This window comes from Enterobacter cloacae complex sp. IR5441 (assembly GCF_049238215.1).
GTDB lineage: Bacteria > Pseudomonadota > Gammaproteobacteria > Enterobacterales > Enterobacteriaceae > Enterobacter > Enterobacter hormaechei_C.
Genome location: NZ_JBMKIA010000006.1, coordinates 1 through 201,740 on the forward strand (window position 1 = coordinate 1; position 201,740 = coordinate 201,740).

General features: G+C 55.7%; 189 protein-coding genes, 1 tRNA gene, 1 other RNA gene, 3 pseudogenes and 1 other annotated feature. Of the genes and pseudogenes, 92 read left to right on the top strand and 102 right to left on the bottom strand.

The genetic code is table 11. The features are described from left to right. The first annotated feature begins 86 nt into the window (after positions 1–86). The 8 genes from ACOTX5_RS09055 (at position 87) to ACOTX5_RS09090 (ending at position 4,324) form a co-directional block, all read left to right on the top strand. Complete coding sequence (locus ACOTX5_RS09055; protein WP_063945220.1) at positions 87–239, top strand: DUF1317 family protein; 153 nt, start codon at positions 87–89, stop codon at positions 237–239. Further along, positions 236–895 carry an MT-A70 family methyltransferase gene (locus tag ACOTX5_RS09060; protein ID WP_063945219.1) on the top strand — a complete coding sequence of 220 codons (660 nt, stop codon included), beginning with the start codon at positions 236–238 and terminating at the stop codon, positions 893–895. Before ACOTX5_RS09055 ends, ACOTX5_RS09060 begins: the two co-directional genes overlap by 4 nt. Next, positions 892–1,965 carry a DNA cytosine methyltransferase gene (locus tag ACOTX5_RS09065; protein WP_063945218.1) on the top strand — a complete coding sequence of 358 codons (1,074 nt, stop codon included), beginning with the start codon at positions 892–894 and terminating at the stop codon, positions 1,963–1,965. The genes ACOTX5_RS09060 and ACOTX5_RS09065 overlap by 4 nt, the downstream gene beginning before the upstream one ends. After that, positions 1,943–2,182: a DUF4222 domain-containing protein gene (locus tag ACOTX5_RS09070; protein ID WP_063937780.1), complete on the top strand. Its 240-nt coding sequence runs from the start codon at positions 1,943–1,945 to the stop codon at positions 2,180–2,182. The genes ACOTX5_RS09065 and ACOTX5_RS09070 overlap by 23 nt, the downstream gene beginning before the upstream one ends. A gap of 9 nt (positions 2,183–2,191) precedes the next feature. After that, positions 2,192–2,548 (top strand): DUF551 domain-containing protein, encoded by a 357-nt coding sequence (locus tag ACOTX5_RS09075; protein ID WP_063848496.1) that lies wholly within the window; start codon positions 2,192–2,194, stop codon positions 2,546–2,548. A gap of 191 nt (positions 2,549–2,739) precedes the next feature. Then, entirely contained in the window at positions 2,740–2,940 is a 201-nt protein-coding gene (locus ACOTX5_RS09080; RefSeq protein ID WP_063945217.1) for a hypothetical protein, read from the top strand. Between the two features lie 8 nt (positions 2,941–2,948). After that, the gene (locus tag ACOTX5_RS09085; RefSeq protein ID WP_071888795.1) at positions 2,949–3,284 is read left to right on the top strand and encodes a helix-turn-helix domain-containing protein; all 336 of its coding nucleotides are present in this window, start codon (positions 2,949–2,951) and stop codon (positions 3,282–3,284) included. Next, entirely contained in the window at positions 3,167–4,324 is a 1,158-nt protein-coding gene (locus ACOTX5_RS09090; RefSeq protein ID WP_234101237.1) for a tyrosine-type recombinase/integrase, read from the top strand. The genes ACOTX5_RS09085 and ACOTX5_RS09090 overlap by 118 nt, the downstream gene beginning before the upstream one ends. Positions 4,325–4,339: 15 nt before the next feature. On the opposite strand, the gene ACOTX5_RS09095 is transcribed toward ACOTX5_RS09090, so the two are convergent. Continuing rightward, a tRNA-Arg gene (locus tag ACOTX5_RS09095) sits at positions 4,340–4,416 on the bottom strand. A gap of 303 nt (positions 4,417–4,719) precedes the next feature. Between ACOTX5_RS09095 and ACOTX5_RS09100 the strand changes: the two genes are divergently transcribed. The 3 genes from ACOTX5_RS09100 (at position 4,720) to fimZ (ending at position 7,565) form a co-directional block, all read left to right on the top strand. Continuing rightward, a complete protein-coding gene (locus ACOTX5_RS09100) occupies positions 4,720–5,382 on the top strand; it encodes an EAL domain-containing protein (RefSeq protein ID WP_017383241.1) in 663 nt (220 codons plus the stop codon). A 24-nt stretch (positions 5,383–5,406) separates the two neighbouring features. Continuing rightward, entirely contained in the window at positions 5,407–6,123 is a 717-nt protein-coding gene (locus ACOTX5_RS09105; RefSeq protein ID WP_017383240.1) for a helix-turn-helix transcriptional regulator, read from the top strand. An 809-nt stretch (positions 6,124–6,932) separates the two neighbouring features. Continuing rightward, positions 6,933–7,565: a fimbria biosynthesis transcriptional regulator FimZ gene (fimZ, locus tag ACOTX5_RS09110; RefSeq protein ID WP_003858901.1), complete on the top strand. Its 633-nt coding sequence runs from the start codon at positions 6,933–6,935 to the stop codon at positions 7,563–7,565. Between the two features lie 50 nt (positions 7,566–7,615). On the opposite strand, the gene sfmF is transcribed toward fimZ, so the two are convergent. The 6 genes from sfmF to fimA form a co-directional block, all read right to left on the bottom strand. Further along, positions 7,616–8,137, bottom strand: coding sequence for a fimbria assembly protein (sfmF, locus tag ACOTX5_RS09115; RefSeq protein WP_017383239.1), 522 nt, complete (start codon positions 8,135–8,137; stop codon positions 7,616–7,618). A gap of 9 nt (positions 8,138–8,146) precedes the next feature. Next, complete coding sequence (fimH, locus tag ACOTX5_RS09120) at positions 8,147–9,154, bottom strand: type 1 fimbria D-mannose specific adhesin FimH (RefSeq protein WP_023296054.1); 1,008 nt, start codon at positions 9,152–9,154, stop codon at positions 8,147–8,149. After that, positions 9,147–11,705 carry a fimbrial biogenesis usher protein gene (locus ACOTX5_RS09125; protein ID WP_015571221.1) on the bottom strand — a complete coding sequence of 853 codons (2,559 nt, stop codon included), beginning with the start codon at positions 11,703–11,705 and terminating at the stop codon, positions 9,147–9,149. The genes fimH and ACOTX5_RS09125 overlap by 8 nt, the downstream gene beginning before the upstream one ends. A 14-nt stretch (positions 11,706–11,719) precedes the next feature. Continuing rightward, positions 11,720–12,412, bottom strand: a complete 693-nt coding sequence (fimC, locus tag ACOTX5_RS09130) for a type 1 fimbria chaperone FimC (protein WP_017383236.1) — start codon at positions 12,410–12,412, stop codon at positions 11,720–11,722. 34 nt (positions 12,413–12,446) lie between these two features. After that, positions 12,447–12,989, bottom strand: a complete 543-nt coding sequence (gene fimI, locus ACOTX5_RS09135) for a type 1 fimbrial protein subunit FimI (protein ID WP_017383235.1) — start codon at positions 12,987–12,989, stop codon at positions 12,447–12,449. 69 nt (positions 12,990–13,058) lie between these two features. Continuing rightward, a complete protein-coding gene (gene fimA / locus ACOTX5_RS09140) occupies positions 13,059–13,622 on the bottom strand; it encodes a type 1 fimbrial major subunit FimA (protein ID WP_015571223.1) in 564 nt (187 codons plus the stop codon). Positions 13,623–13,932: 310 nt separating this feature from the next. On the opposite strand from fimA, the gene folD reads away from it, so the two are divergent. The 5 genes from folD to ACOTX5_RS09165 all read left to right on the top strand — a co-directional run bounded on the left by folD (position 13,933) and on the right by ACOTX5_RS09165 (position 18,491). Then, positions 13,933–14,799: a bifunctional methylenetetrahydrofolate dehydrogenase/methenyltetrahydrofolate cyclohydrolase FolD gene (gene folD, locus ACOTX5_RS09145; protein WP_006809817.1), complete on the top strand. Its 867-nt coding sequence runs from the start codon at positions 13,933–13,935 to the stop codon at positions 14,797–14,799. A gap of 2 nt (positions 14,800–14,801) precedes the next feature. Next, the gene (ybcJ, locus tag ACOTX5_RS09150; RefSeq protein WP_015571224.1) at positions 14,802–15,014 is read left to right on the top strand and encodes a ribosome-associated protein YbcJ; all 213 of its coding nucleotides are present in this window, start codon (positions 14,802–14,804) and stop codon (positions 15,012–15,014) included. Positions 15,015–15,296: 282 nt separating this feature from the next. Beyond that, on the top strand, positions 15,297–16,796 hold the full coding sequence (locus tag ACOTX5_RS09155) for a PTS transporter subunit EIIC (RefSeq protein WP_003858916.1): 1,500 nt from the start codon (positions 15,297–15,299) through the stop codon (positions 16,794–16,796). A gap of 83 nt (positions 16,797–16,879) precedes the next feature. After that, entirely contained in the window at positions 16,880–17,896 is a 1,017-nt protein-coding gene (gene malI / locus ACOTX5_RS09160; RefSeq protein ID WP_023303216.1) for a Mal regulon transcriptional regulator MalI, read from the top strand. Positions 17,897–17,969: 73 nt separating this feature from the next. After that, positions 17,970–18,491, top strand: a complete 522-nt coding sequence (locus tag ACOTX5_RS09165; RefSeq protein WP_045911097.1) for a metal-dependent hydrolase — start codon at positions 17,970–17,972, stop codon at positions 18,489–18,491. Between the two features lie 91 nt (positions 18,492–18,582). On the opposite strand, the gene cysS is transcribed toward ACOTX5_RS09165, so the two are convergent. Beyond that, positions 18,583–19,968, bottom strand: coding sequence for a cysteine--tRNA ligase (gene cysS, locus ACOTX5_RS09170; RefSeq protein ID WP_017383232.1), 1,386 nt, complete (start codon positions 19,966–19,968; stop codon positions 18,583–18,585). A gap of 175 nt (positions 19,969–20,143) precedes the next feature. Here cysS and ppiB point away from each other — a divergent pair, with 175 nt between their 5' ends. The 5 genes from ppiB to mnmH all read left to right on the top strand — a co-directional run bounded on the left by ppiB (position 20,144) and on the right by mnmH (position 24,212). Further along, positions 20,144–20,638: a peptidylprolyl isomerase B gene (ppiB, locus tag ACOTX5_RS09175; protein WP_000256009.1), complete on the top strand. Its 495-nt coding sequence runs from the start codon at positions 20,144–20,146 to the stop codon at positions 20,636–20,638. 3 nt (positions 20,639–20,641) lie between these two features. Further along, entirely contained in the window at positions 20,642–21,364 is a 723-nt protein-coding gene (lpxH, locus tag ACOTX5_RS09180) for a UDP-2,3-diacylglucosamine diphosphatase (RefSeq protein WP_017694382.1), read from the top strand. Between the two features lie 119 nt (positions 21,365–21,483). Beyond that, on the top strand, positions 21,484–21,993 hold the full coding sequence (gene purE / locus ACOTX5_RS09185; protein ID WP_006809824.1) for a 5-(carboxyamino)imidazole ribonucleotide mutase: 510 nt from the start codon (positions 21,484–21,486) through the stop codon (positions 21,991–21,993). Further along, positions 21,990–23,057, top strand: a complete 1,068-nt coding sequence (gene purK / locus ACOTX5_RS09190) for a 5-(carboxyamino)imidazole ribonucleotide synthase (RefSeq protein WP_003858922.1) — start codon at positions 21,990–21,992, stop codon at positions 23,055–23,057. The genes purE and purK overlap by 4 nt, the downstream gene beginning before the upstream one ends. An 84-nt stretch (positions 23,058–23,141) precedes the next feature. Continuing rightward, positions 23,142–24,212, top strand: a complete 1,071-nt coding sequence (gene mnmH, locus ACOTX5_RS09195; RefSeq protein WP_045911098.1) for a tRNA 2-selenouridine(34) synthase MnmH — start codon at positions 23,142–23,144, stop codon at positions 24,210–24,212. Between the two features lie 87 nt (positions 24,213–24,299). On the opposite strand, the pseudogene ACOTX5_RS09200 reads toward mnmH, so the two are convergent. The 4 genes and pseudogenes from ACOTX5_RS09200 to ybbA all read right to left on the bottom strand — a co-directional run. Continuing rightward, positions 24,300–24,377: pseudogene (locus ACOTX5_RS09200) on the bottom strand (hypothetical protein); the annotation flags it as partial. A 120-nt stretch (positions 24,378–24,497) separates the two neighbouring features. Continuing rightward, on the bottom strand, positions 24,498–25,643 hold the full coding sequence (locus ACOTX5_RS09205; protein ID WP_017383228.1) for a porin: 1,146 nt from the start codon (positions 25,641–25,643) through the stop codon (positions 24,498–24,500). 182 nt (positions 25,644–25,825) lie between these two features. Next, a complete protein-coding gene (gene ybbP, locus ACOTX5_RS09210; protein ID WP_017694385.1) occupies positions 25,826–28,240 on the bottom strand; it encodes a putative ABC transporter permease subunit YbbP in 2,415 nt (804 codons plus the stop codon). Next, positions 28,237–28,923, bottom strand: coding sequence for a putative ABC transporter ATP-binding protein YbbA (gene ybbA, locus ACOTX5_RS09215; RefSeq protein ID WP_017383226.1), 687 nt, complete (start codon positions 28,921–28,923; stop codon positions 28,237–28,239). Before ybbA ends, ybbP begins: the two co-directional genes overlap by 4 nt. Between ybbA and tesA the strand changes: the two genes are divergently transcribed. The 3 genes from tesA to ACOTX5_RS09230 are packed head-to-tail and all read left to right on the top strand — an operon-like array spanning position 28,894 to position 31,229. Next, the gene (gene tesA, locus ACOTX5_RS09220; RefSeq protein WP_003858933.1) at positions 28,894–29,526 is read left to right on the top strand and encodes a multifunctional acyl-CoA thioesterase I/protease I/lysophospholipase L1; all 633 of its coding nucleotides are present in this window, start codon (positions 28,894–28,896) and stop codon (positions 29,524–29,526) included. The two genes, ybbA and tesA, sit on opposite strands and share 30 nt — an antisense overlap. Next, a complete protein-coding gene (locus ACOTX5_RS09225) occupies positions 29,507–30,316 on the top strand; it encodes an SDR family oxidoreductase (RefSeq protein WP_006809829.1) in 810 nt (269 codons plus the stop codon). The genes tesA and ACOTX5_RS09225 overlap by 20 nt, the downstream gene beginning before the upstream one ends. A 58-nt stretch (positions 30,317–30,374) precedes the next feature. Further along, a complete protein-coding gene (locus ACOTX5_RS09230; RefSeq protein WP_003858935.1) occupies positions 30,375–31,229 on the top strand; it encodes a co-chaperone YbbN in 855 nt (284 codons plus the stop codon). Between the two features lie 51 nt (positions 31,230–31,280). Here ACOTX5_RS09230 and fetB read toward each other — a convergent pair whose 3' ends face one another. Beyond that, positions 31,281–32,063 (bottom strand): iron efflux ABC transporter permease subunit FetB, encoded by a 783-nt coding sequence (gene fetB, locus ACOTX5_RS09235; protein ID WP_017383223.1) that lies wholly within the window; start codon positions 32,061–32,063, stop codon positions 31,281–31,283. Next, positions 32,056–32,727, bottom strand: coding sequence for an iron efflux ABC transporter ATP-binding subunit FetA (fetA, locus tag ACOTX5_RS09240; protein WP_015571235.1), 672 nt, complete (start codon positions 32,725–32,727; stop codon positions 32,056–32,058). The genes fetB and fetA overlap by 8 nt, the downstream gene beginning before the upstream one ends. Positions 32,728–32,869: 142 nt before the next feature. On the opposite strand from fetA, the gene ACOTX5_RS09245 reads away from it, so the two are divergent. From ACOTX5_RS09245 to ACOTX5_RS09255, 3 genes are all read left to right on the top strand, one after another. Continuing rightward, entirely contained in the window at positions 32,870–33,724 is an 855-nt protein-coding gene (locus ACOTX5_RS09245; protein ID WP_015571236.1) for a hypothetical protein, read from the top strand. A gap of 154 nt (positions 33,725–33,878) precedes the next feature. Then, positions 33,879–34,793 carry an SPFH domain-containing protein gene (locus ACOTX5_RS09250; protein ID WP_003858941.1) on the top strand — a complete coding sequence of 305 codons (915 nt, stop codon included), beginning with the start codon at positions 33,879–33,881 and terminating at the stop codon, positions 34,791–34,793. Next, positions 34,790–35,242, top strand: a complete 453-nt coding sequence (locus ACOTX5_RS09255; RefSeq protein WP_015571238.1) for an NfeD family protein — start codon at positions 34,790–34,792, stop codon at positions 35,240–35,242. The genes ACOTX5_RS09250 and ACOTX5_RS09255 overlap by 4 nt, the downstream gene beginning before the upstream one ends. On the opposite strand, the gene cueR is transcribed toward ACOTX5_RS09255, so the two are convergent. After that, positions 35,239–35,649, bottom strand: a complete 411-nt coding sequence (gene cueR / locus ACOTX5_RS09260) for a Cu(I)-responsive transcriptional regulator (protein ID WP_017383222.1) — start codon at positions 35,647–35,649, stop codon at positions 35,239–35,241. The two genes, ACOTX5_RS09255 and cueR, sit on opposite strands and share 4 nt — an antisense overlap. A 108-nt stretch (positions 35,650–35,757) precedes the next feature. On the opposite strand from cueR, the gene copA reads away from it, so the two are divergent. From copA to ybaK, 3 genes are all read left to right on the top strand, one after another. Beyond that, positions 35,758–38,256, top strand: coding sequence for a copper-exporting P-type ATPase CopA (copA, locus tag ACOTX5_RS09265; protein ID WP_023303209.1), 2,499 nt, complete (start codon positions 35,758–35,760; stop codon positions 38,254–38,256). A gap of 50 nt (positions 38,257–38,306) precedes the next feature. After that, positions 38,307–39,101 (top strand): TraB/GumN family protein, encoded by a 795-nt coding sequence (locus ACOTX5_RS09270; RefSeq protein WP_017383220.1) that lies wholly within the window; start codon positions 38,307–38,309, stop codon positions 39,099–39,101. Between the two features lie 198 nt (positions 39,102–39,299). Further along, positions 39,300–39,779: a Cys-tRNA(Pro)/Cys-tRNA(Cys) deacylase YbaK gene (ybaK, locus tag ACOTX5_RS09275; protein WP_010428207.1), complete on the top strand. Its 480-nt coding sequence runs from the start codon at positions 39,300–39,302 to the stop codon at positions 39,777–39,779. A gap of 91 nt (positions 39,780–39,870) precedes the next feature. Here ybaK and ushA read toward each other — a convergent pair whose 3' ends face one another. Then, the gene (gene ushA / locus ACOTX5_RS09280) at positions 39,871–41,523 is read right to left on the bottom strand and encodes a bifunctional UDP-sugar hydrolase/5'-nucleotidase UshA (protein WP_017383219.1); all 1,653 of its coding nucleotides are present in this window, start codon (positions 41,521–41,523) and stop codon (positions 39,871–39,873) included. A gap of 164 nt (positions 41,524–41,687) precedes the next feature. Here ushA and ACOTX5_RS09285 point away from each other — a divergent pair, with 164 nt between their 5' ends. Then, positions 41,688–42,908 carry an MFS transporter gene (locus ACOTX5_RS09285; RefSeq protein WP_015571242.1) on the top strand — a complete coding sequence of 407 codons (1,221 nt, stop codon included), beginning with the start codon at positions 41,688–41,690 and terminating at the stop codon, positions 42,906–42,908. Positions 42,909–43,140: 232 nt separating this feature from the next. Beyond that, positions 43,141–44,817 carry a YbaL family putative K(+) efflux transporter gene (gene ybaL / locus ACOTX5_RS09290; protein ID WP_017383218.1) on the top strand — a complete coding sequence of 559 codons (1,677 nt, stop codon included), beginning with the start codon at positions 43,141–43,143 and terminating at the stop codon, positions 44,815–44,817. A gap of 93 nt (positions 44,818–44,910) precedes the next feature. Here ybaL and ACOTX5_RS09295 read toward each other — a convergent pair whose 3' ends face one another. From ACOTX5_RS09295 to ACOTX5_RS09335, 9 genes are all read right to left on the bottom strand, one after another. Next, positions 44,911–46,215, bottom strand: coding sequence for an inosine/guanosine kinase (locus ACOTX5_RS09295; protein ID WP_032104066.1), 1,305 nt, complete (start codon positions 46,213–46,215; stop codon positions 44,911–44,913). A gap of 62 nt (positions 46,216–46,277) precedes the next feature. Beyond that, positions 46,278–47,240, bottom strand: coding sequence for a ferrochelatase (gene hemH / locus ACOTX5_RS09300; protein WP_017383216.1), 963 nt, complete (start codon positions 47,238–47,240; stop codon positions 46,278–46,280). A 124-nt stretch (positions 47,241–47,364) separates the two neighbouring features. Next, positions 47,365–48,009: an adenylate kinase gene (gene adk / locus ACOTX5_RS09305; RefSeq protein WP_045911099.1), complete on the bottom strand. Its 645-nt coding sequence runs from the start codon at positions 48,007–48,009 to the stop codon at positions 47,365–47,367. Positions 48,010–48,227: 218 nt separating this feature from the next. Beyond that, a complete protein-coding gene (htpG, locus tag ACOTX5_RS09310; RefSeq protein WP_015571245.1) occupies positions 48,228–50,102 on the bottom strand; it encodes a molecular chaperone HtpG in 1,875 nt (624 codons plus the stop codon). 110 nt (positions 50,103–50,212) lie between these two features. Beyond that, positions 50,213–50,818 carry a recombination mediator RecR gene (recR, locus tag ACOTX5_RS09315; RefSeq protein WP_006809843.1) on the bottom strand — a complete coding sequence of 202 codons (606 nt, stop codon included), beginning with the start codon at positions 50,816–50,818 and terminating at the stop codon, positions 50,213–50,215. Further along, positions 50,818–51,150: a YbaB/EbfC family nucleoid-associated protein gene (locus ACOTX5_RS09320; protein WP_003858972.1), complete on the bottom strand. Its 333-nt coding sequence runs from the start codon at positions 51,148–51,150 to the stop codon at positions 50,818–50,820. The genes recR and ACOTX5_RS09320 overlap by 1 nt, the downstream gene beginning before the upstream one ends. A 53-nt stretch (positions 51,151–51,203) precedes the next feature. Then, positions 51,204–53,132 (bottom strand): DNA polymerase III subunit gamma/tau, encoded by a 1,929-nt coding sequence (gene dnaX / locus ACOTX5_RS09325; protein WP_045911100.1) that lies wholly within the window; start codon positions 53,130–53,132, stop codon positions 51,204–51,206. Further along, positions 51,810–51,874 (bottom strand) — a sequence feature (DnaX frameshifting element). Its footprint overlaps the gene before it by 65 nt. An 88-nt stretch (positions 53,133–53,220) precedes the next feature. Further along, complete coding sequence (gene apt / locus ACOTX5_RS09330; RefSeq protein WP_000127359.1) at positions 53,221–53,772, bottom strand: adenine phosphoribosyltransferase; 552 nt, start codon at positions 53,770–53,772, stop codon at positions 53,221–53,223. A gap of 151 nt (positions 53,773–53,923) precedes the next feature. Then, positions 53,924–54,301 carry a DUF454 family protein gene (locus ACOTX5_RS09335; protein ID WP_015571246.1) on the bottom strand — a complete coding sequence of 126 codons (378 nt, stop codon included), beginning with the start codon at positions 54,299–54,301 and terminating at the stop codon, positions 53,924–53,926. A gap of 50 nt (positions 54,302–54,351) precedes the next feature. On the opposite strand from ACOTX5_RS09335, the gene priC reads away from it, so the two are divergent. Then, the gene (gene priC, locus ACOTX5_RS09340) at positions 54,352–54,879 is read left to right on the top strand and encodes a primosomal replication protein N'' (RefSeq protein WP_017383213.1); all 528 of its coding nucleotides are present in this window, start codon (positions 54,352–54,354) and stop codon (positions 54,877–54,879) included. A gap of 12 nt (positions 54,880–54,891) precedes the next feature. Further along, positions 54,892–55,068 (top strand): pleiotropic regulatory protein RsmS, encoded by a 177-nt coding sequence (rsmS, locus tag ACOTX5_RS09345; RefSeq protein WP_017383212.1) that lies wholly within the window; start codon positions 54,892–54,894, stop codon positions 55,066–55,068. Position 55,069: 1 nt separating this feature from the next. On the opposite strand, the gene mscK is transcribed toward rsmS, so the two are convergent. Together mscK and acrR are read right to left on the bottom strand one after the other, a co-directional pair. Continuing rightward, positions 55,070–58,417 (bottom strand): mechanosensitive channel MscK, encoded by a 3,348-nt coding sequence (mscK, locus tag ACOTX5_RS09350; protein ID WP_032671362.1) that lies wholly within the window; start codon positions 58,415–58,417, stop codon positions 55,070–55,072. Between the two features lie 113 nt (positions 58,418–58,530). Continuing rightward, positions 58,531–59,184, bottom strand: a complete 654-nt coding sequence (gene acrR, locus ACOTX5_RS09355; RefSeq protein ID WP_015571247.1) for a multidrug efflux transporter transcriptional repressor AcrR — start codon at positions 59,182–59,184, stop codon at positions 58,531–58,533. Positions 59,185–59,325: 141 nt separating this feature from the next. On the opposite strand from acrR, the gene acrA reads away from it, so the two are divergent. The 6 genes from acrA to ACOTX5_RS09385 all read left to right on the top strand — a co-directional run bounded on the left by acrA (position 59,326) and on the right by ACOTX5_RS09385 (position 66,164). Beyond that, on the top strand, positions 59,326–60,519 hold the full coding sequence (gene acrA / locus ACOTX5_RS09360; protein WP_017694395.1) for a multidrug efflux RND transporter periplasmic adaptor subunit AcrA: 1,194 nt from the start codon (positions 59,326–59,328) through the stop codon (positions 60,517–60,519). 22 nt (positions 60,520–60,541) lie between these two features. Further along, on the top strand, positions 60,542–63,688 hold the full coding sequence (acrB, locus tag ACOTX5_RS09365; RefSeq protein ID WP_015571248.1) for a multidrug efflux RND transporter permease subunit AcrB: 3,147 nt from the start codon (positions 60,542–60,544) through the stop codon (positions 63,686–63,688). Positions 63,689–64,199: 511 nt separating this feature from the next. Further along, the gene (gene tomB / locus ACOTX5_RS09370) at positions 64,200–64,574 is read left to right on the top strand and encodes an Hha toxicity modulator TomB (RefSeq protein WP_006809850.1); all 375 of its coding nucleotides are present in this window, start codon (positions 64,200–64,202) and stop codon (positions 64,572–64,574) included. A 27-nt stretch (positions 64,575–64,601) separates the two neighbouring features. Beyond that, on the top strand, positions 64,602–64,820 hold the full coding sequence (locus ACOTX5_RS09375; protein ID WP_015571250.1) for an HHA domain-containing protein: 219 nt from the start codon (positions 64,602–64,604) through the stop codon (positions 64,818–64,820). A gap of 208 nt (positions 64,821–65,028) precedes the next feature. Beyond that, complete coding sequence (gene maa, locus ACOTX5_RS09380; RefSeq protein ID WP_015571251.1) at positions 65,029–65,580, top strand: maltose O-acetyltransferase; 552 nt, start codon at positions 65,029–65,031, stop codon at positions 65,578–65,580. A 116-nt stretch (positions 65,581–65,696) separates the two neighbouring features. Further along, a complete protein-coding gene (locus tag ACOTX5_RS09385; protein WP_023296041.1) occupies positions 65,697–66,164 on the top strand; it encodes a YlaC family protein in 468 nt (155 codons plus the stop codon). Here the strand turns inward: ACOTX5_RS09385 and ACOTX5_RS09390 are convergent. Next, the gene (locus ACOTX5_RS09390) at positions 66,136–67,596 is read right to left on the bottom strand and encodes a PLP-dependent aminotransferase family protein (protein ID WP_045911102.1); all 1,461 of its coding nucleotides are present in this window, start codon (positions 67,594–67,596) and stop codon (positions 66,136–66,138) included. The genes ACOTX5_RS09385 and ACOTX5_RS09390 overlap by 29 nt on opposite strands. Positions 67,597–67,697: 101 nt before the next feature. On the opposite strand from ACOTX5_RS09390, the gene ACOTX5_RS09395 reads away from it, so the two are divergent. Continuing rightward, on the top strand, positions 67,698–68,408 hold the full coding sequence (locus tag ACOTX5_RS09395; RefSeq protein ID WP_032670463.1) for a GNAT family N-acetyltransferase: 711 nt from the start codon (positions 67,698–67,700) through the stop codon (positions 68,406–68,408). Here ACOTX5_RS09395 and ykgO read toward each other — a convergent pair. Then, positions 68,405–68,545: a type B 50S ribosomal protein L36 gene (ykgO, locus tag ACOTX5_RS09400; RefSeq protein WP_003859006.1), complete on the bottom strand. Its 141-nt coding sequence runs from the start codon at positions 68,543–68,545 to the stop codon at positions 68,405–68,407. The two genes, ACOTX5_RS09395 and ykgO, sit on opposite strands and share 4 nt — an antisense overlap. Before the next feature lie 2 nt (positions 68,546–68,547). Further along, positions 68,548–68,808, bottom strand: a complete 261-nt coding sequence (locus tag ACOTX5_RS09405) for a type B 50S ribosomal protein L31 (RefSeq protein WP_015571255.1) — start codon at positions 68,806–68,808, stop codon at positions 68,548–68,550. Positions 68,809–69,025: 217 nt separating this feature from the next. Between ACOTX5_RS09405 and ACOTX5_RS09410 the strand changes: the two genes are divergently transcribed. After that, positions 69,026–70,594, top strand: coding sequence for an EAL domain-containing protein (locus tag ACOTX5_RS09410; RefSeq protein ID WP_045911103.1), 1,569 nt, complete (start codon positions 69,026–69,028; stop codon positions 70,592–70,594). Here ACOTX5_RS09410 and ACOTX5_RS09415 read toward each other — a convergent pair. Beyond that, positions 70,587–70,859 (bottom strand): metal-sensing transcriptional repressor, encoded by a 273-nt coding sequence (locus ACOTX5_RS09415; protein ID WP_015571258.1) that lies wholly within the window; start codon positions 70,857–70,859, stop codon positions 70,587–70,589. The two genes, ACOTX5_RS09410 and ACOTX5_RS09415, sit on opposite strands and share 8 nt — an antisense overlap. A 134-nt stretch (positions 70,860–70,993) precedes the next feature. Here ACOTX5_RS09415 and ACOTX5_RS09420 point away from each other — a divergent pair, with 134 nt between their 5' ends. Continuing rightward, positions 70,994–71,809, top strand: coding sequence for a nickel/cobalt efflux protein RcnA (locus ACOTX5_RS09420; protein WP_045911104.1), 816 nt, complete (start codon positions 70,994–70,996; stop codon positions 71,807–71,809). Positions 71,810–71,844: 35 nt separating this feature from the next. Here the strand turns inward: ACOTX5_RS09420 and ACOTX5_RS09425 are convergent, their stop codons facing one another. The 3 genes from ACOTX5_RS09425 to ACOTX5_RS09435 all read right to left on the bottom strand — a co-directional run bounded on the left by ACOTX5_RS09425 (position 71,845) and on the right by ACOTX5_RS09435 (position 76,796). Continuing rightward, positions 71,845–74,934: a beta-galactosidase gene (locus ACOTX5_RS09425; RefSeq protein ID WP_045911105.1), complete on the bottom strand. Its 3,090-nt coding sequence runs from the start codon at positions 74,932–74,934 to the stop codon at positions 71,845–71,847. A 103-nt stretch (positions 74,935–75,037) separates the two neighbouring features. Next, positions 75,038–76,108 (bottom strand): LacI family DNA-binding transcriptional regulator, encoded by a 1,071-nt coding sequence (locus tag ACOTX5_RS09430; protein WP_015571260.1) that lies wholly within the window; start codon positions 76,106–76,108, stop codon positions 75,038–75,040. A 76-nt stretch (positions 76,109–76,184) separates the two neighbouring features. Next, positions 76,185–76,796: a YczE/YyaS/YitT family protein gene (locus ACOTX5_RS09435; protein ID WP_017694403.1), complete on the bottom strand. Its 612-nt coding sequence runs from the start codon at positions 76,794–76,796 to the stop codon at positions 76,185–76,187. 84 nt (positions 76,797–76,880) lie between these two features. Between ACOTX5_RS09435 and ACOTX5_RS09440 the strand changes: the two genes are divergently transcribed. Next, positions 76,881–78,302, top strand: a complete 1,422-nt coding sequence (locus tag ACOTX5_RS09440) for a PLP-dependent aminotransferase family protein (RefSeq protein WP_045911106.1) — start codon at positions 76,881–76,883, stop codon at positions 78,300–78,302. 70 nt (positions 78,303–78,372) lie between these two features. On the opposite strand, the gene ACOTX5_RS09445 is transcribed toward ACOTX5_RS09440, so the two are convergent. From ACOTX5_RS09445 to ffs, 3 genes are all read right to left on the bottom strand, one after another. Then, positions 78,373–78,588 (bottom strand): hypothetical protein, encoded by a 216-nt coding sequence (locus ACOTX5_RS09445; protein ID WP_015571263.1) that lies wholly within the window; start codon positions 78,586–78,588, stop codon positions 78,373–78,375. After that, on the bottom strand, positions 78,585–78,836 hold the full coding sequence (locus tag ACOTX5_RS09450; RefSeq protein ID WP_006809862.1) for a hypothetical protein: 252 nt from the start codon (positions 78,834–78,836) through the stop codon (positions 78,585–78,587). The genes ACOTX5_RS09445 and ACOTX5_RS09450 overlap by 4 nt, the downstream gene beginning before the upstream one ends. 247 nt (positions 78,837–79,083) lie before the next feature. Next, positions 79,084–79,180: signal recognition particle sRNA small type (gene ffs / locus ACOTX5_RS09455), an RNA gene on the bottom strand. Positions 79,181–79,350: 170 nt separating this feature from the next. Between ffs and ACOTX5_RS09460 the strand changes: the two genes are divergently transcribed. Then, a complete protein-coding gene (locus tag ACOTX5_RS09460) occupies positions 79,351–79,662 on the top strand; it encodes an MGMT family protein (RefSeq protein ID WP_003859016.1) in 312 nt (103 codons plus the stop codon). Between the two features lie 37 nt (positions 79,663–79,699). On the opposite strand, the gene ACOTX5_RS09465 is transcribed toward ACOTX5_RS09460, so the two are convergent. Continuing rightward, the gene (locus ACOTX5_RS09465; protein ID WP_023296032.1) at positions 79,700–80,227 is read right to left on the bottom strand and encodes a YbaY family lipoprotein; all 528 of its coding nucleotides are present in this window, start codon (positions 80,225–80,227) and stop codon (positions 79,700–79,702) included. A 203-nt stretch (positions 80,228–80,430) separates the two neighbouring features. Here ACOTX5_RS09465 and tesB point away from each other — a divergent pair, with 203 nt between their 5' ends. Further along, positions 80,431–81,291, top strand: a complete 861-nt coding sequence (tesB, locus tag ACOTX5_RS09470; protein ID WP_015571264.1) for an acyl-CoA thioesterase II — start codon at positions 80,431–80,433, stop codon at positions 81,289–81,291. 95 nt (positions 81,292–81,386) lie between these two features. Here the strand turns inward: tesB and amtB are convergent, their stop codons facing one another. The 5 genes from amtB to ACOTX5_RS09495 form a co-directional block, all read right to left on the bottom strand. After that, positions 81,387–82,673 carry an ammonium transporter AmtB gene (amtB, locus tag ACOTX5_RS09475; protein ID WP_015571265.1) on the bottom strand — a complete coding sequence of 429 codons (1,287 nt, stop codon included), beginning with the start codon at positions 82,671–82,673 and terminating at the stop codon, positions 81,387–81,389. 35 nt (positions 82,674–82,708) lie between these two features. Continuing rightward, positions 82,709–83,047 carry a P-II family nitrogen regulator gene (gene glnK, locus ACOTX5_RS09480; protein ID WP_006809867.1) on the bottom strand — a complete coding sequence of 113 codons (339 nt, stop codon included), beginning with the start codon at positions 83,045–83,047 and terminating at the stop codon, positions 82,709–82,711. 210 nt (positions 83,048–83,257) lie between these two features. Next, the gene (locus ACOTX5_RS09485) at positions 83,258–85,039 is read right to left on the bottom strand and encodes a SmdB family multidrug efflux ABC transporter permease/ATP-binding protein (RefSeq protein WP_015571266.1); all 1,782 of its coding nucleotides are present in this window, start codon (positions 85,037–85,039) and stop codon (positions 83,258–83,260) included. Then, positions 85,032–86,786 (bottom strand): SmdA family multidrug ABC transporter permease/ATP-binding protein, encoded by a 1,755-nt coding sequence (locus ACOTX5_RS09490; protein ID WP_023303195.1) that lies wholly within the window; start codon positions 86,784–86,786, stop codon positions 85,032–85,034. The genes ACOTX5_RS09485 and ACOTX5_RS09490 overlap by 8 nt, the downstream gene beginning before the upstream one ends. A 30-nt stretch (positions 86,787–86,816) precedes the next feature. Next, complete coding sequence (locus tag ACOTX5_RS09495) at positions 86,817–87,275, bottom strand: Lrp/AsnC family transcriptional regulator (protein WP_015571267.1); 459 nt, start codon at positions 87,273–87,275, stop codon at positions 86,817–86,819. Positions 87,276–87,390: 115 nt separating this feature from the next. Here ACOTX5_RS09495 and ACOTX5_RS09500 point away from each other — a divergent pair, with 115 nt between their 5' ends. Further along, positions 87,391–88,437 carry a PLP-dependent cysteine synthase family protein gene (locus ACOTX5_RS09500; RefSeq protein WP_017383196.1) on the top strand — a complete coding sequence of 349 codons (1,047 nt, stop codon included), beginning with the start codon at positions 87,391–87,393 and terminating at the stop codon, positions 88,435–88,437. Between the two features lie 41 nt (positions 88,438–88,478). Here the strand turns inward: ACOTX5_RS09500 and cof are convergent, their stop codons facing one another. Continuing rightward, positions 88,479–89,297 carry an HMP-PP phosphatase gene (gene cof, locus ACOTX5_RS09505; RefSeq protein WP_017383195.1) on the bottom strand — a complete coding sequence of 273 codons (819 nt, stop codon included), beginning with the start codon at positions 89,295–89,297 and terminating at the stop codon, positions 88,479–88,481. A 101-nt stretch (positions 89,298–89,398) separates the two neighbouring features. Here cof and ACOTX5_RS09510 point away from each other — a divergent pair, with 101 nt between their 5' ends. Further along, positions 89,399–91,099 carry an SgrR family transcriptional regulator gene (locus ACOTX5_RS09510; RefSeq protein ID WP_023296028.1) on the top strand — a complete coding sequence of 567 codons (1,701 nt, stop codon included), beginning with the start codon at positions 89,399–89,401 and terminating at the stop codon, positions 91,097–91,099. Positions 91,100–91,165: 66 nt separating this feature from the next. Then, a complete protein-coding gene (gene queC / locus ACOTX5_RS09515; RefSeq protein WP_045327595.1) occupies positions 91,166–91,861 on the top strand; it encodes a 7-cyano-7-deazaguanine synthase QueC in 696 nt (231 codons plus the stop codon). Between the two features lie 62 nt (positions 91,862–91,923). Here the strand turns inward: queC and ACOTX5_RS09520 are convergent, their stop codons facing one another. The 9 genes from ACOTX5_RS09520 to bolA form a co-directional block, all read right to left on the bottom strand. Beyond that, complete coding sequence (locus ACOTX5_RS09520; RefSeq protein WP_017694410.1) at positions 91,924–92,322, bottom strand: YbgC/FadM family acyl-CoA thioesterase; 399 nt, start codon at positions 92,320–92,322, stop codon at positions 91,924–91,926. Positions 92,323–92,419: 97 nt separating this feature from the next. Next, positions 92,420–92,800, bottom strand: coding sequence for a helix-hairpin-helix domain-containing protein (locus ACOTX5_RS09525; protein ID WP_017383193.1), 381 nt, complete (start codon positions 92,798–92,800; stop codon positions 92,420–92,422). Positions 92,801–92,948: 148 nt separating this feature from the next. Next, positions 92,949–94,820 (bottom strand): peptidylprolyl isomerase, encoded by a 1,872-nt coding sequence (gene ppiD, locus ACOTX5_RS09530; RefSeq protein WP_017383192.1) that lies wholly within the window; start codon positions 94,818–94,820, stop codon positions 92,949–92,951. A 212-nt stretch (positions 94,821–95,032) separates the two neighbouring features. Further along, positions 95,033–95,305, bottom strand: a complete 273-nt coding sequence (hupB, locus tag ACOTX5_RS09535; protein WP_002444653.1) for a nucleoid-associated protein HU-beta — start codon at positions 95,303–95,305, stop codon at positions 95,033–95,035. Between the two features lie 210 nt (positions 95,306–95,515). Continuing rightward, on the bottom strand, positions 95,516–97,870 hold the full coding sequence (gene lon / locus ACOTX5_RS09540; protein WP_014882775.1) for an endopeptidase La: 2,355 nt from the start codon (positions 97,868–97,870) through the stop codon (positions 95,516–95,518). 184 nt (positions 97,871–98,054) lie between these two features. Beyond that, on the bottom strand, positions 98,055–99,329 hold the full coding sequence (gene clpX, locus ACOTX5_RS09545) for an ATP-dependent protease ATP-binding subunit ClpX (protein ID WP_015571275.1): 1,275 nt from the start codon (positions 99,327–99,329) through the stop codon (positions 98,055–98,057). A gap of 127 nt (positions 99,330–99,456) precedes the next feature. After that, the gene (clpP, locus tag ACOTX5_RS09550; protein ID WP_006809880.1) at positions 99,457–100,080 is read right to left on the bottom strand and encodes an ATP-dependent Clp endopeptidase proteolytic subunit ClpP; all 624 of its coding nucleotides are present in this window, start codon (positions 100,078–100,080) and stop codon (positions 99,457–99,459) included. A 260-nt stretch (positions 100,081–100,340) separates the two neighbouring features. Beyond that, complete coding sequence (gene tig / locus ACOTX5_RS09555; RefSeq protein WP_015571277.1) at positions 100,341–101,639, bottom strand: trigger factor; 1,299 nt, start codon at positions 101,637–101,639, stop codon at positions 100,341–100,343. A gap of 331 nt (positions 101,640–101,970) precedes the next feature. Further along, entirely contained in the window at positions 101,971–102,288 is a 318-nt protein-coding gene (gene bolA, locus ACOTX5_RS09560; RefSeq protein WP_003859051.1) for a transcriptional regulator BolA, read from the bottom strand. A 303-nt stretch (positions 102,289–102,591) separates the two neighbouring features. On the opposite strand from bolA, the gene ACOTX5_RS09565 reads away from it, so the two are divergent. The 7 genes from ACOTX5_RS09565 to cyoE all read left to right on the top strand — a co-directional run bounded on the left by ACOTX5_RS09565 (position 102,592) and on the right by cyoE (position 109,954). Beyond that, complete coding sequence (locus tag ACOTX5_RS09565; RefSeq protein WP_003859052.1) at positions 102,592–103,170, top strand: lipoprotein; 579 nt, start codon at positions 102,592–102,594, stop codon at positions 103,168–103,170. A gap of 45 nt (positions 103,171–103,215) precedes the next feature. Continuing rightward, positions 103,216–104,691 carry a muropeptide MFS transporter AmpG gene (gene ampG / locus ACOTX5_RS09570; protein WP_045911107.1) on the top strand — a complete coding sequence of 492 codons (1,476 nt, stop codon included), beginning with the start codon at positions 103,216–103,218 and terminating at the stop codon, positions 104,689–104,691. Positions 104,692–105,169: 478 nt separating this feature from the next. Beyond that, positions 105,170–106,117 (top strand): cytochrome o ubiquinol oxidase subunit II, encoded by a 948-nt coding sequence (cyoA, locus tag ACOTX5_RS09575; protein WP_006809886.1) that lies wholly within the window; start codon positions 105,170–105,172, stop codon positions 106,115–106,117. Between the two features lie 16 nt (positions 106,118–106,133). Further along, positions 106,134–108,125, top strand: coding sequence for a cytochrome o ubiquinol oxidase subunit I (gene cyoB / locus ACOTX5_RS09580; protein ID WP_017383189.1), 1,992 nt, complete (start codon positions 106,134–106,136; stop codon positions 108,123–108,125). Next, on the top strand, positions 108,115–108,729 hold the full coding sequence (locus ACOTX5_RS09585) for a cytochrome o ubiquinol oxidase subunit III (protein ID WP_003859057.1): 615 nt from the start codon (positions 108,115–108,117) through the stop codon (positions 108,727–108,729). Before cyoB ends, ACOTX5_RS09585 begins: the two co-directional genes overlap by 11 nt. Further along, on the top strand, positions 108,729–109,055 hold the full coding sequence (locus ACOTX5_RS09590; protein ID WP_006809888.1) for a cytochrome o ubiquinol oxidase subunit IV: 327 nt from the start codon (positions 108,729–108,731) through the stop codon (positions 109,053–109,055). The genes ACOTX5_RS09585 and ACOTX5_RS09590 overlap by 1 nt, the downstream gene beginning before the upstream one ends. An 11-nt stretch (positions 109,056–109,066) precedes the next feature. Beyond that, positions 109,067–109,954, top strand: coding sequence for a heme o synthase (gene cyoE / locus ACOTX5_RS09595; RefSeq protein ID WP_017383188.1), 888 nt, complete (start codon positions 109,067–109,069; stop codon positions 109,952–109,954). A 41-nt stretch (positions 109,955–109,995) separates the two neighbouring features. Here the strand turns inward: cyoE and fucU are convergent, their stop codons facing one another. From fucU to fucI, 3 genes are read right to left on the bottom strand one after another with little or no spacing between them, the layout of a single operon-like run. Continuing rightward, entirely contained in the window at positions 109,996–110,424 is a 429-nt protein-coding gene (fucU, locus tag ACOTX5_RS09600; RefSeq protein ID WP_022650472.1) for an L-fucose mutarotase, read from the bottom strand. Further along, positions 110,417–111,820, bottom strand: a complete 1,404-nt coding sequence (gene fucK, locus ACOTX5_RS09605; protein WP_045911140.1) for an L-fuculokinase — start codon at positions 111,818–111,820, stop codon at positions 110,417–110,419. The genes fucU and fucK overlap by 8 nt, the downstream gene beginning before the upstream one ends. Positions 111,821–111,869: 49 nt before the next feature. Then, positions 111,870–113,648, bottom strand: a complete 1,779-nt coding sequence (gene fucI, locus ACOTX5_RS09610; RefSeq protein ID WP_045327588.1) for an L-fucose isomerase — start codon at positions 113,646–113,648, stop codon at positions 111,870–111,872. A gap of 407 nt (positions 113,649–114,055) precedes the next feature. Between fucI and ACOTX5_RS09615 the strand changes: the two genes are divergently transcribed. The 7 genes and pseudogenes from ACOTX5_RS09615 (at position 114,056) to ACOTX5_RS09645 (ending at position 122,348) form a co-directional block, all read left to right on the top strand. Further along, positions 114,056–115,555 (top strand): sugar ABC transporter ATP-binding protein, encoded by a 1,500-nt coding sequence (locus ACOTX5_RS09615; RefSeq protein WP_017383184.1) that lies wholly within the window; start codon positions 114,056–114,058, stop codon positions 115,553–115,555. Between the two features lie 2 nt (positions 115,556–115,557). Next, positions 115,558–116,541 (top strand): ABC transporter permease, encoded by a 984-nt coding sequence (locus tag ACOTX5_RS09620; protein ID WP_017383183.1) that lies wholly within the window; start codon positions 115,558–115,560, stop codon positions 116,539–116,541. A gap of 45 nt (positions 116,542–116,586) precedes the next feature. Continuing rightward, positions 116,587–117,537: an ABC transporter substrate-binding protein gene (locus tag ACOTX5_RS09625; RefSeq protein WP_000858088.1), complete on the top strand. Its 951-nt coding sequence runs from the start codon at positions 116,587–116,589 to the stop codon at positions 117,535–117,537. 11 nt (positions 117,538–117,548) lie between these two features. Then, positions 117,549–119,138, top strand: a complete 1,590-nt coding sequence (locus ACOTX5_RS09630) for an FGGY-family carbohydrate kinase (protein ID WP_045911110.1) — start codon at positions 117,549–117,551, stop codon at positions 119,136–119,138. A gap of 61 nt (positions 119,139–119,199) precedes the next feature. Continuing rightward, on the top strand, positions 119,200–120,195 hold the full coding sequence (locus ACOTX5_RS09635; protein WP_015571284.1) for a LacI family DNA-binding transcriptional regulator: 996 nt from the start codon (positions 119,200–119,202) through the stop codon (positions 120,193–120,195). A gap of 28 nt (positions 120,196–120,223) precedes the next feature. Continuing rightward, positions 120,224–120,872 (top strand): annotated as a pseudogene (gene fucA, locus ACOTX5_RS09640) (L-fuculose-phosphate aldolase). 114 nt (positions 120,873–120,986) lie between these two features. Further along, positions 120,987–122,348, top strand: a complete 1,362-nt coding sequence (locus tag ACOTX5_RS09645) for an MFS transporter (protein WP_017694418.1) — start codon at positions 120,987–120,989, stop codon at positions 122,346–122,348. A gap of 32 nt (positions 122,349–122,380) precedes the next feature. On the opposite strand, the gene ACOTX5_RS09650 is transcribed toward ACOTX5_RS09645, so the two are convergent. After that, positions 122,381–122,872: a YajQ family cyclic di-GMP-binding protein gene (locus tag ACOTX5_RS09650; RefSeq protein ID WP_017383179.1), complete on the bottom strand. Its 492-nt coding sequence runs from the start codon at positions 122,870–122,872 to the stop codon at positions 122,381–122,383. Positions 122,873–122,997: 125 nt separating this feature from the next. Between ACOTX5_RS09650 and panE the strand changes: the two genes are divergently transcribed. The 5 genes from panE (at position 122,998) to ACOTX5_RS09675 (ending at position 128,091) form a co-directional block, all read left to right on the top strand. Next, a complete protein-coding gene (gene panE / locus ACOTX5_RS09655) occupies positions 122,998–123,909 on the top strand; it encodes a 2-dehydropantoate 2-reductase (protein ID WP_045911111.1) in 912 nt (303 codons plus the stop codon). Then, complete coding sequence (gene yajL / locus ACOTX5_RS09660; protein WP_015571288.1) at positions 123,872–124,465, top strand: protein deglycase YajL; 594 nt, start codon at positions 123,872–123,874, stop codon at positions 124,463–124,465. Before panE ends, yajL begins: the two co-directional genes overlap by 38 nt. Positions 124,466–124,765: 300 nt before the next feature. Continuing rightward, the gene (locus ACOTX5_RS09665) at positions 124,766–126,034 is read left to right on the top strand and encodes a PTS sugar transporter subunit IIC (RefSeq protein ID WP_032670497.1); all 1,269 of its coding nucleotides are present in this window, start codon (positions 124,766–124,768) and stop codon (positions 126,032–126,034) included. Positions 126,035–126,046: 12 nt separating this feature from the next. Then, positions 126,047–127,372 (top strand): 6-phospho-beta-glucosidase, encoded by a 1,326-nt coding sequence (locus ACOTX5_RS09670; RefSeq protein ID WP_045911112.1) that lies wholly within the window; start codon positions 126,047–126,049, stop codon positions 127,370–127,372. Then, positions 127,369–128,091 (top strand): glucosamine-6-phosphate deaminase, encoded by a 723-nt coding sequence (locus ACOTX5_RS09675; RefSeq protein WP_017383175.1) that lies wholly within the window; start codon positions 127,369–127,371, stop codon positions 128,089–128,091. Before ACOTX5_RS09670 ends, ACOTX5_RS09675 begins: the two co-directional genes overlap by 4 nt. A 26-nt stretch (positions 128,092–128,117) precedes the next feature. On the opposite strand, the gene ACOTX5_RS09680 is transcribed toward ACOTX5_RS09675, so the two are convergent. Both ACOTX5_RS09680 and thiI read right to left on the bottom strand, forming a co-directional pair. Continuing rightward, the gene (locus ACOTX5_RS09680) at positions 128,118–128,852 is read right to left on the bottom strand and encodes a GntR family transcriptional regulator (RefSeq protein ID WP_017383174.1); all 735 of its coding nucleotides are present in this window, start codon (positions 128,850–128,852) and stop codon (positions 128,118–128,120) included. 69 nt (positions 128,853–128,921) lie between these two features. Continuing rightward, positions 128,922–130,370 carry a tRNA uracil 4-sulfurtransferase ThiI gene (gene thiI, locus ACOTX5_RS09685; RefSeq protein ID WP_006809903.1) on the bottom strand — a complete coding sequence of 483 codons (1,449 nt, stop codon included), beginning with the start codon at positions 130,368–130,370 and terminating at the stop codon, positions 128,922–128,924. Between the two features lie 178 nt (positions 130,371–130,548). On the opposite strand from thiI, the gene xseB reads away from it, so the two are divergent. The 4 genes from xseB (at position 130,549) to ACOTX5_RS09705 (ending at position 134,615) form a co-directional block, all read left to right on the top strand. Continuing rightward, on the top strand, positions 130,549–130,791 hold the full coding sequence (xseB, locus tag ACOTX5_RS09690; RefSeq protein ID WP_015571292.1) for an exodeoxyribonuclease VII small subunit: 243 nt from the start codon (positions 130,549–130,551) through the stop codon (positions 130,789–130,791). Then, positions 130,792–131,691, top strand: a complete 900-nt coding sequence (gene ispA / locus ACOTX5_RS09695) for a (2E,6E)-farnesyl diphosphate synthase (protein WP_015571293.1) — start codon at positions 130,792–130,794, stop codon at positions 131,689–131,691. Between the two features lie 24 nt (positions 131,692–131,715). Continuing rightward, positions 131,716–133,578 (top strand): 1-deoxy-D-xylulose-5-phosphate synthase, encoded by a 1,863-nt coding sequence (gene dxs / locus ACOTX5_RS09700; protein ID WP_015571294.1) that lies wholly within the window; start codon positions 131,716–131,718, stop codon positions 133,576–133,578. Between the two features lie 62 nt (positions 133,579–133,640). Then, positions 133,641–134,615 carry an aldo/keto reductase gene (locus ACOTX5_RS09705; RefSeq protein WP_045911113.1) on the top strand — a complete coding sequence of 325 codons (975 nt, stop codon included), beginning with the start codon at positions 133,641–133,643 and terminating at the stop codon, positions 134,613–134,615. A gap of 92 nt (positions 134,616–134,707) precedes the next feature. On the opposite strand, the gene thiL is transcribed toward ACOTX5_RS09705, so the two are convergent. The 5 genes from thiL to nrdR form a co-directional block, all read right to left on the bottom strand. Continuing rightward, on the bottom strand, positions 134,708–135,679 hold the full coding sequence (gene thiL, locus ACOTX5_RS09710; RefSeq protein ID WP_023296013.1) for a thiamine-phosphate kinase: 972 nt from the start codon (positions 135,677–135,679) through the stop codon (positions 134,708–134,710). 78 nt (positions 135,680–135,757) lie between these two features. Next, positions 135,758–136,177 (bottom strand): transcription antitermination factor NusB, encoded by a 420-nt coding sequence (gene nusB, locus ACOTX5_RS09715; protein ID WP_006809908.1) that lies wholly within the window; start codon positions 136,175–136,177, stop codon positions 135,758–135,760. Between the two features lie 21 nt (positions 136,178–136,198). Next, positions 136,199–136,669: a 6,7-dimethyl-8-ribityllumazine synthase gene (gene ribE / locus ACOTX5_RS09720; protein WP_003859098.1), complete on the bottom strand. Its 471-nt coding sequence runs from the start codon at positions 136,667–136,669 to the stop codon at positions 136,199–136,201. Positions 136,670–136,756: 87 nt separating this feature from the next. Next, positions 136,757–137,860: a bifunctional diaminohydroxyphosphoribosylaminopyrimidine deaminase/5-amino-6-(5-phosphoribosylamino)uracil reductase RibD gene (gene ribD, locus ACOTX5_RS09725; RefSeq protein WP_045911114.1), complete on the bottom strand. Its 1,104-nt coding sequence runs from the start codon at positions 137,858–137,860 to the stop codon at positions 136,757–136,759. A gap of 4 nt (positions 137,861–137,864) precedes the next feature. Then, positions 137,865–138,314, bottom strand: a complete 450-nt coding sequence (nrdR, locus tag ACOTX5_RS09730; RefSeq protein WP_003859099.1) for a transcriptional regulator NrdR — start codon at positions 138,312–138,314, stop codon at positions 137,865–137,867. 152 nt (positions 138,315–138,466) lie between these two features. Between nrdR and ACOTX5_RS09735 the strand changes: the two genes are divergently transcribed. Both ACOTX5_RS09735 and ACOTX5_RS09740 read left to right on the top strand, forming a co-directional pair. After that, positions 138,467–139,006 carry a DUF3251 domain-containing protein gene (locus ACOTX5_RS09735; protein ID WP_045911141.1) on the top strand — a complete coding sequence of 180 codons (540 nt, stop codon included), beginning with the start codon at positions 138,467–138,469 and terminating at the stop codon, positions 139,004–139,006. 268 nt (positions 139,007–139,274) lie between these two features. Further along, positions 139,275–140,159: a nucleoside-specific channel-forming protein Tsx gene (locus ACOTX5_RS09740; protein ID WP_032670818.1), complete on the top strand. Its 885-nt coding sequence runs from the start codon at positions 139,275–139,277 to the stop codon at positions 140,157–140,159. Between the two features lie 88 nt (positions 140,160–140,247). Here ACOTX5_RS09740 and ACOTX5_RS09745 read toward each other — a convergent pair whose 3' ends face one another. The 7 genes from ACOTX5_RS09745 to queA form a co-directional block, all read right to left on the bottom strand. Beyond that, positions 140,248–140,928 (bottom strand): helix-turn-helix transcriptional regulator, encoded by a 681-nt coding sequence (locus ACOTX5_RS09745; RefSeq protein WP_017383166.1) that lies wholly within the window; start codon positions 140,926–140,928, stop codon positions 140,248–140,250. Between the two features lie 10 nt (positions 140,929–140,938). Continuing rightward, positions 140,939–141,304 (bottom strand): VOC family protein, encoded by a 366-nt coding sequence (locus tag ACOTX5_RS09750; protein ID WP_017383165.1) that lies wholly within the window; start codon positions 141,302–141,304, stop codon positions 140,939–140,941. 137 nt (positions 141,305–141,441) lie between these two features. Further along, on the bottom strand, positions 141,442–142,413 hold the full coding sequence (gene secF, locus ACOTX5_RS09755; protein WP_003859105.1) for a protein translocase subunit SecF: 972 nt from the start codon (positions 142,411–142,413) through the stop codon (positions 141,442–141,444). A 10-nt stretch (positions 142,414–142,423) separates the two neighbouring features. Then, positions 142,424–144,271, bottom strand: a complete 1,848-nt coding sequence (secD, locus tag ACOTX5_RS09760) for a protein translocase subunit SecD (RefSeq protein WP_017383164.1) — start codon at positions 144,269–144,271, stop codon at positions 142,424–142,426. Positions 144,272–144,298: 27 nt separating this feature from the next. Beyond that, entirely contained in the window at positions 144,299–144,631 is a 333-nt protein-coding gene (yajC, locus tag ACOTX5_RS09765) for a preprotein translocase subunit YajC (protein WP_003859109.1), read from the bottom strand. 22 nt (positions 144,632–144,653) lie between these two features. Continuing rightward, positions 144,654–145,781 carry a tRNA guanosine(34) transglycosylase Tgt gene (gene tgt, locus ACOTX5_RS09770; RefSeq protein ID WP_015571303.1) on the bottom strand — a complete coding sequence of 376 codons (1,128 nt, stop codon included), beginning with the start codon at positions 145,779–145,781 and terminating at the stop codon, positions 144,654–144,656. Positions 145,782–145,834: 53 nt separating this feature from the next. Next, complete coding sequence (gene queA / locus ACOTX5_RS09775) at positions 145,835–146,905, bottom strand: tRNA preQ1(34) S-adenosylmethionine ribosyltransferase-isomerase QueA (protein WP_015571304.1); 1,071 nt, start codon at positions 146,903–146,905, stop codon at positions 145,835–145,837. A 92-nt stretch (positions 146,906–146,997) separates the two neighbouring features. Between queA and acpH the strand changes: the two genes are divergently transcribed. After that, positions 146,998–147,579 carry an ACP phosphodiesterase gene (gene acpH, locus ACOTX5_RS09780; protein ID WP_015571305.1) on the top strand — a complete coding sequence of 194 codons (582 nt, stop codon included), beginning with the start codon at positions 146,998–147,000 and terminating at the stop codon, positions 147,577–147,579. A gap of 127 nt (positions 147,580–147,706) precedes the next feature. Then, entirely contained in the window at positions 147,707–148,309 is a 603-nt protein-coding gene (locus ACOTX5_RS09785) for a peroxiredoxin C (protein WP_003859113.1), read from the top strand. Between the two features lie 49 nt (positions 148,310–148,358). Here ACOTX5_RS09785 and ACOTX5_RS09790 read toward each other — a convergent pair whose 3' ends face one another. From ACOTX5_RS09790 to phoB, 7 genes are all read right to left on the bottom strand, one after another. Next, positions 148,359–149,738, bottom strand: a complete 1,380-nt coding sequence (locus tag ACOTX5_RS09790; protein WP_045911116.1) for a DUF3999 domain-containing protein — start codon at positions 149,736–149,738, stop codon at positions 148,359–148,361. Beyond that, positions 149,735–152,344 carry a DUF2339 domain-containing protein gene (locus ACOTX5_RS09795; protein ID WP_045911117.1) on the bottom strand — a complete coding sequence of 870 codons (2,610 nt, stop codon included), beginning with the start codon at positions 152,342–152,344 and terminating at the stop codon, positions 149,735–149,737. The genes ACOTX5_RS09790 and ACOTX5_RS09795 overlap by 4 nt, the downstream gene beginning before the upstream one ends. 91 nt (positions 152,345–152,435) lie before the next feature. Further along, positions 152,436–154,253: a maltodextrin glucosidase gene (gene malZ, locus ACOTX5_RS09800; protein ID WP_047727236.1), complete on the bottom strand. Its 1,818-nt coding sequence runs from the start codon at positions 154,251–154,253 to the stop codon at positions 152,436–152,438. A 163-nt stretch (positions 154,254–154,416) separates the two neighbouring features. Then, positions 154,417–155,790 (bottom strand): proline-specific permease ProY, encoded by a 1,374-nt coding sequence (gene proY, locus ACOTX5_RS09805; protein WP_017383160.1) that lies wholly within the window; start codon positions 155,788–155,790, stop codon positions 154,417–154,419. Between the two features lie 81 nt (positions 155,791–155,871). Beyond that, positions 155,872–157,191, bottom strand: a complete 1,320-nt coding sequence (gene brnQ, locus ACOTX5_RS09810; protein ID WP_017694430.1) for a branched-chain amino acid transporter carrier protein BrnQ — start codon at positions 157,189–157,191, stop codon at positions 155,872–155,874. Positions 157,192–157,600: 409 nt separating this feature from the next. After that, positions 157,601–158,896, bottom strand: coding sequence for a phosphate regulon sensor histidine kinase PhoR (gene phoR / locus ACOTX5_RS09815; RefSeq protein ID WP_017383159.1), 1,296 nt, complete (start codon positions 158,894–158,896; stop codon positions 157,601–157,603). 21 nt (positions 158,897–158,917) lie between these two features. Continuing rightward, on the bottom strand, positions 158,918–159,607 hold the full coding sequence (phoB, locus tag ACOTX5_RS09820) for a phosphate response regulator transcription factor PhoB (RefSeq protein ID WP_003859122.1): 690 nt from the start codon (positions 159,605–159,607) through the stop codon (positions 158,918–158,920). Positions 159,608–159,794: 187 nt separating this feature from the next. Between phoB and sbcD the strand changes: the two genes are divergently transcribed. Together sbcD and sbcC are read left to right on the top strand one after the other, a co-directional pair. Beyond that, on the top strand, positions 159,795–161,000 hold the full coding sequence (gene sbcD / locus ACOTX5_RS09825; protein ID WP_045911119.1) for an exonuclease subunit SbcD: 1,206 nt from the start codon (positions 159,795–159,797) through the stop codon (positions 160,998–161,000). Beyond that, a complete protein-coding gene (gene sbcC / locus ACOTX5_RS09830; RefSeq protein ID WP_045911120.1) occupies positions 160,997–164,128 on the top strand; it encodes an exonuclease subunit SbcC in 3,132 nt (1,043 codons plus the stop codon). The genes sbcD and sbcC overlap by 4 nt, the downstream gene beginning before the upstream one ends. 83 nt (positions 164,129–164,211) lie before the next feature. Here sbcC and mak read toward each other — a convergent pair whose 3' ends face one another. Further along, positions 164,212–165,117: a fructokinase gene (mak, locus tag ACOTX5_RS09835; protein WP_045911121.1), complete on the bottom strand. Its 906-nt coding sequence runs from the start codon at positions 165,115–165,117 to the stop codon at positions 164,212–164,214. A 123-nt stretch (positions 165,118–165,240) separates the two neighbouring features. Here mak and rdgC point away from each other — a divergent pair, with 123 nt between their 5' ends. Next, positions 165,241–166,155 (top strand): recombination-associated protein RdgC, encoded by a 915-nt coding sequence (gene rdgC, locus ACOTX5_RS09840; protein ID WP_006809928.1) that lies wholly within the window; start codon positions 165,241–165,243, stop codon positions 166,153–166,155. Positions 166,156–166,202: 47 nt separating this feature from the next. On the opposite strand, the gene ppnP is transcribed toward rdgC, so the two are convergent. The 5 genes from ppnP to ACOTX5_RS09865 all read right to left on the bottom strand — a co-directional run bounded on the left by ppnP (position 166,203) and on the right by ACOTX5_RS09865 (position 168,839). After that, positions 166,203–166,490: a pyrimidine/purine nucleoside phosphorylase gene (gene ppnP, locus ACOTX5_RS09845; RefSeq protein ID WP_003859131.1), complete on the bottom strand. Its 288-nt coding sequence runs from the start codon at positions 166,488–166,490 to the stop codon at positions 166,203–166,205. Positions 166,491–166,561: 71 nt separating this feature from the next. Continuing rightward, on the bottom strand, positions 166,562–167,239 hold the full coding sequence (locus tag ACOTX5_RS09850) for an AroM family protein (RefSeq protein WP_003859133.1): 678 nt from the start codon (positions 167,237–167,239) through the stop codon (positions 166,562–166,564). 236 nt (positions 167,240–167,475) lie between these two features. Then, positions 167,476–167,667 carry a protein YaiA gene (gene yaiA, locus ACOTX5_RS09855; protein ID WP_003859135.1) on the bottom strand — a complete coding sequence of 64 codons (192 nt, stop codon included), beginning with the start codon at positions 167,665–167,667 and terminating at the stop codon, positions 167,476–167,478. Positions 167,668–167,711: 44 nt separating this feature from the next. After that, positions 167,712–168,236 carry a shikimate kinase AroL gene (gene aroL, locus ACOTX5_RS09860; protein ID WP_017383154.1) on the bottom strand — a complete coding sequence of 175 codons (525 nt, stop codon included), beginning with the start codon at positions 168,234–168,236 and terminating at the stop codon, positions 167,712–167,714. Between the two features lie 144 nt (positions 168,237–168,380). Beyond that, a complete protein-coding gene (locus ACOTX5_RS09865) occupies positions 168,381–168,839 on the bottom strand; it encodes a YaiI/YqxD family protein (protein WP_003859141.1) in 459 nt (152 codons plus the stop codon). Between the two features lie 97 nt (positions 168,840–168,936). On the opposite strand from ACOTX5_RS09865, the gene proC reads away from it, so the two are divergent. Beyond that, entirely contained in the window at positions 168,937–169,746 is an 810-nt protein-coding gene (proC, locus tag ACOTX5_RS09870; protein ID WP_015571314.1) for a pyrroline-5-carboxylate reductase, read from the top strand. Positions 169,747–169,762: 16 nt separating this feature from the next. On the opposite strand, the gene adrA is transcribed toward proC, so the two are convergent. The 5 genes from adrA to ACOTX5_RS09895 form a co-directional block, all read right to left on the bottom strand. Beyond that, positions 169,763–170,866: a diguanylate cyclase AdrA gene (gene adrA / locus ACOTX5_RS09875; protein WP_047727237.1), complete on the bottom strand. Its 1,104-nt coding sequence runs from the start codon at positions 170,864–170,866 to the stop codon at positions 169,763–169,765. Positions 170,867–170,968: 102 nt separating this feature from the next. Then, positions 170,969–171,289: a phosphate starvation-inducible protein PsiF gene (gene psiF / locus ACOTX5_RS09880; protein ID WP_015571316.1), complete on the bottom strand. Its 321-nt coding sequence runs from the start codon at positions 171,287–171,289 to the stop codon at positions 170,969–170,971. A gap of 294 nt (positions 171,290–171,583) precedes the next feature. Next, positions 171,584–171,844, bottom strand: coding sequence for an anti-adapter protein IraP (iraP, locus tag ACOTX5_RS09885; RefSeq protein WP_003859148.1), 261 nt, complete (start codon positions 171,842–171,844; stop codon positions 171,584–171,586). Positions 171,845–172,052: 208 nt separating this feature from the next. Continuing rightward, on the bottom strand, positions 172,053–173,267 hold the full coding sequence (locus ACOTX5_RS09890) for a multidrug efflux MFS transporter (protein WP_015571317.1): 1,215 nt from the start codon (positions 173,265–173,267) through the stop codon (positions 172,053–172,055). A gap of 169 nt (positions 173,268–173,436) precedes the next feature. Beyond that, positions 173,437–174,120, bottom strand: coding sequence for an extensin family protein (locus ACOTX5_RS09895; RefSeq protein ID WP_045339415.1), 684 nt, complete (start codon positions 174,118–174,120; stop codon positions 173,437–173,439). Between the two features lie 103 nt (positions 174,121–174,223). On the opposite strand from ACOTX5_RS09895, the gene ddlA reads away from it, so the two are divergent. After that, entirely contained in the window at positions 174,224–175,321 is a 1,098-nt protein-coding gene (ddlA, locus tag ACOTX5_RS09900) for a D-alanine--D-alanine ligase (RefSeq protein WP_045142032.1), read from the top strand. Positions 175,322–175,324: 3 nt separating this feature from the next. Here the strand turns inward: ddlA and ACOTX5_RS09905 are convergent, their stop codons facing one another. Next, the gene (locus ACOTX5_RS09905) at positions 175,325–175,546 is read right to left on the bottom strand and encodes a DUF2754 domain-containing protein (RefSeq protein WP_015571318.1); all 222 of its coding nucleotides are present in this window, start codon (positions 175,544–175,546) and stop codon (positions 175,325–175,327) included. Positions 175,547–175,794: 248 nt separating this feature from the next. Here ACOTX5_RS09905 and ACOTX5_RS09910 point away from each other — a divergent pair, with 248 nt between their 5' ends. Further along, positions 175,795–176,097 carry a DUF2755 family protein gene (locus ACOTX5_RS09910; protein ID WP_003859159.1) on the top strand — a complete coding sequence of 101 codons (303 nt, stop codon included), beginning with the start codon at positions 175,795–175,797 and terminating at the stop codon, positions 176,095–176,097. On the opposite strand, the gene ACOTX5_RS09915 is transcribed toward ACOTX5_RS09910, so the two are convergent. Then, positions 176,098–177,195 carry a DUF1615 domain-containing protein gene (locus ACOTX5_RS09915; protein ID WP_017383149.1) on the bottom strand — a complete coding sequence of 366 codons (1,098 nt, stop codon included), beginning with the start codon at positions 177,193–177,195 and terminating at the stop codon, positions 176,098–176,100. It lies immediately after the preceding gene. A gap of 12 nt (positions 177,196–177,207) precedes the next feature. Next, entirely contained in the window at positions 177,208–178,428 is a 1,221-nt protein-coding gene (gene sbmA / locus ACOTX5_RS09920; RefSeq protein ID WP_003859162.1) for a peptide antibiotic transporter SbmA, read from the bottom strand. A gap of 351 nt (positions 178,429–178,779) precedes the next feature. Here sbmA and ampH point away from each other — a divergent pair, with 351 nt between their 5' ends. Further along, positions 178,780–179,940 (top strand): D-alanyl-D-alanine-carboxypeptidase/endopeptidase AmpH, encoded by a 1,161-nt coding sequence (gene ampH, locus ACOTX5_RS09925; protein WP_003859164.1) that lies wholly within the window; start codon positions 178,780–178,782, stop codon positions 179,938–179,940. Positions 179,941–179,942: 2 nt separating this feature from the next. On the opposite strand, the gene ACOTX5_RS09930 is transcribed toward ampH, so the two are convergent. Then, a complete protein-coding gene (locus ACOTX5_RS09930) occupies positions 179,943–180,569 on the bottom strand; it encodes a helix-turn-helix domain-containing protein (protein ID WP_017694440.1) in 627 nt (208 codons plus the stop codon). Between the two features lie 89 nt (positions 180,570–180,658). Next, a complete protein-coding gene (locus ACOTX5_RS09935) occupies positions 180,659–183,433 on the bottom strand; it encodes an autotransporter outer membrane beta-barrel domain-containing protein (protein WP_032652677.1) in 2,775 nt (924 codons plus the stop codon). Between the two features lie 452 nt (positions 183,434–183,885). On the opposite strand from ACOTX5_RS09935, the gene hemB reads away from it, so the two are divergent. Then, positions 183,886–184,860, top strand: a complete 975-nt coding sequence (hemB, locus tag ACOTX5_RS09940; protein WP_015571323.1) for a porphobilinogen synthase — start codon at positions 183,886–183,888, stop codon at positions 184,858–184,860. A gap of 128 nt (positions 184,861–184,988) precedes the next feature. Continuing rightward, positions 184,989–186,689, top strand: a complete 1,701-nt coding sequence (locus ACOTX5_RS09945) for a lysophospholipid acyltransferase family protein (RefSeq protein WP_045911123.1) — start codon at positions 184,989–184,991, stop codon at positions 186,687–186,689. A gap of 79 nt (positions 186,690–186,768) precedes the next feature. On the opposite strand, the gene tauD is transcribed toward ACOTX5_RS09945, so the two are convergent. The 6 genes from tauD to mmuP all read right to left on the bottom strand — a co-directional run bounded on the left by tauD (position 186,769) and on the right by mmuP (position 192,723). Continuing rightward, entirely contained in the window at positions 186,769–187,620 is an 852-nt protein-coding gene (gene tauD / locus ACOTX5_RS09950) for a taurine dioxygenase (RefSeq protein WP_017694443.1), read from the bottom strand. After that, complete coding sequence (gene tauC / locus ACOTX5_RS09955) at positions 187,617–188,444, bottom strand: taurine ABC transporter permease TauC (protein ID WP_045911124.1); 828 nt, start codon at positions 188,442–188,444, stop codon at positions 187,617–187,619. Before tauC ends, tauD begins: the two co-directional genes overlap by 4 nt. Continuing rightward, positions 188,441–189,208: a taurine ABC transporter ATP-binding subunit gene (gene tauB / locus ACOTX5_RS09960; RefSeq protein WP_015571326.1), complete on the bottom strand. Its 768-nt coding sequence runs from the start codon at positions 189,206–189,208 to the stop codon at positions 188,441–188,443. Before tauB ends, tauC begins: the two co-directional genes overlap by 4 nt. 10 nt (positions 189,209–189,218) lie before the next feature. Beyond that, entirely contained in the window at positions 189,219–190,181 is a 963-nt protein-coding gene (gene tauA / locus ACOTX5_RS09965; protein ID WP_045911125.1) for a taurine ABC transporter substrate-binding protein, read from the bottom strand. A gap of 222 nt (positions 190,182–190,403) precedes the next feature. Continuing rightward, the gene (gene mmuM, locus ACOTX5_RS09970; protein ID WP_063438772.1) at positions 190,404–191,336 is read right to left on the bottom strand and encodes a homocysteine S-methyltransferase; all 933 of its coding nucleotides are present in this window, start codon (positions 191,334–191,336) and stop codon (positions 190,404–190,406) included. After that, a complete protein-coding gene (gene mmuP / locus ACOTX5_RS09975) occupies positions 191,323–192,723 on the bottom strand; it encodes an S-methylmethionine permease (protein WP_045911126.1) in 1,401 nt (466 codons plus the stop codon). Before mmuP ends, mmuM begins: the two co-directional genes overlap by 14 nt. A gap of 157 nt (positions 192,724–192,880) precedes the next feature. On the opposite strand from mmuP, the gene ACOTX5_RS09980 reads away from it, so the two are divergent. From ACOTX5_RS09980 to ACOTX5_RS10010, 7 genes are all read left to right on the top strand, one after another. Beyond that, complete coding sequence (locus ACOTX5_RS09980) at positions 192,881–193,990, top strand: AI-2E family transporter (RefSeq protein WP_017383139.1); 1,110 nt, start codon at positions 192,881–192,883, stop codon at positions 193,988–193,990. Between the two features lie 114 nt (positions 193,991–194,104). Beyond that, the gene (locus ACOTX5_RS09985) at positions 194,105–195,889 is read left to right on the top strand and encodes a diguanylate cyclase (RefSeq protein ID WP_045911127.1); all 1,785 of its coding nucleotides are present in this window, start codon (positions 194,105–194,107) and stop codon (positions 195,887–195,889) included. 383 nt (positions 195,890–196,272) lie between these two features. Next, positions 196,273–196,767: a molybdopterin-dependent oxidoreductase gene (locus ACOTX5_RS09990; RefSeq protein WP_023303170.1), complete on the top strand. Its 495-nt coding sequence runs from the start codon at positions 196,273–196,275 to the stop codon at positions 196,765–196,767. A gap of 17 nt (positions 196,768–196,784) precedes the next feature. Continuing rightward, entirely contained in the window at positions 196,785–198,722 is a 1,938-nt protein-coding gene (locus ACOTX5_RS09995; RefSeq protein ID WP_047727239.1) for a putative bifunctional diguanylate cyclase/phosphodiesterase, read from the top strand. A 259-nt stretch (positions 198,723–198,981) separates the two neighbouring features. Then, positions 198,982–199,239 (top strand): YjhX family toxin, encoded by a 258-nt coding sequence (locus ACOTX5_RS10000; RefSeq protein ID WP_017694448.1) that lies wholly within the window; start codon positions 198,982–198,984, stop codon positions 199,237–199,239. 10 nt (positions 199,240–199,249) lie between these two features. After that, positions 199,250–199,996, top strand: coding sequence for an SAM-dependent methyltransferase (locus tag ACOTX5_RS10005; protein WP_045911129.1), 747 nt, complete (start codon positions 199,250–199,252; stop codon positions 199,994–199,996). Positions 199,997–200,765: 769 nt separating this feature from the next. Beyond that, on the top strand, positions 200,766–201,224 hold the full coding sequence (locus ACOTX5_RS10010; protein WP_063438771.1) for a hypothetical protein: 459 nt from the start codon (positions 200,766–200,768) through the stop codon (positions 201,222–201,224). Positions 201,225–201,283: 59 nt separating this feature from the next. Here the strand turns inward: ACOTX5_RS10010 and ACOTX5_RS10015 are convergent. Further along, positions 201,284–201,625: pseudogene (locus ACOTX5_RS10015) on the bottom strand (winged helix-turn-helix domain-containing protein); the annotation flags it as partial. A 12-nt stretch (positions 201,626–201,637) separates the two neighbouring features. Then, the coding region (locus ACOTX5_RS10020) for a hypothetical protein (RefSeq protein WP_223230349.1) at positions 201,638–201,740 on the bottom strand (103 nt) is incomplete at its 5' end.

The window sequence follows — 201,740 nt, forward strand, 5'->3', positions numbered from 1 at the left end:
CCGGCAAAACCATCGACTTACAGGCCATGTGATCCATATCTGAATGACAACCGCAAAGGTCTTGGCGGTGCTTCAAGGAGTGACTAATGACTCACGCTCACGACGACATCAGGGTTGGCCCTATGTGCCTTCCCTTCATTGGTAAAGGCTGGCTAATGCCCTGGGGTGAAGTGGTCAGCAATCCATTAAAGGCGCAGCGGCTCGCTGAGGAATATCGAGAAAGGCAGGAGGCGGCATGACAGCGAAATACTCACTTCTGTATGTCGATCCGCCATGGTCTTACGGCAACACCATCAGTAACGGAGCAGCCGCAGACCACTACACCACAATGAAGTTAATCGACATCAAGCGTCTGCCAGTGTGGGAGCTTGCCGCCGAAAATGCGGTGCTGGCGATGTGGTACACCGGCACGCATAACCAGGAGGCTATCGAACTGACAGAGGCCTGGGGCTTTACCGTTCGCACGATGAAAGGGTTTACCTGGGTGAAGCTGAATCAGAATGCCGAACTGCGCATCAACAAGGCTCTGTCCGAGGGTGAAGTCACCGACTTTTACGACTTCCTCGATCTGCTTAACGCCGAGACGCGCATGAACGGCGGAAACCACACCCGGGCCAACACCGAAGACCTGTTGATTGCCACCCGCGGCGCCGGGCTGGCGCGAAAGCACGCCGGAATTAAGCAGGTGGTATATAGCCCGCTCGGTGCGCACAGCGAAAAGCCGTGGGAAGTTCGCCACCGCCTGGAACTGCTCTACGGAGATGTGCCGCGGATTGAGCTTTTTAGCCGCAGCGCGGCGCCGGGCTGGCACCACTGGGGAAACCAGTGCGCCACCGCAGCGGTGGAACTGCTGCCCGGCTGCGCCATCGATGTTGTTAAGACGGAGGCCGCATGACGCCAGCAGCTTATTACAACGAAATCGACCCGTTCGCTGCCCAGTGGCTTCGGAACTTAATCGCAGGCGGCCATATCGCACCAGGCGAAGTTGATGAAAGGAGTATTGAAGATGTCACACCTGACGACCTGCGAGGCTTCACGCAATGCCACTTCTTCGCCGGAATTGGCGTCTGGTCTCATTCCCTGCGCCTCTCCGGATGGCCTGACGATAAACCAGTCTGGACCGGCTCCTGTCCGTGCCAGCCTTTCAGCGCGGCAGGCAAAGGAGATGGGTTTGCTGACGAGCGGCACCTTTGGCCTCACTTCTTCCACCTCATCAGCGAGCGCAGACCTCAGCATGTCTTTGGCGAACAGGTTGCAAGCGGTAACGCAAGCGCATGGTTCGACCTTGTACAAGCTGACCTGGAAGGAATGGGATACGCCTTCGGGCTTGTGCCGTTTACGTCAGCGGGCATCGGTGCTCCGCACATCAGAGAGCGAGCTTATTGGGTGGCCCACGCCTGTAGCGAACACGAATCCGCAGCCGGAGACGAAGCGTGGTCTGCAACACGTCTCCGGAGCGGCTCGATTGACGGGATGGCAAACGCCAGTGGCGAACGATTCAACCGGATCGACTCATTGCTACAGCGGAAAGAATCAGGACGGGACGCCGAAGGTCTGCCTGAAGCTGCCGGGATCGGTATTGCTAGCGGGTTGGGTAACGCCAACGTCACGCGACTGGAAGGACTCGGCGGGAATGACTGCGCAGCGGGACGGGAAGGACAGACTGGATCAGTTACCGAGGCAGGCTTATACATGCGGCCCCTTGAGGTTAACGGTTTTTGGCGAGATGCGGACTGGCTTCTTTGTCGAGATGGAAAATGGCGTCCAGTTGAACCCGGCACATTCCCGTTGGTTGATGGGGCTGCCGCACGCCTGGGACGTGTCGAGTCCGGGGTGGCAAGAGTGGCAAGCAGCAACCGCGTCGGCAGACTCAAAGGTTACGGTAACGCCATAAACGCACAGGCAGCGGCGGCATTCATCAGCGCCTATATGGAGTCAGCCAATGTTCAGGATAATACAGCCTAATACCTGGTATGCCGATCCCCACGGCGCGCCCTGCAAAATCCTCCGCGCTACCCACGAAGTCATCCACTACATCCGCAACGGCCGCACCTGCATTGCTAGCATGGGCCGCTTTAATCAGGATTTCGAGCCGCTGACCAAAGCAGAGGCCGAGCGGATCGCTGAAGAAATCGAAACAGCAGAACACCTGAAGAAGCTGCGCGCCCAGCGTGCGGCATGAGGAGTAATTATGGCAACAATGAAACAACTCGTTGAGTCAGAAATAAGTGACTTCTTTGCTATTTTTGGCAGCCCCGGCGAGCCGGTGACTATTGAGGAGGCGCAGAAAACGCTTCTCTCACGAATTTCCCCTTTACTCAGCACAGATATGGCATGGATCAAATGCGCCGAACGTCTTCCAGAAACACATGAACAGGTTTTGGTTAACGATCTCAATGGTGAGGGCGTGCTTATTGCCTGGCGGGCTGAATGGCAGAGCGTTTCCGGCCCCACAGGAAAGTGGCAGTGGGTTTTCCAGATCGAAGGCATTGAGCATGATGACGTTCGAATCGAAGAGTGGCTTCCATACCCATCCCCTTCAGCCTGACACAACTGATAGCCAGTTATGAGCTGGCTATTGGGTGCGAAAGCACTGCCTCGTAATCCCTTTTGCCCTCCACTGTGAGGGCATTCTTTTTGGGAGTTCACCATGCAATCAAACCCCATGACCTGGCTCATCGCCGCACTTATGGCGCTGGGTGCTCTCATCTCATTGCTTCACGAACCGGAAGGTGTGCAATGGCTGCTTTTAATGTGGGCGCATTAGTCCAGAAGAAGACCGGCGGTATACATGGCGTGGTGGATAGCCAACTGGAGCCGGAAGGCGATCATCCAAAAGCCTGGGTGCGTTGGGATGACGGGAATTATTCAGTGCACTCGGAAAACGAATTACGCTCGGCCACGCCAGACGGCCCGCGGTTTTATAAAAAGATGTCATAGGAGGGGAGATGGTTACAGCAGAGCCACTCACTGCGCAAAAGGCGGCAAAGCTCCTGAAGGTCTCACCAAGGACTGTCTATCGGCTCATCGACTCAGGCCAGCTCGCCGGGAAGAAGATCGGAAACAAATACCGCACGACCGACGTCGCCTGTATTGCGTATTTACATGACCCGCGCGATCCTGTTTCCGCGAGCGCGGGTGAACATAAAGGAGAAATTTTATGTCAATCACCCTCAGAGGCGGCATCTGGCACTGTCATTTCGTTACGCCGTCAGGGAAAAGAATTAGACGATCTCTTGGTACGGGGGACAAGAAACAAGCGCAGGAGTTGCACGACAAGCTGAAGGCAGAAGCGTGGCGGGTTGATAAAATTGGAGAGTTGCCGACGAGGACGTTTGAGGAATGTTGCATCAGGTGGATCCGCGAGAAGGAGCATAAGCGGTCCCTCGATGACGATAAAACCAAAATAGAATATTTCTTGCGGCATTTCTCCGGCCGGGATATTTCAACCATCACAGCTGATCAGGTTCATGAGGCTGTTTCGAAGATGGTCAACCGTAAGCATATTCAGGTCTGGGAGTCGCGCAGGGACGCGGCTATACGCCGGGGGAAGGAACCGCCTCCGTATGTTGAGAAGCCGGTAAGCCAGGCCACAAAGAGCCAGCACCTTTCGTTCATGCGATCTCTGTTCAAGGCTGCGGCAAATGACTGGGGCTGGATTAAAACGGCCCCGGTTATAAAAACCAAAAAGCCGATCAGCAAACGCATCCGATGGCTGACCAGGGACGAGGCAGAAAGGTTAATTGCCTGCATGCCGGAGTCGATAAAGCCGGTGGTGATATTTGCACTGGCAACCGGCCTGCGCCGCTCCAACATTATTGATCTGGAGTGGCAGCAAGTTGATATGCAGAGAAAGGTTGCATGGGTAAATCCGGAGAACGCGAAGGCGGGCAAGGCTATCGGCGTGGCTCTGAATGATACCGCATGCAGGGTATTAAGGGATCAGATTGGTAAAAGTTCAAGGTGGGTATTCGTTCACACGAAGCCATCAACGCGCCCGGATAAAACTGTCACTCCGGCGGTCAGGAAAATGCGTGTGGATGATAACAGCGCCTGGCGAATTGGCCTGGCAAAAGCGGGGATTGAGGATTTCCGTTTTCACGACCTCCGCCATACCTGGGCGAGCTGGTTAATCCAGTCCGGCGTTCCGCTGTCAGTTCTTCAGGAAATGGGAGGCTGGGAGTCAATCGAAATGGTCCGTCGATACGCTCACCTGGCACCAAACCATTTAAGCGAACATGCACGGAAAATTGATGCCATTTTTGGCAATCATGACACAATTACGACACAAGGAGAAAATCAGGCTGGTTTGAAACTGGCGTAAGTGCCTGATATTTAATGGCACGCCCTGTAGGATTCGAACCTACGACCTACGGCTTAGAAGGCCGTTGCTCTATCCAACTGAGCTAAGGGCGCACGGAGAAGAGTGTACTTCGCGGTGGTGAAACGCCTGGAATTATACGGTCAATGTGTAGTGAGTCAATGCCTTTTCCGCCTTCTCTGGCGATAATGACTAGCTGATTGTAAATACGGCTGTTTTTTCAACATTTATCCCTCTTTTACGGGCTGCGAAAAGGCTTAGCCGCTTTTAAGTAACGCCTGCTGTTTTCCTGTTTACTTCACCTTCACACTGTCCTGCGGTAACCCGGCCGCCTGGAGGCTGGAAGTGAACAGGACGACGGAGTGACAGCGCCAGACCAGACAGGTTTTCCCTCGTGCGTGCAGCACATCTCACACGATATTACAGGCATTAAGCTTGAACCCATTGTCGCCCTCTCATCTTCGCGCACGGTGGGGGCCGAAGTGCTCAGTGTGCTGTCGCCGCATCAGCAAAACGAAAGCTTTTTCCAGGACTGGTCCGCCGCCCGGGCGCTTATGCTGCTGGAAGCACAGATCGCCGCGTTAAAAAACCCCTTCCCCTGTGACAACCTTTTCATAAATTTGCCGATAACCGTTCTGACCATACCGGAAATGTTTCAGCGTTTACTGCAACTTAACAGCCCACCGCTGAACATTGAACTCGTGGAGCCTGCCTCGTTCTTTACACTCTCAGACCCGGCGCGTCTGAGGGTGAGTTGTGCGCTTCAGCAGTTGACCGCGCGAGGACACCGGATCTGGCTGGATGATATTGATGAAGCGTCAGGACAAGCATTTTTATCCTGCCGCCTGCCATTAAGCGGAATAAAAATCGATAAGATCGCTTTCTGGCGTTTACGTGAAACGCAGGCGCTGACACAGCTGGTCACCCTTTGTTCAAAAATCGCTGCGAATGTGCTTATTGAAGGCATTGAAACAGAACGGGACCGTACTTGCGCGCTTCATGCTGGCGCGCGCTTCGGTCAGGGATATTATTGGCCATCCTGGAGATGGCAGGAGGACTGAACGGTCATCGCCAAGAGGGAAGCTATGCGAATGACAGTGCGCCGTTACCGGCGTCGTCGGACAGGAAGTGATTCACTGGGTTCTACGCACTCGCCTTTTGCTCTCCCATTTTTTGATCGTCTCGAATATTTGAGCCAGTCAATCAACCAGACCCGCAAAACCGATGCTCCCTTTATCATTCTGGTCACACAGGATAATTTTTTCCGTTCCGGTTTACTGAGCGGGCAGTCGCCCCTGAGCAATTGCTGCGACTATTCCACGCTGGAAGCCGCCCTCAGTGATTTAAATCACTGGCCTTCATCGCGTCTGGTAATAGACATTGAGAGCCGCGCCTCGCCGCTCATCGACCTGCTGGACCGATTACGCCGCCACAGCCTGTTCGCCCCCTACCTGACACCCTACCTGCTCGTCCGCGCCGATGATTATGATGCTCGCCTGTTTTGTAAAGCGGCTGGCCCTTTTCATGTGCTTGAACGCCAGCTAACGGCGCTGGCTATGCAACAAACCTTGCTGGAAGCACCGTCACCGGCCGGCAACCGCAAAGAGTGGTTTTCACGGGATGAATGGCCGATCTTACAGGCGCTGTCGCAGGGGAGCTCCTTGCGGCAGATCGCGCAGTTACAGAACCGCCCCTACAGCCGCATTATTTACCGTCTCAGCTGCATCCTGGCGAAACTTGGGCTGAATCATCGTCATGAGTTGCTACATCTTCTCAACAACCTCTCAGATTTCACGTATTAACGTATTCAGTAACTTCTTAATTCCTAAAGACCTTTAGGAAATTACTTAGGATGTATGTTAAATTTTTGTGTTTTTTAACAAAACTTTCGATTTTATAACTATTCCTAATTCCAGGTCTTAAACCATGCGAAATGCTGCCGGTACGCTCAACGAGAGTGATTTTATCCATGCGTTAAGGTTCTGGCGCTTCAGTTAACAGGATGATAATGGTGTAAAAACAAGCGATTCACCTGTAAAAGAATGCGATGAGAGGTGAAGAAAACAGCAGATAGTACTGTTCTGTTGTTGGGAACGGCAATTTGCCAGGAGGCGTTTGAAACGGAGAGATGACGCACGAAATGGCGGATTTCAGGGATGGCAGGCAGGCGGGATGCTGGTTGTCACAGCCTGCTCGCTGTTAACATTCATTTAACATACAGTAAAATCGTTTATTTTTTGTTATTACATAAAGATGAAAGTGTGTGGTAAATGCAATATCAGGACATTTTTGCTAATTTTAAAAAGTTAGTGATTCAGATCCAGAACATAATAATCAGCAATATATGGATATTAATTTACAGGCTTTTCGGACAATACTTAAACGGTATAATAAGACGTGTTTGACACGCGAATAAGAAAAATCATTTTGCCATAACCAGCCTTATGAGATAACTGCGCTGAGGCATTGATATCACCACTACGTAAACAAGGATGCTTTCGCTCTTCCCAGGGACATTTACCGTACAAGGATCTGCGCAATTATCCTTCCGGCTTTTCGAGAGTTTTAACAAAACTCAGCATAACGCTTTTAACAATCTGAGGCATAAAAAATGAAACCGGCATCCGTTATCATTATGGACGAACACCCTATCGTCAGAATGTCGATAGAAGTCCTGCTACAGAAAAATAAAAACATCCAGGTCAAACTGAAGTCAGGCGACAGCCACGAGGTGCTTGACTGTATACGCAACCACCCCATTGACCTGGTCATTCTCGATATTGAAATGACGGGCACGGATGGGTTCGTATTACTGAAAAGAATCAGGAACTTAAATAAAGACATTAAGGTTCTTTTCCTCTCTTCGAAATCTGAAGCCTTCTACGCAGGACGCGCCATCCGCGCCGGGGCAAATGGTTTTGTCAGTAAGCGAAAAGATCTGGGGGAAATTTATAACGCGGTGGAAATGATCCTGACGGGCTATTCCTTCTTCCCCTCAGAAACATTGAGTTTTATAAACCACCTGGGCTCGCGGACGGGCGCCGCCGTGGATATGCCGTTATCGAATCGTGAAGTGACGGTTCTGCGATATCTGGCGAACGGATTATCTAATAAGGAGATTGCGGATCAATTATTACTTAGCAACAAAACAATTAGCGCCCATAAGTCTAATATCTTTTCCAAGCTGGGCGTGCAAAGTATCGTTGAATTAATTGATTACGCGAAGGCGCACGAATTACTATAATCCTACCCTCTCCCTGCAACATATAACCGTTACAGGGAGAGTGGATACGATTAATTATAATTAATCATGAAAGTTGCATCGGCGTCAGCCCGTCCCGGCTGCGGGTTATCCGCCGTGGCGATATAATTGGCATAAAACGACAGTTCGGCATTTCCCTGCGCATCTACCGCCACCGTCTGGCTGGTCTGCTGCAACGCGAGGCGCGTTTTATCCCGGTCGAGGATCTCTACGGCCACGTTGCTGGCCGCGCTGGCATCATTCAGCGCCAGCAGGCTATTATCATGCCCGTCCATCTTCCCCGTAAATGTGACCGAAGCCGCCCCCGGCGGACATCCGGTCAGCTTCAGGGTGAACGGTACAGGCTGCGTCCGGCTCCCCGTTGTGCGAAGCTGTTTCGTGGGCCAGGTGCCGAGCGTGACGGTTTTATTGCTGTCGTCCCCCTCCGCCACGCAGGTAAAATCCACGATATTGCCGTAGAGCTGAATGTTAATTTCCCCAAGCGCCGTCTCTGCGTGTGCAGGGGAGCAAAGCGCAAAGAGAGCGACGGCTAAATACCGCATTCCGTTTCGCATACCTGTTCCTTAGTCGTAGTCGACGCGTAAATAGCCGCGAGAGGTAAAACGCCCCTCGGCAGGTTTTTTACCGGTTACGCTGACGGGCCACGCGCGGATCCCCACCTGCGCCTGAGCGCTGTCGTCCAGACGGAACGGGATTTTGCTGGTCAGGTTGTTGGGCGTCAGCGGCACGCCATTACTGTTGGCAATCACAAAACCCACATCCGCGTTATCGGAAACCAGCGTACTGCCTGAAACCTTCTCCGCTTCAACACGCATCGTGAGCATGGCGTTCGCCTCGACGTTGGTGCATTTGATGCCGATGGTTTTGCTTTGCGCTGAGATCCCCTCCGGCTTATTCCCGATGCCTGCTTTACTGAACAGGGAGGCGCCGATGTCTCCGAAATCGAACTCCACCACATTCCCGGCATTAATTTCACAGCTCTGAGGTACCTGAATAGTCCCGCTGTAGCTGATGGTATAAACCGGCGTGGTGAGCGGATCCGAGGAGGTCGTGGTGACGTAAACCCGGAACATGGTCGCCCGGGGGATCACCACCATATTGATAAAGCGTCGGGTCACTTTAAGCCGGAAGACGAGGCTGGAATCCTGTACGCCAAACGGTTTGTTTTTAGACACATTCGGGTGGCTCCCCATCTGAATGTAGCTTTTGGGCGGATAAAACGTGCCAGCGTAGCTGTCGGTAATTTTCATCGCCCCGTCCAGATAGTCGTTTAGCTTCAGATACTGGTAGCCATCGCTGGTGCCCGTAACAGGGAAATCGGTAACATAGCTGCGCTTGGTGGTGTTCCCGGACGTTCCCTTAGGGCAGACGGCGTTGACGCCCACCCACTGGGACTTCTCGCTGAGCGTGACAATCTGCCCCACCTGGTTATTGGAGCTGTTAAATTTATCCGTCAGGTCGTAATACACCTCCGTCGGCACGCCATTTTCATTGACGCAGACCGTGGCGAAGGCCTCAGATAGCGGAAAAAACGCCAGCAGGGATAGCCCCAGATAATGGATTTTATTCACAGCGGATCCCCTTAAGTGTGATCGCCTGTTGCAGGCTTTGTTCTGGCAGGCTGTAGGGCGCACGACACTGGGACTGTTTCCCGTCTCCCCACTGAATCAGCAGTTCTCCGCTCAGCGGCAGCCCGCTCAGGTAAATCTGACCGTCATCTCCCACCATGCTGGTTACGCCGCTCTGCGTCTCACGCACCACCGCCCCAAACGGTACAGGCTGGTTATCACGCTTCACGGTGAGCAGCGCACGCACGCCGATGCGGGTGTCAAAACTGGCGCGCACCAGCGCACCGTTCGTCGGCACGACGCTGGAAACGTTATTTTCAATGTCGGTGTTGTTGCTCATGGTGTTGGTGTCGAGCGCCACGCGGTTGTAACGGTACACCGTGGCGTACGGCATCACCGCATAGCCACGCCAGTCTGTTTTGACGCCGGTCTGGTTTTCGACGCTCACGCCTGACGCGCCCGGCGCTTTGATCAAGACGTTGGTATCGCCCAGCGGCTGACTGAATGTGATGCCGTCTGAATGCCCTACCACGCCGCCGGAGAGCTGCCAGTTGAGGTCGTGCTGATCCCGGGCGTAGTTGTAGCCCACGCCCAGCGTGCCGTACGTTGCCTGCCAGTTAGCGCTGGCGCTGCCGCTGGCACCGTTATTGCTGGTGTGACCCTGCGTGACGCTGTAGTTCAGGTTACGATCCTGGAGCAGCGTTCCGCTGATCCCGGTCTGCCAGCTGGTATCACCGTCGCTGTTACGGCTGGCAGAGGCTGTGGCATAGGCCCGGTCGATCGCGTTATCGCGACGGTAGCCGTGACGGGTGAACAGGCTGAACGGGACGGAGACGTTGAACGAGGCGATCCGGTCGGTTCCGTCAATGCCGACGGCCTTGTTCCACGACCAGGATAAGGCGTAGCTGACCCCTTTCACCCCGCCCGCGTAGCCAAGCTGATACCAGACGTTGGATTCGCTGGTGCCCCAGTAACTCTGCTGGCTGCCCGACACGTACACCGAGCCGTAATCGCCGAGAGACTGGGAGATATTGAGCTGGAAACGCCCTTTTTTATTCAGCGTCAGGTTGTGATAGCTCTGCACGTCCGGCACGCCGTCATCGTCCTGATCGTCGCCATACTGGTAGCCTTCCATTGTGCGCCAGGCCACATCGTCGAGGGTGTAGAAGCCTTTGGTCGAGTAGCGATAGCCCAGCAGCTGGAAGTTGGTGCCGAATCCGTTAAGGGATTTTGCGTACAGGAACCGCAGGGACTGCCCTTCATGGCGGCTGTCATCGGCAAGCTGGCTGCGGGCATGGGTGAGATCAAGTGAAACCGCCCCCCAGTCACCGAGGTTTTTACCCGCGCCAATGGCGATGGCGGTATAGCGCGAGGCCAGCTGCGTTCCGCCGTACAGCGTGTAGCCGTCGGCAAGACCCGCAATCATCGTACCCTGAGTAAAGAACGGCGTGTCCTGCTCGCTGTTGCCGCTGCGATAGTCCCCTGCCACCAGATCGTATTTCCAGCGTCCTTCACGCTGGAGCAGCGGAACGGTGGAATACGGGACGGTGTAGCGCTGCTGGCTGCCGTCCTTCTCTTCCACCGTCACCTCCAGGTCACCGCTTGAGGAGGTCGGGTTAAGATCAGTTATCGCAAAAGCCCCCGGCTGCACATAGCTCTGGTAAATCACGTATCCGTTCTGGCGGATCACCACTTTGGCAGGGGTGCGGGCGATTCCGCGCACGGTAGGCGCGTAACCTTGCAGGCTGTCCGGGTACATACTGTCGGACGAATAGAGGCGACCACCGCGAAAACCAACGCTGTCGAAGACATCGTTACCGGTGTTGCTGTCGCCAAGCACCAGCTCGCTTTTCAGCGGGATGATCGTACGCTGCGCCCAGGTACCAATATTTTGCCAGCTGCTGTGCCGCTGGCCGTTGCTTTCGGTATAACGCCACGCGCCGTTATTGCGTAATCGCCAGGCGCCATAGTTCAACCCGCTTTGCAGGTTCAGATAGTAGCTGTCGTCGTCGCTGCCCCGGTTGCCGGTAAAGCTGTAGTTCAGCAGCGCGGCGGGGATGCCTTCATCCCACTGTTCAGGCGGAATATACCCGCGGGCGCTGTTTTGCATCGCCACCTGAGGCAGGCTGACGTTCAGGCGCAACGAGGCGAAGTTGAACGCCGTTTCGCTGCCCGGAATAGCCGTGGTGAGCGGAACGCAGGTATCGCCCTGCACGTTGCTCAGTTCCGGGAAGGCGGCGATATTGACGCCAAAGCGATCGAGCATCGCGCGCGTAATGCACGGCGACAAACCACCCGCGACCGGCGGCGTGTTGTCAGCTTGCTCAAACCGCACGTCCTGCGTGCCGATAAACTCATCGTTACGCCAGATATCGACGCGATAGACGCCCGGTGCCTGCTGGTGGCCTTTTTCAAAACGCGACAAATCCGCCACGTTCGCCGTGTCATCGGAGAGAAACGCCGGGTTAAAGTAGCTTTCGCCCCAGCCAGCGAGTGGCCAGAGCGTTGCCATCAGTGCCAGCGCAACCGGGCAGTAACGCCATTGAGTGTTCATCGCCCTGTCTCTGCTCACAGGCTGACGCTACGCGCCGGCGTAATGGCGCCATAGTCATTCACACTCTGCCAGGAGAGCGTGCCGCTCGCAGCGGCAGGCAGCACCTGCTGCGCCGAGCTTTTAGGAGCAACCATCAGGTTATCCAGCGTCTGTCCGCCGAGCTTCAGATTGACCAGCGTGACGTAATACGGCGAGGCATTGCTCACCTTAAGATGGTTGCCGACGCGCTCAAAACGCAGCTGTGAGAGCGCCTCTTCCGGCGGCATCGCCAGGTTAGCCGGGCGAACAAACAGCTTGATGCGTGACAGAATAGCCAGTTGCAGGACGTTGTTGCCGTCCTGATGTTTTTTGCTGACGGAGGGAATCGCTTTGACGTTCATGTAAAAGAGCGATTCGCGATCGGCAGGCAGCGCCGGGCCTGCGTAGATAATGCGCAGGGTGTTTTCGCTGGCCGGCTCGCTGACAAACAGCGGCGGCGTGACGGCAAAGGTTTTTTCCTTTTGCCCGTTGGCATTTTCTATCCACGCGTTAATTAAATAGCGCTCTTGTTTATTGCTGTTGGTGATCGCCAGCGACGTTTGTTTGGCATCGGCCGGATAAATAACGCGCGTCGCGCCCAGCGCAATTCCGCCGGACGCATTCGCGCTGGCAGAAACCATCATCAAAATAAAAGATAAAAACAGTCCAGGTTTAATCAGGGTGTTCATCACAACCGTACCTTTAATAATTAGTTCGCAGGCGTCAGGGATAAATCAACGTAAACCAGACATTCGACTGAATAGTGCCTGGTACAAGGTGTTCGGAAATTGCCCGGTAGCGGGCGCTGAAATGAAATACCAGCTCGCGGGTGTCAATGGGTAACCAGCTCACCGCCGTCGCGTTCGGGATGATCTGACGTTGCTGTTCGTCAAAAAGCGCCAGCCCGACACCACTGCTGACCGCATTTTCCCCCGGCCGCGATGTCGCCAGGAAAACCTGCGGGTCTTCTGCCGGTGTCACTCCCTGGAACTGGATCCCCACGGTGCGGGAGACGTCCACGCTACAATCCAGCAGACGTACGGTGAAAGGCACATTAACCGTGGAAAAGCTGCCGACGCCGGAAAAGGCGTTTGTGCGGTATTGCCCCATATCCACGCGCATATTCTGGCTGTCCGGGGCCACGGCGCAGCCGCCGTTAACCAGCTCTCCCCTGAGGTGTACTTTGCCGCCGTCTATGACCACGGTATGTGCGTTTACCGCTGAGGCAATCGCAAGGGCACACAGCAGTATCCCAGTCCTTGTCATCCTTCGCTCCCGGTATAGGCGATCAAAAGACCTCTTCCCTGAGGCCAGCCACATCCCTGTACTCAGGCATTACTCGTATTTCATTACGAATGTTGCGTCCGCGTTTGCCTGGCCTGGCTCGGTGGTCGCCGCCGTGGCTTTATAGCGCGCGGTGAAGTTCAGGGTGTTAGTCCCTTCAATCAGGTTCTGCGCCGCAGAGAAGGTGGCGCCGTCCGGGGTCAGCGTGGAGGATTTGCTGTCGAGGATCTCAATACCCACGCCCTTCGCGGAGTTGTCGTTATTACCGGAGCTTACCGCCAGCAGCGTTTTGTCGGTGGCGTCGATCTGGCCGGTAAACGCGACAGCAGCGGTTTTCGCTACCGCAGGATCGCAGTCGTTCAGTTCGATGGTGAACGGAATATTGGAGGTGGTGTCACCTACTTTAGTGAATTTCGCGGTACGGTACTGGCCAAGATTAACCGTCTGCTCTGAAGAGTCAGTATTCACTGAACACGCGGCATTCACTAATTCACCTTTAAAATGCACCGTACCACCGTTTACAGATACAGGCGTGGTAGTATCTTCTGCGTGAGCGGCACCCGCGACCAGGGCCAGAGTTGCAATAACAGTAGAAGCAATGTTGCTGAGTTTCATGTCTATTCCTTTAAAATGTAAATAACCCTTCCCGCGCATATTCGGGAATAAGAAATACGATCAATTAAAAAATTGAAGGCTTATTTCGGAGAGGACAAAGTAGCTCAGGAATTTATTTTGTAATATGTCAAAACGCTGCCATTTTGCCAGGTCACATCCTAATCACCTCTAAGAAATTGACCATGCCGTGAGAAGGGATTTTGCGGGACATCGATGAAATCTCGTAAAGGGTGACTGACAGCGGCGCTCGCTTCTGACAAAATACAGGCAATCCCTCCTTTCTAACGTTACAGACGGAATCTTCTCTCTGATGGCAGCAAAGATTATTGACGGTAAAACGATTGCGCAGCAGGTGCGCTCTGAGGTTGCGGAAAAAGTGAAGGCGCGTAAAGCCGCCGGATTTCGCGCCCCCGGGCTGGCCGTTGTGCTGGTTGGCAGCAACCCGGCTTCGCAAATTTATGTCGGCAGCAAACGCAAAGCGTGTGAAGAGGTGGGGTTCGTCTCCCGCTCTTACGATCTGCCGGAAACCACCAGCGAAGCGGAACTGCTGGAACTGATCGACACTCTGAATGCCGATAAAGAGATCGACGGCATCCTGGTTCAGCTGCCGCTGCCTGCGGGCATTGACAACGTGAAGGTGCTGGAGCGCATCGCGCCGGACAAAGACGTTGACGGTTTCCATCCGTATAACGTAGGCCGACTGTGCCAGCGCGCGCCGCGCCTGCGTCCGTGCACCCCGCGCGGCATCGTGACGCTGCTGGAGCGTTATAACATCGATACCTATGGCCTCAACGCCGTGGTGATTGGCGCCTCCAACATCGTGGGCCGCCCGATGAGCATGGAGCTGCTGCTGGCGGGCTGTACCACCACCGTTACCCACCGCTTCACTAAAAACCTGCGTCACCACGTCGAAAACGCCGATCTGCTGATCGTTGCGGTCGGCAAGCCGGGCTTTATTCCGGGCGAGTGGATCAAAGAGGGCGCAATCGTCGTGGACGTGGGTATTAACCGTCTGGAAAACGGCAAAGTGGTCGGCGACGTGGTGTATGAAGATGCCGCAGCGCGCGCATCCTATATCACTCCGGTCCCGGGCGGCGTAGGCCCGATGACGGTAGCAACACTGATTCAGAATACCTTGCAGGCGTGCGAGGAGTATCACGACGTAGAGGACGCGTAATCATGGCAACTTTTTCTTTAGGTAAACACCCGCACGTTGAACTGTGCGATCTGCTGAAGCTGGAAGGCTGGAGCGAAAGCGGCGCGCAGGCGAAGATCGTCATCGCCGACGGGCAGGTAAAAGTAGACGGCTCGGTGGAAACCCGCAAGCGCTGCAAAATTGTCGCGGGTCAGACCGTGAGCTTCGCAGGACAGAGCGTGACCGTGACGGCCTGAGCTGTCTGATGCCCGGTGGCGCTGCGCTTACCGGGCCTACGTACTGTCTCCGTTTGTAGGCCGGGTAAGGCGAAGCCGCCACCCGGCAATTTCTCTCACAATCCCCTCACACCCATCACGGTTAATTATCGATCAACTTCAAATAATCACTATTCCCTCTGGCGAAATGTGAAAATTAAGTTGCGCGATTTTCAGACTTTCCCCACGATAAGTAGAACGTTCTACTAAAACGTTCTACTTACAATAACAGCGCGAAAAAAGCGCTAATCGGGGGAAATCAGCATGAGCCTGATATCAGGGTTTGTTAAATCGCTGTCTAAGTTATCGATGATTGGTCGCGCCTTAATGCTGCCAATTTCACTGCTTCCCGCTGCGGGCCTGCTGCTGGCCTTCGGCGATAAGTTCCATCTGCCGCTGATGATGAACGCCGGCGGGGTTATCTTTGATAACCTGCCGATGCTGTTCGCCATCGGCTCTGCCGTCGGACTGGCTTCGGAATCCGGCATTGCCGCACTCTCTGCGGCGGTCTCCGTGTTTGTCACCAACATCACCATCAGCACCGTGCTGAGCATCACGCCGGAAATGGCCTCTCAGGGCGGCAAATACGCCATGGTCGTTGGCATTCCGACGTTGCAGATGGGCGTCTTTGGCGGCCTGATCTGCGGTATTCTTGCGGCCTGGTGTTACAACCGCTTCCACACCATGCAGCTGCCGGAGTTCCTCGGCTTCTTCTCCGGCAAGCGCTTTGTGGCGATTGCGACGGCGTTTCTGTCGTTCCTGCTCGGCCTGCTGCTGCCGTACGTCTGGCAGCATATTCAATCCGGGATCGACGCCCTGTCCGTGGTGGTGAACGGCGATAACCAGGCGGCCTCGACCTTTATCTTCGGGCTGGTGGAGCGCGCGTTGATCCCGCTCGGCCTGCACCATATCTGGTATCCCTCCTTCTGGTATTCGTTCGGGGATTACACTACCCAGGCGGGTCAGGTGATCCACGGTGACCAGACCATCTGGTTCAAGATGCTGGAAGAGGGAGTGAAATCCTTCAGCAGCGACACCTACCAGAACGCCGGGAAATTCATGCAGGGCGAGTTCCCGCTGATGCTGTTCGCACTGCCTGCGGCGTGTCTGGCGATGTACCACGAAGCGCACACGAAGAATAAGAAAATCGCGGCCGGTATTCTGTTCTCTGCGGCCCTCACCTGCTTCCTGACGGGCATCACTGAGCCGGTAGAGTTCACCTTTATCTTCGTGGCGCCGATCCTTTACGTCTTCAACGCCATTATGGCGGGCCTGGCGTACATGACCATGTACCTGCTGCATGCGCACATCGCCAAGTCGTTCTCGGCGGGCTTTATCGACTACCTGTCGTTCGGGATCCTGCCGTCGTTTAACGGCTATCAGACCAACTTCCTGAGCGCCATTATCATCGGCATTCCGATGGCATTGATCTACTACTTCACCTTCCGCTTCGTGATCCGTCGCTTCGACGTGAAAACGCCGGGCCGCACCGAAGTGACCGCCAGCGCGAATGACAAGTCCGATTCCGAACTTGCCACCGAAATCATCGGCCTGCTGGGCGGTGCGCAGAACATTGATTCCGTCGGCTCCTGCATCACACGTCTGCGTCTGGAAGTGGCGAAGAGCGAAGCGGTGGACCGGGACGGGCTGAACGGGCTTGGCGCGCGCGGCGTGGTGTTCGTTGGCGATAACGGAATACAGGTGATTTTCGGGGCCAGAGCACAGTTTATCGCCCAGACCATGTCCACGATGATTGGCAAATAATAAGATGCCTGAAGGAGGCGTCTCCTGTACGCTGGGGGACGCCTCTTATCTGGCTGATAATCGGGAAATTTCAGGGAGCGGTTTTGAAGAAAGTCAGCATCATTGATGTCGCAAAGCATGCGGGCGTGTCGGTTTCTACCGTTTCGCTGGTGCTGCGCCAGAAAGGGAAGATCTCAGAGGCGACGATCGGGAAGGTCAATGCCGCCATCACAACGCTGGGCTATGTTCATAACGTCGCCGCTGCCAATCTTCGCGCCAACACCTCCAACTTAATCGGCCTGATCCTGCGCGACTTCAGCGACAGCTTTTCCATCAAGGTGATGGCGAGCATCGTTCAGGAGCTGGAGAAACAGGGTTATATGGTATTTCTCGGTCAGCCGCTGAACGACGGCGAACATCTTGAGCGTACCCTGCTCTCATTTAAGCAGCAGGGCGTGGCGGGCGTCATCTACCTGGCGTCGGACACCCGCGCCGCCTCTCTTCCGGAACACATTCGTCACTGCCCGCTGCCGCTTGTGGCGGTTTCGCAGTCGTTGCTGGAAGAGAAATGCAACCTGGTGATGCGCGATAATCGCCAGGCGGCGAACCTGGCCGCGCGTTATCTTATCGAGCGCGGGCACCGTAACATCGCCTACATTGGCGGGCGCGACGGGTGCCGTATCCGCGAGCAGCGCCTGCTTGGTTTTCGCAGCGCGATGACGCAGAGCGGCCTGGTCTGGCGTGAGGAATATTCTCCCGCCTGCACCGATGACACGCAGGCGGCGGCCATGGCGACTCGTCAGCTGCTGGAGAAGAACAACACGATTACCGCCCTGCTCTGCCATTCACCGGACGCGATGATCGGTTCAATCTCAGGTATTCACCAGGTGGGGCGCACGGTGGGTAAAGACGTGTTTTTAACCCAGCAGGTTGCGCTGATTGGTTTTGAAGATATGCTCCACGTTAATCTCACGTCGCCGTCACTGACTTACGTTTCGTCTGCCAGCGAAGAGACCGGCCGCCAGGCGGCAGGGCTGATGATCCGCAGGCTGAAAGAGCCGGATCTGCAAACGCAGCGCATTACCCTCTCCGGGCAGCTTATCGCGCGGGAATCGGCGTAAAATCAGAATTTAGCACAGGTTTGCTGCGGCGAATCTGCTGCTATATTCCCATGATTTGCCATGGATAAATGCAATGCCTACCGTTATCACCCACGCTGCCGTACCTCTGTGTCTGGGCTTAGGTCTCGGAACCAAAGTCATCCCACCCCGCCTGCTGTTTGCCGGGATCGTCCTCGCCATGCTGCCCGATGCCGACGTACTGGCGTTTAAATTCGGTGTTGCCTACGGGAATATTTTCGGCCACCGCGGTTTCACTCATTCGCTACTGTTTGCCCTGGTGGTGCCGATACTCTGCGTGCTGGCAGGCCGACGTTGGTTCAGAGCCAGCCTGACGCGGTGCTGGCTGTTTTTAACCGTATCATTGCTGTCGCACAGCCTGCTGGATTCAATAACGACAGGCGGGAAAGGCGTCGGCTGGCTGTGGCCCTGGTCAGATGAGCGCTTCTTTGCGCCGTGGCAGGTGATCAAGGTCGCGCCGTTTGCGCTGTCGCGCTACGCCACGCCCTACGGGCATGAGGTCATTATCTCGGAACTGCTGTGGGTGTGGCTGCCGGGGATGGTGCTGATGGGGTTGCTGTGGTGGAGGCGGAGGTAAAAGAAAAGCCGGGTGGCGGCTACGCCTTACCCGGCCTACGGTCGTGATTTTGTAGGCCCGGTAAGCGTTAGCGCCACCGGGCGTTACGGACCTACTTACGACGCCAGGTGGTTCCCTGCGGGCCGTCTTCCAGAATAATGCCCATCTCGGTCAGACGGTTACGCGCCGCATCCGCCGCCGCCCAGTCTTTCGCCTGACGCGCTTCGAGACGTGCTTTGATCAGTGCTTCAATTTCCGCCACTTCACCGTCGTCCGCCTGCGCGCCGCTTTGCAGGAACAGGTCCGGCTCCTGCTCCAGCAGGCCGAGCACGGAAGAGAGCTTACGCAGATGAGACGCCAGCGCATTGGCCGCCGCCATATCTTCTGACTTCAGGCGGTTCACCTCACGCGCCATGTCGAACAGCACGGAGTAGGCTTCCGGGGTGTTGAAGTCGTCGTTCATGACCTCAACGAAGCGGGCCTCGAACGCCTCACCGCCTGCGGCCGGAACAGATTTATCGGTGCCGCGCAAGGCGGTATACAGACGCTCCAGCGCAGCGCGCGCCTGCTTCAGGTTCTCTTCGCTGTAGTTCAGCTGGCTGCGATAGTGGCCAGACATCAGGAAGTAGCGCACGGTTTCCGCGTCGTAATACTTCAGCACGTCGCGCACGGTGAAGAAGTTACCCAGCGATTTCGACATCTTCTCGCGGTCAACCATCACCATCCCGGAGTGCATCCAGTAGTTCACGTACTCGCCGCCGTGTGCACAGGTGGACTGCGCGATTTCGTTTTCATGGTGCGGGAACATCAGATCCGAACCGCCGCCATGGATGTCGAAATGGTTGCCCAGCTGCTTGCAGTTCATCGCGGAACATTCAATGTGCCAGCCCGGACGCCCTTCGCCCCACGGGGATGGCCAGCTCGGTTCGCCCGCTTTGGACATCTTCCACAGCACGAAGTCCATCGGATTACGCTTCACGTCCACCACGTCCACGCGCGCGCCGGCCTGGAGCTGGTCCAGATCCTGGCGGGAAAGCGCACCGTAGGTTGGGTCCGTTGGCACCGAGAACATCACGTCGCCGTTGTCCGCCACATAGGCGTGACCGCGCTCGATCAGCTTTTGGGTGATATCAATGATTTCATGGATATGGTGGGTCGCACGCGGCTCGCTGTCCGGGCGCAGAATATTTAAGGCATCAAAATCCTTGTGCATTTCGGCGATCATGCGATCCACCAGCGCGACAAAGCTTTCGCCATTTTCATTAGCACGTTTAATGATTTTGTCGTCGATGTCGGTGATGTTGCGCACGTACTTCAGGTTGTAGCCCAGGAAGCGCAGGTAGCGTGACACCACGTCGAACGCGACAAAGGTACGGCCATGGCCGATATGACAGAGATCGTAAACCGTAATACCACACACGTACATGCCGACTTCCCCGGCATGGATAGGTTTAAATTCCTCTTTTTGGCGCGTCATTGTATTAAAGATTTTTAACATCGAAGATTCCATGTAAACACGTGTGTGGATTGTTTGTTCCTTATAATACCCATAATTCGGAGTACGGTCAGCACACAATGCAAGGTGATCGTGTCCTGTGGTTATGCTATAACAAGCCCCTATATGTGACCCGAGCACGGGTCGACGCACCACAATAACGGAACAGGATGCAAAAATGGTTACTTTCCACACTAATCATGGCGATATCGTAATCAAAACCTTTGATGACAAAGCGCCTGAAACAGTTAAAAACTTCCTGGACTACTGCCGCGAAGGTTTCTACAACAACACTATTTTCCACCGTGTGATCAACGGCTTTATGATCCAGGGCGGCGGTTTCGAGCCTGGCATGCGCCAGAAAGAGACGAAAGAAGCGATCAAAAACGAAGCGAACAACGGCCTGAAAAACACCCGTGGTACGCTGGCAATGGCCCGTACTCAGGCGCCACACTCTGCGACCGCACAGTTCTTCATCAACGTAGCGGACAACGACTTCCTGAACTTCTCTGGCGAAAGTCTGCAAGGCTGGGGCTACTGCGTATTCGCAGAAGTGGTTGAAGGAATGGACGTGGTCGACAAGATCAAAGCCGTTTCTACTGGCCGCAGCGGTATGCACCAGGACGTTCCTAAAGAAGACGTTGTGATCACAAGCGTGACCGTCAGCGAGTAATTCGTGGCGACACTCTTTATTGCGGATCTGCATCTGCAAACAGAAGAACCGGCGATAACCGCCGGTTTTCTGCGTTTTTTACGCGGTGAAGCGAAAAGCGCCGACGCGCTGTACATTCTGGGCGACCTGTTTGAGGCCTGGATAGGCGACGACGATCCGAACCCGCTGCACCGTGAGATAGCTGCGGCCATTAAAGTGCTGGTGGATTCCGGCGTCCCCTGCTATTTCATTCACGGCAACCGTGATTTCCTGATCGGCCAGCGCTACGCCCGCGAGAGCGGTATGACGCTGCTGCCGGAAGAGCAGGTGCTCAACCTCTATGGCCGCAATATTCTGATCATGCACGGCGACACGCTCTGCACTGACGATACCGGCTACCTGGCGTTTCGCGCCAAAGTTCACACCCCGTGGATCCAGAAAGTGTTCCTCGCCCTGCCGCTGTTTATCCGCAACCGCATCGCCGCCAGAATGCGCGCGGGCAGCAAGGCCGCCAACAGCAGCAAATCGATGACCATCATGGACGTCAATCCGCAGGCGGTGGTGAAGGTGATGGAGAAGCATCGCGTTCAGTGGCTGATCCACGGCCATACCCATCGTCCCGATGTGCATTCCCTTATCGCCAACGGCGAGCCCGCCCATCGCGTGGTTTTAGGCGCCTGGCACAGCGAAGGATCGATGGTCAAAGTTACGCCGGAAGGTGTCGAACTGATCGCCTTCCCGTTTTAACGCCTCCCCGTCTTTTCGCTCATTTCCTGACCACGCAACCGTTTTCCTTGCCGGTATTACATGCTATTCTCTGTGCCCTCGAAAGCAGTGTGTTCCGCACCACAGGAGTTTTAAGACGCATGTCTTCCCGCAATAATCCGGCGCGTGTCGCCATCGTGATGGGGTCCAAAAGCGACTGGGCTACCATGCAGTTCGCCGCCGAAATCTTTGAAATCCTGAATGTTCCGCACCACGTCGAAGTGGTTTCCGCGCACCGTACGCCGGATAAACTGTTCAGCTTCGCCGAAAGCGCCGAAGAGAACGGTTACGAGGTGATCATTGCCGGTGCGGGCGGCGCAGCACATCTGCCGGGCATGATTGCCGCCAAAACGCTGGTGCCGGTACTGGGTGTTCCCGTGCAAAGCGCCGCGTTAAGCGGGGTGGATAGCCTTTACTCTATCGTCCAGATGCCGCGCGGTATTCCTGTCGGTACCCTGGCGATTGGTAAAGCAGGTGCGGCAAATGCCGCCCTGCTGGCCGCGCAGATCCTGGCGACGCATGATAAAGATTTGCACCAGCGTCTGGCGGAGTGGCGTAAAGCCCAGACCGATGAGGTGCTGGATAACCCGGATCCGCGGGGTGCAGCATGAAGCAGGTTTGCGTTCTTGGTAATGGTCAGCTTGGCCGGATGCTACGTCAGGCCGGTGAGCCGCTGGGTATTGCCGTCTGGCCCGTCGGGCTGGATGCCGAGCCGGAAGCCGTGCCGTTCCATCAGAGCGTGATCACCGCCGAAATTGAACGCTGGCCGGAAACCGCCCTGACCCGCGAGCTGGCGCGCCATAACGCCTTTGTGAACCGCGACGTCTTCCCGATCATTGCCGACCGTCTCACGCAAAAACAGCTTTTCGACAAGCTCGGCCTCGCGACCGCGCCGTGGCAGCTGCTTTCCGATAAGCGCGAGTGGGATGACGTGTTTGCGATGCTGGGAGACCTGGCGATTGTGAAGCGTCGCGTCGGCGGCTACGACGGCCGCGGGCAGTGGCGCCTGCGCGCGAACGACACCGCCGAGCTGCCGGACGACTGCTACGGCGAGTGCATTGTTGAGCAGGGCATTAACTTTAGCGGTGAAGTGTCGCTGGTTGGCGCGCGCGGGCATGACGGGCACACCGTTTTTTACCCGCTAACGCATAACCTGCATCAGGACGGGATTCTGCGCACCAGCGTCGCCTTCCCGCAGGCCAATGCTGACCAGCAGGCGCAGGCGGAAGAGATGCTCTCTGCCATCATGCATGAGCTGGGCTATGTGGGCGTGATGGCGATGGAGTGTTTCGTCACGCCGTCGGGTCTGCTGATCAACGAACTTGCGCCGCGCGTGCACAACAGCGGCCACTGGACGCAAAACGGCGCCTCCATCAGCCAGTTCGAGCTGCACCTGCGCGCCATCACCGATCTGCCGCTGCCGCAGCCGGTGGTGACCAGCCCGTCGGTGATGATCAACCTGATCGGCACCGATCTGAACTACAACTGGCTGAAGCTGCCGCTGGTGCACCTGCACTGGTACGACAAAGAGGTGCGTCCGGGGCGTAAGGTCGGCCATCTGAACCTGAACGATACCGACACGGACCGCCTGAGCGCCACGCTGGAAGCGATTGTTCCCCTGCTGCCGCCAGAATATGCGAGCGGTATTGTCTGGGCGCAGTCAAAACTGAAGTAAGTATCCCTCGCCGGGGAGTTGACCTTCCCCTTCCCCGGCGTACAATCCCCGCCCATTGCTGCTCAGTTTTCTTCTGGAACCACCATGAACGATGGAACGGACTATCGCGCGATCCTCGCGTCCGATACCCCTTTAATCGACGTTCGCGCGCCGATCGAATTTGCCCAGGGTGCGATGCCCGCCGCACTCAACCTGCCCTTAATGAACGACGACGAGCGTGCCGCCGTCGGCACCTGCTATAAACGCCAGGGTCCGGACGCCGCGCTGGCGCTCGGCCATAGCCTGGTCAACGGCGAGACGCGCGAGGCGCGCATCAGCGCCTGGCGGGAAGCCTGCCTGGTCCATCCTGAGGGCTACCTTTGCTGCGCGCGCGGTGGCCAGCGCTCACACATCTCCCAGGCCTGGCTGAAAGAGGCGGGAATCGACTATCCGTTGATCCGCGGCGGCTATAAGGCCCTGCGTCAGACGGCGATTCAGGTGACCATTGAGCAGTCACAAAAGCCGATGGTGCTTATCGGCGGCTGTACCGGTAACGGTAAAACGCTGCTGGTGAAGCAGCATGCGCAGGGCATCGATCTGGAAGGGCTGGCGCACCATCGCGGCTCGTCGTTTGGTCGCACGCTCACCCCGCAGCTCTCTCAGGCGAGCTTCGAGAATCACCTTGCGGTTGAGCTATTGAAAAAAGACGCCGCGCGCTGGGTGCTTGAAGACGAGGGCCGGATGATTGGCTCTAACCACCTGCCGGAGTGCCTGCGCGACCGCATGGCTGAAGCGCCTGTCGTAGTGGTCGAGGATCCGTTTGAGATCCGTCTTGAGCGCCTGCGCGAAGAGTATTTCGTCCACATGTGGGCCGACTTTTCTGCCGCCTACGGTGAAGAGGCGGGCTGGAAAGCGTACAGCGAATATCTGCATCACGGCCTGTACGCCATTCGTCGCCGTCTGGGGCTGCAACGCTTTGCGGAATTTACCGCCCTGCTGGATGCCGCGCTTGTCGAGCAACAGCGTACTGGCAGCACTGACGCGCACTTCAGCTGGCTTGTGCCGTTGCTGAAGGACTATTACGACCCGATGTACGGCTATCAGCTGGAGAAAAAGGCGGAGAAGATTGTGTATCGCGGGACGTACGAAGAAATTGCTGAGTGGCTCGATCGCTGAAAAAAGCCGGGTGGCGGCTACGCCTTACCCGGCCTACGCGCGCTTTTGTAGCCCCGGTAAGCGCAGCGCCACCGGGGAACAAACCACTTAGAAGTCGTAACGCAGACGCACCAGGTTCATATCGTCGCCCAGGTTGTCGGTGCTGGAGGTGAACACGTGTTCGTGTTCGAAGACGTTGCCGAATGGCTTGAACGCTGAAAAAAACCGGGTGGCGGCTACGCCTTACCCGGCCTACGCGCGCTTTTGTAGCCCCGGTAAGCGCAGCGCCACCGGGAAACAAACCACTTAGAAGTCGTAACGCAGACGCACCAGGTTCATATCGCCCAGGTTGTCGGTGCTGGAGGTGAACACGTGTTCGTAATCCACACGGAAACCGTAATCCAGCTGGAAGCTGATACCTACACCGTTGTCGATGCGCTGGTAGTTACGGCCATTCACGTACTCAATACGGTCGCCCATGAAGTACGGCTGGATGGATTTCACCGCATACTGACCAACCGGGAACTTGTAACCCGCAAAGTATTCAATACCCCATGCATCACCGGCGAAGTAGTCGTTAACGGACACTTTTTTGGTGGTCAGGAAGTTCTGATACCAGCCGCCGCCTGCGGAGAAGGTCCAGTTATCCGGCGTCCAGCTCAGGGCGGTACCAAGGATGTTCTGGTCGTAGGATTTGCTGTCGCCGTTGTCCGGGTTACGCATGTCCGCGCGGGTGTAGTTCCACGCTGCGCCCCAGGTCAGATCGGTGGTCAGGTGATAATCGATACCCAGAGAACCGCCGCCTTTACGCTTGTAGCGCAGGCCGTTGCCCGGCAGGTATTCGCTGTCTTCAAACAGGTAAGAGGCGTAGATGTCAGCATCGCCCACGGTTTTCTTGTACTTCAGCATCTGGCGTGAACGGTAAGAGCCGTCGTAGTCGCCATTGATCCCGTTACCTGGCGCCTGACCAATCATGTCGTAGTCCCAGATGTCGGTTTTTGCGCCCACCACGTCATAGTACACGCTGTTCTGCTGGCCGAAGGTCAGCGTACCCCAGGTGTCGCTCTTCAGACCGGTGTAGAGCATACGACGAGAGGTGTCGTGCGCGCCGTCGGCGTAGTGATGATCCCAGTTGAACTGCGCCGGAATGTTCACACCCAGCTCGTAGTAGCTGATCCAGCTGATGTCATCGAACAGGTAGTAATCCGCAGCGAAACGGAAGCGGGTGCCGCCGTCAAAGCCGTTGCGCTTGTAGCTGTTTTTGCCGTCATCACCGGTCATATTCTGGAACTGAGGACGAATGCTGCCGCCAACAGTGAAGTTCAGGCGGCTCAGCGGGTTACCCGCCTGCGGATCCTGTTTCAGAAGGGTGATTTCCGCCTGAGATGCGAAAGAAGCCAATGCCACTGCTGCGCCGATCGTTGTCGCCAGCGCTGTTTTTCTTATAGTCATTCTTTTTCCTTGATAGACACGCTGCTAAATATTTAGCTGGTGAATATTAACCGGAAAAATTCGGGCTGTGTGGGCGGGTTTTTAATGTTTTGTGCTACTAAATGCAGGGGCATTAACGATTTGTGCCGTTAAGCGATGACGCACCAGCAGAAATGCCGGTGCGTCATCATCACGTCAGTAAACTAGCTGACAAACTGGCGGAATAGCGCTTTACCTTTCAACAGCCGGGTTCCGAGCCAGCCGCCGCACAGGGACAGCAGCACGGCGCCGCAGACGGGCAGCGTGAGCCACAGCCGCCAGTCGGGCTCCCACGGGAAGTCGAAGACTTTGCTCTGGAGTACCGCCAGCGCGGTTTCCGCCCCGATGGCCGCCACCAGGCCCGCCACCAGACCGAGCAGGGCAAATTCGCTCCACAGCGTGGCGCGCAGCAGCCGTTTACTGGCTCCCAGCGTGCGGTAGACCACCAGCTCCTGATGACGCTGACGCATGCCCACCTGCACCTGCGCCAGCAGCAACAGCACGCCGCAGACGGTCACCAGCACTACCATCACCTCCAGCGCGCGGCTCACCTGCTCCAGCACCTGCCCGACCTGTTTGAGGATCGCGCCGATATCCAGCAGGCTCACCGTCGGAAATTCCCGGTTAAGCTGCGTCAGCATGCCGTTGCCGTTTTCCCAGCGGAAGCTGGTGAGCCAGCTCTGGGGCTGTCCGTCCAGCGCCCCCGGCGGGAAGATGAAGAAGAAGTTTGGTCGCAGGCTTTCCCAGTCCACTTTACGCAGGCTGGTAACTTTGGCGGTGAAATCCTGGGTATCACCGGTGAAGGTCACGCTGTCGCCGAGGTTCACGTTCAGGCGTGTCGCCAGCCCCTCCTCCATCGACACTTCCCCCGCTTTCGGCGGCCAGGTGCCGGCAACGATCGGGTTATGGTCCGGACGTTTCGCCTGCCAGGTCAGGTTGAGTTCGCGATTGAGCGATTCATCCTTATTTCCCTCCGTCGACTGGCCGTTGATCTGCGTCAGGCGGGCGCGCACGATCGGATAGAACGATTCCGGAATAATGTGATGCTCAGACAGGAAACCCTTCAGCGGCGTCACCTGTTCAGGAGCAATGTTGATCAGGAAATAGTTCGGGCTTTCCGGCGGAAGCTGTTGCTGCCAGCGATCCAGCAGATCCCCGCGCAGCACCAGCAGAAGCGCCAGCAGCATAAACGACAGCGAAAATGCCGAGAGCTGGCTGAGGGTAGACCACGGCTGGTGCAGCAGTCGGTTAACCGCTAACCGTATGGGGAGTGATTTAACTGTCAGCTTTCTCAGGACATTAAGCAGTATCCAGCCCACTACGCCGCACAGCAGCGCCAGCACCACCGCGCCCGCCAGCACCGCCCACAGCAGCTTACTGCCGCCCATCAGCCAGGCCAACAGCCCGACCGCCACCGCAATAATCACCGGCAGATAGAACTTCAGCGGCCAGACGCTGGCCACCACATCGCGGCGCAGCACGCGCAGCGGCTGGGTGGCGAGCAGCAGCCGGTACGGGCGTAACCCCACCAGCAGGGAGATCGTCGTCATCGCGCCGATGGCCCACAGCCACGGCCAGAGGCTGGCAGGCGGTAATGCGGCGGGCAATACCGGTTTGAGCAGCACCATCAGCAGCTTTTCAAACAGCAGCCCTATCGCCCCGCCGGTCAGAGCCGACAGCGCCAGCACCATCAGCCACTGGCCGACAATCAGCTTGCGCAGCTGCGCGCGGCCCGCGCCGAGGGTTTTGAGGATCGCCACCAGATCGTAACGGCTGCGACAGTAGTGCCCCATCGCCACGGCAACCGCCGCAATGGCAAGCAGCAAGGTTAACAGCGCCGACAGCAGCAGGAACTGCTGGGAACGTTCGAGGGATTTGCCGAGCGCCCCGTCATCCTGCTCCAGCCCGTACCAGCGGTGTTCCGGCTTGAGCTGCGGCAGGAGCCATTTTTCGTACGCCTCCAGCTGCGCAGGCGTCCCGCCAAACTTATACCGCCAGGTGACACGGCTTCCCGGCTGGACGGCGTTGGTTTTCGCCACATCAGCGGTGTTCATCAGCAGGCGCGGCGCAAGCTGGAACGGATTAAATCCAGAGTCGGGCTCCTGCACCACTTCCCCGGCAATTTTGAGTGTCGCGTCGCCGACGTCGATACTGTCGCCGGGTTTCAGGTTCAGCAGCGCCATCAGTCGCGATGCCAGCAGGACCGTACCGGCCGTCGGTTTTAGCCCCGGCGGGCTGGTTTGTAAGTCACCATACATCGGGTAGATGTCATCCACGGCTTTTACGCTGGCAAGCTGCGGCGTGTCGCCCGCAAAGGTCATAGTCTGAAAGGTGATCTGCTCCCCTACCTTCAGCCCCTCTTTGCGCGCTTCCTCAATCCAGCCCGGCGGCACGGGGCGAGAACTTTGCAGAGCCCGGTCCCCGGCCATAAATTCCCGACTCTGCTGGCTAAGCCCTTTCTCCATACGATCGCTGACGCTACCGAGCGCCAGCACGCAAGCCACCGCCAGGCTCAACGCCAGCCAGACAATCAGCAGCGAGGGCGAGCGCCACTCGCGCCAGAACCAGCGGGCAATCATGCTTCCTCCTGAAGAATACCGTTCACCAGCCGCAGGCGGCGGTCGCAGCGGGCGGCCAGCTGCGGATCGTGGGTAACCAGAATCAGCGTGGTGCCGTGCTCGCGGTTGAGGGAAAACAGCAGATCGGCAATCTTGTCTCCGGTTTTACGGTCAAGGTTACCAGTGGGTTCATCGGCAAACAGCACTTCAGGGCGCCCGTTAAACGCCCGCGCCAGCGCCACGCGCTGCTGCTCACCGCCGGAAAGCTGTGCCGGAAGATGGTCGAGACGTTTTCCCAGCCCCAGCTGTTCCAGCAACGCCTTCGCGTGATCGCGGCTTTCACGAGTATTGTCACCACGCAGCAGGCCGGGCAGCTCAACGTTTTCCAGCGCGTTCAGCGTCGGGATCAGCATGAATGACTGAAAGACAAACCCGATATGCCGGGCACGCAGCGCGGCCCGGGCCTCTTCATCAAGCGCGTGCAGGGGCTGGCCGACCAGGTTCACTTCCCCACTACTGCCATCGTCCAGACCAGCGAGAATGGCCAGCAGCGTGGACTTACCGGAACCGGATTCACCAATCAGGGCGATGGTTTCGGCACGTTTGACAACGAGTTCAACTCCGGTGAGGATGGAAAGCTCGTGTTCTCCCTGACCGACGGACTTCTTAAGACGATGAACTTCAACAATGTTTTCCGCTGGCATTTGCCCTTCCTGTTTTTGATGCTGATGACCTTCCGCGCGGCGGCTGCGGACACGTTATTGATTCTGGGCGACAGCCTGAGCGCGGGCTATCGTATGGCCGCCAGTGCGGCCTGGCCCGCCCTGCTCAATGATAAATGGCAGTCCCGGGCGTCTGTCGTGAACGGCAGCATCAGCGGCGATACGTCGCAGCAAGGCTTATCGCGCCTGCCTGCCCTGCTTAAGCAGCATCAACCGCGTTGGGTGCTGGTTGAACTAGGCGGTAATGATGGTTTGCGCGGCTTCCAGCCTCAGCAAACGGAGCAAACGCTGCGGACCATTTTGCAGACCATTAAGGCCGCCAATGCCCAGCCGCTGCTGATGCAAATTCGCCTGCCCGCCAACTACGGCCGTCGGTATAATGAGGCGTTTAGCGCGATCTATCCTAAGCTTGCCAAAGAGTTTGATATTCCGCTGCTGCCATTTTTCATGGAAGAGGTCTATCTGAAACCCCAGTGGATGCAGGATGATGGCATTCACCCCAATCGCGATGCCCAGCCGTTCATTGCCGACTGGATGGCAACCCGGCTGGCTCCTTTAGTAAAACATGACTCGTCAAACAGCTGAGAACCTGACAGGTAAAGTTATGCAAAAATCGGTCTTAATAACAGGATGTTCCAGCGGAATTGGCCTTGAAAGCGCCCTTGAACTGAAACGCCAGGGGTTTTGGGTACTGGCAGCCTGCCGCAAACCCGAGGATGTCGAACGCATGCGAGGGCTGGGATTTACCGGCATTCTGCTGGATCTCGATTCGCCAGAGAGCGTAGAGCAGGCCGCCGATGAGGTTATCGCCCTGACCAACAACCGTCTTTACGGTCTGTTCAACAATGCGGGCTACGGCGTGTACGGCCCGCTACAGACTCTCTCACGGGAACAGCTGGAGCAGCAGTTCTCCGCAAACTTTTTCGGGGCGCATCAGCTTACCATGCGCCTTCTCCCCGCCATGCTGCCGCACGGCGAAGGGCGCATCGTGATGACCTCCTCGGTCATGGGCCTGATCTCCACGCCGGGCCGCGGGGCTTACGCCGCCAGTAAATATGCGCTTGAAGCCTGGTCCGATGCGTTGCGCATGGAGCTGCGCCACAGCGGTATTAAGGTCAGCCTGATTGAACCGGGCCCGATCCGCACCCGCTTTACGGAAAACGTTAACCAGACGCAGGCGGACAAACCGGTCGAAAACCCCGGCATCGCGGCGCGTTTTACGCTTGGGCCAGAAGCCGTCGTTGCCAAAGTGCGCCACGCGTTTGAGAGCGATACCCCTAAAATGCGCTATCCGGTCACGCTGGTAACCCATGCCGTCGGCTGGTTGAAACGCCTGCTGCCGGGGCGGATGATGGACAAAATTTTGCAGGGTTGAGTTGAAGCGACGACGCTTACCCCCATGTAAAGAGTAAACCGATAAAAGAGAATGCCGCATGTCCGTACAGAATATCGTCAACATAACTGAAGCTAACCTGCAACAGACGCTCGAACAGTCAATGACTAAACCGGTGCTGTTCTACTTCTGGTCTGAACGCAGCCAACACTGCCTGCAACTGACGCCGGTCCTGGAAAGCCTTGCCGCGCAGTACAACGGTCAGTTCATTCTGGCGAAGCTGGATTGTGACGCCGAACCAATGGTGGCTTCCCAGTTTGGCCTGCGCGCGATCCCAACCGTCTACCTGTTCCAGAACGGTCAGCCGGTGGATGGCTTCCAGGGGCCGCAGCCGGAAGAGGCGATCCGCGCCCTGCTGGATAAAGTTCTGCCGCGCGAAGAAGAGCTGAAAGCGCAGGAAGCCATGGCGCTGATGCAGGAAGGTAAGTACGACGAGGCGCTGCCGCTGTTAAAAGACGCGTGGCAGCTGTCGAACCAGAACAGCCAGATTGGTCTGCTGCTGGCAGAGACCCAGATTGCGCTGCACCGCCCTGAAGACGCGGAAGCCGTGCTGAAAACGGTGCCGATGCAGGATCAGGATACCCGTTATCAGGGTCTGGTGGCGCAGATTGATCTGCTGAAACAGGCGGCCGATACCCCTGAAATTCAGCAGCTTCAGCAGCAGGTTGCGGACAACCCGCAGGATGCCGCGCTGGCAAGCCAGCTGGCGCTTCAGCTTCATCAGGTGGGGCGTAACGAAGAGGCGCTGGAGCTGCTGTTTAGCCATCTTCAGAAGGACCTGGGCGCCGCAGACGGACAGGCGCGGAAGATGTTCCAGGAGATCCTGGCCGCGCTGGGTACCGGTGACGCGCTGGCGTCGAAATATCGTCGTCAGCTGTACGCGTTGCTCTACTAGCAAAAAAATGCCCGGTGGCGCTAACGCTTACCGGGCCTACAAAAGCCGATATTACCCCGTCTTTTTCAACTGCGTCACCACCAGCTGGTGGCGCGCGTTGTAAAACTTCCGATAGGTCAGGTAGCAGGCAATGATGGTGGACAGGCTCGCCGTAGAGAGCAGCATAAACGTCACCATAATCTGGTACTTAATCGCTTTTACCGGATCGATACCGGCAAAAATCAGCCCCGACATCATGCCCGGCAGGCTCACCAGACCCACCGTTTTGGCGGAATCCACCGTTGGGATCAGCGAAGAGCGAATGCTGTCGCGGATCAACCGCGCAGAGGCCACCTTCGGCGTCGCGCCCAGGCTTAGCTTCTCCTGAAGCTGCTGCTGTTCACTGCTGAACCGTTGCCCCAGATTGTTGTAGCACAACCCGACCGCCACCATCGCATTGCCCGCAATCATCCCGGAAATGGGGATCACCTGCATCGGCGTAAATTCTATCGAGCCGGAGAGTACCAGTACCGCCAGCGTTAACGCGGTCCCGGTAGTGATGGCGATCAACGACGAAATGAACGCTTTATCGATGTATTTACTGCGTTTCTGCGCGTTCCATGCCGCGTTAAAGCAGATAAACAGCACCATCAACAGGGTCAGCACGGCATGATTGACGTTGAAGATGTATTTCAGCACATAGCCGACGATGATGAGCTGAATGACCGCGCGGGCGATACTCCAAAGAATATCTTTTTCCAGCCCCAGCTTTTCCCGGTAGCTGACCACAATCGCCACCAGCACCAGGACCATCGACAGCGCCAGCGATTCGTTGGTTATGTTATGTTCACCCACGATGAGCCTCCTCCATTTTCCCGCCCTGCGGCCTGAGCGTGATGACATCATCCGCATGGGTAATTTCATTTGAATCATGCGTCACCCACAGCACGGCAATATTCTGCTCCCGGGCGTAGCGATGGATAATGTCATTGACGTTGCGCTTGTTAGCGTCATCCAGCGCGCTGGTGATTTCGTCCAGCAACAGCGCCTTCGGCAAGAATTGCAGGTTACGGATCAGCGAGACGCGCTGCTTTTCCCCTCCCGACAGTTCGGCGATCGATTTGGTCAGCGTCTCCGGCGAAAGCCCGAACCGGGTCAGATCGTCGGTAAACTTTTTTGGATCAGGCGTTTGGTTGCGGATGTGCCAGGGGAAAACCAGATTGTCGTACACCGTGTCGCCAAACAGGGACGGCGTTTGCACGCAGTATGACACCTGCTGGCGATAGCTTTCCGGTGAAAGCGTGGCGATATCTTTTCCTGCAAACAGGATGGTTCCCTCCGTTGGGCTCAGTAGCGAAGCCACGATTTTCAGGAGGGTGCTTTTGCCGCAGCCGGAGGGGCCAGTTATCAGTTTAAATTCGCCCGGAGAGAGACAAAAATCGACGTGCTGAAGGATGGTGTTATCACCCACACGAAAGCCAACATCCCTGATATCCAGAAGATTTTTTTTATTATTCATTCCGATTCCATTAACCGCTGTAATAAGAACAGCCTTTAGCATAATCCTTTCCGCTACGCAGCGCGAATAGCCTTAACCTATAGCAAGTGTTAAACTTTTTGCTCGCTAATTGTCACCTCTATAACTACAGGAAGTCAGCAACATGACACATATCTTTTATGAGTTCTCTTCCCTGAAGCCTGGTGTTCCTGATGTGGAAACATTAATGGAAGTCATCAATTCTTCTGAACTCACGCGTTTTGTCATGGGTGCAGAGGTGGTCGATTTTGTTAAGAAGGCGCTCATCGTTAACACCACAATCGGTAGCTTTAAAAACTGCTATTTTGCTTTCGATGATGGAGCTTACTTTCTCGAGTTTGACGGCAAGGGTAAATCCAGACGCTTTACTGAGGTGCCGGACTGGTTCGTTTCCCCTGCGGAATTTGCCCGCTCGCAATGGCTGATTAACCATGATCTGGCCGATGTGAAGGCGACGGCGTTTATTGACGTGCTGATGTCCTATCCGCTTAAAGAGCGCCGGGCGCACTGCAATCTGCTGTTTGGTCTGGATCTGCATAAGGTCAATGTGGTTCCGGCGCCTACAGCCCCTGCCGGAAAAATGGGCAATAAAAACGGAAAAACCACCAAGCCTCGCGTCACGGATCTCGGCTCTTTTGAGCTTTTTACCGCGTTCTTTGCGCGTATGAAAACCGCCGTCAATGCTAATGAATTCCCTACCCTACAGGTGCTGACCGGCCAGGAGGATCTTACAAAAGCGCCGCACAGCTTAAAGCAAGGGATCAGAACCTGGTTTAAGGCGATTACCGGCGATCTGCCGCCGAACAACAAACGTGTCGGGGCGGGCAATGCGGTATTGTTCTGCGCTCCCGTTCGCGAGCAGATCCAGCAGATAGAGGCCATCGGCCTGGAAAAATACTATCAGGGCTTATCAAAAGCCATCGCTGACGCCGGGGATGGGTTTATCACCGACTTCAGCTATACCTGGTCTGAAAAGTAACGTTTTGCGCCCCGCATTCCGAACGGGGCGTTTTATTTCTGCCAGTCCGGTTCCCACCTCTTTACAGGGGCGAAATCCTGTTCGTTAGCCGATATACTTACGTTCAACAAATACGCAGTTTTTCTCGTTACGGCATGCAAAACAGGAGGTTTTTATGCTCATCGTTGTTCCTGTCCTTATATTCGTTGCGCTGGTTATCGTGGGCGCAGGCGTCAAAATTGTCCCGCAGGGTTACCAGTGGACCGTCGAACGCTTCGGTCGCTACACCAATACTCTTCAGCCGGGTTTAAGCCTGATCGTCCCGTTCATGGACAGAATTGGGCGTAAGATCAATATGATGGAGCAGGTGCTGGATATCCCTTCCCAGGAAGTCATCTCCAAGGATAACGCCAACGTCACCATCGATGCGGTTTGCTTTATTCAGGTGATTGATGCGCCGAAAGCGGCCTATGAGGTGAGCAACCTGGAGCTGGCGATCGTCAACCTGACCATGACCAACATCCGTACCGTGCTTGGCTCAATGGAGCTGGACGAAATGCTCTCCCAGCGCGACAGCATAAATACCCGCCTGCTGCACATTGTGGATGAAGCCACCAATCCGTGGGGGATCAAAGTGACCCGCATTGAGATCCGCGACGTGCGCCCACCGGCAGAGCTGATTGCTTCCATGAACGCGCAGATGAAGGCCGAGCGTACCAAGCGTGCCTATATTCTTGAAGCCGAAGGGGTGCGTCAGGCTGAAATCCTGAAAGCGGAAGGGGAAAAACAGTCGCAGATCCTGAAAGCCGAGGGCGACCGTCAGTCTGCCTTCCTCCAGGCGGAAGCGCGTGAACGTTCGGCAGAAGCGGAAGCCCGCGCGACGCAAATGGTCTCCGAGGCGATTGCCGCCGGGGATATCCAGGCCGTGAACTACTTCGTCGCGCAAAAATATACCGATGCGCTGAAGGAGATCGGCTCCGCGAACAACAGCAAGGTGGTAATGATGCCGCTGGATGCCAGCAGTCTGATGGGATCTATCGCCGGAATTGCCGAGTTGATCAAAGACGGCGGAAACGAGCGTAAAAAATGATTGAGCTCATCGTTGCACATCCTCATGCGTTCTGGCTAAGCCTTGGCGGTTTACTGCTGGCCGCCGAGATGCTTGGCGGCAACGGTTATCTGCTGTGGAGCGGGGTTGCCGCGGTGATTACCGGGCTGGTCGTCTGGCTGCTGCCTGTCGGCTGGGAGTGGCAGGGCGCGCTGTTTGCCGTGCTGACGCTGCTGGCCGCCTGGCTGTGGTGGCGCTGGCTGAACAAACGGGTGAAGGCGCAGAAGCCGGTCGACGCGCACCTCAACCAGCGTGGGCAGCAGATCGTGGGTAGACGCTTTACGCTTGATAACGCGCTGATCAACGGACGCGGTCATATGCGCGTGGGGGACAGTTCGTGGCCGGTGGTGGCCGACGATGACCTCAGCGCCGGCACGCGGGTTGAGGTCATTGCGGTGGAAGGCATTACCCTGCGGGTTAAAGCCTGTTAGGCGTGGGTTTTACGGTGGCAGCAGCCGGAAAGATTGTCGATAATCGGGCACTCGGCGCTGTCATCTCCCGGGCAGGATTCTGCCAGCTGTAACAGTTGCTCACGCATCGCCTGTAATTCGATGATATGGCGTTCGATCTCCGCCACTTTTTCCAGCGTACGTTTTTTCACGTCGGCACTGTGGCGTTTCGGATCGTTAAACAGGTTAACCAGCTCGCCGCACTCTTCAAGGTTAAATCCTACCTGTCTTGCCTGGCGCAGTAACGTCAGTTCATCAAGATGCAGCTGCGTATAGCTGCGGTAGCCGTTCTCACTGCGCAACGGTGGCGTCACCAGCCCTTTTTCCTCATAAAAGCGAATCGCTTTGCTGGTTAAGCCGGTTTTTTTCGCAACATCGCTGATATTCACATTTCCCCCTTGACCTTCCCCTTGATGGAAGGTTTAACCTTCATAACAGTTAGCGAAAAGCAGAGTGAAGGTCAACAATTGACCAGAACATTATACGGGAGTTTTGTTATGTCTCACACTATTGACCTGACACTGGACGGCCTCTCCTGCGGCCACTGTGTCAAACGCGTTAAAGAAAGCCTGGAGCAGCGTCCTGACGTGGAAAGCGCTGAGGTGAGTATCGATCATGCCGCCGTGACCGGCAGCGCCAGCGCCGACGCGCTGATTGATACCATTAAACAGGCCGGTTACGGGGCGGAGTTAAGCCACCCAAAGGCTAAACCGCTGGCAGAGTCATCATCCCCGTCGGAAGCACTGACAGCGGCCACTCCTGAGCTTCCGGTAGCTGATGATATTGATGACAGCCAACAGCTGCTGATCAATGGCATGAGCTGCGCCAGCTGCGTCTCCCGGGTACAAAACGCCTTACAGGCGGTACCGGGCGTCGCACAGGCACGGGTAAACCTGGCGGAGCGTACTGCGCTGGTGATGGGCAGCGCCTCCGCCGCAGAGTTAGTGCAGGCCGTGGAGAAAGCGGGCTACGGGGCGGAGGCCATCGAAGATGATGCCGAGCGCCGCGAGCGCCAGCAGGAAACGGCTGTCGCCACTATGAAGCGTTTCCGCTGGCAGGCGATTGTCGCCCTGCTGGTCGGTATTCCGGTGATGGTGTGGGGCATGATGGGTGACAACATGATGGTCACCGCTGACAACCGCACCCTGTGGCTGGTGATTGGTCTGATTACCCTTGCGGTGATGGTGTTTGCTGGCGGACATTTCTATACCAGCGCCTGGAAGAGCCTGAAAAACCGCACCGCGACGATGGACACGCTGGTCGCGCTCGGTACCGGCGCGGCGTGGCTGTATTCGATGAGCGTGAACGTCTGGCCGCAGTGGTTCCCGATGGAGGCGCGCCATCTCTATTATGAAGCGAGTGCGATGATTATCGGTCTGATTAACTTAGGCCATATGCTCGAAGCCCGCGCGCGTCAGCGCTCGTCGAAAGCGCTGGAAAGATTACTCGATTTAACCCCGCCGACGGCCCGCGTGGTCACGGACGACGGGGAAAAAAGCGTTCCGCTCTCAGAGGTACAGCCGGGAATGACGCTGCGCCTGACCACCGGCGACCGCGTGCCCGTCGACGGTGAAATCACCCAGGGCGATGCCTGGCTGGATGAAGCGATGCTGACCGGCGAGCCGATACCCCAGCAGAAATCTCAGGGCGATGCGGTGCATGCGGGTACGGTGGTACAGGACGGCAGCGTACTGTTCCGCGCCAGCGCGGTCGGGAGCCATACCACGCTGTCACGCATCATTCGCATGGTCCGCCAGGCGCAGAGCAGTAAGCCGGAGATTGGTCAGCTTGCCGATAAAATCTCCGCCATTTTTGTGCCGGTGGTCGTCGGTATTGCCCTGCTGAGCGCGGCGATCTGGTATTTCTTCGGCCCGGCGCCGCAGATTGTCTACACCCTGGTGATCGCCACCACGGTGCTGATCATCGCCTGCCCTTGTGCCCTTGGCCTGGCCACGCCGATGTCGATTATCTCTGGCGTCGGACGCGCCGCCGAATTTGGCGTACTGGTCCGTGATGCTGACGCCCTGCAACGGGCAAGCACGCTGGACACCCTTGTCTTTGATAAAACCGGCACGCTCACCGAGGGCAAACCGCAGGTGGTGGCCGTCAGTACCGTTGGCTGTACGGAGACGGACGCCCTGCGCCTTGCCGCCGCGCTGGAACAAGGTTCCAGCCACCCGCTGGCGCGCGCCATCCTGGAGAAAGCCGGTGATGGCCGTCTGCCGCAGGTCAGCAACTTCCGCACCCTGCGCGGTTTAGGGGTCAGCGGTGAAGCCGAAGGCCATACGCTGCTGCTGGGCAACCAGGCACTGCTGACTGAACACGGCGTTGATACGTCCGCGCTGGACGCAGAGCTAAACGCGCAGGCCTCTCAGGGCGCGACGCCGGTTCTGCTGGCGAGGGATGGTCAGGTGGCGGCGCTGCTGGCCGTGCGCGATCCGTTACGCCAGGACAGCGTAGATGCCTTACAGCGCCTGCACCGCGCGGGCTATCGTCTGGTGATGCTGACCGGGGACAACCCGACCACCGCCAACGCCATTGCGAAAGAAGCCGGTATTGATGAGGTGATCGCGGGCGTGCTGCCGGACGGCAAAGCGGACGCCATCAAGAACCTGCAAAGTCAGGGTCGCCAGGTGGCGATGGTGGGCGACGGCATCAACGACGCCCCGGCGCTGGCGCAGGCTGACGTAGGCATTGCGATGGGCGGCGGGAGCGATGTCGCCATTGAAACCGCGGCGATCACCCTGATGCGCCACAGCCTGATGGGGGTGGCGGATGCGCTGGCGATTTCGCAAGCCACGTTGCGCAACATGAAGCAGAACCTGCTGGGGGCCTTCGTCTATAACTCGCTCGGCATTCCGATTGCCGCCGGGATTTTGTGGCCGCTGACCGGTACCCTGCTGAACCCGGTTGTTGCGGGTGCGGCGATGGCGCTCTCGTCAATTACCGTGGTGAGCAACGCTAACCGTCTGCTGCGGTTTAAACCGAAGGATTGAACCTTGTACCCGTACGCGCTAGCATGAACCTTTCCGATCATGGAGCGCGTATGGGTCTGTTTAATCGTCTAAAAACATCGTTTCGCGCCCTTTTTCCCCGCCGTTATGCCTGGCCCGGTATGGATATTTCGCTTCCAGGCGGGCAGCATCTGCACCTGGTGGGAAGCATTCATATGGGCACGCAGGACATGTCCCCCCTGCCCTCCGGCCTGATTAAACTGCTGAAGCGCGCCGACGCGCTGATCGTCGAAGCCGACATCTCCGGCCATGAATCGCCGTTTGCCGGGCTGGAAAGCGATCGCCCCCTGGCGGAACGTCTTAACGGGACGCAGCTGGCTGAGCTTACCCGTCTTGCGGATGAGACCGGCGTCTCGCTCTCAATGCTCGACACTCTGCCCCTGTGGCAAATTGCCATGGTGCTACAGGCCACCCAGGCGCAGCGCCTGGGGCTGCGCGGCGATTACGGTATCGATTATCAACTGCTGAATGCGGCAAGGGCGCGCAACCTGTCCGTCATTGAACTGGAAGGCACGGACAGCCAGATTGCGCTTCTTCGCCAGCTTCCCGATGACGGCCTGATGCTGCTGGATGATACCCTGACCCACTGGCACACCAACGCGCGTCTGCTGCAAACGATGATTGGCTGGTGGCTGGATGCGCCGCCCGCAGACGGTAAGCTGGCGTTACCGTCGACGTTCAGTGAATCGTTGTATGATGTGCTGATGAACGCGCGCAACCAGGCGTGGCGGGAGACACTATATGCCCTGCCTGCCGGTCGTTATGTTGTCGCGGTTGGCGCGTTGCATTTGTACGGAGAAGGGAATTTGCCGTCGCTGCTGAAATAAAAAAATGGCCAATATCTCTATTGGCCCGTCAAAGAGGAATTTCATCGTTTTTATTATACCGAAGTGACCTTCGGCTACGCCGATTGTCGCTCAAAGTAACCATCACTGCCAATACTATTGCGCAAGATGGTGCTATTTTTTAGACAAACGTCAGGCGTATGCTGCTGGTATGAATCGTCTGTCGTAAGAAGGATAGCCATGACTCCCGCCGTTAAATTACTCGAAAAAAACAAAATTTCTTTCCGGATCCACACCTACGATCACGATCCGAACGAAACCAACTTTGGTGATGAAGTGGTGCGCAAGCTGGGGCTGAACGCGGACCAGGTCTACAAAACGCTGCTGGTCGCGGTGAACGGCGATATGAAGCACCTCGCCGTGGCAGTGACGCCCGTCGCCGGACAGCTTGATCTGAAGAAAGTGGCCAAAGCGCTGGGAGCGAAAAAGGTCGATATGGCTGACCCGATGGTTGCGCAACGCACAACGGGTTATCTGGTCGGCGGGATCAGCCCGCTCGGCCAGAAAAAGCGTCTGCCGACGCTGATCGATGCGCCTTCGCAGGAATTTGAGACGATCTATATTTCTGGCGGCAAACGCGGGCTGGATATCGAACTGGCCGCAGGCGATCTGGCGAAAATGCTGGACGCGAAATTTGCGGATATTGCGCGCCGGGATTGAGAAAATTGCCCGGTGGCGCTGCGCTTACCGGGCCTACGATTCGAATGTAGGCCGGGTAAGGCGAAGCCGCCACCCGGCAAAAAAAAACGCACTACTGCCAGCTCACCTCGCCTTTCGGCTCATACATGTTCACGTCAATCGGTGAATTTTGCTGGATAAACTGCTTCAACACTTCCGCATCAATAAACCCGGTATTTACATAGCCCGGTTTGTTATCGATATGCGGATAGCCGTCGCCGCCGGTGGCGTTAAAGCTTAACGTTGCCAGGCGGTAGGTTTTCGCCGGATCAACCGGTTCGCCTTTGATTTTGAGATCGTTAAGCTTGCCGTCCTTCGCGACGAAGCTGACGTTAGCAAACTGCGGATACGCCCCGGAATCCGGCTTCATCTGCGCCACGGCGGTCAGGTAGTCAATCACCTCCTTCCCGCTCATGTCCGCATAGACCACCACGTTGCCAAACGGCTGCACTTTGAGCACGTCTTTATAGGTGATGTCTCCGCCTTCGATGGAATCACGAATACCGCCGCCGCTCATCACGCCGAAATCCGCATTCGTGCGCGCCATCTGCGCGGCCAGCACCAGACGCCCCATGTTGGTCTGTACGAAGCGGACTTTGCTGCGGTCTCCTTCCAGTCGTCCGTTAAGCGTGCCAATCTTCACGTCCAGCTGCGCTTTCCCTTTGCTCTGGAACGGCGTCAGCAAAGAGAGCATTTGCTGGTTTTCAGCGATCTCTGGCGTGTAGAGTACCCGCTCGCTTTTGCCGTCCGGGTAGGTCACTTTCTTCTTCAGGTTGACCGGGATGAGCTGATAGTGCACCAGCTTCATCTCGCCGTTACGGAATTCGAAATCCGCGCGGCCAACGTATTTACCCCACTCGTGGGCCTGTACAATCCAGATCCCGTTCTGACGATCAGGCGCGCACGGCGTGCCGGGCACATAATCTGCCTGCTTTTTATTCTCAGAAGCCATGCAGACCGGATCCTGTGAGTGACCGCCCACAATCATCGCCAGCGAGCCCGCAGGAAGGCTGCGCGCCATCTCCACGTCGCCCGGCGCGTTAGAGCCGTGCTGACCGTTATCGTAATGCCCCATGTGGGTGGTCGCGATAATCACATCCGGTTTTTCATTCTGCTGCAACTCCTGGATCACCAGCTTCGCTTCGTCCGCCGGTTTACGGAATTCGATGTCGGTGAAAAATTCAGGATTACCAATTTTAGCCGTATCGTCGGTGGTTAAGCCGATGACCGCGATCTTCAGATCCTGACGCTTAAACAGCGCCCACGGTTTAAACAGGCGCTCGCCGGTGCTTTTCTGATAAATATTGGCGGAAAGGAACGGGAATTTGGACCACTTCTCCTGCTGGCGCAACACGCTCAGCGGATTATCAAACTCGTGGTTTCCGACCGCCATCGCGTCGTAACCAATTAAATTCATGCCGCGGAAATCAGGCTCGGCATCCTGTAAATCAGATTCCGGCACCCCGGTATTAATATCCCCGCCCGACAGCAGCAGGACGCTGCCGCCCTGGGCCGCGACCTCTTTACGAATGCCGTCCACCAGCGTTTTTTGCGCCGCCAGGCCATATTCACCGTATTCGCTGCGCCAGAAATGGCCGTGATGATCGTTAGTATGCAGAATGGTAATTTTATAGGTTTTATCTTTTTCATACGCCTGCGCGGGCAGGCTTGTCAGCCCCCATGCGGCGATGAGCGCCAGCGCGACGCCACGCTTCATTAACTTCATCTTCTCTCTCCCTGACCCATAGACAAACGCAAAAATTACAGTGACTCACAAGAATAGACAAATAAGTTTTCAGAATTGCGACTTTCTTCAAATGTCACGGACGGGTATGTTAGTCGGATAATAATTACTCCCTGCATCTCTAATAACAAATCGACGTGGTATTTATGGCAATCAGTGAATCAACCCAGCCCGTCCAGGGCGCTCCGGCGTCGCCGCCGAAATCGCGCACTTCCTTTAAAGTATTAGGCGCAATCAGTCTCTCTCATCTGCTCAACGACATGATCCAGTCGCTGATTCTGGCGATCTACCCGCTGTTGCAGTCTGAGTTCTCATTAACCTTCGTGCAGATCGGGATGATCACCCTGACCTTCCAGCTGGCCTCTTCGCTGCTACAGCCGGTGGTGGGCTACTGGACGGACAAATACCCGATGCCATGGTCGCTGCCCATTGGCATGTGCTTCACCCTGAGCGGGCTGGTGCTGCTGGCCATGGCGGGCAGCTTTGAGGCGGTACTGGTTGCCGCGGCGCTGGTGGGAACCGGTTCATCGGTGTTCCATCCGGAATCGTCCCGCGTGGCGCGTATGGCTTCCGGCGGACGCCACGGGCTGGCGCAGTCTCTGTTCCAGGTGGGGGGTAACTTTGGTAGCTCCCTCGGTCCTCTGCTGGCGGCGGTAATTATCGCGCCTTACGGCAAAGGCAACGTGGCGTGGTTTGTGCTGGCCGCGCTGCTGGCGATTGTCGTCCTGGCGCAAATCAGCCGCTGGTATGCCGCGCAGCATCGCGTAAATAAGGGAAAACCTGCCGCGAAGATAACCAATCCCCTTCCGCGCAATAAGGTGATCCTTGCCGTCAGCGTGCTGCTGGTGCTGATTTTCTCGAAATATTTCTATATGGCGAGCATCAGCAGCTATTACACCTTCTATCTGATGCAAAAATTCGGATTATCGGTACAAAACGCCCAGTTCCACCTCTTTGCCTTCCTGTTTGCGGTGGCGGCAGGCACGGTGATTGGCGGCCCTGTGGGGGATAAAATTGGACGTAAATATGTGATTTGGGGCTCTATCCTCGGCGTTGCGCCGTTTACGCTTGTTTTACCCTACGCCACGCTGGAATGGACCGGAATATTGACGGTGATTATTGGTTTTATTCTCGCCTCGGCATTTTCAGCCATCCTGGTCTATGCGCAGGAGCTGCTGCCGGGACGTATCGGTATGGTTTCCGGCCTCTTTTTCGGTTTTGCCTTTGGCATGGGCGGCCTTGGTGCAGCCGTGTTGGGGATGGTTGCAGACCACACCAGCATCTTCCTGGTCTATAAAATCTGCGCTTTCCTGCCACTTCTGGGGATGTTGACCATATTCCTGCCTGACAATCGTCATAAAGCGTGACTTCACGGCTGCCAAAGTTAAACTTTGGCAGCCGGATAACCTGATGCCATAAGGCTTTCCTCTCCCTCCCCTCAGCAAATTTATCAAAATCTGCCTTTTTTCATGCTTATTGCCTTTTTATTGTGATTTCAACAATTATTCATAAACATAAGCGTAAAAATTGTCATAAACTATTAATCGGCTTTTTGGTATTTGCACCAAAAATGGATCACCCATCGCGAAAGGAGACGGAATGCACCACGCCACACCGCTTATCACCACCATTGTTGGTGGACTTGTGCTTGCTTTTATTCTCGGCATGATTGCCAATAAATTGCGTATTTCGCCCCTGGTAGGCTATTTGCTGGCGGGCGTGCTGGCAGGGCCCTTTACGCCGGGTTTTGTCGCAGATACCAAACTGGCGCCTGAGCTGGCGGAATTGGGCGTGATCCTGCTGATGTTTGGCGTCGGGCTGCATTTTTCCCTGAAGGATCTGATGGCGGTAAAGTCGATCGCCATACCGGGAGCGATCGCCCAGATAGGGGTGGCGACGCTGCTGGGCATGGCGCTTTCGGCGGTGCTGGGCTGGTCAATCATGACAGGTATCGTATTTGGGCTGTGTCTTTCAACCGCCAGTACCGTGGTGCTGCTGCGCGCGCTTGAAGAGAGACAGCTGATAGACAGCCAGCGCGGACAAATCGCGATAGGCTGGCTGATTGTTGAAGATCTGGTAATGGTGTTGACGCTGGTTCTGCTGCCTGCCGTTGCCGGGATGATGGAAAAAGAGAATATCGGCTTCGCCTCGCTGGCGCTGGATATGAGCATTACCATCGGTAAAGTCGTGGCGTTTATCGCCATCATGATGCTGGTGGGCCGCCGTCTGGTGCCGTGGATCATGTCCCGCAGCGCCGCCACGGGCTCGCGTGAACTGTTCACACTTTCGGTCCTTGCGCTGGCGCTGGGCATTGCCTTTGGCGCCGTCGAGCTGTTTGACGTCTCCTTTGCGCTGGGCGCGTTCTTCGCCGGGATGGTGCTGAACGAGTCCGAGCTGAGCCACCGTGCCGCGCACGATACCCTGCCGCTACGTGATGCATTCGCGGTGCTGTTCTTTGTCTCCGTCGGGATGCTGTTCGACCCGCTGATCCTCATTCAGCAGCCGCTGGCCGTGCTGGGTACGCTGGCAATCATCATCTTTGGTAAGTCCGTTGCCGCCTTCTTCCTGGTACGGATGTTCGGTCACTCGCCGCGCACGGCGCTGACCATCGCCGCCAGCCTGGCGCAGATTGGCGAGTTCGCCTTTATTCTTGCTGGTCTGGGGATGGCCCTGAACCTGCTGCCACAGGCGGGGCAAAATCTGGTGCTGGCGGGGGCGATCCTCTCCATCATGCTAAACCCGGTATTGTTTGCCCTGCTGGAGAAATATCTCGAGAAGACCGAAACCCTCGAAGAGCAAACCCTGGAAGAAGCGATTGAGGAGGAGAAACAGATCCCCGTAGATATCTGCAACCACGCGCTGCTGGTCGGTTTTGGTCGCGTCGGCAGCCTGCTCGGTGAGAAGCTGATGGCCCAGGGGATCCCCCTGGTAGTGATTGAAACCTCCCGCACTCGCGTCGACGAGCTTCGCGAGCGCGGCATCCGCGCGGTGCTGGGCAACGCGGCTAACGAAGAGATTATGAATCTGGCGCATCTGGACTGCGCTCGCTGGCTGCTGCTCACTATCCCGAACGGTTACGAGGCTGGCGAGATTGTTGCCACAGCCCGTGAAAAATGCCCACATATCGAAATCATTGCCCGCGCCCATTATGATGACGAAGTGGAGTACATCACCGAGCGCGGCGCGAATCAGGTGGTGATGGGTGAGCGTGAGATTGCGAATACAATGCTGACAATGCTGACAAAACCGCCAGTTGAAGAGGCGGTGACGGGTTAAGTTTTGTGCGGCCTGATGCCCTCACCCTGGCCCTCTCCCACAGGGAGAGGGAACAAACACTAAAAACGGCAACCACAGGTTGCCGTTTTGCTTTTACCTATCCCAATACGCCTCTTCGAGGCTGTCTTCCCGTTCCGGCAGCCCCCGCGTTAAGCGCGGTGAATGCTGGTTCAGCACCTGATAACTCACGCGGTTCGCGTACTTGCACACCTGCGCCAGCGAGGAGTAGGTCAGCCAGTTGAAGGTGTGCTTGCTGGAATTCGGCACATTGGTTTTGTGGTAGGCGTTGGCGGTGATGTCGTGCAGCAGCGCGGCCAGCGCGCCGTCGCCCGCGCCGTTGGTGTTCATGATCTTCTCGGGGCCACCCATATACGGTGCGATGTGGGAGAAGATACGCAGCGGGTTGATGCAGTCTTTATGACGCATGGCGCGGCTGAACTCGTACTGGTTAAATTCGGCGATTGCGCCCGGCAGCAGCGGGTGCTGGGTTTTCCGCTTGCTCTCTTCTTCCGTGAAACCCGCCATGTACAGCCCGACCGGCCCGGCGGTGCAGAGCACCAGATCCACCCAGTCCAGCGCCTTATCAGACGCCAGCAGCGGATCGCTTTCGCCGGTCAGCGCTTCGGCTTCTTCTTCATTCATCGCCAGAATCGAGACGTGTTCTTTCAGGAAGGCCTGCCACCACTCCGGGTTGTCGGCAATGACGAATTTGGTGCCCAGCGTCAGAACCACAGGCACGTTGTATTTCTTCGCGTACTCAATTGCCTTCATGGTTGCGTCCGGCATTGGTTCGCCCGGCTTGCAGCGCACCAGATAGGAGGTCAGTACCAGCGCAGACGCGCCCGCGATCACCTCTTCCGGGATACTTTCAGCGCGCAGCTTGTTCATATGGCCGGGGCTGATGGCAAAGGTACGCTCGCCGGAATCGCTTATCAGCGTAAAGCAGCGGCCAATCGGCCCGTCAACGCCCTGCAAATAGTTCAGATCGGTGCGGCTGGAGGTATTGCACAGGTAGCGGTAGGCATAGCCACCGATTTCGATATTGCTGCACATCACGCCAAGCAGCACCGAGCGGTCGTCTGCCAGTACGGAGTAGTTGTGCATGGTGTTGCCGATGGTGCCGCCGGCAAACTGGTGGGTGATAAGATTTTCGCGCACCAGCTCCTGATACAGCGCTTCAGCAACGTCATCCTCAATCACCAGCGAGTGCCCGGCGCTCAGACCGTAACGTGCGACAAACGCATCATCCACTTTGGCTTCAATGTCCACCAGCGTCTGATCGATACCGACCACCCAGGCAGCGCTGGTTTCGCTTTCCTGCTGAATTTGCTGTAACAGCGGATCGCGGGCATCGACGGGGAAATAGTGTTTGGACTTACGTTTACCGGGAAATTTCATGGTCTGAACTGTGCAAAGAATACGGGCCGGGAATGGTAGCACAAACCCGGCCCGTAACGCGATCAGCGGCGGGTGGTGACCAGTGACACCATCATGTCGATGTGTTCAGGGGAGTCGTTAAGCGCAGGAATGTATTCGTATTTCGTTCCGCCCGCCTCCATAAAGAACTCTTTGTTCTGGACAGCAATCTCTTCCAGCGTTTCCAGACAGTCCGCCGAGAAGCCCGGCGACATCACCTGAATGTGCTTCACGCCCTTCTCGCCCAGCATCTTAAGCGTTTCATCAGTATACGGGGTGAGCCACGGTTCACGGCCGAAGCGCGACTGGAAGGTCATCATCACCTTCTCAGGCGGCAGGCCGAGGGCGGAGACTAGCTCGCGGGTGGTATCGCGGCAACGCTGGGGGTAATCATCCCCTTCGTTCGCGAAACGCTGCGGAATACCGTGATAGGAGAGCAGCAGCAGATCCGGCTCGCCGTGTTTTTCAAACGACGCGCGCGCGCTGCTGGCAAGCGCCTGAATGTACAGCTCGTTATCGGCGTAGTCGCGGATAAAGGTGATACCCGGTATACGGCGGCGGGTCGCCAGAATGCGCGCCAGTTCGTCCCAGACGGCAGCTACCGTGGAGCACGAATACTGCGGATAAAGGGCCAGCACCACAATGTGTTCAACGCCCTGCGCCAGCAGAGAGTCGACGGCGCTTTCCAGGGACGGCTTACCGTAGCTCATGCCGAGCGCAACGGGCATGTCCGGCAGGCGGGCGGCCAGCGCCTTCTCCTGACGACGGCTGTACACCATCAGCGGCGAGCCCTCTTCCATCCACACGGACTGATAGAGCTTTGCCACACGCGGGGAACGAATCGGCAGAATGACGCCACGCAGCAGTGGCCACCACAGCAGTCTTGGGGTATCCACGACGCGCGTGTCGCTTAAAAATTGTCGCAGGTAGCGTTTGACCGCCGCTGGAGTAGGTGCTTCTGGGGTGCCCAGATTGGCAAGCAGGATGCCGGTTTTCGCCTGACTCATTCACGCCTCTTAACCATTTGATAGGCTGTCAATTGTAGCGGAAATGCGTTTAAACGAAACCCATTGCTGTAATAGGTAAGATGAGAATTTTTCTCACCCGGGGCTCCGGGTGAGAGAGGTGCGCTTAGCCGAGGATTTTTTCCAGCTCTGCACGTACGTCATCCACGGCTTTGGTGCCGTCCACTTTCGCGTATTTGGTGTTACCCGCCTGCGCTTCTTTGGTGTAGTAGCCGATCAGCGGTGCGGTCATCTGATGGTATTCCACCAGGCGTTTACGCACGGTTTCTTCCTGATCGTCTTTACGGGTGGTCAGCTCTTCGCCGGTCACGTCGTCTTTGCCTTCAACCTTAGGTGGGTTGAATTTGATGTGGTAAACGCGGCCAGAAGCAGCGTGTACGCGACGGCCAACGATACGGTCAACGATCAGCTCGTCTGGTACGTCGAACTCCAGCACGTAATCCACGTTGATGCCCGCTTCTTTCATGGCGTCAGCCTGAGGAATGGTGCGCGGGAAGCCGTCCAGCAGGAAACCGTTACGGCAGTCTTCCTGAGCAATGCGCTCTTTAACCAGCGCGATAACCAGTTCGTCGGTCACCAGTTTGCCTGCGTCCATGATGTCTTTCGCTTGTTTACCCAGCTCGGAGCCAGATTTAACAGCGGCGCGCAGCATGTCACCGGTGGAGATTTGCGGAATACCGTATTTCTCCATGATGAACTGAGCCTGAGTTCCTTTACCCGCGCCCGGAGCGCCAAGCAGAATAATACGCATTGCGAAAATCCCCTCAAAAGTCGATTCAATTTTTCAAAAAGCGCTAAACAATACCACCAGAACGGGTATGGCTCAAGGAAGGCGGGAAGGCTGAAACGGTTAACGGGGGGAGATAATTTGGCTTCGTGCGGTCTGGTGCCCTCACCCTAACCCTCTCCCACAGGGAGAGGGAACTCTTTCACCCTCTCCCTGTGGGAGAGGGCCGGGGTGAGGGAAGATTACGCCAGCAGCAGCGCATTCACACGTTTAATGAACAGGTTAGGATCTTCCAGCGTACCGCGCTCGGCCAGCAGGGACTGATCCAGCAGCAGTTCAACCCACTCCGCAAAGCGGGCGTCGTCCTGGGTATCCGCCGCACGTTTCACCAGCGGGTGATCCGGATTAAGCTCAAAGATATATTTCACTTCCGGCACGGCCTGGCCCGCCGCAGCGAACAGTTTCGCCATCTGGGTGCTCATTTCGTCCGCATCGGTGGTGACAATGGCTGGCGTATCGGTCAGACGGTGCGTGAAGCGCACCTCTTTCACGCGGTCGCCCAGCAGCGTTTTAACGCGCTCAACGAACGGCTCCAGCGCCTTCTCGGCTTCTTTCGCGCTGTCGTCCACTTCATCCGCCAGCTTATCGATAGACTCGTCGGCTTTGGCAACGGACTGGAAGGATTTACCGTCGAACTCGGTCAGGTAGTTCATCATCCACTCGTCGATGCGGTCAGACAGCAGCAGCACTTCGATGCCTTTCTTACGCAGCAGTTCCAGATGCGGGCTGCTCTTCGCTGCCGCATAGCTGTCGGCGGTGATGTAGTAGATCTTCTCCTGCCCTTCTTTCATGCGGGAGACGTACTCTTCCAGCGACACGGTCTGGGCGGAGGAGTCGTTGTGCGTAGAGGCGAAGCGCAGCAGTTTAGCGATAGCTTCCACGTTCGCAGTATCTTCCGCCGGACCTTCTTTCAGCACCAGGCCAAACTGTTTCCAGAAGGTCTGGTATTTTTCCGCATCGTCCTTCGCCAGTTTTTCCAGCATCTGCAACGCACGTTTGGTCAGGGCGTTGCGCAGGTTACGGGTGACGGTGCTGTCCTGAAGAATTTCACGGGAGACGTTCAGCGGCAGATCGTTGGAGTCTATCAGGCCACGCACAAAGCGCAGGTAGTTCGGCATGAACTGCTCGGCGTCGTCCATGATGAAGACGCGCTGCACGTACAGCTTCAGGCCGTGCTTGTGATCGCGGTTCCACATGTCCCACGGCGCCTGCGCCGGAATGTACAGCAGGCTGGTGTACTCCTGTTTCCCTTCCACACGGTTGTGGCTCCAGGTCAGCGGATCGGTGAAGTCGTGGGCGATGTGCTTGTAAAACTCGTTGTACTCGTCGTCTTTAATTTCAGCTTTATTACGCGTCCACAGCGCCTGCGCCTTGTTGATTTTTTCCCAGGAAACCACGGTTTCGCCGTCTTTCTCTTCCTGTTTTTCAATCTCTACCGGCAGCGCGATATGGTCGGAATATTTGCTGATGATGGAGCGTACGCGCCAGTCGTTCAGGAAATCGTCTTCGCCTTCACGCAGGTGCAGGGTGATTTCGGTGCCGCGATCCGCTTTGGTGATGTCATCAACGGTGTACTCGCCTTCACCTTTAGACTCCCACAGCACGCCGTTCTCGGCGCTGTCGCCCGCGGCGCGGGTGCGCACGGTGACTTTGTCCGCCACGATGAACGCCGAGTAGAAGCCTACGCCGAACTGACCGATCAGCTGGCTGTCTTTCGCCTGGTCAGAGCCCATGGACTCAAGGAACGCTTTGGTGCCGGATTTGGCGATGGTTCCGAGGTGGTCAATCACCTCGTCGCGGTTCATCCCGATGCCGTTATCGGCGATGGTCAGGGTGCGGTTCTCTTTATTAAACGAGACGCGCACGCGCAGCTCGCCGTCGCCTTCATACAGATCCGGGTTAGACAGCGCGCGGAAGCGCAGCTTGTCCGCCGCATCAGAGGCGTTGGAAATCAGCTCACGCAGGAAGATTTCTTTGTTGGAATACAGGGAATGGATCATCAGGTGCAGAAGCTGTTTTACTTCTGACTGGAAACCACGGGTTTCTTGTCCTTTCATCTAAGTCGACCTCAACAATGCCATTTAATGGGGTTGTAAAACGTTGAGTGAGAGATGGGGATAAGGGGAGGAATTTTCAAGCGGAGGCCGCGCGCGCAGCCTCCGTTTGGTCAGAAAATAATCTTGTGACGTCCGGCCAGCGAGTGTGACAGCGTGGTGCCGTCGACCATCTCCAGCTCACCGCCGACCGGCACGCCGTGGGCGATGCGGCTGGCGTCAACGCCGTACTGCGCGCACAGCTCGGCGATGTAGTTGGCGGTTGCCTCCCCTTCCACCGTCGGGTTGGTGGCGAGGATCACCTCTTTGATGGTTTCCGACTCCAGGCGCTGCTCCAGGCGATCGAGACCGATATCGTCCGGGCCGATGCCATCCAGCGGGGAGAGATGCCCCATCAGCACGAAATAGCGGCCGGAAAACTGCCCGGTTTGTTCGATGGCGTAGATGTCCGCCGGACTCTCCACCACGCAAATCTGACCGTTTTCCTGACGACGCGGGTTCGTGCAGATGTTACATACGTCCTGCTCGGTAAAGGTCCGGCAATCCGCACAGTGACCAATCTCTGACATGGCGCGGGTCAGAGCCTGCGCCAGGCGCATCCCGCCGCTGCGGTCGCGCTGCAATAGCGTAAACGCCATACGCTGCGCCGACTTCGGGCCAACGCCCGGCAGGCAGCGCAGTGCTTCCATTAACTGCGTGAGCAGCGGACTGGTTTGCATCAGAATGGCATCTTAAAGCCCGGCGGCAGTTGCATACCGCTGGAAACAGAGGCCATTTTCTCTTTCTGGGTTTCGTCGATACGGCGAGCGGCATCGTTAAACGCGGCTGCAACCAGATCTTCCAGCATCTCTTTGTCGTCTTCGAGCAGGCTCGGGTCGATTTCAACGCGACGGCAGTTATGCGCACCGTTGATGGTCACCTTGACCAGACCGGCACCGGATTCACCCGTGACTTCCAGCTGAGCGATCTCTTCCTGCATCTTCTGCATTTTTTCCTGCATCTGCTGAGCCTGCTTCATCAGGCCACCCAGACCGCCTTTTCCACCAAACATAGGCTTCTCTCTTCTTTCACGTTAAGGATTACAACCGTAAGTCAGACTCACGATCAAATGGGGCGAATACTCTCTTCATCCAAATCGGCGTCGAAGAACCGGCGCAGGGTCTGGATGTTGTTATCCGCAATTATCGCCTCGCGCGCCTGCGCGAGCTTCTCTTCATAAATGGCCTGACGCCACTCGAGCGGCGTTTTCACCGCCGGATTATCATCTTCAATGATAGTCAATTCAACCGGTACACCCTGTAATGCGGTAAGCGCCTCGGCCAGCGCCTTTTGCGCGCCAGGGGAGTTGAGGTGCCGCTGGCCAGGGCGCAGGTGCAGACGCACCTGATTACCGTCCTGCTCTTTCCAGGCGTTCAGCGCGACCTGCTCCACCAGCTTCGGCAGTTGCAGTTTGCTGACCTCGGCGGCCCAGGCGTCGCGCTCAATGGATTCTTCCGCGAGCTTCGCGGATAGCTCCGGCGTTTTTTCATGCTCCAGCGCCTTTTTCAGCGCTTTTGGCGTGGCGACCACTTCCTTGACCGTTTCAACAACGGTGGTCGCCTTCCAGCGGTATGCCTCTTCTTTCGCCGGGGCTTTTTGCTCGAGCGCGGACGGTGCCGGACGCGACTGCACGCGCTCCGTTACCGAGGCCAGTCGTTCAAGCGCGGCGTTGTTCACCGGCCACGCTCTTGCAGGCGCTGCCGGTTCACTCTTTTTTGGTTTGGTTGCTCCCTGCGCACGTTGCAACTGGCTTCGTGCGGCAAGCACCGAACTGGTGGCATCCGACAGCGGCACGTTTTGCGGCGGCGGCGATGCCGGTTGCGGTGGCACCTGCTGCGGTGACATTACCGCGGTCGGCGCAACCGGCGCAAAGGACTGCCGGGGCGTTTCCGGCTCCGGCAGTGGCTTGCGCGGATGGAAGGCCAGCGCGCGCAGCAGCGTCATTTCAACGCCCATCCGGCGATCCGGTGCAAACGGCAGCTCTTTGCGGCCAATCAGCAGCGTCTGATAATAAAGCTGAACATCAGCCGGCGGCACGGTGCGCGCAAGTTCACGCATCCGCTGTTCAATGGTCGCCATGTCCGCGCCAATAGCCGACGGAGACAGTTGCAGCATCGCCACACGGTGCAGCAGGCTGAGCATCTCGACCAGCAGCGCTTCCCACTCAATGCCACGGGCAGCGGCGTCGTTGACGAGGGTCATTACCCGCTCACCGTTGGCGGCAATCATCGCTTCAATAAGCGACAGCGCCTGATCGTCATCCAGCGTGCCGAGCATAGTGCTGACCGCGTCGGTGGAGAGTTTACCGTCACCGCTGGCAATCGCCTGATCGGTCAGGCTCAACGCATCGCGCAGGCTGCCGTCCGCGGCACGGGCCAGCAGTTGCAGCGCACGCGGCTCGTGGACAATGTTCTCTTCATCGAGGATATGCTCAAGCTGAGCGCGGATCTGCTCAACGTCGAGCGCCTTCAGATGGAATTGCAGGCAGCGCGAGAGGATAGTGACCGGCAGCTTTTGCGGATCGGTGGTCGCCAGCAGGAATTTGACATGCGCAGGCGGCTCTTCCAGCGTTTTCAGCAGGGCGTTGAAGCTGTGGCGCGACAGCATGTGCACTTCATCGATCAGATAGACCTTGAAGCGGCCGCGCGCCGGGGCGTACTGCACGTTGTCGAGCAGATCGCGGGTATCTTCCACTTTGGTGCGCGAGGCGGCGTCGATCTCAATCAGATCGACAAAACGCCCCTGCTCGATCTCACGACAGTTGTCGCACACGCCGCACGGGGTGGCGGTGATCCCGGTTTCGCAGTTCAGACCTTTTGCCAGCAGACGGGCAATAGAGGTTTTACCGACGCCGCGGGTGCCGGAGAAAAGATAGGCGTGATGGATGCGACCTAGCGACAAGCCGTTCGCCAGGGCCGTCAGCACATGTTCCTGACCGACAACGTCAGCAAAGGTTTGTGGTCGCCATTTACGGGCTAACACCTGATAACTCATGGGCAGGCTCTGCAACGCTGGAAGGTGAATTAATGGAGGGGAATGCTATCACAACCTCACCCATTGAGCGAGGTTGTGAGATACGGGATTAATGTCCCGGGAATGGCACCAGGCTGTAGCTGGTAATACCCTGTTTTTCCAGGCGCTGCTCGCCGCCGAGATCGAACAGGTTGATGATGAATGCCGCGTCGGTCACTTCCCCGCCCAGACGACGGATCAGCTTCACGGTCGCTTCGATGGTGCCGCCGGTTGCCAGCAGATCGTCCACCACCAGCACTTTGTCGCCTGGCTTGATGGCATCAACGTGAATTTCCAGCTGATCGGTGCCGTATTCCAGCTCATAGCTCTCAGCAATGGTTTCACGCGGCAGTTTGCGCGGCTTACGCACCGGCACAAAACCCACGCCCATCGCCAGCGCAACCGGTGCGCCAAACAGGAAGCCACGGGCTTCAGTACCTACTACTTTGGTGATCCCGGCGTTTTTATAACGCTCAACCAGCAGTTCAATGCTGAGGGCGTACGCTTTCGGGTCTTCCAGCAAGCTGGTGACATCGCGGAAAAGAATGCCAGGTTTTGGATAGTCCTGGATACTTTTGATGCTATTTTTCAGATATTCAAGCTGCTGTGCAGTTGCGGTCATCGGTTTGTGCCTAAATGAAACAGTGTTACTCACGGCGCGCGACGAGTCGGTCAAAGTAACAGTTGTTTAACCTTTGACCAGGCGCACCTGTGCTCGAAAACGGTCGAATTTACTGGCTGTGCGCCATAATTGCAACCGCCATGATGAGGCTTCAGTGCTTTTGTTGCTTTTCATCAACCACGGGGATCCGCCACATAAAGATCAGCAGGCAAACCAGGATCGCCAGCAGCAGAATGCGCACCCACATCATTTTCACCAGCCATAACGAGACGGCGAAGGTGATCAGGATGAAGGCAATGGCGCGCGGCTTAGCCCCGGGCGGCATGGCCCGGTGTTTTTGCCAGTGCCGCAGGTAGCCGCCAAACCACGAGCGGTACAGAAGCCAGTGGTGAAAACGCGGCGACGAGCGGGCGAAGCACCAGGCGGCCAACAGGATAAACGGGGTGGTCGGCAGCAAGGGTAAAACCACACCCAGCGTGCCCAGCACTACCGCGAGCCAGCCAATGATGATTAAAATAGTACGCTGCATAATGCGAATCGTTATCAAACTGAACGGCTACTTTACCACTGGAGAGCGCCTTGAAAACAGCACTGCTTCTTGAGAGGCTGCAAAATCAGCTGATCGCGCTGCGGGCGCAGGCCACGCCGTTGATGGGCCACGCCACGCTGAAACCGCGCTTTGACCGACAGCTCTTCCGCACCCGCAGCACCGTCATTGAGGATTATCTTGCTGAAGCGCAGACTAATCTCGACGAGCTTCGTCACGCGGTTGAGAGTGAACAGCAGGAACAGGTCGCGTGGCTTGCGGAGCATCTTACCGAGCAGATCACCGCCCTGCACCGGGAAATCGCCGCCTGGCCGTTACGGGCGTGGGACAGCGCCTCGCCGGGGCTCGGTAAATGGCAGCGCAAGCGGTTGGAGAACCAGGAGTTTGAGCGCCGTCTGTTTGAGATGAAGCGCGAGCGCGAAGCCCGCCTGAACACCAGCGAAACGCTGGAAGAGCAGCAGTTATTAATGCGTGAAATCAGCGCGCTGGAAGGCCGCATCGTCCGCTGCCGTCAGGCGCTGGATGAGATTGAACGCGTCATTGAACGCCTGACCCGTTAACAGGAGCCACTGATGTCACTGGAAAATGCCCCCGACGAGGTCAAGCTGGCCGTCGATTTAATTATGCTGCTGGAAAATCACGAGATCCCGGCGGAGACGGTGCTGAAAGCGCTGGAGATTGTGCGACGAGATTTTGAGGGGAAACTTCCCCCTCACCCTACCCTCTCCCCAGAGGAGAGAGGGAAATAGATTAGGCGGGAGTAGGGTCGTCCCCCTTAATCTCGCGCTTCACTTCCGTATGCTCATCGCCTTTCTCGTTGCGCAGATGAACCTCAAGCTGGTTAAAGGCGATATTAATATCGTTTTCACGACACAGACGGTCAATGGTGCGGTTCAGCTCATCGACGGTGTAGCTGCGATCGCGCAGTTCGCGTACGTACAGGCGCAGCTCATGATCCAAAGTGCTCGGCCCGAAGGTGGTGAAGAATACCGCTGGCGCAGGATCGTGCATCACTTTTGGATGGTCAGCTGCCGCCTTCAGCAGTACCTCTTTCACCTTGTCCAGATCCGAGCCATAGGCCACCCCGAGTCGGATCACCACGCGAGTGGTGGTATCCGAGAGCGACCAGTTGATCAGACGCTCGGTCACAAACGCTTTGTTCGGGATGATCACCTCTTTACGATCGAAGTCGGTAATGGTGGTCGCACGAATGCGGATCTTGCTGACGGTCCCGGAGAAAGTACCGATGGTGACGGTATCGCCGATACGCACCGGACGTTCGAACAGGATAATCAGGCCAGAGACAAAGTTACCGAAGATCTCCTGCAAGCCGAAGCCCAGACCCACCGACAACGCCGCCGCCAGCCACTGGAGTTTATCCCACGAGACGCCCAGCGAGCCGAATACCGTCATCGCCCCGACAATAATAATGACGTAGTTCAGGATGGTGGTAATGGCGTACGACGCCCCCTGACGCAGGTTCAGCCTTGAGAGCACCAGCACTTCCAGCAGACCCGGCAGGTTGCGGATCAACGCCCAGGCAACCACTGACGACACCAGCGCAAAGAGCAGGCTGCCCATGGTGACGCTTTTCATGACCGCAGCGCCCGCTTCGGTACCGTTGTATTGCCAGAGGGTGATACTGTCGAGGTAGGCGAAGACGGTAATTAAATCAGACCAGATGGCCCAGAACATCACCGCAAACAGGGCGATCATCACCAGCATGGTAATACGCATCGTTTGCTGGTTAACCTGCTCCAGAGCAATGGTCGGCTCTTCCTGCGGCTCTGCCCCTTCAGCCCCCTCTTTCACCTGATGCTGCCGACGGGCAACAGCACGACGATACGCAATGCGGCGCGCCGCCACGCTCAAACCACGCAGCACGGTCTGGAACAGCAGGTTCCATACAATCACCAGATAAACCGTTTCGATCCAGCGACCGGACAGACGCAGCGTGGTATAGAAGTAACCCGTCGCCGTCAGCACCATCAGCGCCAGAGGAATGATCGCCAGTACCGTTACGGTAGCCAGACGAAGATTGTGGGACTCTTTATCCCGCCAGCTGTCGCGGCACATTGGCCACATCAGAACGGCAATCAGCAGCAGGTTCAGCATAATCACCAGTTGCCCCAGCACGTCATCCATCAGGTGCAGCGGGGAAAGCTCCGCCACAACTGACCAGAAGTGCAGCGGCAGCAGCGCGAGGCTGATGCGCACAATCTGGCGACGCCAGTGGCTGGTGAGTTTTTCCGGCATGTTGAAGTGGCGGACGGCGACGCCATCTTTTTCCAGCACTTTCCAGCACAGACCAAACACCAGCCAGAACAGCGCCAGCTTCTTGCTGAACGCCCACAGCAGATCGCTGATATTCAGCTGCATGGTCAGCAGGATCAGGCCCACGGCGAGTATCAACAGGCAGACCGGCAGAGCACGGATCAGATCGATCAGGATCGCTTTCGGGGTGTGCAGCTGGCTGTCGTTACGCAGTTGCCCCACTTCCGAGGCCAGCTTCGCCTGGTACTGTTTCAGCCATTTCAAACGCCAGCGTATGACGCCAGCGATGAGCAGCAAAGGCAGCCCCGTCAGGAAGGCGATCATCACCGCAGGCCAGGCTTTCTCCCAGTTCACGGTAATTTTCATGCTTTTGATCTGGGATTTCAGCGTTTCCGGGAAAGATTTAAACCAGTCCCAGTCCATGGGTTTATTGCTGTTCACCCAGAAAATCTGCTGGGTCAGGATCTCCTGGAGGCTTTTAGAAACGCTCACCAGCTGCTGCTGGTTGATTTGCAGGTTAATCGCCATCATCAGCTGGTTGCCCAGCTGCTTGTTAAGCTGATCGAGCAATTCGCGGCGCATGTCCACCACCTGCAACAGCGCGTCGTGAACTTCAGCGTTCACTTCACCTGAATGGCCCTCTTCCACTTTGGCAACGAAGGTATCGCTCTGAAATAGCGCATCGCGCTGCTGGTTAACGTCAAACTGTTCAAGACGCAAATCCGCAATGCGGTTGGTCATGTCTTCCAGCTCGTCGGCGGAAGGCAGCGTCTGCTGTTGCTGGTAGAGAATGCGCGACAGCAGCAGGCTGCCCTTCAGGACGGCAATCTGCTCCTTGACGTTGCGCTCGGCCTGCAAAGCGCGATCCAGCCAGTTTTTGACCTTAATATTTTGCTGCACCAGCGCGCTGCCGTTTTCAGTCGCCTGAATCAGACGCTCGCTCAGCTGGTGGTTAATCTCCAGCTCCTGCTTCACCAGCGGGTTGGCCTGAATACGGGCCGTCTCGTCTGGCGAAACCGCTTCCTGCGCCGTTTTTTCAGTCAGCGTCAGGCGCTTGCTGTTCACCGCTTCCTGCAACAGCTGAAGCTGATGCTCAAGCCGGTTGATATTCGCGGTCACGTAGTCACGCTGTTTTTGCAGCGCATCCTGTAGCACCGTGTTGCCTTCCAGACTCTTACGCTGCTGTTCAATCTCCGCGTTTAGCAGCGTCTGCTGGATGTTCAGCAGCGTTTGCTGGGTGGGACGAAGCGCCCCTTCCCCCACGGTGATGCCATTCAGACGGTTACGTATCTGCTGTAGCTGTTGCGACGCCGAGTACATAGCGTTCTGCACGCGCTCAGGCTGGGTTTGCAGCGAAACCAGCTGGCTGTTGTAGGTTGAGAGATCGGACTGCGCCGTTTGCAGATCGTCCAGCAGCTGCGCCACGCGCGACTCAAGCTGGCGCAACGACAGCGTGGCAAGCGTTTTTCGGGTTTCATCGTCGTTATCGACGTCGCTGAGCGCACTCAGCGCCTCCGTTGCCTTACGCATGTTCTCCGGCGCCTGAGCGACCTTCTGCCGTAGCTGGGCCGTTTCGGCTTTGATGCGATCGATCTTGTCCAGCGTTTCCAGGGTTTCCGTCAGATCCTGCTGAACGAGTTTTTCCTGGGCGGAGAGATCTTTTTGCTTATTCAGGGTGTCGAGTTGCGACTGAACATCAGCACGCGTGGGAATGTCACTGCCGTTGTCTGCACGGGCCCATGAAAGCGGCGCGGCTGCAAAGTAAAACAGCAGGATCAAAAACAGGGCCAGAACAGGATGTTGCGAGCGATTGATGTGCAGCATAGTTGTGAATGTGATGTGAGAAATGACCGGAAATAGTCGGGCATGAAGGATATCACGCCCGGCTGAAGCAGAATAGTACGACGGAAAGGGTCTACGATTTTTCCCATGCCCGATCAGGCAGAGCGCGGGCTAAGTTTACTTTGAAGGGTCGGACAGAGCTGGCACATCTCAAGAAAAATTTCGACGTAGCTGCGCGCCTCTGATCTGAGATCGAACGACTCCGGAGCAAAAAGCCAGTTTTCCATCAGGCCGGAAATATAGCTGCGCATCAGGATCGCCGCCCGGCGGGTGAGTAATGTGGCAGGAAGCATTTTGGCCTGCATGCACTCCGTGAGGACCTGTTCGATGCGATCGTAGCTTTCCAGACACAGGTCGCGCTGCGCCTGTTGAACCACCGCCATTTCACCAACGAACTCACATTTATGGAAGATGATTTCCATCATCAGACGACGACGCTCTTCAACAACCGTCGCTTCAAGGATATATACTAGAATTTCTCTTAACACTGAGAGTGGATCGTGAGGGAATTTTGCCCGATACTCACTCTCAAGATCGCTAATGCTGGACTCTGAAAGCTCCCAGATTTCACCAAACAGATCGGACTTGTCTTTGAAATGCCAGTAAATCGCTCCCCGCGTGACGCCCGCGGCCTGAGCAATCTGTGCCAGCGAGGTTGCCGAAACACCCTGCTGTGAGAACAAACGCATTGCCACATCTAGAATGTGTTGTCGGGTTTCCAGCGCTTGTTGTTTGGTTTTTCGTGCCATACGTTGATGAATTTACAGGAGTCAGATTTACATACATTTATGAATGTATGTACCATAGCATGACGATAATATAAACGCAGCAATGGGTTTTTAGACTCAGGACCCTTGATCAATTTGAAATCGGACACTCGAGGTTTACATATGAACAAAAACAGAGGGTTAACGCCTCTGGCGGTCGTTCTGATGCTCTCAGGCAGCTTAGCGCTTACAGGATGTGACGACAAACAGGCTCAACAAGGAGCTCAGCAGGTGCCAGAAGTTGGCGTCGTGACGCTCAAATCCGAACCTCTCCAGATGACAACAGAACTACCGGGCCGCACCAGCGCCTACCGCATTGCGGAAGTGCGTCCGCAGGTGAGCGGTATCATCCTGAAACGTAACTTCACCGAAGGCGGTGATGTCAAGGCAGGCGAGTCTCTGTATCAGATTGATCCAGCAACCTATCAGGCGTCTTATGAGAGCGCTAAGGGCGATCTGGCTAAAGCCGAAGCGGCAGCCAAAATCTCGCAGCTGACGTTGAATCGTTACAAGAAACTGCTCGGCACGCAGTACATCAGCCAACAGGATTACGATTCTGCCCTGGCCGATGCACAGCAAGCCAACGCAGCCGTTGTGGCGGCGAAAGCGGCGGTAGAAACCGCGCGTATTAACCTGGCCTACACCAAAGTGACCTCCCCTATCAGCGGTCGCATTGGTAAATCAGCCGTCACCGAAGGTGCGCTGGTGCAGAACGGTCAAACCAACGCGCTGGCCACCGTGCAGCAGCTCGACCCGATCTACGTTGACGTCACCCAGTCCAGCAACGATTTCCTGCGTCTCAAACAGGAGCTGGCTAACGGCACCCTGAAACAGGAAAACGGTAAAGCCAAAGTGGAACTGGTTACCAACGACGGTATCAAGTTCTCACAGACTGGCACACTGGAATTTTCTGATGTGACCGTCGATCAGACCACCGGCTCTATCACCATCCGGGCCATTTTCCCCAATCCGGATAAAACCCTGCTGCCCGGTATGTTCGTACGCGCCCGTCTTGAGGAAGGGACTAACCCAAGCGCCATTCTGGTTCCTCAGCAAGGTGTGACCCGTACGCCACGCGGTGATGCGAGCGCACTGGTTGTGGGTGCCGATAACAAAGTCGAAACACGCAATATCACTGCAACGCAGGCGATTGGCGACAAGTGGCTGGTAACGGAAGGTCTGAAAGATGGCGATCGCGTAATTATTACTGGTTTGCAAAAAGTTCGTCCTGGTGCGCAGGTCAAAGCTCAGGAAGTGAAATCTGACGACAAACAACAAGCGTCGGCCGCTGGCCAGTCAGAACAAACCAAGTCTTAACTTAAACAGGAGCCGTTAAGACATGCCTAATTTCTTTATCGATCGCCCCATATTTGCGTGGGTGATCGCCATAATCATCATGCTGGCCGGGGGACTTGCGATCCTGAAGCTGCCTGTCGCGCAATATCCAACGATTGCGCCGCCGGCAGTGACGATCTCCGCAACCTATCCGGGCGCTGATGCCAAAACGGTGCAGGATACGGTTACGCAGGTTATCGAACAGAACATGAACGGTATCGATAACCTGATGTACATGTCCTCAAACAGTGACTCAACCGGTACGGTTCAGATCACCCTGACCTTTGAATCCGGTACGGATGCGGACATTGCACAGGTTCAGGTGCAGAACAAATTGCAGCTGGCGATGCCTCTGCTGCCGCAGGAAGTACAACAGCAGGGCGTGAGCGTCGAGAAATCGTCCAGTAGCTTCCTGATGGTTGTCGGCGTGATCAACACCAACGGCACCATGACGCAGGAGGATATTTCCGACTACGTGGGCGCCAACATGAAGGACGCCATTAGCCGTACGTCTGGTGTGGGTGACGTTCAGCTGTTCGGTTCCCAGTACGCGATGCGTATCTGGATGGATCCGAATAAACTGAACAACTTCCAGCTGACGCCGGTTGACGTGATCAGCGCAATTAAAGCGCAGAACGCCCAGGTTGCCGCCGGTCAGTTGGGTGGTACACCGCCGGTGAAAGGCCAGCAGCTTAACGCGTCGATCATCGCGCAAACGCGTCTGACCTCCGCCGATGAGTTCAGCAAAATTCTGCTGAAGGTGAATCAGGACGGTTCGCAGGTTCGCCTGCGTGACGTGGCGAAGGTTGAGCTGGGCGGTGAGAACTACGACATCATTGCGAAGTTCAACGGTAAACCGGCTTCCGGTCTGGGTATCAAACTGGCGACGGGCGCGAACGCCCTGGACACCGCGACGGCTATCCGTGCAGAACTGAAGAAGATGGAACCGTTCTTCCCGTCAGGTCTGAAAATCGTTTATCCGTATGACACCACGCCATTCGTTAAAATTTCGATTCACGAAGTGGTGAAAACCCTGGTTGAGGCGATCATTCTCGTCTTCCTGGTGATGTACTTGTTCCTGCAAAACTTCCGCGCAACGCTGATCCCAACCATCGCCGTGCCGGTTGTACTGCTCGGGACCTTCGCGGTGCTGGCGATATTTGGCTACTCGATAAACACCCTGACGATGTTCGGGATGGTGCTCGCCATCGGCCTGCTGGTGGATGACGCCATCGTGGTGGTCGAAAACGTCGAGCGTGTCATGGCGGAAGAAGGCCTGCCGCCGAAGGAAGCAACCCGTAAATCAATGGGCCAGATCCAGGGCGCGCTGGTCGGTATCGCGATGGTACTGTCTGCGGTATTTATCCCGATGGCCTTCTTTGGTGGCTCTACCGGTGCGATTTACCGTCAGTTCTCCATCACCATTGTTTCGGCGATGGCGCTGTCGGTACTGGTTGCACTGATCCTGACGCCAGCCCTGTGCGCGACGATGCTGAAGCCGATTCAGAAAGGCGGTCACGGCGAGCATAAAGGCTTCTTCGGCTGGTTCAACCGCATGTTTGATAAGAGTACGCACCACTACACCGACAGCGTGGGTAACATCCTGCGCAGCACCGGTCGTTACCTGCTGCTCTATATCATCATCGTGGTGGGCATGGCTTTCCTGTTCGTTCGTCTGCCAAGCTCGTTCCTGCCAGATGAAGACCAGGGCGTGTTCCTGAGTATGGCGCAGCTTCCGGCCGGTGCGACGCAAGAGCGTACGCAAAAGGTGCTGGATGAGATGACCGACTACTTCCTGACCAAAGAGAAAGACAACGTCGAATCCGTGTTTGCGGTTAACGGCTTTGGCTTCGCGGGTCGTGGTCAGAACACCGGTATCGCCTTCGTTTCTCTGAAAGACTGGTCTGAACGTCCGGGCGCAGAGAACAAGGTAGAAGCCATTACCGGCCGCGCGATGGGCACCTTCTCACAGATTAAAGATGCGATGGTCTTCGCCTTTAACCTGCCAGCGATTGTTGAACTGGGTACGGCGACCGGCTTCGACTTCCAGCTGATTGACCAGGGCGGTCTGGGCCACGAAAAACTGACTCAGGCGCGTAACCAGCTGTTTGGCGAGGTGGCAAAACACCCTGACCTGCTGGTGGGCGTTCGCCCTAACGGTCTGGAAGATACGCCGCAGTACAAGATCGATATCGACCAGGAAAAAGCGCAGGCGCTGGGTGTTTCCATCAGCGACATTAATACCACGCTGGGTGCAGCCTGGGGTGGCAGCTACGTCAACGACTTCATCGACCGTGGTCGCGTGAAGAAAGTCTACGTGATGTCCGAAGCGCAATACCGTATGCTGCCGAACGATATCAACAACTGGTATGTTCGCGGCAGCGATGGCCAGATGGTGCCATTCTCCGCCTTCTCAACCTCGCGCTGGGAATACGGTTCACCGCGTCTGGAGCGTTATAACGGCTTGCCATCGATGGAAATCCTCGGTCAGGCAGCGCCGGGCCGAAGCACCGGTGAAGCCATGAACCTGATGGAAGAACTGGCCAGCAAACTGCCTGCGGGTGTCGGCTACGACTGGACCGGCATGTCCTATCAGGAACGTCTGTCCGGTAACCAGGCCCCTGCCCTGTACGCCATTTCACTGATTGTGGTGTTCCTGTGTCTGGCGGCATTGTATGAGAGCTGGTCGATTCCATTCTCCGTTATGCTGGTGGTTCCGCTGGGGGTTATCGGTGCGCTGCTTGCCGCAACGTTCCGTGGGCTGACCAACGACGTTTACTTCCAGGTGGGCCTGCTGACAACCATTGGCTTGTCGGCGAAGAACGCGATACTAATCGTCGAATTCGCCAAAGATCTGATGGAGAAAGAAGGAAAAGGCCTGATTGAAGCAACGCTGGAAGCCGTTCGTATGCGTTTGCGTCCAATCCTGATGACGTCCCTGGCGTTTATCCTCGGCGTTATGCCGCTGGTTATCAGCTCCGGCGCGGGCTCCGGCGCACAGAACGCAGTAGGTACCGGCGTAATGGGTGGGATGGTAACCGCGACCGTTCTTGCGATCTTCTTCGTACCGGTGTTCTTCGTGGTGGTTCGCCGCCGCTTCAGCCGTAAGAATGAAGACGTTGAGCACAATCATTCGGTAGAACATCACTGATACCGGTTTCACATGATAAAAAGGCCGCATTTGCGGCCTTTTTCTTTTTCAGAAAAAATCATAAAATAGACCTATTGCCTTTCTATTTATTTTCCTCTTTTTTAATAAGGCCTATCATAATAGGCCGATAAATTACACCAGGAACTCAGCATTCTTTTATTATCATTTCGTGACGTAAATTATTCGGACTATTCCTAAGCAATGGAAAATATCTGAAGATATCTGGTTTCGGACTTCATATGAAACTTTGCGCTAACTCAATGAATTCTAAGGAACCGATAAAAATCGGCTTTTTTTATTGATTAACGCGTTCGCTGCAAAAGGTAGATTTGCGTAAAGGCTCGAACAGTAACGATTTAATTGTAATTTTTCGTAATAGCGCGGTGAAATCTTGATCAGAGTGGCTTATAGTTAGAGTTATCAGGAACACAGCTCCCGTGTGGCTAAGCAAGTTGTATCCATCCCGACATGATGTTCGGTGAGTAAAAAATCACTCAGAAGGGGATGCGCTATGGACGAGTACTCGCCAAAAAGGCATGATATCGCGCAGTTGAAATTTCTCTGCGAATCCTTGTACCATGACTGCCTTGCCAATCTTGAAGAAAGTAACCATGGCTGGGTGAACGATCCAACGTCTGCTATCAATTTACAGCTCAACGAGCTGATCGAGCATATCGCCACCTTCGCACTTAATTATAAAATTAAGTACAATGAAGATAATAAGTTGATAGAGCAAATTGATGAATACCTGGACGACACCTTTATGTTGTTCAGCAGCTACGGCATTAACGCACAGGATTTGCAGAAATGGCGTAAATCAGGAAACCGTCTATTTCGCTGCTTCACTAATGTCAGCAGAGCTAATCCGGTTAGTCTTTCCTGTTAAAATTATTACAATTACTAAGGTGAATTTATGTCTGATAAACCATTAACAAAAGTCGATTATTTGATGCGCCTGCGACGCTGCCAGTCAATTGACACCCTTGAACGAGTTATTGAGAAAAATAAATACGAGCTGTCTGATAATGAACTGGCGGTATTTTATTCAGCTGCCGACCATCGTCTTGCTGAGCTGACCATGAATAAACTGTATGACAAGATCCCCTCTTCGGTGTGGAAATTTGTTCGTTAATCGTTGAAGAGAGACTGTAAAGGCATTACGCCCGTTGTTAAGCTGAATTTACCTTTCGAATTACGCTTCAAATGCAAACGCCAGGTTCCCGTATAAAACGTATTTATGCGCAAGAATGTTGTGACTCCCGTCACAGCCACTTTTAGGGAACGTTCCCTTTCTGGTTAATCCTCTTTACGCTGCGTAAAACGATTCCAGAGAGGTTCCCATGAGTGAAGAAAAACAGAAGATGATTGCAGGTGAATATTACCGCCCTGGCGATGACACGCTGAGGGCTGACCGTTTACGCGCGCGTCATCTTGTTCACCGCTATAACCATACCGCACCCGATGAGAAGGCCGAACGTCGCGCCTTATTAGCTGACCTGCTGGGTCAAAGCGAAGGTGCCTATATAGAGCCAAGCTTCCGCTGCGACTACGGGTATAACATCTATCTGGGCAACAATTTTTACGCTAACTTCGATTGCGTCATGCTGGACGTCTGCCCTGTCCGCATTGGCGATAACTGTATGCTTGCGCCGGGAGTGCACATTTATACGGCCACGCATCCTCTGGATGCGACCGAACGTAACAGCGGGCTGGAGTACGGTAAACCGGTCACCATTGGTGATAATGTCTGGATCGGCGGACGCGCGGTGATTAATCCAGGCGTGACCATTGGCGATAATGCGGTTATCGCTTCCGGCGCGGTAGTGACCAAAGACGTGCCGGCCAATGCGGTAGTGGGCGGGAATCCGGCGAAAATCATTAAAATGATCTAAGTGCATCCTGAGTAACTGTTATGCTTTTTCCTGGCATAACTGTTACTTTCATCGCATAAACCCCTCTCATAAAATAGGCAGATCACCTGTATTTTTAACAATCATAAAGGCAAAAAATGACAGAGATACAGCGCCTGCTTACCGCCACCATCGACGATCTCAATACCCGCGAAAAGCGCGACAATCGCCCGCGCTTTAGCATCAGCTTTATTCGCAAACACCCCGGATTGTTCGTCGCCATGTACGCCGCCTGGCTGGCAACGCTTATCGTCATGCTGAAGTCTGAAACACTGGTCGATTCCGTCTGGCTACTGGTTGTGCTGTTCGTGGTGTTTAACGCGTTTTTCTTTTTCGACGTCAATCCGCGTTACCGGTATGAAGATATCGACGTACTCGATTTCCGCGTGTGCTACAACGGGGAGTGGTACAACACGCGTTACGTGCCGAAGGAGCTGATCGACAATATCCTGCTCTCGCCGGCCGTCGAAGCCGGGCAAAAAGAGAAGTTGCAGAAAATGGTCATCACTAAGGGCCAGCTCTCTTTTTATGATGTCTTTACCCTTTCCCGCCCCACTGCTGTGTAATGAGCGCCTGAAGACGTCGGATGCCCGGCGCAAACTGCGAAGCAGAGGTATTACCGTAACCTAAAACCAGACCGGTTTGCCCCTGCTTCGTCTCAAGGTAATACCCGCTCAGCGCAGCGGGTGCCAGCTGAAACGCTCTCGCCTGCTCCACCAGCCGCTGGTCGTCGATACCGTCAATCGCCAGCGTCAGGTGCATTCCCCCTTCCCCGGCAAGAACACGGTGCGGCGTATGAAGCTCTGCGCTCAGCACCTCCCGCAGCTGGCGGTAACGCTTACGATAAAGGCGGCGCATGGCGGCAAGATGTCGTGCATAGTGGCCTTCCTCAATAAACAGCGCCAGGGTGCGCTGTTCAGCGCGATGCCCGCCGCGCAGCAGCGAGCCGATGGCCGGACGCGCCGCCTTCGCCAGCGCTGGCGGTAACACCATGAACCCCATCCGGAGCGATGGAAACAGCGTTTTGCTGAACGTCCCCAGATACACAACGGGCGCATTGTTGACCATGCCCAGCATCGCCGGGACGGGCTCACCGGTATAACGAAATTCGCTGTCGTAATCGTCCTCAATGATCCACGCGCTGTGCTGCCGGGCCAGTTCCAGCAGCGCCAGACGCCGCCGCGCGCTGAGCACGCTTCCGTAAGGGAACTGATGCGATGGCGAAGTAAAAATCAGCGTGGGTGAAGGCGCGCACAGCCCTTCCCAGCACATCCCCTCGTCATCCACCGGTATGCCGGTCATCGCCAGGCCGGTTTTGACAAAAGCGCTTTTGGCGCCGCTATAGCCGGGATTTTCCACCCAGGCGACATCCCCCGGCTCGCTTAACAGCATCGTGCAGAGATTGACGCCCTCCAGCGCACCTTCGGTTATCACTATCTGGCTGGCGTCACAGTCAATGCCGCGGGAGAGCGCAAGATGGCGGGCAATGGCGGCCCGCAGCGTCGGCTCGCCGGCCGGGTCGCCATACCCTAACAGGGCGCTTCCCTCCTCGCGCAGGACGCGATCGTACAACCGCCGCCACAGCGGCAAGGGGAAATAGTTGATGGCAGGCGTTCCCGGCGTAAACGCCATCACCGGAGTGTCGCGCGGCACAGGCGCGGGCAGCAGGGCGACACGTTTTGTCAGCCTGACGTCCGGGTCCGGTAATGTCCGGGCAATCGTCCGAGGAGCGAATTGCCCCACCCGCGTACCCTGGCGGCTACGCAGCAAATAACCTTCGAGCGTGAGCTGGTCCAGCGCCGCGTTGACGGTATTTCGGGACACCGAGAGCTGCTGCGCCAGCGTTCGTGAGCCGGGCAAATGGCTGCCGGACCGAAGCCTTCCGCACAGTATGGCCTCCCGCAAAGCAAGATAGAGCGCACGCTGGAGCGTCTCTTCCCCACGTTTTTTCAGCGCAGCATGGATCAAGGTGTAAAGCTCATCACCCGGTATATTCATCTTTCCTCCTCGTGGTACCAGAAAAACATAGCCTGGTGGTTCTTTTTAAGGAACCAGCAATTCATTAATCTGGAGATCTTTTCAATGTGACGGGAATAAAGATGAATACATTCAATGAGTTTGGACAACCTGTAGGTGAAAGCCTTTTCGACTGGCAGCCTCGCCCGCACCCGTCCCGGGTGATACTTCAGGGTCGCTATTGTCGGCTTGAGCCGCTGCGCGTGGAGCATGCCCCGGCGTTGTTCTCTGCGTATTCCCTGGCCGGAGATACCCGAAGCTGGACGTGGCTGCTGCGTGAACCCGATGCCACCGCAGAGGAGTTTGCCGAATGGGTGGCGAGCGTGAGCGAATTAGCCGATCCCATCCACTTTACCGTTATCGATAACCAGACCCAGTCTCCTGTCGGGACGCTGTCCCTGATGCGGATCGATCCTAAAAACGGCGTTGTGGAAGTGGGACATGTTCACTTCTCGTCACTGTTAAGTCGCACGCCCATGTCGACAGAAGCGCAGTATCTGCTGATGCGGTACGTGTTCGATACCCTGGGCTACCGGCGTTATGAATGGAAGTGCAACAGCCTGAACGAACCATCCCGCAAAGCGGCTCTGCGTCTGGGCTTTCAGTTTGAAGGGCGTTTTCGCCAGGCGCTGGTCATTAAAGGCCGAAACCGGGACACCGACTGGTTTTCAATTCTCGACAAAGAGTGGCCAGCGCTGGCGAGCGCGTTTGAAAGCTGGCTTGCCACCGACAATTTTACCGCCGATGGCAAACAGAAAAGCTCCCTGGAAAGCTGGCGAGAGACGCGCGTTTAGCGTCTTTTTTTACGTCCCTGCACCGCCTTAAAGCGCGGGTTAGATTTGCAGATCACGTATAAGCGTCCCTTGCGTTTGACTATCTGGCAATCCGGGTGACGCTGTTTTGCACTGCGCAATGAGTTCAGCACCTGCATGATTAGCCTCGCTTCGCATCAAGAAAGCCACCAAAACGCTTGCGGAAGCGTGCCGCGCTGCCATCCGTCGAGAAGGTCTTCTGCTTCCCGGTATAAAACGGATGTGATTTAGAGGAGACATCAAGGGTAACGTAGGGATACGTTTTCCCCTCAAGCTCAATTTCACGGTCTGTCTTAATTGTTGAGCCGACTTTAAAGTATTCATTCGCCGTGGTGTCGTGAAACACAACGGTGCGATAGGTTGGATGGATATTCGGTTTCATCTCTGGCCTTCATGTATTGTTATAACATAACAAAATACTATCTGAGCTTTACTGCAAAAACAACCCCTGTGACGCACAGCCTGTTTTTGAAAGGTTGATTCAGATACCTGCCTGAGACTGTCACATGCTATAACTTTATCATTTAGCGATAAAAAACTTTTTCTTCTGGCGCGCAAACTCCAGGCCCAAGGTGGGCATATGGAAAGGATAAAGCAGCATGCGAACCCGACATCTGGTCAGCCTGGTAACAGGCATACTGATCTTCTCTGTGCTGGTCCCTGTGTGCCTCAGTATCTGGCTGGCGCATCGTCAGGCAGAGGATAAATTTGTGGACGCTCTGGACAGCTATGCCTCGCGCGTCCTGATCCGTACCGACAGAGTCGTTGCGCAGGCAAAACAGGCGCTCACGCACCTACAGACATTCCACGCCCCACCCTGCACTCCCCCGCATTTACGCGAAATGCGCCGGGTCGCGTTCTCCTGGCGCTATATTCAGGAAGTGATGTATACCGATAACCTGAAGCCGCTCTGCTCATCCCTGGAACAATCCAGTAATACGGCGATCTTACCGCCCCCGATGCGGATCACCGCAGACGGGTATAGCGCGTGGCTCACCTCACAAAACGACCTCGGCATTCACCGTTATATGGCCGTTCTGGGGAAAGGACATTATCTGGTGATGGTTGATCCGGCCTCGCTTGTGGATGTTGTCCCTTTCGGTGATATTTCGATGGATGCCGCCCTGGTGGGCAGCGAAACCCATCGGATATTTGCCAGAAGCAATATTGTCGACCCGTATATTCTTTCTGTCGTTAAGGAGCAGCAGGACGTTACGCGCGTACAATACAACGGCTCGATGTACGTGTTGAAACCTGTACCCGAACTGGGTTTTATGGTGATCGCGTGGGCGTCGTTAAAACCGCTGGCGGAATCCTGGCACCAGCAGCTGATCATCTGGCTACCGGCTGGCATCTTGCTAAGCCTGGCTGCTGCCCTTATTGTCCTGCGCATCCTCCGCCGTTTGTTATCCCCGCGTAACCGCCTGATCGACGCAATCAACAACCGGGAGATCGAGGTTTACTATCAGCCCATCGTGGCGCTGTGCAGTGGAAAACTGGTGGGTGCTGAAGCGCTGATGCGCTGGCCGCAGCCAGATGGCAGTCACCTGTCGCCCAATCTCTTTGTGCCGCTGGCTGAGCAGACGGGGCTTATTTCAACGCTGACGCAGCTGGTGGTAAATAAGGTGTTTGAGGATTTAGGCGCCTGGCTGCATCATCACCCGGAACTGCACATTTCTGTCAACCTTGCGCCATCGGATTTAACGTCCCCCGAGCTGCCTCGCCAGCTGAGTCAGTTGCTCAACAAATGGGGCGTCCACCCGCGCCAGATCGCCCTTGAATTAACCGAGCGCGGTTTTGCCGATCCCGCCGTCAGCGTGCCTGCCATCGCTGCGTTTCGCCGCGCCGGGCACGCTATCTACATTGATGATTTTGGTACGGGTTACTCCAGCCTGAGCTATTTGCAGGATCTGGATGTCGATACCCTGAAGATTGATAAATCCTTTGTGGATGCGCTGGAGTACAAGAACGTGACTCCCCACATCATCGAAATGGCCAAATCGCTTAAACTGGCGATGGTCGCAGAAGGCATTGAAACTGAAGGGCAGATTGAATGGTTGCATCGCCACGGCGTGCAGTACGGCCAGGGCTGGTATTTCAGCAAGGCGCTGCCTAAAGAGGATTTCATTCTCTGGGCCGGGCACAATCTGGAGAAGCACATTACTTAAGGTACGATTTGATCACCTGCATCACGACCCCGAGATCGGCCTCGCGCTGCGCTTCCTCTGGCTCTTTCACCACGTGATCGGTTAAATGTCCCTCAATCACTTGCATCATCATGCCGTTTACCGCACCCCTGATCGCCGCCAGCTGCTGTAACACCTCGGCGCATTCATGATCGCTGTTAAGCATTTTTTCCAGCGCAGCGCTCTGCCCCTGAATTTTTTTCAGGCGGGTCAATAACTTCTTTTTATCACGAACCGTGTGTGACATCGCTTAGCTCCTCTTTGGTGGCGTAAAAAGCATATCACGCTCTACTCCCCCTGGGTATTTTTCTACTGGGGGGTAGTATTATACTACTGGGGGGGAGTAGTATTCTCGGCATGTTTTCCACCCCGGAATGTTCAATGAACGCTTTTTCTTCTCTTCTTCAGCAGGGTAACGCCTGGCTGTTTGTCCCCAGCGCCATCCTGCTTGGCGCGCTCCACGGCCTCGAGCCAGGCCATTCAAAAACAATGATGGCGGCTTTCATTGTGGCGATCCGCGGTACGCTGAAACAGGCTGTGTTGCTTGGGTTGTCCGCAACGCTGTCTCATACGGCGGTCGTCTGGATCATTGCGATGGCGGGATTATGGTTTGGTCGGGGATGGGATGCAGATACTTCTGAGCCCTGGTTTCAGTTGATTTCCGGGGTTCTGATCGTGTTGATCGCCCTGTGGATGGCGTGGCGAACCTGGCAGGAGAGCCAGCCGCATCACCACCATGATGATCATCATCACCATCATGATCATCACGACCACGCGCATCATCACGACCACACGTCTCCTCTGGTTGAAGAGGAGTGGCAGGATGCCCACCAGCGCGCACACGCCCAGGACATTAACCGACGCTTCAACGGTAAAGAGGTCACCACCGGGCAAATCGCGCTATTCGGCCTGACCGGTGGGCTTATCCCCTGTCCGGCCTCCATTACGGTGCTGCTGATCTGCCTGCAACTGAAACATTTCGCGCTCGGCGCCACGCTGGTGTTCAGTTTCAGTATCGGACTGGCGCTCACTCTCGTCGCCTCTGGCGCAATTGCCGCATTAAGCATGAAACATGCGGCGAAGCGCTGGCCCGGCTTTAGCGCCTTTTCGCGCAAGGCGCCGTGGATCTCAGCGGCACTGATCGCGGTAGTCGGGATTTATATGAGCATTCACGGCGCAAGCGGGATCCTGAGATAAGCATTGCGGCCACGGTTGTGGCCGCACGTGTCGGCTCAGCCGTTCTGCTGCCAGCTAAACGTGAAGCGCAGCCGGCGGTTTTGCAGAATGAAGGCCGGGGCTACGCTCGGGCTCCATGAGTCGTCCCCCCCTACGCCCATGTGAAACGCATCAAGATTCAACCAGCAGCCAGCCTCTTCCCGCAGAAAATGCTGATGCGTTGTCTCATGCAGCTGCCGCTGGCTATAACGGCTCAGGGAGAAATGGAACTGTCCCTGCAACTGATGGGAGCCAAACGTCAGCTCGCGGGTGTCGCAGCGCAAACCGTTCTCCGTCGGGAAGATATACGGCGTCTGCATCTCTTCCAGCGGTAACGCCCAGCGCCCCTGCTGCGCCGCCAGTTTTCTGTCCGGATAGTTCTCCAGCGGGCCTAGCCCCAGCCAGCGCACCGTTTCCGGGATATCCGCCAGCATAACGCTCAGGCCCACGCGAGCGGGCTCAGGAATGTCAGACGCCACCGTCACCTGCACATCACCGTGCAGCACCCCGTGGTCATCAATCCGCCAGAGCTTGCAGCTGATAAACAGCGCTTTACCCTGATGCTCCCACACGTGCTGCGTGGTCACCACCACCTCACGGGCATGCTGCTCCGCTTCACACTGGAGGAGGCGCGCGGACATCCCATACATCCCTGCCGCTTTCCAGCGTTCCACCCACGCGTTCGGATCGATGCGGGTCGCCTCGCTGACGCCAATGTCATTGTCCAGCGGCGCGCGGGTGAAGTTATCCGTTAGCGGGGAACGGAGCGTTTCAGCGCCCTCGTTCCACCACTGGGCCAGGTTTCCGGTGAGACGGCTGAACTGCCAGCGCTGCTGCTGATGAGTAATGTCCAGCGCCTCGTCCTGCACCGTTAGCTGCGGAGGGGTTCCGCCTGCTTTCGGTGGCGCAAGGTACAGCGGAGCCGGGAGTGGCCACTGATCCCAGGCACAACGGTGGCCGGGCGGCGACCACGGCGTGGCCTGCGGCTGAACGATCTCCACGTTGAGCCAGACCTCGCCCGGCTCAGCATCAAGCTCAGGCAGCGGGATCTCAACGCGCTGCGTCTCCTGAGGCGCAATAGAAAGGGGTGTTTCGCCGGAAGCCAATACCGCACCGTCACGCGCCACTGACCATCGCAGATGCTCGTTGTCAGTATGACGGAACAGATAATCGCTCTGGATATCGACGACCAGCGGAACGGTGCTCACCAGCGTAAAGGTAAAGAACTGCTGGGCACGCTGCGCCTCGTAAAGGGCGGGGTGCGGAGTGCGATCGGGAAACACCAGCCCGTTGAGGCAGAACTGACGGTCGTTGGGCTTATCGCCAAAATCGCCGCCGTAGGCCCAGAATGCCGTGCCGTCTTCCGCTTTTTTCGTCAGCGCCTGATCGACCCAGTCCCAGACAAATCCGCCCTGCAACCGGGGATGGCTGCGGAATGCCTGCCAGTAGCTGGCAAAGCCGCCAAAGCTGTTGCCCATCGCGTGAGCATACTCGCACAGGATCAGCGGACGGGTTTCGTCCGGCATGCCGATCCACTTTTTAATCGACCACTTTGGCACCGCCGGGAATGGCTGATCCTGATCGACGCGGGCATACATCGGGCAGACAATATCGGTAGCGGCCGTACTGGCGCCACCGCCTTCGTACTGCACCGGCCGCGTGGGATCGGCGGTTTTCAGCCAGCGGTACAGCGCATCGTGATTCGCCCCATGCCCGGACTCATTCCCCAGGGACCAGATGATGATGGACGGATGATTCCGGTCCCGCTGCACCATACGCGTTACGCGTTCGCTCATGGCAGGCAGCCAGCGCGGATCGTCCGCCAGGCGGCTCATCGGCACCATGCCGTGGGTTTCAATATTCGCCTCATCGACCACGTACAGGCCGTAGCGATCGCAAAGCGTGTACCACAGAGGATGGTTCGGATAATGCGAGCAGCGCACGGCGTTGAAGTTATGCTGCTTCATCAGTTCGATGTCGCGGCGCATGGTCGCCTCATCCATCACCTGCCCCTTCTCAGGATGATGTTCGTGACGGTTCACGCCGCGGATCAGCAGCGGTTTGCCGTTAAGCTTCAGCAGGCCGTTGCTGATTTCGACGCGTCTGAAACCGACATCGCAGGCTTCAGTTTCCAGCACGTTACCCTGCGCATCCCGAAGCGACATTGTCAGCCGATAGCATTCCGGTGTTTCAGCGCTCCACAGCGCGGGAGCGTTCACGGGGATCGCCACCGTGATCCGTTCTGCCCAACTGCCGCGTTCGTCCACGATGGCCGATCCGGGCTGCTGCGTGGTTTGCGCGCAGGCTTCGCCGTTACGCCACAGGGTAAACGCCACCTCGCATTCGGCGTAGCGTGAGCCTTCCAGCGCAACGTCAACCCGGAGTATCGCCCGATCGCATTCGGCATTCAGATCGGTCACGATCTGATAATCGGCAATTCGCGTTTCCGGCTTGTGCAGCAGCGAGACGTCACGGAAAATGCCGCTCATCCGCCACATGTCCTGATCTTCCAGGTAGCTTCCGTCGCACCAGCGTAACACCATCACCGCCAGACGGTTCTGCCCCGGTCGCAGCACCGCGCTAAGATCGAACTCCGCAGGCAGACGGCTGTCCTGCGAATAGCCCACCCACTGGCCGTTACACCACAGATGAAAAGCTGAATTCACCCCGTCAAAAATAATGCGGGTTTGCCCGCTGCATAGCCAGGCGTCATTCATCTCAAATGTGAGCGAGTAACAACCGGTTGGGTTTTCAGCCGGAACATACGGCGGGTTCACATTTATCGGATAGGTGACGTTGGTATAGATGGGAGTATCAAATCCCTCCATCTGCCAGTTCGACGGCACGGGCATCCCAACGGCGTCAGCCAGATCGTCCGTTATCCATGCCTCGGGAACCTGCTCTGGCGCCGGGAAAAAGCTGAATCGCCAGACGCCGTTAAGCAGATGCTTGCTTAGCGAAAGTTTATCCTCGCGGGCGAAGGTTTCATCGCGCCAGCTATGAAAAGGCGCGTGTGTAGCCAGACGATTCCACTGCGTCACGCCCGGGTTTTCCCAGTCACGACGCGCCAGAAGTGCGCTGAGGGTCAGCGGCAATGTAGAAGACATATCAACCTCTTTGCGAAGCGCTCACAATTTTAGCCAACATGCCCTGGTAAACGGTGGCGGTAAAGACTTTGATCGTCACCAGGCGAGCACGATCACAAAAGTGCTAGCTGCGCGCCAGCTTCTCCGCCAGCAGCGCCAGAGTTCTGAGCTGTTGCGCCAGATCTTCACGATCGGCCTGCTGTGCGGCGCGCGGCGCGGTGGAATGACGTACTATCAACGTAACGGGAAGTTGTTCCTGCCAGCATTCGTCGTGATGGTCAGGTGCCATCAGCCACTCCACGCTGCGCTCACCGGCCTCGCGGAACGCCTGCCGAACGGTGGTGAGCGGAGGTGAAAACCACGCGCTGTCAGCCGTATCATCAAACCCGACAACCGAGATCTGCCCCGGTACCGCAACGCCTTTTTCCGCACAGGCGCGTAAAACGCCAAGCGCCATCTGATCGTTAGCGACGAGGATCGCCTCCGGCAGCTGCGCGCCCGCCAGGAGCTGATGCCCTTTCTCATAGCCCGAGGCCGCGCTCCAGTCGCCCTGCGCCACCGCAAACGCCTCCACGCCGGCCCGGGCCAGCGTGGTTTTCCATCCCGCCAGACGAGCCCGGGCAGAGACAGAACTTTCCGGCCCGGCGAGCAGCGCAATTCGCTGGTGCCCCAGCGAAAGCAGATGCTCTGCCCCCAGGCCAGCGCCCTGTTCGGCATTGAAAACAAGGCTGTTAACCCGAGCTGTGGGGGAAACATCGAGAAAAAGAACCGGGGTCGGCGAGGCCATTTCCTGAAGCATTTCTGCCTGTGCATCTTCCAGCGGAACGTTCACCAGCAGCGCCTCCACGCGCTGCGCCAGTAATTCCTGCAAAGCAGCCTGACACTGCGCGGGTTGCTCCACCATGGAGATGAGTACGCTAGCCCCCTGCTCCACTGCCCGGGATTTTACAGCTGAGGCGATTTGCGACGGCGCATGCAGCGCCAGATCGCTGGTCATCAGCCCCAGCGTGCGGGTACGTTTCCCGGCCAGCTGCTGCGCGCCACGGTTAGGCACATAGTGTAGCGCCGCCATGGCCTGCCGGACCTTTTCCCGCGTACGGGCAGAAACGTGTTCTGCGTCGTTAATCACCCGGGAAACGGTCTGATAGGAAACGCCCGCCACGCGGGCAACGTCATAAAGAGTGATCGCTTTCATACATTCTGGCGTCGTAAAAGAGAAGTCTCTATTCTGACACAGTTACGCCATCATAGCCTGTGAGCGCTTCGCAAAATTAAACAATCCGCTCCGGCCGCGCGGCTTTCTGAATGCGCGGTCTCTGCCGAAACCACGGCAAACAGAGCTGGATCAGCGGGCCGATGGTTAATGCATACAGTACGGTTCCAACGCCAAACGCTCCCCCGAGGAGGTAGCCGACGATCAACACGGTCACCTCGATCGCGGTACGCACGCTGCGGATCGACCAGCCCAGCCGGGTATGTATGCCGGTCATCAGACCGTCGCGCGGTCCTGCGCCAAAACCCGCGCCGATATACATCCCGGTGGCAAGGGCGTTAACCACAATGCCGGAAACCAGCAGGGTGATGCGCACGGGCAGCGAGGTGAGCTCAGGGATCAGCGCCATTGACGCATCGGCCGCCAGACCAATACAAATCACATTACTGATAGTACCCAGTCCCGGCAGCTGACGCAGCGGGATCCACAGCAGCAGCACCGCGGCCCCGGTTAAAATAATCACCGTGCCGATACTCATCCCGGTCTGGATGGCGACGCCAAGGTGAAAGACATCCCACGGGTCGACACCCAGATCCGAACGAATAAACATCGCGGTTGAAAGCCCGTACAGGCCTAAACCGACATAAAGTTGTACCAGACGACGTACCATTTTCTCTTCTCCGAAGAACCAGGTTCCATCTTCGGTGAAAATGGCACTATGATTAATGTCCAGTTTTCAAATAGTGGACTGCATATGTCATCACGTCGTTTTGGAAGCCAGTCTCTGGTACGCCTGTTAGGGCACTGGCAGCAAGCCTCTTCCCGCACCCCGCTGTGGCGCCAGCTGGCTGACGCGTTACGCCTGTTAATTCTGGATGGCAGGCTGGCGTTAAACACGCGCCTGCCCGGAGAGCGGGAACTGGCCGCCGCTCTGAGCGTAAGCCGCACCACCATCAGCAGCGCGCTGGCGCATCTGCGGGAAGAGGGTTATCTGGAGAGCCGTCACGGTAGCGGTTCGCGGGCGATCCTGCCAGACCGCCGCGCCGTGCCCACGCTTTCTACTGCCAGCGCGGCGCTGGATCTCTCAACCGCCGCACTCAACGCGGGACCAGAGATCCACCAGGCCTACGCCCACGCGCTGACGGCCATCACGCCGAATCTGGCGCTGACCGGGTACGATCAGCTTGGGCTTCCGGCGCTGCGTGAAGCTATCGCCGCCCGCTACACCGCACGCGGTCTGCCCACCCGGGCAGACGAAGTGATGGTGGTGAACGGCGCCGTCAGCGGCTTCGCCCTGATCTTAAGAATGATGACCGGTCCCGGGGATCGCGTGGTGGTGGATCATCCCACCTACCCGCTGGCGATAGCCGCTATTCAGGGGGCGCTATGCCGGCCCGTGGGCGTCTCGCTGCCTGAAACGGGCTGGGATACCGACGGTTTTGCCGCAACGCTTGCCCAGACAGCCCCGCGTCTGGCCTATCTGATGCCGGATTTTCATAATCCGACCGGACGTTGCATGGATGCCGCGACGCGCCAGACCATAACCGACATCGCCGCGCAAACCCGCACCACGCTGGTGGTGGATGAAACCATGGTCGATCTCTGGTTCGATGTTCCCCCGCCGCCGCCGCTGGCCGCCTTTAACCCGGAGGCCACGGTGATGACGCTGGGTTCCGCAGGTAAAAGCTTCTGGGGTGGGCTGCGTCTCGGCTGGATCCGCGCCTCGTCACGCACTATCGCCACCCTCGCGCAAACGCGCGACACGCTGGATCTGGGCTCTCCGGTGCTGGAACAGCTGGCCACGCTGTGGCTTATCGAAAACAGTGCAAACTTCCTGCCTGCCCGGCGGCAAATGCTGGCAGAACGGCGCGACCGCTGCGGCCAGATGCTGCGGGAACATTTCCCCGAATGGCGGTTTCAGGAAGCGGAGGGAGGGCTTTCATACTGGATTGAATTACCCGGCATGCTGGCGACACAGCTGGCGGCACGCGCCGAAACGACAGGCATCATTATGGGCACCGGCACGCGTTTTGGACTATCAGGCGCGTTTGACCGCTACCTGCGTATGCCCTTCTCACTCAGTCCGCCAGAACTTGAAGAGGCATTATTGCGGATCAAACCGCTGTGGCGTGCATTAAATAAAAGTATAGCGCCAGTAAAACGGAGCCTGGTGTAAATTATTCGCCAGAAACAATAAAAACTGCTGACTGTATCGCATGCAGTCAGCAGTTTTCATGAAGAACAATTTAATGTTGAGGTGGAATCGGGAAGCCTTTCAGCGAAATGATGAAATTATCCCCTTCTTTCTTTATTTTTGCACCGGTATCACACCAGTCAGACGCAATACGAAAGAACTCATCACTTCCTACATTCCAGCCAAGACGAACATGTTTCACGTAGCCGGAACGTAACAGATTGCAGGCCTCGTTGTAGTCACTGGCAGTCGATAGTTGTTGTTTCATTTTCTCTTCTTCAGAAGTTTACGTAGTGCTTTGATTTCTTTAGGAGTAAATGGAGTTACGCTCTCTTCTTCCGTATGCTGATTATCAACATCCTCTTCCGATACTCCCGCCTCTTCTACTGCTTCAAATGCCAGCAGCAGCAGTTTCTCTGTGGTCACGCTTAAATTCTCATTATTGTCTTCCGCATAGTGGCGAAGTCTTTCTTTTAGCGCTTCATCAATTTTAACGTTTAAAACCGCAGTAACCATGATTGTCACATCCTTTCGGAACACGTGTTTAATTTAATACACGAAGATAAGTTTGTTATCCAGATATATATTTTTTAGCTTATGACAGAATAAAGGCATCGAAAAATAAAATGACAGTCTATTATTACAGGTTTATGACATTATTATTTCAGTTAAATGAAGGTTGCATTACAAAAAATACAATAGTCACATAATTTAGAAGGTTTATTCAGGGGAACGACTGGAGAGGAGCTCAAATGGGTGGGGGCCCTGCCAGCTACATCCCGGCACCCACGTCGTCTGCCTTGGCTGCTTCCTTCCGGACCTGACCTGGTGAACAGAGTAGCGTTGCGGGAGAACCAACAGAGCCCCCATTGAGAGCGTTGATAACCAACGCGCTGGCGCATTATCCCTGTGGAGCACCTCAATTGCAAGCCGCTGGCAACCGGATGCTGGATTATTGCGCAAACTGCCCCGACAATCTTCTTTATCTTCGTATAACATTACCCTTCGCTGATTTCCCGCAGGAGAAACAATGGACGAACATGACACTTTCCCACAGCGAGTGTGGCAAATCGTAGCCTCGATCCCGGAAGGCTGTGTCACGACCTATGGGGAAGTCGCCCGGCTGGCGGGTTCTCCGCGCGCGGCGCGTCAGGTAGGCGGCGTGCTAAGGAGGCTACCAGAAGGAAGCACGTTACCGTGGCACCGGGTCGTCAATCGCCATGGCGCCATTTCCCTCACCGGGCCAGACTTGCAGCGCCAGCGTCAGGCTTTACTTTCAGAAGGGGTGCAGGTGTCCGGGGCAGGACAAATTGATATGCAGAAGTATCGCTGGGAGTACTGACGCCCTCTCCCGTCAACATGGAGAGGGCGAAAGAGAATTACAGCTGTGTTGGCGGTGTAGGCAGAGTCGGCTGATTGGTCTGCGTTGCAACAGGCACTTCAGTTTGCTGCACCGGTACCAGGGTCAGGTCGATTTTGGTGCCGCCTTTGTTGACCGCTTCCTGCACGGTATCGGTGATAAAGACCAGCTTATCGTTGATCGTTACCGCCGCGCTCAGGAGGATACGCGCATTAGGTTGCACGTCAGACGGGTTGTACGGCAGCACAAAGCTGAACGGCGCCTGTTTACCCTCTGTACGAACCGCGCGCTGCGCAAGCACTTTAGACGGCGCATCCGCCAGGGAAGCATCAGACAGCGTGACCGTTAAAACCGCATCCGGCGGCAGCGCAACCTTCTGTTTGATCCAGATCGTACCGGAAACATTTGGCTGCTGAATAGCTTGCTGTGAAAGGGTGTTAATCCCGTTTGCGCTTGCTGTTGGCACCGGTACATCGGCACTCTTACCAGCACAGGCGGACAACGCTACCGCAATTGCTACACCACTGAGCATAGGCACGAGTTTCATTGAAGTCTCCTTATCATCAATGCACCAGCGGGATCGATCCCATCTGATGTCGTTTTATTCACATAACGAATACAAGTGTGGCACAAATCACGGATTTATGCCTAATTTCGTCCGGATATTAAGATTATTCTACCCATCGGACCACTTTCATTTCTGGGTTATACTCAGCGTATCTTTCGCCACGGCGTTTATTGAGGACCACTATGAGTCAGGCACTGAACAATCTGCTGACATTACTGAACCTGGAAAAAATAGAAGAAGGGCTATTTCGCGGACAGAGCGAAGATTTAGGCTTACGCCAGGTTTTTGGCGGCCAGGTCGTGGGGCAAGCGCTGTATGCCGCCAAGGAGACCGTCCCGGCAGACCGTCTGGTGCACTCGTTTCACAGCTACTTTTTACGCCCCGGTGACAGCGCTAAACCGATTGTTTACGACGTGGAAGTTCTGCGTGACGGTCAAAGCTTCAGCGCCCGTCGCGTGGCGGCCATCCAGCATGGCAAACCCATCTTCTACATGACCGCCTCGTTCCAGGCGCCAGAGCCGGGCTATGAGCATCAAAAAAAGATGCCGTCTGCCCCGTCGCCGGACGATCTGAAATCGGAAACCGAAATTGCCCGCGCTCTCGCGCATCTGCTGCCGCCGCAGGTAAAAGAGAAGTTTCTGTGCGATAAACCGCTGGAGATCCGCCCGGTCGAATTTCATAACCCAATGAAGGGGCATACCGCTGAGCCCGCCCGCCAGGTGTGGATCCGCGCCAACGGCAGCGTACCCGCAGATTTACGCGTGCATCAGTACCTGCTGGGGTATGCGTCGGATTTCAACTTCCTGCCGGTTGCGCTACAGCCGCACGGTGTGGGCTTCCTCGAAAAAGGGATGCAGGTAGCCACAATTGACCATTCCATGTGGTTCCACCGTCCATTCGATATGAACGAATGGCTGCTTTACAGCGTGGAAAGTACCTCTGCGTCCAGCGCGCGCGGCTTTGTACGCGGGGAGTTTTACACTCAGGATGGCGTGCTGGTGGCTTCTACCGTGCAGGAAGGTGTGATGCGTAATCGCGGGTGATGTAAAAAGCCCGGTGGCGCTGCGCTCACCGGGCCTGCGAATTGTGCTTTTTCAGGCCGGGTAAGGCGAAGCCGCCGCCCGGCAAGGCACTCAAATTATGCGTTATAGGCATTCTCGCCGTGGCTGTTGACGTCCAGGCCTTCGCGCTCCTGCTCTTCCGGCACGCGCAGCCCAACGGTCATATCAGCCAGCTTGTAACCGATAAAGGCCACAACACCGGACCAGACAACGGTGATCGCGATGCTTTCCAGCTGTACCAGCACCTGATGCATCATGGTCACGCCTTCTGCGTAACCCACACCGCCCAGAGATTGGGCAGCAAAGATACCGGTCATGATACAGCCGACGATGCCGCACACACCGTGTACGCCGAATACATCACACGGATCGTCAACGCGCAGAACACGTTTCAGTGCGGTAACGCCCCACAGCCCCGCCAGTCCTGCGACGATACCGATCAGCAGCGCACCGCCCACGCCCACGTAACCGCACGCTGGCGTAATACCTACCAGACCGGCAATCGCCCCGGAACAGGCACCCAGCAGCGATGGCTTGCCGCGAACGGCCCACTCGCCAAATACCCATGAGAGGATAGCGCCGGCGGTTGCCACAACGGTATTCACGAAGGCCAGCGCGGCGATTTCGTTAGCGGCGCTGGCTGAACCTGCGTTGAAGCCGAACCAGCCAAAATAGAGGATGGCGGTGCCGGTAAAGACCATCGGCAGATTGTGCGGCTTGAATGCTTCCTTCCCGAAGCCCACGCGCTTACCAATCAGGTATGCGCCTACCAGACCTGCTACCGCGGCGTTGATGTGCACAACGGTACCGCCCGCAAAGTCCAGCGCGCCATGGGAAGCCAACAGACCACCTCCCCAGACCATATGCGCAATCGGGATATAGGAGAGCGTCAGCCAGACCACCACGAAAATCAGTACCGCAGAGAAGCGGATACGCTCAGCCAGCGCGCCCACAATCAGCCCCACGGTGATGCAGGCGAATGAGCCCTGGAACGCGACATGAATATACTGATAAAAGCTGCCCATCACCGCGGTCAGTTCGATATTTTTCAGCATCGCCCAATTAACGTTGCCGAAGAAGGCGTTGCCCTCCCCGAAGGCCAGCGAGTAACCGTAAACCACCCACAGCACGCACACCAGGGCGAACGTGACGGCAACCTGCGTCAGCATGGAGAGTACGTTCTTGCCGCGGATCAGGCCGCCGTAAAACAGCGCGATCCCCGGAATCGTCATGAACAGCACCAGCGCGGTGCAAATCATCATAAAGGCGTTATCGGCTTTGTCTGCCACAGCAGGTGCAGCCATTGCCAGGCCCGGCAGCAGTGCCAGCGAACCCAGACCTGTTTTCATTGTTGCTTTCTTCATTTTCTCGATCCCTATCACTGTGTGCCAGGAGTTACTTACAACGCCGCTTCGTCAGATTCGCCGGTACGGATGCGAATGACGCGCTGTAGTTCGGCAACGAAAATTTTGCCGTCGCCAATTTTTCCGGTGTAGGCTGCTTTGCTGACGACATCAATCACCTCATCAAGCTGATCGTCGGCAATCGCCACATCAATCTTCACTTTTGGCAGGAAGTTAACGCTGTATTCCGCCCCGCGATAAAGCTCGGCATGACCTTTCTGACGCCCAAAGCCTTTCACTTCGGTGACAGTCAGTCCCTGAATACCCATGGAAGACAGCGCTTCACGCACGTCTTCGAGTTTGAATGGTTTGATTACCACCGTAACCAGCTTCATATATCCCCTCCAGTCAGAATTCGGTAATGGCCGCAGCTAACACGAAAGGGATATTGCAAAGGGTGTGCCAGAAGTGAAAGGTGAGGAGGAAAGCGCCGCGGCGCGGATGCGCCGGGAAGAGGCGAAAAAAACGCACCATGGCAGTGCAGGGTGCGTTTCAGTTTTGCACCAACGGTTAAGTCTGTTAGCGCATTGCCTTGTTATGGTGCATCAGGCGCTGAGTGACTCTTCCTCGCGCGCGCTGGCGGCCAGTTCGTCGCCTGCCAGCTGCAACTGATACATCTGCCAGTAGCGTCCTTTTGCCTCAAGCAGCGCTCTGTGCGTCCCCCGTTCAACGGCCTGGCCACGGTGCAGCACCAGAATGGTATCGGCATCGACGATGGTTGAGAGGCGGTGGGCGATTACCACCAGCGTAGTGCGATCCCGCACGGCAGCCAGCGCCTGCTGGATCGCCTGCTCGGTACCGGAGTCAATGCTTGCGGTCGCTTCATCCAGAATTAACACCTGCGGCGTCTCAATCAGCACGCGCGCCAGCGCAAGAAGTTGCTTTTGCCCGACCGAGAGATTATTGCCCTGCTCACCCAGCCGGGTATGGATCCCCTCGCTTAACCCGCGCGCCAGATCCGCAAGCTGTACCGTTTCCAGCACCTCCCATACCTGCTCAGGCGTGAAAGGTCGTCCCAGCGTCACGTTGGCATAAAAGGTATCCGCCAGTACCACCGGATCCTGCTGCACCATCGCGACGCCCTTACGTAACGCGTTGTGGCTAAGCGCGGCAAGCGGCCGTCCGTCCAGACGGATCTCCCCCTGCGTCAACGGATAGTAGCCCATCAGCAAACTGGCGAGCGTGCTTTTGCCGCTACCGGTATGCCCAACCAGGGCGACAAAACCGCGCGACGGTACCTCGAGGTTAATATCCTGCAAGACAAGCTGGTCGTCGCGGTAGGCAAACGAGACATGATCAAACGCTATGGATCCACTTTCCAGCGGGCGTTCGTCATCGCCATAGGTCTGACGCGGCCTGTCCATCAGCTCGAATACACGTTCGCCCGCGACCACTGCCTGTTGCAGCATCGATTGCTGCGTGGTGAGTTCAATCAGCGGTTCGTTAAGGCGTCCAAGGTAGCTGATAAATGCGTACAGTACCCCCACCTCGATGGTTCCGCGCGTCGTCAGGCCAAACAGCATCAACAGCCCGCACAGCACCAGCGCAGAGAAGAGGCTCAGCAGCGGGCGTAACAGGAAGCCATCCAGCCGTAACGTCTGCATCCGCGCCATATAGTGCGAGCGGCTGGCTTCCCCCATTCGCTCGCCAAAACGCGCCTGCTGGCGAAACTGCTGAATAACGCTCATGCCGTTGATCACTTCGTTGAAGCCATCATTGATATCTGCGAGGTAAGCGCGCACGCGACGAACAATCGGCGTGCTGTAGCGCTGGTAAATTACCATCACAATCAGCACCGCCGGGAAAATAGCGATCGCCACCAGCGCCATACGCCAGTCCAGGCTGAACATCGCCACCAGCATCGCGCCAATCAACGCGGCACTGCGCAGAACCGTTGCGACAACGGTTACATAGAGGTCGCGGATCACCTCGGTGTCATTGGTGACGCGCGAAATAACCTGCCCGACCGGCTGAGTATCAAACTCGCTCAGCGGCTGGCGCAGCGCGGCATCCATCACATCCGTGCGAAGCTGCTGGACCACGCCCACGGCAGCCCGGTTAAACAGCAGCGACTGCGCATAGTGCAGCCCCGCCGCCGTCAGCTGTAGGCCGACATACGCCACGCCCAGCCCCGCCACCAGCCCCAGCGGCAGATAGTTTTTCGCCACCATATTGTCGATGAAATAACTGATAAGCAGCGGACCGGTCACCTCCGCAATCGCGGCGATCCACAGCAACAGCACGGCGATGGAAAGCGGTTTGCGCCACGGCGAGCCATAGGCCAGCAGCCGTTTTAACGTCGGCCACATCTGTCCAAACTTACGCATCGGCGACCTCCTCATCCAGCGCGGCTTCAAGCTGTTGATAGCGGTACATATCCCGATACCATCCGGTCTGCCCGGCAAGCTGCTCATGCTGACCACGCTGAGCAATATGCCCGTGCTGAAGCACCAGAATTTCGCTGGCTTCGGTAAGGGCCGACAGACGGTGCGCGCTGATGATGACCGTGCGCCCCTCTCCCCACTGGCGAAGGTTATGCAAAATTTGATGTTCAGTACGCCCGTCAACCGCGGACAGCGCATCATCCAGTATCAGGATCTCAGCGTCCAGCAGCAGCGCGCGGGCAATAGAGATACGCTGTTTTTGTCCGCCGGAGAGCATAACGCCCCGCTCACCCACTTCCGTGTCGTAGCCCTGCGGCAGGCGCAGAATATCCTCGTGGACGCTGGCCAGACGCGCCACGTGCTCGATCTGGTCCTGTGTCGCCGTCGGACACCCGAGCGCGATATTGTTGGCAATGGTGTCTGAAAACAAAAACGGCGTCTGGCTGACGACCGCCAGGCGGCTGCGCCAGTCATCCAGCAGCAGACGTGGCAGAGGGACGTCGTGGAAACGGATATCGCCTTCGCTCACGTCAAAATGGCGCTGAATCAGTGACAGAATGGTGCTTTTACCGGAACCCGTCGGGCCACAGATGCCCAGCATCTGACCAGGACGCAGCGTGAAACTGACGTTCTCAAGCACCGGATGTTCCGTTTGCGGGTAGATAAAGGCGCGGATATCAGCCTTGAGAATACCCGGACCTTCCGATACCGGCTCGCTGCCATCGTTCACGACCGGCACTTCCGCCAGCATGGCGCGGATACGGCTGTAAGCGGCGCTCCCGCGTTCAACGATATTAAACATCCAGGCCAGCGCCAGCATCGGCCAGATCATCAGCCCAAGGTACATCGCAAAGCTGGTTAACTGCCCGAGGGTCATCGTGCCTTGCACCACCATCCAGCTGCCGCCGCCCACTGCCAGCAGGTTCGCCATGCCAATCGCAATATAAATTGTCGGATCGAAACGGGCATCAATACGCGCCACGCGCATGTTTTTCGCGCCGGTATCGGCGGCGTCGGCGGCAAACAGCGCGGACTGGCGGTCTTCCAGACCAAACGCTTTAATCATGCGGATGCTGGTCATGCTCTCCTGGGTGCGATCGTTCAGCGACGAGAACGCCGCCTGCGCCAGCTTAAAGCGTTCATGGAGCTGCTCGCCGTAGCGGTTAATTGCCAGCGCCATCAGCGGCATCGGCAGCAGCGCCAGCAGCGTGAGCTCCCAGCTAATTTGCGTAGACATCACAATCAGTACCGCACAGCCCATCACCAGGGAATCCACCAGCGTTAGCACCCCTTCACCGGCGGCAAACACCACGCGGTCTACATCGTTAGTGGCGCGGGCGATGAGATCCCCGGTACGGTGACGCAGATAAAACTCAGGGTGCTGGCGGCTCAGCTGGCGGTAAAAGTCCTCGCGCAGCTCAACGGCAAGCTGATAGGACGCGCCGAACAGCAGCACGCGCCAGACATAACGCAGCAGGTAAACCACCACGGCCGTCAGCACCAGCGTACCGCCCCACATCATCACCCGTGCGGCGGTGTAATGTTGTTCCGTAACGCCATCCACGACGTAACCCACCACTTTGGGCGGGATTAGTTGCAGAATGGCAATGATAATAAGCAGGGCCACCGCGCCGAGGTAGCGTTGCCACTCCCGACGAAAGTACCAGCTTAATTGGGCAAATAATCGCACGCGGTCTTTTCCTGAAGGTATTTTAAGAAGTTATTCAATGGGTAACGCTGTGGTGTATTTAATCTGTTCCATGGCGAAACTGGAGGTGACATCGGACAAGCCTGGTACGCTATTGACCAGCCGCTTGTAGAAATCATCGTAGCGCTTCATGTCTGCCACCTGAACGCGCATCAGATAGTCGTATTCCCCCGCCATGCGCCAGAAGCCGAGCACTTCGGGCATGTCGGAAACCTGGGTGACGAAGCGGCAGTACCATTCGCTACTGTGATGCTGCGTTTTTATCAGGACGAAGGCGGTCAGTCCAAGCCCCAGTTTTTCGGGATCCAGCAACGCCACGCGTCCCAGCAGAATGCCATCATCTTCCAGCTTCTTGAGGCGCTTCCAGCACGGTGTGGTGGTCAGATTAACGGCATCTGCCAGCGCCTGCAAAGAGAGGGTGCAGTCGCTTTGCAGCAAAGAAAGCAGCTTACGATCAATTTTATCTAACATAGCCACCTCGAAGAGAAAATTATTCTCCTTACATTCTATTTTAAAGGTCAGATAGCAACAATTTTTTCTGTGCTTTTCGCTATGCTGGGCACAAAATGACAAACGGATAACTACGATGAATAGCACCTGGGTTAAACATGCCATCAGCGAAATAAATGCCGACTATCAGCGCTCGGCAGACACCCACTTGATCCGCCTGCCTCTGCCTGGATTTCCCGGCATTCAGCTTTACCTGAAGGATGAAAGCACCCATCCTACCGGCAGCCTGAAGCATCGCCTGGCGCGTTCACTCTTTTTATACGGTTTATGTAACGGCTGGATCAAAGAAGGCACCACGATTATTGAATCGTCGTCCGGATCAACTGCCGTCTCCGAAGCCTACTTTGCCCGCCTGCTGGGCCTCCCGTTTATCGCCGTGATGCCCTCCTGCACGGCGAAACGTAAAGTCGAACAGATCGAATTTTACGGCGGACGCTGCCACTTTGTGGAAAGCGCCTGCGAAATCTATGCGGCCTCCGAAATGCTGGCCCGCGAACTGAATGGTCACTATATGGACCAGTTTACCTTCGCCGAGCGCGCCACCGACTGGCGCGGCAATAATAACATTGCGGACAGCATTTTCCGCCAGATGACCCACGAGCCGCATCCTGTTCCCTCTTACATTGTCATGAGCGCGGGCACGGGCGGAACCTCCGCCACCATCGGACGTTATATCCGCTGTCAGGGTTATGATACGCAGCTGATGGTGGTTGACCCGCAAAACTCGGTGTTCCTCGATTACTGGCAATCCCGCGATGCCAGCCTGCGCAGCCCCGTGGGGAGCAAGATCGAAGGGATTGGTCGCCCGCGCGTCGAACCCTCGTTCATTCCGGACGTTGTGGATGAGATGCTCCGCGTGCCGGACGCCGCCAGCGTCGCGACGGCGCACTGGCTGGAGACACAGCTTGGCCGTAAAGTCGGGGCTTCCACCGGCACCAATATGTGGGGCGCGCTACAGCTGGCCGCGAGGATGCGCGAAGAAGGCCGTACCGGCTCTGTCGTCACGCTGCTGTGTGACAGCGGGGAGCGCTACCTGGACACCTATTACAACGCAGAATGGGTGCAGGCAACTATTGGCGATGTAGAACCGTGGAAAGCGCAGATTTCGCAGCTGGTGAAATAAAAAAAAGCCAGGCTAAAGCCTGGCTTGCTGGAAGGGTCTCACTATTCGGGGGAATATGGGAGGTTATTTTTGTCCAGCCAATGCGTCAAAAAATGGGACACCGCTTCGTTACGACAGTGTCCGATAACCGGTAAATGCGGGAGCGCGGCGATAAGTTGCGGCATCGCGTTCCCCATAATCAGTCCACGACCCACGCTGCTCAGCATCTCGTGGTCGTTCATGGCGTCACCAAAGGCCATACAGTCCTGCATCGTCAGCCCCAGATGATCGCTCAGCACCGCCAGCGCAGATCCTTTGTTACAGCCCACCGGCAGCACTTCAAGGCAGTCCACCGCCGAGAAGGTCAGGTGCGCCCGGTCGCCCAGCGCCTCGTTAAGCTGAATACGCAGGCGGCAGAGATCGTCGTGATCGCCGCAGAAGCAGATCTTGGTCACCTTGTGTGCCGGAATGCGGCGCAAATCGATAAGCTGATATTTAAAGCCGCTGTAAACGTGAGCGTGCAGCAAGGCCGGGATCTCACGCCCGGTAAACCAGCCTTCATCATTAAAAACATGCACGCTGGCCTGCGTATCCCAGGTGCTGTGCAGGACAATGTCCGCCACTTCCGGATTCAGATCCTGACGGTGCAGCATATTGCCGTCGACGGAGTGAATGCGCGTCCCGTTGCCGGTGATCAGGAACGCATCGAGGGCAAATGTTCCCAGCAGATGGCGCATCTCGAGAACATGACGACCAGTGGCAAACGTCAGGGTGACTTCACGCTCGCGCAGGCGCTTAAGTGTGTTCAGGGTTTTCTCCCCTAAACGGTGATCCGGCATTAACAGCGTGCCGTCCATATCAAATGCAGCGAGCCGAGCCATAATTACTCCCGAAATGTGATGCGGTTAACTTGTGCATCAGTATTACGTGAGATATACGGAAGTAATAGTGAATAGATGATAATTATTGTTCCGGGTTTTTCATGCGCCAGCTTAATCGTCTTAACCAGTATCAGCGTCTGTGGCACCCCTCCGCCGGCGCACCGCAGCAGGTGACCATCAGTGAACTTGCCAGCCGCTGCTTTTGCAGCGAGCGACATGTTCGCACCCTGCTGCGCCAGGCGCAGGAGGCGGGCTGGCTAAGCTGGCACGCCCGCTCCGGACGAGGTAAGCGTGGGGAATTACGCTTTCACGTCACCCCGGACTCGTTGCGTAATACGATGATGGAAGAGGCCCTGAAAAGTGGACAGCAGCACAACGCGCTGGAGCTGGCCCAGCTCGCGCCTGAAGATTTGCGATCGCTGCTGCATCCGTTTATGGGCGGGCAGTGGCAGAACGATACGCCGACGCTGCGTATTCCCTACTATCGCTCGCTGGAGCCGCTTCAGCCGGGGTTTCTCCCTGGCCGGGCGGAGCAGCATCTGGCGGGACAGGTATTCTCTGGTTTGACGCGTTTTAATGGTACCAGCAGTGAACCCACGGGCGATCTGGCGCATCACTGGGAAATCTCCGCTGACGGCCTGCGCTGGCATTTCTACATTCGCTCCACCCTGCACTGGCATAACGGCGATAAAATAGAGACGGCACAGCTCCGGCAAAGCCTGACGGCGCTGTTATCGCAGCCCGGCTTGGGCACGCTTTTCCGCAGCGTCTTACGTATCGAAACCACGCATCCGCAGTGCCTGACGTTTATTCTCCATCAACCTGACTACTGGCTGGCGCACAGGCTGGCAACCTACTGTAGCCGTCTGGCGCATCCCGATTACCCCGTGGTGGGCAGCGGTCCCTTTCGACTGAGCGTTTTTGAGCCTGAACTGGTGCGTCTGGAAAGCCACGAGCAGTATCACCTTGGCCATCCGTTGCTTAAGGCTATCGAGTACTGGATCACGCCCCAGCTTTTTGACTACAGTCTGGGCACCAGCTGTCGCCACCCGGTGCAAATCGCCATTGGCGAGGCCGACGAGCTGGCCAGCCTGCGGCTGGTGAGTAACAGCACCAGTCTGGGTTTCTGCTACCTCACGCTGAAACAGAGCCCACGTCTGAGCGAACTTCAGGCAAAGCGGCTGATTAATATCATTCATCTCTCAACGCTGCTGCACACGCTTCCCCTGAACGAAGGGCTCATCACCCCTACCGAGGAACTGCTTCCCGGCTGGGCGATCCCCCAATGGCCTGATTTAACCGACGTTGCGCTGCCAGAGGCATTGACGCTCGTCTACCACCTGCCGGTTGAGCTTCACACCATGGCCAGCCAGTTAAAAGCATACCTTGCGCGGCAGGGTTGTGAACTGACCGTCATCTTTCACGACGCCAAAACGTGGGACGGGTGCCAGCAGCTTGCCGATGCAGACATCATGATGGGAGACAGACTGATTGGCGAAGCGCCAGCGTACACGCTTGAGCAGTGGCTCCGCTGCGATGCGCTCTGGCCGCATCTGCTGAGCGCACCGGCATACGCCCATTTGCAGGCCACGCTGGATGCGGTGCAGACGCAGGCCGACGAACGTGACCGACACGCAGGACTTCAGGCTATCTTCAGCCGGTTAATGGAGACAGCCGTCCTGACGCCGCTCTTTAACTACCAGTATCAAATCAGCGCGCCTCCGGGCGTCAACGGCATACGCCTTAACACTCGCGGCTGGTTTGACTTCACCGAAGCCTGGCTTCCTCCCCCAAACGCGTGAAGAAGCTGGTCGCCGCTTTAGCCAGGCGTTAACATGACGCTTTTACTGTAACTGTCGAGATGATCTATGAAACGTGCCGTCGTCGTGTTCAGCGGAGGACAAGATTCCACCACCTGCCTGATTCAGGCGCTTCACCAGTATGATGAAGTGCACTGCGTCACTTTTGATTATGGTCAGCGTCATCGCGCTGAAATCGATGTCGCTCGTGAACTGGCCCTCAAACTGGGCGCCCGCGCTCATAAAGTGCTGGACGTGACGCTGTTAAATGAACTGGCCGTCAGCAGCCTCACCCGCGACAGCATTCCGGTGCCTGATTACGAACCGGATGCCAGCGGCATTCCGAGCACCTTCGTACCGGGCCGCAACATTCTCTTCCTGACCCTGACGGCGATCTATGCCTACCAGGTGAAAGCCGAAGCGGTGATCACGGGCGTATGTGAGACCGACTTCTCTGGCTACCCGGACTGCCGGGATGAATTCGTGAAAGCACTCAATCACGCTGTCGATCTGGGAATGGCAAAAGAGACCCGCTTCGAAACGCCGCTGATGTGGCTGGATAAGGCTGAAACCTGGGCCCTGGCCGACTACTGGGGCAAGCTGGATGTTGTTCGCAACGAGACCCTGACCTGCTACAACGGCATTAAAGGGGACGGCTGCGGGCAGTGTGCCGCCTGTAACCTGCGCGCGAACGGTCTGAATCATTATTTTGCGGATAAAGCGGGCGTGATGGCCGCGATGCAGAAAAAGACCGGGCTGAAATAAGGGCTACCTGACCGTGCTGTCGAACGGTAAGTGTCGACAGCACAGTTATTCCTGAACATTTCTTACGCGATCATCAGCTCCAGCTTTTCGCGCAACTCCCCTTCCAGCGGCAACGCTTTCTGGGTTTTGAGATCGATACAGACAAAGGTGATCAGCGCATCGGCCACCACCTGCCCTTCTGGCTCCAGCGTAACGACCTGGCTCAATACACCACTTTTGCCATTCAGTTGTTGGACCTCACTGGTCACGGTGAGCACATCCCCCAGCACAGCCGGGCGGCGGTAGTTAATGTTGATATTGACGACCACAAACGCGATGTTGTGTGCGGTCAGCCACTGGAAGCTTTCGCTGTTCTCCAGGCCGTCCCAGCGCGCCTCTTCAAGAAATTCAAGGTAGCGGGCGTTATTGACGTGCTGGTAAACATCGAGGTGATAACCACGGACTTTGATTTGTGTCTGCATAGCGCAATAGCCTTTCGTTGTTATAGGTTCAGAGGTCATAACTGGTATGACCTCTTTATCCTGGCAAATTTTTGCCGCAGTGCAAGTGATTACGCGATTACAGCGTCAGGTGTGCGAGATTGCGCTCAACCAGCGCGCTGCCCATACCCGGCACCTGCTTGAGATCGTCAAGGGTTTTGAAAGGGCCATACTCTTCACGATAGCTGACGATGGCCTGCGCTTTTTTTAGACCCACACCATTCATAACGCGGGCAAGATCGTCCGCAGAGGCAGTATTGATACTGACCCGCGTACCCTCGTCCTCAATGGCTTTCGTGCTGGCCGTCGCGTTGGCTTTAACATGACCTTGTGACGTTGCATCGGCCTGGTTTTGTGCAGCCTGCGCTTTAACCGAGGGGGACGCCGCCAGCGCGCCCGCACTCATCCCGGAAGTGGCAATAGCCAGTGTAATTAACAGTGCTTTGATTCCACATTTCATGCTGTTTTCTCCTTGTTTGTTGACAGCCACGCCACAATAACCGCACGGGAAAACAGGGACAAACAACAGATTGCAGAAATGGAAAAGGCCGCGAAAGCGGCCTTTAGTTTTTGCAGAGCGTTACGAAAATCTGCGAGCAGATACGTAATTATTGCTCCTGAGTGACCACATCACCCAGTTTGATTTTGGCTTCTTTACGCAGGTTGCTCATCATCGCTTCGAAAGCAATCTGGGCATTGTTCTGGGTAATTCCCTGAACCATGGCCTTCTTCTGCGCGTCTGGCAGCGTACCGGCTTTTACTTCATCCAGCGCCAGAAGCACCACGTTACCCTGCATATCGGTCGTGGTGCCAAAGACAGGTTTGTCTTTCGCCGGCAGGCTCAGGCCAAACGCCGCCTGGCTGACAGGATCCTGACCGGTACGGCTCAGCGTTTTTGCTTCGCCAAAGCTCAGGCCAGCCGCTTTCAGCGCATCGTTCTTACCGGCTTTCAGATCGGCCAGAATTTTCTCTGCATCCAGTTTTGCCTGCTGTGCCGCTTTGTTGTGTTTGACCAGCGCCACCACCTGATCTTTCACTTCCGCCAGGGGCTTCACTGCCTCGGCTTTGTGCTCGCTGACGCGCAGTACGAACGCACGGTCACCGTCAACGGTAATGATGTCTGAGTTGCTGCCCGGCGTACCGTTCTCACCGACCAGACCACCATTGAAAATGGCATCTGAAACTGGTTTGAAGTTCAGTTCTTCCGGCAGGTTTTCGTGGCTGAACCAGCCCGTCTCAACCGCTTTAACGCCAGCAGCCTGCTCAGCACCCGCCAGTGATTCATTGTCGTTGCTTGCGGCATCGCTCACTTTCTGTTGCAGAGCATAGAAGGCGTCCAGCGCTTTCTCCTGCTTCACTTTCGCAGCGATATCATCACGAACGTCAGCCAGCGGCTTGGTTTTCGCCGCCACAACATCGTCCAGACGCGCCACCAGGAAACCAACGGAGGATTTGATTACACCAGACAGTTGGCCTTTCTCTTTCAGGCCTGCATTTTTCAGCTCGTCCGGGGTAGTGGACTCTTCCAGCCAGCCCATATCACCGCCGTTTTTGGCAGAAATAATGTCGGTGGATTTTGCTTTCGCTAAGGTGGCGAAATCAGCGCCTTTGTTCAGCTCGTCCAGCACGGCTTTCGCTTCTGCTTCCGTTTTGGTCTGGATCACGCTGTAACGGTTACGCTGCGGCTGAGTGAACTGATCCTGATGCTGGTCGTAATAAGACTGGATCTCGGCGTCAGTCGCGTTTTCCTGCATCGCAGCTGCATCCAGCTTGATATAGCTTACGCGGAACTGTTCCGGAGAGATGAAGTTGTTCTTGTTTTGCTCGTAGTAAGCATTAACTTCAGCGTCGCTAACCTGCTGTTTCGCTGCCAGTGCGTTGACATCAATCGTCGCTTCACGCACCACGCGTTGCTGCGCCACCAGTGCCGCCAGCTCTTCAGTTTCGCCTTTCAGCATGAAATCGGTGCCCACCACCGCGTTGATCAGCTGTTGCGTGGTCAACTGGTTACGCAGCGCCTGAGCGTACTGGTCAGCCGTCATACCCATCTGGTTAACAATGCTGTTGTAACGCGCGTTGTCGAACTTCCCATTAGACTGGAAAGCCTGCGTCGAGAAGATGGCTTTTTTAACCTGCTCATCGCTGATGCCCAGACCCAGGCTTTTCGCGTACTGATCCAACAGCGCTTCGTCGATAAGGCGGTTCAGCGTCTGCTGACGCAGGTTTTTCATATAGCCTTCGTTGGCTGCAAGTTCAGAGTATTGGTCGCCCAGTTGCTGCTGCATGCGGTTACGTTCACCAGCAAAAGCGTTCTCGAACTGCCCACGGCTAATTTCCTGGCCATTCACTTTTGCGGCGTAGTTCGCGCCACCGCCGATGAGGTAACTACTCACACCGGTCAATATGAACGACACGATAATGATACCGAAAATAATCTTGAGCACGAGACTGTTAGCAGCCGTGCGTAAGCTGTCCATCATGGTGTAACAACACTCCGCTGTAGGTGACTGGTTACCTGACGCTGACGGAAAATCCTGACCGTCGCGCGTAAAGGCGTATTGTGACAAGAAAACAGGGCAATTGTCAGCCCACAACTCGCATAAACTCGCACAAATCAGGTCTGGACAAACAAAAAAGGCACATCAAACGATGCGCCCTTGTACTTTTCAGCTTCCCTGGAGCGGGAAAGCAATCAGTTTACTGCGTCTTTCAGCGCTTTACCTGCACGGAAACCCGGCACTTTAGCGGCAGCAATGGTGATCTCTTTACCGGTCTGAGGGTTGCGGCCAGTACGGGCTGCACGCTCTTTAACCGCAAAAGTACCGAAGCCTACCAGTGCAACGTCGTCCCCAGCTTGCAGAGATTCAGTAACAGAAGCAATTAAAGCATCTAAAGCACGTCCAGCTGCAGCTTTAGAAATATCAGCACCCGCAGCAATTTTGTCAATCAGTTGAGATTTATTCACTGTTCTCTTCCTCTCTTTATAATTTATATCGCACCTGAATCCTTCACAGCGCGACCGCGCAGCAGTTATATCAGTCCTGCTATGACCTTACAACACCCGTTGTTGATGGCTAACCCAATCAGCAATCTAAATTAGCTATACAAAAAAAGGCTGGCAAGTACGAAATGACTTACCAGCCTTGTTTTTATTGGCGCTCTTTGCGCGAGGTCACTATTTTGCGGTTACAACCTGCATTCCGGACGGTTCATTTTGCAGTGCGAGAGTCAGAACTTCCTCAATGCGTTTCACCGGATGGATCTGCAAATCGGCAATAACGTTGTCCGGAATCTCTTCCAGATCGCGTTTATTTTCGTAAGGGATCAATACGGTTTTGATCCCACCGCGGTGTGCCGCCAGCAGTTTTTCTTTTAACCCGCCGATAGGCAGTACCTGACCACGCAGCGTAATTTCACCGGTCATGGCCACATCAGCACGAACCGGGTTCCCTGTCAGGCAGGAAACCAGCGCCGTACACATGGCAATACCCGCGCTTGGGCCATCTTTCGGCGTCGCCCCTTCCGGAACGTGAACGTGAATGTCGCGTTTTTCGTAGAAATCCGGGTTGATACCCAGTTTTTCCGCGCGCGCGCGCACCACGGTCAGCGCCGCCTGGATGGACTCCTGCATCACTTCACCCAGTGAACCGGTGTAGGTCAGCTTGCCTTTGCCCGGGACACAGGCGGTTTCGATGGTCAGCAGATCGCCGCCCACTTCCGTCCATGCCAGACCGGTCACCTGACCAACGCGGTTTTCGTTGTCCGCACGACCGTAGTCGAAGCGCTGAACGCCAAGGTAAGCATGCAGATTGTCGCCGTTAATCACAATGTGCTTCAGGCTCTTATCCAGCAGCAGCTGTTTCACCGCCTTACGGCACAGCTTAGAGATCTCACGCTCGAGGCTACGAACGCCCGCTTCACGGGTGTAATAGCGAATGATGCCAATAATCGCGCTGTCCTCGACGGTCAGCTCGTTGGCTTTCAGCGCGTTACGCTCAATCTGTTTCGGCAGCAGGTGCTGCTTAGCAATGTTCAGCTTCTCATCTTCGGTATAACCGGAGAGACGGATCACTTCCATACGGTCCAGCAGCGGGGCCGGAATGTTCATGGAGTTGGAGGTCGCCACGAACATCACATCGCTCAGGTCGTAGTCCACTTCCAGGTAGTGATCGCTGAACGCCACGTTCTGTTCTGGATCAAGCACTTCCAGCAGCGCCGACGCCGGATCGCCACGCATGTCCGAAGACATTTTGTCGATCTCATCGAGCAGGAACAGCGGGTTTTTAACCCCCACTTTCGCCATCTTCTGGATCAGCTTGCCCGGCATGGAACCGATGTAGGTACGACGGTGACCGCGGATTTCCGCTTCATCGCGTACGCCGCCCAGCGCCATACGGATATACTTACGTCCGGTCGCTTTGGCGATGGACTGGCCCAGAGAGGTTTTACCCACGCCTGGAGGCCCTACCAGGCACAGGATTGGGCCTTTGATTTTGTTCACACGGCTTTGTACCGCGAGGTACTCAAGAATGCGGTCTTTCACGCGTTCCAGGCCGTAGTGGTCGGTATCGAGGATTTCCTGCGCCTGACGCAGGTCTTTTTTGACCTTGCTGCGGGCATTCCACGGAACCTGCACCATCCACTCAATATAGCCGCGCACGACGGTCGCCTCTGCCGACATCGGAGACATCATTTTCAGCTTCTGCAACTCAGCTTCGGCTTTCTCTTTCGCCTCTTTCGGCATCTTCGCCGCGTCGATCTTACGCTTCAGCGCTTCGTTTTCATCCGGCGCATCGTCCATCTCGCCGAGCTCTTTCTGAATGGCTTTCATTTGCTCGTTCAGATAGTACTCACGCTGCGATTTTTCCATCTGCTTTTTGACGCGGTTGCGAATGCGCTTCTCAACCTGGAGCAGATCGATCTCAGACTCCATCATCGCCATCAGGTATTCCAGACGTTCGTTAACGTCGGACATTTCCAGCACGGACTGTTTGTCGGCAAGCTTCAGCGGCATGTGCGCAGCGATGGTATCCGCCAGACGTGCAGGATCGTCGATGCTGTTCAGCGACGTCAGCACTTCAGGTGGGATTTTCTTATTCAGCTTGATGTAGCCTTCGAACTGGCTGATCGCGGTGCGTACCAGCACTTCCTGTTCGCGCTCATCAAGTTCCGGTGAATCAAGGTACTCTGCCTTCGCAGAGAAGTGCTCGCCATCGTCTGACAGAGTGGTAATACGCGCACGCTGTAAGCCTTCCACCAGCACCTTCACGGTGCCGTCTGGCAGCTTCAGCATCTGCAAAATAGAGGCCACGGTCCCGACGGTGAAAAGATCGTTTACACCCGGCTCATCCGTTGATGCTTCCTTCTGCGCGACCAACATGATTTTTTTATCATGATCCATGGCGGCTTCGAGGCAACGGATAGATTTTTCCCGCCCTACAAATAAGGGTATGACCATGTGCGGATAAACCACCACATCGCGCAACGGCAATACGGGGATTTCAATGCGTTCAGAACGCTCAGGATTCATAGAGCTCTCTCTTAGTTTAGTGTCCGCCAGGTAAACTGGTCATGTAACTGTGCTTCACACAACCATTAACATGTAATCCAGTATATGGGGATGTTTCCCATACATTCAACGCCATGAATACGGAAAAAGTAAAGGGGAGATAAAATCCCCCCTTTTTGATTAACTGATTGTATGAAATGGTGAATTATTCGCCAGATGCCTGCTGCGCTTCCGGTTTACCGTAAATCAGTAACGGCTTGGACTGGCCACCAATGACGGACTCGTCGATCACGACTTTTTCAACGTCTTCCATAGAAGGAAGATCGTACATCGTGTCGAGCAATGCTGCTTCTACGATAGAACGCAGGCCACGGGCACCGGTTTTACGCGCCATCGCTTTCTTGGCAATCGCGTCCAGTGCTTCGTCACGGAATTCCAGCTCAACGCCTTCCAGATTAAACAGCGCCTGATACTGCTTGGTCAGCGCGTTTTTCGGCTCTTTCAGGATCTGAATCAGCGCGTCTTCGCTCAGTTCGTTCAGGGTCGCCACAACCGGCAGACGGCCGATAAATTCCGGAATCAAACCGAATTTGATCAGATCTTCCGGTTCAACCTGCGCCAGCAGCTGGCCTTCGTTTGGTTTTTCAGACGTGGCTTTCACCGTTGCGCCAAAACCAATGCCGGAGCCGGTTTCCACACGGTGAGAGATCACTTTATCCAGGCCTGCAAACGCACCACCACAGATAAACAGGATCTTGGAGGTATCAACCTGCAAGAATTCCTGCTGCGGATGTTTACGCCCACCCTGCGGTGGAACAGCCGCAACCGTACCTTCGATCAGCTTCAGCAGCGCCTGCTGCACGCCCTCGCCCGAGACGTCACGGGTGATCGACGGGTTGTCTGATTTACGGGAGATTTTGTCGATCTCATCGATATAGACGATCCCGCGCTGGGCTTTCTGTACGTCGTAATCGCACTTCTGGAGCAGCTTCTGGATAATATTTTCAACGTCTTCACCCACATAACCGGCTTCGGTCAGGGTGGTGGCATCCGCCATGGTGAACGGAACATCCAGCAGGCGCGCCAGCGTTTCCGCCAGCAGGGTTTTACCAGAACCTGTAGGCCCGATCAGCAGAATGTTACTTTTGCCCAGCTCTACGCCATTGCTGGTATCGCCGTTACGCAGACGTTTGTAGTGGTTGTATACCGCCACCGCCAGCACTTTTTTCGCCTGCTCCTGACCAATGACATAGTCGTCCAGGTGGTGGCGAATCTCGTGTGGCGTTGGTAACGCGCTGCGCTCACGGTGCGGCGCGACTTCTTTAATCTCTTCGCGAATGATGTCGTTACATAAATCGACGCATTCGTCGCAGATATACACGGACGGCCCGGCAATCAGTTTACGCACTTCATGCTGGCTTTTGCCGCAAAAAGAGCAGTACAGCAGTTTGCCCGAACCATCTTTGCGTTTATCTGTCATGAGTCCAAACCTCTTTTTAAGTTCTATGTGCCGCACATGACGACGCAAATGCCATTCTCAGACGCAAGCTGCTTACAGGCAACGTTCCGCCCTACCTTAGTATAGCGGCACACTCGCGTCGCGGGCATCAATTACGATGGGTCAAAATGGAGTCGACTAAGCCGTACTCAACTGCCTCTGGTGCAGAGAGGAAGCGATCGCGCTCGGTATCGCGCTCGATCTGCTCGAGAGGTTGACCCGTATGCTGCGCCATAAGTTCATTCATGCGCGCTTTTACTTTCAGAATTTCTCGGGCGTGGATTTCAATATCCGTCGCCTGGCCCTGGTAACCACCCAGCGGCTGGTGAATCATCACGCGGGAGTTAGGCAGGCAGAAACGCTTACCTTTCGCCCCTGCGGTTAACAGGAAAGCACCCATGGATGCCGCCTGCCCCATACAGATGGTACTGACATCCGGCTTGATGAATTGCATGGTGTCATAAATTGACATGCCCGCCGTAATCACACCGCCTGGCGAGTTGATGTACAGGTAAATGTCTTTTTCCGGGTTTTCCGCTTCCAGGAACAGCATCTGCGCCACGATCAGGTTAGCCATATGGTCTTCCACCTGGCCGGTCAGAAAGATAACGCGTTCCTTGAGCAGACGGGAATAGATATCGAAAGAACGCTCACCGCGTGAGGTCTGTTCAATAACCATTGGCACCAGCGCCATATGGGGTGCAAAGTTATCTCGTTCGCCACTGTATGACATTTCCGTCTCCTGGTTCAAAATTGAAAACACCTGCTGTACTGATTGTAACCTTATGGACGGATTATCAGCCAGTCTCAATCATCGTGATTACATACTAATGGGGGTCGTCATGCCCTATTTCAAGCATAACAACGTTTTGTTGTAACGCTAACACTGAAAGGGCGTTTTAGCACCCTTCCAGGACTAAAGCGGTGATAAAAAAAACCCGTCGCCGGAGGGCAACGGGTTTTTTGTTCAAACTTTAAACCGTCGGGGCGAAATTACGCCTGCTGGTTCATCAGTTCGGTGAAAGAGGTCTCTTTTTCGGTCACTTTCGCTTTCGCCAGTACCGCTTCAACAGCCTGCTCTTCCAGTGCGACGTTGCGCATGTTGTCCATCAGCTCTTTGTTCTTACCGTAGAACTCGATCACTTCTGATGGGTCTTCGTATGCAGAAGCCATCTCTTCGATCAGGCCTTTCACACGCTCTTCGTCAGCTTTCAGCTCGTGGGTACGAATCACTTCGCCCAGCAGCAGGCCGACAACAACGCGACGTTTCGCTTGCTCTTCGAACAGCTCGCGTGGCAGTTCCATCGCTTGCTGCTGGTTGCCACCGAAGCGCTGTGCAGCCTGACGGCGCAGAACGTCGATTTCGCTGTCGATCAGGGCAGCAGGAACGTCGATGTCGTTCGCTTTCACCAGACCTTCAATCGCCTGAGACTTCACGCGGTTACGTACAGCGCCGTTCAGCTCGCGCTCCATGTTTTTACGCACTTCGGTACGCAGGCCCGCAACAGAACCATCTTCCACGCCGAAACGCTTGATGAATTCTTCGGTCAGTTCTGGCAGTTCGCGCTCTTCCACTTTCTTCAGGTTGATAACGAACTTCGCTGCTTTACCTTTCAGGTTTTCAGCGTGGTATTCTTCAGGGAAGGTCACGTCAATGGTGAACTCTTCGCCAGCTTTGTGACCTTTGATACCGTCTTCGAAGCCTGGGATCATACGACCCTGGCCCATCGCCAGTACGAAGTCAGACGCTTTACCGCCTTCGAACTCTTCGCCGTCTACAGAACCGGTGAAGTCGATGGTTACGCGGTCTTCCGCGTCAACAGCGCCTTCTTTCTCTTTCCAGTTCGCCTGCTGCTTGCGCAGGGTATCCAGCATGCCGTCAACGTCTTCGTCAGTCACGGAAACGATCGGTTTTTCAACTTCGATAGATTCCAGACCTTTCAGCTCAACTTCCGGGTACACTTCGAACTCTACGGAGTAGGTGAAGTCTTCGCCCTGCTTGTATTCACCTGGAACGTAGTTCGGCGCGCCGGCTGGATTGATTTTTTCTTTGATGATCGCGTCGATAAAGTTGCGGCTCATCAGTTCACCCAGCACATCCTGACGCACGGAAGCGCCATAACGCTGAGCAACAACATTCATTGGTACTTTGCCCTTGCGGAAGCCGTCAATACGTACTTTTTTTGCTACGTTGACCAGCTCGCTTTTCACAGCAGTTTCGATGCTGTCAGCAGCGATAGTAATCGTTACACGGCGGCCAAGGCCTTGAGTGGTTTCAACTGAAACTTGCATCTTGTTACCTCAAAAAAATCACAGTGCTCGGTCAACTCTGAATCTGTCTGTTATACCGGGATGCTCTCTTATGTGCAGATTCACATTCCCTGTCGCCAGAATCATCCCGAAGACATTCAATAAGACGCGGCATTATAGCGGCATCACTTAGGTGAGTCGAGAACGGTTGGAGCATGTTGCTGCGGCTTTTTTCACACTTTAAGGCTATTTTTAGCCTTAAAAACGCGCCATCCGCTCAAAACTCAGACAAAACAAAACGGCCCGAAGGCCGTTTTGACGAAATCTGTAAGCAACATACTGGAAAAACTCCGGCGGTTGCAAATCCGATTTATCAGGCGATGGTGCCTGCACCCCGACAAGGCGGTGATGCGAATACCGTATCCTGTAGCCCTTCCCATTCCTTAATGGTGTAGGTATGCAGCGCCAGCGCATGTACGGTTGTGGAGAGTTCTTCCGTCAAGGTGCTGTAGATCAAGCGGTGTCGGTTCAGGAAACGTTCTCCCGTGAAGCGATCGCTGACCAGAACCACTTTAAAGTGGCTTTCAGAACCTGCCGGCACGTTATGACGATAGCTTTCGTCGACAACTTCGAGAAACACAGGGTTGAACGCTGCCCTTAATTTTTCTTCTATCTGTTCACGTATCATCATGAAATCACTCCTCCGACAACGCTAAGATGTCACCCATCCCTTTAAATATTAGCCGCTTTTACCGGTTCCATTACACCTTGACAACAAATATTTAGCTTTCGTCTGATTTTCTCATCCAAACGAATGAAGTTCACTATGTGGTTCATACGTTTTGTCCCTTACAGGCAGAGAAAAGCGGAAAGGTGGTCAGTTTTCGGACAAGGCGATGAATTTACATGCGTTGACCACTTCCCCTGGCCGTTGGCGATGTTATGATGGCGGCAATTTTTCTCTCTTTGCTTACGATTCGTTGAGAACCCGAAAATGTTAAAAAAACTCTTCTTTCCGTTGGTAGCACTCTTTATGCTCGCCGGCTGCGCGACTCCGCCGACGACCATTGACGTTTCACCAAAAATTACCCTGCCTCAGCAGGATCCAAGCCTGATGGGCGTTACGGTCAGCATTAATGGCGCCGATCAGCGTCAGGACCAGGCGCTGGCGAAAGTGACTCGCGACAACCAGCAGGTCACGCTGACCGCCTCCCGCGACCTGCGCTTCCTGTTGCAGGAAGTGCTGGAGAAACAGATGACCTCCCGTGGCTACATGATTGGCCCAAGCGGCGCGGTTGATCTGCAAATCATCGTGAACAACCTGTACGCTGACGTCTCCCAGGGTAACGTTCGCTACAACATTGCGACCAAAGCCGATATCGCCATCATCGCTACCGCGAAGAACGGCAATAAAATGAACAAAAACTACCGTGCAAGCTATTCCGTTGAAGGCGCATTCCAGGCCTCCAACAAAAATATCGCTGACGCGGTTAACAGCGTGCTGACTGATACCATTGCCGACATGGCGCAGGACACCAGCATTCACGACTTCATCAAGCAGAACGCCCGTTAATCCTGCTGACTGACCCGGTGCTTCACCGGGTCAGTTCATAAGAACATGTCCAGTCACTACTTACGTATTTTCCAGCAACCGAAATCAGCTATTCTGCTGATCCTTGGTTTCGCCTCCGGTTTACCCCTTGCGCTCACCTCCGGCACGTTACAGGCGTGGATGACGGTTGAGAACATCGATCTTAAAACCATTGGTTTCTTCTCGCTCGTCGGCCAGGCTTACGTCTTTAAGTTCCTGTGGTCGCCGGTGATGGATCGCTATACCCCACCGTTCCTCGGGCGCCGTCGCGGCTGGTTAGTGATGACGCAGGTGCTGCTGTTGCTGGCCATTGCCGCAATGGGTTTCCTTGAGCCGTCAACACAGCTGCGCTGGATGGCCGCGCTTGCGGTGGTCATCGCCTTCTGCTCCGCTTCGCAGGACATTGTTTTTGACGCCTGGAAGACGGACGTCCTGCCAGCGGAAGAGCGTGGCGCCGGTGCGGCAATCAGCGTGCTTGGCTACCGCCTGGGTATGCTGGTTTCCGGCGGGCTGGCCCTCTGGCTTGCCGACCGCTATCTCGGCTGGCAGGGAATGTACTGGCTGATGGCCGCTCTGCTGATCCCCTGCATTATTGCCACGCTATTCGCGCCTGAACCGAGCGATGTGATTCCGGTCCCCCGCTCGCTGGAGCAGGCCGTCGCCGCACCGCTCCGCGACTTCTTTGGTCGCAATAATGCCTGGCTGATCCTGCTGCTAATTGTCCTTTATAAGCTTGGCGACGCTTTCGCCATGAGTCTGACCACCACCTTCCTGATCCGCGGCGTCGGGTTTGATGCGGGCGAAGTCGGCGTGGTGAACAAAACCCTGGGGCTGTTTGCCACGATCGTCGGCGCGCTTTACGGCGGTGTATTGATGCAGCGCCTGACGCTGTTCCGCGCTCTGCTGATCTTCGGCATCCTTCAGGGCGCATCGAATGCCGGTTACTGGCTGCTGTCGATCACCGACAAGCATATGATCAGCATGGCGACGGCGGTATTCTTTGAAAACCTGTGTGGCGGTATGGGCACTGCGGCATTTGTCGCCCTGCTGATGACGCTGTGCAATAAGTCATTTTCCGCCACCCAATTTGCGCTACTGTCTGCCCTTTCTGCCGTCGGGCGCGTATACGTTGGCCCCGTCGCGGGCTGGTTTGTTGAAGCTCACGGCTGGCCGACGTTTTATCTCTTCTCGGTGGTGGCGGCGGTGCCGGGGATTTTATTGCTGCTGGTCTGTCGCCAGACGCTGGAATATACCCAGCGGACGGAACACTTCATGCCGCGCACGGAATATCAGGCTGCCTATCGGTTTGCCCTGCGTCTGCTGATGGCTGGTTGTCTTGCGCTGGTAGTGTGGCTCGCGGTACTCATCTTGAATGCGACGACCACCTTGTCGCTTCCGTTTGAAACCCAGCTGCTTGATGCAGGGGTGTTACTCGCCATCGTGGGTATCCTGACCGGTGGGATGCTGGATTTCTTGTCATTGCGGAAAACGCAGATGACATGAAGTAAAAAGCGAAAGATTATTTCCCGTTGTAATAACGACACGAAATTATAACGGCGAAATAACCGCCATCGGCAAAAAAAATATTTGTTGTTTTGTGCGGGATAGCATTCGGAAATTATTGGAGCTTATTTCGCTACGCTATTTTCCGTTAAACGATTCAGCATTCGAAAGATTGAATTTTCGTTTTTTAGTTGTCTTTTTATTGATAATTAATTGTTAATTATTTGTGTATTTTTCACAATGGTTATACCAATTGTCCCTTTTGCGGTATGCTGGGGCACCCTTTCGTTATAACGCCCGCTCCGTGCGGCTTCCCCCGGAAAACGCGACATAATTTGCAACACTTGTGACATGTGCGGCAGAACCCGGTAACACCTTCCTGACACAGGGCTAATGATGTTTACAGTAATGTAACCTTCCCGTAAAATGCCCCCACACTTTAAACGCCACCAGACTCCCGTGGAATTGAGGTCGTTAAATGAGACTCAGGAAATACAATAAAAGTTTGGGATGGTTGTCATTATTCGCAGGCACTGTATTACTCAGTGGCTGCGATTCTGCACTACTAGACCCCAAAGGACAGATTGGACTGGAACAACGTTCATTGATACTGACGGCTTTTGGCCTGATGTTGATTGTGGTTATTCCTGCCATCTTGATGGCTGTTGGTTTCGCCTGGAAGTATCGTGCGAGCAATAAAGATGCGAAGTATAGCCCTAACTGGTCACACTCCAATAAAGTGGAAGCTGTGGTCTGGACGGTACCTATTCTGATCATCCTGTTCCTTGCTGTACTGACCTGGAAAACCACTCACGCACTTGAGCCGAGCAAACCGCTGGTTCACGATGAAAAACCTATTACCATTGAAGTGGTCTCCATGGACTGGAAATGGTTCTTCATCTATCCAGAACAGGGCATTGCTACCGTGAATGAAATCGCCTTCCCGGCGAACACTCCGGTTCAGTTCAAAGTGACCTCCAACTCCGTAATGAACTCCTTCTTCATCCCACGTCTGGGCAGCCAGATTTACGCGATGGCCGGTATGCAGACTAACCTGCACCTGATCGCGAATGAAGCAGGCACCTACGACGGTATCTCCGCCAGCTATAGTGGCCCGGGCTTCTCGGGTATGAAGTTCAAAGCTATCGCTACGCCAGACCGCGCGACTTTCGACCAGTGGGTTGCAAAAGCGAAGCAGTCTCCAAACACCATGTCTGACATGGCGGCGTTCGAAAAAGTGGCTGCACCTAGCGAATACAACAAGGTGGAGTACTTCTCTAACGTGAAACCGAATCTGTTCAAAGACGTTATTGGCAAATTTATGGATCACGGCATGAGCATGGACATGACCCAGCCTGAAGGCGAGCACAACACGCACCAGGGTATGGAAGGCATGGACATGAGCCACGCGGAAACCGCTCACTAAGGGGCCGAGGAAGAAAATGTTCGGAAAATTGACACTGGATGCAGTGCCCTACCATGAACCGATTATTATGGTTACGGTGGCTGCAATTATCATTGGTGGCGCGGCCTTAGTTGGCCTGATCACTTACTTCGGTAAGTGGAGCTACCTGTGGAATGAGTGGCTGACTTCGGTTGACCACAAAAAACTCGGTATCATGTACTGCATCGTCGGTATCGTCATGTTAATTCGTGGCTTTGCGGATGCAATCATGATGCGTAGCCAGCAGGCGCTTGCGTCTGCGGGCGAAGCCGGCTTCCTGCCACCGCACCACTACGATCAGATCTTTACCGCCCACGGCGTTATCATGATCTTCTTCGTGGCGATGCCGCTGGTAATCGGTCTGATGAACGTGGTCGTTCCGCTGCAAATCGGCGCGCGCGACGTTGCGTTCCCGTTCCTGAACAACCTGAGCTTCTGGTTCACGGTTGTCGGCGTTATCCTGGTTAACCTGTCACTGGGTGTGGGCGAATTTGCTCAGACTGGCTGGCTGGCCTACCCGCCGCTGTCGGGAATTGAGTACAGTCCGGGCGTGGGCGTTGACTACTGGATTTGGGCGCTTCAGCTCTCCGGTGTCGGTACCACCCTGACCGGTATTAACTTCTTCGTGACCATCCTGAAGATGCGTGCACCAGGTATGACGATGTTCAAGATGCCAGTATTTACCTGGGCATCTCTGTGCGCCAACGTCCTGATTATCGCGTCGTTCCCAATTCTGACCGTCACCATCGCGCTGCTGACCCTGGATCGCTATCTGGGTACCCATTTCTTCACGAATGATATGGGTGGCAACATGATGATGTACATCAACCTGATTTGGGCCTGGGGTCACCCGGAAGTGTACATCCTGGTTCTGCCGGTGTTCGGTGTGTTCTCCGAAATCGCGGCAACCTTCTCGCGCAAACGCCTGTTTGGTTACACCTCTCTGGTGTGGGCAACCGTATGTATTACCGTCCTGTCGTTCATCGTCTGGCTGCACCACTTCTTCACCATGGGTGCGGGTGCCAACGTAAACGCCTTCTTCGGTATTACCACCATGATTATCGCGATCCCGACCGGGGTTAAGATCTTCAACTGGCTGTTCACCATGTACCAGGGTCGTATCGTGTTCCACTCAGCTATGCTGTGGACCATCGGCTTCATCGTGACCTTCTCCGTAGGTGGGATGACCGGCGTACTGCTGGCGGTACCAGGTGCTGACTTCGTTCTGCACAACAGTCTGTTCCTGATTGCGCACTTCCATAACGTTATCATCGGTGGCGTGGTCTTCGGCTGCTTCGCTGGTGTGACCTACTGGTGGCCAAAAGCGTTCGGTTTCACCCTGAACGAAAAATGGGGTAAACGCGCGTTCTGGTTCTGGATCATCGGCTTCTTCGTGGCGTTTATGCCGCTGTACGTGCTGGGCTTCATGGGGATGACCCGTCGTCTGAGCCAGCAGATCGATCCGCAGTTCCACCCAATGCTGATGGTTGCAGCGGGCGGCGCAGCGCTGATTGCCTGCGGTATTCTGTGCCAGCTGATTCAGTACTACGTGTCTATCCGTGACCGTAACCTGAACCGCGACCTGACCGGTGACCCATGGGGTGGCCGTACGCTGGAGTGGGCGACCTCTTCTCCGCCTCCGTTCTATAACTTTGCCGTAGTGCCGCACATTCACGAGCGTGATGCATTCTGGGAAATGAAAGAAAAAGGTGAAGCGTACAAGCAACCTGAGCATTACGAAGAGATCCATATGCCGAAAAACAGCGCCGCGGGCATGGTCATTGCCGCTTTCGCAACGGTATTTGGTTTCGCAATGATCTGGCACATCTGGTGGATGGCGATTGTTGGCTTCGCTGGCATCGTAATCAGCTGGATTGTGAAGAGCTTTGACGAGGACGTGGACTACTACGTACCAGTCCGTGAAGTTGAAAAGCTGGAAAACCAGCATTTTGACGAGATTTCTAAAGCGGGGCTGAAAAATGGCAACTGATACTCTGGCGCACTCAACTGCCCACGCGCATGAACATGCGCACCATGATACAGGACCGACGAAAGTCTTCGGTTTCTGGATCTACCTGATGAGCGACTGCATCCTGTTCTGCTGTCTGTTCGCAACCTATGCCGTTCTGGTGAACGGCACAGCGGGCGGCCCGACCGGTAAGGACATCTTTGAACTGCCGTTCGTTCTGGTTGAAACCGCACTGCTGTTATTCAGCTCCATCACCTACGGCATGGCGGCTATCGCCATGTACAAAAACAACAAGAGCCAGGTTGTCTCCTGGCTGGCGTTGACCTGGCTGTTTGGTGCTGGCTTTATCGGGATGGAAATCTATGAATTCCATCACCTGATCATGGAAGGTTTCGGCCCGGATCGTAGCGGCTTCCTGTCAGCGTTCTTCGCGCTGGTAGGCACCCACGGTCTGCACGTGACCTCGGGTCTGATCTGGATGGCGGTGCTGATGTTCCAGATCTCCCGTCGCGGCCTGACCAGTACTAACCGTACCCGTATTATGTGCCTGAGCCTGTTCTGGCACTTCCTGGACGTGGTATGGATCTGTGTGTTCTCTGTTGTCTATCTGATGGGGGCGATGTAATGAGTCATTCTAACGATCATGGCGCTTCCCACGGCAGCGTAAAAACCTACATGACAGGCTTCATCCTGTCGATCATTCTGACGGTGATCCCGTTCTGGATGGTGATGAACGGTTCTGCATCTAAGCCGGTTATCCTGGGCGCAATCCTGGTGACCGCGGTGATTCAGATTCTGGTGCATCTGGTTTGCTTCCTGCACATGAACACCAAGTCCGATGAAGGCTGGAACATGACGGCCTTTATCTTTACCGTGATTATCATCGCTATCCTGGTAGTCGGTTCCATCTGGATTATGTGGAACCTTAACTACAACATGATGGTTCACTAAGAGCGGCGAGTATGTTTAAGCAATACCTGCAAGTCACGAAACCAGGCATCATCTTTGGCAACCTGATCTCCGTAATCGGAGGGTTCCTGCTGGCCTCTAAAGGCAGCATTGATTACACCCTCTTTATTTACACGCTGGTCGGTGTGTCACTGGTGGTTGCGTCCGGTTGTGTATTTAACAACTACATCGACATGGATATCGACAAGAAGATGGAAAGGACCAAAAATCGGGTGCTGGTTAAAGGCCTGATTGCTCCTTCCGTCTCGCTGGTGTACGCCACCTTGCTGGGTATTGCTGGCTTTATGCTGCTGTGGTTTGGTGCTAACCCGCTGGCCTGCTGGCTGGGGGTGATGGGGTTCGTGGTATATGTGGGCGTCTACAGCCTGTATATGAAACGTCACTCCGTCTACGGCACGCTGATTGGTTCTCTCTCCGGCGCGGCGCCGCCGGTGATTGGCTACTGCGCCGTCACGAACGAGTTCGACAGCGGTGCGCTCATCTTGCTGGCTATCTTTAGCCTGTGGCAGATGCCGCACTCCTACGCCATCGCGATTTTCCGCTTTAAGGATTATCAGGCGGCGAACATTCCGGTTCTGCCGGTCGTGAAAGGCATTTCGGTTGCCAAGAACCACATCACGCTCTACATCATCGCTTTTGCCGTGGCAACGCTGATGCTCTCTCTGGGCGGTTACGCCGGATATAAATATCTGGTGGTAGCAGCTGCGGTGAGCGTATGGTGGCTCGGCATGGCCCTGCGCGGTTATAAAGTGGAAGATGACAAGGTCTGGGCACGCAAGCTGTTTGTGTTCTCGATTGTCGCCATCACCTCCCTGTCCGTGATGATGTCCGTAGACTTCATGGTGCCAGATTCACAACACCTGCTGACTTACGTCTGGTAAGAAGACTGATGTAAAAACGCCGGGTTTAGCCCGGCGTTTTTTTATGGGTACGGCGTAACCCCTTTCTTTAACAGTATATTGCCGTATTTCGCGGTCTCGCCCGTCACCACGATGGCGTACGCTTTCTGTGCCCGCGCATAAAACGCATAACGGTCAATACGCGTAATCCCCTCCCCTTCCGCCTCACCAAAGAGTGCGTTGCGATAGCGCGCTTCTACCTGTATATCGAGCGTATCCCCGTCGACAGGGGCCATCATCACCAGCGGTGGCGCATAGCTGTCCAGTTCAAACAGCGGTATCACCGCGGCCAGCAAATCGCTGATGAGCAGGCCATCTGCGCGGATCGTCTTTGGCCCCAGGCTATGCGCGGGAAAGTGAGCATCTGCAAAAATAATCTCGTCACCATGACCCATTTCTGCCAGCGTTTTCAGCAGCTCGGGTGAAATCAGAGGGGATATCGTTTTAAGCACAAGGTTGCTCCTCAGGATAGAAATAACGGTAACGATAGTGGACCCGATCGCGAGCAGCCTCAGCGCTGGCCGTTTCTCCGACGCCCCACCATCCGTACAAAGACGCCCCCAGCACGGTCGTATCAGCCTCTTCAAGAACCTTCACCGGGATCCCAAGCGCATTGGACTTGAGCTGATTCCACAGCATATTGCGGCTACCTCCCCCCACCAGCAGGAGTTCACGCGCCTTAAATTGCGCGATCGCCTCCAGCGCCAGGCATTTTTCTTGCAGATGCACCGTGAGTCCTTCCAGGGCTGCGCGGTAAAAATGGGCTGGCGTGGTGGTGAGCGTAACGCCCTGCCAGCCGGCGAGTGGAGAATCGAGCAGTTGGGTATTCATCGTGACGCCATCCGCGCCGTTCGGAATTGCCGCCGCCTGAGCCAGAATAGTGTCCCAGTCGGTACCAGGCGACCAGAACAGCGCGCGGATCCACTCCAGTACGCCAGACGCCAGATATTGCATTCCCGGATTATAGAGCCCCGTCCGGCTATCCAGTTCGCAGGTTGCGCCCGGGTATTGCCCCAGCAAAGCGGTATCAACCTGCGTGGTGCGCGCCATTAAAATCTCCCAGGTACCCGAAGAGAGAACTGGCTCATTAATTCCCGCCCCGGCGCCAAAAAGGGCAAACTGCGTGTCGTGCCCGGCGGAGATCACCGGCACACCGCAAGGCAATCCGAGCCTGGATGCAGCGTCGGGCCGCAATTCACCAATCCTTTCTCCGGGGGAAACCAGCGGCGGGAAAAGGGAATGAGGCACGCCGATCTTGCTTAAGATCGTTTCACTGAAGCGCTGCTGATGCAGATCGAACATCTGACTGGTACCGGCCATCGTGAGATCGGTCGTCATCTTTCCGGTCAGGCGATGGTTGATTAGCGAGGAGATAAAAAGCCAGGCGTGAGCACGCTGTAACAGATCGGGATGGTTGTCCTGAAGCCAGCCCAGCTTATACAACGTGTTAAAACTAAACTGCCCAACGCCGGTGATCTGCTGTAGTTCTGCCGGGGAGCATGAACGGGCAATCGCTTCCATCACCGGCACGGTTCGCGGGCACTTCCAGCTGATGATCGGGTAAAGCAGTTCTCCCCGCTCATCTACCAGTGCGCCATCCACGCCAAAGGTCGTCACACTCATTCCGCACAGTTGATGCTCGCTCAGCGCTGCGCTGATTTTCTGACAACAGACGGCAAACCGTTGCATGATGGCGTCGAGCGACCACTGGTGCCAGGCCGGATTTTCAGCGGCGCTTTCGCTTTCGTTCGCCACCGCGGCGCGCGCCACAATATTCCCTTCGGGATCCAGCGCAATGGCGCGCACGTTCGTCGCGCCACAATCGAGAACCAGAAAACATTTTTTCATCGCGGTCCCCACAGGCTGCCAGCCCGCCGGAGCAGGCTGGCAGGCCGGATTAATGTTTGTATAACGGTCCGTAATTTTCACAGGCGCGGTAATCCTGCCCTTCCGGATCCATACCGTGAGCGCCCCAGGCCGTCGGCCGATAAATCAGCGCCTCCGGTACGTTATGCATGCATACAGGGATGCGCAGCATGGACGCCAGGGTGATGAAATCAGCGCCGACGTGCCCGACGGTTAATACCCCGTGGTTAGCGCCCCAGTTCGCCATCACTGAATAGACGTCGCTGAACGGGCCTTTACCGGTCAGGCGTGGGGCAAACCAGGTGGTGGGCCAGGTTGAATCGGTGCGCTTATTCAGAATGTCATGTACGTGTTCCGGCAGCTCAACGCTCCAGCCTTCCGCTATCTGTAATACCGGACCCACACCCTTGATGAGGTTTACGCGGGTCATGGTAAATGGCACGCCACCCCGGGTGAGGAAGTTTGATGAGAAACCGCCCCCGCGGAAGTATTCATGCACCGCCGGACACCAGTGGGTTGCGGCCAGGCACGCGCTGGCTTCCTGCTCAGTAATGTCCCAGTGTGGTTTCAGGGTCGGTTTCCCCTCGGCGTCTTTCTGCTCCGCTGTACCGTCCAGCGCCGCCGAGCCGGAGTTGATCAGATGGATAATGCCGTGCTCAGCCCGTCCAGTGAGCTTCTGGCCGGTAACACGCTCAACCGACTCCGGCGACCAGTAGGTGCGTACATCAGCAAAAATCTGCGCGGTGCCGGTCATCAGATGCCCAAACAGCATCGCTACCCCGTTAAGGCTGTCATTTTCCGTCGCCACTACCAACGGCTGGCGAATACCGTTCCAGTCGAAAGAGCTGTTCAGCAGCGCCTCTGCGGTATCGCCATTTGGATACTGATCCGTCCAGTGGCGCTGCCCCTGGAAACCGGACGCAATGGCGTTATAGCCCAGCGATTCCTCCACGCGGCCCATCGCAGCGAGTTTAGGGTTGCCCTGCATCATGTCGCGGATGCACATCGCCATTAGCAGGCTCTCCCGCAGGATCGCGGCATTTTCCTGTTCATTGCGACGATACTGCTCTGCGTTTTTATCCTCGCCGAAACGGAAATGTGCCTTCGCCCAGCTCAGGGCCAGCTCAAGTTCTTGCTCGTCGTAAATCTTATGATCGATGCGGCGACGCAGTTCGGTCATATCCACCGCCTGCACCTTCATCCCCAGCCAGGATTCAAAGAAGTTGTGATCGACAATCGAGCCCGCGATCCCCATTGAGACACCGCCCACCGACAGATAACTTTTCCCCTTCATGCTGGCGACCGCCAGGCCCGCCCGGGCGAAGCGCAACAATTTTTCCTCAACGTCTGCCGGGATGGTCTCGTCGCCCGCATCCTGTACATCGTGGCCGTAAATGGAAAACGCCGGGATCCCTTTCTGGTTATGCGCTGCCAGCGCCGCTGCGAGGTATACCGCCCCCGGACGCTCGGTGCCATTAAAGCCCCAGATCGCTTTCGGGCGCAGCGGATCCATATCAATGGTTTCACTCCCGTAACACCAGCAGGGGGTGATGGTGATCGTCAGACCAACGTGGCACGTGCTGAACTTCTCTTCGCAAGCGGCGGATTCCGCCATTCCGGCAATGCAGCTGTCGGCAATTACGCACTCTACGGGCGTACCGCAGGGGTGGCGTAATTTTTCACTGAGTAGCGCCGCCGTGGCTTTCGCCATGTTCATGGTCTGCTCTTCCAGAGACTCGCGTACGCCCATTCGGCGGCCATCAATAACAGGTCGAATGCCAATCCGGGGTAACGCTTTTATCGTTTTCATAGCCCTTCCTCACGTTGGTTAACCTATCCGTCTCAGGGGCATAGCCGTGAAAAAGCGCCCGGGCAGCACCGTGAACGGAAAGCGGTGAAATTTGCTAACTCGAATTAGCTTAGGGTTCTCACTAAAAATGAGACAAGATAAATGTGCAGGATCTGTGAGCAGTTTCACGATGAGAGGTCAAAATTCGATCAGTGTCAGGTATTACGATTCAGCAAAATCTAAACATATCGTTTGAATTCAATTAAATAACAAAATACCTTTGCACGACGTCACAATTTGAATACAAATGATTTGGCTAAATTATGACCCTAAAATAGCTTTTAAGGACGAAAGCTAAGTCGAGTTAGCTTAATAACTAAATCACTGTGGCTTGTGATTCATTGCCTTTCCAACACAGGAATTTTGCAATGTCAGAGACTCTTATTCAGATGACGCGCATCACCAAACGCTTTCCCGGCGTGCTGGCGCTGAATCAGGTTGATTTCGATTTACGCCGCGGCGAAGTTCATGCCCTGTTAGGTGAAAACGGTGCCGGCAAATCGACGCTGATGAAAATATTATCCGGTGTTTACCAACCCGATTCCGGTGAAATTCGCTTTGAAGGGCAATCCGTATCATTCAGCGATCCGCTAAGTGCTCAGCACGCAGGTATTACGATTATCCATCAGGAATTTAATCTCTTTCCCGATTTAACCGTGGAAGAGAATATCTTTATTGGCCGTGAATTCTGCAAAAATAGCCGCTGGCAGTTAGATAAACGCGCCCAGCGACAGGCGGTTGAGAAAATACTGCACACGCTGAATTTAAAAATCGCCCCGGACGCCCGCGTCAGTGAATTAACCGTAGCCCAGCAGCAGATGGTGGAAATTGCCAAAGCGATTTCGGTCAATGCCAAAGTGCTAATCATGGATGAACCCACCGCCGCGCTGACCGAAAGTGAAATCGAGAGTTTATTTGACGTCACGCGGATGCTCAAGGCTCAGGGCACGGGGATAGTCTACATCTCGCACCGTCTGGAAGAATTGGCGCTGATCGCCGATCGCGCGACCGTCATGCGCGACGGACAATACATCGCCACCGTAGATTATGAAACGGTTCAGATCGGCGAGCTTATCGCCATGATGGTTGGCCGCAATCTCGATAACATCTACCCAAAACGCCCGCCGCATCAGCGCAGAGAAAAAGTGCTGGAGGTGAATGGCCTGACGCGAAATGGTGTACTGCACGACATCAACTTTACCCTCTGGCGCGGTGAGATCCTCGGCCTCGCTGGCTTAATGGGCGCAGGCCGAACGGAACTGGGCCGGGCCCTGTTTGGCGCCGATGCGATCGACGCCGGTACCCTGACGCTGAACGGCACCCCCACACGGATTAAAGACGTGGCTGACGCCATTGAGAAAGGCATCAGCTATTTAACAGAAGACCGCAAAAAAGAGGGACTCGCCCTCGGCCTTTCCGTTGAGATGAACATTATGCTCGGCAATTACCCGGACTACGCCGGCGCCGCGGGTAATGTCGATGAAAAGCGCTGCCGGGAGTCCAGCCAGAAACTGGTGGATGCGCTGCGAATAAAAACGCCGCATCTGGAACAGGCGGCACTGAATTTAAGCGGCGGTAATCAACAGAAGATCATTATTGCCCGCTGGGTCTGTAAAGATACCGATATTTTAATTTTTGATGAGCCAACCCGGGGAATTGATGTTGGCGCCAAGCTGGAAATTTATGAACTAATGAACCGCCTTGTCGCTAAAGGTAAATCGATCATCATGATTTCATCCGAACTGCCGGAAGTATTAGGAATGTGCGACCGCATACTTGTGATGCGCAGCGGCCACATTGCCGGCGAAATAGAGGCTGAGCACGCCACCCAGGAAAAAATCATGCAATACGCCACGCTGGAGGATTAATCATGTCCGTTACCGTTCCATCGCCGCAAAGCGGAAGTCATACGATGAAAATAAATAAAGCGCTCCTGATGCGTCTGGCGCCTCTTTTTAGCCTGGTATTGCTGGTTCTGTTTTTCAGCTTCAGCTCACCGTTCTTCTTTAATACTGAAAATATCATGACTATCGCCCTGCAAACGGCGGTGATTGGCATCATGGCCATTGGCGTAACCTTTGTGATTATTACCGCCGGGATCGACCTGTCGCTCGGATCGGTGGTGGCGTTCTCAGGGGTTGCGGTGGGCATCGCCGCCGGGTTTGGTATGCCGCTGCCGGTCTGTATTCTGGCAGGCGTGCTCGCCGGCGGGCTTTGCGGCTATGTGAACGCGTTTCTGGTCACCAAAATGACCATACCACCGTTTATTGCCACCCTCGGCTTAATGATGTCGGTACGCGGCATCAATATGGTGATGACCGATGGCCGCGCGATTTATTTTTCTGACTACCCGCAGTTCAAGCTGCTAGCGCAGGGTCGCCTGTTCGACGTCCTGCCTTATCCGGTGTTCTACCTGGTCATCGTGGCACTGATCGCCATGTGGATCCTGAAGAAAACGGTGATGGGCCGCTATATCTACGCTGTCGGCAGCAATGAAACGGCGGCACATCTTTCCGGGATCAAAGTCCAGCGAGTGAAAATTTTCGTTTACGCCTTATGCGGCCTGTTAACCGGCGTGGCCGGGGTGATCCTCGCCTCTCGTCTCAATTCAGGCCAGCCAACCGTAGGCGTGGGTTATGAGCTGGAAGCCATTGCGGCGGTAGTGATCGGCGGTACCAGTCTGATGGGCGGCGTGGGCACGATTGGCGGCACCATCATAGGCGCGTTCATTATGAGCGTGCTGAAAAACGGCCTCAATCTCATGGGCGTGTCCCAGTTCTGGCAGATGGTGGCGATGGGCGTGGTCGTCGTTGCCGCCGTCTACCTGGACACGTTACGTAAAAGAATGCGTTAGGTTCTCGATACAACAAGCCCTGCCAACCCTACAACGGAGCAAATAATGAAAACCAGCCATATCCTGAGCGCCCTGTCGCTCGTTGCCATCCTGTCCAGCAGCGCGCTGGCAAAAGATTTGAACCTGCCGGTAGTCAGTAAAGGTTACCAGCACGAATTCTGGCAGACGGTCAAAATGGGGACGGAAGCTGCCGCAAAAGAGTTGGGTGACAAAACCAGCTACGTTGGCCCTGCCGATGAAACGCAAATCGCCGAGCAGATCCAGTTAGTCGAAAACACCATGGCACAAAAGCCAAACGGCCTGTTGCTGGCCGCGCTTGATGCAAACGCCCTTGCCCCGCTGGTCGAAACCGCCAACAGCCGGGGGATCAAAGTGGTGACCTTCGACTCGGGCGTGAACTCCGATATCCCGGCCAGCTTTGTCGCCACCAATAACCGTAAGGCGGGCGCACAGGCTGCGGATGCGCTGGCGGAGCAGGTAGGCCAGAAGGGGAAAGTGGGTATTATCGCCCACGTAGCCGGAACGACGTCCGCCATTGAGCGCTCTGAAGGATTCAGCGAGCGAATGAAAGAGAAGTACCCGAATATTCAGGTACTGCCGGTGCAATATAGCGATGGCGACCCGCAAAAAGCGATGGATAAAACCATTGATATGGTTCAGGCCAACCCGGATATCGCCGGTATTTATGCCACCAACGAAGGCTCAACCCTGGGCGTTGCGAACGCTATCGACAGCCAGAATCTGAAGGGCAAAGTGAAAGTCATCGGTTTTGACAGCACCGAAGCCATCATTAACTTCCTCAAAAACGGCGTGATTCAGGGCTTCGTGGTGCAGGACGCGTACCAGATTGGTTATCAGGGCATAAAGGCGCTGAACGCGGTGATTTCCGGACAGACGGTGGCTAAGGAAATTGATATTCCAGTGAAATATGTCAATGCGCAGAATATCAACACCCCTGAAATTGATAAACTGTTACATCCGTTTGGTAAAAAATAAGGAAGTTTATGATGAGTGACGGCTATTTCCTCGGGGTCGATGTGGGTTCAGCCAGCGTTCGTGCTGGGCTTTACTCTGCGCAAGGCGAGCGTTTGAGCTTCGCGACCCGTCCGATTTCGCAGTTTCACGCCAGCAACGCGCGCGTGGAACAGTCCTCCGCGGAGATCTGGCAGCAGGTTTGCGCGGTGGTGCGGGAAGCCGTCGACTCCTCTGGGATCTCACCCGACGCCATTTGTTCGATTGGCTTCGACGCCACGTGCTCGCTGGTCGCGCTGGATGCTGAGGGTAACGGCCTGAGCGTGTCCCCCGACAGTCCGGCATCGCAGGACATCATTATGTGGATGGATCATCGTGCTCACGAAGAAACCGTTCGCATCAATGCCACACGCGATCCGGCCCTGTGCTACGTGGGCGGCGAGGTGAGTATTGAAATGGAACTGCCAAAACTGCTGTGGTTGCAGCGACATCATCCTGAAACCTGGAATCAGGCCTGGCGCTTTTTCGACCTTGCCGATTTTCTGGTCTGGAAAGCGACGGGCCAGGACGCCGCCAGCCTGTGCACCCTCACCTGCAAATGGAACTACCTTGCGCATGAGGCGCAGTTCAGCGAATCGCTGCTCAGGGAGGTGGGGCTCGAGACCTTACTGACAAAAATTCCCGATACTATTCTGGACGTCGCTGAATGCGTCGGGAAACTCAGCCCACAGGCAGCGCAAGCTCTGGGGTTGCCCGAAGAGGTGGTTGTGGCAAGCGGCATGATCGATGCCCACGCGGGTGGCGTGGCGCTGACGGGCTCACACCCGGAGGGCACGCTGGCGCTCATCAGCGGAACCTCGAACTGCCATATGCTTGCCAGTCAGACGGAGATCCATACGCCCGGCGTCTGGGGGCCTTACTGGAGCGCCATGCTGCCGGGCTACTGGCTGACGGAAGGCGGGCAAAGTGCTGCCGGGGCACTGGTCGACTGGACGTTGCGCGAGCACGGAGCCAGCGCAGACCTGTTTGCAAAAGCAGAAGCGGCGCAACGCCATCCGGTGGCGCTGCTCAACGACTGGGTAGCCGCGCTTGAACAGGAAGAAAAATATCCCACCCGCAACCTGCACATTCTGGCCGATCACCACGGCAACCGCTCGCCGCGTTCGCGTCCGGATGCGCGGGGCAGCGTGGTCGGTCTGACATTAGAAACCGGTGAACGTGCGCTGGCGAGGCTCTACCTGGCCACGCTACAGGCCATAGCCTATGGCACACGACATATTATGGCTACCCTTAAACATCACGGGCACACCTTGTCGCGCATTGTCATTTGTGGAGGAGCCACCCATAACCGGCTCTGGCTGCGGGAGTATGCCGATGCCACGGGCTGCGATATTCATCTCTTAGCCGAAGAAGATGCCGTCACTCTCGGCGCGGCCATTTGCGGCGCTGTGGCGAGCGGTGCATGGGCAACGCTCACCGATGCCACCCGGGAAATGGTCAAAGCCGGCGACATCATCACCCGTCGGCCGGAAACCGCGGCTTTCCACCGGCAAAAATATGAGGCGTACCTGATGCTGTGGACCCAGCAGCAGGCGCTTAATCTCCTGATGCAACAGGAAATATAATGGCAGGATGCGTATGCTTTATCAGCAGTTTTTTACGTACGTTAAGGATTGAGGCGTAGCGATGGCCAAAACAGTTGAACAGATAGCGAAGGATCTGAATTTATCCGTCACCACCGTGCGGCTGGTACTGAGCGGGAAAGCCGAACAGTATCGGATCAGCGTGAAAACACAGTCCCGAATTAATGAACACGTCGAGCGCTTCGGCTATACCCTCAACCATTCGGCGCGCAGTCTTAAGCTAAACAAAACCGAGACGCTGGGACTCATCGTACCCAACATCTCGAACGTGTTCTTTGCAACGCTCGCCGAGAAACTCGAACTGCGCTGCCGCCGTTCGGGCTACCAGCTGATGATCAGCTGTACTTACAACGATGTGGATTACGAAAACAAGCTGGTCAAAGCCCTGATGGCGCGCAACGTGGACGGCTTGTTTATCGTTCCCTCGACGCTGGAAAACCAGCAGCATCATTTGCGGCAGATCCAAAAACCACTGGTGCTCCTCGACCGGGATTTTGGCTTTACTGACAACGCGCTGGTTGAGAGTCATAACGAGGCCGGGGGGGATGAACTGGCCCGCAACATGCTGGCAGAGAGAAAAACGCCGCTCTGGTTCCTTGTGGGCGATACCGCACTGCCCAGTATTACGGACCGTCTGAACGGCTACTTACAGGCCCTGAAAACAGCCGGTATTCACCATCGCGAGTGGGTCATCGAAGGGCCGGACAATACGCCGGAGGGCGGATATGCCCTGATGGATTCGCTTATCGACAGCCAGGGTGTTCCGCAGGCGTTTATCGCCTCATCGTTACCCGTTCTGGAAGGGGCAATCGAAGCCCTGCGGACGCGTACCGGCACCGTGCCCCAACACATCAATATCGGCACCTTCGATGAGCACCCCATGCTGGGGTTCCTGCCTAACAGCGTCTGGTCCATGCAGCAGGATGAAGATACCTGGGCGGAAAAAGCGTTTGAACTGATGCAGCGAGCCATCGACGGCGAAGCGGTTAACGAGACGGCGAAAGTCGATATGAAGCTGGTCAAACGTTCCCGCCAGTAAAAATAAAACTGTACCCGGAGAATAAAAAATGGAACGAGCCCGATTAGCCAGAGACATTATCGACACCTGCCTTGAGATGACCCGCATGGGGTTAAATCAGGGCACCGCCGGCAATATCAGCGTTCGCTATCGCGACGGCATGCTGATTACGCCGACCGGAATTCCCTACGAGCATCTGACCGAAGAGAGTATCGTCTATGTAGATGCACAGGGGCGACACGAAGAAGATAAACTGCCCTCCAGCGAATGGCGTTTTCATCAGGTTGTGTATCAGACCCGCCCGGATGCTAACGCCGTCGTCCATAACCATGCGGTTAACTGTACCGCCGTCTCGATACTCAACCGCCCCATTCCTGCTATTCACTATATGATTGCCGCCGCCGGGGGAAACTCCATTCCCTGCGCCCCTTACGCGACCTTCGGGACGCGCGCGCTGTCAGAGCATGTCGCGGTCGCATTACGCGATCGCAAAGCGACGCTCTTACAGCACCACGGCCTGATAACCTGCGAAGAAAATCTTGAAAAGGCACTGTGGCTGGCGCAGGAGGTAGAGGTGCTGGCAAAACTCTACCTGGCCACGCTGGCGATAGTAGATCCCGTTCCTGTACTCAGTGTACGATGAAATTGCCATTGTTCTTGAGAAATTCAAAAGCTACGGATTGCGCGTCGAGGCGTAATTTTTTATCCGGGGGTGCTTTTATCACACCCTCGTAATATCTCTTAAACAAACACCTATTTACCGCACTTATCACCCCGCCTAAACTATGGCCTGCTTTTTGGTAGAGGTGGTAATGAACGATTATAAAATGACGCCAGGCGAACTGCGTGCGACCTGGGGTTTAGGGACTGTTTTCTCGCTGCGGATGCTTGGCATGTTTATGGTCCTGCCCGTTCTGACCACATATGGCATGGCGTTACAGGGTGCCAGCGAAGCGCTGATTGGTCTGGCGATTGGTATCTACGGCCTGGCGCAGGCGATATTCCAGATCCCCTTTGGCCTGCTCTCCGACCGCGTGGGTCGCAAACCGCTGATTGTCGGCGGGCTGCTGGTGTTTGTACTTGGCAGCATCATCGCCGCCCTCTCCCACTCCATCTGGGGAATTATTCTTGGGCGCGCCCTGCAAGGTTCCGGGGCGATTGCCGCCGCCGTGATGGCGCTGCTGTCAGACTTAACCCGCGAGCAAAACCGCACCAAAGCCATGGCGTTTATCGGCGTCAGCTTCGGCGTCACGTTTGCCATTGCCATGGTGCTGGGGCCTGTTATCACTCATGCGCTCGGCCTGCACGCCCTGTTCTGGATGATTGCGGTGCTGGCGACCATTGGGATCGCACTCACGCTGTGGGTTGTGCCTGACAGTAAAAACCACGTCCTCAACCGTGAATCCGGGATGGTGAAAGGCTGCTTCAGCAAAGTCATCGCCGAGCCGCGCCTGCTTAAGCTGAACTTCGGCATTATGTGCCTGCACATTCTGCTGATGTCCACCTTCGTCGCCCTGCCCGGTCAACTTGCCGCAGCCGGTTTCCCGGCGGCAGAGCACTGGAAAATTTATCTGGTCACAATGCTGATCTCGTTTGTCTCCGTTGTGCCCTTCATTATTTACGCCGAAGTGAAGCGCAAAATGAAACGCGTCTTCGTGGGCTGCGTGGCGTTATTGCTGATTGCCGAGATTGTGCTGTGGGGCGCTGGCCCGCATTTCTGGGAACTGATCGCCGGCGTACAGCTGTTCTTCCTGGCGTTTAATCTGATGGAAGCCCTGCTGCCGTCGCTTATCAGCAAAGAGTCTCCGGCAGGATACAAAGGCACCGCGATGGGCATTTACTCCACCAGCCAGTTTCTCGGCGTGGCGATCGGCGGGTCGCTCGGCGGCTGGGTGGACGGTCTGTTTGACTCCCAGACCGTTTTCCTCGCCGGTGCGCTGCTGGCGATGCTCTGGCTGTTTGTTGCCAGCACCATGAAAGAGCCGCGCTATGTAAGTAGCCTGCGGGTAGAAATTCCCGATGACGTGGCAATCGGTGACGCGTTAAAACAGCGTCTGGAAGCGACAGAGGGCGTGAGCGAAGTGCTGATTGTCCCGGAAGAGCGCAGTGCGTATGTCAAAATTGACAGCAAAGTGACTAACCGCTTTGAGGTGGAGCAGGCGCTGAAGGCCTGAAAAAATGCCCGGTTTAGCCGGGCATGATTGTCTTAATCGCGGAAGTTTTTAAACTGGAATGGCTGACCGAGATCGCCGCCACGCACCAGCGCCATCACGGATTGCAGGTCATCACGGGATTTTCCGGTCACGCGGATCTCTTCACCCTGGATCTGCGCCTGCACTTTGAGCTTACTGTCTTTGATAAGCTTAACGATTTTTTTCTGTACCGCGCTCTCAATCCCCTGCTTCAGCTTCGCTTCCACAAACCAGGTTTTGCCGCTGTGAACAAAATCTTCCGGTACATCGAGTGAGGTCCCTTCAATGCCGCGCTTGAGCAGCTTGGCGCGCAGGATATCCAGCAACTGGTTGACCTGGAAATCAGACTCGCTCAGGACTTTGATCGTCTTGTTCGCGTCGTTCAGTTCAATGGTCGCCTCAACGCCACGAAAATCGAAACGTGACTCAACCTCACGGACAGCATTTTCTACGCCGTTACGCGCTTCCTGCAAATCAACTTCAGAAACAATATCGAAAGATGGCATCTTTTCTTCTCCCTTCATTTTTGTTGCGTTGCATAATACCCGCAACGAGGCATAACGAGAAGCTTAGCTGATGGCGCTATACTTAGCGTCAAAGCACCTGGCGCCGTTGCAGGTGAGGAGGAACGATGAAAGTAACAGTGCTTGGATGCGGAGCCCTTGGCCAACTCTGGCTTACAGCGCTATGCAAACAGGGACACGACGTTCAGGGCTGGCTGCGAATTCCCCAGCCCTATTGCAGTGTGAACGTAATTGGTACAGACGGTTCAATTTTTAACGAGTCTTTGACGGCAAACGATCCGGAATTTCTCGCCACCAGTGATTTGCTGCTGGTCACGCTGAAGGCCTGGCAGGTCTCCGATGCGGTGAAAAGCCTGGCCGCCCAGTTACCTGAAAGCACGCCAATCCTGCTGATTCACAACGGTATGGGTACCATTGAAGAGCTAAAATCTGTCCGGCAACCGCTGCTGATGGGGACAACCACCCACGCGGCACGTCGCGACGGTAACGTCATTATCCATGTTGCCAGTGGTATCACCCATATCGGTCCTGCGCGTGAACAGACCGGCGATTACAGCTATCTTGCGGATACCCTGCAAAGCACGCTGCCTGACGTCGCCTGGCACAATAACATTCGCGCGGAACTGTGGCGCAAACTGGCGGTCAACTGCGCGATCAATCCGCTGACCGCCCTGCTGGATTGCCCTAACGGTGAGCTGCGCAAGCATCCCGATCGGGTAGCGCTGATTTGCCGGGAAGTTGCCGCCGTCATTGAACGCGAAGGCTACCACACCTCAGAGTCCGATTTACGTTATTATGTCGACCAGGTCATTGAGAGTACGGCAGAAAATATCTCCTCAATGTTGCAGGATATCCGGGCTATGCGGCATACCGAAATTGATTACATTACCGGTTATCTGTTAAAACGCGCCCGGGCACACGGTATTACCGTTGCGGAAAACAGTCGTCTGTTTGAGTTAGTAAAACGAAAGGAGAGTGAGTATGAGCGCATCGGCACTGGTATGCCTCGCCCCTGGTAGCGAAGAGACAGAAGCGGTCACCACCATTGATTTGATGGTGCGTGGTGGTATTAAGGTTACTACCGCCAGCGTCGCCAGCGACGGAAGTCTGGCGATTACCTGCTCGCGTGGGGTGAAGATCCTGGCGGATGCACCGCTTGTACAGGTGGCGGACGGTGATTACGACATGATCGTTTTGCCGGGTGGGCTGAAGGGTGCAGAGTGTTTCCGCGACAGCCCGCTGCTGGTTGAAACCGTTCGTCAGTTTCATCTTTCCGGGCGTATCGTCGCGGCAATCTGTGCGGCCGCGGGTACGGTGCTGGTTCCGCACGACATTTTCCCCATCGGCAATATGACAGGCTTTCCTGGCCTGAAGGACACAATTCCGGAAGATCAGTGGGTGGATAAACGCGTGGTCTGGGATCCGCGCGTTAACCTGCTCACCAGCCAGGGGCCGGGCACCGCCATTGATTTTGGCCTGAAGATTATTGACCTGCTGGTCGGGCGCGAAAAAGCGTACGAAGTGGCGTCATCGCTGGTGATGGCGGCGGGGATTTATAATTTCTACGAAGCCTGATGTCCTCCCGGGCTGGCAACGCGCTGGCCCGTCTGCCCTACAGAAATAGTGCAGCCAGCGTCACAGTTCTGTGATTCATTTTCCTGCCCTAAAGCGTCTCTCCACCGTTTTACCCTTTCAAAAACCCTTTATTTTCAGACAAATAATCAAATCCGCACCGCATTGCATGCCTGTTTGACAGGCTAAAAGAACCGTGAAAAACTGCATTCAACTGGTATATACCAGTTTAAAAATCCGCCAGCAAAGCCTGATAACATCAACAGCGGCGGGAGAGCAGAAATCTCTTCTGGAGTAAGCAATGTGATTACATTTCTTGAGCACAGAGTCATTCCTGTACTGATTCGCGTAGGCGAAAATAAAATACTGGTCGCCGTGCGCAACGGTATTGCGCTGACCTTACCCTTCACCATCACCGGTAGCCTGTTTCTCATTCTCGCCAATCTACCGATACCCGGCTGGAGTGAATGGCTTGGCCCGTTTGCCGAAAAGCTCAGCGCCCCGGTGGGCGTTACCTTTGGTGCAATAGGGCTGATTTCTGCGGTGGGTATCAGCTACAACCTCGCGAAGGAGTACAACCTCAACGCTATCACCTGCTGCATAGTCACGCTGGTGGTTTTCTTACTGGCGCAACTCAACGACAGCTATCAGCTCAACGTTGACAATCTTGGTGCGGCGGGGCTGTTTTCTGCCATCATCCTGGCGATTTTGACGGTGCACATCGTGCGATTTTTTATCCGGCACAACGTCGTGATCACCCTGCCGGAGGGCGTGCCTCCTGCCGTGGCGCAATCTTTTGCGAGCCTGATCCCCGCCGCGGTAGCAATCACTCTGATCTGGCTGATTAGGGTCATCCTGAATTTTGATATCAACCACTTCTTCACCCTGCTGCTCAGCCCGCTCGTCTCCGGCCTCGGTTCGCTGCCGGGCATGCTGGTGCTTATTTTTCTGATTTCGCTGCTGTGGTGCTGCGGCATACATGGCGACAACGTGCTTTCCGGCATCACCAGTCCCATTTTCCTGAAATACATCGCTGAAAATACTCAGGCCTATCTGCATCATCAGCCCATTCCCCATATTACCGCCGACGGGTTTTATATCGTCTTTATGTGCCTGGGCGGAACGGGCGCGACCATGGGGCTGGTCATTGCCATGCTGCGTTCCCGCAGTCGGCTGTACAAATCAGTGGGTAAGCTCTCCCTGCCCTCCGCGATATTTTGTATTAACGAACCTGTCATTTTCGGTTGCCCGATAGTCTTCAACCCACTGCTGATGATCCCGTTTACCCTGACGCCGATGATCCTGTGCATCTCAACCTGGTCGCTGATGTACTTCGACATCATTGGTCGCCCCGTCTTACAGATCCCCTGGACCATGCCGCCGATTTTCGCCGCATGGTTCGTGACCGGCGGCAATATCCCTGCCGTGATCTGGTCCATCTGCACGCTGGTTATTTCCGCCCTGGTCTGGCTGCCGTTTTTCAAACTGGCCGAGCGCAAACAACTTGAAACCGAAGCGGCCGAAGAAAATGCCCGCCGCAACGCGGACACGCTTTCCGACCCCATCTTGTAAAAAGGAACCACGATGAAAAAGCTCAAGGTTGTCACTATTGGCGGCGGCTCCAGCTACACGCCAGAATTGATCGACGGTTTTATCAAACGCTACGCAGAGCTGCCGGTCACCGATTATTATTTGCTGGATATTGAAGAGGGAAAAGAGAAGCTGGAGATTGTCGGAAAGCTGGCCCAGCGCATGGTAGCTGAAGCCGGGCTCCCAATGAATATCCACCTGACGCTCGATCGGGAAGAGGCGCTGAAAGATGCCGATTTTGTCACCACGCAGCTGCGTGTCGGCTTTCTTGATGCCCGCATCAACGATGAAAAAATCCCGCTAAAATACGGCGTTCTGGGGCAAGAGACGACAGGTCCCGGCGGGTTTATGAAAGCTCAACGCACGATCCCGGTCCTGCTGGATATCTGTAAGGACATGGAAAGATGGTGCCCGAACGGCTGGCTGATTAACTTCACCAACCCGGCCGGGATTGTCACCGAGGCAATCACCCGCCACTCGGCCATTCGGACCATAGGCATTTGCAGTGGCGCAAACAGCATGATGATGGACATCGCCAAAGCCTACGGCGTGCAGAAGTCGGACGTTTACGCACGCATTATTGGTCTGAACCATCTTATTTTTGCCGACCAAATTTTCCTCAAGGGAGAGGATTATACCGACGACTTTATTGAAAAACTGGCCGAGGGCAGCGCAAATAACTCCCTGAAAAATATACCGGACATTGCGTTTAGTGCCCGCTTTGCCAGGGCACTCCACATGTACCCTATCTCCTACCTCAAATACTATTTTTTGACCCGCGAGATGACCGACGCCGCGCTGCGCGATGCAAATACTAAGGGAACCCGCGGCGAGCAGACGCGCGAAATTGAGCAACGGCTTTTTACGCTTTATCAGGATCCCCATCTCGCGCACAAGCCGAAAGAGCTGGAGCAGCGCGGAGGCGCCTGGTACTCCGATACTGCATGCTCGATCATCAGCGCTATTTATAACGATAAAAAAGAGATCCACGTCGTAAATGTTCCTAACAGGGGCACAACACCCGATCTGCCGGATCACGTTACGCTGGAAACCAACGCCATGATCGACCGAAACGGCGCGCATCCCCTCGCCTATGGCAGGCTGCCCGTGAAGATTCGCGGCCTGATCCAGAGCGTGAAGGCCTATGAAGAGCTCACCGTTGAGGCCGCTGTCACTGGAAATTACGACACGGCGCTGCTGGCGCTGAGCGTAAATCCCCTTGTGCCTTCTGCCGCCGCGGCAGAACAGATCCTTAATGAATATCTTGAGGTCAACCACCGTTATTTACCCCAGTATGCTAAACGTAAGGACGCACAATGAACGTAGAACAGACAGACGATTATGCGGCGCTGAGTGACGCCGTGGCGAAAGCGGTCATTGAAACCGTTACGCAAAAACCCGATGCGCTGATTTGCATCGCGGGTGGAGATACGCCGCTGGGCGTTTTTGCCGCGCTTGTGCACGCCAGCAAACAGGGCAGGGTCGATTTTTCCCGTGCGGCATTTGTTGGCCTGGATGAGTGGCTGGGGCTCGGTCAGGCCGATAAAGGCAGCTGCCGGGAGATGGTATGGGGCCATTTCTTCAGCCACCTGGCCCTGCGCGACGATCAGATCTGTTTCTTTGATGGCCTGACGCAATCCCCCGAGGAAGAGTGTCAGCGTGTGGATAACTTTATTACGGCCCACGGTGGGCCTGACATCATTGTGTTGGGGATCGGTATGAACGGCCATATCGGCTTCAATGAACCGGGCGCCGCCCTCGATACCGGTTGCCACATCGTGGACCTGGATGCGGTGACGCAGGCCGTTTCGGTTAAATACTTCGGCCAGCAGCGTCATATCCGTCAGGGCATTTCGCTGGGGATGAAGACTATCCTGGCCTCACGGGCCATTATTTTGATGGCAAGCGGCGAGAAAAAAGCCGACATCATCGCAACAACCGTCAATTCCGCACCGGACCCGGCGGTTCCCGCGACGCTGCTAAAGCCGCACCCACGGTTAAGGATCATTGTCGATAAAGCGGCAGCCGCTAAGCTGTAAAAGAGAAACAGGCGCTGATGCGCCTGTTATCGTTTGATATGCATATTCTTGACGCGGAAAATATCTGCCCGGTTGTAGCTGATGGAGAAGTTAAATGCTCTACCGTCATCGAGGCGCGTGACTTCGGTAATTTTCAACATCGGCTGGCCTGGCAGAATATTGAGATGGGCCGCCAGCTCCTCATCAAAAAGATCCGCTTCAATCAGTGAATCGGCGTCGCTGATTTTCTTACCGGTAAAGTCTTCAATATAGCCATACAGCGATCCCTCTTCGAGAATAGCCTGCGGAACAGTGGCAACCACCTTGTGAGGAATATTGCTGTCTTCAATTAACACCGGCTGTCCGTCCAGTAAACGGATACGGCGAATAAACCAGACATCATCACCCTGCGCAATTTCGAGGTGCTGTGCCAGCGCCGCGTCGGCGTGAAGGGTCGTCAACGTCAGCAAGCGGCTGGTTACGTTGACCCGCCCCTGAAATTCACGGGAAAACCCGAGAATACTGTCACTCTTTTCATTATTCAGAATGTAAATATTGCTGGCAGTATTCTTTAAAACAAACATGCCCTTGCCGTGGATACGCTCGATATACCCTTCCTGTACCAGCATCGCCATGGCTTTCTGAACCGTTACGCGCGTAACGTCATAAATACCGGCAAGATCGCGCTCCGACGGAATGCTTTCGCCCTTTTTGTAGACTTCATTGAGAATATCTTTTTTGATTCTCTCTTTGATTTCCCAGTACTTATGTTTTTTTTCCATTGTCGATTACCCGGCCAAAAAGAGCATAGAATCGCAGGCCCGGTAGCGCTCGCGCCACCGGGCGAGAAACTACGGGCGATACACCTTCACGTTCGCGAAGCCCTGCTCACGCAGATACAGCGCCTGCAAACGGCTCATGACCCCACGTTCGCACCACAGCAGATACGTTTTGCTCTGGTCGAGATCGCCAAACTGGGTGCTCAGCTTGTAGAACGGCAGCGAAACCACCTCGACGCCTTCCACCTGCAACGGCTTGTCATCCTGCTCATCAACAGAACGGATATCCAGAATCGTATCGTTAGCACCGAAGCCGCTGACCGTCTCCACCTCAACCACTTCCTGCTCGGTCTGCTGAGCGATCTCACGGATATCGATGTTGGACGCTTCCGCCACCACTTTTTCCAGGATGCTGAAATCGAAGTTCTCTTCTTCCGCTTCGATCTTCGCCTTCACCGCTTTGATGGTTGGACTTTTTGAGATCACACCGCAATATTCCGGCATGGTGCGGGCAAAATCTTCAGTACCGATTTTACGCGCCAGATCGATGATGTGCTCTTTATCGTGAGAGATCAGCGGACGCAGGATCAGCGTATCAGACACGTTATCGATAAGACGCAGGTTAGTCAGCGTCTGGCTGGAGACCTGCCCCAGCGCTTCACCGGTGACCAGCGCCTGCACGCCGTAGCGCTCAGCCACTTTGGACGCCGCACGCACCATCATACGTTTCAGCACCACGCCCATCTGGCCGTCGTCCACTTTTTCGAGGATTTCGCCGACCACCGGCTCAAAGTTGATCGCCACAAAACGCACGCGGTGAGAGCTGCCGAAGCGGTTCCACAGGTAATGCGCCACCTGACGTACGCCGATTTCATGCGCCGCGCCGCCCAGGTTAAAGAAGCAGTAGTGCACGCGGCAGCCACGACGCATCAGCATATAGCTGGACACGCCGGAGTCGAACCCGCCGGAGATCAGCGACAGCACATCTTCCTGAGTGCCGATAGGGAAACCGCCAATACCTTCATAACGACCCTTGACCAGCAGCAGGCGATCGTTTTCGATCTCAAGGTTAACGGTGACGTCCGGGTTAGTCAGGCGCACGCGCGCCGTTTCAACGTGCTGGTTCAGACCACCACCGACGTAGCGCTCAACCTCAATAGAGCTAAACTCATGCTTACCCCGGCGCTTCACGCGCACGCAGAACGTTTTCCCTTCGATCTGGTCGCGGTACTGCACCAGCGCCTTTTCGAAGATATCGTGCATATCGGTGAAGGGAACGTCTTCCACTTCCAGAATATGGTGAATACCCGGGATACGGGTCAGCGCGTCGCGAATATCAAGACGTTTGTTTTCGTCTTTCGCGCGGACTTCTACGTGGTCCCAGTGACGCACCACGGCGAGCGTTTCGTCGTAGTGTTTTAATACGTTACGAATGTTCCCGGTGAGAATTTTAATAAAGCGCAAACGCACGGATTGGCTTTTGATGGTGATTTCAGGGAACAATTTAATGATAAACTTCATGGCGGCAATGTTTCTTAGGCAAGCTTATAAAGGCTTGTAGTGGAAAATGATACAGCAGCCCACACCCGTGGCTGCATCCAGGCGCGCAAGTATACCACCATCGCGCCACTCGCGTTATTTGATAATTGCCCCGAGTCCGTTACCATGTCAGGGCGAAAAATTTAAGAGTCAATTCACTATGCCGAAGAAAAACGACGCACCGGCCAGTTTCGAAACTGCGCTGAGTGAACTGGAGCAGATCGTTATCCGTCTTGAGAGCGGCGATCTCCCGCTGGAAGACGCGCTCAACGAATTTGAACGCGGCGTGCAGCTCGCGCGCCAGGGGCAGGTAAAACTCCAGCAGGCCGAGCAGCGTGTGCAGATCCTGCTTTCCGACAGCGAAGACGCTAAAACCACGCCATTCACACCGGACGCCGAGTAAATGGATTTTTCCAACGCGCTTCAGGCGCGCGTTATCCGCGCCAACGATGCGCTGCGCCGATTCATTGAGCCGCAGCCTTTTCAGAACACTCCTCTGGTTGAAGCCATGCACTATGGCGCACTCTTGGGGGGTAAACGCCTGCGTCCGTTCCTGGTGTATGCCACGGGCAATATGTTCGGTATCAGCGATAACACGCTGGACGCACCGGCAGCCGCCGTGGAGTGTATCCACGCCTATTCGCTGATCCATGATGATTTGCCGGCCATGGACGATGACGATTTGCGTCGCGGTCAGCCAACCTGCCATATCAAATTTGGCGAAGCGAATGCCATTCTGGCGGGGGATGCGCTGCAAACCCTGGCCTTCTCCATTCTGAGCGATGCGCCGATGGTTGAGGTGAGCGATCGCGATCGTCTGGCAATGGTGTCCGAACTGGCAATGGCCAGCGGCGTCGCCGGGATGTGCGGCGGCCAGGCGCTGGATTTAGAGGCTGAAGGGCGTCAGGTTACTCTGGAACAGCTGGAGCGCATCCACCGTCACAAAACGGGCGCACTGATTCGTGCAGCCGTTCGCCTGGGCGCGTTGAGCGCGGGTGAACGCGGGCGTAAAGCCCTGCCGATTCTGGACAGATACGCAGAAAGTATCGGTCTGGCATTCCAGGTTCAGGATGACATTCTGGATGTGGTGGGCGATACTGCAACATTGGGAAAACGTCAGGGTGCGGATCAGCAGCTTGGCAAAAGTACCTACCCCGCCCTGTTGGGCCTTGAGCATGCCCAACGTAAAGCCCGGGATCTGATAGACGATGCCCGCCGGTCGCTGAATGAGCTGGCCGCGCAATCGCTGGATACCTCGGCACTGGAAGCGCTAGCGGACTACATAATCCAGCGTGATAAATAAACTATAAATCTCGATGAGCCTTTGATGAGTTTTGATATTGCCAAATACCCGACACTGGCGTTAGTTGACTCCACTCAGGAGTTACGTCTGTTGCCGAAAGAGAGTCTGCCGAAGCTGTGTGACGAGCTGCGTCGCTACCTGCTCGACAGCGTTAGCCGCTCCAGCGGCCACTTCGCCTCCGGACTTGGCACGGTTGAGCTGACCGTGGCGTTGCATTACGTCTATAACACGCCGTTCGATCAGCTGATCTGGGATGTAGGCCACCAGGCCTATCCGCACAAAATTCTGACCGGACGTCGCGATAAAATTGGCACCATTCGCCAGAAAGGGGGCCTGCACCCGTTCCCGTGGCGCGGCGAGAGTGAATATGATGTGTTAAGCGTCGGCCACTCTTCCACCTCCATTTCTGCGGGCATTGGTATTGCCGTTGCCGCCGAAAAAGAGAATAAACAACGCCGCACCGTCTGCGTGATTGGCGACGGGGCGATCACCGCCGGGATGGCCTTTGAGGCCATGAACCACGCGGGCGATATCAAACCGGACATGCTGGTGATCCTCAACGACAACGAAATGTCGATCTCCGAGAACGTCGGCGCGCTGAATAACCATCTGGCGCAGCTGCTGTCCGGCAAGCTTTACTCCTCACTGCGTGAAGGCGGTAAAAAAGTCTTCTCCGGTGTACCGCCGATTAAAGAGCTGCTTAAGCGTACCGAAGAACACATCAAAGGCATGGTCGTGCCGGGTACGCTGTTCGAAGAGCTGGGCTTTAACTATATTGGCCCGGTGGACGGCCACGATGTGCTGGGCCTGGTGACGACGCTTAAAAACATGCGCGACCTGAAAGGCCCGCAGTTCCTGCATATCATGACCAAAAAAGGGCGTGGTTACGAACCGGCGGAAAAAGATCCGATCACCTTCCACGCGGTGCCTAAGTTCGACCATACCAGCGGCTGCCTGCCGAAAAGCAGCGGCGGGATGCCGAGCTACTCAAAAATCTTTGGCGACTGGCTGTGCGAAACGGCGGCGAAAGACAACATGCTGATGGCGGTGACGCCTGCCATGCGTGAAGGCTCCGGCATGGTGGAGTTTTCCAAAAAATACCCGGACCAGTATTTCGACGTGGCTATCGCCGAGCAGCACGCGGTAACCTTTGCTGCGGGCCTGGCGATTGGCGGCTACAAGCCGGTGGTAGCGATCTACTCTACCTTCCTGCAACGCGCCTACGATCAGGTTATCCATGACGTTGCCATTCAGAAGCTGCCGGTGCTGTTTGCTATCGATCGCGCGGGCATTGTGGGGGCTGATGGCCAGACGCACCAGGGCGCGTTTGATCTCTCCTTCCTGCGCTGCATCCCTGATATGGTGATCATGACGCCAAGCGACGAAAACGAGTGTCGTCAGATGCTGTATACCGGTTACCACTATCAGGACGGCCCCTGCGCGGTACGTTATCCGCGCGGTAATGCCCTTGGCGTTGAATTACAGCCGCTGGAAAAACTGGATATCGGTAAAGGTCTGGTGAAACGCCGTGGTGAAAAAGTGGCGATCCTGAATTTTGGTACGCTGATGCCGGAAGCGGCAAAAGTCGCTGAAAACCTGAATGCGACGCTGGTCGATATGCGCTTTGTGAAGCCGCTCGATGAATCTCTGATTCTGAGCATGGCGGAAAGCCATGACGTTCTGGTCACGCTGGAAGAGAACGCCATCATGGGTGGCGCGGGTAGCGGCGTGAACGAAGTGCTTATGGCGAACCGTAAAGCCGTTCCGGTGCTTAATCTCGGCCTCCCTGACCACTTCATCCCGCAAGGCACCCAGGATGAGGCGCGCGCCGACATTGGTCTGGACGCCGCCGGTATCGAAGCTAAAATCCGCACCTGGCTGGCCTGATCCCTCCCCTTTTCTGCTCCTGCTATGCTTAAACGTATTGTTTAAACAGCAGGAGCGGAACCATGCAATACACGACATTAGGAAAAACGGACCTTAAGGTGTCCCGGCTTTGCCTGGGATGCATGACGTTTGGCGAGCCTGACCGGGGAAATCATGCCTGGACGCTGCCGGAAGAGAGCAGCCGCCCTATCATCAAGCGCGCCATTGACGGCGGCATCAACTTCTTCGATACCGCCAACAGCTACTCAGACGGCAGCAGCGAAGAGATTGTCGGCCGCGCCCTGCGAGATTTTGCCCGTCGTGATGACATTGTGGTCGCCACTAAGGTGTACTACCCGTCAGGCGATCTGGCGGAAGGCCTTTCTCGCGCGCAGATCCTGCGTTCCATTGATGACAGCCTCAGACGCCTGAACATGGATTACGTCGACCTGCTGCAAATCCACCGCTGGGATTACAACACCCCGATCGAAGAGACGCTTGAAGCGTTAAACGACGTTGTGAAAGCCGGTAAAGCGCGCTACATCGGCGCATCGTCCATGCATGCCTCACAGTTTGCCCAGGCGCTCGATCTCCAGGCGCAGCACGGCTGGGTGCGCTTTGTCACCATGCAGGATCACTACAACCTGATTTACCGGGAAGAAGAGCGCGAGATGCTGCCGCTCTGCTACCAGGAAGGCGTGGCGGTGATCCCGTGGAGCCCGCTGGCGCGCGGAAGGTTAACCCGTCCGTGGGGGGAAACTACCGCCCGGCTGGTATCGGATGAAGTGGGTAAAAACCTGTATGACGATACAGAAGCCAGCGATGCGTTAATTGCCGAACGCTTAGCCGGGATCGCCGACGATATCGGTGCAACGCGCGCGCAGGTGGCGCTGGCGTGGCTGCTGAGCAAGCGCGGTGTCGCCGCGCCGATTGTGGGCACATCGCGGGAAGAACAGCTGGATGAGTTGTTAAGTGCGGTGGACTTATCGTTGACGCCGGAGCAGATTGCAGAGCTGGAGACGCCGTATCAGCAGCATCCGGTGGTAGGGTTTAAATAAACACTTGCCGGGTGGCGGCTTCGCCTTACCCGGCCTACAAATAAAGTGCGATCGTAGGCCGGGTAAGGCGAAGCCGCCACCCGGCAAAACACTCACCCAAAGTGATCGTACCCTTTCCAGTCAAGCGTAACCGGGGCGCCGTCGCGGACAAACAGCAACCCTTCACTTTCCGGCATCACCTGCCCGATGCAGGTAAATTTCGCGCCGAGATGCGCTAGCGCCACATCCAGCGTCCCGCGATTCAGCTCAGGCACGGTGAAGCACAGCTCATAATCTTCTCCACCGGATAACGCCCAGCGCAGCGCCTGTTCAGGTTCGACATGGCGAAGCAGTTGCTCCGACAGCGGGAACAGATCCAGGTCAACGCGTGCGCCCACGCCGCTGGCCTTCAGGATATGGCCGAGATCGGAGATCAGCCCGTCAGACAAATCGATAGCCGAACTGGCCCGCTCGCGCAGCGCCTGACCGTGCAGAATACGCGGCGTTGGCCGCAGATGGCGCTTCACCAGATACGCCGCATCGTCAGCATCTTCAACCGTTAAACGGTTCTGAAGGATCGCCAGCCCTGCCGCGCTGTCGCCCGGCGTACCGGTCACGTAGATCCAGTCGCCTGGTTTTGCACCCGAGCGCTTCAGCGCGCGCCCGGCAGGCACATAGCCGTGGATTGCCAGGGTCATGGACAGCGGACCGGCGGTGGTATCACCGCCAATCAGCTGCATATCGTAATAATTCAGCTGTTCAAACAGGGCATCGCTGAAGGCTTCAAGCCAGGCTTCATCCACCTCCGGCAGGGTCAGAGCCAGCGTCAGCCAGGCCGGGTCGGCGCCCATTGCCGCCAGATCGCTGACGTTCACCGCCAGCGCTTTATACGCCAGATCGGCAGGATCGATATCCGGCAGGAAATGACGCCCACACACTAAGGTGTCGGTGCTGATTGCCAGCGTCTGTTTTTCGGGAATATTGAGAAGTGCGCAGTCATCGCCAATGCCGGTTTCAACATCAAGACGAGAGGTTCTGACACGGTCGAAATAACGGGCAATCAGGGAGAATTCGCCGCATGCCATACGTTATGCCTCAGCAAATTAAATAAAAAAACCGGAGCCGCACTGCCAAAAAGGCAATGCAAGACACCGGTTTGCGGATCACTTTTTGTGGGGACGGATCGCAGGTGCGGCTTTATCCAGCACGCCGTTAACAAACTTGTGGCTGTCTTCAGCGCCGAAGGTTTTCGCCAGTTCGATCGCTTCGTTGATGGCCACTTTGTACGGCACATCATCACGTTTAGACAGCTCAAACAGCGCGATACGCAACACTGCTTTTTCGACCTGGCCCAGCTCTTCGAGCAGACGGGACAGGTATGGCTTCATCAGACCATCGAGATACGCGCTATTAGTCGCCACTCCCGACAGCAGTTCACGGAAGTACAGAACGTCAACGTCTTTCACGTCCTGTTCTGACAGGAACTGGTATTCAACATCAGCGATGTCGTTCTGGGACAACTGCCAGGAGTAAAGTGCCTGGACGGCACATTCACGGGCGCGGCGACGAGCAGCAGGTTTCACGGAATTCCCCTTACAAAAAAATCAGGCCTTGATGGCTTTCAATACATTGATCATTTCAAGCGCGGTCAGTGCAGCTTCTGCACCTTTGTTACCGGCTTTAGTGCCAGCACGTTCGATGGCTTGTTCAATACTTTCGGTGGTCAGCACGCCGAACGCGACAGGGATTTCAGCATCCTGTGCAACGTGTGCCAGACCGTTGCTTGCACCGCCCGCAACGTATTCGAAGTGCGCAGTGCCGCCACGAATAACGGTACCCAGCGCAATCACCGCGTCGTATTTACCGGTTTTCGCCAGCGCGCCCGCCGCCAGTGGCAGTTCGTAAGCGCCTGGAACCCAAACAACGGTAATGTTGTCATCTTTAACCTGGCCGATACGTTTCAGGGCGTCAACCGCACCTTCCAGCAGGCTATCGTTGATGAAGTTGTTGAAACGCGCAATGGTGATGGCGACGCGAGCGTCCGGGGTAGCTACAGCAGCTTCAATAATGTTCATACTCTTCCTTTACGGGTTCATTTGGCCCCGCAGGGGGGCGGATTTTATCATAATACTTTGCGCACTGCTTCCCTATTTCAGGAGCAATTACGCTGTCGTTAAATGGAGGCAGACATCCGGGCCTACCGGACGAATCTCGCTGAATGAGAGTTGCGGCGCATCGGCCAGTTTTTCAAGGCCGGGCAGCACAAACAGGCCGCGCGCGTCATTACCTAACAGTTTAGGCGCAACGTAGACGAGAAGCTCATCCACCAGCCCCGCCTGAAGCAGTGCGCCGGCGAGCGTCGGACCGGCTTCAACCCAGATGCTGTTGACCTGCTGTTTGCCGAGCAACATCATCAGCACCACGAGATCGAGATGCCCGTTATGTTCCGGCACCATAATGCTGCGCACGCCTTCCGGCCACTCGCGCGTATCTTCTTTGGTGCGGGCAATCCAGGTTTCACCCGGCTGCTGCACGATGCGGTGCTCCGGCGTCACGCGGTTCTGGCTATCAACAATAATGCGCAGCGGCTGACGCAGGTTCTCCTGCGGATAGAGCGCCTGCGTATCCGCATTCAGCTCTTCCCAGCGCACGGTCATGGCCGGATCGTCAGCCAGTACCGTTTCACTGCTGGTGAGAATAGCATGGCTTTGCGCGCGCAGACGTTGCACATCGCGCCTTGCCTGCGGCGAGGTGATCCACTGGCTCTCGCCGTTCGCCATCGCCGTGCGGCCATCCAGTGACGCGCCAAGCTTAAGCTGGATAAACGGGAAGCCGGTGCGCATACGCTTCAGGAAGCCTTTGTTGATGTTTTCGGCATCCTGCATCATCAGGCCGTGGCTGACGTCGATGCCTTCCTGTTGCAGACGATACAGCCCGCGGCCCGCCACCTGCGGATTAGGATCCTGCATGGCGGCGACAACGCGCGAGACGCCCGCCGCAATCAGCGCCTCACAGCACGGCGGCGTACGTCCGTGATGGCTGCATGGCTCCAGCGTCACATAGGCCGTCGCGCCACGCGCTTTCTCACCCGCCATGCGCAGGGCATGCACTTCAGCATGCGGCTCGCCTGCGCGGTAGTGAAAACCTTCCCCCACGATCTCGCCATCTTTAACAATGACGCACCCGACATTGGGGTTAGGGTGAGTGGTAAACTGACCGCGCTGCGCCAGCTTCATGGCGCGCGCCATGTACATCTCATCGTGCATGGGCTTAATCCTGTAAGCGGGCGATCTCTTCGCCAAACTCTTTGATGTCTTCGAAGCTGCGGTAAACGGAGGCAAAGCGGATATAGGCGACTTTATCGAGCTTCTTCAGCTGTTCCATCACCAGATTGCCGATCATTTTGCTCGGCACTTCGCGCTCGCCTAACCCCCGCAGATAAGATTTAATATGGTTTAACGCCATTTCGACATCATCGGAGCTGACGGGCCGTTTTTCCAGCGCCTTGAGCATCCCGCTACGCAGTTTCTCTTCATTGAACGGTTCGCGCACATCGTTACTTTTTACCACGCGCGGCATTACCAGCTCTGCCACCTCAAAGGTGGTAAAACGCTCGTTGCACACCAGACACTGCCGACGACGACGCACGGAAGACCCTTCGCCTACAAGACGCGAGTCGATGACTTTGGTATCCACAGCGGAGCAAAATGGGCAATGCATACGATGTCCCTGTTATCTGGTTAACTGATTTCTATTTTACCCTGAACTGGCCCGACAACAAAGGAAGAGCTTTTTGAGACAAAGGATCTATGCCTGACGGCATTATCCTGTCTACCATTGCAGCAATCTGTGATTTCAAGGAATTAAACGCAATGACAAGACGTTACCTGAAAATAGTGCTGGTGGGGAGCCTGTTCACGCTCAGCGCCTGCGCACAGCAAAGCGAAGTCCGTGAGATGAAACAAAGCGTGAATACGCTTAACGTGGCGATGGACAAACTTAACAAAGAAACCGTGAAGATCACCCAGCAGAACGCGCTCAATGCCAAATCCAGCAATGGCGTTTATTTATTGCCAGGTGCAAACACGCCCGCGCGTCTGAACAGCCAGATTGGCACGCTAAAGATGTCTGTGGTGAATGTTGCAGCGAATGCCGATGGTACTCGCGCAACATTACGCATTCAGGGTGAGTCCAACGATCCGCTTCCCGCGTTCAGCGGCACCGTAGAGTGGGGCCAGATTCAGGGCACCACGGAGAGCTATCAGGAAGTGAACGTGAAGAATCAGCTCTTCACCACCCCCGCCAGCACGCTGGCGCCGAGCGATGTTGATATCCCGCTCCAGCTGAGCGGACTGACCCCAGAACAGCTGGGCTTTATCCGTATTCACGACATTCAACCCGCCGCGCAATAACCCGCCCTTCTAGCGGAGTGAAATGTCACTCCGCTAACATTTACATTTCGTATGGATTGGCAACATAAATGATTGCCGCTACAATCCCGCCCGTCTAAAGTACGCAAACGTGAACGCAATCGATTACGTATGTGAGAGATATGTGAAACAACACATATTTTTGTGAGCAAGGATTCCTATAATAGGCTCCGCAGAAATACGAAATATTTAGAAACGCAATTCGCGCATTTTTCACTCCCGGAAGGGAATTTCAATCAGTGGCATGATTATGAAAAAAACATTATTCGCAGCCGGTGCAGTTCTGGCACTCTCCACCTCTTTCACTGTTAACGCAGCGGAAAACGACAAACCACAATACCTTTCCGACTGGTGGCATCAGAGCGTTAACGTTGTAGGCAGTTACCATACCCGTTTCGGACCGCAGATCCGTAACGATACCTACCTCGAGTACGAAGCATTCGCTAAAAAAGACTGGTTTGATTTCTATGGCTACATGGACGCACCGGTGTTCTTCGGCGGTAATACCGACGCGAAAGGTATCTGGAACCACGGTTCCCCACTGTTCATGGAGATCGAACCCCGCTTCTCTATTGATAAACTGACCGGTACCAGTCTGGCGTTTGGTCCGTTCAAAGAGTGGTATTTCGCAAACAACTACATCTACGACATGGGTCGCAACAAGTCCGGTCGCCAGAGCACCTGGTACATGGGTCTGGGTACAGACATTGAGACTGGCCTGCCGATGAGCCTGTCCATGAACGTCTACGCAAAATACCAGTGGCAGAACTACGGCGCCGCGAACGAGAACGAGTGGGACGGCTACCGTTTCAAAGTGAAATACTTCGTGCCAATTACCCAACTGTGGGGCGGCAACCTGAGCTATATCGGCTTCACCAACTTTGACTGGGGTTCAGACCTGGGCGATAACGATTTCCGCGACCTGAACGGCAGAAAAGCGCGCACTAACGACTCCATCGCGTCCAGCCACATCCTGGCGCTGAACTACGATCACTGGCACTACTCTGTTGTTGCGCGTTACTGGCACAACGGTGGCCAGTGGAACGACGACGCCAGCCTGAACTTTGGCAACGGCGACTTCAGCGTTCGCTCTACCGGTTGGGGTGGTTACCTGGTCGTGGGTTACAACTTCTAATCAGTGCGGATTCCGCCCGGTGGCGCTACGCTTACCGGGCCTACGATCCGAATGTAGACCGGGTAAGGCGTAGCCGCCCCCCGGCTTTTTACTGCCTCACCTTGCGCAAAAAATCTGCCAATGACCTGTCCGCACTCTCGCTAAACCGCCTCTCCGTCTGCACAATATTGAGGCATCGGTCGAGCCGGAAACAGCGGTAGTCATCGCGTCGCTCGCACCACGCAGCCAGCAGCCAGTGCTCCCCCCAGAAGAACAGCCCAAGCGGCTGCACCTCACGCCAGGTTAACTGCCCGGCCTCATCACGATAATGCAGCGCCAGCACGCGCTGCGCAGATATCGCCTGATGAATCACATCAAATCCGCTGCGGGAATGGGGCTGAAGCGCAATATCCGGCGCATATATACGCGTCTGCTCCGCCTTGCGGCGGCTCTCTTCTGGCAGGATCGCCAGCACTTTTTCCTGGGCCGACTCCAGCTCGCGCGACAGCGATTCCCCGCCCCAGGTTTTGAGCAGGCGAATCGCCACCATCAGCGCCTCGGACTCTTTGTTGGTCAGCATCAGCGGGGGTAAATCAAAACCCGACATCAGCCGATATCCGCTTCCCGCCTCGCCTTCCACCGGCACGCCGGAAAGCGACAGGTCGCGGATATCGCGGTACACCGTGCGCTCGGACACGCCAAGCCTTTCCGCCAGATGCGCTGCCGTTGTCAGACGCCTGCCCCGAAGGATCTGCACAATCTGGAACAAACGGTCAGCGCGTCGGGTCATCGGTTTACTCTCATACCGGTTGATGGAGGCCGACGCGATTACCTTCGCTGTCGGTAAACAGGGCTATAGTGCCAATGCCTTGCGGCAGTTCCAGCGGGCCAAACACGCACTCACCGCCCGCAGAAGCAATACGATCGAGCGTGGCCGCCAGATTGTCAGTATGCAGGTAAATAATAGCGCCCTGCGAAGACGGTGTAACGCCGTCAAATTTCGCCAGCGCGCCGCCGGTGGCCGGATCCTCGTGTGGGAAAATCGCCAGATCAGCCACGTCCATCTTCTCGCGCCGCAGCGCGACCTGCATCACCGACTCATAAAATTTGATGGCGCGATCCATATCGGCGACCGGAATTTCAAACCAGTTAATAACACTTTTCATACGTCCTCCTGCCTGTTGTTAGGGTTCAGAAGGAGTCTACGACAGGGCTCCTGACAGCATACTGTCAGGAGTGTTTGTGAGATGCAGACAAAAAAATCCCGGCCAACAGGCCGGGATTTCGATACTACATAAGACTCTTACGGCAGAATGGACGGCTGATCCGCCCCTTCTTTCTCGACTTTCTGCTGGATCAGATGCTCGCGCTTCATGCCCAGCTTCAGCGCCAGTGCGGACGCGACGTAGATAGACGAGGCCGTACCGATAGACACACCGATCAGCATGGTCAGCGAGAAGCCTTCCAGCACCGGGCCACCGAACAGGAACAGCATCAGGATCACCATCAGGGTGGTGCCGGAGGTGATCAACGTACGGTGCAACGTCTGGGTCAACGACACGTTAAAGATTTCGTACGGCGTGCCGCGACGGATCTTACGGAAGTTTTCACGAATACGGTCAGATACCACGATACTGTCGTTCAGTGAGTAACCGATAACGGACATCAGGGATGCCACAATCGTCAGGTCAATCTCAATGTGGAACAGAGACAGTATGCCCATGGTGATCACCACGTCGTGCGCCAGGGCGATAACCACGCCTGCCGCCAGTCGCCACTCAAAGCGGAAACCGACGTAAATCAGGATCGAGATCAGCGCCACCAGCAGCGCCATCGCACCGGTCTGCGCCAGGTCAGCACCAACGCTCGGGCCGACAAACTCAATACGCTTAACCGTTGCATCCTGGCTGGTCGTTTCGTTAATAACCTGGACGACCTTGCTGCCCAGCTCCTGGCTGCCGTTGGCATCGTGTACCGGCGGCATACGCACCATGATGTCGCGGCTGCTGCCGAAGTTCTGTAGCAGCGGCTCTTCAAAGCCCGCTTTTTGCAGAGACTCACGCATCTGGTCCATATCGACCGGTTTTTCCAGGGTAATTTCGATCACCGTACCACCGGTGAAATCCAGACCCCAGTTAAAGCCTTTCACGCCCATAATGACGATGGACAAGATCAGCAGAAAACCTGAAATGCCGAAGGCCCAGTAGTCCCAGCGCATAAAGTCCCAGACTTTACGGCCGTGGTTCAATTGTTCAACAGTATATTCCTGTGCCACAACGCACTCCTCAGATAGACAGCTTTTTGACGCGCTTGCCGCCGTACAGCAGGTTCACGATGGCACGGGTGCCGACAATAGCGGTAAACATCGACGTTGCGACACCGATACCGGTAGTAATCGCAAAGCCTTTGATCGCGCCAGTACCCACTGCATACAGGATAAGAACCTTAATCAGTGTTGTTACGTTCGCATCGAAGATGGAGCTGAACGCCCCTTTGTAGCCTTCTTCGATCGCCTGCTGTACAGAACGACCGTTGCTCAGCTCTTCTTTGATACGTTCGTTTATCAGTACGTTGGCGTCGACCGCCACCGCAAGGGTTAGAACGATACCCGCAATCCCCGGCATGGTCAGCGTCGCCCCCGGCAGCAGGGACATGATACCGATGATCAGCACCAGGTTGGCAATCAGCGCGGAGGTCGCAATCAGGCCGAACTTCTTATAGAAGAAGATCATGAAGATGATGGACACCGCCAGACCGGCCAGACACGCTTCCAGACCCTGTTTGATGTTCTGCATACCCAGGGTTGGACCGATGGTACGTTCTTCAACAATCTGAATTGGCGCAATCAGCGCACCGGCACGCAGCAGCAGAGAGAGCTGACGCGCTTCGTTCGGGTTGCTGATACCGGTAATACGGAAGCTGTTACCCAGACGAGACTGGATGTTGGCGATGTTAATCACCTCTTCCTCTTTCACCAGCACGGCACGGCCATTGGCGTCTTTCTTACCGCTGTCTTTGTACTCCACGAACAGGGTCGCCATCGGCTTGCCGATGTTGTCCTTGGTGAAGTTAGACATGATGTTGCCACCTGCGCTATCCAGCGAGATGTTAACCTGCGGCTGGTTGTACTCATCCTGGCTTGAAGTGGAGTCGGTAATATGGTCACCGGTCAGGATCACGCGTTTGTACAGCACAACCGGCTGGCCTTCGCGGGTCTGTTTCACTTCGGAATCGCCCGGCACACGGCCTGAAGCCGCAGCAGCCTGGTCGACATTGGAGTTAACCAGACGGAACTCCAGGGTCGCCGTCGCGCCCAGAATCTCTTTCGCACGGGCGGTATCCTGGATACCCGGCAGTTCGACCACGATACGGTCAGCACCCTGACGCTGTACCAGTGGCTCAGCCACGCCCAGCTGGTTTACACGGTTACGCAGAATGTTAATGTTCTGCTGAACGGCGTATTCACGTGCTTCACTCAGACGCGCGTCGGTCATTACCGCACGCAGCTGGTTGCTGCCCTGAGAGGTGATCACCAGATCGCGGTGACGCTGAGACAGATACGTCACAGCCTGATCGCGTGCCGCGCTGTCGCGGAACGTGATGCTCAGGCCGTAGTTATCTTCTTTACGTACGGTGGTGTACGGAATGCCCTTATCGCGCAGATCGCTGCGCAGGCTGTCGATATTCTGTTCCTGTAGCTTGCCGAGCGCGGTATCCATATCCACTTCCATCAGGAAGTGAACGCCGCCACGCAGGTCAAGACCCAGTTTCATTGGCTCTGCGTTCAGCGCAGCCAGCCAGCGTGGGGTTGCAGGAGCAAGGTTAAGCGCCACGACATACTTATCACCCAGCACGCCCATCAGCGCTTCACGTGCGCGGAGCTGCGTGTCGGTGGTGTCGAAGCGAGCAAGAATTGCGCCCTCTTCCAGTGCCACAGACTTAGCGGTAATTTTTTCTTCTTGTAACGTTTTCTGGACCTGGATCAGCGTTTGCTCACTGGCGGCGACACCGCGCGCGCCAGTGATTTGAACGGCCGGATCCTCACCATACAGGTTGGGAAGCGCGTACAGCAGGCCGACGATAATCACGACGACCAGCATGATGTACTTCCACAAAGGATAACGGTTTAACACGGCAGTTCCCTTTGGGAAAAGTTGGGATTACAGCGCCTTCATGGTGCCTTTCGGCAGAACGGCAGCTACGAAGTCACGTTTGATAACCACTTCAGTGGTGTCGTTGAGGGCGATAGCAATGTAGCCGTTTTCCGCTACTTTGGTTACGCGACCCACCAGGCCACCATTGGTCAGGACTTCATCGCCCTTCGCGATGGAGTTCATCAGGTTTTTGTGCTCTTTAGTACGCTTCTGCTGTGGACGCAGGATCATGAAGTAGAAGATCAGACCGAACACAACCAGCATCAGAATCAGAGACATCGGGCTGCCCTGCGCTGGTGCACCCGTTGCTGCTACCGCATCAGAAATAAAAAAGCTCATTCAAATTCCCTCATTATTAAAATTAATCAACGTTCAACGGTGGAACATCCCGCCCCTGACGTTGGTAGAAATCGGTCACGAAGCTCTCTAATTTACCCTCTTCGATAGCCTTACGTAAACCAGCCATTAAGCGCTGATAATAACGAAGATTATGAATGGTATTGAGACGCGCCCCCAAAATCTCGTTGCAACGATCGAGATGATGCAGATACGCGCGAGAATAATTGCGACAGGTATAGCAATCGCACTCGGAATCGAGCGGGCTGGTGTCACTCTTATGCTTCGCGTTACGGATTTTCACCACGCCATCGGTAACGAACAAATGACCGTTACGCGCGTTTCGGGTTGGCATAACGCAGTCGAACATATCAATGCCGCGACGTACGCCTTCCACCAGATCTTCTGGTTTACCCACACCCATCAGGTATCGTGGTTTATCCGCCGGGATTTGCGGGCAGACATGCTCCAGAATGCGGTGCATGTCTTCCTTCGGCTCACCCACAGCCAAACCGCCGACAGCGTAGCCATCAAAGCCTATCTCTACCAGACCTTTAACCGAGATATCGCGTAAATCTTCGTAAACGCTGCCCTGAATAATGCCGAACAGCGCATTTTTGTTTTGCAGGGCGTCAAAACGGTCGCGGCTACGCTTCGCCCAACGCAGGGACATCTCCATGGAACGCTTGGCGTAGTCCCAGTCCGCCGGGTATGGCGTACATTCGTCGAAGATCATTACGATATCGGAGCCGAGATCGTACTGAATCTCCATGGATTTTTCCGGATCGAGGAAGATTGGATCGCCGTTGATCGGGTTACGGAAGTGTACGCCCTGCTCAGTGATCTTACGGATATCGCCCAGGCTGAAGACCTGGAAACCGCCGGAGTCGGTGAGGATCGGGCCTTTCCACTGCATGAAATCGTGCAGGTCGCCGTGGAGCTTCATGATCTCCTGACCCGGACGCAGCCACAGGTGGAAGGTGTTGCCGAGGATAATCTGTGCGCCAGTGGCTTCAACTTCTTCCGGCGTCATTCCTTTTACGGTGCCGTACGTGCCCACAGGCATAAACGCGGGGGTTTCTACCACGCCGCGATCAAACACCAGACGACCGCGACGCGCGCGGCCATCGGTGGTATCGAGTTCAAATTTCATTTTTTCTCCGACGTCAGAAAAACAGTCCAACGTTGTAATACGGTGCCGCGGACTTATTCCCCGACACGCTCATTCAAAGCCTGCGGATTGTACGTGATAAACATCGCGTCACCGTAGCTAAAAAAGCGATATTTTTGTTCTACCGCAGACTTGTAGGCGTTCATCGTATGCTGATACCCCGCAAACGCGGAAACCAGCATAATCAGCGTCGATTCAGGCAGATGGAAGTTGGTCACCAGCGCATCAATGACTTTGTACTGATAGCCCGGGTAGATAAAGATCTGCGTATCGCCAAAGAACGGCTCAATCAGCTCGCTTTTCGCGGCCTGCGCAGCGCTCTCAAGGGAACGTACCGACGTTGTACCGACGGCCACGACGCGATTACCGCGCGCTTTCGCCGCCAGCACCGCATCCACAACCTCCTGTGGCACTTCGGCATACTCAGAGTGCATGATGTGGTCTTCGATGCTGTCCACGCGCACCGGCTGGAAGGTCCCCGCGCCGACGTGCAGCGTCACGAACGCCATCTCAATGCCTTTCGCGCGCAGCTTTTCCAGCAGCGGTTCATCAAAGTGCAGGCCCGCCGTTGGCGCCGCCACCGCGCCAGGCTTCTGGCTGTAGACGGTCTGATACAGCTCGCGGTCGGCCTCTTCGTCCGGGCGCTCAATATACGGCGGCAGCGGCATGTGGCCGATGGCGTTGAGGATATCGAGCACCGTGCGCTCGTCGTTGAATTCCACTTCAAATAGCGCATCGTGACGCGCGGTCATGGTCGCTTTGATGCTCTCGTCATCCCCCAGCAGCAGTTCAGCGCCCGGCTTCGGCGCTTTAGAGGCGCGAATATGTGCCAGAATACGTTTATCATCGAGCATACGTTCGACCAGCACCTCAATCTTACCGCCGCTGGCTTTACGGCCAAACAGACGCGCCGGGATCACGCGGGTATTGTTAAAGACCAGCAGATCGCCAGGGTTGAGCTTGTCGAGCAGATCGGTGAAAGTACCGTGCGTCAGCGCGCCCGTTGGCCCGTCCAGTGACAGCAAGCGACAGCTGCTACGCTCAGGCATGGGATAGTGAGCAATCAGGGATTCAGGTAGTTCAAAGGAGAAATCGGCGACGCGCATGACGTATACTCGTGACTTAAAAACAGGCGGCATAGTCTAGTGCTCACACCCTTTTGCTGCAACAACTAGCCGCCACCGGACAACGAAAACGCATGAATTTTCTCGCTCATCTGCATCTCGCTCATCTCGCGGACAGCTCCCTCTCCGGCAATTTGCTGGCCGATTTTGTACGCGGCAACCCCGCGGAAGCGTACTCCCCTGAGGTTGTCGACGGGATTTTTATGCACCGCCGCATCGACGTGCTGACCGATAACCTGCCGGAAGTGACGGAAGCCAAAGCCTGGTTCCGCCCCGAAACCCGACGCGTGGCGCCGATCACGCTCGACGTCATGTGGGATCATTTCCTGTCGCGCCACTGGTCCCGGCTGTCGCCTGATATGTCGCTGCCTGAGTTTGTGCGCTACGCCCACGCGCAGGTGTCGATCATTTTGCCGGACTCCCCGCCGCGCTTTGTGAATCTGAATAACTATCTCTGGTCTGAACGCTGGCTGGAGCGATACCGCGAGATGGATTTCATTCAGAACGTCCTGAACGGCATGGCGAGCCGTCGACCGCGTCTGGACGCGCTGCGCGACTCATGGCATGACCTGGATGAACATTATGATGCGCTGGAAACCCGCTTCTGGCAGTTCTACCCGCGTATGATGACGCAGGCGAAAAATAAAGAACTGTGAAGTCGGTTCGATTGATAGGTAAAAGCTGGTGGAACGATTGTTACCACCTCTTTGTCTTATTCCCGTACTGCCTCTATACTGGCCCGCGTTGCGTTCCAAATAACCTTAGTATCTACAGGAGAATCATATGGTTCTGGTAACTCGTCCGGCTCCGGATTTTACAGCTGCCGCCGTTCTGGGCAATGGTGAAATCGTTGAAAACTTCAACTTCAAACAGCACACCAACGGTAAAGCGACCGTTCTGTTCTTCTGGCCAATGGACTTCACTTTCGTTTGCCCGTCTGAGCTGATCGCGTTCGACAAACGTTACGAAGAATTCCAGAAGCGTGGCGTGGAAGTGGTTGGCGTCTCCTTCGACTCTGAATTTGTACACAACGCATGGCGTAACACCCCTGTCGAAAACGGCGGCATCGGTGCAGTGAAATACGCGATGGTTGCGGACATCAAACGCGAAATCCAGCAGGCTTACGGTATCGAACATCCGGACGCTGGCGTTGCACTGCGTGGTTCTTTCCTGATCGACGCGAACGGCATCGTTCGTCACCAGGTTGTGAACGATCTGCCGCTGGGTCGTAACATCGACGAAATGCTGCGCATGGTTGACGCGCTCCAGTTCCACGAAGAGCATGGTGAAGTGTGCCCGGCTCAGTGGGAAAAAGGTAAAGAAGGTATGGCGGCTTCCCCAGACGGCGTAGCTAAATACCTGTCTGAGAACGTATCCAGCCTGTAATCGGCACGGTTTACCAAAAAACCCGCGAATACGCGGGTTTTTTTATGGCTTATGCTGCGCCGTCTTTTTTTACCTCGCGCCAGATGCGCCATGCCATACCCGCAAGCACCATCACCCCCGCAATCAGTACGCCCCAGACCATCAGCGTTTTCATTCTGCTTTCCTGCTCAGCCGCAGACGTCGCGGTTAAACGCGCCTCGCCACCCAGCGGGACAGGTTCCAGCGTATCCGCCATCGGCAGGGCTGCCAGATCGTAGGTTTTACGCAGTTCGGTCGGGATCAGCATATCCGTCTCCACGCTCGCCGGTTTCGCAGCCCCGTTCCCCCACGCGAGCAGGTACGGCCCCTTCCCCTGCGCGTTAAACACCAGATCGTAGCGCACGCGTTGCCCGGTCACGCCAGGCAGGTTCTCAGGCAAACGCGCATTGAGGGTCTTGATTTTTACCGCCTCGACCAGCCCGCCAGGGAGCGGAACAGGTTCAGACGTTTTGCCGCCGAGCTGGTAGATCACCTCTTTTTTCAGCGTATGCCACCGATCCTTATCCGCCTCCCGCCAGGCTATTTCTGCCGGGAGAACACCGTCGCCATTCAGCATGAAGCCGATCGCACTCAGAGGCTGCGGATGTTTCCAGCGCCACACGGCTTCGCTTTCGGATAACCGCTCCCCCTCTCCCGCCAGGCTAATGTGCTCAGATTCCGGCTGTTCAGTCGCGTTAATCGCGTTGACGCCGGTTAACGTCAGGGCAGAACGCCCCGTGTTCAGCACCAGCAGCAGATAACGATTCGCCTCAGGCGATAACACCAGATCGGTATCGATGCGGTCGAGCTTCAGGCGATCCTGTCCACTCATCACGTCCAGCAGGGGCATCTCTTCGCGCAGGGTATACCAGTTTTTCAGATCCTCGCTGTAATAGACCAATGCCGTCCCCTGCCACGAGCCCTGCGGCGTGTCCCAGAAAAGCTGGAGCTGAGAGAGCGGAACCTCCGTCGCGTTTTCCGGCAGGGTCAGCAGATAGTGCTGTCCGGCAGCCGCCGCGTGTTGCCCTTCCAGCACAATTTCCACGCCGTTTCTGGCCCGTAGCATAATTTTATCGCCGCTGTCCTCTTCTCCGCCCGGCGAGGCGTTAAGCGCAAAGAGGCGCAGCGCCGTGGTGGTCGGTGCCGGCTGCGGACGCGTCGTGGTAACCAGGCTGAACGGTACCGGCTCGCCCGACTGATTAAACACGCGCACGTCGCGCAGATCGGGCGATGTGCTCTGCTGATAAACCGCCAGCGGCAGCATGACCCGATACCACGGCGAAGAGGCAGAGGTATCAAGGGACAGGCCATAGGCATAATCCCGCGGGGATTCCGCTGGCGCGCCCTCGCAGAATGCCGGACCGGCCACGGCCAGCAGTGCCGCACAAACAACCGCGTTCATCCATTTCATTTTTCTTCTCCTGCTTTAGGCGGTAGCGGCGAGAAATAGCCCACAATCAGGACCAGGATCGCCACGCCAATAAACGCGACGGCGCGCGCCAGGCCGCCACCGCCCGCGCTGTCCACCAGCATCAGTTTGAGCATGACCACCCCCAGTAGCGCCGCACCGCCAAGCCACTGCTGACGGGAGGCGTGACGGGTGGCGCGGATCATGACCACCAGCGCGCACAACATCCAGAACAGGGCAAAGGTGGTCTGGATAAGCCGCGAATGCCACAACGACTCCCAATTCCAGGCCACCTCGCCGTACCACGCCAGCGCGCGCAGCAATGCGCCGTTAAGCCACCAGAAACCCAGGGCCATCAGCACAACGGCGGGCCACGGACGGGACTGCGCAAGCGATGCCGGATAGTAGCGATCCACTTCCCGATAAAACACCACCAGCCCCAGCAGCGCGAACGCCGCCCCTTCCTCAAGCGGGTTCACCAGCGGCAGCCATGTCTGTTGATAGACCACACCGTCCTGCAAATTGGTCACGACCAGCAATACCACCAGCGCCACAACCACAGGGATCGCGGCAAGGCAGGCGTAGAGCGCAGGCCATACCCGGAACGGCCACCCGCGACGCCGTACGGCCGCGGAGAGCGCCATAATCACCCCACCGCCAATAGCCATCGCAATGCCGCTTCCCCAGGCCGCCATGCCCCACGGCAGGGAGCGGGCAAACCAGTAAAGCTCGGCGGCTATGGCGAGTAAAATCATCCACACCAGCGACAGATGCAGTCCCATTGAGATACGCGGCAGAAGTTTATCTTCGTCGCGCCGCAGCAGCATCAGGGCGGCAGGCAGCGCAATAGCCCAGGCCAGATTTGCCCAGCTGGCCGCCAGGATTTGCTGTTGCCAGATCTGATACAGCACCATCAGCAGCATCACCGGCCACAGCAGCCATTTGCTGGCATCCAGCTCCCGCCACGCCAGACGAGCGGCGGCCTGCCGCCATCCCCAGGCCGATGCCGCCGTCAGCGCCAGCACGCCTGCCAGAACCGATAACTCCTGCTTCAGGAACAGCTGAGATGCGCCCAGCTGCGCCACTAACCAGAACAGCAGCCCACCGCCCAGCAATGCCCAACTGCCCGGCTGCGCGATTTTCTGCCACAGCCAGGCCGCAGCAAGCCAGCAAAGACTGAGCACTGCGAAAATAAGCAGCAGGCTCAACGAGGTGACGCCGTCCATTTGCGCCCATATCGCGCTGCCGAGCGCCAGCACCAGCAGCGCCGTCCCGCTATAGCTCATGCGCCGCTGCTGCTGTTGCACGCCCAGCCAGAGAATACCCAGCCCTTCCAGCGCCCAGGCCATCGCCGTCCAGCGCGCTGAAAGCGCCAGCGGAATGGCAAGCGTGGCAAACCCGCCGCCGATCGCCAGCGCCGCCATAACCAGTGGCCGCCCGACAGACGGATAGCGTCGCAGTGCGAGAAACGCCAGTGAGAGATAAAACGCACCATAGCCCAGCGCGCTGAGCGCCGGGCCGTACGTCCAGTGAGACGTCATGCCATACTGCATCCCAAAACCAATCAGCGGCGGAGCAAACAGCAGTGCGCCGTCAATAATCTGTTTGCCTTTTTCCTGCGCCCGCAGCGACAGCGCCACGCTAAACACGCCAAAAATAAGCGTATTGGCAATCAGGAACAGCTGACAGATAGCATAGTCTTCAGGCTGGTAGTCGCTCAGCCCCCATACCCCGCCAACGCCAAACGTGAAGAGCAGCCCGAGCAGGTTGAGCTCGCGCCAGTGCTGCCAGATGCTGATGGCGAGAATGCCGATGGAAAGCAGGAGATAGAAGGAGAACAGCGCCACAAAGCTGCCGCCTCCGGTAGACAACAGCAGCGGCGCAAGGTATCCGCCGAGGCTCGCCAGCATGGCAAGGCTCAGTGCCTTTTGCAGCACGGCCAGCCCGACGCTCGCCGCGCAAATCACCACCAGCAGCGCAAACGCCAGCGTCATCGGCAGCATTTGCCACAGCCGGAATGCGCCAAAGACGGTCAGATAAAGCACGCCGGTCGCCCCGCCCTGGAGGATCAGCGCGTAGATCCGCTGCCTGTGCCGCAGCCGCCATCCCCCGGCCAGCAGAACCATGGCAAACAGCGCCGTGGCGGCAAGACGCAGCTCAAGCGGAAACAGTGAATGTTCAACGGTATAGCGCAGCAGGAAAGAGAGGCCGAGGAAGAGCAGTACAATCCCCAGTTTTGCCAGCGGATTGCCTTGCATAAACCAGCGCGTCAGCGAGGACAGGATGCCGCCAAAGGCGGAAGGCCGTTTTGCCGCCGGTACAAGCGCTGGTTCTGCTTCAGTGACGGGCGGTTCGGGACGCCAGGGATCGACAGGTGCGGTAACGGCTTCTGCCACCGACGCTGGCGTCTCCACCGGCGCGGCGGCCTGCACCGGCTCCGGCGCTTTCTCAGCGACACCGCGCTCCTCAAGCGCCTCAATGCGCTGGCGAAGCCGGGCGATCTCCTGCCGCGCCGCCGTGCTTCGGTTAAAACCTATCACCGCGAGCACGGGTGCCACGACCAGCGCAAAAACCAGGAACAAACAGCCAAGGATGTAAAGCTCGTCCATGTTTCCACCTTCACCGTAAACGATCCGCTAAGATTGACACAAATCGTTGCATTTGCGCCATCTTAAAAGGTGAAAACCATTCTGCCTGCGCTTAGCTGCCGAACCAGACCGCAGCGGAAATCGCGGGCAGCGTGAGCACGCTCTCCTGGAACATCGCTTTACCCTCTTTGATCTTCCACGTTTTACCGGCCAGCAGTGGTGAATCTTCCAGCACCACTTCACACGCCTCGCCCCGGTTGATCGCCACCAGCACGCGCTGCTGGTTATAGACGCGGACAAACACCACTACGTTATCGTGGGCGTACATCACCTGACAGCCCCCGTAGCGCAGGGCCTGACTCTGCCTGCGCAGCGTCGCCATACGCTGGTACAGGCTGAACAGATCCTGATCCTGTTTTTCACTCTCCCACGGGAAGGTTTTACGGCAGAACGGATCGTTATTCCCCTCCAGCCCCACTTCATCGCCATAGTAGATGCAGGGTACGCCCGGCCAGGTAAAGAGCCAGGTCACCGCCAGCGGCAGACGCGCCACATCTTTACCCAGCAATGATTTAAAGCGCGCGGTATCATGGCTGTCGAGCTGGTTAAACATCCGCAGCTGCTGCTGATGCGACAGGCCAGCGCGATAGTTTTCCATCCACGCCATGCAGGTTTCGGCGTCGATATGCTGCGGATCGTAAGAGATATCGGTGTTAGCGAGGAAACCCCACAGCGGGAAGGTGAAGCCGCGATAGTTCATCGCCGCGTCTTCTGCATCAGCCTGCAACCACTGACGCGCGTCGCCAAAGTGCTCCCCGAAGACGAACGCTTCCGACCGGGCCGCTTTTGCCGACCGGGTAATGGCGGCGACATGTTGAAGGTTATTCCGCGCCCCGCCTGATTCACCCAGCATATGCACCACGTCCAGCCGCCAGCCGTCCATGTTCCACGGCGCTTTCAGCCAGTGGCGCACGATGCTGTCGTCGTCGCCGTAGATCTCATTCACCAGCGATGGCGACTGGAAATCGAGCTTCGGCAGGCTCGGGTAGCCCAGCCAGTCCAGGGCGCGGCCATTCTCATCAAAACTGTACCAGTCACGCTGCGGTGAGTCCGGATTATGGCATGCGCCGCTCATCGACTGATTATGACGGTCAAACCACGCGTGAGAATCACCGCTGTGATTGAACACGCCATCAAGGATCAGGCGCATACCCTCTTTTTGCGTGTTGTGCCGCAGCCGCAGCAGCGCCTCGTCACCGCCAAACTGCTCGTCAACGTGGCGATAATCCTGCGTATCGTATTTGTGCACGCTTGGCGCTTTAAACACCGGGTTCAGGTACAGCGCCGTGACGCCGAGCGTTTTCAGGTACGGCAGTTTTTCGCTGATACCGTCGAGATCGCCGCCGTAAAAGGTCGATCCCCCCGCCTGGGCGGTCAGCGGCTCGTCCCATTTTTTCAGAATGATGTCGTGACCGACCGCATGATGGTAATAAACCTTGTCCTGATCGGCGTTGCGCTTTTCGCTGCGCGCAAAGCGGTCCGGGAAAATCTGGTAAAAGACCTGATCGTTAACCCACTGCGGGCCGTTATCCGGGTGATCCACAGCAAACTGCTCCAGCCGGGCCGGAAGAAAACGGCTGAAGCCCTGCGGGGTAAACCACAGCTGCCGGTTGTTCCACAGCAGCTTGAAGCCGTAGCGGCGACGCGGCTGCCCGCTGCGCAAATCGATATTTGCCCGCCACGCCGTGACGCCCGGCTGCGGCTGGCTGCGCACTTTGTGCATTTTCAGCGACGTTTCTTCGTTATCCACTTCGGCGCGCAGGGTCACACGTTCAGGCTGATTGTCCCCTGCCAGCCAGAGCGTAATCACAAGGTTGTCTTTGTTTTGCTTAACAAATGGGTCAACCGGAAGGTGCCAGGCGTTTAACATCACGAATCCCCTTTGATGAAATTGACGTCACCTTGCCACAGGGTGATTAAAGATAGCTCATCGTGTTCGGGATTATTGGGGGAGGAGAACGGAGGAGGAGATTTTTTCCAGGGCAAAAGGGAGTGTAGGCCGGGTAAGCGCAGCGCCACCCGGCATTTTTACCTTACTGTGCTTCCGCCAGCTGACGATCGCGGCGACATTTAAACATCCAGCCCACCAGCAGCAGGACGATCCACGCGAAGCCCACGTACAGGGAAATACGGGTATCCGGGTGATAACCAATCAGGCCAATGATGAAGACCAGGAAGATGAGACCGACAATGGTCGTTGGCACGCCGCCCGGCACTTTAAACTTCAGCGCTTTGGCCTCTTCTGGCGACAGGCGGCGACGGAACGCAATCTGCGACAGCAGGATCATGATCCACACCCACACCGTCGCAAAGGTCGCCAGTGACGCAATCACCAGGAAGACGTTCTCCGGCATGATGTAATTCAGGTAAACCGAGAACAGCAGCGCCACGGTCATGACCAGCACCGTTACCCACGGGGTGCCGCGACGCGATGTTTTGGCAAACACCTTCGGCGCACTGCCCTGCTCCGCCATGCCGTGCAGCATACGACCCACGCCGAAGACGTCACTGTTGATGGCCGACAGCGAGGCGGTCAGTACCACAAAGTTGAGAATGCTGGCGGCAAACGCAATGCCCATATGCTGGAAAGTCAGGACAAACGGGCTGCCGTTGGTGCCCACCTGGTTCCACGGGTAGATGGACATAATCACAAACAACGTGCCCACGTAGAACACCAGGATACGCATCGGCACCGAGTTGATGGCGCGCGGAATGGACTTCTCCGGATCTTTCGCTTCCCCGGCGGTGATGCCGATAATCTCAATACCGCCATAGGCGAACATGACCATCTGGAGCGACATGACCATCCCGAGCCAGCCGTTGCTGAAGAAGCCGCCGTTGCTCCACAGGTTATGGATGCCGGTTGGCTGCCCACCGTTGCCGATACCCCAGATGATGATGCCGAAACCGGCGAGGATCATGATGATAATGGTCGCGACCTTGAAGAAGGAGAACCAGAACTCCAGCTCGCCAAACACCTTCACGCTCATCAGGTTAACGGCGCAGATGATCAGCACCACGCTCAGTACCCAGATCCAGTGCGGCACGGCGGGGAACCAGACCCCCATATAGATGCCAAACGCCGTCACATCGGCAATGGCGACAATCAGGATTTCGAAGCAGTAGGTCCAGCCGGTGATAAACCCGGCCAGCGGGCCTAAGTTTTCTTGTGCGTAGCGGGAGAAGGAACTGGCAGACGGGTTGTGAACCGACATCTCCCCCAGCGCACGCATGATGATATAGGCCGCCACGCCGCCGATGATGTAGGCCAGCAGAACGCTTGGACCGGCCATTTTGATGGCATCTGCCGAGCCATAAAAAAGACCGGTGCCGATAGCCGAGCCCAGCGCCATAAAGCGGATGTGGCGGGTGCTCAATCCACGTTTAAGTTTGTTAGTGCTTTCCATTAAAATCTTGCCATTCAACACGAAAAAAACAAAAAACCACGGGGCCTTAAGCCCCGTGGTTAAACAATTTGTTGCCGTTGATTAATGGGCGTTGGATGTCACCTGACGCCCTGCCGCACGGTCCCAGATAATCGCCAGAACCAGCGCTACAACGGAAGGCATCAGCCAGGCCAGGCCCTGCTCGGACAGCGGCAGACGCTGTGTCCAGGCTGGCAGGATTTCTGCAAATGCTGATGCTTTGATCCCGTCAAGGATACCAAAAATCAGGCTGATAAACATGGCCGGCGCAATAATTCGCGTCGAGTTATGCCACCACGGGCGGGTGAAGCTCAGCACCACCAGCACGATACATGGCGGATAGATCGCCGTCAGCACCGGAATTGACACCTGAATCAGGTGGCTCAGACCGAGGTTTGACACCGCCATGGAGAAGATGCCGAGGATAAACACCAGCGTGCGGTAAGAGAGCGGCAGATACTGGGCGAAGAACTCCGCGCAGGCGCAGGTCAGACCCACCGCCGTCACCAGACAGGCCAGGAAAATCAGCGCCGCCAGCAGCATGCTGCCTGCACCACCAAAGGTATGCTGCACGTAAGCATGCAGGATCGCCGCGCCGTTTGCGTTCTGATCGACCAGCGTTGCGCTATCTGAGCCCAGACGGAACAGCGCCAGATACAGCAGCGTCAGGCCGACACCGGCCATCAGGCCAGCCCAGATGGTGTAGCGAGTCAGCAGACGCGCTTCGGTCACCCCGCGGGAACGCGCGGCGTTAACGATAACAATACCAAACACCATCGCACCGAGCGTATCCATTGTCAGATAGCCGTTCACGAAACCGTTTGAGAACGCCGCGTTCTGATAAGCGTCCATCGCGGAGCTGATGGGCCCCGCAGGCCAGACGATGGCCGCAACCGCCAGCACGATCAGCGCCACAATTTTCAGCGGAGCCAGGAAGTTACCCACGGTATCCAGCAGTTTGCCGGGATAGAGAGAAACCAGAATCACGATGGCGAAGTAAATGAGGCTGTAAATAAACAGCGGCATCGCGCCGTCACCGGTCAGCGGGGCGATACCCACTTCAAAGGAGACGGTCGCCGTACGTGGGGTCGCGAACAGCGGGCCAACGGCCAGATAGCAGACGGTTGCCAGCAGAACGCCAGCCACTTTGCCAATCGGGGTGCTGAGGCTGTCCACACCGCCACCGACTTTCGCCAGCGCGATAACGGTCAGTACCGGCAGGCCCACGGCAGTAAGCAGGAAGCCAAACGCAGCCGTCCAGACGTGTTCACCCGCCTGTAAGCCAACCATTGGAGGAAAAATGATGTTACCTGCGCCAACGAACAGCGCAAATGTCATAAAGCCCAGCGCGATAATGTCACGCGATTTCAAGTGATGGGTCATAAAACCTTACTGCCTGTGGATGTGGTGTTGAATACGTTGAGATTTTCGCCATCCCTCACGGGACGATACAGCGGAAAATTTGCTCAATTTCAGCGGGATATGCTCCCGTCCTGGCGTGGCGAAGAATAGTTTTTCGATTTACCACGCAAATACAGTCGGTCTGACAGTATATGGGGGGCAATTTAAACGCTTATAACGTTTAAAGGCAAGAAGGGATCGTAAAACCAGAACAATATGCCAGCATGAAAATTCAGACCAAAATAATATGCCATGTATAAGAAAAACTCATGGCTAATCATGCGAACAAAAAAGCACCAGCCGTATAATATTCATCCGCGTTTCGCTTGACTGCAAAGCAAACGGGCCAGCAATCGCTGGCCCGTGGAAAGGTAGCCTGACACATCTGCCGTCAGGCGCTTTTTTTGGCAATTAATCGTTCCGGAATCACGAAGCTAAAGCGCGTGCCCTTACCCAGGGTGCTTTCGATATTGAGCCGGCTTTCGTGGTGGCTGACGGCATGCTTCACAATTGCCAGTCCCAGTCCGCTCCCGCCGGTCTGCCGCGAGCGCGCCTTATCCACCCGGTAGAATCGTTCGGTGAGACGCGGGAGGTGCTCGGGCCCAATCCCCGGCCCGTTGTCCTCGACGCTAAACTCAGCGCCCGCCGGGGTATGCTGCCAGCACACCGCGATATGCGTCCCTTTCGGGGTATGATTCACGGCGTTATAGACCAGGTTTGAGATAGCGCTTCGCAGCTCATCTTCACTGCCGAGCACTTTCAGCGTGTTATCAACGTCAAAACTCAGGGTGTGCTGATTATGACTCAGCGTTTGGGCTTCGCGCTCCACCACCCGCAACATCATCGGCACATCAATGATGTCGTTTAGCGCCAGCGACGGGGCAGCCTCAATCTTTGAAAGCGTCAGCAGCTGTTTGACCAGCCCTTCCATGCGGAACGTCTGCTCCCGCATGGTATGCAGTGCTTTCTCACGCGGCGCCCCCTCAAGCGTTTGCTCCTGCATCATCTCCAGGTAGCCCTGAAGCACCGTCAAGGGCGTACGCAGCTCGTGGCTGACGTTGGCAAAGAAGTTACGTCTCGCGCCCTCAAGCTGGTGCATCTGGGTAACGTCCCGCGCCACCATCAGCCACTGCCGATCGCTGTAGGGCATCACGCGGATTTCCAGATGGCGACCGTTATTGAGCTTCAGATTGTGCGGGCGCGAAAAATCCCGCTTTTTCAGATACAGCGTGAACTCGGGATAACGCAGAAGGTTCAGGATGTTCTGACCATTATCATCCGGCCAGCGCAGGCCCAGCAGCTGTTGCGCGAGGCCATTACACCAGAAGATTGTCCCTTCTTCTGTCGTCAGGATCACCGCGTCCGGCAGCGACTCCGCACCGCTACGAAAGCGTTTGATCAGGCTTCCCAGCTCACGACGGCGCTTTTTGTTACGCATCTGCATCTGGTGCAGGCCGTAGAGTAGCGGTTCCCAGCTCCCGCTTCCCGGCGGGGGTGTCATACTTCTGTCGACCCACAGCCACCAGGAGAGACGCAGTAAATTCCAGAAATGCCAGACGAGCAATCCCGTCACGGCCACCAGTAAAAACCACGGCAGATAGCCAAAGATAGCCCCCAGAATGAGGGCCGGAATACAACATAAGATCAGTTCAAAGACGAGCCTTTTCCATGACAGACGTTCCAGCACGCGTCACACTCCTGTCATTGTTCAGAAACGGGTCGAGAAACGATAACCCGTGCCGCGGACCGTCTGTACCATGCGATCGTGGCCGCTCAGTTCCAGTGCTTTACGCAGGCGGCGAATATGGACGTCAACCGTTCGGTCTTCGACATAGACGTTAGTTCCCCAGACGTTATTCAGCAACTGTTCGCGGCTGTAAACGCGCTCCGGGTGGGTCATAAAGAAGTGCAGGAGTTTAAATTCGGTCGGTCCCATATCGAGGGGATTTTCACCGGTCATGACCCGGTGTGAGGTAGGATCCAGGCTCAGCCCCTGCATCTCAATCACCTCTTCCACCGCCATCGGTGAAATACGGCGCATCACGGCTTTGATACGCGCCACCAGCTCTTTCGGGGAGAACGGTTTAGTGATGTAATCGTCCGCGCCGGTTTCCAGACCGCGCACGCGATCCTCTTCCTCGCCGCGCGCCGTCAGCATTACCACCGGGATATCGCGGGTCATCGCCTCGCGTTTGATATGCTTGATAAACTGCAATCCGGAACCGCCAGGCAGCATCCAGTCCAGCAGGATCAGATCGGGCCAGGGTTCATTCAGCTGGTTCACCGCGCTGTCATAATCTTCCGCTTCAACCGGCTGGAAGCCATTTTGTTCAAGCACGAAGCACACCATTTCACGGATCGGAGCTTCATCTTCTACGACCAGAATACGTCTCGCCATACTTTGCCCTGTCTTATCGTATTTAAGTTACAAGTCTGTAATGCGGCGTCATTATGCGTCAGATTTATGACAGATTTATGAAAAACATTACCACTATAAATAGCAAACTGTTGTTTTATTACAGCGGTTATTTTCCGTTCCCCGAACGTTTATAATCCTGCTTTCTTATTATTGCCACGGATCTTTTATGCGCATACTTCACACCTCAGACTGGCACCTGGGTCAAAATTTTTACAGCAAAAGCCGCGCCGCGGAACATGAAGCGTTCCTGAACTGGCTGCTGGAGACGGCTCAGGCTCACGAGGTGGACGCAATTATTGTGGCGGGCGACATTTTTGATACCGGATCGCCGCCGAGCTATGCGCGTGAGCTGTACAACCGTTTTGTGGTCAACCTCCAGCAAACCGGTTGTCACCTTGTGATTGTCGCCGGAAACCATGACTCGGTGGCGACGCTGAATGAATCCCGCGATATTCTGGCATTCCTCAATACCACCGTGGTGGCCAGCGCCGGACACGCGCCGCAGATCCTGAAAAAACGCGACGGCACGCCGGGCGCAGTGCTGTGCCCAATTCCGTTTTTACGCCCGCGCGATATCGTGCAAAGCCAGGCAGGTCTGTCCGGCAGCGAAAAACAGCAGCATCTGTTGCAGGCCATCACCCGCTATTATCACCAGCAACATTCGGAAGCCTGCGCCCTGCGCGGCGATCAGGCCATTCCGATCATTGCCACCGGACACCTCACCACCGTCGGAGCCAGTAAGAGTGATGCGGTGCGCGAGATCTATATCGGTACGCTGGACGCGTTTCCGGCGCAAAACTTCCCCCCCGCCGACTACATTGCCCTCGGGCATATTCACCGGGCGCAGATCATCGGCGGCTGCGAGCATATCCGCTACTGCGGCTCGCCCATTTCGCTCAGTTTTGACGAAACGGGCAAAGCCAAATCCGTGCATCTGGTGAGCTTCACCGGAGGCAAACTTAGCGCCGTTGAGACGCTTGAGGTGCCGGTCACCCAGCCGCTGGCGGTGCTGAAAGGCGATCTGGCCGCCATTACCGCTCAGCTTGAGCAGTGGCGCGGCGCAGCGCTTAATCCCCCCGTCTGGCTCGATATCGAAATCACCACCGACGACTACCTGTACGATATGCAGCGTAAAATACAGACGCTGACGGAAGACCTTCCCGTGGAGGTGCTGCTGGTACGCCGCAGCCGCGAGCAGCGCGAGAAAATACTGCTCAACGCCCAGCGTGAAACGCTTAGCGAACTTCGGGTTGAAGAGGTGTTCGCGCGGCGGCTTGCGCATGAAGAGGTGGACGAGGCCAGACGCACCAGGCTTAACGAGCTGTTTGCCCAGACCCTGCATTCCCTCCATGACGAGGACGAAAACGCATGAAAATTCTGAGCCTGCGCCTGAAAAATCTGAATTCGCTAAAGGGTGAGTGGAAAATTGATTTCACCGCGGAGCCGTTCGCCAGCAACGGACTGTTTGCCATCACAGGCGCAACCGGCGCGGGTAAAACCACGCTGCTGGATGCCATCTGCCTGGCGCTTTATCACGAAACGCCGCGTCTTAATAAGGTCTCTCAGGCGCAAAACGACCTGATGACGCGCGATACCGCCGAATGCCTGGCAGAAGTGGAATTTGAGGTCAAAGGCGTTGCTTATCGCGCTTTCTGGAGCCAGAACCGCGCCCGCAACCAGCCGGACGGGAACTTACAGGCACCGCGCGTTGAGCTGGCCCGCTGCGAAGATGGCAAAATTCTGGCCGACAAAGTCACGGATAAGCTGGATCAAACCGCCGCGCTTACCGGGCTGGACTATGGTCGCTTTACCCGCTCGATGTTGCTCTCTCAGGGGCAGTTTGCCGCCTTCCTGAATGCTAAACCGAGCGATCGCGCTGAACTGCTGGAAGAACTGACCGGCACGGAAATTTACGGCCAGATTTCCGCCATGGTTTTTGAAAAACACAAAGCGGCACGTAACGCGCTGGAGGTGTGCGAAGCGCAGGCCGCAGGGGTTGTGCTGCTGAGCGAGGAACAGCAGCAGCACTTGCAGCAAAGTTTGCAGGCACTTACTGACGAAGAAAAAGTCCTGCTGGCACAGCAGCAAAGCCAACAGAAAGATTTTCAGTGGCTTACGCGTAACGACGAACTGATACGTGAGCAGCAGCGTGCAGCCGCTTCGCAGCAGCAGGCGCAACAGGCTCTGACGGACGCCGCGCCCCAACTGGCGAAACTCCAGCTGGCGCAGCCCGCCGCCCAGCTACGTCCGCTATGGGAGTATCAGCAGGAGCAGACCACTCGCCTGGCGCAGACAACAGAGCGAATTGTTGAAGTAAATACTCGCTTACTCGACAGAGCGGCGCAGCGCTCGCGTATTCGCAACGGTGCACTGCGCAACCGTGAACAGTTGCAGACAGAGCATACGGTACTGACGCAGTGGCTGACCGAACACGATCGTTTCCGTCAGTGGGGGCAGGAAATTGCCGGCTGGCGGGCGCATTTTACGCAACTGGGTCGCGATAAAAATCAGCTTGTTGCCCAGTCAGCGCGCATGGCTGAGCTTCGTCAGAAGCTGGCTGAGATGCCTGAAAGTACGTTGACGCTGACTGCTGAGGATCTCGCGACGGCAATGGAGCAACAGGCACAATCGCGGGCGCTCCGCCAGCGTCTGACAGCGCTTCACGCTCGCTTTCAGCCGCTGCAAAAACGGCTGCGCCAGAATGCGGAAAGCGTGCAGAAAGCGCAGGCTGAGCAGGCTAAGCTGAATGAAACGCTGATCCTGCGGCGTCAGCAGTTCAAAGAGAAAAATCAGCACTATGCCGACCTGAAAGCGCTCTGTGAGCGTGAGGCGACAATCAAGGATCTTGAGAACTATCGTGCACAGCTCGAAGCGGGTAAGCCTTGCCCGCTCTGCGGTTCACGCGAACATCCGGCAGTTGTGCAGTATCAGGCGCTTGAACTGACTGACAATCAGCGCCGCCGCGACGCGCTGGAGAAAGAGGTTGCTGCGCTAAAAGAGGAAGGATTGCTGGTGCTCGGGCAGGTGAATGCGCTGACCCAACAGATCCAGCGCGAGACAGAGGAAGCACAGGCTCTCTCTGAGGAAGAGCAAGCACTTACTAAGGAGTGGCTGGAGGTCTGCGCCTCCCTGAACATAGCGCTGAATATTCAGGATGATATAGCCCCCTGGATGAGCGAACAGGAACAGTATGAACGCCAGCTGTATCAGCTCAGCCAGCGTCTGACGCTGCAAAACCAGCTCAATGAACAGGAAGGTCAGGCGCGCCAGTACCAGCAGCAGCTGACGGCGACGCGTCAGGCGCTGGCGGCCTCGTTACAATCGCTGTCGCTTAGCGTACCCGATGAAGGGGCTGAAAGCGCCTGGCTGAGCGCGCGCGAAAGCGAATATACCCTGTGGCAGGAAAAACAGGCCCAGCACGGTACGATTCAGGAAGGTATTAACGCCCTGATGCCCATTCTGGAGACGCTGCCGGTTACCAATGATGCAGAAGCCGACGCGGTTATCCCTGAGAACTGGCGCGGCATCCACGACGAATGCGTGTCGCTGCAAAGTCAGCTCACCACCCTACAGCAACAGGAGACGCTTGAGCGTGAACGGCTCCAGCAATCACAGGCTCAGTTCAACGCCGCGCTGACCGCGAGCTGCTTTGCCGATCGGGAAGCATTTCTCTCCGCCCTGCTGGATGAAACGTCGATCCGCCAGCTTGAACAACAAAAGCAGACGCTGGAGAACCAGCTCCAGCAGGCCACGGCGCTTTCGGTGCAGGCAAGCATGCAGCTTCAGGCGCATCAGGCACAGCGCCCCGAGGGGCTGGAAACAGATGCCGCAACGCTTCAGGCGCAGTTACACCAGCTGGCGCAACAGCTTCGGGACAACACCACGCATCAGGGGGAGATCCGCCAGCAGCTCAAACAGGACGCCGATAACCGTCTGCACCAGCAGGCGCTTATGCAGCAGATTGAGGAGGCGGCGCGTCAGGCCGACGACTGGGGCTATCTCAATGCGCTGATAGGCTCCAGCACCGGCGATAAATTCCGTAAATTCGCCCAGGGGCTGACGCTGGATAATCTGGTGTGGCTTGCCAACCAGCAGCTCAACCGTCTGCATGGCCGCTATCTGCTTCAGCGTAAAGCCAGCGACGCGCTGGAGCTGGAAGTGGTCGATACCTGGCAGGCCGATGCGGTACGCGATACCCGTACCCTTTCCGGCGGGGAGAGTTTCCTGGTCAGTCTGGCGCTGGCTTTAGCGCTTTCCGATCTGGTCAGTCACAAAACGCGCATTGACTCGCTGTTCCTGGATGAAGGATTCGGCACGCTCGACAGCGAAACGCTGGACACCGCGCTGGACGCGCTCGACGCGCTGAACGCCACCGGGAAAACCATTGGCGTGATCAGCCACGTAGAGGCAATGAAAGAGCGCATTCCGGTGCAGATCAAAGTGAAGAAGATCAACGGGCTGGGATATAGCAGACTGGACAGGGAGTTTGCGGTGCAGTAAATGGGGGGATGATGCGCTCTGGTGCCCTCACCCTGGCCCTCTCCCACGGGGAGAGGGCACAAACATCAAAAACGGTTTTGCGTTTATTCCGGCCAGAGCCACGCCGCGCCGCGCACTCCGCTGGAATCTCCGTGGACGGCTTTGCGGATCGGCGTTTCGCACTCGCCGCCAAATACCCACTGTTTCACCAGCGTTGGCACCGTGGCGTACAGCCGGTCGACGTTGCTCATGCCTCCGCCCAGTACAATCACGTCGGGATCAAGAATATTGATCACATGCGCCAGTGACTTAGCCAGCCGCATTTCGTAGCGGTTGAGCGCCAGTTCAGCCACCGGATCCTGCTCCTCAACCAGACGCATAATCTCGTTACCTTTCAGCGGCTGACCGCTCAGACGATGATAATCGGTGGCAAACCCCGTGCCGGAAATAAAGGTCTCAATACAGCCCTGCTTGCCACAGTAGCACGGTACTTCGGCGCGGTATTTGAGTTCATCTTCATCCATCCACGGCAACGGATTGTGTCCCCACTCGCCCGCGGTGCCGTTGCTGCCAATATGCGAGCGCCCACCGAAGGCCACGCCCGCCCCGCAGCCGGTGCCGATAATGACCGCAAATACGGTCTGCGCGCCAGCCGCTGCGCCATCCACGGCCTCAGACACCGCCAGGCAGTTGGCATCATTCGCCAGACGCACCTCCCGGTTCAGGCGTTGGCTTAAGTCTTTATCAAACGGCTGACCGTTGAGCCAGGTGGAGTTGGCGTTTTTCACCACGCCGGTATACGGCGAAATGGAGCCGGGGATCCCCATCCCGACCGTGCCCGTCTCGCCCGTTGCCTGCTCTGCCATATCGACCAGGCGGGCAATCGTCTCTATGGTCTGGTGATAATCATCGCGCGGCGTAGGCAGACGGTGGCGAAACAGTTGCTCCCCCTGCTCGCTCAGCGCAATAACTTCTGTTTTGGTGCCGCCCAAATCAATCCCAATACGCACAAGACACTCCTCATTATTTTGATTATCAACAGAGTAGAAGCCCGCTTCCCGATTAGCAATGCAAGCGATGCGACAATTCGTTATCATGCCCGCTGATTTAACGACAAGGCCGTGGAAATTATCATGCTGTGGTTCAAAAATTTGATGGTTTACCGTCTCAGCCGCGACGTTTCGCTGCGTGCAGAAGAGATGGAAAAACAGTTAGCCGCTTACTCCTTTACCCCTTGCGGTAGCCAGGATATGGCAAAAACCGGCTGGGTTCCGCCAATGGGTTCTCAAAGCGATGCGCTGACCCACGCCAGCAGCACGGGGCAAATCATCGTTTGCGCCCGTAAAGAAGAGAAGATCCTGCCGACGCCCGTGGTTAAGCAGGCGCTCGAAGCGAAGATCTTCAAGCTGGAAGCTGAACAGGGCCGTAAGCTTAAAAAAACCGAAAAAGATTCGCTTAAGGATGAAGTGCTGCACTCGCTGCTGCCGCGCGCTTTTAGCCGCTTTAGCCAGACCATGATGTGGATCGACACCGTGAACGGGCTGATCATGGTGGACTGCGCCAGCGCCAAAAAAGCGGAAGATACGCTGGCGCTGCTGCGTAAGAGCCTTGGCTCATTACCGGTGGTACCGCTGGCGCTGGAAACGCCGATTGAGCTGACCCTGACCGAGTGGGTGCGCAGCGGGACTGCCGCGCAGGGCTTCCAGATCCTTGATGAAGCAGAGCTGAAAGCGCTGCTGGAAGATGGCGGCGTGATCCGCGCGAAGAAACAGGATCTGGTGAGCGACGAAATCGCCGTGCACATTGAAGCGGGCAAAGTGGTGACCAAACTGGCACTCGACTGGCAGCAGCGCATTCAGTTTGTGATGTGTGATGACGGCTCCGTGAAGCGCCTTAAGTTCTGCGATGAACTGCGCGATCAGAACGAAGATATCGACCGCGAAGATTATGCTCAGCGCTTTGACGCAGACTTTATCCTGATGACCGGCGAGCTGGCGGCGCTGATTCAGAACCTGGTGGAAGGTCTCGGCGGCGAAGCGCAGCGCTGACAGGCAAAACGCAGGCCGGGTAAGCGAATGCGCCACCCGGCATGCTTTTATTTCAGATAGCGGCACAGATAAGAGGTTGGCTCTGCAACCTGCAAATGGAACTCGCTGTGGCCCGGCACGTTGAAGACCTGCCCGGCACTATAGACTTTCCACTCCGTTTCACCTGGCAGCAGGACGTTCAGCGCGCCGCTGACCACCGTCATCTCTTCCGCTTCTGCGGTGCCAAAGGTGTATTCCCCTTCCGCCATTACGCCGACACTGGCGCGGCCAGTGCTGCTGCTGGTAAAACCAATGGATTTCACTTTACCGGAAAAGTATTCGTTACTTTGAAGCATGAACTGGCCCTTATATTTATAGAGAAAAATCCACTATAGGGGCCATGCTCATGACCTGTCACGCAAAATCATTACACCAGTAATTCTGACGCCAGGCGCGCCATCAGGACGTTAGAGAGCAGCACCGGAACATCCAGCGCCTTTTGCAGTAAATCACGATGCCGCTGATGGAAGCCCAGGCAGTCGAGCATCAGGACATCCGCCCCTCTGTCGATCAACTCCTGCCCGGCTGCAATCAGCTTCGCTTCGCTGTCCCAGAACGGGTTTGCCAGCGCGTACAGCGGGGTGTGCTCCAGCGCGGCCCACTTCACCGTCTGGTTATCCAGCAGTTCCTCAACGGGAACGATGACCCCAACCTGATGACCATCAACAATTGAGGCCACCAGCGGGGGGATAATCCGCATCGGTTCGAGCAGAATGGCATTACGCGCGCTGAGCCCTTTAACGGGTGCTGTGCTCATCAGCAAAATAACGTCATAGTCCTGATTGTCGAGCACTTCGATCACGCCCTGTAGCGCGCGTTCGATTTTCTGGCGCGACACATGCGCCAGTTTACCGTCACTGAGTAACGTTGCCAGGGGATCTTCCCCCTCTCCGACCGCGTAGTCTTCCATGACCTCTTCCCGACTCAGCTTCCCTAACAGACTGAGATGCGTAATTTGTTGTTCAGAGACATGCTCGGTTAAGAGCGGTAATACTTCGCTTACAGGCACCACACCAATCGTGAGGATCGCCAACGTCGCCTTCATTTTGATCGCCTTCCGTTACTACCACAACTGCCACACAGGTACAGGCTCACTACGCTGCACTGTTCATTTTTTCAACAAAACAGCACCAAGGGTAGCAGGGGATCTCTACACCGTAATGTAAAGATCGACTGGCCTTTCCGAATCCACCTGTAATAACTAAATATTAACTGCTGCTTAACATCAGCGATATGTTAAAAGTGTGATTCAGGCACGGTTGTAACGAATTCGGATTCCTGTCAGGACTTCTCAGGATCCTCATAGCGCCGTTTCGCATCCAGCGCTTCCTGTTCGGTTTCATGTTCGCTGATCAGCGAATCAGGTTTAGGGTGATCGGCACGCAGCTGGTACCAGGTTACGGTCTGATCGCCGTTACCTTTTTCAACGGTAACGATGCGGGCTTCACGTGGATAGGGAGGTCTGGTTGGCATAGCTCATCCTTTTTTTATGTCTGAGCTATGAGTATAGACGGCTGTTAGCTGGCGCAAGCCAAACGCAGGGCGGTAATAATCTGAATCGCAACTTTCTCGGGTGACGCTGACGCATCCACAACGTGGTGTGCCGCCTCGCGGTACAGTGCATCGCGTTCGGCGAGGACGTCGCTGACCTCTTCACTCAGCGGTTTCGCGGTCAGCGCCGGGCGCTGTCCCTCTTCCGGAAACGCCTCCAGCCGCCCCACCAGCGTAGAGACCGGGGCACAGAGGTAGATCACGACACCCTTTTCGCGCATAAACTGGCGGTTATACGGTGCCAGAATAATGCCCCCACCGGTCGCGATCACGGTTGACGGCGCGGTCACCGCTTCCAGCGTGGCTGTTTCACGCGCACGAAAGCTCTCCCAACCCTCATCCTCAACGATATCGGCAATGGTCTTACCGGCATTCTCCTGGAGCCAATGGTCAGTATCGACAAACTGACTCTGGCACAGACGCGCCAGCTCCAGACCAACGGTGGTTTTCCCACAGCCGCGAGGGCCAACTAAAAAGATGGGTGGGTTCATAACCAGGTGTTCCCCTTGCTGCCGGATAACTGAAGGCTGTAAAGAAATGATTGCAGTAGATGTTGCGCTAACTTTACTGCAAAGCGGTACGGAATGACAAGCCTGTGGAAGCCACACTGTACCACAAAACCGCCCGGAGGTGGGCTACGCCGGGCGGCGCTTCACTTCCAGCAGCCATTTATCCAGCTCGGCGGCAAACTGCTGGCGATCGCGCTGCGACAGGCTGTCCGGCCCACCGGTTTGCACGCCGCTGGAACGAAGCGTATCCATAAAATCACGCATGGTGAGCTTCTCGCGGATCGTTGCCGGCGAATAGCGTTCTCCGCGCGGGTTCAGCGCCGCCGCCCCTTTCGCCAGTACATCGGCAGCCAGCGGGATATCCGCGGTGATCACCAGATCTCCTGCGTCACACAGGCGTACTATCTCGTTATCCGCCACGTCAAACCCGGCCGGAACGCGCAGAGAACGGATGTATCTGGAGGGCGGCACGCGGATATTCTGGTTCGCCACCAGCGTCAGCGGCATCTGCACGCGCTCGGCAGCACGAAATAAAATCTCTTTGATGACATTCGGACACGCGTCCGCATCAACCCAAATCGCCATAGTCTCTCCCCATTATGATTCTGGTGACTATTGTCGCCTGCATTTCGTTGTTAAGCTATCAATGAGAGATAACAACGCATAATAACGGAGAGACGTGATGGATAAGAAAATCGGGTTTATCGGCTGCGGAAATATGGGCAAAGCTATCCTCGGCGGACTGATTGCCAGCGGGCAGGTGCTGCCGGGGCAGATTTGGGTCTATACCCCATCCCCGGATAAAGTCGCGGCGCTGCGTGATGAGTATGGTGTCAACGCTGCCGAAAGCGCACAGGACGTGGCTCAGGTGGCGGATATTGTCTTTGGCGCCGTTAAGCCGAATATCATGATTAAAGTCCTGAGCGAGATCACCTCCAGCCTTAACAAAGAGACCCTGGTGGTATCGATTGCCGCAGGCGTGACCCTCGATCAGCTCGCCCGCGCGCTGGGCCACGACCGTAAGATTGTTCGCGCCATGCCAAACACCCCGTCGCTGGTGAATGCCGGTATGACATCCGTTACCCCGAACGCGCTGGTCACATCTGAAGACGTGGCGGATGTACTGAATATTTTCCGCTGCTTCGGCGAAGCGGAAGTGATTGCCGAACCGATGATCCACCCGGTAGTCGGCGTGAGCGGCTCTGCCCCGGCGTATGTCTTTATGTTTATCGAAGCCATGGCCGATGCCGCCGTACTGGGTGGAATGCCGCGCGCGCAGGCCTACAAATTTGCAGCGCAGGCGGTGATGGGTTCGGCCAAAATGGTGCTGGAAACGGGTAAACATCCGGGCGAACTGAAAGATATGGTGTGCTCACCGGGGGGCACAACCATTGAAGCCGTGCGCGTGCTGGAAGATCGCGGGTTCCGCTCCGCCGTGATCGAGGCGATGGAAAAATGCATGGAAAAATCAGAGAAGCTCAGTAAGTCCTGATGCGCTACGCCGGGCGTCAGGCGGCCACTTCGGTGCGGCCCCGTCCGGCATTTTTGGCTTTATAGAGGGCCACGTCCGCCGCCTTTAGCCATTCACGATAGTGGGTGAACTGCGCCCCCCAGGGGGCAACCCCAACGCTGATACACAACCTCGCCATAGGTGCTCCGTGCAGCGGCATGTTGACCAGCCGTTCGTGGACGCGCGACATCGCTGCAATCGCGCTGTCGGCAGGCGTGCCGGACATGATCACCGCGAACTCATCCCCGCCAAAACGGCCAATATAATCGCCTGAGCGCAGGGTCAGCTGAAGCTGGCGCGTGATGGCGACAATCGCTTCATCCCCCACGTCATGCCCCCAGGTGTCGTTGATCGTCTTGAAGTGATCGATATCGATGAGCAGTATCGTCGCCTGTCGATGGCTGCGACGGCAGGCCTCAAATTCATTACGCAGCAGCGTTTCCCAGTGACGGCGATTGAACACGCCGGTCATGCCGTCGCGGGTACTCATCAGCTCAAGCCGACGCTTATGCTCTGCCAGACGGATCGCCGTGCGGTGGCTGACCCAGGCAAACAGTATGGGATAGACCACCAGCACGGGGAGCGTCAGCCACAACGACAGCGGTTCAGAGGTCAATACCACAGGAGTACCCGTGGATTGCACGGTGAGCAGAGCAGACAGAGCAAGCAGCGCCAGTCCTGTCAGAAATAACCGACATCCCCCCGATCCCATCATATTCATGCCGATCATCACGATCAGCGCCGCTGTTGGTAGCGCATTGAACCCTGTTAGCCCCATCCAGACACCGGCAATAATGGCATCGATTTTCAGATTAACAATTTCACTGCTGTGGGGTTCAGCCGAACGAAAAGCCAGCTGCCAGGCCAGATGGGGCCAGACAAAGACCCAGCCCACCAGCAATAACCACCAGACGCCGGAAAGAAACTGGCTCACCAGGACGCTGGCAAGCGGAACGAATAGCGCCGCCAGACCAACGATGCGTGCCAGCCGTATTCGCCGGGCAAATCGCAGACCGGAACGGTATGAATCATCCTGAGAAAGCTGCTGGTGCCACGCTTCCCGAATGTTCTCGTGATTGTCATAAAACTCATCATTCATCATTTTTGGGAATATTCTGAAACATTTTCCCAAATTATAGAGAGGGGGATAGCGGGGAAAGTATGAAATTTTGGGTGAGCCACAGCCGTGACTCACCCGTTAGCACTACGCCTGTTTTTTGAGGCACGCGCTCATAAACTTGCTGCGATCGTCGCCTTTCAGCATCTGCTGTGTCGCCTGGGCGTTGCACTCACGCATTTTTTGCTGCTGTGGGGTCAGGCTTTTTTCACCGGGTTTAGCCGCACCATTTTTAAGGCAGTCGCTCATGTACGTTTTACGGGCATCCCCTTTCAGGCTTTGCGATGTCGCCTGTTGGTTACAGGTCGTCATGCGCTGCTGCTGGGGCGTTAACGTTTTCTCTTCCGCGTGTGCTGAGGCGATCAGACACAGGCCAGAGAGCAGGGTAACCAGTATTGTTGTTTTCATTGCACCATCCTTTATGTGAAGTTCCACGTTAAGTCTGGCTCGTTACGGGGAAAAAACCACCCTGCGACTCTGATTTTCGCCGGGCTCTGCGGTTATTTCAGCCCTGTATCGGCACAATATTCATTAACCGGTTTCGCCGGGGGGGAGGCGGTAATTAATAACAGAAATTATGCGGTGAAAGGTGTGCTCTGTCTCAATTTAATTTTCCCTGCATAAATGTGTAAAAATAAAAACAGAGCGACGCCAGGCATCCTGCATGACAATTCTGTGACACGTCATTTCACCTCAGGCAGGTTAGCTGCGAGGATGCCTTAAAAGCTTCTTTACGTATTGCTGAAGCAGCTCCGCATCTTCCGCAGGCACCTGGGAATCAGGACGCGCTTTTTCCAGCGCGCCTTCAACGTTGTCGATCAACGCCTCCTGCTCCGGTTTTGCCATCTGTCGCAGCAGCGCCGTCACAACGATTTCCAGCGCCTCGACCTGGGCAACCAGCTCTTTCGACTCTTCTTCCTTTTGGGCAAGCTTAACCAACAACTCAGCAATGAGATTTTTCATGGTGCTATTTCCTTATGTGATTTCCCCTGAAATTAACACCCTCTCTGAATAATGAAAAGCATGGATTGGCTTTATCTTATGCAAAAGTGACATCGCTGCCAAAAAAGATATTTCAGCGCGAAAGCGAAACGTTTTCCTGAAAGAAAGGCGCCGCATTTCGTTATATAAAAATGCGGCGTTCATAAGAATAAATAATATATTATCGTGTTTACCGGGCCGACTTTGCCTCAGCGATTCGCCTGCGGCGTCGCAAGGCAAAGGCCAGTTGAATAATATTTAGCAGGACCACCACCGCCGTCGCGGCAAATACCCAGCGGAAACCCGCCATCGCCGAGACCGAGGCGCCGATAAGCGGGCCTGCTACGTTGCCTAAATACATGAACGACTGGTTGTAGCCAAAAATGCGGCCGGTTACCTGGTCACTGGAATATTTCACCAGCAGCGTCTGAACAGCGGGCAGCATGGCGCCATCTGCGAAGCCAAGCAGGAAGCGCAGGATGCCGAGCTGAAGAGGTGTGGTGACGAATGACATGGCAAAGAAAAGGATCACCGCAATGATGAGCGTTGCCATCAGAATACGTGCCGTACCGATCCTGTCGCCCAGTTTCCCCAGACGCGGAGCAGACATCAGCGCCGACACGCCCGGCACCGCGGCAATCATCCCGCTCAGAAAAGCAATGTTGCTGCTGTCCGGCGCCATCGACTTGATAAACAGCGCCAGAATCGGCCCTACCGAACCGTTACAGAGCTGGATCACCATCGTCGTCACAAAGAGGCTAATCATCAGGCCAGGATAAGGCAGCGAGGCGAAAACCGCTTTTCCGCTCAGGCGTTCGGATTTACTGACAACAGGCCGCCCGCCCTCTTTAATCAGAAAAAGGGTGACCAGAAAGCTGATCGTTAGCAGGATCGCGGTAATGATAAAGACCGCACGCAGCCCGACATGGTCCGCCAGGAAGCCGCCGAGCAGCGGGCCGCCAATGACCCCGCTGATCTGGGCCGTGGAAAGCGTGCTGAGCGCCCAGCCGCTTCGCTCACGCGGTACCTGTGAGGCCACCAGCGCCATGGCATTCGGAATGTAACCGGAGGTCAGCCCCATTATCGCCCGCAGAATAAACAGCTGCCAGACGTTGGTGGCGAAGGCCTGGAGCAAAATGGCTATCGCCATCCCCAGCGAGGCGCGGAGCAGCATCAACTTGCGCCCCTTGCGATCCGCCAGGCTGCCCCACATCGGCGACACAATGGCGGAGACCAGAAACGTCACGCTGAACGTCAGGCCGGACCACATCGAGAGCGCTTCATGGGAAGTCACTCCCAGCTGCGACACATACAGCGGCAGGAAGGGCAATATCTGGCTGATAGCCAGTCCGGTGAAGAAGCAGCCGAACCAGACTGAAATGAGGTTAACTTTCCAGGATTCCATAACAGAAATAGTCTTCATTTTTAGGCGAATTCGCCGACAGATTAGCAAGTTACGCGCAATGACATAGCGCCAGAGATGCGGCCTTGCAGACTTTGGTGTTTTATCTTCCCAGTCATCATATTTGTGAAATAAGTCACAATTTATCCAATTTTTGGCGGAAGATTATGCTTCATCGACATAATCCATAGCCGCGCATCCCCAGATGGAAATGGTTGGCATGGGCGGCATTATAGTCCGGCCCCAGACCGTTACCGTAATAGCCACAGCTTGCCGAGAGCAGGGCCTGTAGCCAGGGCTGCGTCTTTTCCGCTTTCCAGCCGTTCAGGACGGTAACGCGCTGTCCATTTGCCAGCCTGAAAGCGCTGATATCCAGCGCATCCGCCGTGGCATGTTCGCTGCGCCGCGCATCCGGGCGGCTGTAGATATTACGGCAGGCGAAGCTGCCCAGATGTTCAATACGGGTAAGCTCGCTTCCCGTCCAAGTTTTAGTGAGCGGTCGGGCCTGCTGGCTGATAAACAGCGCCGAACTTAACGCCAGCGGGCAACTGGCCAGAAAGCTGCTGTTCAGGCTGACCGGGCCAAAATCGCGCACGCGCACCACGTTACTCAGCGGACACTCCCCGGCGCTGTCAGCGACAGCCTGGGTACGGATAAGCTGGCGTTGATTCGCCTGCGCTAACAGGCTTTCGCATGCCTTCGGTGTTAAACGTCGAAGTTTAAACTGGGTTATTTTTCCGGGCGGATCGTCAAGCGTAAGCGGCACGAAAGGATTGTAATACGGCGGCAACCAGCGGTAGCCCACCGTGGCGATCCCGGCAATAACAATAAGAATAAGCAGACCTTTTCCTTTCACGCGCCCCCCTTCAGCATCCCCAAAACATTATGGCAGAAGGCCGCGAAACCCGCCGGGCATCGTGGTATGTTATGGGCTTTTCGTCAGACTGGAAGAGAGTGAGATGGCAAAGCAGCGCGTAGGTATTGTCTTTGGGGGAAAATCGGCAGAGCACGAGGTGTCATTGCAATCGGCTAAAAATATCGTTGATGCGATTGATAAAAGCCGTTTTGACGTGGTGCTGCTGGGCATTGATAAACAGGGCCAGTGGCATGTTAACGATGCCAGCCAGTATCTGTTACACGCTGACGATCCGGCGCACATTGCCCTTAATCCTTCTGATGTCAGCGTCGCAACGGTTCCAGGCGTGGAACAGGGACAGCTTATCGATGCCGGGAACGCGCAGGCGCTGGCACAGATTGACGTAGTGTTCCCTATCGTTCACGGCACGCTGGGCGAAGACGGCTCTCTGCAAGGCATGTTGCGGATGGCAAACCTGCCGTTTGTCGGTTCCGATGTGCTGGGCTCTGCCGCCTGCATGGATAAAGACGTCACAAAACGTCTCCTGCGCGACGCCGGTCTGAATATTGCGCCGTTCGTGACGCTCACTCGCGCCAACCGCGATAAACACAGCTTCGCGCAGATCAAGGCGCAACTCGGCCTGCCGCTGTTTGTGAAACCGGCGAATCAGGGCTCGTCCGTCGGCGTCAGCAAAGTCACCAGCGAAGCGCAGTTTAACGATGCCGTTCGTCTGGCCTTTGAATTTGACCATAAGGTGGTGGTTGAGCAGGGAATTAACGGTCGTGAAATTGAGTGCGCCGTACTGGGCAACGACTTCCCGCAGGCGAGTACCTGTGGTGAAGTGGTACTGAACAGTGACTTCTATTCCTACGACACCAAATATATTGACGACAAAGGTGCCCAGGTTGTGGTTCCCGCCGCGCTCGATCCTGACGTTAACGACAAGATCCGGGCGATCGCCGTTGAAGCCTATCAGGCGCTGGGATGCTGTGGGATGGCGCGCGTCGACGTGTTTCTGACGCCGGATAACGAGGTGGTGATTAACGAAATCAACACTCTGCCGGGCTTTACCAATATCAGCATGTACCCGAAGCTGTGGCAGGCCAGCGGGATAAGCTATCCGGAACTGATCACCCGCCTGATTGAACTGGCGCTGGAGCGCCACGCCGCTGACAGCGCCCTGAAAAGTTCCGTTAACTAACGGTTAGTCAGCTTTCTCTGCCGTCGTCGTCTCATCGGGACGACGGCGGATAATAAATCCCGCCAGCCAGAAACTGATTACCCAAGTTACCAGCCCAACCGCATAGGTTTGCCAGCCTTTCGCTTCAAATCCCAGCAGCCCGACAACACCGTTGAGAATAAAGATCAGCCCGATCGCAAAGGCGTAGTAATGCCAGTCACGGCGTAATTTGGAAGTGAGCTTCATGACAACTCCGGCAGAAAAAAAACTATCCTCTCACAGTTTGATAAAGGCGTCTGTGGCGGATACGTAAATTCTGAAATGCAGCGCAGTTTCACTTATGTTATCAATTTGTGACGTGATGCAGAAATCGACAATCCAGGAGAAATCCTGAGCCGAATTTCCCACGATTCTGATATTGACAAATGCTATGACCTGTCACACTCACCCTGTACGACGCGTATTAAAACAGAGTGATATTATCGGGAGGTCTTATGGCAGACTTTACATTGTCGAAACCGATTTTTGGCGGAAAACAACCAAAAACCTCCACAGCGGGGAATATTGCCTATGCCCTGTTTGTTCTGTTTTGTTTCTGGGCAGGAACCCAACTGCTGAATATGCTGGTGCATGCCCCTGGCGTGTATGAGCATCTGATGCAGGTGCAGGATACAGGCCGCCCGCGCGTTGAAATCGGTTTAGGCGTGAGCACCGTATTTGGACTCATTCCCTTCCTCGCGGGCAGCATGGTTCTGGGCGTGATTGCCCTTGTCCTGCGCTGGCGCAACCGCCACTGATTACAGTCCCATACAGCGTGCCCGACGATCGTCAACGCGTTTCGCGAACCAGGCGGTCGTCAGGTTACGCGTGATCTTCGGGCTTTCCAGCTGAATGCCTGGCAGAATGGCTCTGGGTAAAGCCTTTCCACTTTTCTTCTCGGCCAGCGCAAAGACCTGCTTATACAGATCCGTTTTCTCAAACGCCAGGCTGTCGCCCTTCTCCAGCTGTCGGCGAATGTCGCTGTTGCTCATCTCCAGCTTCGTCGAGAGTTTTCGCACCGCACGTTCGGTGGTCCCGGCCTCACTGCTGCCGTAAGCAATGAGATCGCCGTCCAAAGCGAGCTTCACACCGCTGGCGCGGCTTACCGCATTCTGGAAGGCTGCATTTCGGCTGGCATACCAGCCCGCGTTAAAGTCGGCAAAGCGATACAGCGGTTTATCGTAGTTGGCCGGATAATTCAGCAGGTGATACGTCCCAAACCACAGCCCACCGCGCAGGGAGAAGACCTCCTGACGTACCGTACCGTCGATATCCCACGGATAGCCGTCGGTATGCTTTTCCGCAAATGCGATACTGACCTGCATCGGACCGCCGGTATGCACCGGATTTAGCGAGCCAAACAGCTTCTGCCCCATCGGCACCATATTGATGAAATCATCGAAAATGGCGCTAAGCTGTTTCTCGGTTTTCACCGTATCCAGCCGTTCACTGTAGCTTTTACCGTTTGGCGAGGTGATTTTAAGGGCGGTATGCACCAGGAAAACCGGGATATGCATCGATTCGGCCCGGCGGTCGATCTCCTTCCAGGCGATTTTGTTCAGGCCAGGCACTACAGGATCTGACTGATACATCGATTCCTGCTGCGCCACCGCGAGCACCGAGCAGATATTCTCCTCGGTAGGCGCGATCTTCTGGCTTTTGAAGGTCGCTGCCAGCGCATCAGCCCACTCACTGCGATCCTTCACGCTGGCGGGCATTTTTTGCCGCACCACGCTCGCCACATCAACGGGCTTCTCCCCTTCTTTGAGCGGGGCAGCCCCTTTTTCGGCACAGCCCGCCAGCACAAAAGCGGCGAGTAACGTCAGCGGTAATGCACGTGGTACGGCAAATGGCATAGCAATTCCTTTTTAACCTAATGTATGGGTGACTTCCTGCACGTCCTTATCGTCCAGCTCACGCTCGAAACTGCGTAAACGTTTGTAGATGGACATCAGCTCCACCAGCGTAGTCCAGGAGCTGATCAGATACTGGAACGAACCGCGAACCTGACCAAAGACGTTGGTGATTTGGGTCATCAGACCGAGCGTAATCGTACCCGCAACGATGGACGGGAACAGCAGGAACAACCCGAAAACGTTATCAACCTGAAGATAAAGAATGCGCGCGATATTGAAATACATGTAATGGAAATAGAGGCGGAAATAGTTACGACGTACGGCGCCAAACAGCTCACGCACGGTAGGCGGTGACGCACGGTTGGCATCGTCTTCGCCATACACCAGTTCTTTACGGTAGGCCGCTTCCACGCGCTGGTTTTTAAACTCCAGCCCCGGCAGCTTGATCCCCACCACCGCCAGCAGCCCCGTTCCCATCAGCGACCAGACAATCGCAGCAATCACAAGGCCGTATGGCAGATGGCCGACAATCGGCAGCTCCGGAACGTGCGACGAGAGCGTCACCAGCACCGGCAGGAAGGCGATCAGCGTCATGATGGCGTTGATAAAGCTCACGCCCATATCTTCCAGAGTAGAGGCAAAACGCATGGTGTCTTCCTGCACACGCTGTGCGGCACCTTCGATATGCCGCAGGTGCTGCCAGTGCGCCATATAGTGTTCGTTCATCGCGGTACGCCAGCGGAACACATAGTGGCTGACGAAAAAGTTATTCATCACGCCGATCACCACGGCGATGAGGGCGATGCCGAGGAAGATCCCCACCTCATGGTAGAACTGGTTAATGGTCACTTTATGCGGCGAACTCAGCGCCGTCTGGATCAGATCGTAAAACGGCGCATACCAGGCGTTTACCGCTACGCCCACCTCCACCAGGAACCAGGTGACAAAGATGATTAACGACGTGCCGAGAATCGACCAGTATTGCCAGCGGTGAGGAGAATAGACAAACCAGAACATGGCAAAAAGCCCTACGCAGAGCACGTAATAAGCGTAGAAAAGCAGATAGCTCATGGACCAGAAGCGCGCTGCGCTAATGGGAATGTCGCCCGTTGCCCCCGTAAGACGGGTCAGCCACGCGCCGCCACCGGCCTGCCAGAAAATGACAGCCAGCAGTGCCCAAATAAATGCCGACAGGAAAAAGGGCCCCGGCTTTGGGAAAAAAGACTTAAACATTGTGCTTCCTTCTTGTTGTTATGGCTGTTGCTGTGTTCAACATATCGCCACACGAAACCTTGCCTGTGCCAGCCTCCCGGCTCAGGCAAAAAAGTGAGACCTGCGGGTGAATTATTAGTTCGCTTCACAGTTTTCAGGAATTGTTTCGGTGCGTTTCATTCGCAACAGCGATCGTAGCGTCTATCATACGGTCGATGTCACAAAATGGGAGCCACGCCGCAAGTAAATTGTTCAAATTTACCCACGGTTACGTTTTTCTCGCTATCGTTATGCAAATCGGGCCATTGCCCGACGCCGATTAGTAGTATAACTACCCGTAACTTTCCTTATTCACTTGATGGATGCTTTTCGTTGAAACGTTGTCTGCTCTCTATCGCCGCGCTGTGTGCGGTGAGCCTGTCCACCGCCCAGGCAGCACAGCCTCTGACGGCCCCGGTTCTGGCCTCTGACATTGCCGATCGCTACGCGAACCTTATTTATTACGGCAGCGGTGCGACGGGAATGGCGCTGGTCGTGATCGACGGTAACCAGCGGGTGTTTCGCAGCTTCGGTGAAACACGACCGGGAAATAACGTTCGTCCGCAGCTGGATTCCGTTATCCGTGTCGCATCGATAACCAAGCTGATGACCAGCGAAATGCTGGTGAAACTGCTCGATCAGGGCGTGGTGAAACTCGACGATCCGCTCAGCAAATATGCACCGCCCGGCGCTCGCGTTCCGACATATCAGGGAACGCCGATCAGACTGGTGAATCTGGCGACCCATACCAGCGCCCTGCCGCGAGAACAGCCCGGTGGCGCTGCGCATCGCCCTGTCTTTGTCTGGCCAACCCGCGAGCAACGCTGGAACTACCTGAGCACAGCAACCCTGAAATCGGCCCCGGGCTCGCAGGCCGGCTATTCTAACCTGGCGTTTGATCTACTGGCCGACGCTTTAGCGACGGCGTCGGGTAAGCCTTACCCTCAACTGTTTGAAGAGCAGATCACGCGTCCGCTCGGGATGAAAGATACCACTTACACCCCTTCCCCGGACCAGTGCAAGCGTCTGATGGTGGCGGAAAAAGGGGCCAGCCCGTGCAATAACACGCTGGCCGCCATTGGCAGCGGTGGCGTTTACTCTACGCCTGGCGACATGATGCGCTGGATGCAGCAGTTCCTCTCATCGGATTTTTACGCGCGCAGCAATCAGGCCGACCGAATGCAGACGCTCATCTACCAGCGTGCTCAGCTACGACGCGTCATTGGCATGGATGTTCCAGGTAAAGCCGATGCCCTCGGCATGGGCTGGGTGTATATGGCGCCAAAAGATGGCCGACCTGGGATTATTCAAAAAACCGGTGGAGGTGGCGGATTCATCACCTACATGGCGATGATTCCGCAATCAAACGTAGGCGCTTTTGTGGTGGTCACCCGGTCGCCAAATACACGCTTCGTGAATATGAGTGATGGCGTAAATAATCTGGTGGCCGAGCTGAGCGCCAATAAAGCGCAGGTGCTTACGGCCTCTAACTGATCTCAATAGTCCGTGGGCAAACGGTTGATACTGATCAGTTTGCCCCGGCTCATATTGATGTAGTTCCCCTGTCGCAGCGCCGCCAGAACCTCAGCAACGACCGAACGAGAAATACGAGTGCTACGCTGAATATGATTCATAACACCAATTTTTGAACGTAGCGTGTCATCCCACTCGGCCATATTGATCAGCATCGCCCGGATTTGGCTATAGGAATTATTTCCGACCAATTGCATGTCACGTTTTCCCAATAAATGGTTAAGCCATGACAGCCAGCAGAAAGCCTCTTGCCAAAGTTGCGCGTCCTGAATAAGCTGGTACGCGTCAGATGCCGGTAAATAAAACCCGGTACAAGGCGTTTGTGCCATCAGAGAATATTCAAGATAGTTTTCATTTATCCATGCGCTTAAACCGTGGATATACGGTGCCCGCGCAATACCCATAAGTAATTCGTCTGATTTACGGTGGACGGCCGTCAGGCCGGATTGTATGACAACGGTCAATGGTTCATCATCATTATTGCCGGTAGTTATTAATTGTTGTGGTTCGATCTTAAATGGGGTACCGGCGACTTCCATACACTTTATGAGCCGGCTTAATTCAGAAAGTGGCTTCGCATTAACGTTCATGCATACCTCAAGTCATCTGTATCTGTCGGTTCTTTATAATTTTTAAAACACATAAAAAAGCGGGGGAAAAATCCCCCGCGCTTTCTATATTACCAGGTGTATTTCACACCCAGGTTTGCTCCCCAGTTCTGGTCAACGTCGCCGCCGCCCAGATAAGTCGCATCAGTGTAAGCACTGAAGTTTTTCGTGAAGCTGAACTGTGTGCCCAGTCCCACGCGAACCGCAGAGCCTTCCACGCCGTTATCAATGCTGTCATTGTTGATATCAGCATTGTTGTCGGCATCGTCATACACGTAAGCCAGTTTGAAGTAAGGCGTTAATGCCTGCTCGCCGCCGTAGTTGAAGGTATAACCTGCATCCACGCCGAGTTCATAACGCATACTGTCGTAAGACTGACCATCGATACGCATGTCGTTGCTTAGCTGGTAGTCATCACCGGACTGGAACAGGCCAGAGATCGCCGCGTAAGGCGTGACGTAGCCAGACAGGTTTGGTTTCCAGTCATAGCCCAGTTTCATCCCGAAACCAACGGCGTCAGTCGTGGTATTACCGTCAACATACTGACCGTTGCTCATGGTAGCAGAGAGGTCGTTGTTGAAGCGGGTGTAGCTCAGGGAGCTGTCGAGGAAGATGTCGTTCATGAACTTCGCCGACGCGTAGATCATCGCAGTCTGGCTGTCCTGATCGACCTGACCAGTACGATCGCTGATATCACCCTTCGCGAAACCAGCCGCACCACCGACAATCCACTTCGCGTTATTACCGTCGATCTGAGTATCCAGACCTACCATAATGCCGCTTACGTCCTGATCGTAGCTAACGGTGCCATTATCCGCGTCAAAGTTGCCGCCGAAATAGCTCACCCATGCGCCGCCGTTATCTGCCAGGCCATGACGGCTGTTGGTCAGACGGGTACCCACGGTATCCTGTTGCAGATTCCAGATGTTGGTATTAGCAGAAGGAATGCTCAGCGCCATGTTGGCGTAGTCAGTCAGCTCTTCCTGCTGGAGAACAACGGTGTCGCCCTTCTGCTGCGCCTGATAGGTGTATGCACCTAAATCAGCTTTGTTTGCCGCAGTAAAGCTGGCAGCGGTATCCGCGTTATTGTCATAGACGCGAACGATCTCTTTGTTTTCGTAGTCAGCTACGGAGCCTGCGCCGGTCGCATCGTCGATGCGCACTTTATAGTTACCGGCAACGTCACCGTTCACCGCCAGATGGCCGTCAGAGTTCAGCGCGACAACACCATAGTCGTAATCCGCTTTAGAGCGATCGTTGGTGATATAGCGTGCGTTGTTCAGGTCGCTGTTCAGCACATAATCACGGCTGGCAACGTTAAGCACACCGCCATCGGTCAGCACCATATTGTGCGTATCAACCTGACCCAGACCCAGCGCCAGCTCTGCACCGTTGTCCACGGTAATGGTGTTGGCATACAGCTCAGCTGTCTCTTCAGTGAGTGCAGCACGGCTGTAGCTATCCAGATACAGGCTGTCGGTAGCCACACCACCGCTGTCGCCAATATTCAGGCTAGACGCATTGGTCAGGGTGATGGAATCTGCCAGCAGGCCGGAGTTTTCAACATTGACCTGAGACTGGTTGTTCACCGTCAGCGCGTCGATGTTGGAGATCTTACGGGTATCCCACTCGGAACCGTTATCCAGCGCCACGTTGAACAGGCCGCTCTGATAAACTTCTTCACCTGCAACATGACCGTTGCTGTCAAAGGTAGAATCAGGCCAGATGCTGTTTGGAGAAAGCGTGTGCCAGTCTACATCGCTGTAGCCTTCACCATACATCTGCGCCGTGCCGATGGCTTCAACGCTGGACTGCGCGGCACCCACCCATTTACTGCCGTTGGTCAGCGTGACATCCAGCTTGTCGGTATCATCCCAGCCGTTGGTAGTTGGGTTATAGACGCCGTCATCGGTGGTATCCGTTGCCGGATCGCCATTCTCGTAGAAGTTGTTATCAAAGGTGCTGGCGAAAAGGATGTCGCCGGTAATGGTAGAGTGATCGAAGGTAGCGGTGGTCTGCATAGCGTTATCAGACGCGCCAGCAACAACGATCAGCGCCGCATCATCCGCAGCCGTGGCGTTGGTTTCACCGTAGTCGCTCGGCTTCGCCGTTTGACCGTAGAAGCCACTGGTACCCAGATCGCTGTACGCACCAGAGGTCAGCACAGAATCTTTCACCACCAGCGTATCGGTAAAGATATTGCTGCTGTTAGCAACGCCTTCAACACCGTCGTATGGCGTGTTATCCAGCTCCTGATAACCCTGCGTCAGCGTGATGCCCGCGATATGGGAGTTGTTCTGAATAACGATGTCAGATTCAACGTCCAGCGTGATCGCGTTACCCAGACCATAGGTGTCCAGATAATGCGTTTCAGTGGTTTCACCATTGACGACATCGTAGGCGTAATGCTCGTAGGTATCGTTGATGGTGGAGTTATCAACAGTCAGGCTAAAACGATCATACTGGGTATGAGTGGTACCGTCAGTATCCACGCCATCTGCACACGTCGTGGTCATACACTCTGACGTGATCATGCCGTTAATGGTGCTGTTAGAAATACTCAACGCGTTCGCACGGCCATTGACACCATCATCCAGATAGTATGTCGAAATAACTCCGTTTACGGTTGATTTATTGATGACTGGATAAATGTCACCATCATGTGTGGCATCTGAATAATCCCAGTCAGCATAACCATAATACCAGGGCGTGGACGCGGTATTGTCATAGCCAAAAGTATTATATGTTGTGCCGGATATATCTTTCGCATTGGCCTGAGAAGCGATAGCCAGTGTGCAGGCTAATGCAAGTTGTGATACAACCAGTTTCTTTTTCCATGTTTGCATTGGGTCATCCCTCCTCAGGGACGTAAGCAAGTTTGTCCATCAAATCATTTAGCAACATAAAATTGCGGAAGGAATTATGCAGTTTCAGTTCGAAAAGGTTCAATGAATGATTCCATTAAGTCCGTATTCAGACAAATAAGCTTGTAAACCCAGGACAATATCAATCATTATGAATAAATATTATAAATTCAACTGATTGCAAACCACTTTAGTTGCTTTGGCACATATAATAAAAAGCAATAAATCATTAATATTTATAATCCCGAACCAATATAGAAACCTCACCAATATTACATATCACACTGAACACCAGAATAAGCTTTATAATATAGACAAAATACATACAGCGAATATTAGTCGATTTCAAAAATCTAAAAGACAACTTTAGTAAAACACCGCTCCCTGCTTTCAGGTACACTATACCTCTTTGTTCCACAAACATCAGGCATACCATGACCGATTTAATTGCACGTCCCCGTCGCCTGCGCAAGTCTCCCGCACTGCGCGCCATGTTTGAAGAGACAACACTGACCTTAAACGATCTGGTGTTGCCGATTTTTGTTGAAGAAGAGATCGATGACTACAAAGCCATCGACGCGATGCCGGGCGTGATGCGCATTCCTGAAAAGCATCTGGCCCGCGAGATCGAACGCATTGCGAATGCGGGCATCCGCTCGGTGATGACGTTCGGTATCTCCCACCACACTGACGCGACCGGCAGCGATGCCTGGAAAGAAGACGGCCTCGTCGCCCGCATGTCGCGCATCTGCAAAGAGAGTGTGCCGGAGATGATCGTCATGTCCGATACCTGCTTCTGCGAATACACCTCTCATGGCCACTGTGGTGTGCTGTGCGATCACGGCGTGGACAACGATGCGACCCTGCTGAATCTGGGCAAGCAGGCGGTAGTTGCCGCCGCTGCGGGTGCGGATTTCATTGCGCCTTCTGCGGCAATGGATGGGCAGGTACAGGCGATCCGTCAGGCGCTGGACGCTGCGGGCTTCACCGACACCGCCATCATGTCCTATTCCACCAAATTTGCCTCCTCTTTCTACGGCCCGTTCCGTGAAGCAGCCGGCACGGCGCTGAAAGGCGATCGTAAAACCTATCAGATGAACCCGCTGAACCGCCGCGAAGCGATTCGTGAGTCTCTGCTGGATGAAGCCCAGGGCGCTGACTGCCTGATGGTGAAACCGGCTGGCGCATACCTGGATATCCTGCGCGACATTCGCGAACGCACCGAACTGCCGCTGGGCGCCTACCAGGTGAGCGGCGAGTACGCGATGATCAAATTCGCCGCGCAGGCGGGTGCCATCGACGAAGAGAAAGTGATCCTCGAAAGCCTGGGGGCGATCAAACGCGCGGGCGCGGATCTGATCTTCAGCTATTTCGCGCTGGATCTGGCTGAGAAGAAAATTCTGCGTTAATCCGCTTTAGCGCCGGGTAACGGCTTCGCCTTACCCGGCCTGCTCTCTGCGCTAATCTTCACCAAACTGCAATACAAACGACATCTCCTCCTTCTACTGTCTGGGCAAGACGGCAGGAGGAGTGATCAATGTTTAGTCTCGACAGCGTTCTTGATGACCTTTGGCCTCAGGCGAGGCCCGCACCCTGGCAAAAAAGTCTGTTAAAAAGACTGCTTCACGAAGACGAATTTCAGCAGTTTGCCGCCAGCCACCGTCACCTGAAAGGGCTGGATATGGTGGAGCAGGTACTGGAACACCTTGATATTCACTGCTCCGTTTCCGCCCGCGACCTCGAACAAATCCCCGAACACGGCCCACTCATTGTGATAGCGAACCACCCCACCGGCACCCTGGATGGGCTGGCGCTGCTGTATGCCGTTTCCCGCGTGCGCCGCGACGTGAGGGTTGTTACCAACAGGATGCTGTCCCACCTTGAGCCCCTCAGTTCATTATTTATTCCCGTAGATAATATGGGCGGCAGAACCGCAAAATCCTCGCTGATACAGATGGAGCAGCACCTGCAAAACGCCGGCGTGCTGATCTTCTTTCCGGCGGGCGAAGTTTCCCGCCCAACGCGCAAAGGCATCCGCGATAAAAAATGGCATCCGGGCTTTATCAAGCTGGCCGGCAAACTACGGGTGCCGCTACTCCCGGTACATATCCAGGCGCACAACAGCCTGCTGTTTTATGCCAGTACCCTGGTCTCGCCAACGGTATCCATGCTGCTGCTGATGCAACAGATGTTTCGCCGCCGTCACAGTCAGTTGCCGATCAAAATCGGCCAGCAGATTGCCTGGAATGACCGGTTTAGTTCTACCCTTTCATCGCGTGAGATGGCCGAGCAGTGTCGTCAGCACGTGATACGTCTTGGCAAGGGATTGCCTGGCGTCTTTAAAACCCAGTGCGCCATTGCCCGCCCGGAAGACAGGGCGACGCTCAAGCGCGAACTGGCGCAGGCCGAGTGTCTGGGCAAAACCAGCGGTGGTAAGGCCATCTATCTTTGGCAGCGCAACGGGCAGGAAGAGGCGCCTCTGCTGCGCGAGCTTGGGCGGCTGCGCGAGATTGCCTTTCGTGCCGTGGAGGAAGGCAGCGGGAAGCGCCGGGATACCGACAGCTACGATGATGACTATCTGCACCTTATTCTGTGGGATGACGATGACCTGGAGATTGTCGGCGCGTACCGCTTTATGCCAACGGCCATGCAGGTGGAAAAGCGCGGCGTCGAGGGGTTGTACAGCTACAGCCTGTTCCACTACGACGAAAAAATGCAGGACATACTTGAGCACGGTATTGAGCTGGGGCGCAGCTTTATACAGCCGCGCTACTGGGGGCGTCGCGGTCTGGACTATCTGTGGTCAGGCATTGGCGCCTATCTGGCACGCTATCCCCATTACCGTTACCTGTTTGGTCCGGTGTCCATCTCCGGCGGCTTACCGCCTGCCGCACGGGATCTGCTGGTGGCGTTTTATCGTCTCTGGTTTCCGGCCAGCCATCCCTTAGCCGCCTCGCGTCAACCCTACCCGGCCTCACTTCCGGACGTGCTGGCACAGTTTGGCGGAGTGGATTACGTGGATGACCTGACAAAGCTGAAATCCCTGCTCGGCAACCTGGGTTGCGGCATCCCGCCGCTCTACAAACAGTATTCCGAGCTATGCGAACCCGGCGGCGTGCAGTTTATCGATTTCGGCAGCGATCCGGCGTTCAATAACTGTATCGACGGGCTGGTGCTGGTGGATCTGTGTTATCTGAAGGCAAACCGCTATCAGCGGTATATAGAAGCACACCTTTAGCTCCGTTGCCCGGTGGCGCTGCGCTTACCGGGCCTACAATTAAACGTAGGCCGGGTAAGGCAACGCCGCCACCCGGCAATCAAGGCGCACGGTAAAACGGTTTATCCCCCAGGATCGTCGCCCGCTGCATAATCCTTCGCTGCGGCAGGTAATCCGCATTGGCGTAATGCTGCGTGACGCGGTTATCCCAGATCGCCAGATCGTTCTCCTGCCAGCGCCAGCGCACCTGGAACTCCGGTTTGGTGATGTGTGCGAACAGGAAGCCGAGCAGCGCCTCACTCTCTTTTTCCGCTACGTCCACGATACGCGTGGTAAACCCTTCATTCACAAACAGCGCCTGCTTTCCGGTCACCGGATGGGTACGCACCACCGGGTGCAGCAGCGGGGGATGTTTTGCGACCGCATCCAGCCAGCGCTGGTGCTCCTCTTCGCTTTTGCGGTACTTGTACTCCGGGAACGATTTTTTGAAGTCATGCTCCGCCCGCAGGCCGCTCAGCAGAGTCTGGAGCGGCGCGGAGAGCGCCTCAAACGCGGCAATCCCGCTGGCCCACAGCGTATCCCCCCCCGTCTCCGGCAGCTGTTTTGCTGCCAGAATCGCCCCGGCTGGCGGTGTGTCGATAAAGGTAACGTCCGTGTGCCAGTTGTCATTATCGGGCGGGTTATCGTTATGGGTGTCCAGCACGATAATTTCCTCCACCCCTTCCGCATGCGGGTAGACCGGATGGATATGCAGGTCGCCAAAACGCAGGGCCAGCGCGCGCTGCTGCTGCGGGGTAATGGCCTGTTCACGCAGGAATACCACCTGATGACGCAGCACCGCGTGGTACAGCTGCTCAAACTGGTTATCGCTCAGCGGACGGGTTACGTCCAGGCCCGACACCTGCGCGCCAATATATGGCCCCAGCGGGGTAATGGTCAGTCGTTCACTCATTGTATTTCTCCATGCCAGGGCGTCAGGCGACGCTGTAGCGCGCGCAGTCCCAGTTCTAATCCAAAGGCAATCGCGGCGATCACCGCGATCCCTGCCAGTACCACGTCAGTCGCCAGGAACTCTCCCGCCGACTGCACCATAAACCCAAGGCCGCGCGTGGCGGCTATCAGCTCTGCCGCCACCAGCGTAGACCAGCCCACCCCAAGGCCGATGCGCAGCCCGGTCAGTATCTCCGGCAGCGCGCCTGGTAAAATGACGAACAGCAGTATCTGCGCGCGGCTGGCGCCGAGCGACTGCGCCGCACGTATGCGTACCTGCTGCGCACTTTTTACGCCAGCCAGGGCCGACATGGCTACCGGCGCAAATATCGCCAGGTATATCAGTAAGATCTTTGACGTCTCGCCGATGCCAAACCAGATCACCATCAGGGGCAGGTAAGCCAGCGGCGGGACGGGACGGTAAAGCTCTATCAGCGGGTCGAGAATGCCGCGTACCGTCGGGCTCAGTCCCATCGCGATCCCCACCGGAACGCCAATAATGACCGCCGCCAGCAGCGCCACCAGAATACGCATCAGACTGGCGCCTAAATGCTGCCAGAGCGTGGCATCCATAAAGCCCTGCGGCCCGGCGATGGTAATCAGTTTTTCCAGAACCTGGCCTGGCGGGGGCAGAAACAGCGGGCTGACCCACTGCTGCGCGGCAACCGCCCACCATACCGCCAGCAGCACCACCAGCGTGCTGAGGCTTAAGGTGAGCTGGCGAGAGAGCGGCCAGCGTAAGGCAAGGCGCGTCCGCCGCGTTTTTTCACTGAAAACAATGCTCATGAGAACGCCTCCCGTTGCTCAAACACGCGGCTTAAGACGTATTCACGCTGTTCAATAAACAGCGGATCGGATTTGATGCTGCGTACCGGCTCTCCCGCTACATAGCGGCGGGCAAACTCAAGCGGCAGGCGCTCCAGCACGCGTCCCGGCCCCGGTGAGAGCAGCACCAGCTCGGTCGCCATAAACACGGCCTCTTCGATATCGTGGGTGATTAACAGCACCTGCTTGCCGGTTTCGTGCCACAGGCGCAGCAGCAGGGTTTGCATCTGCTCGCGGGTGAAGGCATCCAGCGCCCCGAAAGGTTCGTCCAGCAACAGCAGCTGTGGGTTAGCCGCCAGCGCGCGGGCGATCCCGACGCGCTGACGCTGCCCGCCTGAAAGCTGCCAGATAAAGCGTTTTTCAGCCCCCTCCAGCCCGACCTTTTTCAGCATATCGCGCGCCGTATTCAGGCGCTGTTCACGCGCTACACCTGCCAGTTGCAGACCAAACGCAACGTTTTCCTGAACGTTTCGCCACGGGAGTAATCCTTCATTCTGGAAGACCACGCCGCGCTCTGCGCCTGGCCCCGTAACCCGTTTCCCTTCCAGCTGGATCGTGCCGTGCTGATACGGTACAAACCCGGCGATCAGGTTCAGCAGCGTCGTTTTCCCGCAGCCGGACGGCCCCAGCACCACCAGCAGTTCACCGCTGTCCAGCGTCAGGTTGATCTCTTCCAGGGCGGGTTTGCCGCCGTAATCGGCAGACAGGTTTGTAATGTTCAGCATTGCAGCCCCCTTATTTCACAAAGCGATCGGTCACGAACTGGCTGTAATCCGTCGCCACCGCAGGCACTTTGCCCTGCTCTTTCAGGAACGTCGCAGTGTCGACAATCGCTTTGCTCACCGGCCCGTTCAACTGCTGGACCTGCTGCGCAGGCGTCAGATAGGTGTTGCCTTTTACCAGCCCCGGCACGTCAGCTTCCGGCACGCCGCTCAGACGTGAGAGTTTCTCCAGGTTGGCGGGCTGTTTCAGCCATTCATCCGGGTTGCTGATGTATGGCTGCTGTGCGTCGATGGCGCTTTTGGCGAAGGCTTTCACCACTTCAGGGTGTTTCTCGGCAAAGTCCTTCCGTACGACCCAGACGTCAAGGGTTGGCGCACCCCACTGCCCCACTTTTTCGGAGTCGGTCAGCACGGTGCCCTCTTTTTCCAGCTCGTTGACGGCGGGCGCCCAGACGTATGCTCCGTCGATGTCGCCACGCTGCCAGGCGGCAATAATCGCCGGAGGTTGCAGGTTAATGATCTGCACCTGGCCCGGCTTAATGCCCCAGTGTTTCAGCGCTGCCAGCAGGCTGTAATGCGTGGTGGAGATAAACGGCACCGCGATGCGTTTGCCGATCAAATCTTCGGGTTTCGTGATGCTTTTCTTCACCACCAGCGCTTCGGAATTTCCGAGCTGCGACGCCAGCAGGAAGACTTCAATCGGCACCTGCTGGCTGGCGGCCACCGCCAGCGGGCTGGAGCCCAGGTTGCCAATCTGCACGTCGCCCGAGGCTAACGCCCGCACAATCGCCGCGCCGCTGTCGAACTTGCGCCAGTCGACATTCGCCCCGCTCGCTTTGGCAAAGGTGTTGTCCGCCTGCGCGACTTTCGCCGGCTCAGCGGAAGTCTGATACGCGACGGTGACGTCCACCGCCTGCGCCTGAAATGCCCACAGCGCCAGTGCGCCGAGAAGTGTGATCCGCGATGAAATTGCCATAATGTCTGCTCCCCTTGTTGTTATGAGGGCAGTATTTCCGGCGCGAGAATTTTGATAAAGGAATAAAAAAGAATCGCTAATGACGATTCGTTTTTAGAAAAAAAGCGGGAAAGGATAGTGAATTTTGTGCGTTTGTTTCTCCGGGTGGCGCTGCGCTTACCCGGCCTACGGTTCGTGCAATTTGTAGGCCGGGTAAGGCGCAGCCGCCACCCGGCAAAGACCTCAGCGCTGAACCGTCAGCGCAGCAATATCCTGCGGCGTGGTGCGACAGCAGCCGCCAATCAGCTTCGCACCGGCATCCAGCCACTGCGGTAAATACCCCGCCAGCGTCTCGCAGGCGTCACCATGGTGATGCCAGGTTTTGCTCACCGCATCATAATGCTCGCCGGAATTCGGATAGACCACCAGCGGCAGCGACGTCAGGCTGTGCAGATGCGTCAGCGCAGCGGTGGTGTTTTCCAGCGCGATACAGTTGATCCCCAGCGCGACAACCTCTGGATAGCTTTCGAGCGCAGAAACGACATCCCGCAGCGGCGTCCCGTCACTCAGATGCTCGCTGTCACGCAGGGTAAATGAGAACCATGCCCGGGCGCGAGGATACGCCGTCAGCATCGCCGCCAGCGCCTTAATCTCCGGGAACGAAGGCAGCGTTTCACAGGCCAGCAGATCCGCGCCCGCATCCAGCAGCGCCTCCACGCGGGGACGATGGAACGCGGTGAATTCTTCAGCTCGACGCACGTAATCGCCGCGATATTCAGAACCATCGGCAAGGTACGCGCCGTACGGCCCTACCGACCCCGCCACCAGCAGCGTGCCCGCCTGCGCATTCTCTGCCAGGTACGCTTCCCGCGCTTTGCGTGCCAGCTCTACGCTTTTGCCAATCAACGCCCGGGATTGCGCCTCGTCCAGCCCGCGTGCGGCAAAGCCCGCAGGCGTGGCCTGATAGCTGGCGGTAATCGCCACCTGTGCCCCCGCGCGGTAGTAGTCGAGGTGCACGTCACGGATCAGCTCCGGGTTCTCCATCAGCACTTTGGCCGACCAAAGGCTGTCGGCAAGGTTACAACCGCGCGCTTCCAGCTCCGTTGCCATTGCCCCATCCAGCACGACAAACGGCTGGTTTTCAAGGAGGGCGGTAAGCGGATTATTCTGCGACATGTTCAGGCTCCTGCGTGGTCAGGTTTCGGGTCAGGTAGTACGCACCATAACACAGGGCGACAAACGGAAGCCCGCAATAAAGGGCAATACGCTGGCTGGGGTCAAACCACAGGCCGACGCAGGCCACCAGGCAGAGGATAAAGCCAAGCACGGGCACCAGCGGATACCATGGCGCGCGATACTGCAACGCCGAAAGCGGCTGCCCGGACTGCACGTAACGGCGACGAAACACGAAGTGTGACGCGCAGATGCTGATCCACACCGCCACCACCGCAAAACCGGAAATGGCTGACAGGGCCACAAACACCGTATCCGGCGCGACCACGCTGGAGAACAGCGCCAGCACTCCGCCCAGCATGGAAACGGAGAGCGCCGTCAGCGGCACGCCGTTTTTGTTGACGCGGGCAAAGCAGCGCGGCAGCGTTTTCTCGTTAGACAGAGACCACAGCATACGACCAGAGGCGTACAGGCCCGAGTTCGCCGCCGAGAGGATCGCCGTCAGGATCACGAAGTTAAAGATATCCGCCGCATACGGAATGCCGACCTTTTCAAACACCAGCACGAACGGGCTTTTCTCCACACCAGCCTGCTGCATCGGGATCAGCGCCGCCAGCACAAACACGGTGCCAATAAAGAAGATGATGAGCCGGGCGATGGTGGTGCGAATAGCAACCGGAATAACCTTGTGCGGGTTTTCCGTTTCTCCTGCGGCGATGCCGATAAGCTCCGTTCCGGAGAAGGCAAAGTTGACCGCCACCATGGTCATCAGGATCGGCAGACCGCCGTGCGGGAACCAGCCTTCGGCAGTAATGTTGCTTAAGCCCGGCGCCGTCGAACCGTCCTGCATCGGGATAAAACCGAAGATCGCCGCCCCGCCAAGAATAATGAAGGCGATGATGGTGATGACTTTCACCAGCGAGAACCAGAATTCCCCTTCAGCGAAGAAGCGCGTGGAAATGACGTTAAGAGCAAAAATCACCACGCAAAAGACGACGCACCACGTCCAGACGGGAACCTGCGGGAACCAGTACTGCATACAGAACCCGGCTGCGGTAAAGCTCGATCCCAGCGCCACTGTCCATGTAAGCCAGTAAAGCCACGCCACGGTATACCCTGTCGCCGGGCCGAGATAACGAGCGGCGTAGACGTGGAACGCGCCGGTTTCCGGCATCGCCACGGAAAGTTCCCCCAGGCATTGCATAACCAGCCAGACCACCAGCGCACCGATAAGATACGCCAGCAGCGTGCCCGCCGCGCCAGTTGTCGAAATGATGTATCCGGTATTGAAGAATAACCCTGTGCCAATAACGCCACCCAGCGAGAGCATAATCAGGTGACGGGTTTTCATGGTGCGCTTAAGCTGCCCGTTTTGTTGTTCTGTTTGCATATTACCTTCTAAACGTATGGACATCTAAACATCCAAAGAAGGGTGTTATACCGCGATTGTTAACAAAAAGCCACCCGGCATGACTTCGGCGCAATTATTGGTAAATCCTTAAATCAGTTCTATAGTCGACACAGTTTCTTCTTCACCAGGACTCACTATGCGATTTAACGGACTGACCAAAGGTTTCTTTATTCTCATCCTGGCCCTTGTTACCTGGGCTTTCTTTGACGTGTTGTCACCCTACTTCTCGGCGATTCTGTGGGCCGCGATCCTGACCATCATTTTCAACCCGGTGAAAAACAAACTGCGTACCGCGCTGGGCGATCGCAACGGGCTGGCTTCCCTCCTCACACTCGGCATTATCTGCCTGATCGTGTTTATTCCGTTGATGGTGATCCTTTCCTCGCTCGCGGTGGAACTGAACATGGTTTACACCAAGCTGCAACAGAACAACACGCAGTTCCCGGAAGTCATCGCCGGTATCTTCAACCGCCTGCCGGACTGGGCCAGCGGCTTCCTGGCGGATCACAACCTGACCAACGCCGCGCAGATCCAGAAGAAGCTCTCCGATGTCGCGTTACAGGGCGGACAGTATCTGGCGGGAAGCGCGTTCCTGATTGGTAAAGGGACGTTCGGCTTTGCTATAAGCTTCGGCATTATGCTGTACCTGCTGTTTTTCCTGCTCAAAGACGGGCCCTATCTGGTGCGCCAGATCCTCGACTCGCTGCCGCTGTCTGACTTCGCCAAACAGCACCTGTTCGCTAAGTTTGTCGGCGTCTCACGAGCCACGGTAAAAGGTACGGCGGTCGTGGCAGTGGTTCAGGGTACGCTTGGCGGTATCGCCTTTGCCATCGTCGGTATTGACGGTAGCGTACTGTGGGGAGCGCTGATGGCGTTCCTCTCCCTGGTGCCCGCCGTCGGCTCGGCTATCGTCTGGGTTCCCGCCGCGATCTTCCTGTTTGCCACTCACCAGCTGTGGCAGGGTCTGTTCATTGTGGGCTTTTTTGTCATTATCGTCGGGCTGGTGGACAACCTTTTACGTCCGCTGCTGGTGGGCAAAGACACCAAAATGCCGGACTACCTGATACTGATCACCACGCTCGGCGGTATGGAGCTGTACGGCATTAATGGTTTTGTTATTGGGCCGCTGATTGCCGCCCTGTTTATCGCCTGCTGGAACCTCTTCTCCGGCCGCGACCACGCAGGCAACGCCGAGGAGCTGGACGCAGACTTTATCGAAGAGGGAAAAAACCCTCCGGATCTCTAACGAAACGCGTTTTGTCAGGCGGCCCTGTGCCGCCTTTTTTTTCGCGATAAATCAGGGGTTTTCTATAATCTGAAATGAACGCTCTTCCACATTTGTCGTAGAAGGATCCAACAGGTGCGAATCGCCACGATCACAAACTGGGCCTATGGTGTCACGGTGTGCCTGACCATTGCCTCCGGTATCGTCATGCTGATGGCTTCCCATGCCGACAACGTAGAGCGTCAGGCTGTTAAGCAACGACAAATTTTTGACCAGCTTACGGAAGAGATTGAAGCAGAAACCTGGATGCTCTCCGATTTAGCGCGCCTTTACGCCATCAAAAAAGAGCCCGATGTGCTGAAAGCGTACCAGGCGAAAGAAGGTGAACTGAAGAATATTGAACACAAAGTGGGACAGTTAAAAGATACGGGCGCAACGGGCGAAGAGCTGGCGCTGCTGTATGAAGGGCTGAAGATTGTTGATGGCCTACAGGATGAACAGCAGGCAGCAATTGCCAGCGTCGCCCGGGGTGAGGAACAACAGGCCATTGCGTTACTCTTCGGCAAAATCTACGAACTTGAAACGGAACGCGCCCAGAGCAAGATTGACCATTTTCGTATGCTGCTGGATAAGCGCATTATTGCCGATGTCCAGGCAGCGACCAACACGTCGAAAACGCTGCGTACCGCCTCAGAGGTGATGGTCGGCCTGACCGCCCTGCTCTTCTTATTCGTGATGGGCTTTATTCTCAAGCACCGCGTGCTGCGGCCGGTAGTGCGCCTCAGCGATGTGGTTCACCGCCTGGCCTCACAGGATTACGGCGTCGAAACGCCCAATTTCAACCAGGTCGATGAGATAGGCGATATGGCGCAGGCCATTCGCATTTTCCGCGAGAACGGGCTGGCAAGGCAGCGGCTTGAAAAAGAACGCGACGCAGACTGGGCCATCCGCGAGCTGCTCGCGCGAATGACCCAGCGCTTGCAGGGGTGCGAGAACGTCAGCGACGTGATTGAGGTGGCAGAGCTGTTTGCTCCCAACATTGCGCCGGGTATCGCCGGACGTCTGTATATTCTGGATCGAAACCCGTGGAAGATGCGCTGTGCGGCGGAATGGTTATCTCCACAGGGAGAAAAAAATGCTTTCCACCCCGATCAATGCTGGGCCATACGCCGTGGTCAGAGCCACCCACCGGTCAACGGCGAGCCGGATATCGGTTGCCAGCATCTGCCTGAATCACAAAAAGACAGCTCACTGTGCGTGCCGCTCATTGCGCAGGGGGAAGCCATTGGTTTGCTGTCGTTTCAGAACATCACGCCTGAAACGGCACCGTCCCGCGCATATCTCGAATTAATGGCGGAAGCCCTGGGTCTGGCGCTGGCCAACCAGCGTCTGCGCGATGCCCTGCTGGAAAAAGCGCTATTCGACCCGCTCACCGGCTTGCGTAACCGTCACCACCTGGAAGATACCCTGCGCACTCAGATAGCTCAGGCAATGCGCAATGATGAGCCGATGAGCTGCATGATGATCGACATCGATCACTTTAAAAGCATTAACGATCGCTTCGGCCATGAGGCTGGCGATCATGTGATTAAGAGCGTGGCGACAATCGTTCAGCGTGCCGTGCACGATGCCGGCCTGGCCTTCCGCTTTGGTGGCGAAGAGTTTCTGGTGCTGCTAACGGGTGCGGATGAGGAAGCGGCTCACGCCTGCGCAACGGAGATTTATAACGGCGTCCATACGCTGTCGCTGCGCTATGGGCTTGCTGAGATTGGCCCGGTGGATGTGTCGATCGGGATCGCCAGTTACCCGCAGCACGCCCAAAGCGACGACCTGCTGCGCGCAGCAGATGTGGCGCTTTACCGGGCGAAAGAGCTGGGGCGCTCGCGGATCGTCAGTTTCAGCATGCTGGAGACGGGTTAACCGAAAATCCCTGCCAACGACGTCAGAGGTATGCGCACTCTCTTATTCCCTCACATTGAGGGTGCGTTATCATTCTTTGTACAAATAAATCAATCTTAACGATGCCACCATTGATAAAAAATGGGGGTGCGTAAATATATCAATAAATCAAAGCGATCATTTTTTAAACCCGGGTGGCTAATTACACTGAGTTTTTATGTTTTAAAAAACGTAAGCTCCAGCCAGAGGTCTGCAATCACGGGGCAAACAACGATTATCCATTTGATTTTAATACATTTAATGAAGTATCGTTTGCAAAAAGCCGTGGCGTTCAACAAAATAGACAAACTTATAGGATAATTAACTTATAATTCTTATACTTCTGATAAAAAGAGGAGGCCAATATGCGAATAATCCTAATGCTGTGCTGCTTTTTGGTACAAAGTTTAAGCTGGGCTGGCGAACTGCCAAAGCCTGTGGGCAAACCCATCTTAACCATTACCGGTAATATAGAAAATACGAACGAAAATGGAAAAGCCGTTTTTGATATTGCCAGCCTGGAAAAACTGGGGATGGTGAGTTTCCAGACGACCTCTCCCTGGTATAATGGCCGCACGAAATTTGAGGGTATCCCGATGCGCAAACTCATGGAGTATGTGGGTGCTAAGGGTTCTGTTCTGAATGTGGTTGCACTCAATGATTATACTACCGTCATCCCTCTCAGCGACTTCCAGAAATACAACGCCATCCTGGCGTTAAAGGTCAATGGCGAATATATGCGCATCCGCGATAAAGGTCCGTCATTCATCGTCTACCCTTATGACAGTCTTCCTGAACTCAATAATCAGATTTATTACTCGCGATCGGCATGGCAGGTCAGCAAAATGAAGATTGAATAGTAGTTCAGGAGAACATAATGAACAGGATACTGGTTGGTATCATTTTTTCTCTTTTTATCACTACGGGATATATAGCATTTCTTGTCTACGATCGTCAGCAAGAGTTGCAAAAATTGACTCACTACACTGAGTCCTGGTCTGTAGCCCAACTGGTATCTGAATATTACCGATTTGAATCATGGATTGGACTGTACGCAACCGAGACTGATGACGTTACGGTAGACCAGGTTCGCATGCGCCTGGAAATCATGCTGAGCCAGAATGATTTATTGAAAGAGGGCGGCCTGGGTCGTTATATAAACAGCGCGAAAGCGCATCAGGCGCTCGCCTTACGCCTGGAAAATATACTGAACTATCTGGATGGTAATCTTGAGAAAATGAGCCGTTCAGAGTTAAAGCTCTATCTGAAAAATATGCATTTACTGGATGCACCGCTAAGCCAGCTTTCATCAACGGCTTTAACAAAAGATGTTAATACAATCAATGAAACTAACCTAAAAATACAGGTTCTATATTATATTTATTCAGCACTTTCGCTGTTACTGGTTATTTTAAGCTTCATACTGGGCTTTTTGATTATCTATCAAAATAAAAACATTCTCAAAGCACATACACAGGTTAAAACTCTGGCTGAAGAACTTCAGCTGTCCAAAGAAACCCTGCAAATCCAGAATACAAAACTGGAATACGATGTTTATCATGACTCCCTTACCGGCATGAAAAACCGTCTTTTCTTCTGGGATGATCTCAATAAACTTAATCTACAGGCTGAGGAAAAACATATTTCGGTCACGGTGATGTTATTCGATTTAGACCGGTTCAAAGAGGTGAATGATACCTACGGTCATGATGCTGGCGATTTACTGTTACGTGAGGTATCCACGCGCCTTAACGCTTTGAGCCGCTTTTCAGAGACATTTTATCGTTTGGGCGGCGACGAATTTGCGTTTCTCTCCAGTGGCTTAACCGAAGCCGCAGCCGTTTCACGCGCGCGAGAAATCAGTGATAGCATCAGCAAGCCCTATACAATTAATAATCAACTTATAAAAATAGCCACCTGTGTGGGTATTGTTTTATCGGATAACGAACGACGTTCAGATTACCTTTATAAATTTGCCGATCTGGCGCTCTATGAAGCCAAGAAAGAAGGTTCTCAGCAAATCAAAGTCTTCCGCCAGCGAATGCTACAGAAGTTGCAGGAAAGCAGAACCCTTGAAAATGATATGGCAAGAGCAATAGAGAATGATGAGTTTATTGTTTATTACCAGCCTATTGTGAATTCCATCAGCAAGGAAATTTACGGCTATGAAGCGCTTATTCGCTGGATGCACCCCGTCAAGGGGATGCTCTCCCCGGATAGCTTTATTTTCGCCGCTGAAAAAACAGGCATGATCAACGAGATAGGTAAAACTGTACTTAAACTGGCCTGTAGGGAGGCGGTCTCCTGGGCTGTTCCGGCCAGGATCTCCGTCAACGTCTCGCCTGTTCAATTGGGCAGCAAATCATTTATTAATACGGTGCAGTCCGTTCTGGCTGAGACCGGGCTCCCGGCTAACCGTCTTGAGTTAGAGGTCACAGAGTCTTCCCTCTTCAGTGACAGAAATAACCCCATTGCGATCCTCAAAAAACTACGCTCACTGGGCGTAAGAATTTCTATTGATGATTTTGGCACAGGTTATTCGTCGCTCTCCAGACTCAGCGAACTGAATTTTGATAAAATCAAGATCGATAAATCTTTTGTCAATCCGATATCTACGCAAGAAGATGCGCTTAATATTGTGAAGCTGATTACCGGTATGGCTAAAAGCCTCAATATGGGCGTCATAGCTGAGGGGGTTGAGACCGAAGAGCAGCTTGAGCGGCTTCAGGCTCTGGGTTGCGAGCTTGTGCAGGGATATCTTTTCAGCAAACCACAGCCTCAGGTCGACAGCAAAATTAAGAGCGGCCAGGAATGATCCCCTCTCCTCAGCCCGATACCAACCGGGATCACATTTTTCGCCCCTGGGTATTCACTGACAATAACCAGGTGTTATCATTCACCCCGTAAATACCTATCAACTCAAACCGAGGCTTTGATGCTGGAGAATGTAATCATCCGATAATCAGCTTCCCGACCTTTCCAGGCCGGACTGATTATCAATGCGCCGAAATCGTATGCGGACACCGCTGTGTGTTTGCACGTTTTGCACATGATGATTAAACAGGTTTTCCAGTATGAATTTATCCCGTCAGGAACAACGTACCTTACACGTTCTCGCCAAAGGTGGCCGTATTGTGCACGTCCGCGATAACTCTGGCCGCGTCACCGCCGTTGAATGCTATAGCCGCGAAGGGCTACTGCTGGCTGACTGCACGCTCGCCGTTTTCAAAAAGCTCAAAACCAAAAAGCTGATCAAATCCGTTAACGGTCAGCCCTACCGCATTAACACTACGGGGCTGAACAATGTTCGCGCTCAGCCTGATAATCGTTAAGGAGAGGATGATGGATATCCCACTTATTTTTACTGTTAGCGAAAGCGAACACCGCATTCATAACCCCTTTACACCAGAGAAGTACGCGACGCTGGGCCGGGTGTTACGCATGAAGCCAGGCACACGCATTCTCGATCTCGGCAGCGGCTCGGGAGAGATGCTTTGTACCTGGGCACGTGATTACGGTATTACCGGTACCGGCATCGACATGAGCCCGCTCTTCACCGCGCAGGCCACGCGGCGCGCAGAGGAACTCGGCGTCAGCGAACGCGTCCATTTCATTCATAACGACGCAGCCGGCTACGTCGCGAATGAAAAATGTGACGTGGCGGCCTGCGTTGGCGCAACCTGGATTGCGGGGGGCGTAGCCGGGACGATGGATCTGCTGGCAAAAAGCCTCAAGCCTGGGGGAATAATGCTCATCGGCGAACCGTACTGGCGTCAGGTACCCGCGACGGAGGAGATAGCTCAGGCCTGCGGCATCTCGTCGATTGCAGACTTTCTCACTCTGCCCGGTCTGGTTGCGTCTTTCGATCAACAGGGCTATGACCTGGTTGAAATGGTGCTGGCTGATCAGGAAGGCTGGGACAGGTACGAAGCCGCAAAATGGATGACCATGCGGCGCTGGCTGGAGGAAAACCCAGATGATGACTTCGCGCAGGAGGTTCGGGCGGAGCTGACGATAGCGCCTGAACGTCATGTGACGTACACGCGGGAGTACTTTGGCTGGGGAGTGTTTGCGTTAATGGCGCGATAATATGGCGCTGGCGGTATAGCCTTTAGGGTTATGCCGCCGATCAACTTCTTTGAGGTACAAAACGATGACGCGAAAATGTGCAGCCAGCTGCCATGATCTGAGAACGAGATTTTCTGGAATGCAGGGCAACTACTGATTTAGATGGTGCGATAATAGGAACCAACAAACGAATACATGACACTGATTTTAAAACAAAATTTAATATCGAAGAATAAAACTATACACATCACTATACACATTGGCGGTAGCGTTCATTTTTTATACTGAAAAACTGTCAGTAAAAAATCTTTTTTTGCATTTAACTGTTCACACTGTTCACCTCGATTATTTCCCATTTTAAATCATGACGTTAAGTGGTGATGAGTTGGTGAAGAGTGAACAGTCGACTCTTCACCTTTATGATTTTGTACGCTCAGGATGCACCGGGTCAGGCTACGCGGGGGTAAAAAGTTTATTTAGGTTTTACTGCTCACTCTGTTCAAGTTTAATTTTATAATAATTTCAATTGGTTACTTGGCAATTAGACAGTGAAGAGTCGATCGTTCTTCCGACAAGATATTTATGTATAAAAAGAGCGGCCGTTGCCGGTCTGAGGAAAGTGAAGTTGCAGCAGGCTCACCGCGCGCCTACGGCCACTGAGGAAAAAATTCATTATTTTGTTAAGACCCAGAACTTAATGAGATAATGTCCAAATAGTTGGCATCATGTATCTATCTCCGTGAATGGCCACGTAACATTATTCATAACTTAACCGGAATATTAATCAGATATGAGTGAGTTTCTTCTGGGGGTTCTTGCGAGCCTTGTCGCAGGTGTGGTTGTTTTCATCCTAAAAATTATTTGGCCAAATCTTACTGACAAATGTCTCTACAAAGGCGTTCGTGTTGAAGGTATGTGGGATGTGATGGAAGAGCGTAGTGGCAGATCTTTAAAAGTTGGGAGGCTAGAGCTAAAACAGCGTGGATGCCGCCTAACCGGCATAAGCTCAAGAACCAAAACTCGTGATGGTAAAAATTCAGATAGGAAATTCAATTACCACGGTTTAATCAATGGTAATCAGGTAACGTTGGTTTTCGAAGATGCACTGGGTGTTGGTTTTGACACAGGAACCTATGTTTTCACTGTCTACAACGATGGTACGACAATGGTTGGCATGGCTACTTTCCACGGTAAAAGAGAGAATAAAATTATTTCGGAGCCAAGGATATTACGAAAGACGGTGGCTTAATTCTGAACCATGTGCCATTGCTCTAGATAAAAAGACCGGCGATTGCCGGTCTGAGTGGGTTATGTCGCTGCGGTTTCATCGCACTTCGGCAGCCAGTCGCCGTTGCTGTCTTCCCTGAGCGTCAGGTTGGTTTGCGTCCCCTGTTTGGTGTGCCGCTTCTCGTAGTTCATCCCGTACTCTTTCAGCATCATCGGCAGCCCCAGCCCGAACATTTTCAGGCTCAGCACATGCTTGTAACCGTTGGCCTCCATATAAACCAGATAGGCATGATAGAGATAGTTACGGGGCTGTCGCGGGATGATATTGGCGTTCCCCATAAACATTCCGTTCGTCTGCGGCAGCGCTTCCAGATAGCCGCAAAAATCAAACGTCGGGTCAGCGTCGCGTTTGATGCTGAGTGCTGAGAGATCCCCTCATAATTTCCCCAAAGCGTAACCATGTGTGAATAAATTTTGAGCTAGTAGGGTTGCAGCCACGAGTAAGTCTTCCCTTGTTATTGTGTAGCCAGAATGCCGC

What these genes read in the sequence shown, in the direction of transcription:
- acpH (WP_015571305.1), top strand. Translation starts at nt 146,998, where the DNA reads ATGAATTTTCTCGCTCATCTGCATCTCGCTCATCTCGCGGACAGCTCC.
- ACOTX5_RS09395 (WP_032670463.1), top strand. Translation starts at nt 67,698, where the DNA reads ATGAATACATTCAATGAGTTTGGACAACCTGTAGGTGAAAGCCTTTTC.
- ACOTX5_RS09440 (WP_045911106.1), top strand. Translation starts at nt 76,881, where the DNA reads ATGTCATCACGTCGTTTTGGAAGCCAGTCTCTGGTACGCCTGTTAGGG.
- ACOTX5_RS09335 (WP_015571246.1), bottom strand. Translation starts at nt 54,301, where the DNA reads ATGCAGCGTACTATTTTAATCATCATTGGCTGGCTCGCGGTAGTGCTG.
- ppiD (WP_017383192.1), bottom strand. Translation starts at nt 94,820, where the DNA reads ATGATGGACAGCTTACGCACGGCTGCTAACAGTCTCGTGCTCAAGATT.
- ACOTX5_RS10000 (WP_017694448.1), top strand. Translation starts at nt 198,982, where the DNA reads ATGAATTTATCCCGTCAGGAACAACGTACCTTACACGTTCTCGCCAAA.
- ACOTX5_RS09890 (WP_015571317.1), bottom strand. Translation starts at nt 173,267, where the DNA reads ATGGAATCCTGGAAAGTTAACCTCATTTCAGTCTGGTTCGGCTGCTTC.
- ACOTX5_RS09250 (WP_003858941.1), top strand. Translation starts at nt 33,879, where the DNA reads ATGCTCATCGTTGTTCCTGTCCTTATATTCGTTGCGCTGGTTATCGTG.
- yajC (WP_003859109.1), bottom strand. Translation starts at nt 144,631, where the DNA reads ATGAGCTTTTTTATTTCTGATGCGGTAGCAGCAACGGGTGCACCAGCG.
- ybcJ (WP_015571224.1), top strand. Translation starts at nt 14,802, where the DNA reads ATGGCAACTTTTTCTTTAGGTAAACACCCGCACGTTGAACTGTGCGAT.
- ACOTX5_RS09385 (WP_023296041.1), top strand. Translation starts at nt 65,697, where the DNA reads ATGACAGAGATACAGCGCCTGCTTACCGCCACCATCGACGATCTCAAT.
- rdgC (WP_006809928.1), top strand. Translation starts at nt 165,241, where the DNA reads ATGCTGTGGTTCAAAAATTTGATGGTTTACCGTCTCAGCCGCGACGTT.
- tig (WP_015571277.1), bottom strand. Translation starts at nt 101,639, where the DNA reads ATGCAAGTTTCAGTTGAAACCACTCAAGGCCTTGGCCGCCGTGTAACG.
- queA (WP_015571304.1), bottom strand. Translation starts at nt 146,905, where the DNA reads ATGCGCGTCGCCGATTTCTCCTTTGAACTACCTGAATCCCTGATTGCT.
- adrA (WP_047727237.1), bottom strand. Translation starts at nt 170,866, where the DNA reads ATGATGAATGATGAGTTTTATGACAATCACGAGAACATTCGGGAAGCG.
- ACOTX5_RS09525 (WP_017383193.1), bottom strand. Translation starts at nt 92,800, where the DNA reads ATGAAATGTGGAATCAAAGCACTGTTAATTACACTGGCTATTGCCACT.
- ACOTX5_RS10005 (WP_045911129.1), top strand. Translation starts at nt 199,250, where the DNA reads ATGGATATCCCACTTATTTTTACTGTTAGCGAAAGCGAACACCGCATT.
- fimZ (WP_003858901.1), top strand. Translation starts at nt 6,933, where the DNA reads ATGAAACCGGCATCCGTTATCATTATGGACGAACACCCTATCGTCAGA.
- brnQ (WP_017694430.1), bottom strand. Translation starts at nt 157,191, where the DNA reads ATGACCCATCACTTGAAATCGCGTGACATTATCGCGCTGGGCTTTATG.
- ACOTX5_RS09935 (WP_032652677.1), bottom strand. Translation starts at nt 183,433, where the DNA reads ATGCAAACATGGAAAAAGAAACTGGTTGTATCACAACTTGCATTAGCC.
- ACOTX5_RS09075 (WP_063848496.1), top strand. Translation starts at nt 2,192, where the DNA reads ATGGCAACAATGAAACAACTCGTTGAGTCAGAAATAAGTGACTTCTTT.
- ACOTX5_RS09915 (WP_017383149.1), bottom strand. Translation starts at nt 177,195, where the DNA reads ATGCCATTTGCCGTACCACGTGCATTACCGCTGACGTTACTCGCCGCT.
- ACOTX5_RS09675 (WP_017383175.1), top strand. Translation starts at nt 127,369, where the DNA reads ATGAACGTAGAACAGACAGACGATTATGCGGCGCTGAGTGACGCCGTG.
- apt (WP_000127359.1), bottom strand. Translation starts at nt 53,772, where the DNA reads ATGACCGCAACTGCACAGCAGCTTGAATATCTGAAAAATAGCATCAAA.
- dnaX (WP_045911100.1), bottom strand. Translation starts at nt 53,132, where the DNA reads ATGAGTTATCAGGTGTTAGCCCGTAAATGGCGACCACAAACCTTTGCT.
- ACOTX5_RS09645 (WP_017694418.1), top strand. Translation starts at nt 120,987, where the DNA reads ATGAACGATTATAAAATGACGCCAGGCGAACTGCGTGCGACCTGGGGT.
- ybbP (WP_017694385.1), bottom strand. Translation starts at nt 28,240, where the DNA reads ATGATTGCCCGCTGGTTCTGGCGCGAGTGGCGCTCGCCCTCGCTGCTG.
- ACOTX5_RS09430 (WP_015571260.1), bottom strand. Translation starts at nt 76,108, where the DNA reads ATGAAAGCGATCACTCTTTATGACGTTGCCCGCGTGGCGGGCGTTTCC.
- ispA (WP_015571293.1), top strand. Translation starts at nt 130,792, where the DNA reads ATGGATTTTTCCAACGCGCTTCAGGCGCGCGTTATCCGCGCCAACGAT.
- ACOTX5_RS09740 (WP_032670818.1), top strand. Translation starts at nt 139,275, where the DNA reads ATGAAAAAAACATTATTCGCAGCCGGTGCAGTTCTGGCACTCTCCACC.
- cof (WP_017383195.1), bottom strand. Translation starts at nt 89,297, where the DNA reads ATGGCTCGGCTCGCTGCATTTGATATGGACGGCACGCTGTTAATGCCG.
- cysS (WP_017383232.1), bottom strand. Translation starts at nt 19,968, where the DNA reads ATGTTAAAAATCTTTAATACAATGACGCGCCAAAAAGAGGAATTTAAA.
- malZ (WP_047727236.1), bottom strand. Translation starts at nt 154,253, where the DNA reads ATGTTAAACGCCTGGCACCTTCCGGTTGACCCATTTGTTAAGCAAAAC.
- ACOTX5_RS09705 (WP_045911113.1), top strand. Translation starts at nt 133,641, where the DNA reads ATGCAATACACGACATTAGGAAAAACGGACCTTAAGGTGTCCCGGCTT.
- ACOTX5_RS09795 (WP_045911117.1), bottom strand. Translation starts at nt 152,344, where the DNA reads ATGGACGAGCTTTACATCCTTGGCTGTTTGTTCCTGGTTTTTGCGCTG.
- ACOTX5_RS09080 (WP_063945217.1), top strand. Translation starts at nt 2,740, where the DNA reads ATGGCTGCTTTTAATGTGGGCGCATTAGTCCAGAAGAAGACCGGCGGT.
- ACOTX5_RS09070 (WP_063937780.1), top strand. Translation starts at nt 1,943, where the DNA reads ATGTTCAGGATAATACAGCCTAATACCTGGTATGCCGATCCCCACGGC.
- sbmA (WP_003859162.1), bottom strand. Translation starts at nt 178,428, where the DNA reads ATGTTTAAGTCTTTTTTCCCAAAGCCGGGGCCCTTTTTCCTGTCGGCA.
- amtB (WP_015571265.1), bottom strand. Translation starts at nt 82,673, where the DNA reads ATGAAGAAAGCAACAATGAAAACAGGTCTGGGTTCGCTGGCACTGCTG.
- ampG (WP_045911107.1), top strand. Translation starts at nt 103,216, where the DNA reads ATGTCCAGTCACTACTTACGTATTTTCCAGCAACCGAAATCAGCTATT.
- ykgO (WP_003859006.1), bottom strand. Translation starts at nt 68,545, where the DNA reads ATGCAGGTGCTGAACTCATTGCGCAGTGCAAAACAGCGTCACCCGGAT.
- ACOTX5_RS09125 (WP_015571221.1), bottom strand. Translation starts at nt 11,705, where the DNA reads ATGAACACTCAATGGCGTTACTGCCCGGTTGCGCTGGCACTGATGGCA.
- psiF (WP_015571316.1), bottom strand. Translation starts at nt 171,289, where the DNA reads ATGAAAACAACAATACTGGTTACCCTGCTCTCTGGCCTGTGTCTGATC.
- ACOTX5_RS09850 (WP_003859133.1), bottom strand. Translation starts at nt 167,239, where the DNA reads ATGAAGGCGACGTTGGCGATCCTCACGATTGGTGTGGTGCCTGTAAGC.
- ACOTX5_RS09155 (WP_003858916.1), top strand. Translation starts at nt 15,297, where the DNA reads ATGAGCCTGATATCAGGGTTTGTTAAATCGCTGTCTAAGTTATCGATG.
- ACOTX5_RS09435 (WP_017694403.1), bottom strand. Translation starts at nt 76,796, where the DNA reads ATGGTACGTCGTCTGGTACAACTTTATGTCGGTTTAGGCCTGTACGGG.
- ACOTX5_RS09495 (WP_015571267.1), bottom strand. Translation starts at nt 87,275, where the DNA reads ATGTTAGATAAAATTGATCGTAAGCTGCTTTCTTTGCTGCAAAGCGAC.
- ribE (WP_003859098.1), bottom strand. Translation starts at nt 136,669, where the DNA reads ATGAACATTATTGAAGCTGCTGTAGCTACCCCGGACGCTCGCGTCGCC.
- ACOTX5_RS09230 (WP_003858935.1), top strand. Translation starts at nt 30,375, where the DNA reads ATGTCCGTACAGAATATCGTCAACATAACTGAAGCTAACCTGCAACAG.
- ACOTX5_RS09905 (WP_015571318.1), bottom strand. Translation starts at nt 175,546, where the DNA reads ATGAAGCTCACTTCCAAATTACGCCGTGACTGGCATTACTACGCCTTT.
- ACOTX5_RS09405 (WP_015571255.1), bottom strand. Translation starts at nt 68,808, where the DNA reads ATGAAACCGAATATCCATCCAACCTATCGCACCGTTGTGTTTCACGAC.
- ACOTX5_RS09735 (WP_045911141.1), top strand. Translation starts at nt 138,467, where the DNA reads ATGACAAGACGTTACCTGAAAATAGTGCTGGTGGGGAGCCTGTTCACG.
- fucI (WP_045327588.1), bottom strand. Translation starts at nt 113,648, where the DNA reads ATGAAAACGATAAAAGCGTTACCCCGGATTGGCATTCGACCTGTTATT.
- proC (WP_015571314.1), top strand. Translation starts at nt 168,937, where the DNA reads ATGGATAAGAAAATCGGGTTTATCGGCTGCGGAAATATGGGCAAAGCT.
- tesB (WP_015571264.1), top strand. Translation starts at nt 80,431, where the DNA reads ATGAGTCAGGCACTGAACAATCTGCTGACATTACTGAACCTGGAAAAA.
- clpP (WP_006809880.1), bottom strand. Translation starts at nt 100,080, where the DNA reads ATGTCATACAGTGGCGAACGAGATAACTTTGCACCCCATATGGCGCTG.
- ACOTX5_RS09910 (WP_003859159.1), top strand. Translation starts at nt 175,795, where the DNA reads ATGGCAGACTTTACATTGTCGAAACCGATTTTTGGCGGAAAACAACCA.
- htpG (WP_015571245.1), bottom strand. Translation starts at nt 50,102, where the DNA reads ATGAAAGGACAAGAAACCCGTGGTTTCCAGTCAGAAGTAAAACAGCTT.
- ACOTX5_RS09085 (WP_071888795.1), top strand. Translation starts at nt 2,949, where the DNA reads ATGGTTACAGCAGAGCCACTCACTGCGCAAAAGGCGGCAAAGCTCCTG.
- queC (WP_045327595.1), top strand. Translation starts at nt 91,166, where the DNA reads ATGAAACGTGCCGTCGTCGTGTTCAGCGGAGGACAAGATTCCACCACC.
- ACOTX5_RS09785 (WP_003859113.1), top strand. Translation starts at nt 147,707, where the DNA reads ATGGTTCTGGTAACTCGTCCGGCTCCGGATTTTACAGCTGCCGCCGTT.
- mmuM (WP_063438772.1), bottom strand. Translation starts at nt 191,336, where the DNA reads ATGTCGCAGAATAATCCGCTTACCGCCCTCCTTGAAAACCAGCCGTTT.
- ACOTX5_RS09650 (WP_017383179.1), bottom strand. Translation starts at nt 122,872, where the DNA reads ATGCCATCTTTCGATATTGTTTCTGAAGTTGATTTGCAGGAAGCGCGT.
- ppiB (WP_000256009.1), top strand. Translation starts at nt 20,144, where the DNA reads ATGGTTACTTTCCACACTAATCATGGCGATATCGTAATCAAAACCTTT.
- ACOTX5_RS09390 (WP_045911102.1), bottom strand. Translation starts at nt 67,596, where the DNA reads ATGAATATACCGGGTGATGAGCTTTACACCTTGATCCATGCTGCGCTG.
- bolA (WP_003859051.1), bottom strand. Translation starts at nt 102,288, where the DNA reads ATGATGATACGTGAACAGATAGAAGAAAAATTAAGGGCAGCGTTCAAC.
- ACOTX5_RS09255 (WP_015571238.1), top strand. Translation starts at nt 34,790, where the DNA reads ATGATTGAGCTCATCGTTGCACATCCTCATGCGTTCTGGCTAAGCCTT.
- recR (WP_006809843.1), bottom strand. Translation starts at nt 50,818, where the DNA reads ATGCAAACCAGTCCGCTGCTCACGCAGTTAATGGAAGCACTGCGCTGC.
- ybbA (WP_017383226.1), bottom strand. Translation starts at nt 28,923, where the DNA reads ATGCCAGCGGAAAACATTGTTGAAGTTCATCGTCTTAAGAAGTCCGTC.
- adk (WP_045911099.1), bottom strand. Translation starts at nt 48,009, where the DNA reads ATGCGTATTATTCTGCTTGGCGCTCCGGGCGCGGGTAAAGGAACTCAG.
- tgt (WP_015571303.1), bottom strand. Translation starts at nt 145,781, where the DNA reads ATGAAATTTGAACTCGATACCACCGATGGCCGCGCGCGTCGCGGTCGT.
- ACOTX5_RS09460 (WP_003859016.1), top strand. Translation starts at nt 79,351, where the DNA reads ATGGACGAACATGACACTTTCCCACAGCGAGTGTGGCAAATCGTAGCC.
- purK (WP_003858922.1), top strand. Translation starts at nt 21,990, where the DNA reads ATGAAGCAGGTTTGCGTTCTTGGTAATGGTCAGCTTGGCCGGATGCTA.
- mscK (WP_032671362.1), bottom strand. Translation starts at nt 58,417, where the DNA reads ATGCTGCACATCAATCGCTCGCAACATCCTGTTCTGGCCCTGTTTTTG.
- ACOTX5_RS09415 (WP_015571258.1), bottom strand. Translation starts at nt 70,859, where the DNA reads ATGTCACACACGGTTCGTGATAAAAAGAAGTTATTGACCCGCCTGAAA.
- tauB (WP_015571326.1), bottom strand. Translation starts at nt 189,208, where the DNA reads ATGCTGAACATTACAAACCTGTCTGCCGATTACGGCGGCAAACCCGCC.
- ACOTX5_RS09320 (WP_003858972.1), bottom strand. Translation starts at nt 51,150, where the DNA reads ATGTTTGGTGGAAAAGGCGGTCTGGGTGGCCTGATGAAGCAGGCTCAG.
- ACOTX5_RS09270 (WP_017383220.1), top strand. Translation starts at nt 38,307, where the DNA reads ATGGGTCTGTTTAATCGTCTAAAAACATCGTTTCGCGCCCTTTTTCCC.
- ACOTX5_RS09165 (WP_045911097.1), top strand. Translation starts at nt 17,970, where the DNA reads ATGCCTACCGTTATCACCCACGCTGCCGTACCTCTGTGTCTGGGCTTA.
- ACOTX5_RS09750 (WP_017383165.1), bottom strand. Translation starts at nt 141,304, where the DNA reads ATGAAAAGTGTTATTAACTGGTTTGAAATTCCGGTCGCCGATATGGAT.
- ACOTX5_RS09285 (WP_015571242.1), top strand. Translation starts at nt 41,688, where the DNA reads ATGGCAATCAGTGAATCAACCCAGCCCGTCCAGGGCGCTCCGGCGTCG.
- thiI (WP_006809903.1), bottom strand. Translation starts at nt 130,370, where the DNA reads ATGAAGTTTATCATTAAATTGTTCCCTGAAATCACCATCAAAAGCCAA.
- ACOTX5_RS09980 (WP_017383139.1), top strand. Translation starts at nt 192,881, where the DNA reads ATGCGATTTAACGGACTGACCAAAGGTTTCTTTATTCTCATCCTGGCC.
- ACOTX5_RS09990 (WP_023303170.1), top strand. Translation starts at nt 196,273, where the DNA reads ATGCGAATAATCCTAATGCTGTGCTGCTTTTTGGTACAAAGTTTAAGC.
- fimI (WP_017383235.1), bottom strand. Translation starts at nt 12,989, where the DNA reads ATGACAAGGACTGGGATACTGCTGTGTGCCCTTGCGATTGCCTCAGCG.
- ACOTX5_RS09225 (WP_006809829.1), top strand. Translation starts at nt 29,507, where the DNA reads ATGACTCGTCAAACAGCTGAGAACCTGACAGGTAAAGTTATGCAAAAA.
- fimC (WP_017383236.1), bottom strand. Translation starts at nt 12,412, where the DNA reads ATGAACACCCTGATTAAACCTGGACTGTTTTTATCTTTTATTTTGATG.
- ybaL (WP_017383218.1), top strand. Translation starts at nt 43,141, where the DNA reads ATGCACCACGCCACACCGCTTATCACCACCATTGTTGGTGGACTTGTG.
- acrA (WP_017694395.1), top strand. Translation starts at nt 59,326, where the DNA reads ATGAACAAAAACAGAGGGTTAACGCCTCTGGCGGTCGTTCTGATGCTC.
- ACOTX5_RS09635 (WP_015571284.1), top strand. Translation starts at nt 119,200, where the DNA reads ATGGCCAAAACAGTTGAACAGATAGCGAAGGATCTGAATTTATCCGTC.
- ACOTX5_RS10010 (WP_063438771.1), top strand. Translation starts at nt 200,766, where the DNA reads ATGAGTGAGTTTCTTCTGGGGGTTCTTGCGAGCCTTGTCGCAGGTGTG.
- sbcC (WP_045911120.1), top strand. Translation starts at nt 160,997, where the DNA reads ATGAAAATTCTGAGCCTGCGCCTGAAAAATCTGAATTCGCTAAAGGGT.
- ACOTX5_RS09420 (WP_045911104.1), top strand. Translation starts at nt 70,994, where the DNA reads ATGAACGCTTTTTCTTCTCTTCTTCAGCAGGGTAACGCCTGGCTGTTT.
- ACOTX5_RS09510 (WP_023296028.1), top strand. Translation starts at nt 89,399, where the DNA reads ATGCGCCAGCTTAATCGTCTTAACCAGTATCAGCGTCTGTGGCACCCC.
- yaiA (WP_003859135.1), bottom strand. Translation starts at nt 167,667, where the DNA reads ATGCCAACCAGACCTCCCTATCCACGTGAAGCCCGCATCGTTACCGTT.
- cyoA (WP_006809886.1), top strand. Translation starts at nt 105,170, where the DNA reads ATGAGACTCAGGAAATACAATAAAAGTTTGGGATGGTTGTCATTATTC.
- folD (WP_006809817.1), top strand. Translation starts at nt 13,933, where the DNA reads ATGGCAGCAAAGATTATTGACGGTAAAACGATTGCGCAGCAGGTGCGC.
- hemB (WP_015571323.1), top strand. Translation starts at nt 183,886, where the DNA reads ATGACCGATTTAATTGCACGTCCCCGTCGCCTGCGCAAGTCTCCCGCA.
- ACOTX5_RS09425 (WP_045911105.1), bottom strand. Translation starts at nt 74,934, where the DNA reads ATGTCTTCTACATTGCCGCTGACCCTCAGCGCACTTCTGGCGCGTCGT.
- ddlA (WP_045142032.1), top strand. Translation starts at nt 174,224, where the DNA reads ATGGCAAAGCAGCGCGTAGGTATTGTCTTTGGGGGAAAATCGGCAGAG.
- purE (WP_006809824.1), top strand. Translation starts at nt 21,484, where the DNA reads ATGTCTTCCCGCAATAATCCGGCGCGTGTCGCCATCGTGATGGGGTCC.
- sbcD (WP_045911119.1), top strand. Translation starts at nt 159,795, where the DNA reads ATGCGCATACTTCACACCTCAGACTGGCACCTGGGTCAAAATTTTTAC.
- clpX (WP_015571275.1), bottom strand. Translation starts at nt 99,329, where the DNA reads ATGACAGATAAACGCAAAGATGGTTCGGGCAAACTGCTGTACTGCTCT.
- fucK (WP_045911140.1), bottom strand. Translation starts at nt 111,820, where the DNA reads ATGAAAAAATGTTTTCTGGTTCTCGATTGTGGCGCGACGAACGTGCGC.
- ACOTX5_RS09450 (WP_006809862.1), bottom strand. Translation starts at nt 78,836, where the DNA reads ATGGTTACTGCGGTTTTAAACGTTAAAATTGATGAAGCGCTAAAAGAA.
- ACOTX5_RS09245 (WP_015571236.1), top strand. Translation starts at nt 32,870, where the DNA reads ATGACACATATCTTTTATGAGTTCTCTTCCCTGAAGCCTGGTGTTCCT.
- glnK (WP_006809867.1), bottom strand. Translation starts at nt 83,047, where the DNA reads ATGAAGCTGGTTACGGTGGTAATCAAACCATTCAAACTCGAAGACGTG.
- ACOTX5_RS09485 (WP_015571266.1), bottom strand. Translation starts at nt 85,039, where the DNA reads ATGCGTAAGTTTGGACAGATGTGGCCGACGTTAAAACGGCTGCTGGCC.
- tauA (WP_045911125.1), bottom strand. Translation starts at nt 190,181, where the DNA reads ATGGCAATTTCATCGCGGATCACACTTCTCGGCGCACTGGCGCTGTGG.
- ACOTX5_RS09295 (WP_032104066.1), bottom strand. Translation starts at nt 46,215, where the DNA reads ATGAAATTTCCCGGTAAACGTAAGTCCAAACACTATTTCCCCGTCGAT.
- phoB (WP_003859122.1), bottom strand. Translation starts at nt 159,607, where the DNA reads ATGGCGAGACGTATTCTGGTCGTAGAAGATGAAGCTCCGATCCGTGAA.
- tauD (WP_017694443.1), bottom strand. Translation starts at nt 187,620, where the DNA reads ATGAGTGAACGACTGACCATTACCCCGCTGGGGCCATATATTGGCGCG.
- ACOTX5_RS09060 (WP_063945219.1), top strand. Translation starts at nt 236, where the DNA reads ATGACAGCGAAATACTCACTTCTGTATGTCGATCCGCCATGGTCTTAC.
- ACOTX5_RS09055 (WP_063945220.1), top strand. Translation starts at nt 87, where the DNA reads ATGACTCACGCTCACGACGACATCAGGGTTGGCCCTATGTGCCTTCCC.
- fetA (WP_015571235.1), bottom strand. Translation starts at nt 32,727, where the DNA reads ATGAATAATAAAAAAAATCTTCTGGATATCAGGGATGTTGGCTTTCGT.
- ACOTX5_RS09790 (WP_045911116.1), bottom strand. Translation starts at nt 149,738, where the DNA reads ATGAAATGGATGAACGCGGTTGTTTGTGCGGCACTGCTGGCCGTGGCC.
- yajL (WP_015571288.1), top strand. Translation starts at nt 123,872, where the DNA reads ATGAGCGCATCGGCACTGGTATGCCTCGCCCCTGGTAGCGAAGAGACA.
- ACOTX5_RS09945 (WP_045911123.1), top strand. Translation starts at nt 184,989, where the DNA reads ATGTTTAGTCTCGACAGCGTTCTTGATGACCTTTGGCCTCAGGCGAGG.
- sfmF (WP_017383239.1), bottom strand. Translation starts at nt 8,137, where the DNA reads ATGCGAAACGGAATGCGGTATTTAGCCGTCGCTCTCTTTGCGCTTTGC.
- ACOTX5_RS09615 (WP_017383184.1), top strand. Translation starts at nt 114,056, where the DNA reads ATGTCAGAGACTCTTATTCAGATGACGCGCATCACCAAACGCTTTCCC.
- ACOTX5_RS09995 (WP_047727239.1), top strand. Translation starts at nt 196,785, where the DNA reads ATGAACAGGATACTGGTTGGTATCATTTTTTCTCTTTTTATCACTACG.
- ACOTX5_RS09625 (WP_000858088.1), top strand. Translation starts at nt 116,587, where the DNA reads ATGAAAACCAGCCATATCCTGAGCGCCCTGTCGCTCGTTGCCATCCTG.
- ACOTX5_RS09565 (WP_003859052.1), top strand. Translation starts at nt 102,592, where the DNA reads ATGTTAAAAAAACTCTTCTTTCCGTTGGTAGCACTCTTTATGCTCGCC.
- acrR (WP_015571247.1), bottom strand. Translation starts at nt 59,184, where the DNA reads ATGGCACGAAAAACCAAACAACAAGCGCTGGAAACCCGACAACACATT.
- ACOTX5_RS09680 (WP_017383174.1), bottom strand. Translation starts at nt 128,852, where the DNA reads ATGGAAAAAAAACATAAGTACTGGGAAATCAAAGAGAGAATCAAAAAA.
- ACOTX5_RS09590 (WP_006809888.1), top strand. Translation starts at nt 108,729, where the DNA reads ATGAGTCATTCTAACGATCATGGCGCTTCCCACGGCAGCGTAAAAACC.
- mmuP (WP_045911126.1), bottom strand. Translation starts at nt 192,723, where the DNA reads ATGCAAACAGAACAACAAAACGGGCAGCTTAAGCGCACCATGAAAACC.
- ACOTX5_RS09620 (WP_017383183.1), top strand. Translation starts at nt 115,558, where the DNA reads ATGTCCGTTACCGTTCCATCGCCGCAAAGCGGAAGTCATACGATGAAA.
- xseB (WP_015571292.1), top strand. Translation starts at nt 130,549, where the DNA reads ATGCCGAAGAAAAACGACGCACCGGCCAGTTTCGAAACTGCGCTGAGT.
- ACOTX5_RS09465 (WP_023296032.1), bottom strand. Translation starts at nt 80,227, where the DNA reads ATGAAACTCGTGCCTATGCTCAGTGGTGTAGCAATTGCGGTAGCGTTG.
- ACOTX5_RS09745 (WP_017383166.1), bottom strand. Translation starts at nt 140,928, where the DNA reads ATGACCCGACGCGCTGACCGTTTGTTCCAGATTGTGCAGATCCTTCGG.
- aroL (WP_017383154.1), bottom strand. Translation starts at nt 168,236, where the DNA reads ATGAACCCACCCATCTTTTTAGTTGGCCCTCGCGGCTGTGGGAAAACC.
- tesA (WP_003858933.1), top strand. Translation starts at nt 28,894, where the DNA reads ATGAACTTCAACAATGTTTTCCGCTGGCATTTGCCCTTCCTGTTTTTG.
- maa (WP_015571251.1), top strand. Translation starts at nt 65,029, where the DNA reads ATGAGTGAAGAAAAACAGAAGATGATTGCAGGTGAATATTACCGCCCT.
- ACOTX5_RS09630 (WP_045911110.1), top strand. Translation starts at nt 117,549, where the DNA reads ATGAGTGACGGCTATTTCCTCGGGGTCGATGTGGGTTCAGCCAGCGTT.
- ACOTX5_RS09520 (WP_017694410.1), bottom strand. Translation starts at nt 92,322, where the DNA reads ATGCAGACACAAATCAAAGTCCGTGGTTATCACCTCGATGTTTACCAG.
- hemH (WP_017383216.1), bottom strand. Translation starts at nt 47,240, where the DNA reads ATGAGTCAGGCGAAAACCGGCATCCTGCTTGCCAATCTGGGCACCCCA.
- ushA (WP_017383219.1), bottom strand. Translation starts at nt 41,523, where the DNA reads ATGAAGTTAATGAAGCGTGGCGTCGCGCTGGCGCTCATCGCCGCATGG.
- ACOTX5_RS09105 (WP_017383240.1), top strand. Translation starts at nt 5,407, where the DNA reads ATGCGAATGACAGTGCGCCGTTACCGGCGTCGTCGGACAGGAAGTGAT.
- ACOTX5_RS09865 (WP_003859141.1), bottom strand. Translation starts at nt 168,839, where the DNA reads ATGGCGATTTGGGTTGATGCGGACGCGTGTCCGAATGTCATCAAAGAG.
- acrB (WP_015571248.1), top strand. Translation starts at nt 60,542, where the DNA reads ATGCCTAATTTCTTTATCGATCGCCCCATATTTGCGTGGGTGATCGCC.
- ppnP (WP_003859131.1), bottom strand. Translation starts at nt 166,490, where the DNA reads ATGCTTCAAAGTAACGAATACTTTTCCGGTAAAGTGAAATCCATTGGT.
- mnmH (WP_045911098.1), top strand. Translation starts at nt 23,142, where the DNA reads ATGAACGATGGAACGGACTATCGCGCGATCCTCGCGTCCGATACCCCT.
- panE (WP_045911111.1), top strand. Translation starts at nt 122,998, where the DNA reads ATGAAAGTAACAGTGCTTGGATGCGGAGCCCTTGGCCAACTCTGGCTT.
- ACOTX5_RS09445 (WP_015571263.1), bottom strand. Translation starts at nt 78,588, where the DNA reads ATGAAACAACAACTATCGACTGCCAGTGACTACAACGAGGCCTGCAAT.
- lon (WP_014882775.1), bottom strand. Translation starts at nt 97,870, where the DNA reads ATGAATCCTGAGCGTTCTGAACGCATTGAAATCCCCGTATTGCCGTTG.
- rsmS (WP_017383212.1), top strand. Translation starts at nt 54,892, where the DNA reads ATGTCACTGGAAAATGCCCCCGACGAGGTCAAGCTGGCCGTCGATTTA.
- ybaK (WP_010428207.1), top strand. Translation starts at nt 39,300, where the DNA reads ATGACTCCCGCCGTTAAATTACTCGAAAAAAACAAAATTTCTTTCCGG.
- ACOTX5_RS09585 (WP_003859057.1), top strand. Translation starts at nt 108,115, where the DNA reads ATGGCAACTGATACTCTGGCGCACTCAACTGCCCACGCGCATGAACAT.
- fimA (WP_015571223.1), bottom strand. Translation starts at nt 13,622, where the DNA reads ATGAAACTCAGCAACATTGCTTCTACTGTTATTGCAACTCTGGCCCTG.
- tomB (WP_006809850.1), top strand. Translation starts at nt 64,200, where the DNA reads ATGGACGAGTACTCGCCAAAAAGGCATGATATCGCGCAGTTGAAATTT.
- ribD (WP_045911114.1), bottom strand. Translation starts at nt 137,860, where the DNA reads ATGCACGATGAGATGTACATGGCGCGCGCCATGAAGCTGGCGCAGCGC.
- proY (WP_017383160.1), bottom strand. Translation starts at nt 155,790, where the DNA reads ATGGAAAGCACTAACAAACTTAAACGTGGATTGAGCACCCGCCACATC.
- dxs (WP_015571294.1), top strand. Translation starts at nt 131,716, where the DNA reads ATGAGTTTTGATATTGCCAAATACCCGACACTGGCGTTAGTTGACTCC.
- thiL (WP_023296013.1), bottom strand. Translation starts at nt 135,679, where the DNA reads ATGGCATGCGGCGAATTCTCCCTGATTGCCCGTTATTTCGACCGTGTC.
- ACOTX5_RS09205 (WP_017383228.1), bottom strand. Translation starts at nt 25,643, where the DNA reads ATGACTATAAGAAAAACAGCGCTGGCGACAACGATCGGCGCAGCAGTG.
- copA (WP_023303209.1), top strand. Translation starts at nt 35,758, where the DNA reads ATGTCTCACACTATTGACCTGACACTGGACGGCCTCTCCTGCGGCCAC.
- tauC (WP_045911124.1), bottom strand. Translation starts at nt 188,444, where the DNA reads ATGAGCATTGTTTTCAGTGAAAAAACGCGGCGGACGCGCCTTGCCTTA.
- ACOTX5_RS09500 (WP_017383196.1), top strand. Translation starts at nt 87,391, where the DNA reads ATGAATAGCACCTGGGTTAAACATGCCATCAGCGAAATAAATGCCGAC.
- ACOTX5_RS09930 (WP_017694440.1), bottom strand. Translation starts at nt 180,569, where the DNA reads ATGAACGTTAATGCGAAGCCACTTTCTGAATTAAGCCGGCTCATAAAG.
- cyoE (WP_017383188.1), top strand. Translation starts at nt 109,067, where the DNA reads ATGTTTAAGCAATACCTGCAAGTCACGAAACCAGGCATCATCTTTGGC.
- ACOTX5_RS09670 (WP_045911112.1), top strand. Translation starts at nt 126,047, where the DNA reads ATGAAAAAGCTCAAGGTTGTCACTATTGGCGGCGGCTCCAGCTACACG.
- ACOTX5_RS09065 (WP_063945218.1), top strand. Translation starts at nt 892, where the DNA reads ATGACGCCAGCAGCTTATTACAACGAAATCGACCCGTTCGCTGCCCAG.
- cyoB (WP_017383189.1), top strand. Translation starts at nt 106,134, where the DNA reads ATGTTCGGAAAATTGACACTGGATGCAGTGCCCTACCATGAACCGATT.
- nrdR (WP_003859099.1), bottom strand. Translation starts at nt 138,314, where the DNA reads ATGCATTGCCCATTTTGCTCCGCTGTGGATACCAAAGTCATCGACTCG.
- ACOTX5_RS09375 (WP_015571250.1), top strand. Translation starts at nt 64,602, where the DNA reads ATGTCTGATAAACCATTAACAAAAGTCGATTATTTGATGCGCCTGCGA.
- ACOTX5_RS09410 (WP_045911103.1), top strand. Translation starts at nt 69,026, where the DNA reads ATGCGAACCCGACATCTGGTCAGCCTGGTAACAGGCATACTGATCTTC.
- iraP (WP_003859148.1), bottom strand. Translation starts at nt 171,844, where the DNA reads ATGAAAAATCTCATTGCTGAGTTGTTGGTTAAGCTTGCCCAAAAGGAA.